Source organism: Microbacterium luteum (genome assembly GCF_015277875.1).
Classification (GTDB): Bacteria; Actinomycetota; Actinomycetes; order Actinomycetales; family Microbacteriaceae; genus Microbacterium; species Microbacterium luteum.
The window spans coordinates 1,882,491-2,110,265 of the sequence record NZ_CP063814.1 but is presented as its reverse complement, the minus strand read 5'-3'; the positions used below and the strand labels follow the sequence as shown (position 1 = coordinate 2,110,265).

General features: G+C 68.7%; 225 protein-coding genes, 2 tRNA genes and 2 pseudogenes (1 of these 229 cut by a window edge). 137 read left to right on the top strand and 92 right to left on the bottom strand.

Annotated elements, in window-relative coordinates:
- Positions 1-130: 130 nt before the first annotated feature.
- Together IM777_RS10570 and IM777_RS10565 are read left to right on the top strand one after the other, a co-directional pair.
- The gene (locus IM777_RS10570; RefSeq protein ID WP_194383309.1) at positions 131-364 is read left to right on the top strand and encodes a response regulator; all 234 of its coding nucleotides are present in this window, start codon (positions 131-133) and stop codon (positions 362-364) included.
- Between the two features lie 36 nt (positions 365-400).
- Positions 401-982, top strand: coding sequence for a CYTH domain-containing protein (locus tag IM777_RS10565; RefSeq protein ID WP_237673304.1), 582 nt, complete (start codon positions 401-403; stop codon positions 980-982).
- A gap of 64 nt (positions 983-1,046) precedes the next feature.
- Here the strand turns inward: IM777_RS10565 and lpdA are convergent, their stop codons facing one another.
- Positions 1,047-2,444: a dihydrolipoyl dehydrogenase gene (lpdA, locus tag IM777_RS10560; RefSeq protein WP_194383307.1), complete on the bottom strand. Its 1,398-nt coding sequence runs from the start codon at positions 2,442-2,444 to the stop codon at positions 1,047-1,049.
- A gap of 10 nt (positions 2,445-2,454) precedes the next feature.
- On the bottom strand, positions 2,455-3,114 hold the full coding sequence (locus IM777_RS10555; RefSeq protein ID WP_228480758.1) for a copper resistance CopC family protein: 660 nt from the start codon (positions 3,112-3,114) through the stop codon (positions 2,455-2,457).
- Between the two features lie 141 nt (positions 3,115-3,255).
- Between IM777_RS10555 and IM777_RS10550 the strand changes: the two genes are divergently transcribed.
- The 3 genes from IM777_RS10550 (at position 3,256) to IM777_RS10540 (ending at position 5,086) form a co-directional block, all read left to right on the top strand.
- Positions 3,256-3,759, top strand: coding sequence for an FHA domain-containing protein (locus tag IM777_RS10550; RefSeq protein ID WP_194383306.1), 504 nt, complete (start codon positions 3,256-3,258; stop codon positions 3,757-3,759).
- Positions 3,759-4,451 (top strand): transcriptional regulator FtsR, encoded by a 693-nt coding sequence (ftsR, locus tag IM777_RS10545; RefSeq protein WP_071043694.1) that lies wholly within the window; start codon positions 3,759-3,761, stop codon positions 4,449-4,451. The genes IM777_RS10550 and ftsR overlap by 1 nt, the downstream gene beginning before the upstream one ends.
- A gap of 89 nt (positions 4,452-4,540) precedes the next feature.
- Positions 4,541-5,086, top strand: coding sequence for a MerR family transcriptional regulator (locus IM777_RS10540; RefSeq protein WP_071043693.1), 546 nt, complete (start codon positions 4,541-4,543; stop codon positions 5,084-5,086).
- A gap of 4 nt (positions 5,087-5,090) precedes the next feature.
- Here IM777_RS10540 and IM777_RS10535 read toward each other — a convergent pair whose 3' ends face one another.
- From IM777_RS10535 to IM777_RS10525, 3 genes and pseudogenes are all read right to left on the bottom strand, one after another.
- Positions 5,091-5,687, bottom strand: coding sequence for a glycosyltransferase (locus tag IM777_RS10535; RefSeq protein WP_228480757.1), 597 nt, complete (start codon positions 5,685-5,687; stop codon positions 5,091-5,093).
- A gap of 248 nt (positions 5,688-5,935) precedes the next feature.
- A pseudogene (locus tag IM777_RS17595) lies at positions 5,936-6,295 on the bottom strand (glycosyltransferase); the annotation flags it as partial.
- Positions 6,296-6,319: 24 nt separating this feature from the next.
- On the bottom strand, positions 6,320-7,129 hold the full coding sequence (locus tag IM777_RS10525; protein ID WP_071043691.1) for a ParA family protein: 810 nt from the start codon (positions 7,127-7,129) through the stop codon (positions 6,320-6,322).
- A gap of 70 nt (positions 7,130-7,199) precedes the next feature.
- Here IM777_RS10525 and IM777_RS10520 point away from each other — a divergent pair, with 70 nt between their 5' ends.
- The 3 genes from IM777_RS10520 to def are packed head-to-tail and all read left to right on the top strand — an operon-like array spanning position 7,200 to position 12,716.
- The gene (locus IM777_RS10520; protein ID WP_194383304.1) at positions 7,200-10,607 is read left to right on the top strand and encodes a pyruvate carboxylase; all 3,408 of its coding nucleotides are present in this window, start codon (positions 7,200-7,202) and stop codon (positions 10,605-10,607) included.
- Positions 10,608-10,651: 44 nt separating this feature from the next.
- The gene (locus IM777_RS10515) at positions 10,652-12,223 is read left to right on the top strand and encodes a MinD/ParA family ATP-binding protein (RefSeq protein WP_194383303.1); all 1,572 of its coding nucleotides are present in this window, start codon (positions 10,652-10,654) and stop codon (positions 12,221-12,223) included.
- Position 12,224: 1 nt separating this feature from the next.
- The gene (gene def, locus IM777_RS10510) at positions 12,225-12,716 is read left to right on the top strand and encodes a peptide deformylase (RefSeq protein ID WP_194383302.1); all 492 of its coding nucleotides are present in this window, start codon (positions 12,225-12,227) and stop codon (positions 12,714-12,716) included.
- 46 nt (positions 12,717-12,762) lie between these two features.
- Here the strand turns inward: def and IM777_RS10505 are convergent, their stop codons facing one another.
- A complete protein-coding gene (locus IM777_RS10505; RefSeq protein ID WP_194383301.1) occupies positions 12,763-14,589 on the bottom strand; it encodes an AMP-dependent synthetase/ligase in 1,827 nt (608 codons plus the stop codon).
- A 190-nt stretch (positions 14,590-14,779) separates the two neighbouring features.
- On the opposite strand from IM777_RS10505, the gene IM777_RS10500 reads away from it, so the two are divergent.
- The 3 genes from IM777_RS10500 to IM777_RS10490 are packed head-to-tail and all read left to right on the top strand — an operon-like array spanning position 14,780 to position 17,751.
- Positions 14,780-15,715 (top strand): ROK family protein, encoded by a 936-nt coding sequence (locus IM777_RS10500; RefSeq protein ID WP_194383300.1) that lies wholly within the window; start codon positions 14,780-14,782, stop codon positions 15,713-15,715.
- 2 nt (positions 15,716-15,717) lie between these two features.
- Positions 15,718-16,404, top strand: a complete 687-nt coding sequence (locus tag IM777_RS10495) for a lysophospholipid acyltransferase family protein (RefSeq protein ID WP_071043686.1) — start codon at positions 15,718-15,720, stop codon at positions 16,402-16,404.
- A gap of 9 nt (positions 16,405-16,413) precedes the next feature.
- Complete coding sequence (locus IM777_RS10490) at positions 16,414-17,751, top strand: class II 3-deoxy-7-phosphoheptulonate synthase (RefSeq protein ID WP_194383299.1); 1,338 nt, start codon at positions 16,414-16,416, stop codon at positions 17,749-17,751.
- Positions 17,752-17,764: 13 nt separating this feature from the next.
- Here IM777_RS10490 and pknB read toward each other — a convergent pair whose 3' ends face one another.
- Positions 17,765-19,702: a Stk1 family PASTA domain-containing Ser/Thr kinase gene (gene pknB, locus IM777_RS10485; protein ID WP_194383298.1), complete on the bottom strand. Its 1,938-nt coding sequence runs from the start codon at positions 19,700-19,702 to the stop codon at positions 17,765-17,767.
- 77 nt (positions 19,703-19,779) lie between these two features.
- Positions 19,780-20,778, bottom strand: a complete 999-nt coding sequence (locus tag IM777_RS10480) for a LysM peptidoglycan-binding domain-containing protein (protein ID WP_419538874.1) — start codon at positions 20,776-20,778, stop codon at positions 19,780-19,782.
- A gap of 205 nt (positions 20,779-20,983) precedes the next feature.
- Here IM777_RS10480 and IM777_RS10475 point away from each other — a divergent pair, with 205 nt between their 5' ends.
- A complete protein-coding gene (locus IM777_RS10475) occupies positions 20,984-21,310 on the top strand; it encodes an Rv2175c family DNA-binding protein (protein ID WP_071043682.1) in 327 nt (108 codons plus the stop codon).
- Between the two features lie 8 nt (positions 21,311-21,318).
- Here IM777_RS10475 and IM777_RS10470 read toward each other — a convergent pair whose 3' ends face one another.
- Complete coding sequence (locus IM777_RS10470; protein WP_194383297.1) at positions 21,319-22,413, bottom strand: polyprenyl synthetase family protein; 1,095 nt, start codon at positions 22,411-22,413, stop codon at positions 21,319-21,321.
- Positions 22,414-22,482: 69 nt separating this feature from the next.
- Between IM777_RS10470 and IM777_RS10465 the strand changes: the two genes are divergently transcribed.
- From IM777_RS10465 to IM777_RS10420, 10 genes are all read left to right on the top strand, one after another.
- Entirely contained in the window at positions 22,483-22,860 is a 378-nt protein-coding gene (locus tag IM777_RS10465; RefSeq protein WP_071043680.1) for a DUF3040 domain-containing protein, read from the top strand.
- Positions 22,861-23,066: 206 nt separating this feature from the next.
- Complete coding sequence (mraZ, locus tag IM777_RS10460; protein ID WP_194383296.1) at positions 23,067-23,498, top strand: division/cell wall cluster transcriptional repressor MraZ; 432 nt, start codon at positions 23,067-23,069, stop codon at positions 23,496-23,498.
- 66 nt (positions 23,499-23,564) lie between these two features.
- Entirely contained in the window at positions 23,565-24,554 is a 990-nt protein-coding gene (rsmH, locus tag IM777_RS10455) for a 16S rRNA (cytosine(1402)-N(4))-methyltransferase RsmH (RefSeq protein WP_390178711.1), read from the top strand.
- Complete coding sequence (gene ftsL / locus IM777_RS10450) at positions 24,551-25,123, top strand: cell division protein FtsL (protein WP_071043677.1); 573 nt, start codon at positions 24,551-24,553, stop codon at positions 25,121-25,123. The genes rsmH and ftsL overlap by 4 nt, the downstream gene beginning before the upstream one ends.
- Positions 25,124-25,127: 4 nt before the next feature.
- A complete protein-coding gene (locus IM777_RS10445) occupies positions 25,128-26,912 on the top strand; it encodes a peptidoglycan D,D-transpeptidase FtsI family protein (protein ID WP_194383295.1) in 1,785 nt (594 codons plus the stop codon).
- 20 nt (positions 26,913-26,932) lie between these two features.
- Complete coding sequence (locus IM777_RS10440) at positions 26,933-28,345, top strand: UDP-N-acetylmuramoyl-tripeptide--D-alanyl-D-alanine ligase (protein ID WP_194383294.1); 1,413 nt, start codon at positions 26,933-26,935, stop codon at positions 28,343-28,345.
- Positions 28,342-29,454, top strand: a complete 1,113-nt coding sequence (gene mraY, locus IM777_RS10435) for a phospho-N-acetylmuramoyl-pentapeptide-transferase (protein ID WP_194383293.1) — start codon at positions 28,342-28,344, stop codon at positions 29,452-29,454. The genes IM777_RS10440 and mraY overlap by 4 nt, the downstream gene beginning before the upstream one ends.
- On the top strand, positions 29,436-30,995 hold the full coding sequence (gene murD / locus IM777_RS10430; RefSeq protein ID WP_390178710.1) for a UDP-N-acetylmuramoyl-L-alanine--D-glutamate ligase: 1,560 nt from the start codon (positions 29,436-29,438) through the stop codon (positions 30,993-30,995). Before mraY ends, murD begins: the two co-directional genes overlap by 19 nt.
- A complete protein-coding gene (ftsW, locus tag IM777_RS10425) occupies positions 30,958-32,196 on the top strand; it encodes a putative lipid II flippase FtsW (RefSeq protein ID WP_194383292.1) in 1,239 nt (412 codons plus the stop codon). The genes murD and ftsW overlap by 38 nt, the downstream gene beginning before the upstream one ends.
- Positions 32,197-33,279, top strand: coding sequence for a UDP-N-acetylglucosamine--N-acetylmuramyl-(pentapeptide) pyrophosphoryl-undecaprenol N-acetylglucosamine transferase (locus IM777_RS10420; protein WP_194383291.1), 1,083 nt, complete (start codon positions 32,197-32,199; stop codon positions 33,277-33,279).
- Between the two features lie 106 nt (positions 33,280-33,385).
- Here IM777_RS10420 and IM777_RS10415 read toward each other — a convergent pair whose 3' ends face one another.
- Positions 33,386-33,742, bottom strand: coding sequence for a GntR family transcriptional regulator (locus tag IM777_RS10415; RefSeq protein ID WP_194383290.1), 357 nt, complete (start codon positions 33,740-33,742; stop codon positions 33,386-33,388).
- 105 nt (positions 33,743-33,847) lie between these two features.
- On the opposite strand from IM777_RS10415, the gene murC reads away from it, so the two are divergent.
- The 9 genes from murC to IM777_RS10370 all read left to right on the top strand — a co-directional run bounded on the left by murC (position 33,848) and on the right by IM777_RS10370 (position 41,354).
- Positions 33,848-35,263, top strand: a complete 1,416-nt coding sequence (murC, locus tag IM777_RS10410) for a UDP-N-acetylmuramate--L-alanine ligase (RefSeq protein WP_194383289.1) — start codon at positions 33,848-33,850, stop codon at positions 35,261-35,263.
- 6 nt (positions 35,264-35,269) lie between these two features.
- Complete coding sequence (locus tag IM777_RS10405; RefSeq protein ID WP_228480755.1) at positions 35,270-36,313, top strand: cell division protein FtsQ/DivIB; 1,044 nt, start codon at positions 35,270-35,272, stop codon at positions 36,311-36,313.
- A gap of 160 nt (positions 36,314-36,473) precedes the next feature.
- Positions 36,474-37,637, top strand: coding sequence for a cell division protein FtsZ (ftsZ, locus tag IM777_RS10400; RefSeq protein ID WP_194383288.1), 1,164 nt, complete (start codon positions 36,474-36,476; stop codon positions 37,635-37,637).
- 3 nt (positions 37,638-37,640) lie between these two features.
- Positions 37,641-38,330, top strand: coding sequence for a YggS family pyridoxal phosphate-dependent enzyme (locus tag IM777_RS10395; RefSeq protein WP_194383287.1), 690 nt, complete (start codon positions 37,641-37,643; stop codon positions 38,328-38,330).
- Between the two features lie 51 nt (positions 38,331-38,381).
- Positions 38,382-38,843, top strand: a complete 462-nt coding sequence (locus IM777_RS10390; RefSeq protein ID WP_071043665.1) for a cell division protein SepF — start codon at positions 38,382-38,384, stop codon at positions 38,841-38,843.
- Positions 38,844-38,846: 3 nt separating this feature from the next.
- Positions 38,847-39,149 (top strand): YggT family protein, encoded by a 303-nt coding sequence (locus tag IM777_RS10385; protein WP_071043664.1) that lies wholly within the window; start codon positions 38,847-38,849, stop codon positions 39,147-39,149.
- Positions 39,150-39,263: 114 nt separating this feature from the next.
- On the top strand, positions 39,264-39,869 hold the full coding sequence (locus IM777_RS10380) for a DivIVA domain-containing protein (RefSeq protein WP_194383286.1): 606 nt from the start codon (positions 39,264-39,266) through the stop codon (positions 39,867-39,869).
- Complete coding sequence (lspA, locus tag IM777_RS10375; protein WP_194383285.1) at positions 39,866-40,432, top strand: signal peptidase II; 567 nt, start codon at positions 39,866-39,868, stop codon at positions 40,430-40,432. The genes IM777_RS10380 and lspA overlap by 4 nt, the downstream gene beginning before the upstream one ends.
- A 1-nt stretch (position 40,433) precedes the next feature.
- Entirely contained in the window at positions 40,434-41,354 is a 921-nt protein-coding gene (locus IM777_RS10370) for an RluA family pseudouridine synthase (protein WP_194383284.1), read from the top strand.
- 24 nt (positions 41,355-41,378) lie between these two features.
- Here IM777_RS10370 and IM777_RS10365 read toward each other — a convergent pair whose 3' ends face one another.
- Positions 41,379-41,855, bottom strand: coding sequence for an NUDIX domain-containing protein (locus IM777_RS10365; RefSeq protein WP_194383283.1), 477 nt, complete (start codon positions 41,853-41,855; stop codon positions 41,379-41,381).
- A gap of 116 nt (positions 41,856-41,971) precedes the next feature.
- Here IM777_RS10365 and dnaE point away from each other — a divergent pair, with 116 nt between their 5' ends.
- From dnaE to IM777_RS10340, 5 genes are all read left to right on the top strand, one after another.
- Positions 41,972-45,442 carry a DNA polymerase III subunit alpha gene (dnaE, locus tag IM777_RS10360; RefSeq protein ID WP_237673331.1) on the top strand — a complete coding sequence of 1,157 codons (3,471 nt, stop codon included), beginning with the start codon at positions 41,972-41,974 and terminating at the stop codon, positions 45,440-45,442.
- Positions 45,443-45,536: 94 nt separating this feature from the next.
- Positions 45,537-46,508 (top strand): hypothetical protein, encoded by a 972-nt coding sequence (locus IM777_RS10355; RefSeq protein WP_194383281.1) that lies wholly within the window; start codon positions 45,537-45,539, stop codon positions 46,506-46,508.
- Between the two features lie 23 nt (positions 46,509-46,531).
- Positions 46,532-47,833, top strand: coding sequence for a histidinol dehydrogenase (gene hisD, locus IM777_RS10350; protein WP_194383280.1), 1,302 nt, complete (start codon positions 46,532-46,534; stop codon positions 47,831-47,833).
- A gap of 7 nt (positions 47,834-47,840) precedes the next feature.
- Positions 47,841-48,338, top strand: a complete 498-nt coding sequence (gene nrdR, locus IM777_RS10345) for a transcriptional regulator NrdR (RefSeq protein ID WP_071043657.1) — start codon at positions 47,841-47,843, stop codon at positions 48,336-48,338.
- A gap of 42 nt (positions 48,339-48,380) precedes the next feature.
- Positions 48,381-49,427 carry a quinone-dependent dihydroorotate dehydrogenase gene (locus tag IM777_RS10340; RefSeq protein WP_194383279.1) on the top strand — a complete coding sequence of 349 codons (1,047 nt, stop codon included), beginning with the start codon at positions 48,381-48,383 and terminating at the stop codon, positions 49,425-49,427.
- Here the strand turns inward: IM777_RS10340 and IM777_RS10335 are convergent.
- Complete coding sequence (locus IM777_RS10335; protein ID WP_228480754.1) at positions 49,402-49,977, bottom strand: DUF3043 domain-containing protein; 576 nt, start codon at positions 49,975-49,977, stop codon at positions 49,402-49,404. The genes IM777_RS10340 and IM777_RS10335 overlap by 26 nt on opposite strands.
- A 46-nt stretch (positions 49,978-50,023) precedes the next feature.
- On the opposite strand from IM777_RS10335, the gene IM777_RS10330 reads away from it, so the two are divergent.
- From IM777_RS10330 to IM777_RS10305, 6 genes are all read left to right on the top strand, one after another.
- Entirely contained in the window at positions 50,024-51,418 is a 1,395-nt protein-coding gene (locus IM777_RS10330; protein ID WP_194383277.1) for a dipeptidase, read from the top strand.
- An 81-nt stretch (positions 51,419-51,499) separates the two neighbouring features.
- Positions 51,500-51,865 carry an iron-sulfur cluster insertion protein ErpA gene (gene erpA / locus IM777_RS10325; protein ID WP_194383276.1) on the top strand — a complete coding sequence of 122 codons (366 nt, stop codon included), beginning with the start codon at positions 51,500-51,502 and terminating at the stop codon, positions 51,863-51,865.
- A 160-nt stretch (positions 51,866-52,025) separates the two neighbouring features.
- The gene (gene ctaC / locus IM777_RS10320) at positions 52,026-52,919 is read left to right on the top strand and encodes an aa3-type cytochrome oxidase subunit II (protein ID WP_194383275.1); all 894 of its coding nucleotides are present in this window, start codon (positions 52,026-52,028) and stop codon (positions 52,917-52,919) included.
- A 2-nt stretch (positions 52,920-52,921) separates the two neighbouring features.
- Complete coding sequence (gene ctaD, locus IM777_RS10315; protein ID WP_194383274.1) at positions 52,922-54,676, top strand: aa3-type cytochrome oxidase subunit I; 1,755 nt, start codon at positions 52,922-52,924, stop codon at positions 54,674-54,676.
- Positions 54,677-55,111, top strand: a complete 435-nt coding sequence (locus IM777_RS10310; protein ID WP_194383273.1) for a cytochrome c oxidase subunit 4 — start codon at positions 54,677-54,679, stop codon at positions 55,109-55,111.
- A gap of 2 nt (positions 55,112-55,113) precedes the next feature.
- On the top strand, positions 55,114-55,938 hold the full coding sequence (locus IM777_RS10305; protein WP_194383272.1) for a PP2C family protein-serine/threonine phosphatase: 825 nt from the start codon (positions 55,114-55,116) through the stop codon (positions 55,936-55,938).
- 8 nt (positions 55,939-55,946) lie between these two features.
- Here the strand turns inward: IM777_RS10305 and IM777_RS10300 are convergent, their stop codons facing one another.
- From IM777_RS10300 to ctaE, 5 genes are all read right to left on the bottom strand, one after another.
- Positions 55,947-56,357 (bottom strand): rhodanese-like domain-containing protein, encoded by a 411-nt coding sequence (locus tag IM777_RS10300; RefSeq protein ID WP_194383271.1) that lies wholly within the window; start codon positions 56,355-56,357, stop codon positions 55,947-55,949.
- 72 nt (positions 56,358-56,429) lie between these two features.
- Positions 56,430-58,199, bottom strand: a complete 1,770-nt coding sequence (gene qcrB / locus IM777_RS10295) for a cytochrome bc1 complex cytochrome b subunit (RefSeq protein ID WP_194383270.1) — start codon at positions 58,197-58,199, stop codon at positions 56,430-56,432.
- Between the two features lie 47 nt (positions 58,200-58,246).
- Positions 58,247-59,326, bottom strand: a complete 1,080-nt coding sequence (gene qcrA, locus IM777_RS10290) for a cytochrome bc1 complex Rieske iron-sulfur subunit (protein WP_194383269.1) — start codon at positions 59,324-59,326, stop codon at positions 58,247-58,249.
- Positions 59,327-59,363: 37 nt separating this feature from the next.
- A complete protein-coding gene (gene qcrC, locus IM777_RS10285) occupies positions 59,364-60,164 on the bottom strand; it encodes a cytochrome bc1 complex diheme cytochrome c subunit (RefSeq protein WP_071043646.1) in 801 nt (266 codons plus the stop codon).
- Between the two features lie 19 nt (positions 60,165-60,183).
- Entirely contained in the window at positions 60,184-60,825 is a 642-nt protein-coding gene (ctaE, locus tag IM777_RS10280) for an aa3-type cytochrome oxidase subunit III (RefSeq protein WP_071043645.1), read from the bottom strand.
- A gap of 178 nt (positions 60,826-61,003) precedes the next feature.
- Between ctaE and trpD the strand changes: the two genes are divergently transcribed.
- The 3 genes from trpD to IM777_RS10265 are packed head-to-tail and all read left to right on the top strand — an operon-like array spanning position 61,004 to position 64,385.
- Entirely contained in the window at positions 61,004-62,065 is a 1,062-nt protein-coding gene (gene trpD / locus IM777_RS10275) for an anthranilate phosphoribosyltransferase (protein WP_194383268.1), read from the top strand.
- Between the two features lie 8 nt (positions 62,066-62,073).
- Positions 62,074-63,063, top strand: a complete 990-nt coding sequence (locus IM777_RS10270; protein WP_194383267.1) for a PHP domain-containing protein — start codon at positions 62,074-62,076, stop codon at positions 63,061-63,063.
- Between the two features lie 50 nt (positions 63,064-63,113).
- On the top strand, positions 63,114-64,385 hold the full coding sequence (locus tag IM777_RS10265; RefSeq protein WP_194383266.1) for an MFS transporter: 1,272 nt from the start codon (positions 63,114-63,116) through the stop codon (positions 64,383-64,385).
- An 8-nt stretch (positions 64,386-64,393) separates the two neighbouring features.
- Here IM777_RS10265 and IM777_RS10260 read toward each other — a convergent pair whose 3' ends face one another.
- Positions 64,394-65,320, bottom strand: coding sequence for a 5'-3' exonuclease (locus tag IM777_RS10260; protein ID WP_194383265.1), 927 nt, complete (start codon positions 65,318-65,320; stop codon positions 64,394-64,396).
- A 66-nt stretch (positions 65,321-65,386) separates the two neighbouring features.
- Between IM777_RS10260 and IM777_RS10255 the strand changes: the two genes are divergently transcribed.
- Entirely contained in the window at positions 65,387-65,752 is a 366-nt protein-coding gene (locus IM777_RS10255; protein WP_194383264.1) for a hypothetical protein, read from the top strand.
- Positions 65,753-65,785: 33 nt separating this feature from the next.
- On the opposite strand, the gene IM777_RS10250 is transcribed toward IM777_RS10255, so the two are convergent.
- From IM777_RS10250 to IM777_RS10235, 4 genes are all read right to left on the bottom strand, one after another.
- The gene (locus tag IM777_RS10250) at positions 65,786-65,953 is read right to left on the bottom strand and encodes a methionine/alanine import family NSS transporter small subunit (RefSeq protein ID WP_075807083.1); all 168 of its coding nucleotides are present in this window, start codon (positions 65,951-65,953) and stop codon (positions 65,786-65,788) included.
- Positions 65,950-67,536, bottom strand: coding sequence for a sodium-dependent transporter (locus IM777_RS10245; RefSeq protein ID WP_194383263.1), 1,587 nt, complete (start codon positions 67,534-67,536; stop codon positions 65,950-65,952). Before IM777_RS10245 ends, IM777_RS10250 begins: the two co-directional genes overlap by 4 nt.
- 111 nt (positions 67,537-67,647) lie before the next feature.
- A complete protein-coding gene (locus IM777_RS10240; protein WP_194383262.1) occupies positions 67,648-68,175 on the bottom strand; it encodes a hypothetical protein in 528 nt (175 codons plus the stop codon).
- Between the two features lie 227 nt (positions 68,176-68,402).
- Positions 68,403-68,930 carry a hypothetical protein gene (locus IM777_RS10235; protein WP_194383261.1) on the bottom strand — a complete coding sequence of 176 codons (528 nt, stop codon included), beginning with the start codon at positions 68,928-68,930 and terminating at the stop codon, positions 68,403-68,405.
- Positions 68,931-69,113: 183 nt separating this feature from the next.
- Here IM777_RS10235 and IM777_RS10230 point away from each other — a divergent pair, with 183 nt between their 5' ends.
- Genes IM777_RS10230 through IM777_RS10215 form a run of 4 tightly spaced genes read left to right on the top strand, consistent with a single transcriptional unit; the run spans position 69,114 to position 73,409 of the window.
- Positions 69,114-70,034: a hypothetical protein gene (locus tag IM777_RS10230; protein ID WP_228480753.1), complete on the top strand. Its 921-nt coding sequence runs from the start codon at positions 69,114-69,116 to the stop codon at positions 70,032-70,034.
- A gap of 20 nt (positions 70,035-70,054) precedes the next feature.
- Positions 70,055-71,299 (top strand): acylneuraminate cytidylyltransferase, encoded by a 1,245-nt coding sequence (locus IM777_RS10225; protein ID WP_194385512.1) that lies wholly within the window; start codon positions 70,055-70,057, stop codon positions 71,297-71,299.
- The gene (locus IM777_RS10220; protein ID WP_194383260.1) at positions 71,296-72,168 is read left to right on the top strand and encodes an N-acetylneuraminate synthase family protein; all 873 of its coding nucleotides are present in this window, start codon (positions 71,296-71,298) and stop codon (positions 72,166-72,168) included. The genes IM777_RS10225 and IM777_RS10220 overlap by 4 nt, the downstream gene beginning before the upstream one ends.
- A complete protein-coding gene (locus IM777_RS10215) occupies positions 72,165-73,409 on the top strand; it encodes a DUF6716 putative glycosyltransferase (RefSeq protein WP_194383259.1) in 1,245 nt (414 codons plus the stop codon). Before IM777_RS10220 ends, IM777_RS10215 begins: the two co-directional genes overlap by 4 nt.
- On the opposite strand, the gene IM777_RS10210 is transcribed toward IM777_RS10215, so the two are convergent.
- A complete protein-coding gene (locus IM777_RS10210) occupies positions 73,406-74,104 on the bottom strand; it encodes an LON peptidase substrate-binding domain-containing protein (protein WP_228480752.1) in 699 nt (232 codons plus the stop codon). The genes IM777_RS10215 and IM777_RS10210 overlap by 4 nt on opposite strands.
- 65 nt (positions 74,105-74,169) lie before the next feature.
- Between IM777_RS10210 and IM777_RS10205 the strand changes: the two genes are divergently transcribed.
- Positions 74,170-75,720: an MFS transporter gene (locus tag IM777_RS10205; RefSeq protein WP_194385510.1), complete on the top strand. Its 1,551-nt coding sequence runs from the start codon at positions 74,170-74,172 to the stop codon at positions 75,718-75,720.
- A gap of 24 nt (positions 75,721-75,744) precedes the next feature.
- Here the strand turns inward: IM777_RS10205 and IM777_RS10200 are convergent, their stop codons facing one another.
- Positions 75,745-76,059, bottom strand: coding sequence for a hypothetical protein (locus tag IM777_RS10200; RefSeq protein WP_194383258.1), 315 nt, complete (start codon positions 76,057-76,059; stop codon positions 75,745-75,747).
- A gap of 228 nt (positions 76,060-76,287) precedes the next feature.
- On the opposite strand from IM777_RS10200, the gene IM777_RS10195 reads away from it, so the two are divergent.
- On the top strand, positions 76,288-77,523 hold the full coding sequence (locus tag IM777_RS10195) for an NAD(P)/FAD-dependent oxidoreductase (protein WP_194383257.1): 1,236 nt from the start codon (positions 76,288-76,290) through the stop codon (positions 77,521-77,523).
- A 9-nt stretch (positions 77,524-77,532) separates the two neighbouring features.
- Here IM777_RS10195 and IM777_RS10190 read toward each other — a convergent pair whose 3' ends face one another.
- The 3 genes from IM777_RS10190 to IM777_RS10180 all read right to left on the bottom strand — a co-directional run bounded on the left by IM777_RS10190 (position 77,533) and on the right by IM777_RS10180 (position 79,747).
- Positions 77,533-78,063, bottom strand: a complete 531-nt coding sequence (locus IM777_RS10190; RefSeq protein WP_228480751.1) for a DUF2238 domain-containing protein — start codon at positions 78,061-78,063, stop codon at positions 77,533-77,535.
- Positions 78,064-78,125: 62 nt separating this feature from the next.
- The gene (locus IM777_RS10185) at positions 78,126-78,941 is read right to left on the bottom strand and encodes an endonuclease/exonuclease/phosphatase family protein (RefSeq protein WP_194383256.1); all 816 of its coding nucleotides are present in this window, start codon (positions 78,939-78,941) and stop codon (positions 78,126-78,128) included.
- A complete protein-coding gene (locus IM777_RS10180) occupies positions 78,941-79,747 on the bottom strand; it encodes a glycosyltransferase family A protein (RefSeq protein ID WP_194383255.1) in 807 nt (268 codons plus the stop codon). The genes IM777_RS10185 and IM777_RS10180 overlap by 1 nt, the downstream gene beginning before the upstream one ends.
- Positions 79,748-79,989: 242 nt before the next feature.
- Between IM777_RS10180 and IM777_RS10175 the strand changes: the two genes are divergently transcribed.
- On the top strand, positions 79,990-80,292 hold the full coding sequence (locus IM777_RS10175) for a hypothetical protein (protein ID WP_194383254.1): 303 nt from the start codon (positions 79,990-79,992) through the stop codon (positions 80,290-80,292).
- Here IM777_RS10175 and IM777_RS10170 read toward each other — a convergent pair.
- The gene (locus tag IM777_RS10170) at positions 80,276-81,622 is read right to left on the bottom strand and encodes an IS256 family transposase (protein ID WP_228481089.1); all 1,347 of its coding nucleotides are present in this window, start codon (positions 81,620-81,622) and stop codon (positions 80,276-80,278) included. The two genes, IM777_RS10175 and IM777_RS10170, sit on opposite strands and share 17 nt — an antisense overlap.
- A 7-nt stretch (positions 81,623-81,629) precedes the next feature.
- Here IM777_RS10170 and IM777_RS17590 point away from each other — a divergent pair, with 7 nt between their 5' ends.
- The gene (locus tag IM777_RS17590) at positions 81,630-81,932 is read left to right on the top strand and encodes a hypothetical protein (protein WP_419538862.1); all 303 of its coding nucleotides are present in this window, start codon (positions 81,630-81,632) and stop codon (positions 81,930-81,932) included.
- 328 nt (positions 81,933-82,260) lie between these two features.
- Here IM777_RS17590 and IM777_RS10160 read toward each other — a convergent pair whose 3' ends face one another.
- Complete coding sequence (locus IM777_RS10160; protein ID WP_194383252.1) at positions 82,261-82,683, bottom strand: organic hydroperoxide resistance protein; 423 nt, start codon at positions 82,681-82,683, stop codon at positions 82,261-82,263.
- Positions 82,684-82,703: 20 nt separating this feature from the next.
- Entirely contained in the window at positions 82,704-83,144 is a 441-nt protein-coding gene (locus tag IM777_RS10155) for a MarR family winged helix-turn-helix transcriptional regulator (protein WP_228480750.1), read from the bottom strand.
- An 89-nt stretch (positions 83,145-83,233) separates the two neighbouring features.
- On the opposite strand from IM777_RS10155, the gene IM777_RS10150 reads away from it, so the two are divergent.
- Positions 83,234-83,965 (top strand): sulfurtransferase, encoded by a 732-nt coding sequence (locus tag IM777_RS10150; protein ID WP_194383251.1) that lies wholly within the window; start codon positions 83,234-83,236, stop codon positions 83,963-83,965.
- Here IM777_RS10150 and IM777_RS10145 read toward each other — a convergent pair.
- The gene (locus IM777_RS10145; RefSeq protein WP_194383250.1) at positions 83,962-85,203 is read right to left on the bottom strand and encodes an NAD(P)/FAD-dependent oxidoreductase; all 1,242 of its coding nucleotides are present in this window, start codon (positions 85,201-85,203) and stop codon (positions 83,962-83,964) included. The two genes, IM777_RS10150 and IM777_RS10145, sit on opposite strands and share 4 nt — an antisense overlap.
- A gap of 67 nt (positions 85,204-85,270) precedes the next feature.
- Between IM777_RS10145 and IM777_RS10140 the strand changes: the two genes are divergently transcribed.
- The 4 genes from IM777_RS10140 to IM777_RS10125 are packed head-to-tail and all read left to right on the top strand — an operon-like array spanning position 85,271 to position 87,841.
- On the top strand, positions 85,271-85,768 hold the full coding sequence (locus IM777_RS10140; RefSeq protein ID WP_194383249.1) for a DUF427 domain-containing protein: 498 nt from the start codon (positions 85,271-85,273) through the stop codon (positions 85,766-85,768).
- 26 nt (positions 85,769-85,794) lie between these two features.
- Positions 85,795-86,145, top strand: a complete 351-nt coding sequence (locus tag IM777_RS10135) for a GyrI-like domain-containing protein (RefSeq protein WP_419538861.1) — start codon at positions 85,795-85,797, stop codon at positions 86,143-86,145.
- Complete coding sequence (locus tag IM777_RS10130; protein WP_194383248.1) at positions 86,142-87,584, top strand: cryptochrome/photolyase family protein; 1,443 nt, start codon at positions 86,142-86,144, stop codon at positions 87,582-87,584. The genes IM777_RS10135 and IM777_RS10130 overlap by 4 nt, the downstream gene beginning before the upstream one ends.
- A 29-nt stretch (positions 87,585-87,613) precedes the next feature.
- Positions 87,614-87,841 (top strand): RNA-binding S4 domain-containing protein, encoded by a 228-nt coding sequence (locus IM777_RS10125; protein ID WP_194383247.1) that lies wholly within the window; start codon positions 87,614-87,616, stop codon positions 87,839-87,841.
- Positions 87,842-87,862: 21 nt separating this feature from the next.
- Here IM777_RS10125 and IM777_RS10120 read toward each other — a convergent pair whose 3' ends face one another.
- Positions 87,863-89,053 (bottom strand): MalY/PatB family protein, encoded by a 1,191-nt coding sequence (locus IM777_RS10120; RefSeq protein WP_228480749.1) that lies wholly within the window; start codon positions 89,051-89,053, stop codon positions 87,863-87,865.
- 121 nt (positions 89,054-89,174) lie between these two features.
- Between IM777_RS10120 and IM777_RS10115 the strand changes: the two genes are divergently transcribed.
- Complete coding sequence (locus tag IM777_RS10115) at positions 89,175-89,339, top strand: hypothetical protein (RefSeq protein ID WP_194383246.1); 165 nt, start codon at positions 89,175-89,177, stop codon at positions 89,337-89,339.
- A 64-nt stretch (positions 89,340-89,403) separates the two neighbouring features.
- Here IM777_RS10115 and msrA read toward each other — a convergent pair whose 3' ends face one another.
- Together msrA and msrB are read right to left on the bottom strand one after the other, a co-directional pair.
- Positions 89,404-89,949 carry a peptide-methionine (S)-S-oxide reductase MsrA gene (gene msrA, locus IM777_RS10110; RefSeq protein WP_194383245.1) on the bottom strand — a complete coding sequence of 182 codons (546 nt, stop codon included), beginning with the start codon at positions 89,947-89,949 and terminating at the stop codon, positions 89,404-89,406.
- Positions 89,946-90,419: a peptide-methionine (R)-S-oxide reductase MsrB gene (gene msrB / locus IM777_RS10105; RefSeq protein ID WP_194383244.1), complete on the bottom strand. Its 474-nt coding sequence runs from the start codon at positions 90,417-90,419 to the stop codon at positions 89,946-89,948. The genes msrA and msrB overlap by 4 nt, the downstream gene beginning before the upstream one ends.
- A gap of 147 nt (positions 90,420-90,566) precedes the next feature.
- On the opposite strand from msrB, the gene IM777_RS10100 reads away from it, so the two are divergent.
- The 5 genes and pseudogenes from IM777_RS10100 (at position 90,567) to IM777_RS10080 (ending at position 95,312) form a co-directional block, all read left to right on the top strand.
- Positions 90,567-91,595, top strand: coding sequence for a siderophore ABC transporter substrate-binding protein (locus IM777_RS10100; RefSeq protein WP_194383243.1), 1,029 nt, complete (start codon positions 90,567-90,569; stop codon positions 91,593-91,595).
- On the top strand, positions 91,592-92,641 hold the full coding sequence (locus tag IM777_RS10095) for an ABC transporter permease (protein ID WP_228480748.1): 1,050 nt from the start codon (positions 91,592-91,594) through the stop codon (positions 92,639-92,641). Before IM777_RS10100 ends, IM777_RS10095 begins: the two co-directional genes overlap by 4 nt.
- A complete protein-coding gene (locus IM777_RS10090) occupies positions 92,638-93,624 on the top strand; it encodes an iron chelate uptake ABC transporter family permease subunit (RefSeq protein ID WP_194383242.1) in 987 nt (328 codons plus the stop codon). Before IM777_RS10095 ends, IM777_RS10090 begins: the two co-directional genes overlap by 4 nt.
- A gap of 1 nt (position 93,625) precedes the next feature.
- Entirely contained in the window at positions 93,626-94,378 is a 753-nt protein-coding gene (locus IM777_RS10085) for an iron ABC transporter ATP-binding protein (protein ID WP_194383241.1), read from the top strand.
- A gap of 48 nt (positions 94,379-94,426) precedes the next feature.
- Positions 94,427-95,312, top strand: a pseudogene (locus IM777_RS10080) (IS5 family transposase).
- 5 nt (positions 95,313-95,317) lie between these two features.
- On the opposite strand, the gene merA reads toward IM777_RS10080, so the two are convergent.
- Positions 95,318-96,694: a mercury(II) reductase gene (merA, locus tag IM777_RS10075; RefSeq protein WP_194383240.1), complete on the bottom strand. Its 1,377-nt coding sequence runs from the start codon at positions 96,692-96,694 to the stop codon at positions 95,318-95,320.
- Between the two features lie 97 nt (positions 96,695-96,791).
- On the opposite strand from merA, the gene IM777_RS10070 reads away from it, so the two are divergent.
- The 9 genes from IM777_RS10070 (at position 96,792) to IM777_RS10030 (ending at position 103,947) form a co-directional block, all read left to right on the top strand.
- On the top strand, positions 96,792-97,181 hold the full coding sequence (locus tag IM777_RS10070; RefSeq protein WP_194383239.1) for a heavy metal-responsive transcriptional regulator: 390 nt from the start codon (positions 96,792-96,794) through the stop codon (positions 97,179-97,181).
- A 196-nt stretch (positions 97,182-97,377) separates the two neighbouring features.
- On the top strand, positions 97,378-97,932 hold the full coding sequence (locus tag IM777_RS10065; protein WP_228480747.1) for a PadR family transcriptional regulator: 555 nt from the start codon (positions 97,378-97,380) through the stop codon (positions 97,930-97,932).
- A 48-nt stretch (positions 97,933-97,980) separates the two neighbouring features.
- Entirely contained in the window at positions 97,981-99,663 is a 1,683-nt protein-coding gene (locus tag IM777_RS10060; protein WP_194383238.1) for an ABC1 kinase family protein, read from the top strand.
- 59 nt (positions 99,664-99,722) lie between these two features.
- Positions 99,723-100,664, top strand: coding sequence for a DMT family transporter (locus IM777_RS10055; protein ID WP_194383237.1), 942 nt, complete (start codon positions 99,723-99,725; stop codon positions 100,662-100,664).
- Positions 100,665-100,711: 47 nt separating this feature from the next.
- A complete protein-coding gene (locus IM777_RS10050) occupies positions 100,712-101,995 on the top strand; it encodes a M18 family aminopeptidase (RefSeq protein WP_194383236.1) in 1,284 nt (427 codons plus the stop codon).
- Positions 101,996-101,997: 2 nt separating this feature from the next.
- A complete protein-coding gene (locus IM777_RS10045; protein WP_194383235.1) occupies positions 101,998-102,342 on the top strand; it encodes a DUF2200 domain-containing protein in 345 nt (114 codons plus the stop codon).
- A 97-nt stretch (positions 102,343-102,439) separates the two neighbouring features.
- A complete protein-coding gene (locus tag IM777_RS10040) occupies positions 102,440-102,580 on the top strand; it encodes a hypothetical protein (protein WP_194383234.1) in 141 nt (46 codons plus the stop codon).
- 67 nt (positions 102,581-102,647) lie between these two features.
- Complete coding sequence (locus IM777_RS10035) at positions 102,648-103,202, top strand: NYN domain-containing protein (protein ID WP_194385616.1); 555 nt, start codon at positions 102,648-102,650, stop codon at positions 103,200-103,202.
- Between the two features lie 28 nt (positions 103,203-103,230).
- Positions 103,231-103,947: an NUDIX hydrolase gene (locus IM777_RS10030; RefSeq protein WP_194383233.1), complete on the top strand. Its 717-nt coding sequence runs from the start codon at positions 103,231-103,233 to the stop codon at positions 103,945-103,947.
- A 63-nt stretch (positions 103,948-104,010) separates the two neighbouring features.
- On the opposite strand, the gene IM777_RS10025 is transcribed toward IM777_RS10030, so the two are convergent.
- The 5 genes from IM777_RS10025 to IM777_RS10005 form a co-directional block, all read right to left on the bottom strand.
- Entirely contained in the window at positions 104,011-105,033 is a 1,023-nt protein-coding gene (locus IM777_RS10025; RefSeq protein ID WP_194383232.1) for an aggregation-promoting factor C-terminal-like domain-containing protein, read from the bottom strand.
- 165 nt (positions 105,034-105,198) lie between these two features.
- Positions 105,199-105,915: a YidC/Oxa1 family membrane protein insertase gene (locus IM777_RS10020; RefSeq protein ID WP_194383231.1), complete on the bottom strand. Its 717-nt coding sequence runs from the start codon at positions 105,913-105,915 to the stop codon at positions 105,199-105,201.
- A gap of 80 nt (positions 105,916-105,995) precedes the next feature.
- A complete protein-coding gene (locus tag IM777_RS10015; RefSeq protein WP_194383230.1) occupies positions 105,996-106,304 on the bottom strand; it encodes a DUF6412 domain-containing protein in 309 nt (102 codons plus the stop codon).
- Between the two features lie 116 nt (positions 106,305-106,420).
- A complete protein-coding gene (locus tag IM777_RS10010) occupies positions 106,421-106,834 on the bottom strand; it encodes a VOC family protein (protein WP_194383229.1) in 414 nt (137 codons plus the stop codon).
- 9 nt (positions 106,835-106,843) lie between these two features.
- Positions 106,844-107,911, bottom strand: a complete 1,068-nt coding sequence (locus tag IM777_RS10005) for a zinc-binding dehydrogenase (protein ID WP_194383228.1) — start codon at positions 107,909-107,911, stop codon at positions 106,844-106,846.
- Between the two features lie 62 nt (positions 107,912-107,973).
- On the opposite strand from IM777_RS10005, the gene IM777_RS10000 reads away from it, so the two are divergent.
- On the top strand, positions 107,974-108,561 hold the full coding sequence (locus tag IM777_RS10000; RefSeq protein ID WP_194383227.1) for a TetR/AcrR family transcriptional regulator: 588 nt from the start codon (positions 107,974-107,976) through the stop codon (positions 108,559-108,561).
- Positions 108,562-108,599: 38 nt separating this feature from the next.
- Here IM777_RS10000 and IM777_RS09995 read toward each other — a convergent pair whose 3' ends face one another.
- Entirely contained in the window at positions 108,600-108,821 is a 222-nt protein-coding gene (locus IM777_RS09995) for a hypervirulence associated TUDOR domain-containing protein (RefSeq protein WP_194383226.1), read from the bottom strand.
- Positions 108,822-109,085: 264 nt separating this feature from the next.
- On the opposite strand from IM777_RS09995, the gene rpsA reads away from it, so the two are divergent.
- From rpsA to coaE, 4 genes are all read left to right on the top strand, one after another.
- Complete coding sequence (rpsA, locus tag IM777_RS09990; protein WP_071043609.1) at positions 109,086-110,540, top strand: 30S ribosomal protein S1; 1,455 nt, start codon at positions 109,086-109,088, stop codon at positions 110,538-110,540.
- Between the two features lie 121 nt (positions 110,541-110,661).
- Positions 110,662-112,260: an MFS transporter gene (locus IM777_RS09985; protein ID WP_194383225.1), complete on the top strand. Its 1,599-nt coding sequence runs from the start codon at positions 110,662-110,664 to the stop codon at positions 112,258-112,260.
- 7 nt (positions 112,261-112,267) lie between these two features.
- Positions 112,268-113,440, top strand: a complete 1,173-nt coding sequence (locus IM777_RS09980; RefSeq protein WP_194383224.1) for a hypothetical protein — start codon at positions 112,268-112,270, stop codon at positions 113,438-113,440.
- A 72-nt stretch (positions 113,441-113,512) separates the two neighbouring features.
- The gene (gene coaE, locus IM777_RS09975) at positions 113,513-114,130 is read left to right on the top strand and encodes a dephospho-CoA kinase (protein WP_194383223.1); all 618 of its coding nucleotides are present in this window, start codon (positions 113,513-113,515) and stop codon (positions 114,128-114,130) included.
- A gap of 13 nt (positions 114,131-114,143) precedes the next feature.
- On the opposite strand, the gene IM777_RS09970 is transcribed toward coaE, so the two are convergent.
- A complete protein-coding gene (locus IM777_RS09970; RefSeq protein WP_194383222.1) occupies positions 114,144-114,749 on the bottom strand; it encodes a DUF4126 domain-containing protein in 606 nt (201 codons plus the stop codon).
- Between the two features lie 122 nt (positions 114,750-114,871).
- Between IM777_RS09970 and IM777_RS09965 the strand changes: the two genes are divergently transcribed.
- The 18 genes from IM777_RS09965 to IM777_RS09880 all read left to right on the top strand — a co-directional run bounded on the left by IM777_RS09965 (position 114,872) and on the right by IM777_RS09880 (position 135,701).
- Positions 114,872-115,414: a hypothetical protein gene (locus IM777_RS09965; RefSeq protein WP_194383221.1), complete on the top strand. Its 543-nt coding sequence runs from the start codon at positions 114,872-114,874 to the stop codon at positions 115,412-115,414.
- Positions 115,415-115,456: 42 nt separating this feature from the next.
- Positions 115,457-117,538 (top strand): excinuclease ABC subunit UvrB, encoded by a 2,082-nt coding sequence (gene uvrB, locus IM777_RS09960; RefSeq protein ID WP_194383220.1) that lies wholly within the window; start codon positions 115,457-115,459, stop codon positions 117,536-117,538.
- A gap of 110 nt (positions 117,539-117,648) precedes the next feature.
- Positions 117,649-118,506, top strand: coding sequence for an ABC transporter ATP-binding protein (locus tag IM777_RS09955; protein ID WP_194383219.1), 858 nt, complete (start codon positions 117,649-117,651; stop codon positions 118,504-118,506).
- Complete coding sequence (locus IM777_RS09950) at positions 118,503-119,537, top strand: aliphatic sulfonate ABC transporter substrate-binding protein (RefSeq protein WP_194383218.1); 1,035 nt, start codon at positions 118,503-118,505, stop codon at positions 119,535-119,537. The genes IM777_RS09955 and IM777_RS09950 overlap by 4 nt, the downstream gene beginning before the upstream one ends.
- Entirely contained in the window at positions 119,534-120,358 is an 825-nt protein-coding gene (locus tag IM777_RS09945; RefSeq protein WP_194383217.1) for an ABC transporter permease, read from the top strand. Before IM777_RS09950 ends, IM777_RS09945 begins: the two co-directional genes overlap by 4 nt.
- Before the next feature lie 10 nt (positions 120,359-120,368).
- Positions 120,369-122,405, top strand: a complete 2,037-nt coding sequence (acs, locus tag IM777_RS09940) for an acetate--CoA ligase (RefSeq protein ID WP_194383216.1) — start codon at positions 120,369-120,371, stop codon at positions 122,403-122,405.
- The gene (locus IM777_RS09935; protein ID WP_194383215.1) at positions 122,402-123,736 is read left to right on the top strand and encodes an O-acetylhomoserine aminocarboxypropyltransferase/cysteine synthase family protein; all 1,335 of its coding nucleotides are present in this window, start codon (positions 122,402-122,404) and stop codon (positions 123,734-123,736) included. The genes acs and IM777_RS09935 overlap by 4 nt, the downstream gene beginning before the upstream one ends.
- Positions 123,733-124,269: a CoA-binding protein gene (locus IM777_RS09930; RefSeq protein WP_194383214.1), complete on the top strand. Its 537-nt coding sequence runs from the start codon at positions 123,733-123,735 to the stop codon at positions 124,267-124,269. Before IM777_RS09935 ends, IM777_RS09930 begins: the two co-directional genes overlap by 4 nt.
- A 95-nt stretch (positions 124,270-124,364) precedes the next feature.
- Complete coding sequence (gene uvrA, locus IM777_RS09925) at positions 124,365-127,283, top strand: excinuclease ABC subunit UvrA (protein ID WP_194383213.1); 2,919 nt, start codon at positions 124,365-124,367, stop codon at positions 127,281-127,283.
- Between the two features lie 4 nt (positions 127,284-127,287).
- Positions 127,288-129,177 carry an excinuclease ABC subunit UvrC gene (gene uvrC, locus IM777_RS09920; RefSeq protein ID WP_194383212.1) on the top strand — a complete coding sequence of 630 codons (1,890 nt, stop codon included), beginning with the start codon at positions 127,288-127,290 and terminating at the stop codon, positions 129,175-129,177.
- A 10-nt stretch (positions 129,178-129,187) separates the two neighbouring features.
- On the top strand, positions 129,188-130,087 hold the full coding sequence (gene rapZ / locus IM777_RS09915) for an RNase adapter RapZ (protein WP_414683071.1): 900 nt from the start codon (positions 129,188-129,190) through the stop codon (positions 130,085-130,087).
- Between the two features lie 40 nt (positions 130,088-130,127).
- Entirely contained in the window at positions 130,128-131,105 is a 978-nt protein-coding gene (whiA, locus tag IM777_RS09910) for a DNA-binding protein WhiA (RefSeq protein WP_194383211.1), read from the top strand.
- 133 nt (positions 131,106-131,238) lie between these two features.
- Complete coding sequence (locus IM777_RS09905; protein ID WP_071043593.1) at positions 131,239-131,868, top strand: superoxide dismutase; 630 nt, start codon at positions 131,239-131,241, stop codon at positions 131,866-131,868.
- Positions 131,869-131,967: 99 nt separating this feature from the next.
- The gene (gene gap / locus IM777_RS09900; protein WP_194383210.1) at positions 131,968-132,978 is read left to right on the top strand and encodes a type I glyceraldehyde-3-phosphate dehydrogenase; all 1,011 of its coding nucleotides are present in this window, start codon (positions 131,968-131,970) and stop codon (positions 132,976-132,978) included.
- Between the two features lie 8 nt (positions 132,979-132,986).
- Positions 132,987-134,204 carry a phosphoglycerate kinase gene (locus IM777_RS09895; RefSeq protein WP_194383209.1) on the top strand — a complete coding sequence of 406 codons (1,218 nt, stop codon included), beginning with the start codon at positions 132,987-132,989 and terminating at the stop codon, positions 134,202-134,204.
- Positions 134,192-134,995: a triose-phosphate isomerase gene (gene tpiA, locus IM777_RS09890; protein ID WP_071043590.1), complete on the top strand. Its 804-nt coding sequence runs from the start codon at positions 134,192-134,194 to the stop codon at positions 134,993-134,995. Before IM777_RS09895 ends, tpiA begins: the two co-directional genes overlap by 13 nt.
- 101 nt (positions 134,996-135,096) lie before the next feature.
- The gene (secG, locus tag IM777_RS09885; protein WP_071043589.1) at positions 135,097-135,345 is read left to right on the top strand and encodes a preprotein translocase subunit SecG; all 249 of its coding nucleotides are present in this window, start codon (positions 135,097-135,099) and stop codon (positions 135,343-135,345) included.
- The gene (locus tag IM777_RS09880; RefSeq protein WP_071043588.1) at positions 135,345-135,701 is read left to right on the top strand and encodes an RNA polymerase-binding protein RbpA; all 357 of its coding nucleotides are present in this window, start codon (positions 135,345-135,347) and stop codon (positions 135,699-135,701) included. Before secG ends, IM777_RS09880 begins: the two co-directional genes overlap by 1 nt.
- 59 nt (positions 135,702-135,760) lie before the next feature.
- Here the strand turns inward: IM777_RS09880 and pgl are convergent, their stop codons facing one another.
- The 6 genes from pgl to tkt are packed head-to-tail and all read right to left on the bottom strand — an operon-like array spanning position 135,761 to position 143,869.
- Positions 135,761-136,534, bottom strand: a complete 774-nt coding sequence (gene pgl, locus IM777_RS09875) for a 6-phosphogluconolactonase (protein ID WP_194383208.1) — start codon at positions 136,532-136,534, stop codon at positions 135,761-135,763.
- Complete coding sequence (locus tag IM777_RS09870) at positions 136,527-137,480, bottom strand: glucose-6-phosphate dehydrogenase assembly protein OpcA (RefSeq protein WP_194383207.1); 954 nt, start codon at positions 137,478-137,480, stop codon at positions 136,527-136,529. The genes pgl and IM777_RS09870 overlap by 8 nt, the downstream gene beginning before the upstream one ends.
- The gene (gene zwf / locus IM777_RS09865) at positions 137,477-139,027 is read right to left on the bottom strand and encodes a glucose-6-phosphate dehydrogenase (RefSeq protein WP_194383206.1); all 1,551 of its coding nucleotides are present in this window, start codon (positions 139,025-139,027) and stop codon (positions 137,477-137,479) included. Before zwf ends, IM777_RS09870 begins: the two co-directional genes overlap by 4 nt.
- 12 nt (positions 139,028-139,039) lie before the next feature.
- Positions 139,040-140,662 carry a glucose-6-phosphate isomerase gene (locus IM777_RS09860; RefSeq protein ID WP_194383205.1) on the bottom strand — a complete coding sequence of 541 codons (1,623 nt, stop codon included), beginning with the start codon at positions 140,660-140,662 and terminating at the stop codon, positions 139,040-139,042.
- Position 140,663: 1 nt separating this feature from the next.
- Positions 140,664-141,776, bottom strand: coding sequence for a transaldolase (gene tal, locus IM777_RS09855; protein WP_194383204.1), 1,113 nt, complete (start codon positions 141,774-141,776; stop codon positions 140,664-140,666).
- Positions 141,773-143,869, bottom strand: a complete 2,097-nt coding sequence (gene tkt, locus IM777_RS09850) for a transketolase (protein WP_194383203.1) — start codon at positions 143,867-143,869, stop codon at positions 141,773-141,775. Before tkt ends, tal begins: the two co-directional genes overlap by 4 nt.
- Before the next feature lie 241 nt (positions 143,870-144,110).
- Here tkt and IM777_RS09845 point away from each other — a divergent pair, with 241 nt between their 5' ends.
- Complete coding sequence (locus IM777_RS09845; protein ID WP_194383202.1) at positions 144,111-145,040, top strand: heme o synthase; 930 nt, start codon at positions 144,111-144,113, stop codon at positions 145,038-145,040.
- Between the two features lie 23 nt (positions 145,041-145,063).
- On the opposite strand, the gene IM777_RS09840 is transcribed toward IM777_RS09845, so the two are convergent.
- Positions 145,064-145,462 carry a dinucleotide-utilizing enzyme gene (locus IM777_RS09840; protein WP_194383201.1) on the bottom strand — a complete coding sequence of 133 codons (399 nt, stop codon included), beginning with the start codon at positions 145,460-145,462 and terminating at the stop codon, positions 145,064-145,066.
- 116 nt (positions 145,463-145,578) lie between these two features.
- Complete coding sequence (locus IM777_RS09835; protein WP_194383200.1) at positions 145,579-146,568, bottom strand: COX15/CtaA family protein; 990 nt, start codon at positions 146,566-146,568, stop codon at positions 145,579-145,581.
- Between the two features lie 239 nt (positions 146,569-146,807).
- On the opposite strand from IM777_RS09835, the gene sufB reads away from it, so the two are divergent.
- The 5 genes from sufB to IM777_RS09810 are packed head-to-tail and all read left to right on the top strand — an operon-like array spanning position 146,808 to position 150,891.
- Positions 146,808-148,226 carry a Fe-S cluster assembly protein SufB gene (gene sufB / locus IM777_RS09830; RefSeq protein WP_194383199.1) on the top strand — a complete coding sequence of 473 codons (1,419 nt, stop codon included), beginning with the start codon at positions 146,808-146,810 and terminating at the stop codon, positions 148,224-148,226.
- Entirely contained in the window at positions 148,227-149,429 is a 1,203-nt protein-coding gene (gene sufD / locus IM777_RS09825; RefSeq protein WP_194383198.1) for a Fe-S cluster assembly protein SufD, read from the top strand.
- Positions 149,426-149,755, top strand: a complete 330-nt coding sequence (locus tag IM777_RS09820) for a non-heme iron oxygenase ferredoxin subunit (protein WP_071043578.1) — start codon at positions 149,426-149,428, stop codon at positions 149,753-149,755. The genes sufD and IM777_RS09820 overlap by 4 nt, the downstream gene beginning before the upstream one ends.
- 14 nt (positions 149,756-149,769) lie before the next feature.
- On the top strand, positions 149,770-150,552 hold the full coding sequence (sufC, locus tag IM777_RS09815) for a Fe-S cluster assembly ATPase SufC (RefSeq protein ID WP_071043577.1): 783 nt from the start codon (positions 149,770-149,772) through the stop codon (positions 150,550-150,552).
- Positions 150,553-150,561: 9 nt separating this feature from the next.
- Positions 150,562-150,891, top strand: coding sequence for a metal-sulfur cluster assembly factor (locus IM777_RS09810; RefSeq protein ID WP_071043576.1), 330 nt, complete (start codon positions 150,562-150,564; stop codon positions 150,889-150,891).
- A gap of 58 nt (positions 150,892-150,949) precedes the next feature.
- Here IM777_RS09810 and IM777_RS09805 read toward each other — a convergent pair whose 3' ends face one another.
- The 6 genes from IM777_RS09805 to IM777_RS09780 form a co-directional block, all read right to left on the bottom strand.
- On the bottom strand, positions 150,950-151,852 hold the full coding sequence (locus IM777_RS09805; RefSeq protein WP_194383197.1) for a siderophore-interacting protein: 903 nt from the start codon (positions 151,850-151,852) through the stop codon (positions 150,950-150,952).
- Positions 151,849-152,673, bottom strand: coding sequence for an ABC transporter ATP-binding protein (locus tag IM777_RS09800; RefSeq protein WP_194383196.1), 825 nt, complete (start codon positions 152,671-152,673; stop codon positions 151,849-151,851). The genes IM777_RS09805 and IM777_RS09800 overlap by 4 nt, the downstream gene beginning before the upstream one ends.
- On the bottom strand, positions 152,670-153,722 hold the full coding sequence (locus IM777_RS09795; RefSeq protein WP_194383195.1) for a FecCD family ABC transporter permease: 1,053 nt from the start codon (positions 153,720-153,722) through the stop codon (positions 152,670-152,672). Before IM777_RS09795 ends, IM777_RS09800 begins: the two co-directional genes overlap by 4 nt.
- The gene (locus IM777_RS09790) at positions 153,719-154,774 is read right to left on the bottom strand and encodes a FecCD family ABC transporter permease (protein WP_194383194.1); all 1,056 of its coding nucleotides are present in this window, start codon (positions 154,772-154,774) and stop codon (positions 153,719-153,721) included. Before IM777_RS09790 ends, IM777_RS09795 begins: the two co-directional genes overlap by 4 nt.
- On the bottom strand, positions 154,771-155,811 hold the full coding sequence (locus IM777_RS09785; RefSeq protein WP_194383193.1) for an iron-siderophore ABC transporter substrate-binding protein: 1,041 nt from the start codon (positions 155,809-155,811) through the stop codon (positions 154,771-154,773). Before IM777_RS09785 ends, IM777_RS09790 begins: the two co-directional genes overlap by 4 nt.
- An 85-nt stretch (positions 155,812-155,896) precedes the next feature.
- Positions 155,897-156,532 carry a biotin transporter BioY gene (locus IM777_RS09780; RefSeq protein WP_194383191.1) on the bottom strand — a complete coding sequence of 212 codons (636 nt, stop codon included), beginning with the start codon at positions 156,530-156,532 and terminating at the stop codon, positions 155,897-155,899.
- Between the two features lie 112 nt (positions 156,533-156,644).
- Between IM777_RS09780 and IM777_RS09775 the strand changes: the two genes are divergently transcribed.
- Positions 156,645-158,243 carry an ABC-F family ATP-binding cassette domain-containing protein gene (locus IM777_RS09775; RefSeq protein WP_194383190.1) on the top strand — a complete coding sequence of 533 codons (1,599 nt, stop codon included), beginning with the start codon at positions 156,645-156,647 and terminating at the stop codon, positions 158,241-158,243.
- Here the strand turns inward: IM777_RS09775 and IM777_RS09770 are convergent, their stop codons facing one another.
- Genes IM777_RS09770 through IM777_RS09755 form a run of 4 tightly spaced genes read right to left on the bottom strand, consistent with a single transcriptional unit; the run spans position 158,244 to position 160,084 of the window.
- Positions 158,244-159,098, bottom strand: coding sequence for an SURF1 family cytochrome oxidase biogenesis protein (locus IM777_RS09770; protein WP_194383189.1), 855 nt, complete (start codon positions 159,096-159,098; stop codon positions 158,244-158,246).
- Positions 159,095-159,292 (bottom strand): hypothetical protein, encoded by a 198-nt coding sequence (locus IM777_RS09765; RefSeq protein ID WP_071043569.1) that lies wholly within the window; start codon positions 159,290-159,292, stop codon positions 159,095-159,097. Before IM777_RS09765 ends, IM777_RS09770 begins: the two co-directional genes overlap by 4 nt.
- Entirely contained in the window at positions 159,285-159,665 is a 381-nt protein-coding gene (locus tag IM777_RS09760) for a DUF3099 domain-containing protein (protein WP_194383188.1), read from the bottom strand. The genes IM777_RS09765 and IM777_RS09760 overlap by 8 nt, the downstream gene beginning before the upstream one ends.
- Before the next feature lie 44 nt (positions 159,666-159,709).
- On the bottom strand, positions 159,710-160,084 hold the full coding sequence (locus IM777_RS09755; protein WP_194383187.1) for a DUF4190 domain-containing protein: 375 nt from the start codon (positions 160,082-160,084) through the stop codon (positions 159,710-159,712).
- A 113-nt stretch (positions 160,085-160,197) separates the two neighbouring features.
- Here IM777_RS09755 and fabG point away from each other — a divergent pair, with 113 nt between their 5' ends.
- Positions 160,198-160,908, top strand: a complete 711-nt coding sequence (gene fabG, locus IM777_RS09750) for a 3-oxoacyl-ACP reductase FabG (protein WP_071043567.1) — start codon at positions 160,198-160,200, stop codon at positions 160,906-160,908.
- Here the strand turns inward: fabG and IM777_RS17250 are convergent.
- Genes IM777_RS17250 through IM777_RS09735 form a run of 4 tightly spaced genes read right to left on the bottom strand, consistent with a single transcriptional unit; the run spans position 160,902 to position 163,603 of the window.
- Positions 160,902-161,201: a hypothetical protein gene (locus IM777_RS17250; RefSeq protein ID WP_228480746.1), complete on the bottom strand. Its 300-nt coding sequence runs from the start codon at positions 161,199-161,201 to the stop codon at positions 160,902-160,904. The genes fabG and IM777_RS17250 overlap by 7 nt on opposite strands.
- Positions 161,177-161,656, bottom strand: coding sequence for an alpha/beta fold hydrolase (locus IM777_RS17245; RefSeq protein WP_228480745.1), 480 nt, complete (start codon positions 161,654-161,656; stop codon positions 161,177-161,179). The genes IM777_RS17250 and IM777_RS17245 overlap by 25 nt, the downstream gene beginning before the upstream one ends.
- A gap of 44 nt (positions 161,657-161,700) precedes the next feature.
- Positions 161,701-162,339: a phosphoserine phosphatase SerB gene (gene serB / locus IM777_RS09740; RefSeq protein ID WP_194383186.1), complete on the bottom strand. Its 639-nt coding sequence runs from the start codon at positions 162,337-162,339 to the stop codon at positions 161,701-161,703.
- A 19-nt stretch (positions 162,340-162,358) separates the two neighbouring features.
- Positions 162,359-163,603: a glucose-1-phosphate adenylyltransferase gene (locus IM777_RS09735; RefSeq protein WP_071043564.1), complete on the bottom strand. Its 1,245-nt coding sequence runs from the start codon at positions 163,601-163,603 to the stop codon at positions 162,359-162,361.
- Between the two features lie 98 nt (positions 163,604-163,701).
- Here IM777_RS09735 and glgA point away from each other — a divergent pair, with 98 nt between their 5' ends.
- The 4 genes from glgA (at position 163,702) to IM777_RS09715 (ending at position 167,014) form a co-directional block, all read left to right on the top strand.
- Positions 163,702-164,895 (top strand): glycogen synthase, encoded by a 1,194-nt coding sequence (gene glgA, locus IM777_RS09730; protein ID WP_194383185.1) that lies wholly within the window; start codon positions 163,702-163,704, stop codon positions 164,893-164,895.
- Between the two features lie 10 nt (positions 164,896-164,905).
- Positions 164,906-165,691: an ABC transporter ATP-binding protein gene (locus tag IM777_RS09725; RefSeq protein ID WP_071043562.1), complete on the top strand. Its 786-nt coding sequence runs from the start codon at positions 164,906-164,908 to the stop codon at positions 165,689-165,691.
- Between the two features lie 113 nt (positions 165,692-165,804).
- Positions 165,805-166,056 (top strand): type B 50S ribosomal protein L31, encoded by a 252-nt coding sequence (locus IM777_RS09720; RefSeq protein ID WP_071043561.1) that lies wholly within the window; start codon positions 165,805-165,807, stop codon positions 166,054-166,056.
- Between the two features lie 76 nt (positions 166,057-166,132).
- Entirely contained in the window at positions 166,133-167,014 is an 882-nt protein-coding gene (locus IM777_RS09715) for an alpha/beta fold hydrolase (RefSeq protein ID WP_194383184.1), read from the top strand.
- A 16-nt stretch (positions 167,015-167,030) separates the two neighbouring features.
- On the opposite strand, the gene IM777_RS09710 is transcribed toward IM777_RS09715, so the two are convergent.
- Positions 167,031-167,504 carry an Lrp/AsnC family transcriptional regulator gene (locus IM777_RS09710; RefSeq protein WP_194383183.1) on the bottom strand — a complete coding sequence of 158 codons (474 nt, stop codon included), beginning with the start codon at positions 167,502-167,504 and terminating at the stop codon, positions 167,031-167,033.
- Positions 167,505-167,670: 166 nt separating this feature from the next.
- Between IM777_RS09710 and pdhA the strand changes: the two genes are divergently transcribed.
- The 3 genes from pdhA to IM777_RS09695 are packed head-to-tail and all read left to right on the top strand — an operon-like array spanning position 167,671 to position 171,217.
- Positions 167,671-168,804 (top strand): pyruvate dehydrogenase (acetyl-transferring) E1 component subunit alpha, encoded by a 1,134-nt coding sequence (gene pdhA / locus IM777_RS09705; RefSeq protein ID WP_194383182.1) that lies wholly within the window; start codon positions 167,671-167,673, stop codon positions 168,802-168,804.
- On the top strand, positions 168,801-169,835 hold the full coding sequence (locus tag IM777_RS09700) for an alpha-ketoacid dehydrogenase subunit beta (protein ID WP_194383181.1): 1,035 nt from the start codon (positions 168,801-168,803) through the stop codon (positions 169,833-169,835). Before pdhA ends, IM777_RS09700 begins: the two co-directional genes overlap by 4 nt.
- Positions 169,832-171,217, top strand: a complete 1,386-nt coding sequence (locus tag IM777_RS09695) for a dihydrolipoamide acetyltransferase family protein (protein ID WP_194383180.1) — start codon at positions 169,832-169,834, stop codon at positions 171,215-171,217. Before IM777_RS09700 ends, IM777_RS09695 begins: the two co-directional genes overlap by 4 nt.
- A gap of 9 nt (positions 171,218-171,226) precedes the next feature.
- Here IM777_RS09695 and IM777_RS09690 read toward each other — a convergent pair whose 3' ends face one another.
- On the bottom strand, positions 171,227-171,835 hold the full coding sequence (locus tag IM777_RS09690) for a TetR/AcrR family transcriptional regulator (protein ID WP_071043555.1): 609 nt from the start codon (positions 171,833-171,835) through the stop codon (positions 171,227-171,229).
- Positions 171,836-171,958: 123 nt separating this feature from the next.
- Here IM777_RS09690 and IM777_RS09685 point away from each other — a divergent pair, with 123 nt between their 5' ends.
- From IM777_RS09685 to IM777_RS09665, 5 genes are read left to right on the top strand one after another with little or no spacing between them, the layout of a single operon-like run.
- Complete coding sequence (locus IM777_RS09685) at positions 171,959-173,545, top strand: carboxyl transferase domain-containing protein (protein WP_194383179.1); 1,587 nt, start codon at positions 171,959-171,961, stop codon at positions 173,543-173,545.
- A 1-nt stretch (position 173,546) separates the two neighbouring features.
- A complete protein-coding gene (locus IM777_RS09680) occupies positions 173,547-175,457 on the top strand; it encodes an acetyl/propionyl/methylcrotonyl-CoA carboxylase subunit alpha (RefSeq protein ID WP_194383178.1) in 1,911 nt (636 codons plus the stop codon).
- Between the two features lie 34 nt (positions 175,458-175,491).
- Positions 175,492-176,646: an acyl-CoA dehydrogenase family protein gene (locus IM777_RS09675; RefSeq protein ID WP_194383177.1), complete on the top strand. Its 1,155-nt coding sequence runs from the start codon at positions 175,492-175,494 to the stop codon at positions 176,644-176,646.
- A 10-nt stretch (positions 176,647-176,656) separates the two neighbouring features.
- Positions 176,657-177,178 (top strand): MaoC family dehydratase, encoded by a 522-nt coding sequence (locus tag IM777_RS09670; RefSeq protein ID WP_194383176.1) that lies wholly within the window; start codon positions 176,657-176,659, stop codon positions 177,176-177,178.
- The gene (locus IM777_RS09665) at positions 177,175-177,999 is read left to right on the top strand and encodes an HpcH/HpaI aldolase/citrate lyase family protein (protein WP_194383175.1); all 825 of its coding nucleotides are present in this window, start codon (positions 177,175-177,177) and stop codon (positions 177,997-177,999) included. The genes IM777_RS09670 and IM777_RS09665 overlap by 4 nt, the downstream gene beginning before the upstream one ends.
- A gap of 1 nt (position 178,000) precedes the next feature.
- Here IM777_RS09665 and IM777_RS09660 read toward each other — a convergent pair whose 3' ends face one another.
- On the bottom strand, positions 178,001-178,660 hold the full coding sequence (locus IM777_RS09660) for a histidine phosphatase family protein (protein ID WP_194383174.1): 660 nt from the start codon (positions 178,658-178,660) through the stop codon (positions 178,001-178,003).
- Positions 178,657-179,532, bottom strand: coding sequence for a Sir2 family NAD-dependent protein deacetylase (locus IM777_RS09655; protein ID WP_194383173.1), 876 nt, complete (start codon positions 179,530-179,532; stop codon positions 178,657-178,659). Before IM777_RS09655 ends, IM777_RS09660 begins: the two co-directional genes overlap by 4 nt.
- A gap of 76 nt (positions 179,533-179,608) precedes the next feature.
- Between IM777_RS09655 and IM777_RS09650 the strand changes: the two genes are divergently transcribed.
- Positions 179,609-180,421 carry a TrmH family RNA methyltransferase gene (locus IM777_RS09650; protein WP_194383172.1) on the top strand — a complete coding sequence of 271 codons (813 nt, stop codon included), beginning with the start codon at positions 179,609-179,611 and terminating at the stop codon, positions 180,419-180,421.
- Here IM777_RS09650 and IM777_RS09645 read toward each other — a convergent pair.
- Positions 180,402-181,247: an SGNH/GDSL hydrolase family protein gene (locus IM777_RS09645; RefSeq protein WP_194383171.1), complete on the bottom strand. Its 846-nt coding sequence runs from the start codon at positions 181,245-181,247 to the stop codon at positions 180,402-180,404. The two genes, IM777_RS09650 and IM777_RS09645, sit on opposite strands and share 20 nt — an antisense overlap.
- A 125-nt stretch (positions 181,248-181,372) precedes the next feature.
- On the opposite strand from IM777_RS09645, the gene IM777_RS09640 reads away from it, so the two are divergent.
- The 3 genes from IM777_RS09640 to IM777_RS09630 all read left to right on the top strand — a co-directional run bounded on the left by IM777_RS09640 (position 181,373) and on the right by IM777_RS09630 (position 185,841).
- Positions 181,373-183,232: a DEAD/DEAH box helicase gene (locus IM777_RS09640; RefSeq protein ID WP_194383170.1), complete on the top strand. Its 1,860-nt coding sequence runs from the start codon at positions 181,373-181,375 to the stop codon at positions 183,230-183,232.
- A 98-nt stretch (positions 183,233-183,330) separates the two neighbouring features.
- Positions 183,331-184,416, top strand: a complete 1,086-nt coding sequence (locus tag IM777_RS09635; protein WP_194383169.1) for a VIT1/CCC1 transporter family protein — start codon at positions 183,331-183,333, stop codon at positions 184,414-184,416.
- Positions 184,417-184,674: 258 nt separating this feature from the next.
- Positions 184,675-185,841, top strand: coding sequence for an integrase core domain-containing protein (locus tag IM777_RS09630; RefSeq protein WP_194383168.1), 1,167 nt, complete (start codon positions 184,675-184,677; stop codon positions 185,839-185,841).
- Between the two features lie 53 nt (positions 185,842-185,894).
- On the opposite strand, the gene IM777_RS09625 is transcribed toward IM777_RS09630, so the two are convergent.
- A tRNA-Leu gene (locus IM777_RS09625) sits at positions 185,895-185,980 on the bottom strand.
- A gap of 120 nt (positions 185,981-186,100) precedes the next feature.
- Between IM777_RS09625 and IM777_RS09620 the strand changes: the two genes are divergently transcribed.
- Positions 186,101-187,402 carry a M20/M25/M40 family metallo-hydrolase gene (locus IM777_RS09620; protein WP_194383167.1) on the top strand — a complete coding sequence of 434 codons (1,302 nt, stop codon included), beginning with the start codon at positions 186,101-186,103 and terminating at the stop codon, positions 187,400-187,402.
- A 20-nt stretch (positions 187,403-187,422) separates the two neighbouring features.
- Positions 187,423-188,250 carry an undecaprenyl-diphosphate phosphatase gene (locus IM777_RS09615; RefSeq protein WP_194383166.1) on the top strand — a complete coding sequence of 276 codons (828 nt, stop codon included), beginning with the start codon at positions 187,423-187,425 and terminating at the stop codon, positions 188,248-188,250.
- A gap of 23 nt (positions 188,251-188,273) precedes the next feature.
- Here IM777_RS09615 and IM777_RS09610 read toward each other — a convergent pair whose 3' ends face one another.
- Entirely contained in the window at positions 188,274-189,134 is an 861-nt protein-coding gene (locus tag IM777_RS09610; protein WP_071043544.1) for a PAC2 family protein, read from the bottom strand.
- A 119-nt stretch (positions 189,135-189,253) separates the two neighbouring features.
- On the opposite strand from IM777_RS09610, the gene IM777_RS09605 reads away from it, so the two are divergent.
- The 9 genes from IM777_RS09605 to lnt all read left to right on the top strand — a co-directional run bounded on the left by IM777_RS09605 (position 189,254) and on the right by lnt (position 199,146).
- Complete coding sequence (locus tag IM777_RS09605; protein ID WP_071043543.1) at positions 189,254-189,937, top strand: HAD family hydrolase; 684 nt, start codon at positions 189,254-189,256, stop codon at positions 189,935-189,937.
- Positions 189,934-190,944 (top strand): tRNA (adenine-N1)-methyltransferase, encoded by a 1,011-nt coding sequence (locus IM777_RS09600; protein ID WP_071043542.1) that lies wholly within the window; start codon positions 189,934-189,936, stop codon positions 190,942-190,944. Before IM777_RS09605 ends, IM777_RS09600 begins: the two co-directional genes overlap by 4 nt.
- A 9-nt stretch (positions 190,945-190,953) precedes the next feature.
- Positions 190,954-191,904 carry an FKBP-type peptidyl-prolyl cis-trans isomerase gene (locus tag IM777_RS09595; RefSeq protein WP_194383165.1) on the top strand — a complete coding sequence of 317 codons (951 nt, stop codon included), beginning with the start codon at positions 190,954-190,956 and terminating at the stop codon, positions 191,902-191,904.
- Between the two features lie 37 nt (positions 191,905-191,941).
- The gene (locus IM777_RS09590; protein ID WP_194383164.1) at positions 191,942-192,934 is read left to right on the top strand and encodes a helix-turn-helix transcriptional regulator; all 993 of its coding nucleotides are present in this window, start codon (positions 191,942-191,944) and stop codon (positions 192,932-192,934) included.
- Positions 192,931-193,902, top strand: coding sequence for a helix-turn-helix transcriptional regulator (locus IM777_RS09585; RefSeq protein ID WP_194383163.1), 972 nt, complete (start codon positions 192,931-192,933; stop codon positions 193,900-193,902). Before IM777_RS09590 ends, IM777_RS09585 begins: the two co-directional genes overlap by 4 nt.
- An 80-nt stretch (positions 193,903-193,982) precedes the next feature.
- Complete coding sequence (tatA, locus tag IM777_RS09580) at positions 193,983-194,231, top strand: twin-arginine translocase TatA/TatE family subunit (protein WP_194383162.1); 249 nt, start codon at positions 193,983-193,985, stop codon at positions 194,229-194,231.
- A gap of 60 nt (positions 194,232-194,291) precedes the next feature.
- On the top strand, positions 194,292-195,053 hold the full coding sequence (tatC, locus tag IM777_RS09575) for a twin-arginine translocase subunit TatC (RefSeq protein WP_194385501.1): 762 nt from the start codon (positions 194,292-194,294) through the stop codon (positions 195,051-195,053).
- Positions 195,050-197,500: a DEAD/DEAH box helicase gene (locus IM777_RS09570; RefSeq protein WP_194383161.1), complete on the top strand. Its 2,451-nt coding sequence runs from the start codon at positions 195,050-195,052 to the stop codon at positions 197,498-197,500. Before tatC ends, IM777_RS09570 begins: the two co-directional genes overlap by 4 nt.
- Before the next feature lie 62 nt (positions 197,501-197,562).
- Entirely contained in the window at positions 197,563-199,146 is a 1,584-nt protein-coding gene (gene lnt / locus IM777_RS09565) for an apolipoprotein N-acyltransferase (RefSeq protein ID WP_194383160.1), read from the top strand.
- Positions 199,147-199,153: 7 nt separating this feature from the next.
- Here lnt and IM777_RS09560 read toward each other — a convergent pair whose 3' ends face one another.
- From IM777_RS09560 to IM777_RS09545, 4 genes are all read right to left on the bottom strand, one after another.
- Positions 199,154-199,531, bottom strand: coding sequence for an RNA polymerase-binding protein RbpA (locus IM777_RS09560; RefSeq protein ID WP_071043536.1), 378 nt, complete (start codon positions 199,529-199,531; stop codon positions 199,154-199,156).
- Positions 199,532-199,635: 104 nt separating this feature from the next.
- Entirely contained in the window at positions 199,636-200,436 is an 801-nt protein-coding gene (locus IM777_RS09555; protein WP_194383159.1) for a glycerophosphodiester phosphodiesterase family protein, read from the bottom strand.
- 5 nt (positions 200,437-200,441) lie between these two features.
- Positions 200,442-201,518, bottom strand: coding sequence for an SPFH domain-containing protein (locus tag IM777_RS09550; RefSeq protein WP_071043534.1), 1,077 nt, complete (start codon positions 201,516-201,518; stop codon positions 200,442-200,444).
- Positions 201,511-202,005: an NfeD family protein gene (locus tag IM777_RS09545; RefSeq protein WP_071043533.1), complete on the bottom strand. Its 495-nt coding sequence runs from the start codon at positions 202,003-202,005 to the stop codon at positions 201,511-201,513. Before IM777_RS09545 ends, IM777_RS09550 begins: the two co-directional genes overlap by 8 nt.
- A 152-nt stretch (positions 202,006-202,157) precedes the next feature.
- On the opposite strand from IM777_RS09545, the gene IM777_RS09540 reads away from it, so the two are divergent.
- On the top strand, positions 202,158-202,922 hold the full coding sequence (locus IM777_RS09540) for an SDR family oxidoreductase (RefSeq protein ID WP_071043744.1): 765 nt from the start codon (positions 202,158-202,160) through the stop codon (positions 202,920-202,922).
- A 1-nt stretch (position 202,923) separates the two neighbouring features.
- Positions 202,924-204,891, top strand: coding sequence for a S9 family peptidase (locus tag IM777_RS09535; RefSeq protein WP_194383158.1), 1,968 nt, complete (start codon positions 202,924-202,926; stop codon positions 204,889-204,891).
- A 161-nt stretch (positions 204,892-205,052) separates the two neighbouring features.
- On the opposite strand, the gene IM777_RS09530 is transcribed toward IM777_RS09535, so the two are convergent.
- A complete protein-coding gene (locus IM777_RS09530; protein ID WP_194383157.1) occupies positions 205,053-205,610 on the bottom strand; it encodes an HdeD family acid-resistance protein in 558 nt (185 codons plus the stop codon).
- A 74-nt stretch (positions 205,611-205,684) separates the two neighbouring features.
- Positions 205,685-206,605 (bottom strand): AEC family transporter, encoded by a 921-nt coding sequence (locus IM777_RS09525; RefSeq protein ID WP_194383156.1) that lies wholly within the window; start codon positions 206,603-206,605, stop codon positions 205,685-205,687.
- A gap of 159 nt (positions 206,606-206,764) precedes the next feature.
- On the opposite strand from IM777_RS09525, the gene IM777_RS09520 reads away from it, so the two are divergent.
- Positions 206,765-207,334 carry a dihydrofolate reductase family protein gene (locus IM777_RS09520; RefSeq protein WP_194383155.1) on the top strand — a complete coding sequence of 190 codons (570 nt, stop codon included), beginning with the start codon at positions 206,765-206,767 and terminating at the stop codon, positions 207,332-207,334.
- 5 nt (positions 207,335-207,339) lie between these two features.
- On the opposite strand, the gene sfnG is transcribed toward IM777_RS09520, so the two are convergent.
- The 7 genes from sfnG to polA form a co-directional block, all read right to left on the bottom strand.
- Positions 207,340-208,473, bottom strand: coding sequence for a dimethylsulfone monooxygenase SfnG (gene sfnG / locus IM777_RS09515; protein WP_194383154.1), 1,134 nt, complete (start codon positions 208,471-208,473; stop codon positions 207,340-207,342).
- A gap of 91 nt (positions 208,474-208,564) precedes the next feature.
- Positions 208,565-208,825 carry a DUF6458 family protein gene (locus IM777_RS09510; RefSeq protein ID WP_071043527.1) on the bottom strand — a complete coding sequence of 87 codons (261 nt, stop codon included), beginning with the start codon at positions 208,823-208,825 and terminating at the stop codon, positions 208,565-208,567.
- A gap of 103 nt (positions 208,826-208,928) precedes the next feature.
- A complete protein-coding gene (locus IM777_RS09505; RefSeq protein WP_194383153.1) occupies positions 208,929-209,717 on the bottom strand; it encodes an SGNH/GDSL hydrolase family protein in 789 nt (262 codons plus the stop codon).
- Positions 209,707-211,065: an MFS transporter gene (locus IM777_RS09500; protein WP_071043526.1), complete on the bottom strand. Its 1,359-nt coding sequence runs from the start codon at positions 211,063-211,065 to the stop codon at positions 209,707-209,709. Before IM777_RS09500 ends, IM777_RS09505 begins: the two co-directional genes overlap by 11 nt.
- A 19-nt stretch (positions 211,066-211,084) precedes the next feature.
- Positions 211,085-212,140, bottom strand: a complete 1,056-nt coding sequence (locus tag IM777_RS09495; protein ID WP_194383152.1) for an LLM class flavin-dependent oxidoreductase — start codon at positions 212,138-212,140, stop codon at positions 211,085-211,087.
- Between the two features lie 36 nt (positions 212,141-212,176).
- Entirely contained in the window at positions 212,177-213,847 is a 1,671-nt protein-coding gene (locus tag IM777_RS09490; protein ID WP_194383151.1) for a DUF885 domain-containing protein, read from the bottom strand.
- A 40-nt stretch (positions 213,848-213,887) separates the two neighbouring features.
- Positions 213,888-216,524, bottom strand: a complete 2,637-nt coding sequence (gene polA, locus IM777_RS09485) for a DNA polymerase I (RefSeq protein WP_194383150.1) — start codon at positions 216,522-216,524, stop codon at positions 213,888-213,890.
- 59 nt (positions 216,525-216,583) lie between these two features.
- Here polA and IM777_RS09480 point away from each other — a divergent pair, with 59 nt between their 5' ends.
- The gene (locus IM777_RS09480) at positions 216,584-217,009 is read left to right on the top strand and encodes a hotdog fold thioesterase (protein ID WP_071043523.1); all 426 of its coding nucleotides are present in this window, start codon (positions 216,584-216,586) and stop codon (positions 217,007-217,009) included.
- A gap of 44 nt (positions 217,010-217,053) precedes the next feature.
- Here IM777_RS09480 and IM777_RS09475 read toward each other — a convergent pair whose 3' ends face one another.
- Positions 217,054-217,674 carry an ANTAR domain-containing response regulator gene (locus tag IM777_RS09475; RefSeq protein ID WP_390178680.1) on the bottom strand — a complete coding sequence of 207 codons (621 nt, stop codon included), beginning with the start codon at positions 217,672-217,674 and terminating at the stop codon, positions 217,054-217,056.
- A 31-nt stretch (positions 217,675-217,705) separates the two neighbouring features.
- Between IM777_RS09475 and IM777_RS09470 the strand changes: the two genes are divergently transcribed.
- A tRNA-Leu gene (locus IM777_RS09470) sits at positions 217,706-217,788 on the top strand.
- Positions 217,789-217,796: 8 nt separating this feature from the next.
- Here IM777_RS09470 and IM777_RS09465 read toward each other — a convergent pair.
- The 7 genes from IM777_RS09465 to trpA form a co-directional block, all read right to left on the bottom strand.
- Positions 217,797-218,339, bottom strand: a complete 543-nt coding sequence (locus IM777_RS09465; RefSeq protein WP_194383149.1) for a GNAT family N-acetyltransferase — start codon at positions 218,337-218,339, stop codon at positions 217,797-217,799.
- Positions 218,340-218,379: 40 nt separating this feature from the next.
- Positions 218,380-218,763 carry an SHOCT domain-containing protein gene (locus IM777_RS09460; RefSeq protein WP_194383148.1) on the bottom strand — a complete coding sequence of 128 codons (384 nt, stop codon included), beginning with the start codon at positions 218,761-218,763 and terminating at the stop codon, positions 218,380-218,382.
- Between the two features lie 69 nt (positions 218,764-218,832).
- The gene (gene pyk / locus IM777_RS09455; protein WP_071043520.1) at positions 218,833-220,281 is read right to left on the bottom strand and encodes a pyruvate kinase; all 1,449 of its coding nucleotides are present in this window, start codon (positions 220,279-220,281) and stop codon (positions 218,833-218,835) included.
- Positions 220,282-220,335: 54 nt separating this feature from the next.
- Complete coding sequence (locus tag IM777_RS09450; RefSeq protein ID WP_071043519.1) at positions 220,336-221,802, bottom strand: glutamate synthase subunit beta; 1,467 nt, start codon at positions 221,800-221,802, stop codon at positions 220,336-220,338.
- The gene (gene gltB, locus IM777_RS09445; protein ID WP_194383147.1) at positions 221,795-226,393 is read right to left on the bottom strand and encodes a glutamate synthase large subunit; all 4,599 of its coding nucleotides are present in this window, start codon (positions 226,391-226,393) and stop codon (positions 221,795-221,797) included. Before gltB ends, IM777_RS09450 begins: the two co-directional genes overlap by 8 nt.
- A 70-nt stretch (positions 226,394-226,463) precedes the next feature.
- Positions 226,464-227,432, bottom strand: a complete 969-nt coding sequence (gene lgt, locus IM777_RS09440) for a prolipoprotein diacylglyceryl transferase (RefSeq protein WP_071043517.1) — start codon at positions 227,430-227,432, stop codon at positions 226,464-226,466.
- A 60-nt stretch (positions 227,433-227,492) separates the two neighbouring features.
- Positions 227,493-227,775: the 3' portion of a tryptophan synthase subunit alpha gene (gene trpA, locus IM777_RS09435; protein ID WP_071043516.1), read on the bottom strand. The gene runs 518 nt beyond the window's last position; only the last 283 of its 801 coding nucleotides appear in the window; its start codon lies off the right edge, out of view — the gene reads right to left on this strand; the stop codon is at positions 227,493-227,495.

Here is a 227,775-nt window from a genome sequence, read left to right as displayed (position 1 = left end):
AATGCGAAGGCGGGAATTGATTCGATTCATGAGAAAGATCTCACTCCCCGTACGCGGCGGTGGCGTCATCACATCGCGTCGCGAAGCGCAACCTTCTCACGCGGGATGGGGTGAGGGCTAGGCTCGGTCCATGGCTATCGCACGACTTCATGGCGGCCCGCTCGACGGGCAGGTGATCCCTGTCGACGACGTGTACCAGGAGCAGCTCATCGTCCCCTACAGCGAGACTCAGGTGGTCTACGCGCGCCGGGGGGAGCTCGTCAACACCGGAGACGATGACGGTCCCACCGAGGGCGAGTTCTGGTTCGTCGAGTCGGAGGGCGACATCGACCCCTACAGCGACTCACCTCGCGATCGGCGCTGACGGGTGACGGAGCCACGGCGCACCCACGAGGTCGAGGTGAAATTCGACGTCGAAGTCGACATCGCCGTTCCGGACTGGACGCGCGTGCCCGGCATCGCGACGGTCGGTGCGGCCGAGCGCCGCGCCCTCGACGCGGTCTACCTCGATACCGCTGACGCGGAGCTCGGCCGTTCCGGCTATGCCCTGCGCCGGCGTACCGGGGGGCCCGACGCGGGATGGCATGTGAAAGGCCCACGCGTCGGAGCCGGGCGAGAAGAGCTGGGCTGGCCCCTCGGCGATGGCGGCATCGCCGAGGCGCCGGCGCCCGTGCGGGCGGCGATCGCCCACATAACGGACGAGCCGCTGTCGCCGCTCGCCCGCATCCGCAACGACCGCATCGCGTACGACCTGCTCGACACCGAAGGGGGAGTGGTCGCGGAATTCGTCGACGATCACGTGACCGCTCGTGACGAACGGGCCGGCGTCGATCGGGCGTGGCGGGAGTGGGAGATCGAACTCGGCCCAGCCGCGCCGGAGGACCACGAGCCGCTGTTCGCGGCCATCGGCGAGATCGCACGCGCCGCCGGAGCGAGCGACGCCTCATCCGACTCCAAGCTCGCTCGCGCGCTCGGGCTCTGATCCGTCCCGCGCACCACACGGGGAAGGTGCGGAGCCCGAGGCCTCCGCACCTTCTTCCGTGAGGTCAGATGTTGATCATGTGACCCGCGATGCCGTGGAAGGCCTCCTGGAGCGCCTCGGAGAGCGTCGGATGCGTGTGCACGTTGCGGGCTGCTTCGAGAGCGGTGAGATCCCACTTCTGCGCGAGCGTCAGCTCCGGCAGGAGCTCGGAGACGTCGGGGCCGATCATATGGGCCCCGAGGAGCTCGAGGTGTTCGCCGTCGGCGACGACCTTGACGAACCCGACGGCCTCGCCGAGCCCGTTCGCCTTGCCGTTGGCACTGAACGGGAACTTCGCGACCTTGACGTCGTATCCTTCGTCGCGTGCCTGCTGCTCGGTGAGCCCGAAGCTGGCGACCTGCGGCGAGCAGAACGTGGCGCGCGGCATCATGCGGTAGTCCCCGAGAGCCATCGTCTCCGCTCCGGCGATGGTCTCGGCCGCCACGACGCCCTGGGCTTCGGCGACGTGGGCGAGCTGCAGCTTCGCGGTGACGTCACCGATCGCGTAGATGTGGGGCACGCTGGTGTGCATGTAGTCGTCGATCTCGATGGCGCCGCGCTCTGTCAGCTTCACCCCGGTCTTGTCAAGACCGTATCCCTCGACGTTGGGGGCGAACCCGATCGACATGAGAACCTTGCCGGCGTCGATGGAGCCTGCGGCGCCGTCTTTGCCCGTGTAGGCCACGGTGACCTTGTCGCCGTGGTCGGTGATCGACTCGACCTTGGTGGAGGTGAGGATCTCGACCCCGAGCTTCTTGTACTGGCGAGCGATCTCCTTGGAGACCTCGGCGTCCTCGTTCGGCAGGGCGCGGTCGAGGAACTCGATGATGGTGACCTTGACGCCGTAGTTCGTCAGCACGTAGGCGAACTCCATGCCGATGGCGCCGGCGCCGACGATCGCGATCGACTCGGGCAGATCGCGGGCGAGGATCTGCTCTTCGTAGGTGACGACGTTCTCGCTGAGCTCGACACCCGGCAGCAGGCGCACCGTCGACCCGGTGGCGATGATCGCGTTGTCGAAGGTGACGCGCTCCGACGACCCGTCGCTGGTCGCGACCTCGATGGTGTTCGCGTCGACGAACGTGCCGCGACCGTCGTACTCGGTCACCGAGTTCTTCTTCATCAGGTAGTGGATGCCCTTGACGTGCGTCTCGGCCACCTTGCGGCTGCGATCCCACGCCGCGCCGAAGTCGAACGACACGTCGCCCGAGATGCCGAACAGGTCGGCCTTGTGGGTGAAGGTGTGGGCGAGGTCGGCGTTGCGAAGCAGCGCCTTCGAGGGGATGCAGCCGACGTTCAGGCAGACACCGCCCCAGTACTTCTCTTCGATGATCGCGACGGACTTGCCGAGCTGGGATGCGCGCACGGCCGCGACGTACCCGCCGGGACCCGCGCCGAGGATGACGACGTCGTAGTGAGGCATGACCCCAAGCCTATCGCTCGGCGGGTCCGGCGGATCGCGGCCCGGACTCGGGCGAACCCGGCTCGCTCGGCGGTGTGCGGCGGCGCGTTGCGACGAGGTACACGACCGCGGCGATGATGGCGATCGCGATGATCCCGCTGATGACCCACGGGACACTCGGCGAGACGTCCGATGCAGGCGCCGGGGTCTCCGTCGGCGAAGGTTCGACCGTCTGCGTCGGGGCCGGGGTGGACTCCGTGGTCGTCGCGGTCGGAGTCGGCGTGGGTGTCGGCTGAGGTTCGGCCACCTGGAAGGAGTACTCGCCCGAGATCGGGTGACCGTCCGACGAGACGACCTTCCACTGCACCGTGATCGTGCCGGTGGCTGCATCCATGAGCGGCTGCGTCACGGTGGTCTCGACCACCTCGGGCTCGCCATCGGTCAGGGATGCGCCGTCGGCGTCCATGACCGCCACCTCGGTCGCGCCGGGCTCGGTCGACAGCACGCCGCTGAAGGTCAGGGTGAGCTGGTCGGGGAGCACCTCGACCGTGCTGTCGGCGTCGGGATCTGTGGAGATGAGCTCGTCGTGAGCGTGCGCGGGGGTCGCCACGAACACCGCCGCGGCGGCGAGGAGCACGGCGGTCAGGGCGGTGAGGAGGATGCGGAGTCGGCGGGCGATCGAATACGTCACCCGCCCGAGACTACCCGCGGGTTCCGGACTCGACACGGCGGGGCGTTTCTGAGTAGTTTCGAGTACCCCCCTTCGCGCACCGAGCGCGGTTTTCGGGGGTGCCGATCGGCTACGCTGGGTCATCGGAGAGGGAGGACCACCGTGGAGGAATACCGCCGCCCGGAACCGGACGACATTCACCGGGCCGGACGACCGGGTGACGCCGCCGACCGGCCCGCATCGAACGACACCACCCAGACGTTCGGGCACGATTCCGATCTGTCCTATGTTCCCTTCGGCAGCGAATTGAGCGAGACCGAGCTCGAGGCGATCGAAGCGCTCCCGACGGGTTCCGCACTGCTGCTGGTGCGATCCGGACCCACCGCGGGGGCGCGTTATCTGCTCGATTCCGATGTCACCACCGTCGGTCGCCATCCCGAAGCAGACATCTTCTTCGACGATGTGACCGTCTCACGTCGTCACGCGGAGATCACCCGCTCGGGCAGTGTCTTCGAACTCGTCGATCAGCGCTCCTTGAACGGCACCTACGTCAACGGCGAACGAGCGGACCGAGCGCGGCTCGACAACGGCGCCGAGGTGCGGGTCGGCAAGTTCCGTTTGAACTTCTTCGTGTCTCCGGCAGACCTGCCGGCCACGGAAGCCTGATGGCTCCCGCATCAGCCCGCGAACGCACGCCGTCCGCGGGCCTTCTGAGCATCGGCCAGGTGCTCGCGCGACTCGCCCCGGACTTTCCGAACCTCACCTCCAGCAAGCTGCGATTCCTGGAGGTCCAGGGCATCGTCACACCGGTGCGCACGGAGTCCGGCTACCGCAAGTTCTCCCACGACGACGTCGAGCGTCTTCGCCTCGCCCTCACGCTCCAGCGCGACCATTACCTGCCGCTGAGCGTGATCCGCGACTATCTCGTGGAGCTCGACGCCGGGCGTGAGCCGGCCCCGCCGACCTCGGTCAATGCGGCACCGATCGTCGCCGGACCGCGCCGGTACCGCCGCGAGGAGCTGTTGTCCGTGACGGGGTGCCCCGCTCAGCTGCTCAACGACGCGATCGGCACCGGCGTCGTCCACGGGGCCGAGACCTACTCCGAGCAGACGGTGACGCTCCTGAAGTCGCTGGTGGCTCTGCACCGGCACGGCATCGAGCCGAGGCACGTGCGCGCGCTGCGGCAGGGTGCCGAGCGTGATGCTGCGCTGATCGAGTCGGCGCTGGCTCCGCTGCTGCGCCGCACCGATGCGGCATCCCGCGGGCGTGCGGGTGAGATCGCCCCCGAGCTCGCGCGTCGACTCGACGAGATGCGCGGGGTCTACCTGCGCGCCGCCCTCGATCGACTGCTGACCTGAGCGACACGCCGAGCGCGAGGAGCGGATGTCGTTGCCCGTCGCGCTCGGCTGATCTAGCGTTGGGGATAACCGATCGGGAGGAGATGCGGATGGGCGCATTCGAGGCGAGTGGCGAACCCGCTTTCGTGACCGATCTGCTCTTCACCGACGGTCTGCCTCAGATGGACGACGAGGTCGGGTACCGCGGAGCCGTCGCCGCCCGCGCGGCCGGGATCACCTATCGACAGCTCGACTACTGGGCACGCACCGAACTGGTCGAGCCCACCGTGCGCGGCGCATCCGGATCGGGTTCGCAGCGGCTCTACGGCTTCCGCGACATCCTCGTCCTCAAGCTCGTCAAACGACTGCTCGACACCGGCATCTCGCTCCAGCAGATCCGCACGGCTGTCGAGCAGCTGCGTGCCGCCGGCATCCGTGACCTGACCGGCACCACCCTCATGAGCGATGGGGCCTCGGTCTACCTCTGCACCTCGAGCGACGAGGTGATCGACCTCGTCAGTCGCGGTCAGGGCGTGTTCGGGATCGCGGTGGGCAAGGTGCTGCGGGAGGTCGAGTCGACTCTCGTCGAGTTCGACCCGCAGGTGCCCGATCAGATGGATGAGCTCGCGGCGCGTCGCGCGGCCCGCACCGCGTGATCGATCACCGTCCCGTCCCGACGATCCCCTCGAGAACATCGACGGCTTTACCCGTGCCGTCCTCGGCGAGCATGCGCTCGGCAGCGGCACCGACAGCGGTGCGATAGGTATCCAGGCCCGCCAGCGCGTGACGCGCGCGTCGGGTGGTCAGTCGTGACGCGCGGATCGGCGTGGGCCCGAGGTGGTCGGCCGCGAGGCGGGCACCCCAGAAGGGCTGGTCTGCGATGAAGGGCACGATGACCGAGGGCACGCCGGCGGCGACAGCGGTGTGCACCGTGCCGACTCCGCCGTGGTGGATCGCGGCTCGCACCCGCGGCAGGACGGTGCGGTGGTCGACGGCTTCGCGCACGAGCACATCGGGTCCGACCATATCGGCGTCGACGGCGAGACCGCCGAGTCCGGTGGCGACGAGCACGCGACCCCCGAGGTCCCGCGCGGCATCGACGACCGCGCGGCCACGCTGGGACGCACCCGCGGCCGCCATCGATCCGAAGCCGGCGTAGATCCTGCGTCGAGGAACTCGGTGAGCTCGGGATCGTCGGGGGTCGGCGTCGGTGACGCCGTCGTCCAGGGACCGGTCATCACCGTGGTCGCCGGCCAATCGCGCGGTCGTGACAGGATGCCCGCGCTGACGGGCACGAGGTGAGCCGCCGCGGCGGAGTGGTGACGAGGGCGTCGGGAGAGTCCGAGCTCCGCCGCCGCCGCATCCAGCTCAGCCGAGAACATCCGTTCGCCGGCGACCGTGGCGGCGTAGGTGAGACGGTTGAGCGGGCCGAAATCCACGGAGACGGTCCCGGCCGCCGGGAACTCGCGCGTCGGTGTCATGGCGGGCACCAACTCCGCGACGACGTGCGGGATGCCGAGGGTGTCGGCCGCCATCGCGGCCGAGAGCACTTTGGGGTGGGAGACGACGACATCGGGACCGACCTCGCGGACGGCGCGCGCCGCGCCGACGAGGACGGCCCGCATGAGCGGGCGGATCACCGTGCGCAGCGAGCGCATCGCCGCGATCGGAGAGACACCCTGCGTGCGGATCACCTCGGTGAAGTCGGCACCGAGTGACAGCGTCTCGAGGTCCGATGCGTCGGCGCCTGACGCGTCGGGTAGCGCGACGACAGCGTCGTGTCCCTGCCGACGGAGTCTGCGCGCGAGTGCGAGGAAGGGCTCGATGTCACCGCGCGATCCCGCGGTGACCAGCAGCGCTCTCATCGGCCGCGAATCAGATCCGGCGGCTCAGGAGGCGCCCTGCGCGGGGGCCGGGATGCGGCCGATCCGCATGACGCGATCCAGCAGCGCGTCGAAGTCGGCGGCGAGTTCCTGCGCGGAGTCGCCCGGCCAGATGTGCAGCGGCTTCGCGGCGCCCTGCGCCTGCTGGAGCGACGTGCGTTCGGGCAGCTGGGGAGAGAGGACCAGCGGTCCGAACATGTCGCGCAGTTCCTTGATGCGGAACTGGTGCTCGATCGACTGGGGGCGCACGCGGTTGACGACGATGCCGAGCGGCTGCAGCCGCGGGGAGAGGCCGCGGCGGATCTCCTCGATCGCACGAAGCGCCCGGTCGGCGGCTGCGACCGAGAACAGGCCGGGCTCGGTGACGACCACGACGCGGTCGCTGGCCGCCCACGCGGTACGCGTCAGGGCGTTGAGCGACGGTGCACAGTCGATCAGCACGAGGTCGTACTCGGCCTCGATCGTCGCGAGGGCCTCCTCGAGCTTCCACACGTCTCGGACGCTCGGGTGCGGGCCGTCGAAGTTGATCGCCGACGGGCTGCCGATCATCACGTCGATCGTGCCGGGGTGCACCTTCGCCCAGCCGCTGGCGGTGATCGCCTGTTTGACGACCTTGTCCTTCGGATTGGCGAGGACGTCGGCCACGTTGAGGCGGCCCGCCACCTGGATGTCCATGCCCGTAGACACGTCGGACTGCGGGTCGAGGTCGACGACGAGGGTGCGAACGCCGCGGGCGAACGCAGCCGAGGCGAGCCCGAGGGTCACCGTCGTCTTTCCGACCCCGCCCTTGAGGGAACTGACGGAGAGTACGTGCACGAGGCACTACGTTACCGTCCCCTAGGCTGAGAGCACACTCGACCGATCCGCCATGCTCAGCGAGGTGCGCATGTTCCGAAAGATCCTGGTAGCCAATCGCGGTGAGATCGCCATCCGCGCTTTCCGTGCGGCGTTCGAACTCGGAGCGAGGACCGTCGCCGTCTTCCCGTATGAGGATCGCAACTCCCTGCATCGCCTGAAGGCCGACGAGGCCTATCAGATCGGAGAGCCCGGCCATCCCGTCCGTGCCTACCTCGATGTCGACGAGATCATCCGGGTCGCGAAGGAGTCGGGAGCCGACGCCATCTACCCGGGCTACGGCTTCCTGTCGGAGAATCCGGAGCTGGCGGAGAAGGCCGCGGCGAACGGCATCGTCTTCATCGGACCGCCGGCCCGGGTGCTCGAGATGGCCGGAAACAAGGTCACCGCGAAGGAGCACGCCATCGCCGCCAACGTGCCGGTGCTCCGCTCGACGCCCGCATCCGACGACGTCGACGTCCTGCTGGCGCAGGCCGACGACATCGGATTCCCGATCTTCGTGAAGGCGGTGGCCGGCGGAGGCGGCCGCGGCATGCGTCGCGTCGCGTCCCGGGAGGAACTCGCTCCCGCGATCGCCGAGGCGATGCGCGAGGCCGGCAGCGCATTCGGCGACGCTCGGGTCTTCCTCGAGCAGGCCGTCCAGCGCCCGCGCCATGTCGAGGTGCAGGTTCTCGCCGACAAGTCCGGACACACGGTCCATCTGTTCGAGCGCGACTGTTCGGTGCAGCGTCGTCATCAGAAGGTGATCGAGATCGCGCCCGCGCCGAATCTCGACCCCGAGGTGGCGGCAGCGCTGCACGCCTATGCGATCGCGTTCGCCAAGTCCATCGACTACGAGAACGCCGGGACGGTGGAGTTCCTCCTGGAGACGGCCGGTCCGCGCGCGGGGGAGGTCGTGTTCATCGAGATGAACCCTCGCATCCAGGTCGAGCACACCGTCACGGAAGAGGTCACCGACGTCGACCTCGTGCAGTCTCAGATGCGCATCGCCTCGGGCCAGTCGCTCGACGACCTCGGTCTCGCGCAGGATCGGATCCACCTTCGGGGTGCTGCGCTCCAGTGCCGCATCACCACCGAGGATCCGACGCAGGGATTCCGTCCCGACACCGGGAAGATCACGACCTACCGTTCCCCGGGAGGGGCGGGCATCCGACTGGATGGCGGCACGACCGCGGCCGGTGCTCAGATCAGCCCGCACTTCGACTCGATGCTGTCCAAGCTCACGTGTCGGGGGCGCGATTTCGGGGCCGCGGTCCTGCGCGCGCGTCGCGCTCTCGCCGAGTTCCGCATCCGCGGCGTCTCCACGAACATCCCCTTCCTGCAGGCGGTGCTCGACGATTCCTCCTTCATCGCCGGTGACATCAGCACGTCGTTCATCGACGAGCGCCCGGAGCTGCTGAAGGGGCGGGAATCGAAGGATCGCGGAACGAAGATCCTCAACTGGCTGGTCGACACCACGGTCAACAAGCCGCATGGCTCGAATCCGGTCACCGTGGAGCCGCGTCAGAAACTGCCCGGGATCGACCTGGGGTCTGCCGCCCCTGCCGGGTCGCGACAGCGACTGCAGGAGCTCGGCCCCGAGGGGTTCGCGCGAGCACTGCGCGCGCAGACCGCTCTCGGCGTGACGGACACGACCTTCCGCGACGCGCATCAGTCCCTGCTCGCCACGCGCGTGCGCACCAAGGATCTTCTGGGCGTCGCACCCTACGTCGCCCGCATGACGCCGCAGCTGCTGTCGGTGGAGGCGTGGGGCGGGGCCACCTACGACGTCGCCCTGCGCTTCCTCAGCGAGGACCCCTGGGAGCGCCTGGAGAAGCTGAGGGTGTCGCTGCCCAACGTCGCCATCCAGATGCTGCTGCGAGGTCGCAACACGGTCGGCTACACGCCGTACCCCACAGAGGTGACGGACGCATTCGTCCAGGAGGCGGCGACCGCGGGCATCGACGTCTTCCGCATCTTCGACGCCCTCAACGACGTCGCACAGATGCGCCCCGCGATCGACGCGGTGCTCGCGACCGGCACGGGAATCGCCGAGGTCGCCGTCTGCTACACCGGTGACCTGCTCAATCCGGCAGAGGATCTCTACACTCTCGACTACTACCTCGGGCTCGCCGATCAGATCGTCGAGGCGGGTGCCCACGTTCTGGCGATCAAGGACATGGCGGGGCTGCTCCGCCCCGCCGCCGCGGCGAAGCTCGTGTCGGCACTGCGTGAGCGCTTCGATCTCCCGGTGCACGTCCACACGCACGACACGGCGGGTGGGCAGCTCGCGACCCTGCTCGCCGCCAGCGCCGCCGGAGCCGACGCCGTCGACGCCGCCGCCGCTCCCATGTCGGGCACGACGAGCCAGCCGTCTCTGTCGGCCCTGGTGGCCGCGCTCGCCCACACCGAGCGAGACACGGGCTTGGAGCTCGACGCGGTGAACGACCTCGAACCCTACTGGGAGGCGGTCCGCAACCTCTACGCGCCGTTCGAATCAGGGCTGCCGGGACCGACGGGGCGCGTGTACCACCACGAGATCCCGGGCGGGCAGCTGTCGAACCTGCGCCAGCAGGCGATCGCGCTGGGACTGGCGGAGGACTTCGAGCTCATCGAAGACATGTACGCGGCCGCGAACGCGATCCTCGGGCGCGTCCCCAAGGTCACCCCGTCGTCGAAGGTCGTCGGCGACCTGGCACTGCACCTGGCCGCTGTCAAAGCCGATCCGGCCGACTTCGAAGCGCACCCCGAGAAATACGACGTGCCGGATTCCGTCGTCGGATTCATGGCGGGCGAGCTCGGAGATCTTCCGGGCGGCTGGCCGGAGCCGTTCCGCTCGAAGGTGCTGCACGGGCGCGAGGTGAAGACGGGGGTCACCCCCCTCACCGACACCGAGACGAAGGCGCTGGCGGGGTCGTCCGACGAACGACGTCGCGCGCTCAATGCGCTGCTCTTCCCGGCGCCGACCCGGGCGTTTGAGCAGTCCCGCGAGGTGTTCGGCGATCTCAGCGTGCTCGACACGGCCGACTACCTCTACGGCCTCGAACCGGGCGCCGAGCACGTCGTCGAGATCGACCGCGGCGTGAAGCTGTTCGTGGGCCTGGAAGCCATCGGCGAGGCCGATGACAAGGGCATGCGCACGGTCATGACCACCCTCAACGGACAGCTGCGCCCCGTCTTCGCACGGGACCGCAGCATCACCGTCGAGACGCATCAGGCCGAGAAGGCCGACACGTCGCGACCGGGCCAGGTCGCCGCGCCGTTCTCGGGTGTCGTCACGCTCAAGGCCGCCGTCGGCGATACGGTCTCAGCAGGTCAGCCGGTCGCGTCGATCGAGGCGATGAAGATGGAAGCGGCGATCACCGCGCCCGTCGACGGCGTGGTCGAGCGGCTCGCGGTCGCGGCGACGGCGCAGGTCGACGCGGGCGACCTTTTGGTCGTCATCCGGCCCGCGGGATAGCCTGGACGGCGCGCGATCGCGCGTGAGAACCCCAGGAGTACCCCGTGAGCCCCGATCAGCATGACCACTCGCCGGACGACGAGGCGGCCGAAAACGCCGTCCTCGACGATGGCGGGAACCTCGACACGCATGCCATCGGGCTGCTCGGCACGTCGACACAGCAGGTGTCGGTCTCGCTGCCGGTCGATCGCGACGACGATGACGAAGACGTCATCGATGATGAGCTTCCCGTGTCCGGTGAGGTTGCCGCGCCCGCCGGTACGGCGGCGTCGGAAGCCCTCGAGGAGGACGACGAGATCGTCGAGGGCCACCTCGAGACCGGAGAACAGCCGTCGGTGACCGTGGATGCCGACGTGCATATCGCCGAGATCGTCACCGACGCGGCGGACGACGTCGAGGACGGGCCGGCGCTCGTCGAGCCCGCACGCGATGACCTCCCCAGCCGCGACGAGAGCGGGCCTGAGGCGGGCGCCGCACCGCCGACGACCTCGGCCGCGACCGACCCGGCGCCGACGGTCCCCAGAACGGGATCGGTGCCGACGACGCGGCGTGAGGCGCAGCATCCGGGGGAGACGCGCGCCCTCGATCGCGGCGAAGGCGGCGACCGCGTCACGACGCGAGCAGACATCACCCTGTCGTCCAAGCGCCTCGGCGAGTTCGAGCCGGATCGCGAGACCGCGGACCTGCTCACCGCCGACCGGCTGCTCGACCGCACGCAGCTGTCGCGTCCCGAGCCCGAGGGATACTGGCAGCAGCTGATCTACGCGCTCTCGGGCCGGCGGATCAACCTCGGCGACAGCCGGAAGGCTCAGGCCCGGAAGGGGCTCGACCGCCGGATCGGGGCGCCGCTGCCCGGTGCCGCCCGTTTCGTCCCCGTCGTCTCACGCAAGGGCGGAGTGGGCAAGACCACCGTCACCGCGTTGCTGGGGATGGCGCTGGCCGACGCGCGCGACGACCGCGTCATCGCCGTCGATGCCAACCCCGATCGCGGCACGCTCGCCGACCGCATCGGCCGGACAGGCGGACGGACCGTCCGAGACCTCGCCCGCGTGCGCGGCGAGGTGTCGGGATACAGCGACATCTCGGCCATCGTCGCCCGAGACGAGACGCGCCTCGACGTCCTCGCGTCCGATTCGGACCCGCAGGTCTCGGAGGCGTTCAGCGGACGCGATTATCACGACGTCGCGAGTCTCGCCGCCCACTACTACTCGATCGTGCTGACCGACACCGGCACCGGCATCGTGCATTCGGTCATGGGAGCCACGCTCGAACTCGCCGACCAGCTCGTGCTCGTCGCGGGGCTGAGCGTCGACGAAGCGCGCCTCGCGTCCGAGACGCTCACCTGGCTCGAGACGAACGGCTATGCCGACCGCGTGCGGAACGCCGTCGTGGTGCTCAACAGCGGTCGCCCGGGCGCCCCGCTCGTGCAGCTGGACCAGCTCGACGCGCACTTCCGCACGCGCGTGCGGGCGGTGGTGCGCATGCCGTACGACGCCCACATCGCGACCGGATCCTCGATCGTGTTCCGCGATCTGAACGCCGCCACCCGGCACGCCGCACGCGAGCTCGCCGCGGTCGTGGTGGAGGGCCTGCGGACCGCGACGGCGGCTGCCTGACATGGCCGTGCGCGCGATCCGCGTCTTCGGCGATCCCGTGCTGCGCGCTCCGAGCGCGACGATCGAGGTCATCGACGACGGCGTCCGCTCCCTCGTACGGGATCTGCTGGACACCGTGGAGCTGCCAGGGCGCGCCGGTGTGGCGGCGCCCCAGATCGGCGTCGGTCTTCGCGCCTTCAGCTACAACATCGACGGGGACATCGGCTATCTCCTCAATCCGGAGATCGTGGAGGTGTCGGGAGAGCCGGAGTACATCGGCGAAGGATGTCTGTCGGTTCCCGGACTCTGGCACGACGCGCTCCGCTACCCGCATGCGGCAGCCCGCGGTATCGACCTCGATGGACGCGAGGTCGTCGTCGAGGGCGAAGGCCTCATGGCCCAGGCGCTGCAGCACGAGACCGACCATCTGGACGGAAAGCTCTACCTCAGTCGGCTGACCCCCGAGTCCCGCAAGGTCGCGATGCGGCAGATCCGCGAATCGGAGTGGTTCTGACGATTCCGGTGCCGGCTGCCCCGAGGGCACCGGAATCGCCTTCGCGTCAGGTCAGCGAGACGTTGGTCGTGTTCACCGGCACGGCGTAGATCTCGTCGATCTCGGTGGCGAAGTCGCTCATGATCACGTTGCGCTTGATGCTCATCTTCGGAGTGAGATGACCTGACGCCTCGGTCCATTCGGTGGCGAGGATGGTGAACTTGCGAATCGACTCGGCGCGGGACACGAGGGTGTTGGCGTGGTCGATGGCCTTCTGCACCTCGGCACGCACCGCGTCGTTCTTCGCTGCGTCTTCGAGGGGCATGTCCGCGGGCAGGCCGTTGTTCGACAGCCAGGTCGGAAGCATCTCGGGATCGAGCGTGACCAGCGCGGAGATGAACGGCTTCTGATCGCCGACGACGACCACCTGGCCGATGATCGGATTGGCGCGGATCGGGTCCTCCAGAGCGGCCGGGGCGACGTTCTTGCCACCGGCGGTGACGATGATCTCCTTCTTGCGCCCCGTGATGGCCAGGCAGCCGTCGCTATCGAACGTGCCGATGTCGCCGGTGCGGAACCACTCGCCGTCGAATGCGGTGGCCGTGGCCTCCGGGTTGCGCCAGTACTCCTTGAACACGTTGACGCCCTTGACCTGGATCTCGCCATCGTCGGCCAGACGCACACCGACACCCGGGATGACCGGGCCGACGGTGCCGATTTTCATCTGCTGGGTCGTGTTGACCGTGGCCGGCGCCGTGGTCTCGGTGAGCCCGTAGCCCTCGAGGATCACGACCCCCAGGCTGTGGAAGAAGTGACCGAGCCGCGGACCCAGCGGGGCCGACCCCGACACCGCGTAGATGACCCTGCCGCCCATGGCGTCGCGGAGCTTGCTGTAGACGAGCTTGTCGAACAGACGGAACTTCAGGCGCAGGCCGAGCGGAATCTTGCGACCCTCCTGCTCGAGCTTCGAGTGCTCGATGGCTGTTTCCGCGGCGGCGTGGAAGATCTTGCCCTTTCCACCGGCTTCGGCCTTCTGCTCGGCCGAGTTGTAGACCTTCTCGAACACGCGAGGGACGGCCAGCAGATACGTCGGCTTGAAGGACCCGAGGGCGGGAAGCAGCTGCTTGGTGTCGGGCTGGTGCCCCGTCTTCACACCGGCGTGCACGTTGAGGATCGAGATGAAGCGCGCGAACACGTGAGCGGTCGTGATGAACAACAGGGTCGAGGCGCCGGGGGTGGTGAGCACATCGTTGAGCGCCACGAAGCAGTTGCGGGACAGCTCCACGAAGTTGCTGTGGGTGAGCACGCAGCCCTTGGGGCGGCCCGTCGACCCCGACGTGTAGATGAGGGTGGCGATGTCATCCCCGTTCGCGAGGTTCCGACGGCGCTCGATCTCGTCGTCTTCGACACCGGTGCCCTCGGAGACCATGCGGTCCAGGTCGCCGGCGTGCATCGCCCACACCGATCGGATGAGGGGGAGGTCGCCTCGGACCTCTTCGAGCCGCGCGGCGTGGTCCTCCGATTCCACGATGCACGCGACCGCTCCGGAGTCGGCGAGGTTCCAGGCGATCTGCGACGACGACGACGTCTCGTAGATCGGAACCATCACGGCGCCGGCGAAGAACAGCGCGAAGTCCACAAGCGTCCAGTCGTACGTGGTTCGCGCGATGAATCCGACCTTGTCGCCGGGTTCGATGCCGGCCGCGACGAGGCCCTTCGCGAGGGCGATGACCCGCTCATGGAACTGCGCGGCGGTGATGTCGCGCCAGCCGGAACCGTCCGGAACTGCGAAGAGAGCGCGGTTCGGCGTCTCTTTCACACGTTCGACGAGGAGGTCTGTGATGTTCGCGTCGGGATCGGCGGGAACGACGGCGGGGATAGTGAACTCGGTCACGGCAACTCCTTTGGTACCGGCTGCGGTTTCGGTGGTCGGGTGTGAATCGAGTCTAACTGAGCGGGGTCTTCCTCTCGCGGGATTCCGCGCGGATGAGCCCGCACAGGACGCGCACCTCGCCCGCGGGAGAGCGCCCGCCCTACTAGAGTGGTTGCGCCGTCGCGCCAGCGCTCGGCCGGAAGGGAAGACGTTGCTCAAGGTCGGCATCGACATCGGTGGCACGAAGATCGCAGGAGGCGTCGTCGACGCCGAAGGACGCATCGTCGAAAAGCTCCGCGTGGCCACACCCGTCGACACGGCCTCGCTCGCCGACGCCGTCGTCGACATGGCGCGACACTTCGGGCAGAGTCATGACGTCGCCGCCGTCGGCGTGGCCGCCGCGGGTTTCATCGACCGGAACCGCGAGCTCGTGCTGCACGCACCGAACATCGCCTGGCGCAATGAGCCGCTGAAGGCGACTCTCGCCTCGCGCATCGACGTGCCCGTGACGATCGAGAACGACGCCAACGCCGCAGGGTGGGGCGAGTTCCGCTTCGGTGCCGGTCGCGACGTCGAGAACATGACGATGCTGACGATGGGCACCGGCGTCGGGGGAGCGGTCGTCGTCGACGGTGCGCTCCTCATGGGCGGCCACGGCATCGCCGGTGAACTCGGACACATCCGCTTCATCCGGGATGGACGACCCTGCGGGTGCGGGCAGAAGGGCTGCCTCGAGCAGTATGCATCCGGTCGAGCGCTCCAGCGCGAAGCGGAGGAGATCGCCGACGACGACGCCGGCATAGGTGCGGGACTGGCGGCGCTGCGCCTCGAGACGGGTGCTCTGAAGGGACCGGCGATCTCGCGCCTCATCCTGGCGGGGGATCTTGGTGCGATCGAGGCGCTGCGGCGTGTCGCGACGGCACTCGGTGAGGCGTGCGGCGGGTTCCAGGCCGTTCTCGATCCGGAGCTGTTCGTGATCGGCGGAGGCGTCGCGCAGCTGGGCGAAGACCTGCTGGGACCGATGCGCGAGGCGTACCGCACGGCCGTCCCGGGTTACGGCGACCGTCCGGTGGCGGAGTTCGCCGTCGCGCAGCTGGGCAACGACGCGGGTCTCATCGGCGTCGCCGACCTGGCGGAGGTCGGCTGACGGTGTTCTACTGGCTGATGAAGTACGTGGTCATCGGGCCCGTCGTCAAGGCCGTCTTCCGGCCCTGGATCGTCGGCCGCCGCAACGTCCCCTCGCAGGGTGCGGCCATCCTCGCCAGCAACCACCTGTCCTTCGCCGACTCCATCTTCCTGCCGCTGATGATCGACCGCCCGGTGTCGTTCCTCGCCAAGAGCGACTACTTCACCGGCAGAGGGCTGCGCGGCTGGGCGACCCGGGTCTTCTTCAAGGCGACCGGTCAGCTTCCCATCGATCGTTCCGGCGGCAAGGCCTCCGAGGCATCGCTCAACACCGGACTGCAGGTGCTCGGTCGGGGCGACCTGCTCGGGATCTATCCGGAGGGGACGCGCAGCCCCGACGGGCGCCTCTACCGCGGCCGAACCGGCATCGCTCGGATGGCCCTGGAAGCGCACGTCCCCGTGGTGCCCGTCGTGATGGTCGACACCGACACCATGATGCCGATCGGTCGCCGGATCCCGCGGGTCGTCCGGGTGGGCGTCGTGATCGGCGAGCCGCTGGACTTCTCGCGTTTCGAAGGGATGGAGAGCGATCGCTACATCCTGCGCTCCATCACGGACGAGATCATGGTCGCCCTGCAGCGCCTGGGGGAGCAGCGTTACGACGATGTCTACGCTTCGACCGTGAAAGATCGCCTCGTCAAGCGCGGCTAGACTTGCCTGGTGCTCCAGCAGCTAGACTCCCTCGACCACTGGCGGACCCTACCGATCAAGCAGCAGCCGGCGTGGCCCGACGCCGCCGCCGTCGCTGCGGTCTCGGACGAGATCGCCGGACTTCCGCCGCTCGTCTTCGCCGGCGAGGTCGATCTGCTGCGCGAGCGACTCGCGGGGGCTGCCGCGGGCGAGGCGTTCCTGCTGCAGGGCGGCGACTGCGCGGAGACTTTCGCCGGGGCCACCGCCGAGCAGATCCGCAATCGCATCAAGACCGTGTTGCAGATGGCGGTCGTGCTCACCTACGGCGCCTCGATGCCCATCGTGAAGATGGGGCGCATGGCGGGGCAGTTCGCCAAACCGCGTTCGAAGGACACCGAGACGCGCGGTGACGTGACGCTGCCGGCGTACCGGGGCGACATCGTCAACGGGTACGACTTCACCGAGGCCTCTCGCACGGCCGATCCGGGGCGACTGCTGCGCGGTTACCACACCGCCGCATCGACGCTGAACCTCATCCGGGCGTTCACGCAGGGGGGATTCGCCGACCTTCGAGAGGTGCACAGCTGGAACAAGGGGTTCGCGCAGAACCCCGCCAACCAGCGCTACGAGCGCCTCGCGACCGAGATCGACCGCGCGATCAAGTTCATGGAGGCGGCGGGAGCCGACTTCGACGAGCTGCGCCGCGTGGAGTTCTACACCGGCCACGAGGGCCTCCTCATGGACTACGAGCGGCCGATGACCCGCATCGACTCTCGGACGGCGACGCCGTACAACACGTCGTCCCACTTCCTCTGGATCGGCGAACGCACCCGCGAGCTCGACGGCGCGCACGTCGACTACTTCTCGAAGATCCGCAACCCGATCGGCGTGAAGCTCGGCCCGTCGACCTCGCCAGACGTGGCGCTGGCGCTCATCGACAAGCTCGACCCCGAGCGCGAGCCGGGCCGCCTCACCTTCATCACGCGAATGGGCGCGGGAAAGATCCGCGACGCGCTTCCTCCGCTCCTCGAAGCGGTGAAGGATTCCGGTGCGCGGCCGCTGTGGGTCACCGACCCGATGCACGGCAACGGCATCACCACGCCGACCGGCTACAAGACGCGTCGTTTCGACGACGTCGTCGACGAGGTGCGGGGATTCTTCGAAGCGCACCGCGCCATCGGCACCCACCCGGGCGGCATCCACGTCGAGCTGACCGGCGATGACGTCACGGAATGCCTGGGTGGCTCGGAGATGATCGAGGAAGCCACCCTCGCCACGCGCTACGAGTCGCTGTGTGATCCGCGCCTGAACCACATGCAGTCGCTGGAGCTGGCCTTCCTCGTCGCCGAGGAGCTCGAGAAGCGCTGACCCGCCCCGGCGATCAGCCGGTGACGGTGATCTGCAGGGTGACGGTCGTTCCCTGCACCCGCATGCTCGACCCCTCGGGATCCTGCGCGGTGACCTCGGTGACCGCGTCGGGCCAGACATTCCAGAGGGCGGAGTAATTCACCTCGAAGCCCTCAGCGCGCAGCGCGTCCGCGGCGGCATCCCGTGTCATGCCGACCACGTCGGGCACCGGGAACAGGGGAGGGCCACTGGAGACCACGAGGTTGGTGCGGTCGCCGGGTCGCCACCATCCGCCGCCCTCACGGTCGGTCATGTAGAGCACGCGGCCCTCGGCGATCTCGGTGCTGGACTCCTGCGCCACGGAGGCGACGTCGATCCCCGCGGCCTCGAGAGTCGCGCGGGCGTCGGCCTCGGTCATGTCGCGCACTGACGGCAACGGTCCGAGCGAGACGCGAAGGCTCGCACTGTCGCCTTCGTTGACTGTGCACTCCTCGCCGCACTCGACGGGGTCGCCGCCGCCACGCGGCGTCACGACGACACCGACGACGACGCCCTCGTCCGCATCGGTGTAGAAGGTCTGATTCTCTCCGACGTCGATGCGAGACGCGTCGAGCTGCGCCCTGACATCGGTCTCCGGCTGCCCGTTGAGTCCCGTGAGGGCGACCTCGGCCGGGCCCAGCGAGACGAGCACCGTCACCTCGGTGTCTTTGTCCACACGCGCGCCGGCCTCCGGCTCGGTGTCCACGATCAGTCCGCTGTCGACCTCGAGGCTGAACACGCCCTCCTCGACCCCGGTGAGCGACTCCTCGGCGAGGGCACCCTGCGCCTGATCGAAGGTCAGACCGCTGAGGTCGGGTACCGCCACCTGTGAGCCGGGCCCCGACCCGAACCACCATCCGGCGGCTCCGGCGAGTGCTGTCAGGATGACGACGACGCCGAGCAGCCAGGCTCCCTTTCGCGACCGGCGCTTGGAGGCCTGTCGCAGCCGTGACGTGTTGTCGACGTCTTCGGCCAGATCCGTCGGACCGGTGACGGCTGCCGGAAGGACCTTCGTGAGCTCTCCGGATGCACCGCTCTCATCGCGGGTGACGCCGGTGTCGACGGTGCGGGCGACCTGCGGCGTCACGCCCAGCTCGCGCTCGATCTCGCGCAGGCGCTCCAGCATCTCCCGGGCGTCGAGCGGGCGATCATCGGGCAGCTTCTCGGTCGACCACAGCACGAGCTCGTCGAGCTGTTCGGGCACACCGGGGTTCTTGACGCTGGGGCGGGGCACGGAGTCGGTGGCGTGCTGATAGGCGATCTGCATCGGCTGCTCGCCTTTGTAGGGCTGCTCGCCGGCGAGCATCTCGTAGAGCACGATGCCGAGGGCGTAGATGTCGCTGCGGGCGTCCGCGGTGCCCCGGGTGACGAGCTCCGGCGCGAGGTAGGCGATCGTGCCGAGCAACTGCGCGCCGGTCGCGGTGTTGGCCGTCGTCGCTCGCGCCAGGCCGAAATCGCCGATCTTGATGCGGCCGTCTTCGGCCAGGAGGACGTTCTCGGGCTTGACGTCTCGATGGACGATCCCGGCACGGTGCGCCGCCGCCAGGCCGGACAGGATGGCGTCCATGATCGAGATCGCCTGCGGCACGGTCAGTCGTCGCTGCTCTTTGAGGAGCTCCCGCAGGGTGATGCCCGGCAGGTACTCCATGACCAGGTAGGCCATGTCGCCGTCCTGGCCCTGGTCGAAGACGTTGACCACGTGGGGGTCGGCCAGCCGCGCGGCGGCGCGAGCCTCCTGGATGAATCGGCTCTGGAAGACCGAGTCATCGCTCAGATGCCCGTGCATCACCTTCAGGGCGACGCGGCGCTCCAGTCGCAGGTCGGTGGCGACGTACACTGTGGCCATGCCGCCTCGCGCGATGCGAGCACGCACGCGGTATCTGCTGTCGACCAGACGGCCGATCAGCGGATCCGTCTGCTGACTCGTGCTCACGTTCAGAGTCTACGGATGAGCACCTGGGAGCTCCGGTGCGCCGCACCGGCCGATCGGAGTCCGATCCTCACGCGTCGTCAACCGTGAGCGGCGAGCCACGCTTCGGCCGGAGCCTCCCACCGGGCGTATCGATCGGGGTAGGCGGAGATCTGCACCGCCTGCGCGGCATCGGCGAACGACATCGACTCCCATCCGGGGATGTCGAGAAGACCGCGCGTCGCGTAGTCGTTGGGGTCGTCGGCGCCGCCGAAGAAGGCGAGCGTCGCATAGCGCCGGTCGAGGATCTGAGCGGCGGAGCCCCAGCCGGTGCTGGGTCGCTGCTGGAAGAGCCCGAGCGAGTCGCGGTCGCCCCAATCGAGGTTCCGCAGCCACGACTCCTGCATCGCCGTGCCCAGGGCGATGGTGATGCCGCGGTCGCTCACCCCGAGTTCGCGTCCGATCGAGATGATCAGCCGCGCGTTCTCGATCTGCTCGGCGTCGAGCGACGAGTCGACGGACTGCTCGGCCGGCGTAGCGGATGCGGTGGCGGCCGCGGCAGTCATCGTCGGTGCCAGCGCCAGCGTCTGACCGGGGTAGATGATGGAATCCCGCTGCAGCCCGTTCGCCGCCAGCAGCGCGTCGACCGTGGTGCCGTGCTTCTGGGCGATGGCGAAGACCGTGTCACCCGCGGTGACGGTGTGGGTGCCGCCGGAGTCGGACGCCGCCGGGGGAGTGGATGGTTCGCTCAGCGCAGTCAGCACGATCTCCTGTCCCGGGTGGATCACGCTGGACCATCCGAGCCCGTTCAGGCGGAGCACGTCGTCGGTGCGAAGGCCGTGAGCCGCCGCGATGGAGCTGACGGTGTCACCCGCGCGAACGACATAGCGCTGCGGGACGGAGGTTGCGGCGACAGCGGATGCGGTGGTCACGGACGCGGGTGCGGCGGGAAGCTTCGCTCCGCGTGCGAGGTGACCTCCTCCGGTGGACGTCGCCTCGGCGTGCGCCGGGGTCGCGGCGGCGATGATCGCCAGGGACCCGATGATCGCCATCGGGGTGGCCGCGCGCCGTGCCCGCGGCGTGGGCATGATGTCGCTGATGGTGCTCATGGGATCCCTCCGGTCGACGCAGCCACGCTGTCACGGTTGGAAACGGGAGTCAATCAAAGTGACACATGTGAAAGATGAGACTTCTGTTACCTTTGTCGACTCGTCGCGGTCGGGAGGGCCGTCTGCACTGGCCTGCGGTGCGGAAGAACCGGGTGCGGAATGAGATAGTGACATCGTGACTGTGGATGCTTCCCCGATGCCGACCGACTGGCTGACCCTCCCCGAGCTCGCCGAGGAGCTCGATGAGACGCTCGGGCGCGTCAAGCGCCTGCTCGATGAGTCGCACCTCGTGGCCTCGCGTCGTCATGGCGCGCCGCGCGTCCCGTCGCTGTTCGTGCTCGACGGCAGGCCGCTGTCCTCGCTGCGCGGAACGGTGATCGTGCTGCACGACGCGGGATTCGACGATGATGAGACCATCGATTGGCTGCTGGCGCCGGAGGACTCCATCGGAATGGCGCCGATCGAGGCTCTGCGCCTGGGCCGAAAGAGCGAGGTCCGTCGCGTCGCCCAGTCTCTGGCCTGAGCCTCGTCTCAGGTGGTGCGGATGCTCGCGGCCCGGGCGAGCTCCCGCAGCTGACTGACCGAGGCGTTGTCGAGCCGCGCCCCGGACAGGGCGCGGTCGGCGGCCCGGGCCCGCTCGGCGATGAGGGCCTCCACCCGGTCGAGTGCACCGGTGTCGGTGATCGTCTGCTGAAGGGCCGCGATCTGGTCCGCATCGAGCGTCGGGTCGCCGAGCATCTCATCGAGAAGACGTCGCGATCCCGAGGGAAGGGCCTCGCGTGCGTAGGCGATGAGAACGGTGCGCTTGCCCTCCCGGAGATCGTCCCCCGACGGTTTGCCCGTCGTCTCGGCATCGCCGAAGACCCCGAGGACGTCGTCGCGCAGCTGGAAGGCCATGCCCACGGGCAGGCCGAACGAGGCGAGTGCCGTCGTCTGCGCCTCGTCGGCTCCCGCGAGGGCCGCGCCGATGAGGAGGGGCTGGAGCATGCTGTAGCGGGCCGACTTCAGCTCCGCCACGCGCAGGGCACGGGTGGCGTGGGTGTCGTCCGGCTGGCTCGCCCACGCCGATTCCTCCGCGACGTCCAGGAACTGGCCGATCGTGACCTCGCGTCGCATCGTCGCGTACTCGCGACGTGTGCGGGTCGCGCGCCCGGGTTCGAGCTCGGAGAGCGCATCTTCGAGGAGGTCATCCGACCAGGCGACCAGGAGGTCGCCGAGGAGGAGGGCGCCGGATCGACCGAACGCGCGTGGGTCTCCCTGCCACCTCGCTCCGGCGTGGTGCGCTTCGAGCGCCCTGTGCGCCGCGGGGTGACCGCGCCGCATGTCGGAGTTGTCGATGATGTCGTCGTGCACCAAGGCTGCGGCGTGGAAGATCTCGAGCGCCGCGGCTGTCGCCAGCACGTGCTCGGGCATCTGGCGCCCGGGTGTCGTGGCGTCGACGACGGCGCGCCATCCGGCGACGCAGAACCGGGCGCGGAGGCGCTTCCCGCCGGCGACGGCGGCGGCCCCGGCATCGACGATGAGGGTCGCTTCGTCTCCCCACGCGTGAGCATCGCGGCGCTGAGCCGAGATGAACGTATCCAGTCGCTGGGAAATCACCTGAGTGAGGTCTGGAGCCGATGACACGGGCCTAGCCTAGTAATCGCCAGCCCGAGTAGAATGTCGGGAAGATAACAGCAGTCCAGAGGGGGATGCATGCCACTGTCCGAACAGGAGCAGCGTCTGCTCGATGAGATGGAACGCCATCTCATGCGCAACGAGGCTGACGTGGTCACCGCCCCCGAAGGCGGACGCTCCCTCAGCTATCGAAATATCGTCTACGGCACGATCCTCGTGCTGCTCGGTCTCGCCGGGCTGATCGTCGGGGTCGCCGTCCAGCTCATCGTCGTCGGCGTCATCGGCTTCGTCGTCATGCTCGGAGGCGTGGTGCTCGCCGTCACCCCGCTGCGTGGCGCCGCCGCGACGGGCGGATCCGTCAAGCCGAAAGCAGCGCCCTCGGCGCCGCGAGGGTCAGGTCCGTCCTTCATGGACCGCATGAACGACCGTTGGGATCGTCGACAGGGAGAGCGCTGACCTCTCCACCCTCCTCCACTTCTGAGAACACCGGCCTTCGGGCCGGTGTTTTTTTGTGCGCCCGCGGTCTCGGCGTGGTTCGGGACAACACCGGGATGTCCGCCATCGTGCGGAAATTGCGGCCGAAGTGATACAAAGTGGGGCAAAGTGGAGTAAAGTGGGGATCAACCTGGAGGGGCCGGACGAAGGTTGGGGGTGAGTGGCACATGCTGCTGGGCACGCACACTCCCAAGCTCGACGACAAGGGCCGCGTCATCCTTCCTTCCAAGTTCCGTGACGATCTCGGCGCCGGGGTCGTCGTCACCCGCGGGCAGGATCGCTGCCTCTACGTCTTCGCCACAGAGGAGTTCGAGCGTGTGCACGAGCGCATCCGCGAAGCGCCCCTCGCCAACAAGCAGGCCCGAGACTTCCTGCGCATGTTCCTGTCGGGAGCGAGCGCGGAAAAGCCCGACAGCCAGAACCGCATCACCATCCCGCCGCCGCTGCGCGCCTACGCGGGCCTCGAGAAGGAGCTGATCGTGACGGGTGTCGGTGCGCACGCCGAGATCTGGAACGCCGAGGCGTGGAACGCCTACGCCGAGAGCAACGAAGAGACCTACGCCGAAATGGAGCAGGAGGTGATCCCGGGCCTGTTCTGAGCCCTCTGCGCCGACTCCCAGCCGTTCAGCCCTGACACCACTTCCCCGGCGTCAGGTCAGGAACGGATGGGGATCAGCGAAGAGGGACCGGCCGTCGACATCATGGACGCGCGAGAGATCCACACCCCTGTCATGCTCGGCCGCTGCGTCGAGCTGCTCGCACCGGCGCTCCAGAAGCCGGGCGCGGTGCTGATCGACGGGACGCTCGGGATGGGAGGGCACTCCGAGGCCTTCCTTGAGCGGTTCCCGGATCTGCACCTCATCGGCCTCGACCGTGACCGGGACGCCCTCCGGATCGCTGGCGGGCGTCTGGAGCGGTTCTCGGACCGGACGACCCTCGTGCACACGGTCTACGACGATGTCGACACGGCGCTGAGCGAGGCCGGCGTCGACAGGGTCGACGGTATCCTCTACGACCTCGGCGTCTCGTCGCTCCAGCTCGACGTCGCCGATCGCGGATTCGCCTACGCGCAGGATGCGCCGCTGGACATGCGGATGGACCAGAGCATCGGGGTGACCGCTGCGGATGTCGTCGGGGAGTACGGCGAAGGCGACCTGCGCCGTATCTTCGAGCGATACGGCGAGGAGAAGCTGGCTGCGCGGTACGCGCGCGCAATCATCGCCGCGCGTGCCGACGCACCCATCGAACGCTCGGGACAGCTCGTGCAGATCCTGAGCGACGCGACGCCGGCCGCGGTCCAGCGTGCCGGGCATCCTGCCAAACGGGTCTTCCAGGCGCTGCGCATCGAAGTCAACGGCGAGCTCGCCGCGCTCGAGCGCGCGGTACCCGCCGCGATGGGCGCGCTGGCCGTCGGCGGTCGCATCGTGGTGCTGTCGTACCAGTCGCTCGAGGATCGGCTCATCAAGCGCGCATTCGCGGAGGCGACCGCTTCGACCGCCCCCGCCGGTCTTCCCGTGGAGCTGCCCGAGCACGCTCCCCGTTTCCGTCTGCTGGTCAAGGGTGCCGAACTCGCATCCGATGAAGAGCGTGCGCGCAACTCACGGGCGATCCCCGTGCGGTTGCGCGCCGCCGAACGAGTGAGGGAGGCACGATGAGCACCGCACCTGCCGTCAGCCCGCTGCGGCGCCCGATCGAGGCGCCCGAACGCCGACTCCACGTCGTCGCCGAGCCGGACCGCAAGCGTCGCCCGAAGCTGCTTTACGGAATGGTCGCCCTTCTCGGTGCGTTCGCGATCGCCGGAGCCCAGATGGCTCTGTCGGTGCTCACCACCCAGACCTCGTACGACATCGCCGAGCTCACGTCGCAGCAGCGGAACCTGACCTACGAGAAGCAGATCCTCACCGACGAGCTGGCCGGTCTCAGCTCCCCGCAGTACCTCGCCGCCAACGCGGCCGCGCTCGGCATGGTGATCGATGAGACGCCCGCCTACCTGCGCCTCAGCGATGGAGCGGTGATCGGTGCGAGCGAGGCCGCCGGCGCGGTGTCCACCGTCGACGCGATCGGCCGCGGCGCGGTCGAGAACGCGCTCATCTCCGAGACCCCGCTCGTCACGGCCCCTGACGCGACCATCGCCGGTGACCCCGTGACGGCGGAGGAGATGGGACTGCCCGCCGACACGCCGCTGCCCGTGACCGACGGTCTGCCCACACCTGCGACACGCTGATCCCATGACGACTCGCGCCACCCGCAGTCCGCGTCGCCGCACCGTCGTCGCCCTCGCCGTCGTGCTGGCGGTGCTCGCCGCCTTCATCGTGCGGCTCGTCGACATCCAGGTCGTGAACGCCGACGATCACATCGAGGACTCGCTGTCGTGGGCATTCGGGGGCTCGCAGGAGCTCTCGGGCACGCGGGGGGCGATCGTCGACGCCGACGGCGAACCGCTCGCCGGAAGCGTGCTCACGTACGACGCACAGCTCGATCCGTCGAACGCGGGCGACATCCGCCGGGCCGATGCCACCGGCGACAGCGAGGTGGTCGCCTGGCCGACCGTCGCCGCGGAGATCGGGGCCATCACGGGACAGAGCGGGGAGGACGTCATGCGCGTCGTCGACGATGCGCTGGCTGAGGATGCGGATTCTCAGTATGCGCAGCTGGCACAGGGCCTCACGACGCAGCAGTATCGGGATCTCGTCTCCCTGGGGGTGCCGTTCCTCTACTTCGAGCCCCGCCCCGACCGCACCTATGTCGACGGTGCGGTCGCCGGCAGCCTCATCGGATACGTGGGCAGCGACGGCGTGCCGCTGGCCGGTCTGGAACTGAGCCAGAACTCGTGCCTCGAGGCGTCCGACGGCACGCTCAGCTATCAGAAGGGCAAAGACGGTGTGATCATCCCCGGAACTTCCGTCGAGGAGCCGGCGGTCGACGGGGGCACCCTCCAGCTCACGATCGACCGCGATCTGCAGTGGTACATGCAGCAGCTCATCGCCGAGCAGGCCGACGACATGGGCGCGCAGTACGGCAGCATCCTCGTGGTCGAGGCCGAGACCGGCAAGATCCGCGCCGCGGCGGAGTATCCGGGCGTGGACCCGAACGATGTCGAGTCGGCCGATGTGGATGCCCGCTACAGCCAGCTGTTCACGGCTCAGCGCGAACCCGGATCGACCTTCAAGGCGCTCACCGCGGCGACCCTTCTCGACACCGGCGCGCAGACCCCGTATTCGACCGTCGACGCCGCCAGCTTCGAGACCTTTCCGAACGGGGCGCGGGTGCGGGATGCCTTCGTGCATCCGTCGTACACGTACACGCTGACCGGAGCCCTCATCGACTCGTCCAACGTCGCGGTGTCGAAGTTCAGCGAGCGAGTGTCCGCTCAGACGCGATACGACTACCTCACGGACTTCGGCATCGGCGGGGGTGTCGATGTCGGCTACCCCTCCACGGCGTCGGGATACATCCGACCGGTCGACGAGTGGGACAATCAGACCCTCTACAACACCTCGTTCGGTCAGGGACTCCTGACGACGGTGCCCGAACTCGCACAGGCGTACACCGCCATCACGAACGACGGTGTCCGGGTGCCGCTCTCACTCGTCGAGTCGTGCACGACGGCGGATGGGACCGTCATCGAGCCCGAGCTCCCCGATCCCGTGCGCGTCGTGAGCGAGGACACCGCAGACGAGGTGAGCACGATGCTGGAGAACGTGTTCCTGCAGAGCGAGTACGCCGAAGACGTGGCCATTCCGGGATATCGCGTCGCGGGCAAGACCGGAACCGCCGAGAAGACAGACGGAGAGGGCGGCTACAAGGTCGGCGTGTACTTCACGACGATGATCGGATTCGCCCCGGCCGACGACCCGAAGTACATCGTCGTCGTCAACCTCGACGAGCCGACGAAGGTAACATCGTCTTCGGCCAACGTACCGGCTTTCCAGAAGGCGATGACCCAGGTGCTGAAGAACTACCGGGTGATGCCGTCGACCTCGACGCCGGAGGAACTCCCCAAGTTCGGGTGAGTGCGACGGCCGGAGAACACATGATCGCCCTCACCCTCGCACAGCTCGCCCGGATCGTCTCGGGCCGCCCCGTCCTCGTCGGCTCCGACACCCTTGGGACCGTCGTCTCCGGCGCCGTCGACACCGACTCCCGCAACATCGGACCGGGCGACGTCTTCGTCGCCAAGCCCGGCGAGGCCACCGACGGACACCTGTTCGTCGGTGGAGCCGCCGACGCGGGTGCGGCTCTCGCTCTCGTGGAGCGGCACATCGATGCGCCGATCTCGCAGGTCGTGGTCGACGACGTCGTCGACGCCATCGCCGCGCTCGCCCGGCACGTCGTCGGGGTCGTCCGCGCACGCGGTGACCTCCGCATCGCCGGGATCACCGGCTCCAACGGCAAGACGACGACCAAGAACCTGCTCGCGCGCATACTTCAGGACGAGGGCGACACGGTGGCCCCTCGCGCATCCTTCAACAACGAGGTCGGTGCGCCGCTGACCATGCTGCGCGTCGACGACGACACCCGCTTCCTCGTGAGCGAGTTCGGCGCGAGCGCGCCGGGGGAGATCGCCCGCCTCGCCGGCCTGGTCGAGCCCGACCTCGGCGTGGTGCTCATGGTGGGCATGGCCCATGCGGGCGGCTTCGGCGGGATCGAGGCGACCTTCCACGCGAAATCCGAGCTGGTCCGTGCGCTCCGCCCGGGAGGGGTCGCGGTCTTGAACGCCGACGATCCGCGGGTGTCGGCGATGGCGCCCATCGCCGAGGAGATCGGTGCGTCGGTGCGCTGGTTCGGCCGCGGGGAACGGGCGGAGGTCCGTGCGGTCGACGTGGAGGTGACGGCGACGGGCACCGTCGCCGCGATCGTCGTCGACGGCGAGGCGCGCACCCTGCGGCTGCGCGTGCTCGGCGAGCACCACGTGATGAACGCGCTCGCGGCTCTCGCCGCCGCCACCTCCTTCGGCGTCGACCTCGATGCCGCGATCGCCCGGCTGGAAGCCGTCGAATTGGCCGAGCGCTGGCGCATGCAGCCGCTCGGCGGCGACCGCGTGCGGATCATCAACGACGCCTACAACGCGAGCCCCGACTCCATGGCCGCCGCGCTGCGCACCCTGGCGCAGATCACTGCGCGCGATGAGCGCATGGTCGCCGTCCTCGGCGCCATGAGCGAGCTCGGCGAGTACGCGGGGGAGGAGCACGACCGAGTGGGGCTGCTCGCCGTTCGCCTGGGCGTGCAGCGGATCGTCGTCGTCGGCGACGACGCCCGGCGTCTGTTCCTCTCGGCGGTCGGCGAGGGTTCCTGGGACGGCGAGGCGGTGTTCTTCTCGACCGCGGACGAGGCGTACGACTACCTCGTCACGGAGCTGCGGGACGGCGACCGCGTGCTCGTGAAGTCGTCGAACTCCGCGGGACTGCGCCACCTCGGCGACCGGCTCGGCGAGGCGTTCTCATGAGGTCGCTCCTGACGGCAGCGGCGATCTCGCTGGCCTTCACGCTCTTCCTCACGCCGGTCTTCCTGCGCCTGTTCCGGGCGTGGGGGTGGGGTCAGGTCATCCGGACCCCTGAGACCGGCAACAACCCCCGCCACGGCGCGAAGCGCGGCACGCCGACCATGGGCGGCACGATCTTCATCGTCGGCACCATCGTCGGATACTTCATCGGCGCCTACGTCGGCAACAATCCGCCGACCATCTCGGGACTCATGGTGCTGTGGCTCATGGTCGGGTTCGGCGTGGTCGGCTTCATCGACGACTACCTGAAGGTGCGCAGTCAGCGCAGCCTCGGGCTGTCGGGCTGGCGCAAGGTGATCGGACAGGTCATCGTCGTGGTGCCGTTCGCCGTCGTCGGGCTCAGCTTCCCGAATCTCGCGGGGACGACGCCCGCCTCGCCGTACGTCTCGGTCTTCCGCGACGTGCCCATCCTGTACTTCTTCGCGCTCGCGCCGATCATCGGATGGCTCATCTACCTCGCGTGGATCATGCTGATCGGCGTCGCGGCATCGAACTCCGTGAACGTGACGGACGGACTGGACGGACTCGCCGCCGGAGCGGGGATTTTCGTCGTGGGCGCCTACAGTCTCATCGCCTTCTGGCAGTTCAACCAGGCGTGTGCGGGGGGCAAGGTCCTCCAGCCCGACGTGCAGGCGGGGTGCTACGAGGTGCGCGACCCGTTCGACCTCGCCATCGTGTCGGCCGCCTTCGTCGGGGCACTCGTCGGCTTCCTCTGGTGGAACGCGCCCAAGGCGAACGTCTTCATGGGCGATGTCGGGTCGATGGCGATCGGGGGCGTCATCGCCGCGATGGCGATCCTCACCCGCACCGAGCTGCTGATGGTGCTCGTCGCCGGCGTCTACGTCATCGCATCCGGTTCCGTCATCCTGCAGCGCCTGTACTTCAAGCTCACCCGGGGCAGGCGCCTGTTCCTCATGAGTCCCCTGCACCACCACCTCGAGATGCGGGGATGGTCGGAGGTCACGATCGTGGTGCGCATGTGGATCATCGCGGGCCTCCTGGCCGTCTCGGGTGTCGGACTCTTCTACGTGGAATGGCTCACGCGCACATGACCGACGACGCCCGCCTGTCCTCCCTCACCAGCTGGTATGCCGACTGGAAGGGGGTGAAGGTCGCCGTGCTCGGCCTCTCGGTCACCGGATTCTCGGTCGCCGACACGCTCGCGGAACTGGGCGCGGACGTGCTCGTCGTCACCGAGAGCGCTTCGCAGGAATACGCTCGGCTGCTTCCCGTGATCGGCGTGCGCGCGTGGACGGGCTCGCTGGATACCGTCCCCGGCGACCTCGTCGACTTCGCACCGGAGGTCGTGATCGCCTCGCCCGGGTTCGCCCCGCACCACCCTGTCATCTCCTGGGCGCAGGAGACCGGCATCCCGTTGTGGGGCGACGTCGAGCTCGCGTGGCGCGTGCGCGACAAGGTGACGCGCGCGGACGGATCGCCCGCGGACTGGGTGCTGGTCACCGGCACCAACGGCAAGACGACGACGACGCGGATGGCGGCGACGATGCTCGTCGCCGCGGGCCTGCGCGCCGCTCCCGTCGGCAACATCGGCACGCCGGTGCTCGACGCGGTGCGCGACCCCGCGGGCTTCGACGTCCTCGTCGTCGAGCTCTCGAGTCACCAGCTGTGGTATCTCGGGCTCCAGAGGGGTCCCCAGCCCGTCTCGCCGGCCGCCAGCGTGTGCCTGAACCTCGCCGATGACCACCTCGAATGGCATGGGTCGTTCGAGGCCTACCGCGATGCCAAGGCCCATGTCTACGACCACACGCGCATCGCGTGCGTCTACAACAAGTCCGACGAGGCCACGCGACGCATGGTGGAGGACGCCGAGGTGGTCGAGGGGGCCCGAGCGATCGGATTCGACCTCGGCGTGCCGGGCCCGAGCGACATGGGCGTCGTCGACGGCATCGTCGTCGACCGTGCCTTCCTCGATGACCGTCGCACCAGCGCGCTGGAGCTCACGACGCTCGCCGATCTCGATGCCCGAGGGCTCGGCGCTCCCCACGTCGTATCGAACATCCTGGCGGCGGCCGCTCTGGCGCGCGCGGTCGGTGCGCCGCCGGCGGCGGTCCGCGACGCGCTCACCGCGTTCACGCTCGATCCGCACCGCATCGAGGTCGTCGCCGCAGAGGCCGGGATCACCTGGGTCGACGACTCCAAGGCGACGAACCCCCACGCGGCCGCGTCGTCTCTGGCGGCGTATCCGGGTGCGGTCTGGGTCGTCGGGGGTCAGCTCAAAGGTGTCGACATCACGGGCCTCGTCGCCGAGCGTGGGCCGGCGGTGAAGGCGGCGATCCTCATCGGAGCCGACCGCGCGGACCTGGTGGCGGCATTCGAACGACACGCCCCCGCGGTGCCGGTGTTCGAGGTCGCCTCCGATGACACTGAAGAGGTCATGGCACGGGTCGTCGAACTGGCGGCGGGCGTCGCCGCCGACGGAGACGTGGTCCTCCTCGCTCCGGCAGCGGCATCCTTCGATCAGTTCTCCTCCTACGCCGATCGCGGCCGGCGTTTCGCCGACGCGGTGAAGGATCGTCTTGCGAGGGGGAGTCAGGGTGACCACGACGCACAGCCCGTCCCCGGCGACATCTGACGACGGCGGCTCGAGAGGTGGCCTGACCGCGCGCGTCTCGCTCGGCCGCGTGTTCGCTCCGGTGCCGAGTGAATTCCTCCTCATCGCCTCGACGGCGCTGATCCTCACCGGCTTCGGGCTCGTCATGATCCTCTCCGCGACATCGGCGACCTCCACCGCATCGGGCGTCGCGCCGTGGGATGCGGCGATGAAGCAGGCGGTCTTCGCCGTCCTCGGCATCCCGCTCATGTTCATCGCGAGCCGTCTTCCCATCGCCTTCTGGAAGCGCATCGCGTGGCCCGCGCTGATCGGGGCCACCGTCTTCCAGCTGCTCGTGTTCACCCCCCTCGGCGTCGAGAACGACGGAAACCGGAACTGGATCGTCATCGGCGGCATTCAGGCGCAGCCGTCCGAGTTCCTGAAGCTCGCCCTCGCGCTCTGGCTCGGGTTCGTCCTCTTCCGCAAGCGCACGCTGCTGGGGCTGTGGCGTCACGTCTTCATCCCCGTGGTCCCGGTCGCCGGCGCGGTGATCGCGACGGTGCTCGCCGGACGTGACCTCGGCACGGCCATGATCCTCGTTCTGATCGTGCTGTCGGCACTGTTCTTCTCGGGCGTGAAGCTGCGCATCTTCATCCTGCCGCTGATCATCGCCGTCGGCTCGGTCGCGGCGCTGGCGGTCACCAGCCCGAACCGCATGGCGCGCATCATGAGCTTCCTCGATGCCAACTGCGATTACTTCGACGAGTGCTATCAGCCGATGCACGGCATCTTCGGGCTGGCGCAGGGAGGTGTCTTCGGTCTCGGGCTCGGGAACTCCAAGGAGAAGTACAACTGGCTTCCCGCCGCCGCCAACGACTACATCTTCGCCATCGTCGGAGAGGAGCTCGGCCTCATCGGCTGTGTCGTGGTGCTCGCGCTCTTCGCCCTCTACGCCGTCGGCGCCTTCCATGTGATCCGCAAGACCGACGATCCCTTCGTCCGCATCGTTGCCGGCTCCGTCACGGTGTGGATCGTCGGCCAGGCGCTCATCAACATCGGGGTGGTGCTGCGCGTCTTCCCGGTGCTCGGGGTGCCGCTGCCCTTCATGTCACAGGGAGGCACCTCTCTCCTGTCGCTCCTGGTGGCGACCGGTGTGCTGCTGGCGTGTGCGCGTTCCCTGCCGACGCGCACCCCATCGGTCGGCGCTCCGCCGAATCCCGGTCGACGTGCGAGGATCGGGTGAGTGACCACCTACCTCCTCGCCGGCGGCGGCACCGCCGGGCATGTCAATCCGCTCCTCGCGGTCGCCGACGGGCTCCGCGACCGCGATCCCGAGGCTGAGGTGCTCGTCCTCGGCACGAGGGAGGGCCTCGAAGCGCGGCTGGTGCCGGAACGGGGCTATGAGCTGCTCTTCGTCGACAAGGTGCCCTTCCCTCGTCGGCCGAACCGGAATGCCGCGGCCTTCCCGACGCGATTCCGGCGCGCCATCTCGCAGGTGAGGCGTCACCTGGAGGATCGCGGCGTCGACGTCGTCGTGGGGTTCGGCGGGTATGCCTCCGCGCCCGCCTACGTTGCCGCATCCCGTGCCCGCGTGCCGTTCGTCGTGCACGAGGCCAACGCCAAGCCGGGTCTGGCGAACATCCTCGGCGCCCGCCGCGCCGCCGGCGTGGGCGTGGCCTTCGACGGCACGCCGCTGAAGCGCTCGTCCGTCGTGGGCATGCCGCTTCGCCGCGAGATCGTCGACCTCGACCGAGACGCGCGGCGCGCGCAGGCCGCTGAGCTGTTCGACCTCGACGAGGATCGCCCGGTGCTGCTCGTCTTCGGCGGATCGCTCGGCGCCCAGCGGCTGAACGAGGCGTTCGGCGACGGGCACGGCGCCGCGTGGCGCGATGTGCTCGACGCCGGTTGGCAGCTGCTGCACGTGACGGGGGAGCGGTCGACCCTGTCGGATCCGGGGGTACCCGGCTACACCGTGCGTCGGTACGTCGACAGGATGGACCTCGCCTTCGCTCTCGCCGACGTCATCGTCTCGCGCGCCGGCGCGGCCACGGTGTCGGAGGTCAGCGCCCTGGGCATCCCGGCCGTCTACGTGCCGTACGCCGTCGGAAACGGCGAGCAGGCCCTCAACGCCTCGTCCGCGGTGCGCGCCGGAGCGGCGCGCCTCATCGCCGACGCGGAGTTCACGCCGGGCGCCGTGCGCGACGAGGTGCTGCCCCTGCTGGCCGACGCCGAGCGGCGGCAGGAGATGGTTCGCGCGTCGGCCCGCGTCGGAACCCGGTCGGGGACCGAGAACGTGATCGCGATGATCGATCGCGCCCTGGCGTGACGCGGCGCTGACTCCGCCACGCGTGCAGAGGAGATCCCGGTCAAGGAGGACGGATGCGGTGCCCGGCTTCCTCTCGGGGCGCGATGTCCTCTCGAAGCGCGCGCGATCAGCGCCGGAGGGCGTCCGCGACGAGGGCGAGGGCCTCGTCGGCGTCCATCCGGACCATGTGCACCTGCTCGGCGAAGTCGGCAGCCGCCGCCTCGATCCGTCGACGCGCGGGATCGGTCGACATCGCGACGAAGGTGCCGGCACGGCCACGCGTCTCGATGACCCCCGCCGCCTCGAGCTCCCGATACGCGCGCGCCACCGTGCCCGGTGCGACGCCGAGCTGCTGCGCGAGCGCGCGCACCGGCGACAGGCGCGAGCCGGGCGTGAGCGAGCCGTCTCGCACGGCATCGACGATCTGCGTGCGGAGCTGCTCGAACGGGGGGACGGCGAGGGAGGCGTCGACGGTGAGTCTCATCGGCGCTCATCATGGTCGTCGCGATCGCAACGTGTCAACACGAACAGCCCACTCCCAGCGCGCCGGGAGGGTGGGTCACCCTGCCCGGCCTAGGATTGTCGGGTCATGATCAGACCCGACCTCTCCCTGCCGATCCCCGAGCGGATCGAGGCTGCGCACTTCATCGGCATCGGCGGCTCGGGCATGTCGGGCCTTGCCCGCATGTTCCTGCAGCGCGGCATCCGCGTGTCCGGTTCGGACCGTGCCGACAGCGCCGCCCTGCGCGAGCTGGCGGAGCTCGGCGCGACCGTGCACGTGGGGCACGACGCCGCGAATCTCGCGGACGACGTCGACACGGTCGTCCACACCGGCGCGATCTGGGCGGAGAACCCCGAGTTCCTCCTCGCGAAAGAGCGCGGTCTGCACGTGATCCACCGCTCGCAGGCGCTGTACTGGCTCATCGGCGGCCGTCGGCTGGTGTCGGTTGCGGGGGCGCACGGCAAGACCACCTCGACCGGCATGATCGTCACCGCCCTGCGCGACCTGGGCGATGACCCGACGTTCGTCAACGGAGGGGTCATCGCGCAGCTCGGAGCCTCGAGTGGCATGGGTGCCGACGACCTGGTGGTCATCGAGGCCGACGAGTCCGACGGCACCTTCCTGCTCTACGAGACCTCGATCGCCCTCATCACCAACATCGACGCGGACCATCTCGACCACTACGGCACCGCGGACGCCTTCGACGACGCGTTCGCCCGGTTCGCCGACGCCGCGCGCGAAGCCGTCGTCATCTCGGCCGACGACCGCGGCGCGCGTCGCGTGCGGGAGCGGATGACGCATGAGAACGTCGTCACGTTCGGGGTGAGCGACGACGCCGACGTGCGTCTCGTGGACCTTCGAACCGACGGCCCCGTCTCCTTCGCCGTCGAACACGCCGGCGAACGCGTGGATGTTCGTCTGCCCATCCCGGGTGCCCACAACGCGCTCAACGCCACCGGAGCCATGGCGGTGCTGCTGTCGCTGGGGTGGCGGCTGGACAGCGCCGCACGTGCCGTCGGGGGATTCACCGGCACGGTGCGCAGATTCGAGCTCCACGGCGTCGAGAGGGGGGTCAGCGTGTTCGACGACTACGCGCACCACCCGACCGAGGTCGCGGCCGCCCTGGCCGCAGCCCGCACCGTGATCGGCGAGGGCCGGATCATCGCCCTGCATCAGCCGCACACGTACTCGCGCACGCAGGCGATGTTCCGGGAGTTCGCCGAGGTGCTCGAGTCGCACGCAGACCACACGGTCGTCCTCGACGTCTACGGAGCCCGCGAGGATCCCGTCCCGGGCGTGACCGGCGAGCTCGTCGCCGATGCCTTCGAGCAGTCGGACCGCGTGGCGTTCGTCCGGGATTGGCAGGATGCGGCGGACTACACCGCGTCGGTCGCGCGGGCCGGCGATTACATCATCACCCTCGGCTGCGGGAACGTGTACCTGATCATCCCGCAGGTTCTCGAGGCCCTGGCGGGCACGACGGACGCTCCGGCGGGGAAGTAGCAGGCGGTGCGCCGGCCCTCTCCGCTCCCGCCGCCGCAGCGCTCGAACGACGCCGTCGATGTGCGCGCAGCGCGCGCCGAGGCGGCACGCGGCGACCACTCGCCCGGTGACGAGGGCCTCGACGACCTCGACGACGCTGTGCGCGTCGCCGACGAAGCCGATGACGACGGACCCGCCGGAATCGCACCCGTCGTCGGCCTCGATCGCGCGCGGGGCGGGAGCGCGTCGCGGAATGCGCGTGCCGCGTCCGGGGTGACGGGAGACGCCGGAGCCGACGACACCGATGCGACGGGATGGCGTGCCGTCTGGCGAGCCGCTCGCGCGCGTCGGCGGGCGCTCCGGGCAGAGATGCGTCGCTTCACCGTTCGTCAACGACGACGGCGAGCGGCATGGCTCTGGTCGGCCGGGGCGGTGGTCGCCCTCGTGGTGGTGACCCTCGGTGCGGCGTATTCCCCGCTGTTCGCCGTGGAGCGCATCCGCGTCGTCGGTGCGGACACCCTCGACGCCGCGAGCGTCGAGGAAGCGCTGTCTGGTCAGCTCGGCACGCCGCTGCCCCTCGTCGACGAGAGCGCCGTCAAAGCCACGCTCGTGACGTTCCCGCTCGTGGAGACCTACACGCTCGAAGCGCGACCTCCCCACGACCTCGTCGTGCGCATCGTCGAGCGCACGCCGGTGGGCGTGATCGACGGCCCCGCGGGCTTCACGCTGGTCGATGCCGCGGGCGTCGCGCTGTCGACCACACCCGAGGCGCCGGAAGGCGAGCCGGTGCTGGAAGTGGTCGGCGGCACCGGGTCTGCGGCATTCGAGGCGGTCGGGCAGGTCGTCCGAAGCCTCCCGGAGGCGATCCGCGCGCAGGTGACCGCCGTATCGGCCTCCTCGGCCGATGACGTCACCCTCACGCTGGGCGGCACGGACACCGACATCGTGTGGGGCAATGCCGACGACTCGGCCCTCAAGGCCCTGGTGCTCGAGCGCCAGATGGCGGCGACGCCTCCCGAGGACGTCTCCTCGTACGACGTGTCATCGCCCGATGTCGTCGTCGTGGGATGACGCGCCCGACGACGCAGAACGACGTTTGCGCGACACGCCGACGCCCTCCGGATCTTGGGGTCGTGGACGCATACCTTCGATCTCAGGAATTGCATACCGGGCAATTCTTTAAGCCTCTAGTAGAGGTTGAAACTTGGGTTCGGACGAGACGGAGGCCCGCATGAGCCAGAACCAGAACTACCTTGCGGTGATCAAGGTCGTCGGCGTCGGCGGCGGCGGCGTCAACGCGGTCAACCGCATGATCGAACTCGGCCTTCGCGGCGTCGAGTTCATCGCCGTGAACACCGACGCCCAGGCGCTGCTGATGAGCGACGCCGACGTCAAGCTCGACGTCGGGCGTGAGCTCACCCGCGGGCTCGGCGCCGGAGCCGACCCCGAGGTGGGTCGACGCGCGGCCGAAGACCACGCCGAGGAGATCGAAGAGGCCCTGCGGGGCGCAGACATGGTCTTCGTCACGGCGGGAGAGGGCGGTGGCACCGGCACGGGGGGAGCGCCCGTCGTCGCCAAGATCGCGAAGTCCATCGGCGCACTCACCATCGGTGTCGTGACCAAGCCCTTCTCCTTCGAGGGGCGCCGGCGACAGAGCCAGGCCGAGTCGGGCGTGGCGAAGCTGAAGGAAGAGGTCGACACCCTCATCGTGGTGCCGAACGACCGGCTCCTGGAGATCAGCGATCGCGGCATCTCGATGATGGAGGCGTTCGCCACCGCCGATCAGGTGCTTCTGGCCGGTGTGCAGGGCATCACCGACCTCATCACCACGCCGGGCCTCATCAACCTCGACTTCGCCGACGTCAAGTCGGTCATGCAGGGTGCGGGCTCCGCCCTTATGGGAATCGGCTCCGCTCGGGGCGCCGACCGCGCCATCAAGGCGGCCGAGCTCGCGGTGGAGTCGCCTCTGCTCGAAGCCTCGATCGAGGGTGCGCACGGCGTGCTGCTGTCGATCCAGGGCGGATCGAACCTGGGCATCTTCGAGATCAACGATGCGGCTCAGCTCGTCAAGGAGGCCGCGCACCCCGAGGCCAACATCATCTTCGGAACGGTCATCGACGACACGCTCGGCGACGAGGTGCGGGTGACGGTGATCGCGGCGGGGTTCGACGGCGGGGAGCCTTCTCTCCGTCTCGACCCGGTGGGCACGGCGCGCGTGACCACGACCACCGCGCCGGTGCTTCCCGCGACGCCGGCTGATGAAGCGGCCAAGGAGCGCGACGAGGAGCCCGCGCCGGCGGAGAAGGTCTCGGTGGCGGCACCGGCTCTGCCGGAGTCGTCCTACGACTCCGCGTTCAACGACGACGACCTCGACATCCCCGACTTCCTGAAGTAGTCGGTGGCCGAAGAAGGTCTTGCGCAGCGACTTGCGCACCTCGACGCCCGTGTCGCGGAAGCGGCGCGGGCGGTCGGTCGTTCCCCCGCGGAACTCACGCGCATCGTGGTGACGAAGTTCCATCCCGCGAGCCTCGTGACAGAGCTCTACGGGCTTGGGGTGCGGGATGTGGGGGAGAACCGCCAGCAGGAGTTCAGCGCCAAAGCCGGGGAGATCGGCCCTTTGGACGGTCTTCGCTGGCACTTCATCGGACAGGCGCAGACCAAGAAGGCCCGGGCGATCCGGGCCGCTGCCTCCGTCGTGCACTCGGTCGACCGCGAGAAGCTCGCGGATGCCCTGGATCGTGCCGGCGAGGGGCTGCCGCCGCTCGATGTGCTGGTCCAGGTGAATCTCACCGACGATCCGGGTCGCGGCGGCGTCGCCCCGGGCGACCTGGAGCGTCTCGCCGAGCACGTCGCCGGATGCGAGACGCTCGCGCTGCGCGGCGTCATGGCCGTCGCGCCCCTCGACGTGGAGCCGGCATCGGCATTCGCGACGCTCGCCGGATATGCCGAACGCGTGCGCAGCGTCGTGCCCACGGCGACATGGATGTCGGCGGGGATGACCGCCGACTTCGCCGAGGCGATCGCCGCGGGTGCGACACACCTGCGGATCGGCTCGGCAATCACGGGTCCCAGGCCCGACCACGGTTAACCTCGGAAACAGGATGAGCGATCCTCGCCGACAGGCGAACAGGGAGGAACGATGTCGAACGTGCTGAAGAAGTCCATGGTGTATCTCGGACTCGCGGACGAAGAAGAGGTCTACGACGAGACCGAGTCGCAGCCCGCGCGCAAGGCGCAGGCGCCGGAGAAGACCACGGCGCCGGTGACGCCGATCCACCGCCCCGCCGTCGTGCGCCAGCCGGTCGCCACCCAGGTCAGTGAGATCCTGACGGTGCACCCTAAGCAGTACCGCGACGCGCAGGTCATCGCCGAGAGCTTCCGCGACGGCGTGCCCGTGATCATCAACCTGTCGCAGATGAGCGACGCCGACGCGCGACGTCTCATCGACTTCGCCAGCGGCCTCTCCCTCGGCCTGTACGGGCGCATCGAGCGGGTGACCAGCAAGGTCTTCCTGCTGTCGCCCGAGAACGTCTCGGTATCGGGCGAGGGCGCTGTCGCCCAGGCCGATCCCGATGCGGTGCCGTTCGCACAGACCTCCTAGGTCGTGGGCGTCATCCAGGTCATCGCAGGGGTCCTGAATTTCCTGCTGCTGATCTACGTGTTCGTTCTCCTCGGGCGTCTCGTGCTCGAGTGGATCCCGGTGTTCAATCGCGAGTGGCGACCGCGCGGTTTCGGCCTCGTGCTCGCCGAAGTGGTCTACACGGTCACCGATCCGCCCATCCGGCTGTTCCGTCGCTTCATCCCTCCGCTGCGCGTCGGCGCGGTGGCCATCGACTTCGGCTTCGCCCTCACGATGCTGCTGTGTTTCATCCTGCTCTCGGTGACCCGCACCATCGCCGCGGGGTGAGTCCCTTCGACACCCCCGGAACCCCGGACTATGCTTTTCTGAAAGCGACCCCGTCGGCATCCGCCTTCGGGCCCCACATCGGCAAGCGATACGCGCTCGAAAGAGGTACCACCCATGGCATTGACCCCCGATGACGTCGTCACCAAGCAGTTCCAGCACGTCCGGTTCAAAGAAGGATTCGACCCGGACGAGGTGGACGACTTCCTCGACGAGATCGTCGTGGAGTGGCGCAAGGCCCTCGCCGAGAACGAGGAGCTGAAGGCGAAGCTCGCCGCGTACGAGTCGGGCGAGCAGGCTCCGGCCGCCGCCGAGGCCCCGGCCGCCGAGGAGGCGGAGGCCCCCGCCGCCGCTCCCGTCGCCGAGGCTCCCGCGGCTGCTGCCGGTGGAGCCGCCGGTGCCCAGAGCGCCGGCATCATCGAACTCGCTCAGCGTCTCCACGACGAGCACGTCGCCGAGGGCCAGGCTCAGCGCGACCAGCTCATCGCAGACGCGCAGTCGCGTGCGGCGACGATCGTGGCCGAGGCCGAGGCGAAGGGCCGCGACGAGATGGCGCGCCTCGAGCGCGAGCGCACCACCTTGGAGGGTCGCATCACCGAGTTGCGCAACTTCGAGCGCGACTACCGCGCTCAGCTGCGCAGCTACATCGAAGGCAAGCTGCGCGATCTCGAGACCACGTCGACGTCGTCGGGCTCGACCCCGGTGTCGGCGATCGGCCTTTGAGAGGCAGAGCCCCTCTTCACACGGCGGCGGCCGGTATCCTCGTCGCGACCCTCGCGGCGTCGGTGCTGGCCGCTGACCAGTTGTCGAAGTACCTCGCGATCGAGAACCTGCCGCTTCGCGAAGCCGTTCCGGTCTGGGGCGAGTTCCTGCAGTGGTATCTCGTCTACAACCCGGGTGCGGCCTTCTCGCTCGGCGAGGAGTACACCTGGATCTTCACCATCGCGCTCGGTGCCGTCGCCGTCGCGATTCCGGTGATCGTCGTCCGGTCGGTGCGTTCGCGCGTCTGGGCCGTCACGCTCGGACTCCTGCTCGGCGGGGTGCTCGGGAACCTGTTCGACCGGCTGTTCCGGGAGCCGGGCTTCGGTGTGGGTCACGTCGTCGACTTCATCCTCACGCCGTGGATGTGGTTCTGGATGAACCCGGCGATCTACAACGTCGCCGACATGTTCATCGTCACGATGATGGTCGTCGTGGCCGTGCTCATCCTTCGCGGTGTGCGCCTCGACGGAACGCGCGAGCATCGCGAGACGCCCGCCGAACCCGATGAGCAGGTGAAGGACTGACGTGCCGTCGCGCATGATCCCCGTCCCGGACGGGCTCGAGGGCGCGCGCGTGGATGCCGCGCTGGCGAAGATGCTCGGCTTCTCCCGCACCTTCGCGGCGGAAGTGGCCGAATCGGGCGGTGTCGCGTCGGGTGGTCGGTCGCTCGGCAAGTCCGATCGCCTCGAATCCGGCATGTGGCTCGACGTCACGTGGCAGGACAAGCGGGAGCCGGAGGTCGTGCCGGTCGCCGTCCCCGACCTCGGTATCGTCTTCGAGGACGACGACATCGTGGTCGTCGACAAGCCATCGGGGGTCGCCGCGCATCCGTCCGTCGGGTGGGAGGGCCCGACGGTGCTCGGAGCGCTTGCAGCCGGAGGGTTCCGGATCGCGACGAGCGGAGCGCCCGAACGGCAGGGCGTTGTGCATCGGCTGGATGTGGGCACGAGCGGCCTCATGGTCGTGGCGAAGACGGAGACCGCGTACTCGGCCCTGAAGCGGGCCTTCAAGGAGCGTGAGGTCGAGAAGATCTATCACGCGGTCGTCCAGGGGCATCCCGATCCCCTCACCGGCACGATCGACGCCCCGATCGGGCGGCATCCGTCCCATTCGTGGAAGTTCGCCGTGACCCCCGCCGGCAAGGATTCGGTGACCCACTACGAGACGGTGGAGGCGTTCCGCGGCGCTTCGCTGCTCGAGATCCGACTCGAGACCGGCCGCACCCACCAGATCCGGGTGCACATGGCCGCTCATCGGCATCCGTGCGTCGGCGATCCCCTCTACGGCGCTGACCCCAGCATGTCGGAGCGGCTCGGTCTCATCCGCCAGTGGCTGCACGCCCGCCGGCTCGGCTTCGATCACCCGGTCTCGGGGAGCCGGGTGACCTTCACATCCGCCTACCCCGACGATCTCTCGCACGCCCTCGAGGTGCTTCGGGCGGACTGACCCGAGGCGAAGGATGCCGACGCGTCAGCGACCGCCTTCGAAGACGGTGGGGCCGTCTGCGAGCGCCGCGGCGATCCGCGCGCGCATGTCGTCGTCGATGTCCGATGCGTCGAGGTCCGCGAGCGGATACCAGTCGACCTCGGTCATCTCGCCGTCGGCCGGATAGGGCTCGCCGGAAATCCACGAGCAGCGGAAGGTCAGATCGAGGTAGTCGGTCTGGTCGCCGTTCGCGTAGGTGATGCGCGGGATCTGGTGCACCCACGACAGACGGTCCACCCGGATGCGCACGGCGGCCTCCTCGGCGGCCTCGCGGACAGCGGCATCGGCCGGCTCCTCCCCGGGATCGACGATGCCCGTGATGGGCGTGAGTGCGCCGTTGTCGGAGCGGCGGCCGAGCAGCACGTGGTCGTCGCGCACGATGACGGCGGTCACTCCGGACAGGAAGAGCGGACGGGTGCCGATGAAACGACGCAGGTCGAGGATGAAGTCGGGTGTGGGCACCGCTCCACGCTAGCCGACGCTCCGGAGGTGCTCTGCGCGGTGTCCGGAGCCCGACCTAGACTCGTCGGGTGGCATCCGACTCCTTCGTTCACCTGCACGTACACAGCGAATACTCGATGCTCGACGGCGCCGCCCGCATCGACGCGATGGTGCAGGAGGCGGCCCGCCTCGAGATGCCCGCGATCGCCGTGACCGACCACGGCAACACCTTCGCGGCGTTCGAGTTCTACAAGGCGGCCAAGAACGTCGGCATCAAGCCGATCGTCGGCATCGAGGCGTATGTCACCCCCGGAACGCACCGCTCCGACAAGGCGCGCGTGCGGTGGGGATCGCCCGAGCAGTCGAGCGACGATGTGTCGGGTGCCGGTGCCTATACGCACATGACGCTGCTGTCGGAGTCCACGGAGGGGATGCACAATCTCTTCCGGCTGTCCTCGCTCGCGAGCATGGAGGGCTACTACTTCAAGCCCCGCATGGACCGCGAGATCCTGCAGAAGTACGCCAAGGGCCTCATCGCGACGACGGGGTGCCCGTCGGGGGAGATCCAGACGCGGCTGCGGCTCGGACAGTACGACGCCGCCCGCGCTGCGGCCGCCGAGTTCCAGGACATCTTCGGCAAGGAGAACTACTTCGCCGAGATCATGGATCACGGCCTGTCGATCGAGCGCCGGGTCCTGGAGGATCTCACGAAGATCGCTCGAGACCTCGACATCCCGCTCCTGGCCACGAACGATTCCCACTACACGCATCAGCACGACGCCACGAGCCATGCGGCGCTGCTGTGCGTGCAGTCCGGTTCCACCCTCGACGACCCGAAGCGGTTCAAGTTCGACGGCGACGGCTACTACATCAAGTCGCCCGCCGAGATGCGGCAGATCTTCCGCGACAATCCATCGGCCTGCGACAACACGCTGCTGATCGCGGAGCGCTGCGACGTCGAGTTCAACACGAGTGCGAACTACATGCCGCGCTTCCCCGTTCCCGACGGGGAGACCGAGGATTCGTGGTTCGTCAAGGAGATCGAGAAGGGGCTGCACGAGCGCTATCCCGGCGGTGTTCCCGACGAGGTGCGCAAGCAGGCGGAGTACGAGACCGGGGTCATCACCCAGATGGGCTTCCCCGGCTACTTCCTGGTCGTCGCCGACTTCATCAACTGGGCGAAGGACAACGGCATCCGCGTCGGTCCCGGTCGCGGTTCGGGTGCCGGGTCGATGGTCGCGTACGCCATGAAGATCACCGATCTCGACCCCCTCAAGCACGGTCTGATCTTCGAGCGCTTCCTCAATCCCGATCGTGTCTCGATGCCCGACTTCGACGTCGATTTCGACGACCGTCGCCGGGGCGAGGTCATCCAGTACGTGACGGAGAAGTACGGCGACGAGCGCGTGGCGCAGATCGTCACGTACGGCACCATCAAGGCCAAGCAGGCGCTCAAGGACGCCGGCCGTGTGCTGGGGTTCCCGTTCAGCATGGGGGACCGGCTCACCAAGGCCATGCCGCCGGCGGTCATGGGCAAGGACATGCCCCTGAACGGCATGTTCGACAAGGAGCATCCGCGCTTCAAGGAGGCGGGGGAGTTCCGCACCCTCATCGAGACCGACCCCGAGGCGAAGACCGTCTTCGACACCGCGGTCGGGCTGGAGAACCTGAAGCGCCAGTGGGGTGTGCACGCCGCGGGCGTGATCATGTCGAGCGAGCCGCTGCTGGACATCATCCCGATCATGCGCCGGGAGCAGGACGGTCAGATCGTCACGCAGTTCGACTACCCCGCGTGCGAATCCCTCGGCCTCATCAAGATGGACTTCCTGGGGCTGCGCAACCTCACCATCATCAACGACGCGCTCGACAACATCGAGATGAACCGGGGCACGCCGCTCGTTCTCGAGGATCTCGATCTCGAAGACCAGGCGTCGTACGAACTGCTGACCCGCGGTGACACGCTCGGGGTCTTCCAGCTCGATGGCGGACCGATGCGCTCCTTGCTGCGTCTGATGAAGCCCGACAACTTCGAAGACATCTCGGCCGTGCTCGCGCTCTACCGCCCGGGTCCCATGGGCGTGAACTCGCATATCAATTACGCGCTGCGCAAGAACGGGCAGCAGGAGATCGAGCCGATCCATCCCGAGCTCGCCGAGCCGCTCGCCGACATCCTCGACACGACCTACGGCCTGATCGTCTACCAGGAGCAGGTGATGGCCGTCGCCCAACGGGTCGCCGGATACACGCTCGGGCAGGCCGACCTGCTGCGACGCGCGATGGGCAAGAAGAAGAAGTCGGAACTCGACAAGCAGAAGGAGATCTTCTTCGGCGGCATGACCGAGCGCGGGTTCTCCGACGAAGCGCAGGGAACGCTGTGGCGGGTTCTGGAATCCTTCGCGGACTACGCGTTCAATAAGGCTCACACCGCCGCATACGGGCTCGTGTCGTACTGGACCGCCTATCTCAAAGCCCACTACCCGGCTGAATACATGGCGGCGCTCCTCACGAGCGTCGGCGATTCGCGAGACAAGCTCGCGATGTACCTCAACGAGTGCCGCCGCATGGGCATCAAGGTGCTCCCACCAGACGTGGGCGAGTCGATCCGCTTCTTCGCCGCCGTCGGCGAAGACATCCGTTTCGGGCTCGAGGCGGTCAGGAACGTCGGTGCGAACGTCGTCGAGGCGATCGTGCAGACGCGCCAGAGCGGACCGTTCCTCTCCTTCCACGACTTCCTGAACCGCGTTCCGGCACAGGTGGCGAACAAGCGCACGGTGGAATCGCTCATCAAGGCCGGCGCCTTCGACGAGCTGGGACACACCCGCCGGGCGCTCGTGGAGATCCACGAGGATGCCGTGGAGCAGGCCGTGCTCGACAAGCGCCGCGAGGCACACGGCGAAGTGGGGTTCGATTTCGACAGCCTGTGGGGCGACGACGAGCCGCAGCAGGTCGCGAAGGTCCCCGAGCGTCCCGAGTGGACGAAGAAGGACAAGCTGGCCTTCGAACGCGACATGCTCGGCCTGTACGTGTCCGACCATCCTCTCGCCGGGCTCGAGATCCCTCTCGCCAAGCATGCGTCGATCTCCATCCACGACCTGCTCGCGTCGGAGGAGCTGCAGGACGGCGACCAGGTGACGGTGGCGGGGCTTCTCACGAGCGTGCAGCATCGCGTCGCGAAGTCCAGCGGCAATCCCTATGGAATGGTCACCGTCGAAGACTTCAACGGTGAGGTGACGGTCATGTTCATGGGCAAGACCTACACGGAGTTCCAGACGATGCTCCAGGCCGACTCGATCCTCGTCGTGCGCGGGCGCGTGTCTCGCCGCGACGACGGACTCAACCTTCACGCGCAGGCGGCCTTCGCACCCGATCTCGGCTCGTTCGACGCGTCCGGGCCGCTGGTGCTGGCCGTCCCAGAGCAGCGGGCGACCGAGCGCCTGGTGGCGGACCTGGCCGATGTGCTTCGTCGGCACTCGGGCGACACGGAGGTGACACTGCGCCTGCACAAGGGCGGCACCGCGAAGGTGTTCGAGGTTCCGATGCCGGTGTCGGTGTCTGCGGATCTCTACGGAGATCTGAAGGGGCTGCTCGGACCCAACTGCCTGGGCTGAATCGGCTCGGCGGCGGCGTCGATCTCATGTGCGTCTCATTCGACGCGGGTAGGATCGGACGGCGCGCGAGCACTCCGCGCAAGGAAGGACGATTGTGACCGACGAGCAGTACGACGACACGACCGAGGTCCCCGAGCGGACGACCCCCGCGGGGGAGAGCACCGTCGGCGAGGAGGCCGCGGGACCGTATGGCGTCGGTCCCTTCAGCATCCGCGAAGTCGCGCTCGGAGGCGTGTGGCTGGTCGCCTTCGTCGTCTCGTTCTTCTCGGTGACCGTCGCGCGATTCGACTCGGTCTGGACGTCGGGGCTGCTGTGGATCATCACGATCGGCCTCCCGACGGCCGCGGTGTTCCTCCTGGCGCTCCGCCGGCTCTCGCCGCAGGGCATCCGCCGCGTCGGTTCGCTCGGAATCGATCAGTTCGCGTCGGTCGTGTTCTCCTTCGCCGCTCTTCTGTGGCTGCAGATGGTGTGGGAGACCGTCGCCGTGGCGATCGACAGCGGTCTGTGGCTGCGCTCGTGGGTGGTCTGGGTCGAACTGGTGCTCATGCTCGCCGGTGTCGTCCTGACCGTCTTCGCCCCCCTCATCCCCGTCTTCGCCGCGGACTTCCACGACCGCCCCGAAGTTCCCGCTCACCGGAACGCCCGTCCTGTCCGCGCGGTGGTGCCGCGTCCCGCCCGTCCGTCCGCTCCCGCTCCGGCTGCGGCTCCTGCGGCGGACGACACCGCGCCGGGGGCGGGGTGGACCGGTGCGGCAGAGGATGACGCGCCGTCCGATCGCGACGATGACGACCTCGACGTCTTCACTCCTCGCCAGACGCGCGACACCTTCGAGGCGGTCGAGCCGGGAGAGACCGTCGAGAGCGAACGCTCGGTTCGCCAGCAGGCCTTCTGGGCGCTCGTCCCCGAGGAACGCGACGTTCTCGATGAGACGGGGGCACCGCTGTTCCGCATCGGCCCGACCGCCTGGGCACTCGTGATCGAGGATCGCGGGGAGGTCTTCGTGGTGCGCGACGAAGACGGGCGCGTTGGCTACCTCCACGAGGTCGACGGCGTCACACGCGGCTGACCGCGGGCGGTTAGCCTAGAGGGATGCTCCGCACCATCGATCTGCGCGGTCGTGCGCTCACGCCCGCCGAGCTGCTCGCCGCCGTGCCGCGCGCGGGCGTGGCCAGGGCGGATGCGCTGTCCGCCGCCGCTGCCATCGTCTCCGACGTGGCCGAGCGCGGCGAGACGGCGCTCCGCGAGCAGGCGGCGCGCTTCGATCGGGTCGAGGGGCATGCGCTCCGTGTGCCGGAGGAACACTTCGTCGAGGCGCTCGATCGTCTCGACCCCGGAGTGCGGCGTGCTCTCGAAGAGGCGATCGCTCGTGTGCGTCACGCGTCGCGAGCACAGGTCCCGCCCGCGGTGACGACGGAGATCGCCCGCGGGGCTGTCATCGAGCAGCGCTGGCGTCCCGTCGCCCGCGCCGGGGTCTACGTTCCCGGCGGCAAGGCGGTCTACCCCTCCTCGGTCGTCATGAACGTCGTGCCGGCACAGGTTGCCGGTGTGGCGCGCATCGCCCTCGCTTCGCCGCCGCAGGCGGAGCATGGCGGGCGCGTGCACCCCGACATCCTGGCGGCCGCACGCCTGCTCGGAATCGACGAGGTCTACGCGGTCGGCGGGGCGGGAGCGATCGGCGCCTTCGCCTACGGCGTGTCCGAGATCGGCCTCGAGCCCGTCGACGTCGTCACCGGGCCGGGCAACAACTTCGTGGCCTCCGCCAAGCGTGTCGTCGCGGGAGTCGTCGGCGTCGACTCCGAGGCCGGAGCGACGGAGATCCTCATCGTCGCCGACGCTTCGGCGGATCCGCGATTCGTGGCGGTCGACCTCATCAGCCAGGCCGAGCACGACGAGCAGGCCTCCGCGGTGCTCGTCACGCCGTCCGCGGAACTCGCCGAAGCCGTGACGCGCGAGGTCGAGGCCCGCGTCTCCGGCACCCGCAACGCCGCGCGAGCCATCGAGGCCCTGCGCGGCGTCCAGTCCGCCATCATCCTCGTGGATGACCTCGACACCGCCATCGCCTTCAGCAACGCCTATGCGCCCGAGCATCTCGAGGTGCTGCTCGAGGACGCCCAGGTGGAGCGCTTCGTGAACGCCGGCGCCGTCTTCGTCGGCGACTCGTCGCCGGTCAGCCTCGGCGATTACCTCGCCGGCAGCAATCACGTGCTTCCCACCGGCGGCCAGTCTCGGTACACGTCGGGATTGTCCGCGTCGACGTTCCTTCGCCCTCAGCAGGTCATCCGGTACGACCGAGACGCGCTGCACGCGGTTGCCGAGGGGATCCTCGCCCTCGCGAAAGCCGAGGCGCTTCCCGCGCACGGCGAGGCGGTCACCGCGCGGTTCGAGGGATAGGGGAGCGATGCACTGTCCGTTCTGCCGCAATCCCGACTCGCGCGTCATCGATTCGCGCACGAGTGACGACGGTCTGAGCATCCGTCGCCGCAGACAGTGCCCGCAGTGCGGAGGTCGGTTCTCGACGATCGAGACCGCGAGTCTCAACGTCATCAAGCGGTCCGGCGTGATCGAGCCCTTCAGCCGCGAGAAGGTCATGAGCGGCGTGCGGAAGGCGTGCCAGGGCAGGCCCGTCACCGAGAGCGACCTCGCGGTTCTGGCGCAGACGGTCGAGGAGGCCATCCGCCAGACCGGATCCTCGCAGATCGACACCAACGAGATCGGACTGGCGATTCTGCGCCCTCTCCGGGACCTCGACGAAGTGGCCTTCCTGCGATTCGCGAGCGTGTACCAGGCGTTCGATTCCCTCGAGGACTTCGAAGCGGCCATCGAGCAGCTTCGCGTCGACCACGCCGATCGTCACGGGCGGTCCTCGCTCGATGAGACCGCGGAGACGTCGGTCTGAACGCGTCATCGGTGCGCGGGCGCGACCGATAGCCTGAAGGGGATGTACCCCTTCCTCTTCCGGACCGTCCTCACGCGCACGGACCCCGAGACGGCCCATCACGCCGCGATGATCGTCATCCGCGCGCTCGGCCTGCCGGGCGTGCGCGAGCTCACGCGCCGCTTCGCCGCGCCGTCGCCGGTTCTGCGCACGCGGGCTCTCGGCCTCGACTTCGAGTCGCCCTTCGGCGTGGCGGCAGGCTTCGACAAGAACGTCACGGGTGCGGCGGGCCTTCACTCCCTCGGCTTCGGTCACGTCGAGGTGGGAACCGTCACCGCCATCCCGCAGCCGGGCAATCCCCGCCCTCGACTGTTCCGACTGGTTCCCGACCGCGCCGTCGTGAACCGCATGGGGTTCAACAACCAGGGTGCCGAGGTGGCGGCTCTGCGGCTGCTGCGACTGCGTCGTCGGCGTTCGCGCCCGGTGCTCGGCGCCAACATCGGCAAGAGCCGCGTCGTCGATGTCGCGGCGGCCGCGGACGACTATCTGCGAAGCGCGCGGCTCCTCGCGCCGATCGCCGACTACCTCGTGGTCAACGTGTCATCGCCGAACACGCCCGGACTTCGCGGCCTTCAGGCCGTCGAGACCCTGCGCCCGCTGCTGACGTCGGTCCGCGACGCGAGCGGCGAAACGCCGCTGCTGGTCAAGATCGCGCCAGACCTCCCCGACGAGGAGGTGACGGCCATCGCCCTGCTCGCGCGGGATCTCGGTCTGGCCGGCATCATCGCCACGAACACCACCATCTCCCGAGACGACCTCCGCACCGAACCGGCGGTCGTCGCCGCGGCGGGGGACGGCGGGCTGTCCGGCGCTCCGCTGCGCCGCCGCTCGCTCGAGGTGCTGCGACGGGTGCGCGCTGCCGTGCCCGACAGCGACTTCTGCGTGATCTCCGTCGGGGGAGTGGAGACGGGCGACGACGTGCAGGAGCGGCTGGATGCCGGCGCCACGCTCGTGCAGGGCTACACGGCGTTCCTGTACCGAGGGCCGCTGTGGGCGCGCCAGATCAATCGGCGCCTGGTCGAACTCAGGCGGGGTACTGCCCGCGGGTGACCTGCGGCTTGGGCAGGCGCAGGAAGCGCATCTGCACGATGCGCATGGCGCCGTACCAGCCGAGGCCCTTCTCGAGGCGGTCCTCGCCGAACTTGGCCCGGGCGGCGCCCTTCACGCGGATCGAGGTGTAGATCATGTCGCCGACGACGAAGATGATGAATCCCCACAGCGCCAGGAGAGCGTAGTACTGCACCTCGACGACCGGCATGAGCGTGGCGACGATCACGAGGATCATCGCCGGCATGACGAACTCAGCGAGGTGCCAGCCCGCGTCGACGAAGTCGCGGACGAACCTGCGCTGCGGACCCTTGTCGCGCTGCGGCAGGTACTTCTCCTCGCCGGCGGCCATTCCCTGCCGGGCCTTCTCGCGCTTGGCGGCCAGCTCGGCGCGCTGGCGCGCCTTGGCCTCTTTGGTGTCGGGCACGAGGGGGCGCTTCCGGGCGGCCTCCCGCTCTGCACGAGAGGGGGTGGGACGACCCTTGCCGGCGACCGACGTCTCTGTCTCGGTCGACTCGTCCTTGGGCGCCGGGGCGGCGGGGGTGTTGGGCACGATGAATCCTCGGATCGCGGTGACTGCTGCACTTAAGATTACCCGCATGGCTTCTGAGCAGACTCTCGACGATGCGGTCACCGCCGCGGCCGCGGCCGGCATCCCCTCCGCGCTGGCCGATCTGGGCGCCCTGGTGCGCATTCCGTCCATCGCCTTCCCCGGGTTCGACGAGGCACAAGTTGGGCGAACCGCCGCGGCGGTGGCCGAACTCGCCGAGAAGACCGGGGTGTTCGACGAGGTCTCGATCCGGAGGGCGGCGATACCCGGGACGGATGAGGTCGGCAAGCCCGCGGTGCTGGCGCGCCGGCACCCTCGCAACGGCCGACCCACGATCCTGCTGTACGCGCATCACGACGTGCAGCCGGTCGGCGACGAGTCGCTCTGGGACACGCCGCCTTTCGAGCCGACCGTGCGGGACGGGCGTCTCTACGGCCGCGGCGCTGCCGACGACAAGGCCGGCATCATGGCTCACATCGGCGCGATCCGCGCCCTCGTCGACGCTGTGGGTCCGGACTTCGATCTCGGGCTGTCGCTGTTCATCGAGGGCGAGGAGGAAGCGGGGTCGCGCTCGTTCGCGCAGTTCCTCTCCGACAACGCCGATGATCTGCGAGCCGACGTGATCGTCGTCGCCGACTCCACGAACTGGGACGCGACGACGCCCGCCCTGACCGTGACGCTGCGCGGCAACGCACGCTTCACGCTGACCGTGCGCACCCTCGAGCACGCGTCGCACTCGGGGATGTACGGCGGGGCGGTGCCCGACGCGATGATGGCCGCCGTGACGCTCCTGTCGTCCTTGTGGGATGCCGACGGCGCCGTCGCCGTCGATGGGCTCCTCACCCGTGACGGCGAGACTCCCGACTATCCGGAAGACACCCTGCGCGCGGAAGCCGGACTGCCCGACGGCGTGCAGCCGATCGGAACCGGATCGATCCTGAGCCGGTTGTGGAACAAGCCGTCCCTGACGGTCACCGGGATCGACGCCCCGTCGGTGCGCAACGCCTCCAACACCCTCAGCCCCGAGGTCGCCGTGGTCGTGAGCGCCCGGATCGCCCCCGGGCAGCCGGCGGCCGAGGCATACGCGGCGATCGAAAGCCACCTTCGCGCACATGCGCCCTGGGGTGCACACCTCGAATTCTCCGACGTCGACCTCGGGGACGGGTTTCTCGTCGACACCGACGGGTGGGCGGTCGCCGAGGCACGCGAGGCTCTCGCGGCCGGGTACGGTGTCGCGCCGGTGGATCTCGGCGTGGGCGGCTCCATCCCGTTCATCTCCGACCTCGTCCGAGCGTTCCCGGAGGCGCAGATCCTCGTCACGGGGGTGGAAGACCCCCATGCCCGTGCCCACAGCCCCAACGAGTCGCTCCACCTGGACACCTTCCGCCACGCGCTGACCGCGGAGGCGCTCCTGCTGGCGCGACTGGACCGACGCGGCGCGTGAGCCCGCCCTCGCTGCGGCGGACGGCGCGTAGAATCGACCCATCGTCCCCGCGCCGCGCGCGGCCCATCCCGAAGGAGCGTCATGACCGACACCGCCCTGACGACCGATCAGATCGCCCGTGAGCACGGCGTCTCGTTGACGGACGCCGCCGCACAGAAGGTGAAGAACCTCCTGGAGCAGGAGGGTCGCGACGACCTCCGCCTGCGTGTGGCTGTGCAGCCCGGCGGGTGCAGCGGCCTGATCTACCAGCTCTACTTCGACGAACGGTTCCTCGACGGCGACAAGGCCATCGACTTCGCCGGCGTCGAGGTCATCGTCGATGACATGAGCGTGCCCTACCTCGACGGCGCCACGATCGACTTCAAGGACACGATCTCGGAGCAGGGGTTCACGATCGACAACCCCAACGCCGCGGGCAGCTGCGCATGCGGTGACAGCTTCCACTGATCACTCCGGAAATCCGACAGGCCCGGCGGTTCGACAGAACCCCCCGGGCCCGATCCGCGTTCCCCACGCCGCGGGGGCTCACCTGTGTGGTTGGCCTGAAGAGCGTGGGAGCTTGCTCTAGACTGGCTGGAGCAACACCCGCGACCCGGAAAGGTGCACCGTGCACTCGAAACGCCGTCTCCGCTGGGCCGTTCTTCCCATCGGGATCGCAACGGCCGCAGTCCTCGCCGGATGCACACCGACGGAGCTGAACGGGTTCCTCCCCGGCTTCACGGAGGACGGCGTTCCGACGACGGACAAGACCGAGATGGTCTCGGGTCTGTGGGTCAACTCCTGGATCGTGCTGCTCGCGGTCGGCGTGGTCACCTGGGGCCTGATGCTGTGGGCGATGATCGCCTACCGTCGTCGCAAGGGCCAGACGGGTCTGCCTGTCCAGCTGCGCTACAACATGCCGATCGAGATCTTCTACACGGTCGTGCCGCTGATCCTCGTGGTCGGCTTCTTCGCCTTCACGGCGCGTGACCAGGCCATCCTCGAGACCCGTTACGAAGATCCCGACGTCTCGATCACCGCGATCGGCAAGCAGTGGGCGTGGGACTTCCAGTACAACGGCGAAGAGGAAGACGGCTCCGATGCCGTCTGGAGCATGGGCATCCAGGCCCAGCCCGACGAGCAGGGGAACATCGACGAGAGCCAGCTGCCGACGCTCTATCTCCCGGTCAACCAGACGGTCGAGATCAAGCTCAACTCGCGCGACGTCATCCACTCCTTCTGGATCATCGACTTCCTCTACAAGAAGGACATGTACATCGGCAAGGACAACTACTGGTCCTTCACGCCGACGCGCGAGGGCGAGTACGCCGGAAAGTGCGCCGAGCTCTGCGGTGAGTACCACTCGATGATGCTGTTCAACGTCAAGGTCGTCAGCGAAGCCGAGTACGACAGCTATCTCGCCTCTCTCGAGGCTGCTGGCAACACCGGCAACATCAACGAGGCGTACGACCGCCTCCAGAATTTGCCCGGCACGGGCGACAGCTCCGAGGGAGACGAGTGATCATGGCCACGACTCTGCCGCAGGAGACGACGCGACCGAAGACCGTGCCGCCGCGTCAGGCCGCCCTCATGAGCTCGACCCGCGTCGAGCAGAAGGGCAACATCGTCGTCAAGTGGATCACCTCCACCGACCACAAGACGATCGGCTACATGTACCTGATCGCCTCCGTGCTGTTCTTCATGCTCGGTGGCGTCATGGCGCTCATCATCCGCGCTGAGCTGTTCCAGCCCGGCATGCAGATCGTGCCCACGAAGGAGCAGTACAACCAGCTGTTCACCATGCACGGCACGATCATGCTCCTCATGTTCGCGACGCCGCTGTTCGCGGGCTTCGCGAACGCGATCCTGCCGTTGCAGCTGGGTGCCCCCGACGTCGCATTCCCGCGACTGAACGCCTTCGCGTTCTGGCTGTTCCTCTTCGGCTCGACCATCGCCGTCGCCGGCTTCCTCACGCCGCAGGGCGCGGCGGCATTCGGATGGTTCGCGTACCAGCCGCTCGCCAACGCCAGCTTCTCGCCCGGCGTCGGCGGGAACCTCTGGATGCTGGGCCTCGGCATGAGCGGTTTCGGCACGATCCTCGGCGCCGTGAACTTCATCACGACCATCCTGACGATGCGTGCTCCGGGTATGACCATGTGGCGCATGCCGATCTTCACGTGGAACACGCTCATCACCAGCATCCTCGTGCTGATGGCCTTCCCCGTGCTGGCCGCGGCGATCCTCGCCGCCGCCGCGGACCGTGTGCTCGGCGCCCACATCTACGATCCGCAGAACGGCGGTGTGCTGCTGTGGCAGCACCTGTTCTGGTTCTTCGGTCACCCCGAGGTGTACATCATCGCGCTGCCGTTCTTCGGCATCGTGTCGGAGATCTTCCCGGTGTTCAGCCGCAAGCCGATCTTCGGATACAAGACGCTGGTCTACGCGACGATCGCCATCGCGGCGCTCTCCGTGGCCGTCTGGGCACACCACATGTACGTCACCGGCAGCGTTCTCCTCCCGTTCTTCGCGTTGATGACCATGCTCATCGCCGTTCCCACGGGTGTGAAGATCTTCAACTGGATCGGCACGCTCTGGCGCGGCTCGGTGACGTTCGAGACACCGATGGTCTTCGCGCTCGGCTTCTTGATCTCGTTCGTCTTCGGCGGCCTGACCGGTGTCATCCTCGCCTCGCCGCCCCTGGACTTCCAGCTCTCCGACTCCTACTTCGTGGTGGCGCACTTCCACTACGTCGTCTTCGGCACCGTGGTGTTCGCGATGTTCGCGGGCTTCTACTTCTGGTGGCCGAAGTGGACCGGGCGCATGCTCAACGAGCGACTCGGCTACGTCCACTTCTGGCTGCTGTTCATCGGCTTCCACATGACCTTCCTCATCCAGCACTGGCTCGGTGTCGACGGCATGGTCCGCCGTTACGCGGACTACTCGGCGGCCGACGGCTGGACATGGCAGAACCAGGTGTCGACGGTCGGCTCCATCGTTCTCGGCGCGTCGATGATCCCGTTCCTGTTCAACGTGTGGCTCACCTCGCGTAAGGCCCCGAAGGTGACGGTGAACGACCCCTGGGGCTACGGTGGCTCGCTGGAGTGGGCGACGTCGTGCCCGCCGCCGCGCCACAACTTCACGTCGATCCCGCGCATTCGCAGCGAGCGTCCGGCGTTCGACCTGAACCACCCCGAGGCCGGTCTCCCGGTCGGTGTCGGCCCGGCGAAGGATGCCCCGCAGACGCCCGTCGTCGACGTCGCCCAGGGAGAGGTCAAGTAAGTGCGTACCAATGTCGGTCTCTGGTGGATCCTCACCGCCTTCTCCTTCCTGATCGGCGTCGTCTACACGGCGTGGAACATCATCGGCCACCCCGATGTGCCGTGGTACACGGCCATCGAATGGGTCGGCACGGTGGCGCTCTTCTTCGCCGGTCTCATGGGCGTGATGATCGCGTTCTACGTGGATCGCCTTCACAAGGCACAGGGTGGCGAACTGCCCGAAGATGTGCTGACCGCCGACATCGACGACGGTGATCCCGAGCTCGGCGAGTTCAGCCCGTGGTCCTGGTGGCCCATCGTTCTCGCCTTCTCGGCGTCGATCGCGTTCATCGGTCTCGCCGTCGGCTCGTGGATGGTGCCGATCGGTTTCGCGATCTTCCTCGTTGCGATCGTCGGCTGGGTCTACGAGTACTACCGCGGATACTTCGCACGCTGAGCGTGGCTCATCGCCTTCTCGCGGCTGCCGCATCCGACGTCGGCTCCTACCGGGACGTCAATCAGGATGCGGCTTTCGCGTCGAGCTGGGGTGCGGCCGTAGCCGACGGAGTTGGCGGCGGGCCGTCCGGCGATCTCGCCTCCGCCGCGCTGGTGCACCGGTTGGTCGCAGGTCGTGTCACGACCTGGACGGCCCAGGCGTTGCGTGAACGCATCCTCGAGGCGAACTGGGACCTTCGCGCCCACACCGAGCGCGATCCATCGCTGCGCGGCATGGCGACGACCTTCACGGGCGTCTTCCTCGCCGGTGCCGAGCACCTGCTGATCGCGCACTCCGGCGACTCGCGAGCGTATCGGGTGCGCGACGGGCGATTCGAACGCCAGACCCGCGACGACTCGTACGTGCAGGTGCTCGTCGACCGAGGCATCATCGCCCCCGAGGACGCCGCGACGCACCCCCGCCGCAACATCATCACGGCCTCCCTGGGCGGCGGTGAGGCCGACGTGGTCTCGGTGGCGGAGACGGAGCTGGGCGAAGGGGATCGATGGCTGCTGTGCAGCGACGGTCTGACGGACTACGTTCCCGAAGACGATGTGGCCCGCGTCATGGTGGACCGCGCAGCCACACCGCGGGAGGCCGCCGACGAGCTCGTGAGGCTCGCGCTCGAGGCGGGCACGCTGGACAACGTCACGGCGGTCGTCTGCGATGTGCTGATCTCCGACGAGAGTGAAGACCTGGAGCGCGTGCAGTTCGCCGGCGCAGCGGCAGGCAGATTCGCCGAGGGGCTCGAAGACGACGAGATGTGGGAGATCGAGCAGACCGGGTGAGGACGGGGTCAGGCGCGCACGACCATGACCTGGGGATCGAACACCCGCGGGAGCTCACCGTCGTCGTTCACGGTGGGTTGTCCTTCGCGCACCCAGTATTCGTATCCGCCGATCATCTCCTTGACGTCGTAGCCGAGCCGCGCGAACGCGGCAGCGCCCTTCGCGCCGCCATTGCAGCCCGGTGACCAGCAGTAGACGACGACGGGTGTCCCCGCGGCGATGAGGTCGGTCGCCGCCGTCGCGATGCGCTGGTGGGGGAGATGGATGGCGCCGCGGATGCGACCTTGTCGCCACGCCTCGTCGCTCCGCACGTCGACGAGCACGAACTCATCGCCGGCGTGCTGTGCGGCATAGACGTCGCTCGCATCCGTCTCATGTGCGAGCTTGTTCTCGAAATAGGTCAGGGCGTCGGAGGTCATGGATCAACGCTAACGACGCGATGGCCGCCTCCCCAGCGGGGAGACGGCCACCGAACGTCGATATCCTGCCGACTACTTCTTGTCGTCCTCGTCCGGGATGATCACGTTCGACGGACGGTTCGCCGTTTCGGGGTGATGGCCGTCGTCGATCGGCACGTGAGGTGCGTCGGGGACGCCCGCGCGCTCGTGAGCGCCCTGGATCTCGGCATCCTCCTCGGTGGCGATGTGCTCCAGAGCGTGGTGCTGGTGCGCGGTCGCCGCGTCGAGTTCGGTCTGGGTGAGGGGCGCGAGTCGGTCCTCGAAGAACCACCGCGACAGGGCGGCGCGCAGGTTCGCGTGCCAAGGGATGCTGCCCTTGTCGTTGGGCCGCACCACAAGGGGCTCGTAGGTCTCGGCATCGATCAGGCGCCACCGCTCGAACTCGTCGACGGGCTGGTGGACCTCGATGTACTCGCCACCCGGGAGGCGGACGATTCGACCGGACTCGTAGCCGTGCAGCACGATCTCGCGGTCCTTCTTCTGCAGCGCGATGCAGATGCGCTTGGTGACGAAGTAGGCGATGATCGGCCCGAAGATGAGCATGGCCTGGAGGCTGTGGATGACACCCTCCATCGTGACCTTGAAGTGCGTCGCGATGATGTCCGATGAAGCCGCGGCCCAGAGAGCGGCGTAGAACACGACGCCGGCGGCGCCGATCGCCGTGCGGGTCGCCGCGTTGCGCGGACGCTGCGCGATGTGGTGCTCGCGCTTGTCACCGGTGATCCACGCCTCGATGAAGGGGTAGATGAGCACGAGCACGATGAACAGTCCCAGCACCGCGAGCGGCACGAGGATGTTGAACGACCACGTGCGGTCGAGGAAGACGAACTCCCAGTGCGGCGGCACAAGACGCAGGGCGCCGTCGGCGAAGCCGATGTACCAGTCGGGCTGGGTGCCGGCCGAGACCGGTGAGGGATCGTAGGGACCGTAGTTCCAGATCGGGTTGATCGTGAACAGCGAGGCGATCAGAACGATCACGCCGAACACGATGAAGAAGAAGCCGCCCATCTTGGACATGTAGACCGGCACCATCGGGAATCCCACGACGTTGCTGTTCGTGCGGCCGGGGCCGGCGAACTGCGTGTGCTTGTTGATGATCATCAACATGAGGTGGAGGGCCAGCAGTGCGACCAGGATCGCCGGGAGCAACAGGATGTGCAGGGTGTAGAGGCGACCCACGATCTGGGTGCCCGGGAACTCGCCCCCGAAGAGCAGGAACGAGGTCCAGGTTCCGATCAGCGGAATGCCCTTGATCATGCCGTCGATGATGCGAAGGCCGTTGCCCGAGAGCAGGTCGTCGGGGAGGGAGTAGCCGGTGAAGCCTTCCGCCATGGCGAGGATGAAGAGGATGAAGCCGATCACCCAGTTCAGCTCGCGCGGCTTGCGGAACGCTCCCGTGAAGAACACGCGCAGCATGTGCACGCCGATGCCGGCGACGAAGACGAGGGCTGCCCAGTGGTGGATCTGACGAACGAGCAGGCCGCCGCGGATGTCGAAGGAGATCCGGAGCGCGGAGTCCATGGCGGCAGACATCTCGACGCCGCGCATCGGGATGTAGGCGCCGGTGTAGTGGGTCTCGACCATCGACGCCTGGAAGAAGAACGTCAGGAAGACACCCGAGAGCAGGACGACGACGAAGCTCCAGAGCGCGATCTCGCCGAGCATGAACGACCAGTGGTCGGGGAAGATCTTGCGACCGAGCTCCTTGGTGATCCCGGAGATGCTCGTGCGCTCGTCCAGATAGTTCGACGCGGCGCCGACGAATCGACCGCCGAGAGGCTTGTCACGGGTGGACGCCGACATCGGGAGCGCGGGCTCCTGAGTGACGTTCTCCGTGGGGTGCGAGGTACTCAATGGCGCTCCCAGAAGCTCGGGCCGACGGGTTCTTCGAAGTCACTCCGCGCGATGAGGTATCCCTCGTCGTCCACCGTGATCGGCAGCTGGGGGAGCGGGCGGGCGGCCGGACCGAAGATCACCTTGGCGCCGTCCGCGACGTCGAACTGAGACTGATGGCACGGGCAGAGCAGGTGATGCGTCTGCTGCTCGTACAAGGCGACCGGGCAGCCCACGTGGGTGCAGACCTTCGAGTAGGCGATGATGCCGTCGTAGGACCAGTCGGCACGCTCAGGGGTCTCGATGAGGTCTTCCGGAGGCATGCGCATGAGGAGGACGATCGCCTTCGCCTTCTCCTCGAGGTAGCCCTCCTCGTGGCTGAGTTCGGCCAGCTCGGCCGGGATCACGTGCACGGCCGAGCCGAGCGTGACGTCTGCGGCGCGGATCGGCGTTCCCTCGGGGTCGTGAGCCAGACGCGACCCTTCCTTCCACATGGTGTGGCTGAGGAGGTAGACCGGGTCACCCGCGTGAGGGTTCTCGGGAGAGCTCTCCGGGGCGAGACCTCGGAACAGGGTGATGCCAGGAACGACCGAAGCGGCCAGGGCGGCGATCAGCGAGTTGCGGATCATGGCGCGACGACCGAAACCGGACTCTTCGTTGGCGGCTTCGAAGACCGCCACCGCGCCCTCGCGGGTGGCGTCCCGGCCGCGCGTGGCGTGCCGCGGCTCGATGAATTCCTTGTCGGGCATCACGGCCTTGGACCAGTGGATCGCGCCGATTCCGATCGCGAGCAGCGCGAGCGCGATGCCGAGACCCACGAACAGGTTGTTGTTGCGGATGTCGACGATCGATCCGCTCTCGATCGGGAACAGCATGTAGGCCGCGACGGCCCAGATGCTGCCGGCCACCGAGAGGTAGAAGAGCGTGTAGACCGTGCGGACGGCGCGCTTCATCGCGGCCGGGTCCTTGTCGGTCATCCGCTCGCGGTGCGGCGGAAGATCGGGTGTGCGCACCGGGTCGCTCACCGCGACGGCGAGCCCGGGGGAGGGCTTCCACGAAGCCCTCTCGTGCTCGAGCGCGTCGTGCTCGTTTGCCATGGTGCTCCTCGTAGGTGCTTGCAGTGTCAGGGGTGGGTCAGTTGGATTTCGCCGTGATCCAGACGGTGATGGCGATCAATGACCCGATGCCGAAGATCCAGATGAACAGGCCTTCGGAGACCGGTCCGAGCGATCCGAGCTTGAAGCCGCCCGGGGACTCGTTCTCCTGGATGAACAGCAGCGACGAGATGATGTCGCGCTTGTCCTCGAGACTGAGGGTCATGTCGTTGAACACCGGCATGTTCTGCGGGCCGGTGACCATCGCCGCGTACATGTGGAGGGCGCTGGTCTCGGTGAGCTCGGGCGCGTACTTGCCCTCGGTGAGCGCGCCTCCGGCAGCCGCCACGTTGTGGCACATCGCGCAGTTGATCCGGAAGAGCTCGGCGCCGCGCGCGATGTCGCCTTCTCCGTCGAGGATCTCGGGAGAGGGGAACTCGGGGCCGGGCGACGTGCTCTGCACGTATGCCGCCATCGCCTGGATCTGCTCCTCGGTGAACTGCACCGGCTTCTGCGGCGCCTGCGGGCCCTGCATCTGCAGCGGCATGCGCCCGGTCGCGACCTGGAATTCCACGGAGAGCTCGCCGACGCCGTAGAGCGACGGGCCGCTCTCGGTGCCCTGCAGGTCGAGTCCGTGACAGGTTGCGCAGTTCGCCTGGAACAGCTTCTTGCCGTCTTCGACCGTCAGGGCCGAGGCCGACGTCTCGTCGGTCGTGGAAGCCATAGCGGCGGAGGCGCCGGCATAGGCACCGCCGGTGAGCAGCAGTCCGACGCCGATGAGGGCGGCGGCCGCCCACGGACTGCGGCGGCCCTGGGAGCGGCGCGGTTTCGTGCGTGCCATGTGGGGGATCAGCTCCGCTCTATTTCAGGAAGTAGATGACGGCGAACAGGGCGATCCAGACGACGTCGACGAAGTGCCAGTAGTACGAGACCACGATCGCCGAGGTCATCTCCTTGCGGCCGAAGTTCTTGACCGCGTAGGCGCGACCGATCACGAGGAGGAAGGCTACGAGTCCACCGGTGACGTGAAGCGCGTGGAATCCGGTCGTCAGATAGAAGGCCGAGGCGTATGCATTGGCCGTGATCGGCATGCCTTCATACACGAGCTGCGCATACTCCCACACCTGTCCCGAGACGAAGATCGCGCCGAGAGCGAAGGTCAGCCAGAACCACGGCACCATGCCCCACCGGCGGCGGCCGCCGCCCGTGGAGGTGTACGGCTGGAAGCGCTCGGCGGCGAACACGCCCATCTGGCAGGTGACCGAGGAGAGCACGAGGATGACGGTGTTGGCGAACGCGTAGGGCACGTTCAGCAGCTGGGTCTCCTCAGCCCACAGATCGGGGGAGGTGCTCCGCAGGGTGAAGTAGATCGCGAACAGTCCCGCGAAGAACATCACCTCGCTGCCGAGCCACACGATGGTTCCGACGGCGACCGGGTCCGGGCGCTTGACAGAACGCATCGCCTGGGCATAGGTCGCTGGCGTGGTCGTCACGTCCACCATTATTGCCGATTCCGGAGCGGGTTTTCCCCATCTGGACACCCTTGTCGCGCGCGATGAGAAGTAAGGGCGCCCTAAGAAGTGACGGTAAATCACCGATCAGGACGCTGTGGGCGGGCTGACAGCGGGCCGGGCGCGGGCCGTGAATCCGCACAAGTCGGCCGACGGTAGGCTCGGTGGCATGTCGGAGTCGTCTTCGTGGCCCGGAATCCTCACCTCACTCCTGGATGGGCGCGACCTCAGCGTGTCGGAATCGACGTGGGCGATGCGACGCATCATGGCGGGGGAGGCGACGCCGGGTCAGATCGGCGCTTTCCTCATCGCGCTCCGCGCGAAGGGGGAGACGATCGACGAGGTCGTCGGATTCCGTGACGCCATCCTCGAGGCTGCGGTGCCGCTGCCGGTGAGTGCCGAGGTGCTCGACATCGTCGGCACCGGCGGCGACCGCTTCGGAACCGTGAACGTGTCGACGATGGCATCCGTCGTGGCCGCCGCCACCGGCATCCCCGTCGTCAAGCACGGCAACCGCGCCGCGAGTTCGGCCTCCGGATCCTCGGATGTGCTGGGGGCGCTCGGCGTGGAGCTGACCCTGGATCCTGCCGCGGTCACCGAGACGCTGGAGCGGGCCGGCATCACGTTCGTCTTCGCGTCTGCCTTCCACCCCGGATTCCGTCACGCCGGTGCCGTGCGCAAGGAACTCGGCGTGCCGACGGTGTTCAATTTCCTCGGGCCGCTGTCCAACCCCGCGAGGGCCGAAGCCAACGCAGTGGGCGTCGCCAGCTTGGAGCGTGTGCCGCTGATCACCGGCGTCTTCCGAAATCGCGGCGCCACGGCCCTCGTCTTCCGTGGCGACGACGGACTCGACGAACTGACCACCACCGGCCATTCCCGCCTGTGGGAAGTGAGCCGCGGAGACGTCCACGAGCACGACGTCGATCCGCGGGACCTCGGCGTTCCGCTGGCCGAGATGGCGGATCTCATCGGCGGCGACCCGACGCACAACGCCGAGGTGGTGCGCCGGGTGCTGGCGGGCGAGGCGGGACCGGTCCGCGACATCGTTCTGCTCAATGCCGCCGCGGGAATCGTCGCCTATCGCCTTTACCGCGATGCCGCGCAGGTGCAGCGGCCGATCCTCGACCGCCTCGGCGAGGCGATCGACACCGCACGAGAGGCGATCGACAGCGGGGCAGCCTCGCGGACGCTCGACGCGTGGGTCGCCGCCACGCGGGATCTCGCGGGCTGAGGGTCGGGATGAACCCGCACGACGCGTTGACGGAGATCGCGACGCTGCTCGAGCGGGAGCGTTCGTCGCGCTACCGATCCAAGGCGTTTCGCACGGCGGCGGATGCGATCGCGGGGCTGAGTGATGCGGAGCTTGCGGATACGGCGGCGCTCCGTCGCCGCAAGGGGATCGGCGAATCCTCCCTCACCGTCATCGCTCAGGCGCTGGCGGGAGAGATCCCCGAGCGGCTCGCGGCGCTCCGCGCGAGTGCCGGGGTCGAGCAGTCGTCTGAGATGCGACGGCTGCTGCGGGGAGACCTGCACAGTCACAGCGACTGGTCGGACGGACTCACCCCGATCGACCTCATGGTCGACGCCGCACGCTCTCTGGGCCACGAGTACCTCGCCCTGACCGATCATTCGCCGCGGCTTCGCGTGGCGAACGGGCTGACGGCGGATCGCCTGCGGGAACAGATGGTGCTCGTACGGGGCTTCCATGGCGACGGATTCACCCTGCTGACGGGGATCGAGGTGGACATCCTCGAAGACGGGGCGCTGGATCAGGATTCCGAGCTCCTGGATGAGCTCGACGTCGTCGTCGCGTCGGCGCACTCGAAACTGCGCATGGATCGCGGGCCGATGACGCGCCGTCTGGTGGCGGCGGTGTCGGATGCTCGGGTGGATGTGCTCGGGCACGTGACGGGAAGGCTCGTCGAAGGGAGCCGCGGGACCCGTCCGCCGTCGCAGTTCGACCCCCGTGCAGTGTTCGAGGCCTGCGCGGAGCACGGAACGGCCGTCGAGATCAACAGCCGCCCGGAGCGTCAGGATCCTCCCGACGAACTCATCACGCTCGCGCTGGAGGTCGGCTGCCTCTTCGCCATCGATTCGGATGCGCACGCTCCCGGACAGCTCTCCCTCTTGGACCACGGCGCGGCACGCGCTGAGCGGCTGGGGGTGCCGCCCGAGCGCATCATCACCACCTGGTCCCTCGATCGCCTGCGTGACTGGACTGCGGCGTGAACGGCGCGCGCATGGTCGGAGGCCTCCGGGCGCATCCGTAGACTCGACAGGTGAGAAGCCGTTCGGAGCCCGTCGTTCGCGGCGCGTTCCCCTGGCTGGTCGTCGCGGGTATCCTCGTGGCCGCTCTCAGCTTTCGCGGACACATCGTCGCGCCGACGCCCGTGCTCCGCGACATCGAGGTGGACCTCGGCATCCCCTCCGCGCAGGCAGGGCTCCTGACGACGGCGCCGGTGCTGATGTTCGCGCTCCTCACGCCGCTGGCGGCCATCGTCATCCGTCGCGCGGGGGCGGAGCTCGCCCTTCTGCTCTCGCTCGTGGGAGTGCTGGTGGGGACGGTCATCCGCACGCTTCCGGGGTTCGGGTGGCTCTTGGCGGGAATGGTGGTCATCGGCGCGTCGGTGACGATCGGGAACGTCGTGACCCCTGTCGTCATCCGTCGCGACGTTCCGGGCGAGAGGGTCGGTGTGGTCACGGCGGCCTACACGGCAACGCTGAACGTCGGATCCCTCCTGACGACGCTGCTGACCGCGCCCGTCGCCGAAGCGATCGGATGGCCGCTGGCGCTGTTCGGCTGGTCGGTTCTCACGGTCGCGGGCATCGCTGTCTGGAGCGTGCATCTCGCCCGGGAACGCCGCGCCGGCGGCTTGGTTGCGCACCCTGCTCGGACACGCCCGGACGGGCCGTCGTCGCGCGGATGGGATCCCGCCGGCCTGACCGGACCCACGCCGGTCGTCACCTCGCGGCGCGGACGCTCCTACCTCGCGCGTCCGGTGGTGTGGCTTCTCGTCGCCGCATTCGCCTCGCAGGCCTTCTTGTACTACGGCTACAGCACGTGGCTGCCTGCCATGACCGCCGACCTGCTCGGGGTCGGCGCTTCGTCCGCCGGTGCGATGGCCTCGGTGTTCCAAGGTGTGGGTATCGCCGGTGCGCTGGTGATCCCGGTTCTGACGCGGTTCACGCCGCGCCTCGTGCCCGCCGCGGTGGTCTGCGCGTCGTGGATCATCCTCGCCGTCGGAGTGCTTCTCGCGCCGGAGCTGCTCTGGGTGTGGCTGAGCATCGGGGCGATGGGACACGCGGGAGGCTTCGTCGTCGTCTTCAGCACGCTCGTCGCGGTGGCACGCACCGACGCCGAGGCGACGGGGATCTCCGCTCTCGTGCAGGGTGGCGGGTATGCCCTCGGTGCGACGGCGGCGCCGATCCTCGGCGGCGTGCACGATGCGACGGGATCGTGGAGCGCCACCCTCTGGGTGACGCTGGCGCTGTCGGTCGCCTACGCGGTGCTGCTCATGAGCGCCGTGATCACCGCACAGCGCTCGCGCTGACTCGCGACTCAGGCTCGCGCGGTCAGCGCTTCGGCTGCACGCGCCATCGACGAACCGAGCGACCACCGCTCCGCGACGGCGGCGGTGCGGGAGAGGAGATCGTCGGGAAGCGGCAGCAGTGCGCCGTCGACATCGGGGAGATCGAGCGTGCGCACGACCTCGACGACGCGGGGTGCGACCGCCAGGTAGTCGGATGCGGCGAGAACCTTGGTGCGCTGGGCCGGGGTCATGCCCGTGCTCGCTTGGGCCGCCGCGGTGATGCCGGCGATGTCACCGTGCGCCGCGAGCAGTGTCGCGGCCGTCTTCTCTCCCACGCCGGCGACGCCGGGGAGGCCGTCGGACGAATCGCCCCGCAGCGTCGCGTAGTCGGCGTAGTGCGACGCACGTACGCCGTACTTGCCGACGATGAACGCGTCGTCGACGAGATCCAGATTGCTCATTCCTCGCGCGGTGTAGATCACCCGGATCCCGCGCTCGTCGTCGACGAGCTGGAACAGGTCGCGGTCGCCGGTGACGATGTCCACCGGCATCGTCGCACGCGTGGCGAGGGTGCCGATGACATCGTCGGCTTCGTGCGCGGGCGCGCCCACGATCGGGATGCCGAGGGCGTCCAGCGCCTCGCGGATCACCGGAATCTGCTGCTCGAGCGGATCGGGGACCTCTTCGACATCGGGGCCGTCCGCGACGATCTCGACGACGCGGTGCGCTTTGTACGAGGGGATGAGATCCACGCGCCACTGCGGACGCCAGTCGTCGTCCCAACAGGCGACGAGGTGGGAGGGCTCGTATGCCGACACCAGACGCGCGATCATGTCGAGGAACCCGTGTGCGGCGTTCACCGCGCGCCCGTCCGGCGCCTTCACCGTGTCCGGAACGCCGTAGAACGCGCGGAAGTAGAGCGACGCGGAATCCAGAAGCATGAGGCGTTCGGTCACGCACTCATCCTGTCACGGCGCCTGTCCGTGCACCGGGCGGTCTTCTGCCAGGGTGGGATCATGCGAATGAACACGTGGGTTCCCGCGCTCGCCATCGTCGCCGCCGCTGTCGCGATCAGCGGATGCTCGTCTTCGGACGGCGATGTGATCGCGCCCGTCACGATGGAGGTCGACGATCTGCAGAACGCCACCGTCGACCTCGTCGTCGGCCAGGTGCTGAACATCGACACCGGGGACGTGCCGGTCGACAGTTACGCCGGAGACATCGCCGACACCTCGATCGCTGAGTTCACGCCGGGCCGAGTGGAGGACGACGCGACCTTCAACCCAGGGGTCACCGGACTCTCCGCGGGGAGCACCGAGGTCCTGATGTCGAACGTCGACAACGGTGACGAGGCAATCACGTTCACGGTCGTCGTCGGCGACGGCTGATCGCTGCTCGACCCGCCGCCCGTCGGCGACGACTCACGTGTCGTGTTCGATGATCCCGAGATCCTCGCGATGATCGTCGATCCCGCCCTCGGGGTAGGTCGTCCGTTCCGGGCGGGCGCGCAGGAACAGCGAACTGCCGAGGAGTCCTCCCCACACGATCACGATCGCGAGGACGAGGAAGGTGATGGCGAGCGGAGTCATCGGCGTGCCTCCTTGCGATTGTCGACGGACGCCGGCGGATACGGCGGCCACGCGCGGTAGTCATCGGGGGAGTGCCGCCAGGGCACGAGTGTGCCGATCACGGCGCCGAGAACGAGCACGGCCACCGTGCCCCATCCGAAGATCCCCAGGTACCAGAACGGATACGTGTCGTACCCCTCGGTCAGGAGCGTGATGATGCGGGCGACGAGCATGTAGCCGAGCACGAGAGGGGCCAGCACCCCGACGAGGCCGATCCAGATGCGTCCGACCGGGAAGGTCGACACCGCGTTGAGGTGGTAGCGCAGTTCGGGTCCGCGGCGCAGCACCCAGATGACGAGGATGGTCATGAGCACGGCCGACGCGACGATACCGACGTTGTTGGCCCACATGTCGGTCACATCGAGGGCGAGCAGACCCGTCGTGGTGGAGAAGAACAGCACCGAGAGCACCGCCGAGACGACTCCGATGCCCACGGCCGCCGCGCGTCGTGAGATCGACAGCTTCTCTTGCACGGCGGCGATGACCACCTGCAGCACCGAGACGAGGGAGGTGAAGCCGGCCATCGCGAGCGAACCGAAGAACAGGGCACCGAAGATCGGGCCGCCGGGCATCTCCGAGACGATGGCCGGGAAGGTCACGAAGGACAGTCCGACGCCGGCGATGCCGTCGAGCTCCGACACATCGACGCCCTGTCGGAAGGCGAGGAAACCGAGCGTGGCGAACACGCCGATGCCGGCGAGGATCTCGAAGGACGAGTTGGCGAACGCGACGACGAGACCCGGACTGGTGAGATTCGACCGACGCTTGCGGTAGGAGGCGTAGGTGATCATGATGCCGAACGCGATCGACAGGGAGAAGAAGATCTGACTGTAGGCGGCGATCCAGACGTCGGGATCGGCGAGCGCCTGCCAGTTCGGCGTGAAGAGGGCATTCAGGCCATCGGCCGCGCCCTCGAGGAAGAGAGCGCGCACCACGAGCACGAGGAACGCGACCACCAGAAGCGGTAGGAAGACGACGTTCACCCGCTGGAGGCCCTTCGCGACGCCGGCTGCGAGCACCACGATCGCGGTGATCCAGACGAGGGCGAGCGGGATGAGAACGCCGGGAACGAAGTCGAAGCTGATGCCGGGGTCGCCGACCCGCAGGTACTCGCCGAACAGGAACCCGGCCGGGTCGTCTCCCCATCGCAGGTCGAAGGAGAAGACGAAGAAGCTGAGCGCCCAGGCGATGACGGCGGTGTAGTACAAGCCGATCACGAAGGCGATCGTGACTTGAAACCACCCGAGAGACTCGATCCAGCGCCCTGCGCGCCCGCCGAGTCGGCGGAACGCCGTCGGCGCGGCGCCTCGGAAGCGATGGCCGATCGCGTAGTCGAGGAACAGGATGGGGATGCCCGCGGTGATGAGGGCGACGAGATACGGGATGAGGAACGCGCCTCCGCCGTTCTCGTAGGCCACACCGGGGAAGCGCCAGATGTTGCCGAGACCGACGGCGGAGCCGATGGCCGAAAGGATGAAACCGACCTGGCCGGTCCACTGCTCTCGTGGTCTCGCGGGCCCGGCGGCGGGGGTGGTGGCGCTCACAGACGAGCTCCCTTCGTGATCCTCATGGCGGCGATCTGAGGACGCCGACGCTATCAGCGCCCGCCTCGCCGCAGAAGGCCGGTGACAGAATGCGTCGTCACGGTGTAGGAATCAGCAGCCGGGTCCACCCGGCGATTCGGCGCAGGAGCGCTCCACGAGCGCGGTGCGGGCTTCGAGAACCTCGATGGGATGCGAGCCGCTGTCAGCGCGGACGTTGCCGGTGACCGGGCGCCAGCCGTATCCCCAGTCGACGGATGCCTCGTAGACGACGGTCGCCGTGACGGTGTGCCATCCGGGTTGGCGGTAGGTGTGGCCCGTCTCCGTGGGGGCGAATTGCGTCGCACCCTGCGCGCTCCACGTCTCGCCGCCCGTCGCCGACGTCGCCGTCGATCCGTCGCCGTAGTCGAACTCGAAGCCGACCGGAACGAAGCGCACGGCCACGTCGAACCCGAGCAGCTCGCCGTTCAGCGTCTGCGCCGAAGCGGCGGCGTACACGTTCGTGGGAAGCCCGACGACGGCGAAACCCGACGGCTCGTTGTCGAGTGAGGGACCTGCGGGGCGGAAGGACACGAGATCTTCGGCAGACACCGTCGGATACACGAACACGTCATAGTTCTCCCGACCGCAGAAGCCGGGCATGCACTCCGGGATCTCCTCGGTGGACTCTTCGGGAGCCGGAGCAACGTACCCGCCGCCCCCGCCACCGCCATCGGACGCCCCTCCACCCGACGACCCACCCAGCGACGCACCGACATCAACCTGTTCGCCATTGGGATTGCAATAGACCCAGGTGTTCGAGCCGTCACAACCAGTCGACGTGTGGGATACGCCAGCGAGGGCACTTGCGAGTAATGCGACAAGTAGACCTAGTCGCATATCTCACTCGCTTCAGTCTCACTCGACGCGATCAGCAAGTTCTCTGAGGACGTGCCTTCCAGAATCACGCTGAGGGAGTACTCATCAGGGCGGTTCGTGGGTACCACGGAATTGCCGGATGAGTCACGCACGTCGACTGCAGACACGTTCGAGCAGACCTGAATTTCAATGATGTCTGCGCTCCAGCTGCTCCCACGGATCTCACTTATCGTCGTCGCTCCACTTACTTCCCAGCCGTCTGCATGCATGCGAGTGAGTGTGGTCTTCTCGTTGGCAAGCGAGTCGCCTGTTGTGAGGGCGAAGACGGGCTCAAAGGTCTCCGGATCGCTCAGGTCGACCTCGTTGAGGGCGTCGACGTAGGCGCGATAGGTCGCCTCGGCGGCCTCGAAGGCCTCCGCTTCGGAGGCGAATCCCGTCGGTGTGGGCGTCGGCTCGGAAGACGGAGCGCAGCCGACGAGGGCACCGACGACGGCGAACGCGGCGAGCGTCGATGCGAGGGTCCGGGCGAGATGGCTCATCACTGCACAAACGTAACGGCGGTCCCGAGGCGTCGCGCGCGGTTGTCCACAGCCCGCGTCGCCGATCGTTCACCGGCGCGCCATGTGGAGGACACGGCGCTCATGCGCGTCGTTCAACCTCGGGGCTCACCGTGTTGAGACAGGCGCGGGGCACTCCGCGTCCCCTTGATGCGCGGAGGTCGGGTGGCTCGCGAGCTGGCACCGTTGGCGTGGGTGGAATCCCCGCTGCAACTGATCGGCGCGGCGGAATGGGCTCACGCCGAGGGGGAGTCGATCGCTCTCGCGGGCCGCCTGACGGCCCAGATGCCCGAGACGGCCGACGAGCTGCTCGCGCGCGGGGCGCGTTTCGTCGATCCCCAGCCCTACCTCGGCATCCCGTGGGGACTGCTCGCACGTCACCGGCACTGGCTCGTCGGCGACGGATACTCAGGCCAGTTCCGGCTTGCGGCGACGGTGCTGCGGCCGCGCCGTGTGACGTTCCTCGACGACGGAGCCAACACCGTCGCCTATGCCGATACGCTCACCGGGCGTCGTCCTTATCGCCGCCCGGGTCATGACGAGCGAGGACTGACCACGCGTATCGGCCCGCTCGCGCATGTGCACGTCGTCTCGCGGGCGCTCGCCGGAGAGGTCGACTTCTTCACGGCGTTCGATCTCGGCTACGAGCGTCGCGACGCCCTCGCCGAGATCGGCGTGCCGGTGCACCGGCACGACTTCGCGTTCACCCGCGAGACCGCCCGGCCACACCTTTTCCGCACGTCGAGGGTGGTGCTCGGCAGTGCGCGACCCGACGACGGTCTGCTCGATCGCGACGTCTACCTCGACTGGGTTGCGCACGAGTCGTCGATCGCGCCGGTGACCTACCTGCCGCATCGCCGCGAGTCAGCCGAGCAGCTCGCCGACGTCGCCGGACTTCCCGACCTCTTCGTCGAACGCCTCGACCTTCCGATCGAGCTCGTGCTCGCGGGTGCGGTCGAACGACTGGACGTGCTCACGCTCGCCTCGTCGACCACAACGACCCTTCCGCTCGTGCTGCGGGGGTCAGCGGCGGTGCTGCGTCCGCGCGAGCCCGGAGCGCGTCATCGTCGCCGGGCCGTGCGGTGAGCCGCATCGCCGCGTCGCGGATGGGGGAGGTGCGTCCGCTCGTCGTCGCCGTCATCCCTGCACGCGGAGGTTCGAAGGGAGTGCCGGGCAAGAACCTGCGCCGCGTCGGGGGAGTGCCGCTCGTGGCGCGTGCGGTCGCCGCCGCGAAGGCGGCACCCGCCATCGACCTGGTCGTCGTCTCGACCGATGACCCCGCCATCGCTGCGGTCGCGCGCGAGTGGGGCGCGGCGGTCATCGACCGGCCCGCCGAGCTCTCCGGCGACACCGCCACGAGTGAGAGCGCGCTGCTCCACGCCCTCGACGTGCTCGCGGCGGAGGGAACGCCCGTCGGAACCCTCGCGTTCCTGCAGGCGACCTCTCCTTTCATCGACTCCGCCGCTCTCGACTCCGCTGTGTCCGACGTCGTCGCCGGGCTCGCCGACAGCGTGTTCTCGGCTGTCGAGACCTACGGGTTCCTCTGGCGGCGGGATGCGTCGGGTGCCGCTTCCGGTATCAACCACGATGCCGCCGTCCGTCCGCGTCGCCAGGACCGCGAGCCCCACTACCTCGAGACCGGCGCGTTCTACGTGCTCGATGTCGACGGTTTCCGTGCCGCCGAGCACCGCTTCTTCGGTGTCACGCGCGCCGCCGAGGTGCCGGAGAGCACCGCGATCGAGATCGACACGGCACAGGAGCTCCAGGTCGCGAGGGCGATGGCGGCATCTGGTCTGCCCTCGACCGTTCCCACGACGCTCGACGGTCCGATCGACGTGGATGCGGTCGTGACCGATTTCGACGGCGTCCACACCGACGACAGCGCATACGTCGACGCGCAGGGCACCGAACTGGTTCGCGTCAGCCGCTCCGACGGGATGGGAGTGTCGTTGCTGCGCAGAGCCGGCGTGCCTGTCGTCATCCTGTCGACCGAACGCAACCCCGTCGTCACGGCTCGTGCGCGCAAGCTCGGCGTCGACGTCGAACAGGGTCTCGACGACAAGGCGAGCGCTCTCGTGGCGTGGGCTGCCGAGCGCGGCATCCCGCTTCACCGCGTCGCCTACGTCGGAAACGACGTCAACGATCTCGTCTGCCTCGAACTCGTCGGGTGGCCGATCGCCGTACCGGATTCGCACCCCCTCGTCCTCGCGGCCGCGCGCATCGTGCTGCAGTCCTCCGGCGGCGCGGGCGCCGTGCGCGAAGTCGCCGAACGGGTGCTCGCGGCGCGCGGCGCCTCGTCGGAGTCCATCCTCGCCTCGTCCGAGGCAGAACCACCAAGGAGCAAGCCATGACCGTCACGATCGGGAAGAACGTCATCGGGGGCGGTCGGCCCACCTACGTGATCGCGGAGATCGGCCTCAATCACAACGGCGACGTCGAGATCGCCAAACAGCTGATCGACGTGGCCGCCGACGCCGGCGCGAATGCGGTCAAGTTCCAGAAGCGCACCCCGGAGATCTCGACGCCCGAGCACATGCGGGATGTGCGCCGGGAGACGCCGTGGGGCACCATGACGTACTTCGAGTACCGCAAGCGGATCGAGTTCGGGCGTGACGAGTACGTGGCGGTCGCCGACCACGCACTGCTCCGGGGCGTCGATTGGTTCGCATCCCCGTGGGATGTGCCGAGCGTGGAGTTCCTCGAAGACCTGCACGTTCCGGCGCACAAGGTGGCGTCGGCATCGCTGACCGACACCGAGCTTCTCGTCGCGCTGCGTGAGACGGGCAAGCCGATCATCCTGTCGACGGGCATGTCGACGTCGGAGCAGATCGACCAGGCGGTCGAGGTGCTCGGGACGGGCAATCTCGTGCTCCTGCACGCGACCTCCACCTACCCGATGGAGCCCGAGGAGGCCAACCTCCGGGTGATCCCCGCCCTGCGCGAGCGTTATCCCGGGGTTCCCGTGGGCTACTCGGGTCACGAGCGCGGGCTGCAGATCTCCCTCGCGGCCGTCGCACTCGGCGCGACGGCGGTCGAGCGCCACATCACGCTCGACCGCACCATGTGGGGTTCCGACCACGCGGCATCGCTCGAGCCGACCGGCCTGAACCATCTCGTCCGCGACATCCGCATCATCGAGACCGCCCTCGGCGACGGCGTGAAGCGGGTGTTCGACGGCGAGCGCGCGCCGATGGCGAAGCTGCGTCGCGTTCCGGCGTGAGAGCCGATCCGCTTCGCGTCGTCGCCGTCGCCGACACCGACTCGTACGTGAAGTGGGCGGCCGCGCTCCTGGGATCGCGACCGGACGCCGTCGACGGTCGGCTGCTCGTTCTCGACACGCCGCTCGTGGTCAGTGAGGCGCAGCAGCGCTCGGCCCTCGCCGGGAGCGGACTGACCGACGTGTGGCGTGTCTCGTTCGACGACCTTCCGGCACGGCTGGCCGAACTGGACCCCGACGTGGTCCTGCTCGCCGCGCGCGGGCCGCTCGTGCGGGTCTTGGCGCGTGTCGTGCGAACATGTGTGCCGTCGTCCGTCATCGCGACCGGTCTGCCGGGGATCTCGGTGCCCGCCACGCGGAAGGCTCTCGTCTACCGCGCATCCTGTGACGTGTTCGTGCTGCACTCCCATCGTGAGGTGCGTGAATTCACCGCTCTGGCGACCGAGAAAGGGTTTGTCCAGCGCTTCGCTCTCGCCCGCCTGCCCTTCGCGCGCGCAGCCGAGCCGGGAACGGCCACGGCGGGCGGGCAGGACCTCGTCTTCGCGGCGCAGGCGATCGTGCCCCGCGAGCGGGATGCGCGTCGCCGCGTCGCCGCTCTGCTGATCCGAGCAGCCCAAGCCGACCCGAGTCGGCGCGTCGTGCTCAAACTCCGGGGGACGAAGGGGGAGAGCCAGACCCACCGCGAGTTCGATGAGTATCCCGACCTCATCCGGTCGATGGGAGGCGCGCCGCCGAACCTCGTCGTCTCGACGGAGCCCATGAGCACGGCGCTGGCTACCGCCGCCGGGCTCGTCACGATCAGCTCGACCGCCGCCATCGAGGCCGTCGCCCACGGCACCCCGGTGATCGCGCTCGATGTCTTCGGCGTCGCTCCCGAACTCATCAATACGGTGTTCGAGGGAAGCGGACTCTTGGCAGGCGAGACGGCGGTCATCGCGCGCGCGTTCCGGATGCCGGTCGACGGCTGGCTCGAAGACAACTACTTCCACCCGGCGGCAGAGGACACCTGGGTGGGGCAGCTCGCGGAACTCGCGGGGGCGCGCCGTTCGGGTGCCTTTGCGCACCGCCCCCAGCCGCGCCCGCGGGGCGGTGCCATCCGAGATGCGTGGGAGCGGAAGAGCGTGCTCGGGGCGTTGGATCGGTCGGTGTCGGGCACGGTCGCGTGCATCATCGGTGTTCCGGCTCGTGCTGTCGTGCGCATCGTCCAGCGCGTTCGACGGATGCGGCGCCTGCCGGAGTCCTAGCGGTCGCCGTCCGCGGGTCCGGGGGACTCCTCGTCTCCCTCAACGTCATCGAGAAGCCGGTCGAGTTCGGCTCCGAAGGCCCCATCCGGCGTTCCCGCCGTCAAGACGGGTTCCGCCTCGTCGCAGCGGGCGATGAGGTCGGCGAGCAACTGGTCGAGCGACGAGGCCTGAAGCAGGGCGAGGTGGTCGAGGGTGCTGAGCGGGGCGATGCCCGCGAGCTGCCAGCACGCGTGCTCGGGATCGTCGGCGAGCTCGATGTCGGCATCCCAGGGCAGCTCTGCGAACTGCGCCGACATCGACAGGAGCCGGCGCACCGTCTGCTCCGCGCGCTCGCGCAGCGGAAGGAGGTCGTCACGCCACGGCGGCATCGGCAGCTCCCGGACGATCGCGCGCGGGTACGGGTCGTCGTCGAGCCACCGCTCGACTTCGAACCGGCCGCCCCCGACGGCGACGAGCTGCAGGTCATCCTCCCGGGCCGCCACGCGCGAGACGCGCGCGAGCGTGCCGACCGAGAACCGCTGCTCGCCGCCCCCGGCCTCCGGTCCGCGCTCGATGAGGACAACCCCGAACCGCGGATCGTCGTCGTCGAGCAGGCGCCCGAGCATCACGAGGTATCTCGACTCGAAGATGCGCAACGGCAGCGGCATATACGGCATCAGCACGCTGCTGAGAGGGAACATCGCCGTCTCGCGCATGGCCCCAGTCAATCAGCATCGGACGGGTCCGTGGCGCGGTGCGTAGCGATAACCTGGCGATGATGATGAGTGATGAGACGGCGAACGGGAACGAAACGTCGAAGACAGCGTCGCCGGCCACCTCCGACATCCCCCTCCCCTCACCACGAGCGCAGTGGCGGGCCTTCGCGGTATGCGTATCGGTCGCCGCTCTGACGATCCTCGACCTCACGAAGGTCAACGTCGCCCTGCCTTCGATCGAGGATGCGTTCGGGTCGGCGCCGACGGAGCTCGGGCTGATCGTGTCGGGGTACGTGCTGACCTTCGGGCTCGTGCTCGTTCCGGCGGGACGCCTGGGTGATCAGCGATCGCGGCGCGCGCTGTTCATCATCGGCCTGAGCCTGTTCACGGTCATGAGTCTCGTCTGTGCGCTTGCGCCCTCGATGACCGTGCTGCTGATCGCCCGCCTGATTCAGGGCGTCGCCGCAGGCATTCAGATGCCCCAGGTTCTCGGCATCATCCAGGAGCTGTTCCGCGGCTCCGCGCGCGGCAAGGCCTTCGGTGCCTTCGGAGCGATCATCGGCATCTCCACGGCCCTCGGCCCGACGATCGGCGGGCTGGCGATCGCTCTCGGCGGCGCGCAGGACGGGTGGCGCTGGATCTTCTGGATGAACGTGCCGCTGGGTCTCATCGCCATCGCCCTCGCGATCTGGCTTCTGCCGCCCCTCCACCGGCGAACCCGCCGGCCGCTCGAGCTCGATCCGTTCGGCACGGTGCTGTTCGGTCTCGCCGTGCTCTCGCTCATGTTCCCGTTCCTGTTCACGACGGGATCTCCCGACGACGACCCCCTGCGATGGTGGCTGCTCGTCGCCTTCGTGCTCTTCGTCGGCGGGTTCGTGCTGTGGGAGCGGCACTACGAGTCCGTCGGCAAGGCTCCGCTCGTTCCGCTGCGTCTCTTCCGGGTGCGGTCGTATCGCAATGGCACGCTGCTGGCGACGTCGTACTTCGCGGCTCTGCCGTCGGTGTTCCTGCTCACCAACCTCTTCCTGCAGGACGGTCTCGGTCTCGAGCCGGTCTACGCGGGCATGGTCTCCATCGGGTTCGCCGCCACGAGCGCTGCCGGTTCCTGGGTGGGCGGCAACCTCGTCAACCGGTTCGGCAGACCCCTCGTCGTGTGGGGCCTGGGCGCCGTGCTCCTGGCGACCGCCCTCCTGGTGGTCGTCGCGATCTTCGTCCCGCTGCCGTACACGCCCTGGGCCATGGCCGCGGCGATGGTGGTCGGCGGACTGGGCGGGGGCCTCGTCATCTCTCCCAACCAGACACTCGCCCTCGCTGACATCCCGGTGACGCAGGGCGGTCTCGCCGGCTCGGTCGGGCAGCTCGGCCAGCGCATCGGCACGGCCATCGGCACCGCGGTCGCGCTGTCGTTCTTCTACGCGACGATCTTCCGCGAGGAGGGCACGGCCAGCGAGATCGTCGTGTTCCACGATGCCTACGCCTACGGGATGCTCGCCGCGGCGGTGTTCCTCTCCCTCGCCTTGCTGGTCGGGCTCGTCGACCTCACCTGGCGTCGGCGCCGGCGCGAGAACGGTGCGAATGACGACGATGAGGTCGAGTACGGGGTCGGGCACGCGTGACGAGCACGGCCCCGTCGCCACCGCTCAGGCGCGCGTGATCCGCCGCGCGGAAGAGCGGATGCGCCGGGGCGCGTAGTGGGCGATCGGGATGGGCGGAGCGGCGCCGCCCGCCCGCTCCAGGGCGGTCCAGGCTTCGATCTCCGCGAGCGCGGACGCCGCGTCGGGGAAGCTGGTGCGGAGCGGCAGGGATCGCAGCCAGGTGACCGCTACGCGGTCATCCGGCGCCGGCTCCACGAATGCGACGAGGCGACGCGAGTCGTTCTCGGCGTAACGGGTGTCGTGGATGAGTCGAATCTCGTCTTCGAGTTCGACCAGGACGTACTGGTGTGACGATGGCATCATCGCGATGGTCATTCGGGGTGTGGCTTTCTGCTCCTTGCGAGGGCGATATCCATCTTGCGCGCGTCGACCCGGGTCGCGGAGGGGGTTGACAGACGATTCTCAGGAGAATCTTGCGCGTTCACTGCGCGCTCACTGGGGAAGGACGTCCGTGCGGCGTCGGCTAGCCGCTCGCCGCCCGGTCCGCAAGCGGTGCCGGTCGGGCGGGACGTTCCCTAGCGTGGCCGTATGGATTCGCCGGAGGCATCGCACGAGACTCGGGCCGAGGCTGCCCATCACCGCGTCATCATCGTCGGCGGCGGAAACGGGGGAGTGTCCGCCGCCGCACGACTGCGACGTGCCGGCGTCTCCGACATCGCCGTGATCGAACCGCAGGCCGTGCATCGGTATCAGCCCTTGTTCTCGCACGTCGCCGGTGGCACGGCGCGCGCGTCGCAGACGTCGCGCCCACAAGCCGACGTGATGCCGAAAGGGGTGCGCTGGGTGCGCGATGCGGTCGAGGCCGTCGATCCCGCAGCACGCACCGTCACCACATCCGGCGGTGATGTGCTCGGATACGACCATCTCGTCCTCAGCCCGGGGATGGTGAAGGACTGGACCGCCGTGGCGGGACTCGCGGAAGCTCTCGACACGCCCGAGGTCACCTCGCACTACGAGCTCGACGGGGCGGTGAAGCTCTCGGCCCTGCTTCGCGACATGCGATCGGGGACGGTCGTGTTCACGCAGCCGCCCGGACCGGCTTCCTGCTCCGGAGCCGCGCAGAAGCCGATGTACCAGGCGTGTGCCCACTGGCGTGCCCTCGGGTGCCTCGATGACATCCGGGTCGTGCTGGTGGTGCCCGAGGAGACGGTCTTCGGTCTTGCCCACATCGACGCGGAGCTCGAACGTGTCATCGCGGAGTTCGGCATCGAGGTGCGCACCGCGAGCGAGATCCGGGCCGTCAGCGGGGCGGAGCGGAAGGTGGCTATCGGACGCATCGGCGAGACCGACGCCGAGGAGGTGCGGTACGACGTTCTGAACGTCGTGCCGCCGCAGTCGGCGCCGACGTGGATCTCGGCGGCCGGTCTGGCGGCCGAGCGCGATCCCGGAGGTTTCGTCGAGGTGGATCCCGAAACGCTGCGGCATCGCCGGTTCGACGACGTCTGGGCGATCGGGGATGCGGCCGGCACGACGAACTCCAAGTCCGGCGGCGCGCTGCGCAAGCAGACGTTCGTCGTGGCGGAGAACCTCGCGGCGGCGCTGCGCGGCCAGGAGCCCACGCGCCGATACGACGGTTACGGTGTCTGCCCGCTGACGGTGTCGCGATCGAGTGTCGTCTGGGCGGAGTTCGATCCCGATGGTCGTCCCGACCCCACGATCTCGTTCCTGCCGCAGATGTACCGGGAGAACCGCCTCGCCTGGATCGCGGACCGCTATGTCCTGCCGTGGGTGTACTGGAACCTCATCCTGCGCGGCCGTGTCTGACGGCTCCGCTCACGTGGCCGGGGGCGGATCATCCTCGAGTCTCAGGAAGGCCAGCGCCACTCCCGCCACGGCTGCACCGACAGCGCCGATCGCCATGTCGCCGATCGTGTCGGCATAGGTCACGAAGATCGTGTCCGTGATGAACTCCCGGCCCGCCCACTCGACCATCTCCCACAAGGCACTGATCGCGAGCCCGAGGACAGGGGTGAGCACGAGTGGCGCGCGCCGCGGCCGACCGGGTCCGACAGGTCGCGGGAGCACCCCGGCATGGCCGAGCAAGAGGTAGACGGCGACGGACAGAACACCGGTGGCCAGGAAGTGGACCACCAGATCCCACGCCGCGAGCGTGGTGTAGAGGTCGTACACGTTGCTCCACGCGGCGGTGAGGAGCACGAGCCCGAAGACGAGGTCGGCTGTCGGGCGGAGTGCGAGGAAGCGCGGGATCATGAGGCCGGGCAGCGCGAAAGCCAGAATGCCGGCATCCGTCGGTTCGTACAGCACCCCCGCGGCGACGACACTGACGAGTCCGAGCGCCCGCACTCCATCGGCCGCGACGCCCAGGGTCCCGCGGGGTGGCCGTAGAAAGTTCCGTGCCAGCGTGCTCATGAGCACACGCGCACCCGCGCCTGCACCGGCAGGTGATCGGAGGGCCACCCGACATCCGTGCGGAAGGCGTTGATGCCGATCGCATCCACCTGCACCCCGGGGGTCACACCGATCCAATCGATGCGCGCGCCGCGTCGTGGTGCGCGGTAGTCGGCGAACGTCGCCCATTCGGGGGTGAGCCGCACGTCCGCAGCGGGCCACGCATCCCGCAGACCGCCGACCCAGAGCTCACGCGCGGTGGCGGAATCCGGACGGGCGTTCATATCGCCGAGGATGATCCCGGCAGTGGTTCCGGTCGTGAGCACCCCCCGCAACCAGCGGGCGGCGTGCAGGCGGGAGCGGCGCGAGAACACGTCGAGGTGCGTGTTCACGACCGTGAGCTCCCGCGAGGTGAGCCGATCCCGCAGCCGCGCGACCACGACGACGCGCGGTACCGGGTTGCCCCACCCCCGGGACCCCGCCACCGCCGGAGTGGGTGACAGTGCGAGCTGTGTGCCGGAGAGGAGTTCGAGCCGCTCGGCATCCCAGAACAGCGGGCACCCCTCGCCGCGACCGCGGCTGTCGCGACCATGGCCGAGCCGGCGATACCGAGCACCGAGCGCATCGGCGACGGCGTCGGCCTGACCGGGCATCGCCTCCTGCACGCCGAGCACGGTCGGCTGTTCGAGGGTGAGGAGCGCGTCCACGGCCCGGCGGCGACCGGTCCACCGGTCCGCCCGTCGGATCGACAGCGGCAGCCGGCGCCGCACATTGAACGTCATCACGTGCAGCGCGGGGGCTGTGGCGACCCCGATGAGAGCGGCGGCGCGCATCAGGCAGCGAGGTGATGGTCGGGTCGAGCGCGGCGCGCGACGCTGCGGCGACGCAGGCGCCGCAGCAGGCGACGGTCCCACCGAATCGGGGGGAAGTCCTGCGGCCAGTGCATCACGACGGTGCGGAACCCCTTGCGGACCCGCGCGGCGAACAGCCGAGCATCGGCGAACGGACGCATCGAGATGGTCATGTGCTCCGCGCCGACGGCCACGATGCGATGCCGCTCGCCGATGTGGAAGGCGAGGTCGATGTCGTCATGCGTGTCCGCTCGGGTTCGGTGCACCGATGCGCTCACCGCCCGCCACGCTTCGGAGCGCATGGCGAGGTTCGAGCCGAAGAGGGGCCAGTGGCCGAGCGCGGCGCCCACCACCAGCACGTATGCGCTCAGATAGGCGCCCGCGAGCGGGCGGCGAAGCCACCGAGGCCCGTCGTGGAAGCTCGCACCGCCGAAGACGGCACCGACGTTCTGCTCTTCGTGCAGCGCCTCGGTCATCGTCCGCGCCCATCCGGGGCCTGGCGCGCAGTCCGCGTCGAGGCGGAGGATCACGTCGCCGAGAGCTGCGTCGTAGCCCGCGGACGCGGCCGCGGCCACCCCGGGGTGCGCGCAGGACACGACCCGAGCGCCGTGACGTCGCGCGACGTCGGCGGAGTCATCCACCGAGCCGTTGTCGACGACGACGACCTCGTCGACGGCGAGGCTCTGCCGAGCGATGCTTCGCAGGCACCGGTCCAGGTGAGCGGCATCGTCCTTCACCGGGATGACGACCGAGACGGTGATGCGGTGGTGCGGGCGACGCTGGAACACGGTGACTCCTTGGCGAGGTGTGCCGCCACGCTATCCAGCGGGCGGAGGCACGCGATCGCGGTTGACACGGTTGCCCGTCACCGATAGCGGGGCGGCTCGTCGAAGCAACGAGCCGCCGCGCAGAGATCAGACCCTATGAGGGCGGGGTGCTGATGCTCTTGTAGGCCCAGGGCCTCGCGGTGCAGATTCGTGGATCATCCCGAGGAGTGGCCTTGGGATGCCGACATGCAGCGGAGGCCCTGGTGTTCAACGAGCGTACGGCTATTGGTTTGGATGTGCACGCGCGGAGCGTGCGAGCGGCGGCGATCGACACGTTGACCGGTGAGGTGATCGAGGCGCGGCTGCCCGCCGGGGCTGCGGATGTCCTCGCGTGGGTGATGCAGGTCTCGGCCCGGCTGGGTCCGGTGCACGCCGGATACGAGGCTGGGCCGACCGGTTTCGGGCTGGCTCGGAAGCTCGAGGCGGCAGGGATTGCGGTGACGGTCGGGGCTTGTCAAGTCTTCTGTGTAAGCGGGTTGGTGTTGGTGGTTAGAGGTAGGGGGTGATGCGGTCGGGGTAGGCGAGTGCGAGTTGTTCGAGGGCTTGTTTCCAGTTCGTGGTCACGTTGCCCTCGATGAGTCGGCCGGAAGCTTTTCGCTGGCTGGAGGGGCGCCCGCGTTCCTTCTCGCGTTCTCGGGCGCGCTTGTCTTCGATGTCGCAGATCGCCAGCCAGAGCAGCTTGACCGCGGCGGCGTCGTTGGGAAAGTGACCCCGCGATTTCGTCACTTTCCGCAGCTGGTAGTTCAGCGACTCGATCGCGTTGGTGGTGTAGATCACGCGGCGCAGCTCGGGCGGGAACGCCAGGAACGGGGTGAACCGGTCCCAGGCGTCCTGGAACGTCTTCACCGCCGAGGGGTAGCGGCGGCCGAGCTCGGAGTCGCTGAACGCCTCGAGCGCTTCGAGCGCGGCGTCCTCGTTCACCGCGGTGTAAATCGGTTTCAGCGCGGCGGCGACGGCTTTGCGGTCTTTGTAGTTCACGAACCGCATCGCCGCGCGGATCAGGTGGACCACGCAGGTCTGCACGGTCGCTTGCGGCCACGTCGCCGCGACCGCCTCGGGAAATCCGGTGAGCCCGTCGGTGCAGACGATCAGCACGTCGCGGATGCCACGGTTGGCAAGCTCGGCGCAGACCGATGCCCAGAACTTCGCGCCTTCGGTGGCCTGCACCCAGATACCCAGGACGTGCTTGATCCCGTCCATGTCGACCCCGACGGCGATATGCGCGGCCTTGTTGCGCACGTGACCGCCGTCACGGATCTTCACGATGATCGCGTCGAGATAGATCACCGGATACAACGCTTCCAATGGGCGGGTCTGCCACGCGAGGACCTCGTCGGCGACCTGGTCGGTGATCTTCGAGATCGTCTCATGGCTGAGCTCGGTGCCGATCGTGTTCGCGAGATGATGCTGGATATCGCGGATGGTCATCCCGCCGGCATAGAGCGAGATGATCATCCCGTCCAGCCCATCCAGCCGGCGCTGCCCCTTCGGGACGAGCATCGGGGTGAACGACCCGTTCCGATCCCGCGGGACCGATAGGTCGATCTCACCGATCTCGGTCGACACCGTCTTCGGCGTCGTGCCGTTGCGGGAGTTCGGATACAGCGACGCTTCCGCATCACCACGCTCGTACCCGACGTGCTCGGTCAGCTCCGCGTCCAGGCCCCGCTCCAGCGCGGCCTTCAGCATGCCACCGAGCAGCCCCTGATCGCCCGTCAGCGGGGTGCCGGCATCGATCTTCGCGAAGATCTCATCCATCGCACCCGACGACTTCAACTGATCAGCGAGCTCCTTCTGCCGACGCCTGCGCTCCTCGCGCTCCGGACTGATAGCCATGGTCTCCATGATGTTCTCCTTCGAGGTGAACCCCACTCACACAGACCATCTGACACCCCCGACGGTCGCGGCGCCGTCGAAGATCATCCGACCGGCCGGCGACCGGATCAAGACCGACGCCCGGGACGCAGTGTTGCTGGCCCGGCTGCTGAAGATGGACGAGGGTCTCGATGGCGCCGGGCCCGGCACCCTTGCGGCGTTCGACGCCGGCTATGACGCCGTGAACAGTATCCTCGCCCGCCGGGACCGGCTGGACCGGGACATCGCACAAGAAGAAGCACACCGTCGCGACCACCGCGATCGCCCGTGAGCTCGCGGGCTGGTGCTGGTCCCTGGCCGTCATGACCTGACAGCCCCAGACTCGTTCTCGACCACCGGCGCGGGGAACGCATGCAGCGTGAAGAGCGCACCAGCGGAACGACTGTGAGCAGCCGCACCGAGCGGCCACGCTCGACCTCAGACACGCTGGCTGCTCTCGCCGAAACAGGGTCCTGCGGTAACCAACCCGCGAATATCAGACTGACCACGCGTCACAGAACACGCCGCACACCCCGCCCCCACGCGCGAACGACGAAGCGCCGCCCGGCAGCCAGCCAGGCGGCGCTTCACCCTGCCCACTTGACAGAACGAACCACATATCAGTCGTCGGAGACGGTGACCGTGACGTCGATGTTCCCGCGGGTGGCGTTCGAATACGGGCAGATCTGGTGCGCGGCGTCGGCGAGCGCCTGCGCCTGGTCGGCGGGGAGGTTGGGGATCACGACCTCGAGTTCGACGGCGAGGCCGAAGCCGCCCTCGCCGTTGCTGCCGATATGCACGCGTGATCCGACGCTCGTGTCCTCGAGAGTCACCTTCTGTGCGCGGGCGGCCGCCTGGAGCGCGCTGTGGAAGCATGCGGCGTATCCGGCGGCGAAGAGCGCTTCGGGATTGGCCCCGCCGCCGGGGCCACCCATCTCACGGGGGATGCGCAGGTCCATGTCGACGTGACCGTCGCGCGTCTTGACGGCTCCCGCGCGTCCTTCTCCCGTGGCGAGGGCCTCGGCGGTGTAGATGGCGTCCATGGTGGTCCTTCCGTGTGATGTCACGAGACGGTCGCCTCGTTGCTCGCCTGCACGTGCGCGGTCAGCTCGTGCAGGGAGTCCAGAAGTGCGCGGGCGGCCTCCATGCCGATGCCCATGCACTGCGCGATCTGCCGGGGCACATCCGCCATGTCGTGTCGCAGGCTCGAGCCCGCGTCCGTCAGCGCGACATCCACGACGCGCTCGTCGTCGCTTCGGCGCGTGCGGGTCAGCAGCCCGCGGCTCTCGAGGCGCTTCAGCAGCGGAGAGAGGGTGCCGGAGTCGAGCGCGAGGCGGTCGCCGAGCTCGCGCACGGAGAGCGGACCCTCGGTCCAGAGGGCGACGAGCACGAGGTACTGCGGGTAGGTCATGTGCCAGGGCTCGAGGACGCGTCGGTAGGCCTGCGTGGTCGACCGACTCGCGGCGTAGAGCGAGAAGCACACCATGTCGTCGATCCCGGGCATGTCCATAAGTATTGTGCACAATTGAATTGAGCACAACCAAATGTGGGATACGGCGCTGCGCGAGCTTGCCGACCGCGTAGCCTTGGGGCGTGTCATCCGTGCTGAACGTCAGCGCCTACCTCTTCACCGCGCTGGACGGTCTCGAGGAGCGGCGCGAGCGCCTTCGGGCGCGTGCGGTCGCCGCCGGGGTTCGGGGCACGATCATCCTCGCCCCAGAGGGCATCAACCTCTTCCTCGCGGGCGACGCCGCGGCGGTGCGCGGCATCCTCGACGATCTGCGGGCGGAGGAGCGGTTCGCGAACCTGACGGCGAAGGAGAGCTGGTCGCGCGAGCAGCCCTTCCGGAAGATGGTCGTCAAGATCAAGCGCGAGATCATCCGCATGGATCGACCGGCCATCCGGCCGGAGGGCGGGCGAGCTCCCGCTGTGTCGCCGCAGACCCTCAAGCGGTGGCTGGATGACGGGGTGGACGATCACGGCCGAGAAGTCGTGATGCTCGACACGCGCAACGGCTTCGAAGTCGACTACGGCCGCTTCGCGGGGGCGATCGACTGGCGCATCGAGCGCTTCACGCAGTTCCCCGACGCGGCGGGCGCGACTCGGGGGAGTCTCGTCGGCAAGACCGTCGTCAGTTACTGCACCGGCGGAATCCGATGCGAGAAGGCGGCGATCCACCTTCGCGAGCAGGGTGTCGAGGCGTTTCAGCTCGATGGCGGCGTCCTGGGCTACTTCGAGCACGTCGGGGGAGCCCACTGGGACGGAGACTGCTTCGTCTTCGACGAGCGCGAGGCGGTCGGCCCCGATCTCGCGCCGCGTCGCTAAGGCGACAGGACTGCTCGCGCCGCTCGCTTTCCCGACACGAGGGCGCCCTGAATCGATGCGGTGTCCCGGTGATCGCCCGCGACGAACACGCCCTCTGCGATCCGTGTCGGCGAGGCGACGCGAAGCGGCGCTGCCTGTGCCGGAAGAGCGTGGGGGATGTCATCCCGGCGCAGGACCGACCAGTCGCCCGCCCGGGAACCCCAGATCTCCTCGAGGTGTCGGCGGACCTGTGGCTCGTCGGGGGCGCGGGTCTCCGAGAGCAGGCACGTCGCCTGGACGAGATGCTTGCCGGGAGGGGCGCATGTCGCGACGGTGTGCGACATCGCCACGGTGTTGACGACGGGGCCGGATCGTCGCCCGTCGACGTGGACGGCGGCCGACGACGGCGGCGCAGCGGACGCGTCGAACCACCAGGTCTGAAGTCCACGCGTGCGAGGGCGGCTCACATCGATCAGGTTGGAGACCGCGTCTGGACCCACCGCGACGACGACCGTCTCCGCGATGACCGGGCCCGCGCCGTCGATCTCGACGCGCATGCGACCCGACGCGCGATCGATACGCGAAGCGCGATGGGACAGCCGGATGCGTCCGCCGGCGTCGGTGACGCGCCGGGCGAGCTGGTGCGGGAGAGCCTGAATGCCGTCCGCGGGAAGTCCCGGGCGCCCGAGCACGAACATGCGCACGAGGAGCCGCACGAAGGCGTCGGAAGTGGTGCCGGTGTCATCCGCGATCACTCCGGCGAGGAAGGGCTCCAGCACGGCGGAACGCAGCGGCCCGCGCACGCGCGCGGCGTCCCACGCCGGGAAGAGCGCCGCGTCGCTCCCGGCGACCGTGCGACGCGGCGCGAGAATCGTGGGCGCGGCCCACCGCGTGAGCGCAGCGAGTTCGCGAGGCGTGACCAATCCGCTCGCGAGCGTCGCGGAAAGTCGGGCGGGGTGGCGCACCGGATGCGCGAGCTCCACCGTCCTGTCATCGAGTCGAACGCGCACCGCGACCGGGAAGGAGGAGAACTTCAGGGCCGCCACATCGACGTCGCGGCGAACGGCGGGGTACGCCGGGTTGAGCACCTGGAACCCGCGGTCCAGGACGAACCCGTCGACCCGATCCGTGCGCTGACGGCCGCCCACTCGTGAACCGGCCTCGACGACGACCACGTCGCGTCCTGCCTCGGCGAGCGCGAGAGCACAGCGCAGGCCGGCGATGCCTGCGCCGATGACGATGACCTCCGTCGTGTCCACGGCCCGAGCCTATGAGCACGGAGGCGACGGCAGCGCCGGGTGGCGCACGGAGTCCTACCCTGGGATCATGCGTCACCCTCAGCCCGATCCGGTCGGTCCGGGACAGGAGTCCGTTTGGGACTACCCCCGGCCACCCCGCCTCGAACGCGTCGACAGCCGCGCGGTGATCACGCTCGGCGGCGACGTGATCGTCGACACCGACGACGTGGTGCGCGTGCTCGAGACGAGTCATCCGCCGACGTACTACCTGCCTCTCGCTGCTTTCGCTCCCGGCGCCCTCACGCGGGGCGAAGGCGCCTCGGCCTGCGAGTTCAAAGGGCGCGCACGCTATTTCGACGTCCACGGCGGAGGGCAGAGCCGCCCTCGTGCGGCGTGGAACTACCCGTCTCCGCTGACGGGGTTCGAGACGCTCGCCGACCGTGTCGCGGTGTACGCCGAGAGCATGGATCGGTGCGAGATCGGCGGAGTTCTCGTGCGACCGCAGCAAGGCAACTTCTACGGCGGATGGATCACGCCCGACGTGGTGGGTCCGTTCAAGGGTGTGCCGGGTTCCCTCGGGTGGTGACCGGCGAAGAGGAGAGGTGAGGCGAGGTGAAGATCGACCTCAAGAAGGAGCTCGGCGTCGACGACGTCGTCGGACCCCCGAGGCGCTGTGGTGGGCGGACGATCTCGCTTTCTTCACGGCAGCCCGAGACCCCGGCGATCGAGCGCCTGCGCATCGCGTCGGTGGATGAGGGGCGATGCGTTCAGACGCTGCACGTCGGTCCGTACGACGACGAGGGCCCGGTGCTCGCGCGGATGCACGACGAGGCGATTGCGGGCAGGGGACTGCGCATGCGCGGACATCACCACGAGATCTATCTCGGCGATCCGCGTCGCACGGCGCCGGAGAGACTGCGCACCATCCTGCGTCAGCCGGTGACCGGGGCGGAAACATCGTGAAGGCTGCACCGATCCTCGGCACCCAGCTGTTCGCGGATCATCCGGCGTATGCCGACGACGACATCGACGTGTTCTTCTTCATCGAGGCGCGGTCGTCCTTCGTCAAACGGCGCTATCACGCGCACAAGCGGGTGCTGATCCTGGCGGGCATGCGGCAGACGTCGTCTCGTCTCGAGGCGGACGGTCGCACGGTCGGGCGGGTCCCCCTCGCTGAGGGCAGTGGATTCGCGGACGCGCTGCGCCGCCTCATCCGCGAGTTCGGTGTCGACGGGCTCGCATGGATGAGTGCGACCGACCGTGGGGTCGACGGCCGCATCCGTGGGATCTGCGACGACGAGGGCATCGCCACGCGCGTCTACGACGATGCTCTCTTCCTCACTCGGGCGGAGGAGGTCGACCGATGGTTCGCCGAGCACGAGGGCGCGCGCATGGAGGACTTCTACCGGTGGCAGCGTCGACGAACCGGCATCCTCATGGACGGTGGGAAGCCGGCCGGCAGGCGGTGGAACTTCGACGCGGAGAATCGCGAACCGCTCCCGAAGGGCGGCGTCGAGATTCCGCCCCTTCCGATCGGGCCGGCCGACGAGGTCACCGCGGGCGCGATCGCAGACGTCGGGCGACACTTTCCGGATGCGCCGGGCGATCCGACCGAGTTCTGGCTGCCGGTCACGCCCGAGACATCGCGCTCGTGGCTGGACGCCTTCGTCACCGAGCGGCTCGCGTCTTTCGGCCGATACGAGGACGCGATGGATGCCGACGAGGCGTTCCTCTTCCACGGCGTGCTCAGCCCTCTGCTGAACGTCGGTCTCCTGACCGTCGATGAGGTGGTCCGTGCTGCCGTCGGGCGTCGCGGTGAGGTGCCGCTGGCCTCCCTCGAAGGCTTCGTGAGACAGGTGATCGGCTGGCGCGAGTACATGCGCGGCGCGTACCGCGCCTGGCCGGAGCTGATGCACGCGAATCGCTTCGCGCTGCGGCGCTCTCTCGAGGACTGGTGGTACACCGGCGAGGGGGTGCCGGAGGACCTGCCGGTGCCGGTCCGCACCGTGCTGGCGCGTGTCATCCGTCACGGGTACGCGCACCACATCGAGCGACTCATGGTGCTCGGGAACTGGTTCCTGCTCCAGGGCTACGATCCGCGAGAGGTGTACGAGTGGTTCTCGAGCCTGTTCGTCGACGCGTACGAATGGGTCATGGTGCCGAACGTGCAGGGAATGAGTCAATACGCCGACGGGGGCCGGGTCGCCACGAAGCTGTACATCTCGGGAGGGGCGTATCTGCAGCGGATGGGTTCGTGGTGGTCCAGCGACAAGGCCGCACGCGATTCCGCCTTCACCGACGCCTACTGGACATTCCTCGACGAGCACGAGGATCAGCTGACCGGCAATCCGCGGCTGAACATGCCGCTCGCCCAGATGCGCAGGCGCCGCGCATCCGGGTAGTCCGGGGGAGCGATCGCTAGAATGCGCACATGGACACCCCCGCACGGATCGAAGACGTCGCGATCGGCGGCGACGGCATCCGGCTCGGTCAGTTCGTCAAGTTCGCCGGACTCCTGGACTCGGGCGGCGATGTGAAAGAGGCCATCATCGACGGTTTCGTCACCGTCAACGGCGACGTCGATCGCCGTCGGGGTCGCCAGCTGCAGGTCGGAGACATCGTGTCGTTCGAAGACCGCACCCTGCGCGTCTGTCCCTGAGCGGGACCTCGGGGCGCGCGGTCACGCGGCGGGGGAGCGCTCCGCCCGGCCCTCCTCGTGGCGTGCCAAGGCGGCACCGATCCGGCGAATCGCGTCTTCGAGGATCGGCCGCGGCAGAGCGAAGATGATGCGGGCATGCCCGATCGCCGCCTCTCCGCAGGCGGCGCCGTCGGTGAGGGCGACGTCGGCGTGCACGCGGAACCACTCTCCGAGATCGCCTTCGAGGTCGTACGCACGGAAGTCGATGAGGGCGATGTAGGTTCCTTCCGGCACCGTGACCCGCGCCCGAGGCGCGTGTTCGGCGAGCAGATCGACGAGTGCGTGCCGGTTGCCGTCGAGGTAGTCGACGGTCTCCGCCAGCCAGGCCGCGCCGTCGGTGTACGCCGCGACGTTCGCCACGACGCCGAGCGTGGAGGTGCCGTGCCCCGACCACATCGCGTGCTCCGCCCAGAGAGCTGCATCGGCGTCGTTGGAGACGATCAGCTGCGCGCACTTGAGCCCGGCGAGATTGAAGGCCTTCGACGCCGACGCGGCGGTGATCGTGTGCGAAGCCGCCGCCTCCGAGACCGACGCGTAGGGGATGTGCCGCGCGCCGTCGAACACGAGGGGCGCGTGGATCTCGTCGGCGAAGACCCGTCCGCCCTTCGCGTCGACGACGGCCGCCACCGCGTCGAGCTCATCGCGCGTGAACACGGTCCCCAGCGGGTTGTGCGGGTTGCACAGGACCAGCAGCCCGGCGCCGTCGTCGAAGGCCCGACCGATCGCGTCCAGGTCCATCGTCATGCGCCCATCGCGTTCGACGCTCGGCACCTGGATGACCCCGCGGCCGTGCATCTGCGGCACGAACAGGAACGGCATATACGCCGGCGTGGGCACGATCACCGCGGACCCCGCGGGCGTGAAGTGCTCGATGGTCGACTCGAAAGCGGCGATCACGTCCGGCACGGGGTGGATCCGCCCCACCGGGATCTCCCATCCGAAGCGACGCGCGTACCAGTCGGCGGTCGCCCGTGCGAGGTCGGCGGTGAGCCACGGCGGCAGGTACCCGGTGAGTCCGCGAGCGGCGGCGGAGCTGAGCGCCTCCTGGATCGCCGGCGCGACGCCGAAGTCCATCTCGGCGACCCACGCTCCCGTCTTTCCCGGGTACGCGGTCCACTTCATGCTGCCCGCGGCGCGCAGGTCCGCTTCGGTGATCTCGTCGTATCTGCTCACCGTTGCTGATCCCTTCGATGGATTTTCGGCCGTGGAGCATGCGTCCGTGTCGCGGACACTCCACCGTCGCACAGATTGTCAAGCGGGTGCGTCGCGGCGGTGCGATTCGTAGCGTGAGGACATGAGCGAACGAGAACACCTCACGGCGGAGGACAAGACGCGTCTTGCCGCGGGTGAGAGCGACACCCTTCCGCCCGCGCCGCCCGCAGCCGGCGGTGACACGCAACCGCCCCTGCCCTCCCCTGACACGCCCGCGCCCGACGACGACGAGCGCGAGGAGGACTGAACGATGTGCGGGCCGGGTGGCGCCTCGGCGGCGCCATCCAGCCCGCATGTCGGGTCGATATCGATCAGGGTGTGGCCTCCGAGCGCTTCGGCAGCACCCAGTCGCGTCGCGGAAAGTGGCAGGTGTAGCCGTTCGGGATGCGCAGGAGGTACTCCTGGTGTTCTGGTTCTGCCTCCCAGAACGGGCCTGACTCCTCGATCGTCGTGACGGCCCTGTCCGGCCACAGGCCGGATGCGTCGACGTCGGCGATCGTGTCTCGTGCGACGCGCTCCTGCTCCGGGTTCACGGGGAAGATCGCCGAACGGTAGCTCGTGCCGATGTCGTTGCCCTGACGATTCAGCGTCGACGGGTCGTGAATCTGGAAGAAGAACGCCAGGATGTCTCGGAACGAGGTCTTGGCGGGGTCGAAGACGATCTCCACCGCCTCGGCGTGCCCCGGGTGGTTGCGATAGGTGGCGTGCGCGTTGTCACCCCCGGTGTATCCGACGCGTGTCTGCACCACCCCCGGCTGTCGGCGGATGAGATCCTGCATGCCCCAGAAGCAGCCGCCGGCGAGCACGGCGGTCTCCAGGTCGGGGACGGTGGTGATGGATCCGTTGTCGGTGGTCATGCGACGTTCTCCTCGGTGTGGTCGGTGGTGGCGTCGAACAGCGAGCGGTAGGCGCCATATCCCTGCTCGTCGAGCTCTCCGAGCGGCACGAAGCGCAGCGCGGCCGAGTTCATGCAGTATCTCAGCCCGCCCTCGCTCCGTGGGCCGTCTCGGAAGACGTGACCGAGGTGGCTGTCCGCCGATGACGAGCGCACTTCGGTGCGCGGCATCAAGAGCTTCCAATCGGTGCGTGTTCGGACGGCGTCGTCTTCGATCGGTCGCGTGAAGCTCGGCCATCCGGTGCCGCTGTCGTACTTGTCCGTCGAGGCGAACAGCGGCTGCCCCGATACGACATCGACGTAGATGCCCGCCTCGTGGTTGTCCCAGTAAGCGTTGGCGAAGGCGGGCTCCGTTCCCTCGCGCTGGGTGACGCGGTACTGCGTCTCGGTGAGGCGCTCGAGCGCCTCGGGCGTCTTGCGGTAGTCGGTCATGACGGTTCCTCTCGCATCTCGACGCGGCTGGCTGCGGCGTCATCAGTGGTAACCGTCGAAGGCACTGATTTGGTCCCTCGTGCCTGGATGCGCGCTGAGAGTCCGCCCGATGTGCGTTCAGCTATTTGTTAGGCTAGCCTTACCGGCATGTCACATGCACGTCTTTCCCTCACCTTCGCCGCGCTGACCGGCATCGCGCTGGTCGCGAGCGCCTGCGCATCGCCCGAGCCCGCCGCTGAGACGCAGGAGACCGCCGTCGAGACCGTTACGGTGGAAAACGCCAAGCCCACACTGACCCTGGTCGAGGAGGACGGCGAGTCCTCCTACCAGGAGGACCTCGAGGTCGAGCGCGAATCGGTCGAGGTGCCGTACCAGCCCGAGGCCGTCGTCACCTTCGACATCGCCACGCTCGACACCCTCGACGCGATCGGTGCGGGCGACGCCGTGGTCGGCATCCCCGAGATCCCGCTCCCGGACTATCTCTCCGAGTACGCCGATCTGCCCACTGTCGGCACGCTGTTCGAGCCCGACTTCGAGGCCGTCGCAGAGCTCGATCCGGATCTGATTGTCGTCGCCGCGCGCAGCACCGGGCAGTACGACGAGCTCTCCGAGATCGCCACCACGATCGATCTCACTGGCGCCTATGCCGGAAAGTTCGACCCGGCCGCCGGTATCGAGCGTGCGGAGCAGCTCGGCGAGATCTTCGGCGCCGAAGAAGCCGTGGCCGAGCAGGTCGCCGTGATCGAGGAGCTCGAGGCCTCCATCGAGGAGTCGGTGGACGGCACGGCGCTCGTGCTGTCGGTGTCGGGCGGCGAGTACGGTGCCTTCGGCGAAGGCTCGCGATTCGGCTACTTCTACGACGAGCTGGGCTTCACCCCGGCCGTCGCCGCCGCGGAGCTGCCCGGCATGGAGGGCTCGCCCCACGGCGACACCGTCACGAACGAATTCATCCTCTCGGCGGACCCCGAGTGGATCATCGTCTTCGACCGCGGCGCCGCTACGGGTGATGTCAGCAGTGCCCAGGAGACACTCGACAATGAGCTCGTCGCTCAGACCGCCGCGGGCGTCGAGGGGAACATCGTCGAGATCCCCGCGAGCGAGCTCTATATCGTCATCAACGGCCTGACGGCGATCGAGAACGTGCTGATGACCGTCAGCGACGAACTGGCCGCGTGACAGATGCTCTGACCACGCACGGTTCCGATCGGAGAGGCCCGCTCGCGCGGGTCTCTCCGTCGGTGCTGATCGTCGCGGGGGTGGCGCTGACCGCCGTCCTCGCGACGATATCGCTGTTCATCGGCGTCGCCGAGCTCGACGCCTTCGTGCTGTTCGCCAGTCGTGTGCCGCGGACGGTGGCACTGATCCTCGCCGGCGCGGCGTTCGCCGTCACCGGGCTCATCATGCAGTTGCTGGTGCGCAACCGCTTCGTGGAGCCTTCGACCACCGGCGCGACCGACGCGGGAAGTCTCGCCCTGCTCGGCGTGCTGATGACCACGCCCGGCATGCCGATCTGGGGGAAGGCGATCGCCGCATCGCTCGGCGCGCTGGTGGGTGTGCTGGGATTTCTGGCGCTCTCGCGACGGATCCCGGCCCGATCCAGTGTGCTGGTGCCCATCGTGGGCCTGCTCTACGGCGGACTGATCGGAGCGATCACGACCTTCATCGCCTATCGCTCCGACATGCTCCAGGAGCTGCTGGCGTGGGGCGTGGGCGACTTCTCCGGCATTCTCCGCGGTCGCTACGAGATGCTCTACCTTGCGGCCGCCGCGGCGCTCATCGCCTGGGTGGCGGCCGATCGGTTCACGGTCGCGGGCCTCGGCCAGGACACCGCGCGCGGCCTCGGCCTCGACACGCGGGTGATCTTCGCCCTCGGCGTCATCATCATCGCGATCGTCACCGGCACCATGATGGTCGTCACCGGCGCCATTCCCTTCCTCGGTCTCATCGTGCCCAACGTCGTCAGTCGCCTCATCGGTGACAACATGCGCCGCGCGGTACCGCTGGTCGCGCTGCTGGGCGCTGCGCTCGTGCTGCTCTGCGACATCGTCGGCCGCGTTGTGCGGTTCCCTTTCGAGATACCGATCTCCATCGTCATGGGCGTGATCGGTGGCGCCGTCTTCCTCTGGCTTCTGCTGAGCACGGCCCGGCCGGTCGACGGGGTCGCTCCGCGCCGGCGTGGGCGGCCACAGGCACGGTCGCTGCGGAAGGAGGGGACGGGATGAGCGACTCCGGCACCTCGCACCGGGCGCGAAGTGCGCTCGCTTCGCACGAGCTCCGGCTGGCGATCGTCGTCGCGCTGGCTGCGATCGCGATCGCGATCTACCTGTTCACCGATCTGCCGGGGCGGTGGGAGTACGCGCTCGGACTCAGGTGGCGCACGATCGCCGGGATGGTGATCGCGGCGAGCGCGGTGGGTGCGGCCACCGTTCTGTTCCAGACCATCACCGCCAACCGCATCCTGACGCCCGGGATCATGGGCTTCGACGCCGTCTTCATGGCCATCCAGGTGGTGACCGCCTTCGCGATCGGTCCTGCCGTGCTCGTCGCGGCCCCCGCGATCGCAAGCTGGACGGTCGAGCTGGTCCTCATGGCGGGAACGGTCACCCTGCTCTACTGGTGGCTGTTCGTGCGCCGCAGATACGACCTGCACGTCATCGTGCTCGCCGGCCTCGTCCTCGGAGTGATGTTCCGCTCCGTGACCTCGTTCCTGCAGCGTCTCCTCGATCCGGACACCTTCGCCGTCGTACAGAACCTGCTGTTCGCCAGCTTCACGTCGATCGACCGCGAGCTCCTGCTCCCCAGCGCCGTCCTGGTCGGGGTGGCCGCGATGTCGCTCTGGCCCATCCGCCGTTCCCTCGACGTGCTCTCCCTCGGGGAGTCCACCGCGGTGTCCCTGGGCGTCGCCCATCGTCGCGTCACGATGCACGTGATTTTGGTCATCGCCGTGCTCGTCGCGGTGTCCACCGCTCTCGTCGGCCCGGTGACCTTCTTCGGTCTTCTGGTGGCCAACGTCGCCTACGGCCTCGTGGGTCACCGTCACGCCCTGAGCGTGCCGACCGCCATCGCGACCGGGGTGATCGCCCTCGTTGGCGGACAGCTCATCCTCGACCGACTGCTCGGCTTCTCCACCGAATTGCCGGTCGTCATCGAGTTCGCGGGTGGACTCTTCTTCATCGTCCTCGTCATCTTTGGAAGGGCCCGCTGACATGATCCAGACCGAGTCCGTCGCAAAACGTCACGGCAGCGTCGTCGCGCTCGAGCACGTGACGCTGGAGATCCGACAAGGGTTCACCGCGATCATCGGACCGAACGGAGCGGGGAAATCCACGCTCCTGGCCACCATCGGCCGCCTCGTCGGAGCCGACGCCGGCACCATCACCGTCGGGGGACTGGACGTCGTCACGACCCGCTCGCGCGAGCTGGCCCGCCGGCTCGCGATCCTGCGCCAGGACAATCACCTCGCCATCCGTCTGAGCGTCGAGGACCTCGTCGGATACGGCCGCTTCCCTCACGGCGGATCGGGTCGCACGGCCGATGACCGCGCGCACGTCGAGCGCGCACTGGACCTGCTCGACCTTCAGCCGGTGCGCCGGCGATTCCTGGACGAGCTCTCCGGGGGTCAGCGGCAGCGGGCGTTCGTCGCGATGGCGCTCGCGCAGAACACGGACCACCTGCTGCTCGACGAGCCGCTGAACAACCTGGACCCCCGTCATGCCGTCAGTCTCATGAAGCTCCTGCGGCGGCTGGTCGCGGAGCGCGAGATGACCGTCGTCGTCGTGATGCACGACATCAACGTCGCGGGACAGTTCGCCGACGACGTCGTGGCGATGCGCGACGGGCGTGTGCTGCATCACGGACCCGTCACCGACGTCGTCACCGCGGAGAACCTGGAATCCCTTTACGAGACGCCGGCCGAGGTCGTCGAGGTGGGGGACCGGCGCGTCGTGCTCTGGCGCTAGGGCGTGTTGATCAAGTGGTTTCGGGGTGCGGTCGGCGAGTCTTGAGCGGTGACGCGTTGCGAGGTCTCTGACGAGGTGTGGGCTGTGCTCGAGCCGTTGATGCCGATGGTGACGGGCCGGTCGCGGCCTTGGACCGATCATCGACTCGCGGTTGAGGGAATGGCGTGGAAGTACCGCACTGGGGCGCCGTGGCGGGATGTTCCGGAGCGATTCGGGAAGTGGAACTCGATCTACAAGCGGTTCACCCGGTGGGCGCAGGATGGCACTTGGGACCGGCTGCTTGCTGAGGTGCAGCGGCAGTCTGACGCCGCCGGGAAGCTTGACTGGGTGGTCTCGATCGACTCCACGATTGCGCGCGTGCATCAGGACGGCGCGACCTTGCGACGGGACACAGGGGGATCTCTCGAATCACAAGAATCCGTGGTCCGAGCCCCCTGATCACGCGATCGGCCGCTCACGTGGCGGCTTGACGTGCAAGGTCCATCTGGTCGCGGACGGCCGCGGGCGGCCGTTGGGATGGGTGCTCACCGGCGGGAACGTCAACGACACCACGATGATGACCACCGTCCTCGAGCACATCCGCGTCCCGCGGCCGACGACCGGCAGGCCACGGATCCGGCCGGATCGGGTGATCGCGGACAAGGGGTACCCATCGAAGGCGAACCGTGCGTGGCTGAGAGCCCGCGGCATCGCTGCGACGATTCCGGAGCGTGATGACCAGATCGCTCACCGCCGGAAGCAGCCGGGTCGGCTGATCGACTTCGGTGATGAGCAGCGCACACGGTACCGCGGCCGGAACGTCGTGGAGCGTTGCTTCAACCAGCTCAAGCGGTGGCGTGGCATCGCGATGCGCTCAGACAAGACCGCCCGCAACTACCGCGCCGCGATCAGCCTCGCCGCCGCGCTCATCTGGATCAAGTCCGACCTCGGGTGAACGGTTCAGGCGCAGCAGGAGGTAGGGAGTTCGTTGCGGAAGAGGTTCGCGGTCAGGCGGATGCCTTCGGCCATGGTGAGGTACGGGGCCCAGGTGTCGGAGAGTTGTGTGACGGTGAATCCGGCGGTGATGGCGTAGGTCGCGGCGAGCATCATCTCTCCGGCGGTCTCGGCGAGGGCGTGGATGCCGAGGACTTTGCCGGTGTCGGCGTCGGCGACGATCTTGATGCCACCGCGAGTGTTGTGGTTCGTGATGGCGCGTGGCACGTCGGATAGTCGCAGGTAGCGGCAGGCGCACCGATACCCGGCGGCCAGGGCTTCGGCTTCGGTGATCCCGGCGGAGGCGAGCTGGGGTGAGGTGAAGAGGACGGAGGGAAGCCCGGTGTAGTCGACGTGCTCGCGCTGACCGAGGGCGTTGCGGGCTGCGATCTTCCCGGCCATCGCGGCGACGTACACGTACTGCGGTGCGTCGGTGACGTCGCCGGCGGCGAACACGGCCGGGTTCGTGGTCCGTTGCTGCGTGTCGACGATGATGAAGCCGCGCTCGTCGGTCGCGATGCCCGCCGCGGTCAGGTCGAGGCCCCTGGTGCGGGCGGTTCGCCCGGTGGCGACGAGGATGCGCTCGCCGGTGGCTTCCTTTCCGGTCTGCGTGCTCACCCGGACCCGGTCGCCGTCGGGGGTGATGGTTGCGGCTCGGTCGTTGATGACGGTGATTCCCTCGGCAAGGAACGCTTTGCGGAGTTCGGAGGAAAGTTCGGGTTCGGCGTGTGGGGCGAGGCGGCCGACGATGGTGACGTCCACGCCCAGGCGGGCGAAGAGTTGGGCTTGTTCGAGGCCGACGAATCCGCCGCCGATCACCACTAGCGAATGGGGCAACACGGTCAGTTCCATGGCGGTGGTCGAGGTGAGGTAGTCGATGTTCTCAAGTTCGGGGATGGTCGGGATGTGCGGTTCGGCACCGGTGGCCACGAGATACGACTTGGCGCGAACGGGTTGGCCGTCGACGAGCAGGGTTGTCGGATCGGCGAACGTCGCGGTGCCGGGCGTGATGCCGAATCCGTACGCGGTGGCGATGTCGGCGTACTTGGTCTGTCGAAGCATGCCGATCAGGTCGTCCTTCTGCTGCATGAGCTCGCCCAGGTCAACCCCGCCGGCGGTCGTCGGGGCGCCGGGGAAGGGGTTGGCGAGCGCGTCATGGCGGGTGTGCGCGGCCGCGAGGAGGGTCTTGGAGGGCACGCAGCCGATGTTCACACAGGTGCCGCCGAGCGTTCCGGACTCGATGGCGACCACGCTCGCTCCTTCGAGCCGAGCGTGGATCGCCGCGGACATCGCCGCGCCGCCCGTACCGATCACCGCAAGATCGAACTCATCGTTCCGGGTCATGATCGCTCCTTCAGGCCGGGCCGTTCATGTGGCCACGCCCGTAGCATGGACCTTCAAGCTCGGTTGAAGGTCAAGTCGATAACGGAGGTTCGTCAGGATGCGGATCGGAGAACTCGCGAACAAGACGAAGACGAGACCGTCGACGCTGCGGTACTACGAGGAGCGAGGGCTGCTTCAGCCGCCCGACCGCACCCCTGGCGGATACCGCAGCTACGGGGAGGAGTCCGTGGCACGACTCGAGTTCATCAGCCGGGCTCGCGCAGTGGGACTCACACTCGCTCAAACCGCCAAGATTCTCGATGTTCGTGACGCGGGCGGTTCGCCATGCGGCCATGTGCGGGATCTCCTTGACCGCCGCCTGGTCGAGATAGACGAGCAGGTCGCGCAGCTACGGCTCCTGCGCGCGAGCATCGCCGAACTTCGGGAGCATGCGCAGCAGACGCCGCCGGAGACCTGCACTCCCGAATCGATCTGCCAATACCTCTGAGCTGGGTCACATAAACACGCCAGCTGTTTGAGGAGCGGCCGGTCCCATGACGGCGAGAGAATCTTGATCAACACGGCCTAGGCGTCCGGCGCTGGCAACTCCCTGAGAAGGACCCATCGGGGCTTCGCGCGAGCGTACAGTGGCGATATATCGTCCACTATCGCCCGCCGATCGGCCGGCGAAGAAGGGATCTCTCGTGAACACGTCATTCTCATCTGGGCAGTTCGGCCCCGGGCGCGGCTTCACCGGCGGTGGCATCTTCGACGCCGTCGACCAGCTGCGCGAGGCCTTCGAGCAGCGGTTCCCGACGCGCATGGCCCGCGGCGACGTGCGCTCCGCGGTGCTCGCCCTGCTGCTCGAGAAGCCGATGCACGGGTATCAGATCATCGCCGAGATCGGCGAGCGCAGCGGGGGGATGTGGAAGCCGAGCCCCGGTTCGGTGTATCCGACGCTGCAGATGCTCACCGACGAGGGCCTGGTCGTCGCGGAGGAGTCCGGGGGCAAGAAAACCTACTCCCTGACCGAGGCGGGACGGGCCGAGGCCGAGTCGAGTGGAGAGCGCTCGGCGCCGTGGGAGATGCCGGGGATGAAGGATGCGGCGCGCGCCGCGACGCTTCCCAAGGCGGGTGTGAAGCTCGCGCAGGCCGCCGCGCAGGTGGCGCAGCACGGCACCGCGGAGCAGGTCGCCGAAGCGGAGCGAGTCCTCGACGAGGCACGACGTAAGCTCTATTCGATCCTCGCCCAGGACTGACCGGATGCCGACCCACGTCGGCTTCGGGCATCGCGTACAGGAGGCTCGATGACCGACGTGCGGCATACCCGCGCGCGCTACCGACGCATTCTGCGCTTCGCCGCGCGATACATGCTGCAGGCCTGGTGGTTCGAGCTCTTCCTGCCCCGGATCGGTCTGGCCTCCCCCGCCGCCCGCGGACGCGCGCGCCGACTGCAGCGTCTCGCGCGGAACTTCCACACCCTCGCCGTGGCGCTGGGCGGCCTCATGATCAAGGTCGGGCAGTTCATGTCCTCGCGCCTGGACGTGCTGCCGCCCGAGATCACCGCCGAGCTCGAGGGCCTGCAGGATGAGGTGCCTCCGGTCGACTTCGACGCGATCCGGACGCTCACCGAGGCCGAACTCGGGGCGCCCCTGCCGGTCGTATACGAGTGGGTCGATCCCACGCCGGTGGCGGCTGCGTCGCTCGGCCAGGCACATCGCGCCCGGCTGACTCCGGCGGAGGCGGCCCTCACCGGCTTCGCCGATGTCGTCGTCAAGGTGCAGCGTCCCGGAATCGACCAGATCGTCGACGTCGACCTGGCAGCGCTGCGTCGTGTGGCGGCCTGGCTCGATCGCGTGCGGGTCGTGCGCGAGCACGTCGACCTGCCGGCGCTCCTGGAGGAATTCGCGGTCACCAGCCTCGAGGAGATCGACTACATCCACGAGGCCGCCAACGCCGAGCGGTTCCGCGACGACTTCGCCGATGATGCGCGGGTCGTCGCACCCGAGGTCGCGTGGGAACGCTCGACGCGACGCGTGCTCACCCTCGCCGATGTGACGGCCATCAAGATCACCGATCGCGACGCCCTGCGCGACGCGGGGATCGATCCGACCGAGGTCGCCCACGCGTTCGCGGCGGTGATGTTCGAGCAGCTGTTCAGCCACGGCTACTTCCACGCCGATCCGCATCCCGGCAACGTCTTCGTCACTCCGACGCCCGATAGCGATCGGCCGTGGACGCTGACGTTCATCGACTTCGGCATGATGGGCGAGGTCCCCGACCGGCTCCGGCAGGGGCTGCAGCGCCTCATCGTCGCGGTGGCGGCACGCAACGGCCGGCAGCTCGTGGACAGCATCCGAGACGTCGGTGTGCTGCTGCCGTCGGCCGACACGGTCGAACTCGAACGTGCGATGACAGCACTGTTCGCCCGCTTCGGTGGAATGGGGTTCGCGGAGCTGCAGGAGGTCGACCCGCGGGAGTTCCGCGACTTCGCGGTGGAGTTCCGCGACCTGGTGCGGCGGATGCCGTTCCAGCTCCCGGAGAATTTCCTGCTCGTGATCCGTGCGGTCTCCCTCACGTCGGGCGTGTGCAGCGCCCTCGACCCCGCCTTCAACATCTGGGATGCGGTGGAACCGTACGCGCAGCGACTCATCCGCGACGAGCAGGGCAACGTCGTGCAGGCCTTCGCAAAGGAGGCGGTGTCGGTCGCGGGACTGGTCGCGCGCATGCCGCGCCGCATGGACGACGTGCTCAGCCGGCTCGAAGAGGGACGCCTGAGCGTGGATGCACCGAGGCTGGACACGCGACTGCGTGGGCTCGAGGTCCTCGCCCGCCGCGTGGTGTCCGCCGTCCTGTTCGCGGGGCTCGTGATCGCCGGTGCGGTCCTGCGCCCCGATGACCCCGTGGCCGGGACGGCGCTCATGATCGCGTCGGTCCCGGCGCTCCTGCACGCCCTGCTCGCGGGATTCGTCTCACGCCGCATCCCGTGATGCCTCGCCACGGCTGCTGCCGCTAGCGTGGACGCCGTGCGATCGAGAGAAGCGACCCGGTGACCATCACCTCGTTCCCGATCATCGGCATCGCACTGGCGGTGCTGTCGGCTCTCCTGCTGACACTCGGCAACTTCCTGCAATCCCGCGGCGTCGCGCGCACCTCTGCGCAGGGGAATGGACTCGGCCCCGCGGACTTCTCGCGACTCGTGCGCGACCCCGTCTGGCTCGGCGGCAGCGCGCTGTTCGGTCTCGCCATCCTCGTGCAGCTGTCAGCGCTGGCCTTCGCGCCCCTGATGGTCGTGCAGCCCGTCGGAGTCGTCGCGCTCGTCTTCGCGTCACTGCTCACCGCGTGGGTGACACAGACCCCGCCGCGCGTGCGCGAGATCGTTGCGATCGCGGTCTGCGTGGGGGGACTCGGGATCTTCGTCTCCGTCGCCGCTGCGGTCAGCGTGCAGACCACCATCACGAATCGCCAGCTGATCGCGGTGCTCATCGTCCTGCTGCTCGTGCTCGCCGTGACGGTCGGAGCCGCGATCGTCCTGAGACGACGACGCATGCCGCCGGTCGTCTACGTGCTGCTCGGCGGCCTGTACTCCGGGTTCGTCGCCACACTCGGCAAGACCGTCATCCTGCGTGTGCAGACGGCCGTGGTTCGGGGCGACGTCGTGCTCGACGAGACGAATCTCCTCACGATCGCGTGCACAGCGGGGATCGCCGTGGCCGGAGCCCTGTCCATCTGGTGCGTGCAGACCGCGCATACGGTCAACAGCCCACAGGTCGTGGTGGCGGGACTGACCGTGGTCGACCCGTTCGTGGCCGTCGTGCTCGGGATCACCGTGCTGCAGGAGGCGGCTTCGGCGCCGTGGTGGAGCTTCCTGGTCTTCGCAGCGACGGGCACGGCCGCGATGGCGGGGGTCTGGATGCTCGCGCGCGACCAGGCCGATCCGGCTCGTCCGTCACCGGCGATGTCGGCGCGTCGCCGCGATCCGGATCGGTGACTACGCTCGAGGACACCGCCGCTTCCGCACCGCCAGGAGAACTCCCGTTGCCCACCGCCTCGAACGCCCGCGCCCACGCCGACGACCTCGCCGACTTCGTCGCCGCCTCGCCGTCGAGTTTCCACGCTGCCGCAGAGGTGGCGCGACGGCTGGACGATGCCGGCTTCACGCGTCTCGAGGAGGGTCAGGCGTGGCCCTCGGATGCGCGAGGAGGTCACTACGTCGTGCGCGACGGCGCGGCCATCGCCTGGGTCGTCCCGAGGAGCGCCACCGCCGCCACCGGTGTCCGCATCTTCGGGGCGCACACCGATTCCCCCGGCTTCAAGCTGAAGCCGAAACCGACCACCGGGCGGTTCGGCTGGCTGCAGGCCGGCGTGGAGGTCTACGGGGGCCCGATGCTCAACTCGTGGCTGGACCGGGAACTGCGTCTGGCCGGCCGACTCGTGCTGGACGACGGGCGCAGCGTCCTGGCTGCCACGGGGCCGCTCCTGCGTCTGCCTCAACTCGCGATCCACCTCGACCGCGAGGTGAACGACCGTCTCTCCCTGGACAAGCAGACTCAGACCCAGCCGGTCTGGGGCCTCGGCAGCGCCGACTCCGCGGATCTCCTGGGCGAGCTCGCGGCCACCGCAGGTGTCGACCCCGGCCGGATCCGCGGCTACGACGTCGTCACCGCCGATGCGGCGCGGGGTGCCGTGTTCGGTCGGGAAGACGTCTTCTTCGCCGCGGGTCGGCTGGACGACCTCGCATCCGTGCACGCCGGTGCGGTGGCTCTCGCCGCCGCTGTCGACGCCGAACCGGACCATATCCCGATGCTCGCCGTGTTCGACCACGAGGAGGTGGGCTCCGGCACGCGCTCCGGCGCTGCTGGGCCGTTCCTCTCCGATGTGCTGGAGCGCCTGTGGCTTGGCCTCGGCGCCGACCGGGAGCAGCAGCTGCGTGCGCTGTCGGACTCCTGGTGCGTCTCCAGCGACGTCGGCCACTCGATTCACCCCAACTACGCCGAGAAGCACGATCCGGTCGTCCAGCCCGTGCTCGGGTCGGGGCCCATCCTCAAGATCAACGCGAACCAGCGCTACGCGACGGATGCCGCGGGGGCGGCGGCGTGGAACGGCTGGTGCCTGGCCGCGGGCGCGAATGTCCAGGAGTTCGTCTCGCACAACGGCGTGCCGTGCGGGTCGACCATCGGACCGATCACCGCGACACGTCTCGGAATCCGCACGATCGATGTCGGCATCCCGATCCTGTCGATGCACTCGGCACGCGAACTCGCCGGCGTCAGCGACCTGTGGGATCTGCGCCGCGTCGCGCAGGCGTACCTCGGAGGTTGACCATGCATCGGATCTTCACCATGCCGTTCGCGGACCTGTATCCGCTCTACGTCGCCAAGGCCGAGCGCAAGGGACGCACGCGTGCGGAGGTCGACGAGGTCATCGCATGGCTCACCGCATACGACGGCGCCGCCCTCGCGCGTCAGATCGACGAGCGACGCACCGTCGAGCAGTTCTTCGCCGATGCGACGGTGAACCCCCACGTCGATCGGATCACGGGAGTGGTGTGCGGGGTGCGGGTCGAGGAGATCGAGGATCCGCTCATGCAGAAGATCCGATACCTCGACAAACTCGTGGACGAGTTGGCCCGAGGAAAGGCGATGGACGCGGTCCTCCGGCGACGCTGACCCGAGAGCGCACTGTGCCACGCCCGGCCGGTGCTTGTCCAGGGGGCTCCCTCGCGGGCGAACCGGTCCGACAGTGAAGAGGTCGCAAGGAGGACACATGACTGACAAGCGTCCACACGAGACCCATTCCGAAGATGCGGTGCACGACGATGCGCCGCCGACGCCCGCCGTCTCCGACGAGGTGGAGGAGGAGGCCGCGCGCGCCGAACAGACGCACGACGACGGGTCGCCGGACTGAGCCGAGGTCGTCGCTGATAGCGTCGAGCCATCATCAACGGGCGGCGCACGCCGCGGAGAGAGGCGACGTGAGCGAACGCAACACCTGGGTGCTCGTCGACGGCGAGAACATCGATGCGACCCTCGGGTCATCGATCCTGGGCCGTCGACCCCAGCCGGAGGAGCGCCCCCGGTGGGACCGCCTGCTGGGGTTCGTGTCGGAGCGCTGGGGACAGCCTGCGAAGGGCCTGTTCTTCCTCAACGCTTCGGCGCACCTGCCCATGTCGTTCGTGCAGGCGCTGCTCGCGCTGGGCTACCAGCCGGTCTCACTCTCCGGGGCGTCCGACGAGAAGGTGGTCGACATCGCCATCCAGCGCACCCTGCGGGCGCTCGCGGCACACGACGGCGATGTCGTGCTGGTCAGCCATGACCGAGACTTCGTCGATGACCTGGCGGGATTGGCCGGCAGTCGTCGTCTCGGCGTGCTCGCGTTCCACGAGTTCCGAAGCAGCGAGTACGCCTCGATCCCCGGCCTGGAGCTGTTCGACCTCGAGTACGACGCGGACGCCTTCGACGCCCCGCTGCCGCGGGTGCGGGTGATCCCGATCGACGAGTTCGATCCCGAGATGTTCCTGCAGGCGTAGCGCCCCGAGGGCGGCGTAGCCTGAATAGATGCGTGTGCCCCTTCCCGAACGCGGCGCTCGTGCGGAGCTGGCAGATGTCGCCTCCGGGCGCGGAGGCGGTGTGGACCTTTCGGCCCTCCACGCGCTGCCGCGAGCAGCCGAGTCCCGGCCGGCGGCCGTGCTGATGCTCTTCGGCGTCCTCGATGCTCTGCCGAGCGATCGGGATGCTCGGGACGCGGCGGTCTCGGCGGATCTCGACGTGCTGCTACTGGCGCGCGCGGCGACCCTCAGCTCGCACGCGGGCCAGATCGCTTTCCCCGGCGGGCGGGTCGACCCGGCGGACGACGGACCGGTCGCAGCAGCCTTGCGCGAGGCGCGCGAGGAGACGGGGCTGGACCCCGACGGCGTCGACGTGCTCGGCGTGCTCGACGAAGTGCCCCTCGCGTATTCGCGTCATGTCGTGAGTCCGGTGCTCGGGTGGTGGCGACAGCCGACCCCGGTGGGAGTGGTGGATGAGCGCGAGTCGTCGGATGTGTTCCGCGCTCCCGTCGCCGACCTTCTCGACCCGGACCGTCGTGGCACGGTCGTCGTGCGGCGTGACGGCCAGACGTGGCGCGGACCCGCCTTCACCGTCCCTCATGCCGGTGGTCAACACCTCGTGTGGGGGTTCACCGCGATCCTGCTGGATCGCCTGTTCGACCGGCTCGGATGGGCCGAACCGTGGGACCGCGCGCGGGAGCTGCCGCTGGAGATCCCGGACCGATGAGCGAAGAGCCCCGTTCACACGAGGTGAACGAGGCTCTTCGCGGCGCTGAGCGGGGTCGCCGGATCAGTACCAGCCGACAGACTGCGAGTGGTCCCACGCACCGCAGGGCGAACCGTAGCGGCCGGAGATGTAGCCCAGGCCCCAGGAGATCTGGGTCGCGGCATTGGTCTGCCAGTCGGCGCCGGCAGAGGCCATCTTGCTGCCCGGCAGAGCCTGCGGGATGCCGTAGGCGCCGCTCGAGGCGTTGTACGCCTGATAGTTCCAGCCCGACTCCTTGTTCCACAGGGCGACCAGGCAGCTGAACTGGTCGTCGCCCCAGCCGTAGCCGCCGAGCATCCCGCGCGCGATGGACTGCGCTTCACCGGCGCTGGTGCCGCCCGCGGCGTAGCCCGGGTCCGGAACACTCGAGACGGATCCGGTGGACGCGGCCTGCTCGGCGGCGGCGGCCTCCTCCTGCGCGGCGGCTTCGGCGGCTGCCGCCTCAGCGGCCGCCGCTGCCTCGGCTTCCTTGCGCGCCTTCTCGGCGGCCTCTTCCTCCGCCTTCTTCTGCTCGGCGGCTTCGAGGCTGCCGCGCATGCCGGCGACGTCTTCGGAGACGGCTGCGACCAGGGTCGTGACGTCCTCGGTCATGTCTGCGACGGCGGGGGAGGGCAGCAGGTGAGCGCCGTCGAGATCCTCGATGGCCTCCTCGAGCGCATCCGTGTCGACGTCGGTCGAGGCGTCACCGAGGTCGAGGCCCGAGTCGGCGACGTCGCTTTCGACGTCGTCCGCCGATGCGAGGGCATCTGCGGCGGCGATGAGAGCCTCTTCGGCCTCGTCGCTGATGTCGTCGAGGTCGAAGCTCGTCGCCGAGCCGGTCGGCGCCGGCGTGGCGGTGGTGTGCGACGCGAGCGCGTAGGCGGCCAGAGCGGGGGTGGAGGACGCGGAGGCCTGCGACACCGCGGTGGTGCCGGTCACGGCACCGACGGCGAGTACACCGAGGGCGAGGCTCGCGGCCGCGATGGCGGGGCGTCGACGATTGCGGCGTGCGATCTCGCGTCGGACGCGTCGACTGGGGGCAGGGGAGGACGTCGTGTTCGTGTGCATCAAAACCAGGTTCCGTATCGGGTATCCGCGCCGTCATGACGGCGTTCCGCGTCGGCAGAAGCAGACACAAGTCCCAGAGTCTGCCAGACCGGACCTGAATGTGACCCGAACGTTACCTCCGGGAGCTGGTGATCTTCGATGTGGTGTGCAGGGGACATCCGCGTCTCACGCGACCGGATAGCACCGTCGGAGGACGGCGCGCTGCGCGAGCGTCCACGCCAGAGAGACGCACAGGTAGACACCGCCGGCTAGGGGCAGAACGGCGATTGCCGCGAGCGGGGCGAAGTGCAGTGCGCCGGCCAGCCTCGTCGGTCCGGACGGCATCCCCGGAGGAACGGAGACGGCTGCGGTGCGACGCGAGGACTCGGCGATCACGGCGACGACGATCGCCAGCACCGCGAAGACGAGCAGGGTCGCCGGGTCGCCGAGCGCGCCGACGACCGTCGTCCCCAGTGCAGCGCCGAAGAGCCTTCCGCTGAGAAGAAGGTTCGCTTCGCCGGCGATGTCAGCATGCACGAACACGGCGTAGAGGATTCCCAGGACGGGAGCTTGCGCGAGTGCCGGCAGGCATCCGGCGATCGGCGAGACGCCGTGGCGTCGGTACAGCTCGACGATCTCGCGCTGCAAGCGCTCCGGTTGCCCCTTCCACCGTTCTCGGAGACGGGCGATGTCCGGTGCGAGTCGGGCGCGCGACTGCTCCGCGCGAGCTCCGGCGATTCCGGCGGGGATCAGGGCGGCGCGCACGAAGAGGGTCGCGGCGACGACGGCGAGGGCCGGGGCCCCGGCCCCCGCGACGGGTGCAAGCAGGTCGGCGAGCGCGGTGAGGGCGTGATAGACCGCCGAGAGGGCGGAGGAGAAGGGGGGAACGGCGAAGAGGTCCATGGGCATCCGAATCTGTCGTGGCGTCGAGAAGGGAGACGACCACGAAGGGATGCCCGCACCCCGGCGGGGCGCGGCTCGGTCTACGTGGCCGGTGCCACGAGACCCGGTGCCCGCGACCGCGGATGCCCCGGAGCGTCGGGGTCGCTCTGCGCGAGGGGTGCCGAGGGGGAGATGGCCGCGGACGCCGTCCGTCGGGGGCACGCCCCGTTCTCGTCGACCGGAGGAACGCGCAGGGCGATGAGAAGAACGCCGATGACGAGCGCCGCCGTGACGGCGAGAGCGCCGACGGAGGCGACGGAGGGCGGTGCGGCGAGGCCCACGACGGCGAACGCGGCGAGGGCGACCTCACGCACCATGCCGATCATCGTGGTCTCCTCTGCACCCGTCACCCACACGGTAGCGCGTCGGTCATTCGCCGGCCAGGTGCACCGTCCATCCCAGGGCGTCGGGCTTGGTGATGGGCAGGTTCACCACCAGCGTGACCGTCGCGCGGGACGCGGGGTGCTCAGTCATCCGTCATGCCCGAGAAGCCGATGAGCCAGGTCACGCCGAACGCGTCGCGGACCTGACCGTCCCAGTCGCCCCACGCGCGCTTCTGAAGCGGATCGATGACGCGGCCGCCGGCGGACAGTTCGGCGAACCAGCGACGCAGGTCGTCGACGGGTGCGGCGTCGAGCAGCGACAGGAACAGTCCCACGCTGTGGAAGCCGTCCTCGTCGGCGCCGGCGTCGCATGCGAAGACCGTGACCGGGCCTGTCAGCATGCCGTGGGCGATGTCGTCCTCCGGCCCGTCGGTCCGGCCGAAGGCGGCGTACGTGTGCAGGTCGAGGTCGCCCCCGAAGATGCGGGCGTACCGCTCGAGGGCCTGCCGGGCGTTGCCGGGGAAGCAGAAGTACGGGACCGCGGCCGTGGTGGTCATGCCGAAAGGCTAGCTCTGCGGGGAGGCAGCGGGGAGCAGCACGAGCTTTCCGACGTGTCGCCGCGATGCGAGCTCTTCCTGCGCGCGATGAACCTGCTCGAGCGGGAAGGTCTGCGCGATCAGAGGACGAACGGTGCCACTCCGCGCGAGGACCATCAAGGCGCGGAAGTGCGCACGGGTGTGCATCGTGGAGCCGATGAGCGAGAGGTTGTGCAGATAGAGGCGACGTACGTCGATGTCGATCTCGTGACCGCCGAGGGCTCCGGCGACGACCCAGCGGCCACCGGGACGAAGCGCCGGAATGCCGGCGCGGACATGGGGCCCGGCGACGACATCGAGCACCGCGGTGACGCCGTCGGGGGCGATCCGTCGCACGTCCGACCACACGTCTCCCGCACGGTCGACGATGTGAGTGGCGCCTGCCTCGCGCACGCCGTCGGCCTTGCTCGCGCTGCACACGGCGATCACGTCCGCCCCGCGGGCGACGGCGAGCTGCACCAGCGCGACACCGACACCTCCGGACGCGCCGGTGACCACGATCACGTCATTCGTCGAGACCCCGGCGCGCTCGATCATGCCCATCGCTGTCCCAAACGCGATCGGAAGCGCGGCCAGCTGAGCATCGCTCAGCGGTGAATCGTCCACCCGATGCACGTCGGCCTCGTCGACGACGACGTACTGGGCGTAGCCGCCGTCATACTCGCTGCCGAGGATGCGCACGGGCAGAGCGTCGTCGTGCTCGCTGTCGTAGTGCGCCGGATCCACGACGACCCGGCTGCCGAGAAGGGTGTCATCGACTCCGCTGCCGACGGCGTCGACGTAGCCGGCGGCATCTCCGCCCTGTACGCGGGGGAAGCCGATCGGACCGATCCACCCCGTGGCGGCGTCCGGGTCGTCGGGCGTCCCGTACGCCCCCTCGCGTGTCCAGAGGTCGGTGTTGTTCAGCGCAGCTGCAGTGACCCGGATGCGAACCTGACCGGGAGCAGGGGTGGGAACCGGGATGCGGTCGACGGTCAAGACCTCCGGTCCTCCGTGAGCGTGGATGCGGGCGGCGGTCATGCGGATGCTGTCGCTCATGAGGTCCTCCTCGTACACTGATCGGTGAAGTACGCCGTCCCTCACGATAGGTTCACCGATCTGTGAATGCAACCGCCCTCGATCCGGACACCCTCACTCCCGGTGCGCGACGCATCCTCGACGCCGCTGCCGAACTCTTCTACGAGCGGGGGATCACGGCGGTCGGGGTCGATGCCGTCTCGGATGCCTCCGGGGTGACCAAGCGCACGCTCTACGACCGCTTCGGCTCCAAGGATGTGCTGGTCGCGACGTATCTGCTCGAACGCGACCGTCGATGGCGGGCTCAGCTGACAGCGCGTCTCGATGAGGTGGACGATGCGGTGGGCCGACTCCTCGTGCCGTTCGCCGTGCTCGAGGAGTGGACGCGCGGCAACCCGCGCGGTTGCGCGTTCATCAATGCACTGGCCGAGATGCCGGATCATCGGCACCCCGGCTACGCCGTCGCGGTGGGGGAGAAGGAATGGCTGCGCGACCTCTTCGAGTCGCTCGCGGCAGATGCGGGTTTCGAGGACCCTGCCGGGCTGGCGCTGCAGCTGCTGTGTCTGCACGAAGGAGCGCTCGCTTCTGTCCGTATCACCGGGACGCGGGTGATCGCGAGCGCAGAATCGGCGGCACGGTCGATCATCGCGGCGGGGCGAGGAACCTCCTGACGGTACGTCGCTCCATGGCAGCCCCCGGCGGGTGGCCCTCAGTCCGGGATCTTGCGGAGCGCGTCACGCTTGTGCGCCGCCTGGGACCCGGTCTTCTCCGATGAGACGATGTAGGCGGGCTCGTCCTTCGACGCCGTGAAGTGCTGTCCCGCGAAGGTGAAGTCGTCGGTGCGAATCTCGTCGACCGTTCCCCGCGTCCTTCCCTGAGACGTGTCCCAGCTCACCCTGTCGCCGGCGTGGAGAGATGCTCGTTCGCTCATGGCCCCGACTCTTGCATCGCAAGGGCTGCTCCCGTGAGGGCTTGACAGCGCGGCGGAGTGCGGTGGATTCACGTCGTCCTGCTCTGTTAGCATTGAGCGTCACTCGTGTGGCCGCTTCGTCACGCCATGGTGTGTGCGTTCCGGTTCCGTCCGGCAGCGGCACGAGCGGCATCGCATGACCACAATCCATTTCGCATCGCCGACGGCATCTCGTGTGTCCGAAGGCGGAGCCCGAGCACACAACCCTTTAGGACAACCCACTACATGACTACCGCAACGACCGCCCCGGCCACCAAGCAGGTCGCCATCAACGACATCGGATCTGCTGAGGACTTCATGGCCGCGGTCGAGAAGACCCTGAAGTTCTTCAACGACGGAGACCTCATCGAAGGCACCGTCGTGAAGATCGACCGCGACGAGGTGCTCCTCGACGTCGGTTACAAGACCGAGGGCGTCATCCCCTCGCGTGAACTCTCCATCAAGCACGACGTCGACCCCAACGAGGTCGTCAACGTCGGCGACGAGGTCGAAGCCCTCGTCCTCCAGAAGGAGGACAAGGAAGGCCGCCTCATCCTGTCGAAGAAGCGCGCTCAGTACGAGCGCGCCTGGGGCGACGTGGAGAAGATCAAGGAGAACGACGGTGTCGTCACCGGCCAGGTGATCGAGGTCGTCAAGGGTGGTCTGATCGTCGACATCGGACTCCGCGGCTTCCTGCCCGCCTCGCTCATCGAGCTGCGCCGTGTGCGCGACCTCACGCCGTACCTCGGCCAGGAGCTCGAGGCGAAGATCCTGGAACTCGACAAGAACCGCAACAACGTCGTGCTGTCGCGTCGCGCACTGCTCGAGCAGACGCAGTCGGAGTCGCGGTCGAACTTCCTCAACAACCTGCACAAGGGCCAGGTCCGCAAGGGCACGGTGTCGTCGATCGTCAACTTCGGTGCATTCGTCGACCTCGGTGGCGTCGACGGTCTCGTCCACGTCTCGGAGCTGTCGTGGAAGCACATCGAACACGCGTCCGAGGTCGTCGAGGTCGGCCAGGAGGTCACCGTCGAGATCCTCGAGGTGGACCTCGACCGCGAGCGCGTGTCGCTTTCGCTGAAGGCCACGCAGGAAGACCCGTGGCAGGTGTTCGCCCGCACCCACGCGATCGGTCAGGTCGCTCCGGGCAAGGTCACCAAGCTCGTTCCGTTCGGTGCGTTCGTCCGCGTCGCCGACGGCATCGAAGGTCTCGTGCACATCTCCGAGCTCTCGGGCAAGCACGTCGAGCTCGCCGAGCAGGTCGTGTCGGTCGGCGAAGAGGTCTTCGTCAAGATCATCGACATCGACCTCGAGCGTCGCCGTATCTCGCTGTCGCTCAAGCAGGCCAACGAGTCGGTCGACCCGTTCGGCACCGAGTTCGACCCGGCCCTCTACGGCATGGTCACCGAGTACGACGAGAACGGGGAGTACAAGTACCCCGAGGGCTTCGACCCGGAGACCAACCAGTGGAAGGAAGGCTTCGACGAGCAGCGCGAGAAGTGGGAGCAGGAGTACGCCGCCGCCCACGCTCGCTGGGAGGCGCACAAGGCCGCCGTCGTCAAGGCGATGGAAGCCGAGGCTGCGTCGGCGGCTGCCGGCGAGACGCCCTCGTCGTCGTTCACCTCTGACAGCAGCGGCGCGGGAACCCTCGCCGACGACGAGGCGCTGGCTGCGCTTCGCGAGAAGCTGTCGGGTCGCTGAGCCGACACGCACTGACGGTCGACGGGCCGGAATCCTTCGGGGTTCCGGCCCGTCGCCGTTTCACCCGGCGCGCGTGACCTGAGTGGCGTCGGCGACCCCTCCGTCTCGCTAGGGTAGGGCCGTGACCTCGCCAGCCTCGCCGACGGCATCCACCGGCTCACCGCCGCGCGCACCACTCGTGCTGACGGCGCTCATCCTCGGGGCGCTGGTGTGCAATATCAATCTCGCCGCCGCCAACATCGCGCTGCCCGACATCGGCGACGCCTTCGGCGCGAACCAGACCTCGCTGAACCTCGTCGCGGTCGGATGCTCGCTCGGCCTCGCGATGTCGGTCATGTATCTCGGGGCGGTCGCCGACCGTCACGGACGCAAGCAGCTGCTCGTGCTCGGCCTCGGCCTGACGGTCATCGCCAGCATCCTCGCCGCCTTCTCGGCCTCCGTCGAGATGCTCGTCGCAGCGCGCATCTTCACGGGGATCGCCGCAGGCATGGCGTATCCCACAACGCTGTCGCTGATCACCGCGCTGTGGGCGCCGGGACGCCAGCGCACGCTCGCGATCGCCCTGTGGTCGGCGGTGAGCGCGACCGCCACGGTCATCGGCTCCGTGCTCGCCGGTGTCCTCCTGCTGTGGTTCTGGTGGGGGTCGGCATTCCTCCTGGCCGTTCCCTTCGCCCTCGCCGCCTTCGTGCTCGTGCTCATCTTCGTTCCCTCGCACGTCGCCGAGTCGACTGAACCCGTCGACCACGCCGGCGGCGTGCTCTCGGTGTTCATGATCGCCGCGCTCGTGCTCGGTCTGGCGACCGTCTTCGCCCCGGACACCGCGACGCTCGGCGGCATCCTGCTCGCGGCTTCGGTCCTGCTGATCGGAGTATTCGGCTGGCGCCAGGCGACCGCGCGGTCTCCGCTCTACGACCTCTCCGTCGCGCGTCGACGGATGTTCTGGGCACCGGCCACGGGTGGCCTCATCGTCTTCGGGTCCCTCATGGGCGCGATGTTCGTCGGCCAGCAGTTCCAGCAGAACATCCTCGGCTACTCCACCCTCGACGCGTCGCTGTCGATCATCCCTGCGGGCGTCGGACTGCTTCTGGTCGCACCGCGGTCGGCGAAGCTGGTGCTCACGAGGGGGTCGCGATTCACGATGCTCGTCGGCTACGTCTTCGTTCTCGTCGGCTTCATCACCATGCTCTTCTGGAACGAGAACACGCCCTTCTGGTTCGTCAGCGTCGCGTACCTGTCGATCGGTGTGGGTGCCGGCTTCGCGATGACACCGGCCTCGCGTGCCATCACCGAGTCGACGCCCGTCCGCCGGGTGGGCATGGCCTCGGCGACGGCCGATCTGCAGCGCGACCTCGGTGGATCGATTATGCAGGGAGTGCTCGGCGCGATCCTCGCGGCCGGCTTCGCGCGTGCTTTCGGCAACCTCATCGCCGAGTCGGGCGATGCGTCGAGCATCAGCTCGCAGGTGACCGCCGCCCTCCAGGCGTCCTACGCGTCGGCGCTGCAGGTCGCCGAGCAGTACCCGCAGTACAAGGATCAGATCCTTCAGGCGGCCCAGCAGAGTCTCGAGACCGGGTCGATCGCGGCCTATGCGGTCGGCGCGATCGCGATCGCGATCGGTGCCGCCGTGGTGTGGATCTTCCTGCCCGGTCGCAAGAAGGAGCTCGAGCTGGTCGCGTCCTACGGCACCGCGCCCGAAGCGCAGCCGGCCGCGCACGATTGAGCTCGGCGTGGAATTCCCGTCTGGGTGGAATGAGGAGTACTTCCGTGCGTGGGGCCTTCCGGAGGAGCTTCTCGAGCATGTGAACGTACCGCTCGAGAGGCTGGCGCAGGTGGCTCCGGACATCTGTCTGGAGGACTGGACGCCAGCGGGCTCGCCGTCGTTCGACACGGTGTTGGGGGTGCTCCGTCGCGGCGCGGGGGTGCAGATCGGGTCTACCGGAGAACCGTTCGATCTGGCGTGGCTCGAACCTGTTCTGCCATGGATCACGAGCCTGCACTTCTACATCCAGAGTCCGGGCGCGGTGAGATCTCTTCACCTGATCTCTCGAATGCGCAGCCTGCGTTCGATCCGACTCATGAAGACCGAAGAGGAGGTGGATCTGTCGGATCTTCCGGAGTTGCGCTACGCCTCCCTCACGTCGGAGGGCCAGCTTTCGGCTGTGACGAACCCGATGGTGCAGTGGCTGGATCTGGATCTCAAGCGCCTGCCGACAGGCTTCCGCCTTCCCCCGATGGTGTGGGGGATGTCTCTGACGACGTCGAAGGTCGACCTGGGTGCGCTCGGTGATCTGAGCAACCTCGCCAGCCTCGGTCTCGTCGGCGTGAATGCCCTTGATCTCTCCCCGCTTCGGGGGGCGCCGGCCCTTGAGGTGCTGTCGGTTCGACGGGCGCGGACTCTTCGGGGACTGGATGTGCTTCGCGATCTGAAACACCTGTCGATGGTGCAGCTGCTGTTCGTCGGGGAGGCGGATGACCCTGGGGCATTGCTCAAGATCGACCGCGACCTCGAATGGTTCGAGGCCAGCGGACGAGCCTGGAGTTCCGAGTTCGCTGTCGAGGCGAACAAGCGGGATTTCTGGTACGTCCCCACCCCGAAACCCTCGCCCGTCTCGACGCAGCCCCAGTTCACCACCGTCCCGACCGATGACGACCTGATCGAGATTCATTTTTCGGGCCACGAACTCGTCGCCGCCAACCTCGGATTCGATGCATACGAAGAGGTCACCAGCGCCGACATCGAAGAACTATTCACCGACCACTTGCAGCGGACTCGTGCGACGTTGATGCGGGACGGCGTCATTACCTTTGATTCCGAAGCAGACACGGTCATTCTCACCGTCTCGAACAGCGAGCTTGCCCAAGCGGTAACTGACGAGCTGAGCGGATTTGTCACAAACTAGCGTGTACTCCGGGCCGCCGCACGCCGAATCGGACTTCTGATCTGACGGGGCACATCGTGGCATGCTCGAGGCATGCCACTCGTCGCCCTCACCGGGGGGATCGCCTCGGGAAAGTCCACCATCGCGGCCCGCTTGGCCGAGCACGGCGCGGTCGTGGTCGACGCCGATCAGATCGTGCGTGATGTTCAGCAACCGGGCACGCCGGTGCTCAGCGCGATCGCCGACCGATTCGGCGATCAGATGCTTCGCGACGACGGCGCGCTCGATCGAGCCGCCCTCGGGGCCGCGGTCTTCGGCGACGGTGAAGCGGTGAGCGCGCTCAACGCGATCGTGCATCCCGCGGTCCGTGCAGAGTCCGAACGTCGATTCGCCCGCGCGTTCGAGGCCGATCCCGACGCCGTGGTCGTGTACGACGTGCCGCTCCTGGCCGAGACCCGTGCGCGGGATCCGTGGGAGCTCGTGATCGTCGCCCACGCGCCGGCGCAGGTGCGACGGCAGCGGCTCGTCGAGATCCGCGGGCTCAGCGTCACAGACGCCGATGCCAGGCTCGCCTCTCAGGTCTCGGACGAGGACCGACTGCGTCTCGCCGACGTCGTCATCGACACGGCGGGCGACCTCGCGCACACGCACGCGCAAGTCGACGATCTGTGGGAGAGCCTGCCCGCGATGATCGCAACGGTCCGATCCTGACGGCGGCGTCGCGTCAACCGGAGGCCGCGACGGTGTCCGCGCGTCTGCGCCGTCGGTATCTTCGGATCGCCACCCCGAGCGCCACGATACCGCCGATCAGGGCCAGGGCGGCGAGCACCGGCACGAGGATCGCCAGCACCGAGAGCACGAGGGAGGATACGTCTTCCACGGTGCTCATGACCGGCGCGGCGACGCCGCCGGTAGCCGCGTTCGCAACCGGTCGGAACGCCGCCTTCACGCCGTGCACCGCCAGCGCGATGAGCACCCCCACGAGGATCGGCACCCACGACGAATCCGAGAAGAACGCGGCGGGATCGGCGACGGAGACGGTCTCGGCGCTCGCGCCGGCGCCGAACACGACGCCGCCGGAGGCGGGGCGGACCACCGTCTGCAAGACGTCGTTCAGGGAATCGACCGCCGGCACCTTGTCGGCGATGATCTCGACGACCAGCATGGCCCCGATGATCCACAGCGCGATGTCGCTGGAGAGCCATGCCCACGAGGCGGGCAGCTCCACGGCGGGAAGGAACCGATCGGCGAGCCCGAGCACGAGCAGAGGCATCCATGCGTTCAGGCCCGCCGCGGCGGCGAGGCCCGTGCCGACCAGGAACTCGAGCATCCCCCCACTGTAGAACGCGACGGGCGTACCCTGGAGGCGACGAGGGAGGTGGGGACGTGGGAGTTCTCTCCAGGTGGCGAAGACGCCGATCGCCGTACCGGGCCGTCAGCGACGAAGAGCAGATGTCGCGCTACGTCTATCTGCTCGGTTCGCTCCCGACGAGTGTGATCGAGAAGGCGCACGCCCAGGCCTTCAAAGACCTGCCTCGCGCGAAGCGTCGTGAACTGTTCGAGGAGCTCCGCCCGTTCCTCGCGGACGGTGAGCAGGCGGAGAGCGACGACAACGATCTGCTGGCCAGACTCGTTCGGCGGGCCGAGGAGCGCCGCGCACGTCGAGCCATCGACACCGGAGGCACGGCCCCGAGCGGCGGAGAGAGCGCGGCGCTCGATCCGCGAGACGGCGTCGACCCGCGCGCGCTGATGATGAGCGCGGGTGTGATGACGGTCGTCGCGCATCACTTCCTGCTCTCGACGGCGCTGACGACGTACTTCACCGTGGGTGCGGGAGCTCTGCTGGCCGACCAGCCCGCCTGGGTGGGGGACATCACGGGCGTCGAAGCCAGCGCAGCCGGCGGCGGCTACGACGGCGCGGGCTTCGACGGGGGAGTCGGGGGATTCGACGCCGGCGGTTTCGGCGGATTCGACGCCGGCGGCGGCTTCGGCTGAGACTCCCGCGCCGATGTCGGAGGGCGCACCTACCCTGGAAGGGTGCAGACCACACGTTCCGTGCGCCCGTTCGAAGTCGTCAGCGAGTACGCCCCCAGCGGCGACCAACCGCAGGCGATCGCCGATCTCGCCGCGCGTATCAATGCCGGGGAGACCGACGTGGTGCTTCTCGGTGCCACGGGAACGGGGAAGTCGGCCACGACAGCCTGGCTCATCGAGGCGGTCCAGCGGCCGACGCTCGTACTCGCGCACAACAAGACGCTCGCGGCGCAGCTGGCGAACGAGTTCCGCGACCTGATGCCGCACAACGCGGTCGAGTACTTCGTGTCCTACTACGACTACTACCAGCCCGAGGCGTACGTGCCGCAGACGGACACCTTCATCGAGAAGGACTCCTCCGTCAACGCGGAGGTCGAGCGGCTCCGCCACTCCACCACCAACGCGCTGCTCTCGCGCCGCGACGTCGTCGTGGTGTCGACGGTGTCCTGCATTTACGGCCTCGGTGCGCCCGAGGAGTACCTGCGAGCCATGGTGGCCCTGCAGGTGGGCGAGCGCTATGACCGCGATGCGCTCATCCGCAAGTTCATCTCCATGCAGTACAACCGCAACGACGTCGACTTCTCGCGCGGCAACTTCCGCGTGCGCGGTGACACGATCGAGATCATCCCGGTGTACGAGGAGTACGCGATCCGGATCGAGATGTTCGGCGATGAGATCGAGGCGCTCTACATGCTCCACCCGCTCACCGGTGATGTGGTGCAGAAGATGGAGTCCGTGCCGATCTTCCCCGCGTCGCACTACGTCGCCGCCACCGAGACCGTGCAGCGGGCGATCGGCACGATCGAAGACGAGCTCGCGGAACGGCTGACGGAGCTGGAATCCCAGAACAAGCTCCTGGAGGCCCAGCGCCTGCGCATGCGCACGACCTTCGATCTGGAGATGCTTCAGCAGCTGGGCTTCTGCTCCGGAATCGAGAACTACTCACGGCACCTCGACGGGCGTTCGGTGGGGGAGCCGCCGCACACCCTGCTGGACTTCTTCCCCGACGACTTCCTCCTGGTCATCGACGAGTCGCACGTGACGGTGCCGCAGATCGGGGCGATGTACGAGGGTGACGCGTCACGCAAGCGAACTCTCGTCGATCACGGCTTCCGGCTCCCGAGTGCCATGGACAACCGTCCGCTGCGCTGGGACGAGTTCAAGGAGCGGATCGGGCAGAGCGTGTATCTGTCCGCGACGCCGGGACGATACGAGATGGGCATCGCCGACGGCATCGTCGAGCAGATCATCCGCCCCACCGGCCTCGTCGACCCGGAGATCATCGTCAAGCCCTCGAAGGGGCAGATCGACGATCTGCTCGAGGAGATCAGGGTGCGTGTGCAGCGCGACGAGCGCGTTCTGGTCACCACGTTGACGAAGAAGATGGCGGAAGAGCTCACGGACTTCCTGGGCGAGCACGGCGTGCGCGTGAGATACCTGCACTCCGACGTCGACACCCTGCGCCGCGTCGAGCTCCTCACCGAGCTGCGTGCCGGCGTCTACGACGTGCTCGTCGGCATCAACCTCCTCCGCGAGGGTCTCGATCTGCCGGAGGTCTCGCTGGTGTCGATCCTCGATGCCGACAAAGAAGGATTCCTGCGGTCGGGCACCTCGCTCATCCAGACGATCGGGCGCGCCGCGCGAAACGTCTCCGGACAGGTGCACATGTACGCGGACACCGTCACCGACTCCATGCGGAACGCGATCGACGAGACCGAGCGGCGCCGCGAGAAGCAGATCGCATACAACACCGAGCACGGCATCGATCCGCAGCCGCTGCGAAAGCGCATCGCCGACATCACCGAGGTGCTGGCGCGGGAGGCTTCCGACACCAACGACATGCTCTCGCGCAAAGACGCCGCCAAGACGAAGAGCGGCAAGGGCACGTCTCCGACACCGCAGCTGCGCCGAGAGGGGATCGCTGCTGAGGGAGCCCAGCAACTCGAGACGACCATCCAGGATCTTTCCGATCAGATGCTCGCGGCGGCCACCGAGCTGAAGTTCGAGCTGGCGGCACGCCTCCGAGACGAGGTGCAGGACCTCAAGAAGGAGCTTCGCGCCATGGAGCGCGCCGGTCACGCCTGAGGACCGACGGGCTCGCTTGCGCATCGCCGGAGGTGGAAACCGCCACGGCGAATGTTTCATGATGTTGCGCCTGGTTCGTCACACCGACGCGGCTCTGTCACTCTTACTGCGTGACCACGACACTCGACGCCCCTGCCTCGGCCACCACGCCGTCGCGCGGAGGTGCCGTGCGCCTCGACAGCGTCGGGCGCACGTTCGGCACGCCGAACGGCGCCGTCGACGTACTGCGCGGCGTCGACCTGGAGCTGCCGGCTGGGGAGATCGTCGCGGTGATCGGGGCGTCAGGATGCGGCAAGTCCACGCTGCTTCGTCTCGTCGCCGGTCTCGACCAGCCCACTGACGGCGCGATCACCGTCGACGGCGATCGGCTGGCCGACACCGACGAACGCGCGGCGATCGCCTTCCAAGAGCCTCGTCTGCTGCCGTGGCGCACGCTGTCGCAGAACGTGGAGCTCGGGCTCCCGCGCGTGCGCGGCTCACGCCGGTCGGCCCGCGCCGCCGGTCGCGAGCGGGTGCGCGAACTCCTCGAACTGGTCGGCCTCGACCACGCGTCGAATCTTCGCCCACGCGAGGTCTCCGGTGGCATGGCCCAGCGTGCGTCCCTTGCGCGCGCTCTCGCGCGCAACCCCGACGTCCTGCTCCTGGATGAGCCGTTCGCCGCGCTGGACGCGCTGACGCGTCTGCGCATGCAAGACCTGCTGCTCGAGATCCACGCCGCGCAGCCGACCACGATTCTGCTGGTCACCCACGATGTCGAGGAAGCGCTCTACCTCGCGGACCGCGTCGTGCTGCTGTCATCGCTGCGCTCGGCGGGGCCCGATGCGCGCTCCATCGCCCAGATCCTCCCGGTCGCCGGGACCCGACCCCGCGATCGCGCAGACAGCGCGTTCACGGACCTGCGCGCCACCCTCCTCGAGGGACTCGGCGTGCACACCCACCACTACAAGACTCCTGAGGAGACCCCATGAGCACCGCCATTCGCCGAACCGTACCCGCGATCGCCCTCGCCGGTGCGATGGCGATGCTCGCCACCGGCTGCATCGCCGGCGAGAACGCCGGCAACACGACCGACAGTGCCGAGGCTACCGGTGAATGGTCCACCGATCAGCTGACGCTGGACTGGGCGACCTACAACCCGCTCAGCCTCGTGCTGCGCGACCAGGGTCTGATCGAGGATGCCCTCGGCGACGACGTCACCGTCGAGTGGGTGCAGTCGACCGGTTCGAACACGGCGAACGAGCTGCTCCGCTCCGGCTCGGCCGACATCGCGTCGACCGCCGGCTCGGCCGCACTCCTCGCCCGCGCCAACGGCTCGCCGATCAAGGTGATCGACATCTACTCGCAGCCGGAATGGTCGGCCATCGTCGTCGACGCCGACAGCGACATCGCGTCGGTCGACGACCTCGCCGGCACCTCGATCGCCGCCACGAAGGGCACCGACCCGTACTTCTTCCTCCTCCAGACCCTCGACGAGGCGGGACTCTCGCTCGACGACGTCGAGGTGCAGAACCTGCAGCACGCCGACGGATGGTCCGCCCTCGCCGGCGGTTCGGTGGACGCGTGGGCAGGTCTCGACCCGATCATGGCGGGTGCCGAGGTGGACTCCGGCGCCCAGCTCATCTACCGCAACGTCGACTTCAACACGTACGGATTCCTCAACGCCACGGAGGACTTCATCGACAACCACGCCGATGTCGCGCAGGTCGTCGTCGATGCCTACGAGCAGGCCCGCATCTGGGCCCTGGAGAACCCGGAGGAGACCGCGGCTCTGCTCGCAGAGGCGTCGGGTCTGGACACCGAGGTCGCCGAGACGGTGATCCTCGAGCGTTCGAACCTCGACGTCTCGGGCGTCCCGGGCGCGGACCAGATCGCCGTCCTCGAGCGCATCTCGCCGGTCCTCGTCGACTCGGGCGATGTCGCGGGCGGACAGGAAGCGCTCGACGACGCGCTCGAGACCATCGTCTACGACGAGTTCGCCCTCGCCGCCACGAGCGAATGACCGTCACAGCAACGACAACCGGCACGCGTCGGAAGGGCGGCGCCGCTTCGGCGGCGACGCCCTTCTGGGCGCGTCGCGGCGTGCGCATCGCGGGCGGACTGGTACTGCCGCTGCTGCTCCTCGCGCTGTGGCAGTTCGTCACGACGACGGGGATCATCCCGACCTACCGCCTTCCCACACCCGTCTCGGTCGTGGAGGCGGCCGTTCAGCTTGCTGCGGACGGCACGCTGTGGGTGCATGTCGCGATCTCGATCCAGCGCGTCCTCCTCGGGTTCGCCATCGGCGCCGTGGTCGGTCTCGCCATCGCGGCGATCGTCGGCCTGTCGCGTGCCGGCGAGGTTCTGCTCGGCCCGACGATCGTCGCGCTCCGTGCGGTTCCGTCCCTGGCATGGGTCCCGCTGCTGATCCTCTGGATGCAGATCGGCGAAGACTCCAAGGTGACCCTGATCGCGATCGGCGCGTTCTTCCCGGTCTTCACGACGGTCGCCGCCGGACTGCATCGCGTCGACCCGCACCTGGTCGAGGCCGGACGGTCCTTCGGGCTCCGGGGGTGGCCGTTGCTGCGCACCATCCAGCTGCCGGCCGTGGTGCCCTCGATGGTCGCCGGCCTTCGTCTCGGTCTCGCGCAGGCCTGGCTGTTCCTCGTCGCGGCCGAGCTCGTGGGGGCCTCGATGGGGCTGGGCTTCCTCCTCACGGAGTCGCAGAGCACCGGGCGTGTCGACCGGATCATCCTCGCCATCGTGCTCCTCGCGCTCTTGGGCACCCTGACGAACGCGCTGCTGTCGCTGTTCGAGCGAGCCGTCCTCAAGCGCTGGCTGTGAGGGAGTGAAGATGTCCGGTTCCCTCCCGTCGGCCGCCGACGAGGCGCGTCTGATCGAACAGCGGACGTTTCCGCCGAATCCGACCTTCGCCGCGCAGGCGAACGTCGGCCCGGAAGCCTATGCGATCGCCGCCGCCGATCCGGTCGGCTTCTGGGACCGCGCCGCCCACAGACTCCAGTGGGAGCGCCCGTGGACGTCGACGCTCGAGTGGCGGCCTCCGGTGCGCGACGAGCACGGCGAGCTGTCCGTGCCGGCCGCCCGCTGGTACGAGGGCGGGCGACTGAACGTGGCGGTCAACTGCGTCGACCGTCATGTGGTCGCCGGGCGCGGCGAGAAGGTGGCGCTCCACTTCGAGGGGGAGCGAGGCGACCGCGTGACGGTCACCTATCGAGACCTCCAGCGACGGGTCGCCCAGGCGGCCCACGCCCTCGAGCACCTCGGGATCGAGCCCGGTGATCGGGTGGTCGTCTACCTCCCCGTGCTCATCGAGACGGTCGTCATCGCTCTGGCCTGCGCCCGCATCGGCGCGGTGCATTCGCTGGTCTTCGGCGGTTTCTCGGCGGAAGCCGTGCGATTCCGCCTCGAAGACACCGGTGCGAAGCTCCTGGTGACCTCCGACGGGCAGTGGCGACGGGGGCAGGCGGTCGAGGTCAAGTCCGCCGCCGATGCCGCCGCCGACGGACTCCCGCATCTCGAGCACGTGCTCGTGGTGCGTCGCACCGGCCAGGACGTCGACTGGACACCGGGGCGCGACCACTGGTGGCACGACGTGGTGGAGACCGCTCCGGAGGTGCACGAGCCCGCCGCGTTCGACGCGGAGCATCCGCTGTTCATCATCTACACCTCGGGAACGACGGGGAAGCCGAAGGGTCTCGTCCACACCTCCGGCGGTTATCTGACCCATGCGAGCTGGGCGCACTGGGGCCACTTCGACGCGAAGCCCGACGACGTGCACTGGTGCACGGCCGACCTCGCGTGGGTGACAGCGCACACGTATGAGCTGTACGGACCGCTCTCCAACGGACTGACGCAGGTGATCTACGAGGGCACACCGGACACTCCGCATCGCGAACGGCATCTGGAGATCATCGAGCGCTACGGCGTCACGGTCTACTACACCGCGCCGACACTCATCCGCACCTTCATGACGTGGTGGGGCGACACGCTGCCGGCCGGGCATGACCTGACGTCGTTGCGACTGCTCGGCACAGTCGGCGAGGCGATCAATCCGGAGGCATGGATGTGGTTCCGGCGAAACCACGGCCGTGACAGCCTCGCGATCGTCGACACCTGGTGGCAGTCCGAGACGGGGGCCGCGATGATCGCGCCGCTCCCGGGCGCGACCACCCTCACCCCGGGGTCGGCCACGGTTCCGCTGCCGGGCATCGACGCCGCGGTTGTCGACGACGACGGCGAACCGGTCGCGCCGGGCCGCTCCGGCACCCTCGTCGTCCGTCGTCCCTGGCCGGGGATGGCACGCACGATCTGGCGATCCCCGGAGCGCTACCGCGACTCCTACTGGTCGCGATTCGCCGGACACGGCGAGTGGGGCGGATACTACGTGGCCGGGGACTCCGCGACGGTGGACCAGGACGGCGCGATCCGCGTGCTCGGCCGGCTCGACGATGTCGTCAACGTCTCCGGTCACCGGCTGTCGACGATCGAGATCGAGTCGGCACTCGTCGCTCATCCCGCCGTCGGAGAGGCGGGGGTCGCCGGCGTGGCGCATCCGATCACCGGTCATGCCGTCGCCGCCTTCGTCGTCCTGCGCGAACCGGTCGACATCGAGACGCTCCGCGCTCAGGTCGCGGTCGAGATCGGCCCCGTGGCCAAGCCCGCTCACGTCATCGTCGTGCCCGATCTGCCGAAGACCCGCTCGGGCAAGATCATGCGCCGACTGCTGGTGCAGATGTGGCAGGGTGACGTGTTGGGCGACATCACATCCCTGCAGAACCCCGATGCCGTCGACGGCGTCCGCGACGCGATCGCACGCCTGAAGGGCGCCGGCCAGTCGGCGACACCCGCCGAGGACAAGGAGAACGAGTGACCGAGCATCGATTCGGCTTCCGCACGCGCGCGCTGCACGCCGGGGGCACCCCGGATGCGGCCACCGGTGCTCGCGCGGTGCCGATCTACCACACGAGCTCGTTCGTCTTCGACGACGCCGCCGACGCGGGGAATCTCTTCGCGCTTCAGAAGTACGGCAACATCTACTCCCGCATCGGCAATCCGACCGTCGCCGCGCTCGAGGAGCGCATGGCATCCCTCGAAGGCGGGATCGGCGCGGTCGCAACCGCGAGCGGCATGAGCGCGGAGTTCATCACGTTCGCCGCGCTCGTCGGCGCAGGAGACCACGTCGTCGCGTCGGCGCAGCTCTACGGCGGAACGATCACGCAGCTCGACGTCACGCTGCGGCGGTTCGGCGTCGAGACGACATTCGTCGCCTCATCGGATCCCGCCGACTACGCCGCCGCGATCCGGCCGGAGACGAAGGTCGTCTACACCGAGGCGATCGGGAATCCCGGTGGGGAGATCGCCGACATCGCCGGACTCGCGAAGGTCGCGCATGATGCGGGTGTGCCGCTCGTCGTCGACGCGACGCTGGCGACGCCGTACCTCCTGCGCCCCATCGAGCACGGCGCCGACATCGTCATCCACTCGGTCACGAAGTTCCTCGGCGGTCACGGCACCGCTCTCGGCGGTGTCGTGGTCGAGGCCGGCACGTTCGACTGGGGCAACGGCACCTTCCCCGCGATGACCGAGCCGGTGGCCTCCTATGGGGGCATCAAGTGGTGGGACAACTTCGGCGAGTACGGCTTCCTCACCAAGCTCCGCAGCGAACAGCTGCGTGACATCGGCCCGTCGCTCAACCCGCAGGCCGCCTTCACGCTGCTGCAGGGAATCGAGACGCTGCCGCAGCGCATGGATGCGCACCTCGCCAACGCGAGGATCGTCGCGGAGTGGCTCCGGGCCGACCCGCGGGTGTCCTTCGTGACCTGGGCGGGACTGGACGATCATCCGCACGCCGAGCGTGCGCGCCGGTATCTGCCTCTCGGCCCCGGGGCGGTGTTCGCCTTCGGCGTGGCCCCGGCAGGACGATTCGACGACGACGCGGCCCGAGAGGCGGCCGCGCGCAAGGCGGGGGAGACCTTCATCGACTCGGTGACCCTCGCCTCGCACCTGGCGAACGTGGGCGACGCGCGCACCCTGGTGATCCACCCCGCCTCGACCACCCACCGCCAGCTCACACCCGAGCAGCTGATCACAGCGGGGACCCCGGCTGACCTCATCCGGATCTCCGTCGGGCTCGAGGACCCCGAGGACATCGTTTGGGATCTCGACCAGGCCCTCACCGAAGCGACGGGAGCGACCCGATGACCGATTCCGCCTTCTGCGCCCTGCCCACCGCGCCGCCGGCTTCGGCCGATCGCACGTGGCAGGCTCCCGGCGCCCAGGCGCGCCACGACCTGCTGCGGCGCACGCGGTCGGTGGCGATCGTCGGCGCCTCCGACAATCCCGCCCGCGCGAGCTATTTCGTCGCGACGTACCTCACGAGCAGCTCGCCCTACGACGTCTACTTCGTGAACCCCCGGGCCACGTCGATCCTGGGCCGGCCGGCGTACGCATCCCTGTCTGACCTGCCGGTCGTCCCCGATCTCGTCGACGTCTTCCGTCGCCACGACGACCTTCCGGGCGTCGCTCGGGAAGCCGTCGAGGTCGGCGCCGCCGCGCTGTGGCTCCAGCTGGGGTCGTGGAACGAGGAGGCGGCGGCGATCGCGGAGGACGCCGGGCTCGCCGTGGTCATGGACCGGTGCATCAAGATCGAGCACGCGCGATTCCACGGCGGCCTGCATCTCGCCGGGTTCGACACCGGCGTGCTGAGCTCGAAGCGGCAACTGCTCTCCCGCTGATCGGCTGACGGACGCTCGCCCGGCGAGCTGCCGCGTGCGCCGCGGGCGAACGTGGGCCCGGAGCCGATGTCGGAGGTCCCGCCTACACTTGACGGGTGCCCATCGTCCCCGTTCCCCTCACCGGAAAATCCGCCGCCGTCTCGAGCGACAAGCTGAGCGTGCGCGGCGCTCGCGTGCACAATCTGAAGGACGTCGACCTCGACATCCCGCGCGATTCGCTCGTCGTCTTCACGGGTCTGTCGGGGTCGGGCAAGTCGAGTCTCGCCTTCGACACGATCTTCGCGGAAGGACAGCGTCGCTATGTCGAGTCGCTGAGTGCCTACGCACGTCAGTTCCTCGGGCAGGTGGACAGACCCGACGTCGACTTCATCGAGGGTCTGAGCCCGGCGGTGTCGATCGACCAGAAGTCGACGAACCGCAACCCGCGCTCGACGGTGGGCACGATCACCGAGATCCACGACTACATGCGCCTGCTGTGGGCCCGCATCGGAGTGCCCCACTGCCCGGAGTGCGGCGAGATCATCCAGCGTCAGACGGTCCAGCAGATCGCCGACCAGCTGATGGAGCTGCCCGACCGCACGCGCTACCAGATCGTGGCGCCCGTGGTCACCCAGAAGAAGGGTGAGTTCGTCGACCTCTTCAAAGAGCTCTCCGCGAAGGGATACGCGCGCGCCGTGGTCGATGGCGACCTGGTCCAGCTCGCGGAGCCGCCGACGCTGAAGAAGAGCTACAAGCACGACATCGCCGTCGTGGTCGACCGGCTGGTCGCCGGCCCCGACATCCTGGGCCGCGTCACCGACTCGGTGGAGACCGCACTCGGTCTCGCCGGCGGTGTCATGCAGGTGAACTTCGTCGACGAGGAAGGTGACGATGCGTGGCAGTCGTTCTCCGAGAAGCTGGCGTGTCCGAACGGGCATCCGCTGCAGCTCACGGAGATCGAACCGCGCACCTTCTCGTTCAACGCCCCGTTCGGCGCCTGTCCGGCGTGTTCCGGGCTCGGCACCCGCATGTCGGTCGACTCGGAGCTGATGCTCGGTGACGAGGAGCTGTCGATCCGCGAGGGCGTCATCATCCCGTGGACAACGCAGGGAAAGGGGCTCTTCCAGTACTACGAGCGACTGCTCGAAGGACTGTCGAACGACCTCGGCTTCTCGCTCGACACGCCCTGGAAGCGTCTGCCGCAGGCCGTGCGCGAAGCCGTGCTGCACGGCGAGAACTACAAGGTCACCGTCAAGTGGAAGAACCGCTACGGCCGCGAGATGCGCTACTCGTCGGGTTTCGAAGGCGTCGTGCCGTACATCGAACGTCAGTACGTGCAGGCCGAGTCCGACACCCAGCGGCAGCGGTGGTCGGAGTATCTGCGCGAGGTGCCCTGCCCGGTCTGCGACGGTGCGCGCCTGAAGCCCGAGGTGCTCGCCGTCCGCGTGCACGGCCACTCGATCGCCGATGCCTCGCGGCTGAGCCTCGCGGATGCGCAGCGATTCTTCGCGGAGATGACGCTCACCGACCGTGAGGCGAAGATCGCCGCACAGGTGCTTCGCGAGATCCGCGCTCGCCTGGACTTCCTCATCCAGGTGGGTCTGACCTATCTGAACCTCAGCAGGTCCGCCGGCTCCCTCTCGGGCGGTGAGGCGCAGCGCATCCGCCTCGCGACGCAGATCGGCTCCGGACTCACCGGTGTTCTGTACGTGCTCGATGAGCCTTCGATCGGCCTGCACCAGCGCGACAACCGTCGTCTGATCGAGACGCTCGTGACCCTGCGCGATCTCGGCAACACGCTCATCGTCGTCGAACACGACGAGGAGACGATCCACGCTGCTGACTGGATCGTCGACATCGGGCCGCGGGCCGGTGTGGACGGGGGAGAGGTCGTACATTCGGGACCCCTGTCGGAGCTGCTCGCCGACCGGCACTCGATCACCGGCGACTACCTGGCCGGCCGTCGGGAGATCGCGACGCCGTCGAAGCGGCGCAAGCGCGATCGCAAGCGACAGATCTCCGTCGTCGGTGCCCGCGAGAACAATCTCCGCAACGTGACGGTCGACTTCCCCCTCGGCGTGCTGACCGCCGTGACCGGAGTGAGCGGTTCGGGAAAGTCGTCGCTCGTGAACGACATCCTGTACCGGGTGCTCGCCCAGCGCCTGAACGGCGCGCGGAACATCCCGGGCAAGCACACGCGAGTGACCGGGCTCGACAACCTCGACAAGGTCGTGCACGTCGATCAGGCGCCGATCGGGCGCACGCCGCGGTCGAACCCCGCGACGTACACGGGAGTGTTCGACCGCATCCGCGGCCTGTTCAGCGAGACGCCGGAGGCCAAAGCCCGCGGGTACCAGCCGGGGCGATTCAGCTTCAACGTCAAGGGCGGGCGCTGCGAGGCGTGCTCCGGAGACGGCACCATCAAGATCGAGATGAACTTCCTCCCCGACGTCTACGTCGACTGCGAGGTGTGCCACGGAAAGCGGTACAACCGCGACACCCTGTCGGTGCACTACAAGGGCAAGAACATCGCCGAGGTGCTCGAGATGCCGATCTCCGAGGCTGCGGAGTTCTTCGAGCCGATCCAGGCCATCCACCGCTACCTGAAGACCCTGGTCGACGTCGGCTTGGGATATGTGCGCCTCGGCCAGTCGGCGACGACGCTGTCGGGTGGCGAGGCCCAGCGCGTGAAGCTCGCCACCGAGTTGCAGCGGCGCTCGAACGGGCGCAGCATCTACGTGCTCGACGAGCCGACGACCGGACTGCACTTCGAAGACGTCAGGCGGCTGCTCGAGGTCTTGAACGGCTTGGTCGACAAGGGGAACTCGGTGATCGTCATCGAGCACAACCTCGACGTGATCAAGTCGGCCGACTGGATCATCGACCTCGGACCCGAGGGGGGTTCCGGCGGCGGCACGCTCGTCGCGACCGGCACCCCGGAGGATCTCGCCCGCGTGGCGGAGAGTCACACGGGCGCCTTCCTCGCCGAGGTGCTGTTCCCGGCCGAGCGCGCCCAGGCGCGCAAGGCCGGCTGACCCGATGTCGCCGCTTCCCTACAAGCCCAAGCCGGGGGAGATACCGACCGACCCCGGTGTGTACCGATTCCGGGACGCGGACGGTCGCGTGCTCTACGTCGGCAAGGCGAAGAATCTGCGTGCCCGGCTGTCGAACTACTTCGCTCCGCTGCACACGCTCCACGAGCGCACGCGGCGGATGGTGACGACGGCGTCGTCGGTCGAGTGGACGGTCGTCGCCACGGACGTGGACTCCCTGCAGCTGGAGTACATGTGGATCAAGGAGTTCGATCCGCCGTTCAACGTCAAGTATCGCGACGACAAGTCCTATCCGTTCATGGCGATCACCCTCGCCGACGAAGCTCCTCGCGTGATCGTCACCCGCAATCGACGGATCAAGGGTGCGAAGTACTTCGGCCCGTACCCGAAGGTCTGGGCGGTGCACGACACCATCGATCAGCTGATCAAGGTTTTCCCCATCCGCACCTGCAGCGACTCCAGCTACAAGAAGGCGATGGCGACCGGCCGGCCGTGCTTCCCGGGCCAGATCGGTCGCTGCGGGGGGCCGTGCTCCATGCGGGTCACCGTCGACGAGCATCGCGCGATCGTGCAGGACTTCGTCGCCTTCATGTCGGGCGGCGACCAGCGGTTCGCCCGAGAACTGACCGCTCGGATGCGCGAGGCGTCCGCCGCCATGGATTACGAAGCCGCAGCGGTCTATCGCGATCAGCTCGGGGCCATCGAGGCCGTGCTGGGCAAGAGCGCGCTCGTGCTGACCGAAGACACCGACGCCGACCTGTTCGGGATCGCCGAGGACGAGCTGGCCGCGACGGTGCAGCACTTCGTCGTGCGTGGCGGGCGTGTGCGCGGCGTTCACGCCACGACGATCGAAAAGGAACTCGACATCTCGGGTGCGGACCTCGTCGAGCAGGTGCTGCAGCGCACCTACGGCGAGGCGGCCGACACCGACATCCCGAAGCAGGTGCTCGTCCCCTCGCTGCCCGAGGACGCCGCGGAGCTCGAACAATGGCTTCGCGACCGGCGGGGTCGCCCGGTGTCGCTCCAGGTCGCCCGGCGCGGCCGTAAAGCCGAGCTGCTGGCGACGGCGACGCTGAACGCGCAGCAGGCGCTCAACCTGCACAAGACCCGTCGCACGAGCGACTACGTCGCGCGGTCGCAGGCGCTGACCGACCTGCAGGAGGCGCTGGACCTGCACGAGGCTCCTCTCCGTATCGAGTGCTACGACGTCTCGCACCTCGCCGGTACGAACGTGGTGGCGTCGATGGTGGTTTTCGAAGACGGTCTGCCCCGGAAGGATCAGTACCGTTCGTTCGGCATTCCCGAGACCACCGACGACACCGACTCGATCCGGCAGGTGCTGCGTCGGCGTCTGGCCTACCTCGATCAGCCCGAAGCAGATCCCGTGGCCGACCCGGTGGCGTCGGGCGAGGTCGTCACCGAGCGCAGGAAGCCGCGGTTCGCCTACCGTCCGCAGCTGCTCGTGGTCGACGGCGGGAAGCCGCAGGTCGAGGCGGCGGCTCGCGCACTCGATGAGGCCGGACACCCCGAGATCGCGCTGTGCGGCATCGCCAAGCGGCTGGAGGAGGTCTGGCTGCCCGGGGAGGACTACCCGGTGATCCTGCCGCGCACCTCCGAAGCGCTGTATCTTCTGCAGCGTCTGCGCGACGAGGCACACCGGTTCGCCATCACGCATCAGCGCAAGCGGCGGCGACGCGACATCCAGACCGTCCTGGCCGAGGTGCCGGGGCTGGGTGATGCGCGCATCAAGGCTCTTCTGCGTCACTTCGGGTCTGTCGCGGCCCTCCGCGAAGCGACGACCGAGCAGATCCAGGAGCTTCCGGGCGTCGGTCCGAAGCTCGCGGCCTCGATTCATACCCACCTCACCGCTCGCTAGGCTGGACGTGATGACGGAGGGCGCGATGACGGAGGACGATCAGACCCCGCAGGTCGGCGAGATGCTGATCGTCACCGGGATGTCCGGTGCCGGAAGGTCCACCGCGGCGAACGCCCTGGAAGACCTGGGCTGGTACGTCGTGGACAACCTGCCTCCGCAGATGCTCAAGCCGCTGCTGGATCTGACGGAGATCGCCGGGGGAGCGCTGCCCCGGGTGGCCGTCGTCGTCGACGTGCGGGGCCGCGGCCTCTTCTCCGAGCTTCCGGAGGCGATGCGGGCACTGCGCTCGCGGCGCCCGATCCGGGTGCTGTTCCTCGACGCGTCGGACACCGTGCTCGTGCGCCGCTTCGAGGCCGTGCGTCGCCCGCATCCTCTTCAGGGCGATGGCACGATCGTCGACGGCATTCGCGCCGAACGCACGAGGCTCGCCCCCGTCCGCGAGGACGCCGATGTCATCGTCGACACGTCGGCGCTGAACATCCACCAGCTCGCGACACGGGTCGCCGAGCTCTTCGCCGACGAGGGCGCCGCGCGGCACACCCTGACCATCATGAGCTTCGGCTTCAAGTACGGTCTCCCGCCGGACGCCGACCACGTGGCCGACATGCGGTTCCTGCCGAACCCGTACTGGCACGAGGAGCTGCGCGCGCTGACCGGGGAGGACGACGCCGTGCGCGACGTCGTGCTGGCCGCGCCCGGCGCGGCGGCGTTCATCGATGCGTACGCCGCCGCGCTCGCGCCGGTCCTGGAGGGGTATCAGCGGGAGAACAAGCGACACTCCGTGATCGCCGTGGGATGCACCGGCGGCAAGCACCGGTCGGTGGCCACGGCCCGGGAACTGGCCTCACGCCTGTCGGGCACGCCCGGAGTGGCCGTTCGCCTGACCCATCGCGACCTCGGTCGCGAGTAGGCTGGAGGATCGTTCCACCCCAGAAAGACCGAGGAGACACGTGTCGCTGACTGCCGACGTGAAGGCCGAACTCGTCGCCGTACGAGACCCGCGACCGACGGCCCGCGTGGCCGAGCTGACGTCACTGCTCCGTTTCTCGGGAGGGCTCCACTCGATCGCCAACCGCGTCGCGGTCGAGGCCGAGCTCGATTCCGATGTCCTCGCCCGACGGGTCGCGCGGGAGTTGGTGGAGCTCTACGGCGTGCGACCCGAGCTCGCGCACGTGCAGAGTTCGGCGGGCCGTGCCGGCGGCCACGTCGCGGTGCGCGTCATCGACGGCGGTGAGACGCTCGCGCGGCAGACCGGCCTCCTGGACCAGCGGCGGCGCCCGGTGCGTGGCTTGCCCAACAAGCTCACCACCGGCTCACGGGAAGACCTCGCCGCGGTCTGGCGCGGTGCGTTCCTCGCATCGGGGTCGCTCAGCGAGCCGGGTCGATCCGCCTCGCTCGAAGTCGCCTGCCCGTCCTCCGAGGCCGCGATGGCCCTCGTCGGGGCCGCCCATCGGCTGAGCATCCCCGCGAAGGCGCGGGAAGTCCGCGGCATCCCGCGCGTCGTCGTGCGGGAGGGGGAGGCGATCCGGCTCACCCTCGCGCAGATGGGAGCCGCGAAGGCCGCCGCCGACTGGGATCAGATGAGGCAGCGCCGCGAAGTCCGCGCCGGAGTGAACCGCCTCGTCAACTTCGACGACGCCAACCTGCGTCGATCCGCTCAGGCGGCGGTCGCCGCGTGCGCACGCGTCGAGCGTGCGCTGGAGATCCTCGGTGACGAGGTTCCCGACCATCTCAAGCAGGCCGGAGAGCTCCGGCTCGCCCACCGTGACGCCAGCCTCGACGAGCTGGGTCACCACGCCGACCCGCCGATGACCAAGGACGCCGTCGCTGGACGCATACGTCGGCTCCTGGCGATGGCCGACAAGAAGGCCGAGGTCGACGGAGTTCCGGGCACTGAGTCGGCGGTCCCCATCGGCGTCGAGGAATGAGGCATCGGGCGTGTAGAACACGCCCGGCGGGGGAGGCAACCCCCTCACCACCCTGCCCACCGTCGATAGGATGACAAGGTCACCCTCGCCGCGCCGGGGCTCTCGGCGCGACGCCGACTAGGAAGCAGAGAATATGGCGACGTACACCTTGCCCGACCTCCCCTACGACTACGCGGCACTCGAGCCGCACATCAGCGGCAAGATCATGCAGCTGCACCACGACAAGCATCACCAGACCTACGTGACGGGTGCCAACACGGCGCTCGAGCAGCTCGCGGAGGCCCGCGAGACGGGCAGTCTCGCGAACGTCAACAAGCTCGAGAAGGACCTCGCGTTCAACCTCGGCGGCCACGTGAACCACTCCATCTTCTGGACGAACCTCTCGCCCGAGGGCGGCGGACGTCCGGAGGGGAACGAGCTCGCCGCCGCGATCGACGAGTTCTTCGGCGGATTCGAGAAGTTCCAGGCGCACTTCACCGCGGCGGCCACCGGCATCCAGGGTTCCGGATGGGCGGTCCTCAGCTGGGACCCGATCGGCGAGCAGCTCATCATCCAGCAGCTGTTCGACCAGCAGGCGAACACGGCGATGGGCACCGTGCCGATCTTCCAGCTGGACATGTGGGAGCACGCGTTCTACCTCGACTACCTCAACGTGAAGGCCGACTACGTCAAGGCGGTCTGGAACATCGCGAACTGGCAGAACGTCGCGCAGCGCTTCGACGCCGCCCGTGAGAAGACCTCGGGCCTGCTGGTACTGTCATAGCGAGCGCGGGCGTCCCGGCGGGAACGCTCGCCGGGACGCCGCTGTCCGACTGAATCGCAACAATCGCGCACCCGCGCACGACACCTCAGGAGCAACTCCGTGACTGTCAAGATCGGTATCAACGGCTTCGGCCGCATTGGACGCAACTTTCTCCGCGCCGCCCTCGAGCAGGGTGCGGACCTCGAGATCGTCGCGGTGAACGACCTCACCGACAACAAGACCCTCGCCCACCTCCTCAAGTACGACTCCGTCGGCGGCCGCCTCGCCGAGGACGTGTCCTTCGACGGCGACTCCATCACCGTCGGCGGCAAGAGCATCAAGGTGTTCGAAGAGCGCGACCCCGCCAACCTGCCCTGGGGCGAGCTGGGCGTGGACATCGTCATCGAGTCGACCGGACGCTTCACGAAGGCGGCCGACGCCTCGAAGCACATCCAGGGGGGCGCCAAGAAGGTGCTCATCTCCGCACCCGGCACCGACGTCGACGGCACCTTCGTCATGGGCGTCAACGACGCCGAGTACGACCCGGCGACCATGCACGTCATCTCCAACGCGTCGTGCACCACGAACTGCCTGGCGCCGCTGGCCAAGGTCTTCAACGACAACTTCGGCATCGAGCGCGGCTTCATGATGACCGCGCACGCCTACACGGCAGACCAGAACCTGCAGGACGGCCCGCACGGCGACCTGCACCGCGCTCGGGCGGCGGCCCTGAACATCGTTCCCGCGTCGACCGGCGCGGCGAAGGCCATCGGCCTGGTGCTGCCCGAGCTCAACGGCAAGCTGAGCGGGTCCTCCTACCGGGTGCCGATCCCCACCGGCTCGATCGTCGACCTCACGCTGATCACGCCGACCGAGGGTCTCACCAAGGAGACCATCAACGCCGCATACGAGAAGGCGGCGGCCGAGGGCGAGCTCGCCGGCTACCTGGCCTACAACGCCGACCCGATCGTCTCGACCGACATCGTCCACGACCCGCACTCGTCGATCTTCGATGCCGGCCTGACCAACGTCAGCGGAAACCTCGTCAAGGTGTCGTCGTGGTACGACAACGAGTGGGGCTACTCGAACCGTCTGGTCGACCTCACCGAGCTCGTCGCCTCGAAGCTCTGATCCACGCCATGGCACTGCGCACCCTCGACAACCTGGGTTCGCTCGCAGGCAAGCGCGTCATCGTCCGTTGTGATCTGAACGTCCCGCTGCGGGACGGGGTCATCACGGACGATGGTCGTGTGCGGGCATCCCTGCCGACGCTCAACGCTCTCATCAACCAGGGAGCACGCCTCGTGGTGTGCTCGCACCTGGGCCGCCCCGGCGGCGAGCCCAACGCCGCCTACAGCCTCGCGCCGGTCGCGCAGCGCCTGTCCGAGCTGCTCGGCAAGCCCGTCGCCTTCGCACGCGACACCGTCGGCGAGTCGGCTCATGATGCGGTCTCCTCCCTCGAAGACGGTGACATCGCCGTGATCGAGAACCTGCGCTTCAATGCGGGTGAGACCGCGAAGGACGATTCGGAACGCCGCGCATTCGCCGGCCAGCTCGCAGAGCTCGGGGATGCGCTCGTGTCCGACGGCTTCGGCGTCGTGCACCGCAAGCAGGCGAGTGTCTACGACCTCGCGGAACTGCTGCCCTCCGCTGCCGGTCTGCTCATCGCCAAAGAGCTCGAGGTGCTCGATCGACTCACCGAGACGCCCGAACGGCCCTACACCGTGGTGCTCGGCGGGTCCAAGGTCAGCGACAAGCTCGGTGTGATCGAACACCTCCTGCCCCGCGTCGATCGTCTCCTGATCGGCGGTGGCATGATGTTCACGTTCCTGGCGGCCAAGGGGCACAAGGTCGGCTCGAGTCTCCTCGAGGAGGACCAGCTCGAGACCGTCAAGGGATACATCGCCTCCGCCGAGGAGCGCGGCGTCGAGATCGTCCTGCCCGTCGACGCGGTCGTCGCGTCGGCCTTCGCGGCGGATGCCGATCACGAGGTCGCTCCGGCGGACGCGCTCGAAGCGACCGCCTTCGGTGCGTCCGGATTGGGACTGGACATCGGGCCCCGCACGGCCGACGAGTTCGCGGCGCGCATCCGTGACAGCCGCACCGTCTTCTGGAACGGGCCCATGGGCGTGTTCGAGATGCCGGCGTTCGAGTCGGGCACGCGGGCCGTCGCTCGCGCGTTGTCGGAGGTCGACGGTCTCGGCGTCGTCGGCGGTGGCGATTCCGCGGCCGCGGTGCGACAGCTCGGCTTCGCTGACACCGACTTCGGCCACATCTCGACCGGTGGTGGCGCGAGCCTCGAGTTCCTCGAAGGAAAGAAGCTCCCCGGACTGGAGGTCCTCGGATGGCAGCAGTGAACACCTCCGATGCGCGCACCCCGCTCATCGCCGGCAACTGGAAGATGAACCTCGACCACCTGCAGGCGGTGGCGTTCGTGCAGAAGCTGCACTGGACCCTCAAAGACGCCAAGCACGAGGACGGCAGCGTCGAGGTCGCCCTCTTCCCGCCGTTCACCGACCTTCGGACCGTGCAGACGCTGCTCGACGCGGACAAGATCCCCTTCGCGCTCGGCGCGCAGGACCTCTCGGTCAAGGACTCCGGTGCCTACACGGGCGAGATCTCGGGCGCGTTCTTGAGCAAGCTCGACTGCGGATACGTGATCATCGGACACTCCGAGCGTCGCGAATACCACGCAGAGTCGGATGAGGTCGTAGCGGCCAAGGTGCAGGCGGCGCTGAAGCACGAGCTCGTGCCGGTGATCTGTGTCGGTGAAACGGCGGAGGACCTCGAGAAGCACGGCGCCAGCGCCGTTCCGGTTGCTCAGCTGAAGGCGGCGCTGCACGATGTACCGGCGACCGCCGACATCGTCGTCGCCTACGAGCCGGTGTGGGCGATCGGATCGGGTCAAGCCGCCACGGCCGAGCAGGCACAGGATGTCTGCGCGAAGCTGCGGGAGGTCATCGCGTCCGAGCTCGGCGCAGACGCTGCCGCTCGCACGCGCGTGCTCTACGGCGGCTCCGTCAAGGCGGCGAACATCGCCGGATTCATGCGGCAGGCCGATATCGACGGCGCGCTCGTCGGCGGTGCGAGTCTTCTGGTCGACGAGTTCTCCTCGATCATCCGCTACCAGAAGCACGTCGGCGTGTGAGCGACACACCCTGGCCGCCTCTCATCGGCGGTCGGGGTGTCGCTTGCGTATACTGAACCCTTGTGCGATCCGACGCGGTCGACGAAAGGTGTATGGAACCAGTGCAGATCCTCGAGTTCGTGCTGCAGGTGCTGCTGGGTGTGACCAGTCTCCTGCTCACCCTCCTCATTCTTCTCCACAAAGGGCGTGGCGGCGGCCTGTCCGACATGTTCGGCGGCGGCATGACCTCCGCCCTGGGCTCGTCGGGTCTCGCGGAGCGCAACCTCAACCGGTTCACCGTGATCCTCGCGCTGGCGTGGTTCGTGTCGATCGTCGCCCTCGGCCTCATCACGAAATTCCAGGCGTTCTGATGGCCACGGGAGGAAACGCCATCCGCGGCACGCGTGTCGGTGCCGGCCCCATGGGCGAACAGGATCACGGCTACCACGCCGACCGCGTCGCGATCTCGTACTGGGATGCGCTGGGGAACGAGACCGTGCGCTACTTCGTCGCGGATATCGATCCGGCCGAGATCCCCGACGTGATCGACTCGCCGCACTCGGGCCTTCCGGCGGGGCGAGACAAGGAGAACCCGCCCGCCGTGGCGAAGACCGAGCCCTACAAGACCCATCTTGCCTACGTCAAGGAACGTCGCTCCGACGATGAGGCGGCGCAGCTTCTCGACGAGGCGCTGACCCAGCTGCGGGAGCGTCGCGGCCAGGCCTGACGACGCGCCGACAGAAGAGGCGCCGGACCCGTCGCGGGTCCGGCGCCTCTTCTGTCGGATCAGTACTCCCGGTCGATCAGCTCCGGGGGGACCTGCGCGGCTGCCGCCTGATCCACGAAGAACACGGTTCGTCCGCGACCCTTCGCACCGGCGGCGGGGACGCTCGTGTAGCTCGCACCGGCGAGGGCCAGACCGAGAGCAGGGGCTTTGTCGGGCCCCGCCATCACCATCCACACGCGCTGAGATGAGTTGATGACCGGGCGTGTCATGGTCAGACGGACGGCAGGCGGCTTGGGGGAGTCCGTCACCCCGACGACCGCCCGGTCCACGATGAGAATCTCGGGCCTGTCCGGGAAGAGCGATGCGATGTGACCGTCGGGTCCGACACCCAGGAAAGCGATGTCGAAGCGTGGCCAGAGCTGGCCATCGGCGGCGAACGTCGCGAGATCGTCCGCGTATGCCGCGGCCGCGCCTTCGAGATCGTGCAGACCATCGCTGGAAGCCATCGCGTGCACGTTCTCGAGCGGAACGTCGATGTGGTCCAGAAGGGCCTCACGCGCCTGCGTCTCGTTGCGCTCCGGGTCGCCGCGAGGCAGGAAGCGCTCGTCGCTCCACCAGACATGGACCCGCGACCAGTCGATCCCCTGCGCCTGCTCCCGGGCCGCGGCGAGGACCCGCCCGCCCATCGAACCCCCGGTGAGCGAGATGTGCGCCGTGGCGCCCTCGTCGATGCGCTTGCGCAGCCGGTGAAGGAATCGATCGGCTACGGCGTGCGCGAGAGCGTCGGGATCTGCGGCGATCACGACGCTCTTCTCGACGAGATGCTCAGTCATGCAGACCCTTCGATGGTCGGTCCAAGCGCGTCCACCCTTCGGTGATGACCCGACCGTACAGCACGTCGGCGTCCAGACGCCTCAGCTCCTCGGCCAGGCACTCTCGAAGCGTGCGGCGCGGGAACGCGAGCTCGTGGGTGGGCTGCCCCGGCTGAGTCAGGACAGCCACGCCGGATTCGGGACGCTCGAGCGTGACCTCGCCGCTCTCTCGGACGAGAGTCACGTTCTTGATCCCGTGAGGCCAGTCGGCGGGGTCGAGGTAGCCCCAATCCACCGGTACGTCGAGGGCGAGCCGGAGCCAGGCGGCGAGCAGCGCGGTGGACGGCGAGTCGGCGGCGCCCCGCACCCGGACGGACGTCACCGGCTCGTAGGGCGGCTGGTCCAGGATCGCGGCCAGCTGCTCGCGCCAGCGCGTGAGGCGTGTCCACGCGAGGTCGGTGTCACCGGGGGCATAGTGCTCGCCCAGCGACGCGACCCATGCCGCGGGGTCGGACTTGGTCGCCGCGTCGGTGATCCGTCGCTGCGCGATGCGGCCGATCGAGGTCTCCGAGACGTGTTCGGGCGTCTGATTCGGCCACCAGACGACGACGGGCGCATCCGACAGCAACAAGCCGGTCACGAGGCTCTCGAGGTTGGAATCGCCCGCTTCGCCGTGTGCATGCAGCGTCACGACCTCACTCGCGCCGGCGTCGCCGCCGACGCGGATCTGTGCGTCGAGGCGCGGTTCCTCGTCGTCATCGGCGTTGATCATCAGCACGATCACGCGCATCGGGTGTTCGCGGGACGCGTCATTGGCGGCGTCGATGGCCTCTTCCATCGCGGCCTCGCGCGTGACGATCACGAGCGTCAGAACGCGACCGAGCGCGACGGCGCCGCCTTCCTCGCGGACGCTGACCAGCGCGCGGCTGATCTTGCTGACGGTGGTGTCGGGCAGATCGATGATCACGGGCGCCTCCAAGTGCGGCCATCGCGGGCGAGGAGCTCATCGGCCGATGCCGGGCCCCACGATCCGGGAGCGTATTGTTCGACGGGACCGCCCTGCGACTCCCAGAACGCCTCGATGGGGTCCAGGATCTTCCAGGACAGCTCCACCTCTTCGTGGCGGGGGAACAGGGGCGGGTCGCCGAGAAGAACGTCGAGGATCAGCCTCTCGTAGGCTTCGGGACTCGCTTCCGTGAACGCGTGACCGTAGCCGAAGTCCATCGTCACGTCGCGCACCTGCGCGCCGGCGCCGGGCACCTTCGATCCGAAGCGGATCGTCACGCCCTCGTCGGGCTGGACTCGGATGACCAGAGCGTTCTGACCCTGTCCCGAGGTCTGCGAACGAGTGAAGAGCAGTTCCGGAGCGCGCTTGAACACGACGGCGATCTCGGTGACGCGGCGGCCGAGACGCTTGCCCGTGCGGAGGTAGAACGGAACCCCGGCCCAGCGGCGTGTGTTGATGCCGAGGGTGATGGCGGCATAGGTCTCGGTGGTCGACTGCGGATTCATGCCGTCTTCCTCGAGGAAGCCGAGAACCTTCTCGCCGCCCTGCCAGCCTCCGGCGTACTGGCCGCGTGCCGTGGAGGTCTCGAGGTCGTCCGGGAGGGTGACCGCTGCGAGCACCTTCTCCTTCTCGGCGCGCAGGTCAGCGGCGTTGAAGGTGATGGGCTCCTCCATCGCGGTGAGCGCGAGGAGTTGCAGCAAGTGGTTCTGGATGACGTCGCGCGCCGCGCCGATCCCGTCGTAGTAGCCGGCCCGGCCGCCGACGCCGATGTCCTCGGCCATCGTGATTTGCACGTGGTCGACGTAGTTGCGATTCCAGATCGGCTCGTAGAGCTCGTTGGCGAAGCGCAGCGCCAGGATGTTCTGGACCGTCTCCTTGCCGAGGTAGTGGTCGATGCGGAAGATCGAGTCCGCGGGGAACGCGGAGCGCAGGGCATCGTTGAGTTCCTGGGCGGAATCCTGGTCGTGGCCGAACGGCTTCTCGATCACGACGCGTCGCCAGCGATCGGGTCGGTCGGCGGTGTCGTCGACGAGTCCCGACTTCTTGAGCTGTTCGGCGACGACCGGGAACGCCTTGGGCGGGATGGACAGGTAATACGCGTGGTTGCCCATCGTGCCGCGCTCGATGTCGAGCTTCTCGACCGTCTCGCGCAGACGCACGAAGGCGTCGTCGTCATCGAACTCGCCGGGCACGAAACGGATGCCCTGCAGCAGCTGCTGCCAGGTCTCCTCACGGAACTCGGTGCGCGCATGAGCGCGAACGGCCTCGTGCACGACCTCCGCGAAGTCCTGGTCCTCCCAGTCGCGTCGGGCGAACCCGACGAGGGCGAAACCCGGAGGGAGCAGTCCCCGATTGGCGAGGTCGTAGACCGCGGGCATGAGCTTCTTACGGGAGAGGTCTCCCGTCACGCCGAAGATCACGAGCGCGCTCGGACCGGCGATGCGGTTCAAGCGGTGATCTTCAGGGTCGCGCAGGGGATTCTGCGCGCGTGAGATCTGGGCCGTCATTCGATTGTTCTCCTATTGCGCCGCTTCGAAGAGCGACATCACGTCGACCTGGGGATCGGTGAGCGTCAGGGTGACGACCGGACGGCCGTGCCCTTCGGCGAGGACGGTGGCGTCGCCGACTGCCTGTGCGTGGATGAGCTCCCCGAAGGTGAAGGGGCGCCCGGGGATCTCGAGGTCGACGTCGGTGCTCTCGAGGATCTGCAGGAAGACCCCGCGGGCGGGACCGCCCTTGTGGAACTGGCCGGTCGAGTGCAGGAACCGCGGACCCCATCCGAACGTCGTCGGTCGGCCGGAGTCGGCCGCGACAAGTTCGCGCAGCCCCTCGATCGGTGCGTACTCCAGACGATCGACGTAGGCGTGTATCGCGACATAGCCGTCGCCCGGCACACGCGACCAGAGGGCGTCGAGAACGCCGGCAATCGTTCCGGGAGCGGCCAGTACGGGATCGGACACGCGAACCTCGACGCCGTCGGCGACGAACGCCGGGGCGATCGACGGGGGTCGCTCGTCGAGCAGCCCGCGGGCCGCGGCTTTGGCCGATTCGACGTCGGGCTGATCGAACGGGTTGATTCCGAGCAGGCGTCCGGCGATCGCGGTGGCATATTCCCATACGACGAACTGGGCGCCGAGGGAACCGCTCACGAGCACCTCGCCGTGATGGTGCTCGAAGAGGTGGAACTCCGCCGCGTCATCGACGAGTCTCACGACCTGCAGATCCTCTGGCCGGGTTTCGAGCTCGGGGGAGACGGGCAGGAGCGGGACCGGGAGGATGCCCGTCCCCTGCTTTCCGGTGGACTCGGCGATCAGCTGCTCGATCCACTCGGGCAGCCCGACGATGTGGGTCCCGTCCGTGACGAGCCCGAGCTTGTCCCGGCGCGGCTCGCCGCCGGCGATCGCGGCCGCGAGAACGAGCGCGGGGTTCCCGGGGTCGTCAATCGCGACTTCGAGCAGCGTGGCCTCGGCTTCATCGAGCAACTCGACGATGTCGACCCCGGCCAGTCCGGCGGGAACCAGCCCGAAGGCGGTCAACGCCGAGTATCGACCGCCGACCGTGGGGTCGGCCGTGAACGTGCGATAGCCCGCGGAGCCGGATGCCGCCTCGAGGGGCGAGCCGGGGTCGGTGACGACCACGATGCGCTCCGCCGGATCGATGCCGACGTCTCGGAAGGCCGCGTCGAAGGCCCGGAGTGCCGAGTCGGTCTCGATGGTCGACCCCGACTTGCTCGAGACGACCAGCACCGTTCGGTCGAGGCCGCCCGCCTCGGCATCACCGTCGATGGCGGCGAGCACCTGCCCCGGCGCCGTGGAGTCGAGGATCGTCAGCGGAACGCCGGCCGTCTGCGCGATGACCTCCGGTGCGAGGGAGGAGCCGCCCATGCCGGCGAGCACGATGCGGGTCGTCCCGTGCGCCACGAGTTCCTCGCGCAGGGCGAGGATCTCGGGGACGAGCGGACGCGATGTGCTGACGGCCTGGACCCACCCCAGCCGGCGGGACGCCTCAGCTTGCGCCGTGGCACCCCACAGACTGTCGTCACCGGCCGTCAGGGCCGAGGCGACGAGGCTCGAGACGAGACCCGGAAGGGTCCTCTCGACCGCCTCCTCGACATGTCCGGAGAGGTGGAGGTGAAAGCTCACCTCAGGCCTCTGCGGCCTCGGAGAGAGCAGCCTTCACGGTCTCCTGCAGCTCACGCCACGACGCGACGAACTTCTCGACGCCCTCGTCCTCCAGGACCTGCGTGACGTCGGCGAAGTCCACGCCTGCGGCCTCGAGCTGCGAGAAGTAGTCGTGCGACTCCGCGTAGGCGCCGGTCACGGTGTCGCCGGTGATCTCCGCGTGGTCGAAGGTGGCCTCGAGGGTCTTCTCGGGCATCGTGTTGACGGTTCCCTTGGCCACGAGCTCCGTGACATAGAGGGTGTCCGGCAGGGCCGGGTCCTTCACACCCGTCGATGCCCACAGGGGGCGCTGCACGGTGGCGCCGGCCTCCAGCAGGGCCTTGGCGCGGTCCGAGGCGAACTTCTTCTGGAACAGCTCGTAAGCCAGACGCGCGTTCGCGAGACCGGCCTTCGACGACAGCGAGGAGGCCGCGTCGGTGCCGATGGCCGCGAGGCGCTTGTCGACCTCGGTGTCCACGCGGGAGACGAAGAACGACGCCACCGACTGGAGGGTGGAGATGTCGTGCCCGGCCGCCTGCGCCTTCTCCACTCCGGCGAGGTAGGCGTCGATGACCTCGTCGTAACGCTCGAGGCTGAAGATGAGGGTCACGTTGACGCTGATGCCTGCTCCGATCACCTCGGTGATCGCCGGGAGGCCGGCCTTCGTCGCGGGGATCTTGATGAGCACGTTGGGGCGGTCCACCTTCGCCGCGAGCTTCTTGGCTTCCGCGACGGTGGCATCGGTATCGTGCGCGAGCTCGGGGGAGACCTCGATCGATACGCGTCCGTCGACGCCGCCGGTCGCGTCGAAGACCGGACGGAAGACATCCGAGGCGGCCTGCACGTCGTCGGTGGTGATCTCGAAGATCGCCCGTTCGACGTCGGCCCCGTCCTTGGCGAGCACGGAGACCTGGCCGTCGTAGGACTCGCCCTTGGCGAGCGCCCCCGCGAAGATCGTCGGGTTGGTCGTGACGCCGGTCACGTTGCGCGTGATGATCAGGTCGGCGAGGTTGCCGCTGGTGATGCGCTGACGAGACAGGTCGTCGAGCCAGATGCTGACGCCCTCTTCGACAAGGCGTGCGGTGGGGGTGCTCATGCGTTCTCCTCGAGGGTTTCGCGGGCGGCGGTGATGACGGCTTCGGTGGTGATGCCGAACTTGTCGAACAGGGTCTGGTAGTCGGCGGAGGCGCCGAAGTGCTCGATCGAGACGGACCGGCCGCGGTCGCCGACGATGCCGCGCCAGCCCAGGGCGAGCCCGGCTTCGACGGAGACGCGGGCGGTGATCGCGGCGGGAAGGACGCTCTCGCGGTAGTCGGCGTCCTGCTCGGCGAACCACTCCAACGACGGGGCGGAGACGACGCGCACACCCACGCCGTCGGCGGCGAGGGCTTCGCGGGCGGCGACGGCGAGCTGCACCTCGGACCCGGTCGCGATGATGATCACGTCGGGCGTGCCGTTCGGTGCTTCGGCGAGGACGTATGCGCCCTTCGCGGCGAGGTCGGCGGAGGCCAGGACGTCGCCGCTGGCTGCACCGTCACCGCGCTCGAAGGTGGGGATGTTCTGCCTGGTCAGGGCGATGCCGGAGGGGCCGGCGTGGCGGCGGAGCATCTCGTGCCAGATCACGGCGGTCTCGTTCGCATCGGCGGGGCGGAGCACGGCGAGGTTCGGGATGGCGCGCAGCGCGGTGAGCTGCTCGATCGGCTGGTGGGTGGGGCCGTCTTCTCCGAGGGCGACGGAGTCGTGGGTCCAGACGAAGATCGAGGGGATGTTCATCAGCGCGGCCAGACGCACCGCGGGGCGCATGTAGTCGCTGAAGATCAGGAACGTCCCGCCGAACGCGCGGGTGGGGCCGTGCAGCACGATGCCGTTGATGATGGCCGCCATCGCGTGCTCGCGGATGCCGAAGTGCAGCACCCGCCCGTACGGGTTGCCGTCCCACTCGTCGGTCGACCACTCGGACGGGATGAACGAGGCGGCGTTCTTGATGGTGGTGAGGTTCGATTCGGCGAGGTCGGCCGAGCCGCCCCACAGCTCGGGGAGCTTGTCGGCCAGGGCGTTGATGACCTGCCCCGACGCGGCACGGGTGGACACGTCCTTGCCCGCCTCGAACACCGGGAGCGCATCGGCGAGATCGGCGGGGAGCTCGCGGGCGTTGATGCGGTCCCACAGCGCCTTGCGCTCGGGGTGCGCGCCGGCCCACGCGTCGAACTTCTCCTGCCACGCCGCGCGCGCTTCTGCGCCACGATCGGCGAGTGAACGAGTGTGTTCGAGGACGTCGTCGGGCACCACGAAGGTCTGCTCCGGGTCCCACCCGAGCACCTCCTTCGTCGCCTTCAACTCGTCGTCGCCGAGCTTGGAGCCGTGGATCTTGCCGGTGTTCTGCTTGCCCGGCGAGGGCCACCCGATGATCGTCTTCAGCACGATGATCGACGGCTTCGACGTCTCGGCCTTCGCCGCCTCGAGGGCTGCGTGAAGCTCGGCGACGTCTTCGACGTACTCGCCCGTCTTCTTCCAATCCACCGTCTGCACATGCCAGCCGTACGCGGCGTAGCGGGCGGCGACGTCCTCGGTGAACGCGACGTCGGTGTCGTCCTCGATCGAGATCTGATTCGCGTCGTAGATGACCACGAGATTGCCGAGCTCCTGATGCCCGGCCAACGAAGACGCCTCGCTGGTGATGCCCTCCTGGATGTCCCCATCCGACGCGATCACATAGATGGTGTGATCGAACGGCGACTCACCCGGCGCAGCCTCCGGGTCGAACAGACCCCGCTCATACCGGGCCGCGTACGCGAACCCGACCGACGACGCCAGACCCTGACCCAGCGGCCCGGTCGTGATCTCCACACCATCGGTGTGACCGAACTCCGGGTGACCCGGGGTCTTCGACCCCCACGTCCGCAGCTCCTTCAGATCCTGCAGCTCCAACCCGAACCCACCCAGATACAGCTGGATGTACTGCGTCAACGACGAATGCCCCGCAGAGAGGATGAAACGATCACGACCCGGCCAGTGCACATCCGCGGGGTCGTGGTTCATCACCCGCTGATACAGCAGATACGCCGCCGGAGCGAGACTCATCGCCGTTCCGGGGTGACCATTGCCGACCTTCTCGACAGCATCCGCCGCCAGCACGCGCACGGTGTCCACCGCGCGCCGATCGATCTCTTCCCAACGCAGTTCCGACACAGAGGGCCTTTCTCGAGGGTGCGCTGACGCGCACGGATCCCCGAATCAGCCGGTGGCGAGGGATGGGATCGGCGCGTGCGGCGCGCGTGTCCTCTCAGCATAGCGATTCGCCCTCAGGCCGTCACACGGCCGTGATCCGTGCCGGCGCCCGCGTCGGAGGTCGCACGTCGTCGGGCGGGAGTGTGGTCGCGCGAGCATGCCATAGACTGAAGCGATTGTTCAGGCGGCGATGGCGGGGGAGATGCACACCACGACGGCTCAGACCGGCACCCGGCGAACCGAGGGAACCCGATCGATCCGCCGGACGATCCTGGCTTACGTCGCGCTGACGAAGCCCCGCGTCCTCGAGTTGCTGCTGGTCACGACGGTGCCGGTGATGATCCTCGCCGAGGGCGGTCTGCCCGACCTGTGGCTCGTGCTCGCGACGGTCATCGGCGGCTCGATGAGCGCCGGCTCGGCGGCGGCGTTCAACATGTACCTCGATCGCGACATCGATGCGCACATGCAGCGCACCGTCAACCGACCGCTGGTGACCGGCGAGGTCTCTCCGCGCGGGGCCCTCGTGTTCGCATGGGCGCTGGCCGTGGGCTCGACCGCGTGGCTGTTCGTCACGACGAACGCTCTGGCGGCGGCGCTGTCCGCGGGCGCGATCTTCTTCTACGTCGTGATCTACACGATGCTCCTGAAGCGCCGCACCGAGCAGAACATCGTGTGGGGCGGGATCGCGGGCTGCTTCCCGGTGCTCATCGGCTGGACCGCTGTGACCGGTTCGCTCGCGTGGCCTCCGGTCATCCTCTTCGTGCTCGTCTTCCTGTGGACGCCGCCGCACTACTGGCCGCTGTCGATGAAGTACAAGGACCAGTACGACGACGTCGACGTGCCGATGCTCGGAGCGACCCGGAACGGATCGCAGGTGGGGCTGCAGGTGATCCTCTACGCGTGGGCCACGGTGGTGTGCTCCCTGCTGCTCATCCCGGTCGCGTCGATGGGCATCGTCTACACCGCATCAGCCCTCGTGTTCGGCGGCTGGTTCGTCTACGAGTCGCACGTTCTCTACAACCGAGCCGTCCGCGGCACGGAGCCGAAGCCGATGCGGGTGTTCCACGCGTCGATCACGTACCTGACCCTGCTGTTCGTCGCGATCGCCGTCGACCCGCTGCTGCCCTTCTGAGTCGCAGCGGGCCGCGCGTGCGGTCAGCCGACGCGGTCGGTCTCCGCGTCCGCTTCCGGGCGCGTGATCTCGGGTTCGCTCTGCGGCGCATCCGGCGTCAGGTCGTTCTCCTCCGAGTCGGCCGCCGGGTCGACAGCCTCGACGATCTCCGGTGCAGGATACGGGCGCAGGGTCGCAACGGCCGCGACGGCGAGGGTCAGCAGCACGCCGATGACACCTGCGCCGATGAGCACGGCACCGATGACCGCCGTCGATTGGCCGACGTAGACGTCGACGCCGGTCGCCGTTCCGTCCAGGAGGGTCGTGGTCATCGAGTCCAGCGTTCCGGTCACCATGCTCGCGCCGTATCCGGCCGTGCCGAGGGAGCCTGCGAGAAGGATCCAGAACGGGATGCTGCGCACGAGGCTGGGACGGGTGGTCATTGTCATCTGCTCCTCACGTGCGGCCGGTCGGCCGCGACCGAGGACACGATTCCGGGAGCGTCCGTGCGCGCGGTATGCGGTTCCTCGGTTGCGGGTGGGTGAATCCGATGAGTCCGCTATGAGCGCGGGGCCGGGTCTGATCGCGGATGGGTCGCCGGCAGCGACTGGTGCAGGACGACCGCGGTCATGGCTGCGACGAGGACCACCGCGAGCACCATGTGGATGTTCACCAGCACGATCGGGAGGCCGGCGCGTGCCTGCCACAGGCCCACGGCGATCTGCGCGGCCTCGGTGAGGAGGAGCAGCCCTGTCCACAGCGGCAGCCGAAGGGGGGCCGGCATCCGGAAGGCGAGGGCGAAGATCGCCAGCGAGAGCGCCAGCGTCACATAAGCCGGCCAGGAGTGGACATGCTGCATGAGTTCCGGGTCGAGACCGTTCCGTGCCGCACCGCCGTCGCCGGCATGCGGCCCCGAACCCGTGACGAGGATGCCGACGGCGACCGTCACCAGCACGCCGACGGCCGTGACGGCGACGAGCGCGCGGTAGGTCCGGGGTACGGCGACGCGTCGCGGACCCGGCACGGCGTACACCCGCACCACGAGGCCGGCCGACAGGGCCACGAGCACCACGGACGCGAAGTAGTGCAGGCCGACGACGTAGGGGTTGAGGTTCGTCAGGACGGTGATGCCGCCGATGATCGCCTGCAGCGGCACGTAGAGGCCGATCGCGAGGGCGAGCCAGAAGAGGTCGCGACGGCGTCGACGCATCCGCACGACGAAGAGGAACGTCACGATCGCCACCGCCACCAGCACGAACGTCAGCAGGCGGTTCCCGAATTCGATGACGCCGTGGATGCCCATCTCCTGCGTCGCCACGAACGATTCGTCGGTGCAGCGCGGCCATGTGGGGCATCCGAGACCGGAGCCCGTCAGTCTCACGAGACCGCCGGTGGCCACGATGCCGATCTGCACGACGAGAGTCGCCCAGGCCGCGGCCACGACACGCCGGTCGACACGGTCGGGGAGGAACGCGACGATCCGCCCACGGATGCCACCGGAGGACTCGACGGAAGAGGCGTTCTCGACGGGGGAGACGGAGGAGGGCATGCGCGGCCTTCCGGGTGCACGGCATCGGGCCGCTCTCGGTGCGGCCGCCGGTGAACCCTGTAGAATCGAGTGGTTCGGGATGCGACGCTGTCGCGTTTCGCATCACTGACAGTCTAGGCGCGGTAACGAGGCGCCTGTGATCGGGCCCACCTGAGCGGCATCCACCTTCCAAACTCCCGAAGGGCGGGGAATGCCGGGGCGGATGACAACGTTGCGGCCCAAGAGAGAGGAGTTGAGCCATGTCGGATGTGCTGATCGATCGTCCCGAGCTCGATGGCCTGGGGGTGTACGAGTTCGGATGGCATGACCCGGACGTCGCCGGCGCGAGCGCGAAGCGCGGCCTCTCGGAGGCCGTCGTGCGCGATATCTCCCGCCTGAAGAACGAACCGGAGTGGATGCTGAAGGCCCGCCTCAAGGGTCACCAGCTGTTCGAACGCAAGCCGATGCCGACGTGGGGCGCGGACCTCTCCGACATCGACTTCGAGAACATCAAGTACTTCGTGCGCTCCACGGAGAAGCAGGCGCAGTCGTGGGAAGACCTTCCCGAGGACATCAAGAACACGTACGAGAAGCTCGGTATCCCGGAGGCGGAGCGTGCGCGCCTCGTCGCGGGCGTCGCGGCCCAGTACGAGTCCGAGGTCGTCTACCACCAGATCCAGGAGGACCTCGAGCGTCAGGGTGTCATATTCATGGACACCGACACCGCGCTGCGCGAGCACCCGGAGTTCTTCGAGGAGTATTTCGGCACGGTGATTCCGGCGGGTGACAACAAGTTCGCCGCGCTGAACACGTCGGTGTGGTCCGGCGGGTCGTTCGTCTACGTTCCGAAGGGCGTGCACGTCGACATCCCGCTGCAGGCCTACTTCCGTATCAACACGGAGAACATGGGGCAGTTCGAGCGCACGCTGATCATCGCCGACGAGGACTCCTACGTTCACTACATCGAGGGCTGCACCGCCCCGATCTACAAGAGCGACTCGCTGCACTCGGCCGTCGTCGAGATCGTCGTCAAGAAGAACGCCCGCGTGCGGTACACGACGATCCAGAACTGGTCCAACAACGTCTACAACCTGGTGACCAAGCGCGCCGTCGCCCACGAGGGCGCGACGATGGAGTGGGTCGACGGCAACATCGGCTCCAAGGTCACGATGAAGTATCCGTCGATCTTCCTCATGGGCGAGCACGCCAAGGGCGAGACGCTCTCGGTCGCCTTCGCCGGTCCGGGTCAGCACCAGGACGCCGGGGCGAAGATGATCCACATGGCGCCGTACACGCAGTCCTCGATCGTGTCGAAGTCGATCGCGCGCGGTGGCGGGCGAGCCGGCTATCGGGGCGAGGTCCGTGTGGCGGAGAACGCGCATCATTCCGCCAACACGGTGCGATGCGACGCCCTGCTGGTCGATACCATCTCGCGCTCGGACACCTATCCGGCGATCGACATCCGGGTCGACGATGTTCAGCTCGGCCACGAGGCCACGGTCTCGAAGGTCAGCGAGGAGCAGCTGTTCTATCTGCAGTCGCGAGGCCTCGAGGAGGACGAAGCCATGGCGATGATCGTGCGCGGCTTCATCGAGCCCATCGCCCGCGAACTGCCCATGGAGTACGCCATGGAACTCAACAAGCTCATCGAGATGGGCATGGAAGGATCCGTCGGCTAGATGACGACCACCACTCAGGCACCCGCGACGGTGCCCGGATCAGTGCCGCATTCGGACGGGGCAGGATCGTTCGTCCCGGTTCAGACTCGCTCAGAGCGACCGACATCGTTCGACCCCGCGGACTTCGAGCGTCCCACCGGCCGCGAGGTCAACTGGCGCCACGCGCCGCTCGACCGCCTCGGGACCCTCTTCGTCGACGAGGAGACCGACGGGCAGGGAGCGCCGGCCGTCTCCGATGACCGAGAGACGATCGCCGACCTCATCGTGGCCCCGGCCGATGACGACGCCGGACCGAGGGGCGAGGTCTTCCGGCCCGAGGATCTCATCAGCGCGATCGCGTGGAAGCGGGGCGCGAACGCGCTGCACCTGCGCGTGCCCGACGGCGGCGAGTTCGACGAACCGTTCGTCCTCTCGCTCCGTGGCGCGGGCGCCGAGCGTCACGGCAACGCGCATCTGGTCATCGAGGCGGCTCCGAACTCCCGCGCGACGGTCGTCCTGGACCACAGCGGATCGGCGGCGTACGCGCAGAACGTCGAGGTGATCGTCCGCGACGGCGCCACGCTGAAGCTCGTGACCGTCCAGCGGTGGGACGACGACGCCGTGCACGCCGCGTCGCACCAGGCGAGAGTCGACAAGGACGCGACGCTCACGCACGTCGTCGTCACCTTCGGCGGCTCCGTCGTGCGGGTGAACCCGTCGGTCGAACTCGCCGGTCCGGGCTCCGAGGCGCGCCTGTACGGACTGTCCTTCGCGGACTCGGGTCAGCATCTCGAGAGCCAGGTGTACCTGCACCACAAGGGCCCCCACACCGTCGGCGACGTTCTCTACAAGGGCGCCCTGCAGGGGGCTTCCGCCCGGAGCGTCTGGATCGGCGATGTGCTGATCGGTCCCGATGCGGTGGGAACGGATTCGTACGAGGCGAACCGGAACCTCGTGCTCACCGACGGTGCACGAGCCGACTCGATCCCGAACCTCGAGATCGAGACGGGCGATATCCAGGGCGCCGGGCACGCCAGTGCGACGGGCCGCTTCGACGACGAGCAGCTGTTCTACCTCCAGGCTCGCGGCATCGCCGAGGATGAGGCGCGTCGGCTCGTCGTCATCGGCTTCCTGTCCGAGATCGTGCAGCGGATCGGCATCCCGGCGCTGCAGGACGAACTGACGGCCGCGATCGAGCGTGAGCTCGAGGACGGCGCCGCGTGAGCGCACAGCGAGCCTGTTCGCTGAGCGAGCTCGAGCAGGACACCGCGCACCGCGTGGAGCTCGACGGCGTGCCGATCTCGGTCGTCCTGGACGCAGAGGGCGTCGTGCACGCGATCGGCGACACCTGCACCCACGGCGACATCTCGCTGTCCGAAGGATTCGTCGAGGGGGACACCCTCGAATGCTGGGCGCACGGCTCGGCGTTCTCGCTCATCACCGGCAGACCTCAGAACCTTCCGGCCTTCGAACCGGTCCCCGTCTACGTCGTCGAGATCGACGGCGACGACGTGATGATCGATCCGGCCGTGACCAAAGACCTGACTTGACGAAGGAACACATCATGACTGTCCTCGAGATCCGCGACCTGCACGTGACGGTCGAGACCGAGAAGGGGGCCACCCCCATCCTGAACGGCGTCACACTGACCATCCGAACGGGCGAGACGCACGCCATCATGGGCCCGAACGGGTCGGGAAAGTCGACGCTCGCGTACACGATCGCCGGACACCCCAAGTACACCGTGACGGGCGGATCCATCACGCTCGACGGCGAGGACGTGCTCGAGATGTCCGTCGACGAGCGCGCCCGCGCCGGGCTCTTCCTGGCGATGCAGTACCCTGTGGAGATCCCCGGGGTGACCGTGACGAACTTCCTCCGCACCGCCAAGACCGCCATCGACGGCGAAGCACCCGCGATCCGCTCGTGGACCAAGGACGTCCGCGAGTCGATGACGAATCTCCGGATGGACCCGACGTTCGCGCAGCGCAACGTCAACGAGGGATTCTCCGGCGGCGAGAAGAAGCGCCACGAGATCCTGCAGCTCGAGCTGCTCCGCCCGAAGCTCGCCGTGCTGGACGAGACCGACTCCGGGCTGGACGTCGACGCCCTCAAGATCGTGTCCGAGGGTGTCAACCGGGCGAAGGAGCAGACCGACCTCGGTGTGCTCCTGATCACCCACTACACCCGCATCCTGCGTTACATCCGGCCTGATCACGTGCACGTGATGGTCAAGGGCCGCATCGTCGAGGAGGGCGGCCCGGAACTTGCCGACCGGCTGGAGGACGAGGGCTACGATCGCTTCGTTCCGCAGGTCGCTGAGCCGACCGTCGACGCCGGCGCGTAGAATCGTTACATGACCGTCACGCTCACGACCGAGAAGTACGACGAGGTCTCCGAAGCGCTCAAAGACGTCATGGATCCGGAGCTCGGGATCAATGTCGTCGATCTGGGGCTCATCTACGACCTCGCGTGGGACGACGACAACGACGCCCTCGTGATCCACATGACACTCACGTCCGCCGGCTGCCCGCTGACGGACGTGCTCGAGGAGCAGACCGCGCAGGCGCTCGACGCCGTGGTGGATCGATTCCGGATCAACTGGGTCTGGATGCCGCCGTGGGGTCCGGAGCGGATCACCGACGATGGGCGCGACATGATGCGTGCCCTCGGTTTCGCGATCTGACGCGCACTCCTCGTGACCGAGGTGAAGGGCGCGACCGCTTGCGCGGTCGCGCCCTTTCTCACATCTCGGCGCGGCCGAGGCGCCAGTAGCCCATGAAGGCGACCGCTCGGCGATCCACGCCCCGCTCACTGACGAGATGACGACGGAGCGCCTTGATGCCGCCGGCTTCCCCGGCCAGCCACGCGTAGAGCGGTGCGCTCATCAAGGCGGCGCCGCCCTTGGCCGTGCGCGGCACCTCCCAGAGGAGCTGGGTGTCGATGTCGATCTCTTCGACGTCGGCTCCCGTCCCGCCGGGCGCGAGACGTTCGGCGACGTGCGGCACGGTCGTGGTGAGGAAGTCGTGCCGCGTGTCGGCGGTGCGGTGCCCGATGGACATCCCGAACCCGGGATGGGTCGGCATGTAGGCCGCATCGGCCGGCTCGGGCAGCTCGAGAACGACGTGTCCGCGAGCCTCCGGCGGGAGCTGCTCGAGGATGACCGCGATCGCGGGGGCCGCGGTCTCATCTCCCACGAGCAGGACGGCGTCGGTGCGCTCAGGCGGGACGAAGTCGATGCCGAAGCTCACGCCGGTCGCGGCCGTGGACGGAGCGAGGATCAGCAGCTCGTCGCCGATCCTCGCGTCGTCGATCCACCGGGAGGCGGGGCCGGCGACGTCGTGCACGACCATGTCGACATCCACCTCTCGCAGCTCGTGACGCACGCGTCGCGTGGTGTAGGTGCGGATGTGGGGGCGGGTGTCCGAGGGGAGCTCCCGCCACTGCGCGTACCAGTCGTCTCCGGTCGGCATCGCCTCCAGTGGTGCTGTCGCGGTGGGGAAGATGAGCTTGATCCGCTGATCGAAGCCCGGGTCGCCGTAATCGTCGAGGTCGTCGCCGGTGAAGGTGAAGCGTCGGAAGCTGGGGGTCAGGTCGCTGATGGCCGTCACACGCACCCGGAAGAACCGGTAGGGCTTGTCTGTCATGGTGTCACTCCGTCCAGGGGGTCGAGGATGTGGTGGCGTCCACGGGGGAGGACCATCGGAGACCCCGAGACCGGGTCGTCGATGACGAGGGAGTCCAGGTCGAAGACGTCGCGAATGAGTTCGCGGGTGATGACATCCGACGGCGGACCGCTCGCGACGAGTCGACCGCGTCTGAGGGCGAACAGATGGTCGGCGTACCGCGCCGCGAGATTGATGTCGTGCAGGACCATGACGATCGTCGTGCCCCGCCGGCGGTTCAGATCGGTGAGCAGGTCGAGAACCTCGACCTGGTGACTGACGTCGAGGAAGGTCGTCGGCTCGTCCAGCAGCAGCACGCCCGTCTCCTGAGCCAGTGCCATGGCGATCCACACGCGCTGCCGCTGTCCGCCGGACAGTTCGTCGATCGGGCGGTCGGCGAGGTCGTTCACACCGGTCGCGTCGAGGGCGTGCGCGACGGCGACGTCGTCCTCGGTCGTCCAGGACCGGAAGAGCTTCTGGTGCGGGTGCCTCCCGCGTCCGACGAGTTCCGACACCACGATGCCCTCGGGGGCGATCGGCTGCTGCGGGAGCAGTCCGAGCGATCGGGCGAGTTCCTTGGTGGGGATCTGGTCGATGCGACGGCCGTCGAGGACGACCGTTCCGCTCTCCGGCGCGAGCAGCCTCGACATCGTCTTGAGCAGCGTCGACTTGCCGCACGCGTTCGCGCCGACGATCACACTGATCCTGCCGGCGGGCACGTCGAGGTCGACGTCGTCGACGATGACGGCGCCCGCGTAGCCGGCGACGAGGCCCTCCGTGCGGAGCTGGTGTGCGTGGGTCATGAAGAGCCTCCGCGGCGGCTGGTACGGATGAGCAGGTACAGGAGGTAGGGAGCTCCGAGGATGCCGGTGATGACGCCCACGGGGAATTTCGTGTCGAAGGCGAACTGCCCCAGGAGGTCGGCCGCGAGCACGAGGCACGACCCCGTGAGCGCCGCCGGGACGACCACGGATGCGCCCGCGCCGACGATCCGGGTGGCGATCGGTCCGGCGAGGAAGGCCACGAAGGCGATCGGTCCGGTCGTGGCGGTGGCGAAGCAGGCCAGGGCGACCGCCGAGACGACGAGAAGGAGCCGCGTGCGGTCGACACGCACCCCGAGGGCGGTGGCCGACGCGTCGCCGAGTTCCAGGGCGCGCAGATCCCTGCTGAGCAGCAGCACGATCGGCACCAGGACGAACACCGCGACGGCAAGCGGCGGCACGTCCTCCATCCGCGCACCGTTGAGGCTGCCCGCGAGCCATCGTGCGGCGACGGCGACGTCGTAGACCTGGGCGCGGACGAGGAGGTAGGCCACGACGGCGTCGAGCATGGCGCCGATGCCGATGCCGATGAGGATCAGACGGCCGCCGGTCGACGTGCCACCACGAGCAGCGATGTAGATGACGACGGCCGTTCCCACGCCGGCGAGCAGGGCCAGCGTCATGGTGGCCCCGCTGCCCCAGCCCAGCACGATCAGCGAGAGGATCGCCGCCGCACTGGCACCGGAGGTGATCCCGATGACGTCCGGACTGGCGAGAGGATTGCGCAGCATGGTCTGGAAGGTCACGCCGGCGACGCCGAACGCGACACCCGCGAGGACACCGGTGAGGGTACGGGGTATTCGGAGTGTGCCCACGGTGAAGGATGCCCCGGGAACGTCGTTGCCGAGCATGACCGCGATCAGATCGCCGAGCGGGTAGACGGTGTTGCCCAGCGTGAGCATCGCGATGCTGAGGCCGATCAGAAGGATCACCAGCGCGGCGACCGCGATCGTGCGGCGACGCGTCCGTGCGCGGCGGCCTGCGCGGACCGCGGCGGCGGTTCCGTCGATGATCTCTGCTGTCGCGGTCACAGCGCCCTCATCCGGGTGCGGCGAGCGATGACGATGAGAACGGGGGCCCCGACGAATGCGGTGATGATGCCCGCCTCGACCTCGCCGGGGGAGCCGATGACACGTCCGATCGTGTCTGCCGCGACGAGGAGGATGGCGCCGCCGATCGCGGAGAGAGGGAGGAGCCACCGCTGGTCCGGCCCGGAGACGAGGCGCACCACGTGCGGGACCATGAGCCCGACGAAGCCGATCGGGCCGGCGACCGCGGTGACGGCGGCGCACAGGGCGACCCCCGCGATGGCGGCGACGATGCGGATGCGTCCGACGTGCACGCCGAGGCCCGTCGCCACGTCATCGCCCATCGCGAGCGCGTTCAGAGCCGAGGCGGAGAAGATGGCGACGATGGCGCCGAAGACGAGAACGGGCGCGACCACCGCCATGGTCTCCCATTCCGCTCGTCCGACATTGCCCACCTGCCAGTAGCGGAACTCGTCGAGCACGTTCTGACGCGGCAGCAGGATCGCTGACACGAGCGACGTGAGGGCGGCGGTCGTCGCAGCTCCCGCCAGCGCGAGCTTGATGGGCGTCGTGCCGCCGGCGCCGACCGATCCGACGAAGTATACGAAGACGGCGGTGAGGCCGGCGCCGATGAGGGCCAAGCTGAGGTAACCCCACGTGTCTGCCAGGCCGAAGAAGGCGATGCCGATGACGACGGCCAGCGCGGCGCCGGTGTTGACGCCGAGGATGCCGGGGTCCGCGAGCGGATTGCGGGTGATGGCCTGCATGAGGGCGCCGGAGATGGCCAGCGCCGCACCAGCGAGCATGGCGAGCGCGGTGCGGGGGATGCGGCTCTGCACCGCGAGTGCACCGATCTCGGTGGGTGTCTGCCCGCGCAGCCACGTGGTGACGCCGTCGACGACCTCGGTGACGCTGACCGGCCTGGAACCGAATGCCAGCGAGAGGATCACGGTGACGACGAGGAGAGCGAGTCCGATGACGAGGGCCACGACACGCGGCCGCGCGCTCGCACGAGAGGCGGGCGCGCGGCGCGTGTTCGCGGCGAGGAGCGTCACTGAGCCTGCGAGGCGGCGTCCTCGAGCATCGCGACGTACTCGTCGAGGACCCACGGGATCGACAGTGCGGTCGGGCTGACGGCGGCGCTCAGGGCGTCTCCGTTTCCGACCTCCACGACGGCGCCGTTCTGCACGGCGGGCAGGGTGCTCCACAGCGGGTCGGCCTGCATCGCCTCGAGCAGGCTGCCGTCGCCGTAGCTGACGATGATGTCGACGTCGGCGAGCTGGTCGGCGTTCTCCGCGCTGAAGTCCTGGTAGAAGGAACCCTCCGCCGCGGCGTCGATCGCGACCTGCGGCAGATCGAAGCCGAGGTCGTCGAGGAAGGCGGTCCGCGAGTCACCGCCGGTGTAGAGCGAGACGGTGGAGAGGTCGGCCGGGCTCGCGTAGAAGAACGCCGCCGTCTTCCCGGCGAAGTCGGCCTCCGCCGTCGCGTCGGCGATCTGCTGCTCGAGATCGGCGACGAGCTGTTCGCCTTCCTCGGCCATGCCCAGCGCTTCGGCGTTCAGGATGATGGTGTCTCGCCACGGCGTGAACCAGGCGATCTCGGGATACGCGACCACAGGGGCGATCTCGCTGAGCGTGGAATAGTCCTCCTCGCTCAGGCCCGACTGGGCGGCCAGGATCACATCGGGGGCGGTGTCGGCGATGGCTTCGAAGTCCACACCGTCGGATGAGGAGAAGATGACGGGCTCCTCACCGCCGAGCTCGTCGATCGCATCCTGCGTCCACTCGTAGACGCCGAGCTCGGCTTCGCCGGTCCACGCCCACACCTGGGAGTCCATCCCCACGGGAACGACTCCGAGGGCCAGGGGGACGTCCTGGTTGCTCCACGCGATCGCGGCGACCCGTTCCGGCTGCGACTCGATGACCGTCTCGCCGAGAGCGTGCTCGATCGTCACGGGGAAGGTGTCGCCGGTCGTCGACGACGATGCGTCCTCGGACTCTTGGACACCTGTTGCGCAGCCTGCGAGGGCGACACCGAGTGCGGTGGCGGTCACGGCGGCGAGCGCTATGCGTGTGCGGGGGGAGCGGAACAAGATTCCTCCTAGGTGTTAGGGCAGGCTTACTTTACCCGACATTCGGAGTGCTCTCGAACCCCTCGGCTCGCAGCGGGGAGGCGAATCAGTCGCGGGATGTGTCGACGCGGCGCACGAGGGCCCAGGCTCCCGGGATGACCGCCGCGGCGATCGCCGCTTTCACCACGCCGCCGATGACGAAGGGGAACAGTCCCGCCTGGAGGAGCTGCCACACCGACAGTTCCAGTCCCATCACGCCGTTCAGGATGAGTGCCATGTAGGGGATGCCCACGACGAAGGGGACGGCGCTGGCGGCGACGAAGCCGACGAAAGCGAGCCAGGGCTTGCGGTCCCACGCGCGCTCGGCGAACCAGCCCGCGACGAATGCCGCCCCGATGAAGCCCAGGATGAATCCGAAGCTGGGCTTGGCGACCGCCGCGACCGTTCCGGTGAAGTCCGCGAAGACGGGGAGCCCGGCGAGCCCGATCACCAGGTAGGCGAGAAGGGCGAGCGCGCCCCGCCGTGCGCCGAGGGCGGCGCCGACGACCACGACAGCGAGGGTCTGACCCGTGATCGGGACCGGCCACAGCGGCACGGACACCTGCGCGAGCACGGCCACGACGGCGACGCCGGCGAGGATGAGCGCGGCGTCGGTCGCGAGCGCGCGGGCGCGTCCTTCGGGCCGTGCGATGACATCGGCCAGCACGCGTCGACGGGCGGGGGAGGGGGCAGCGAGGGTCATGGCGCTCCTTCGGAGGTCGTGCCCGGCGGTCTCCGGGCCGTTCCCGACTTATACTAGGAGGCTGGCCGTCGGCCTCCCTTGTCCCCTGTCACCAACGAAACGGACGATCGCTGTGCTTGCCGTGCACGACCTCGAGATCCGCGTGGGCGCCCGCGTGCTCATGTCGGAGGTCTCCTTCCGCGTCTCCGACGGCGACAAGATCGGGCTCGTCGGGCGCAACGGCGCCGGAAAGACCACGCTCACCAAGGTGCTGGCCGGCGACGTGCTGCCTTCTGCCGGGCGCGTCGACCGCTCCGGCGAGCTGGGCTACCTGCCGCAGGACCCGCGGTCCGGCGATCCGGAGATGCTGGCTCGCACCCGGATCCTCGACGCCCGCGGCCTGGGCACGATCGCGATCGGCATGCGGGAGACCTCCGAAGCCATGGGTTCGGACGACTCCGCCGTCGCGGAGCGGGCGATGCGGAAGTACGCCAACCTGACCGAGCGGTTCGAGGCCCTGGGGGGCTATGCCGCGGAGGCCGAGGCGGCCTCGATCGCCCACAATCTCTCCCTGCCGGACCGCATCCTGGACCAGCCGCTGAAGACGCTGTCGGGCGGGCAGCGCCGGCGCATCGAGCTGGCGCGCATCCTCTTCTCAGACGCCCAGACGATGATCCTCGACGAACCCACCAACCACCTCGACGCGGACAGCGTGGTGTGGCTGCGCGAGTTCCTGAAGTCCTACAAGGGCGGGTTGATCGTGATCAGCCACGACGTGGAGCTCGTGGGCGAGACGGTCAATCGCGTGTTCTACCTCGATGCCAATCGTCAGGTCATCGATGTGTACAACATGAACTGGAAGAACTACCTGCGACAGCGGGTCGCCGACGAGGAACGGCGCAAGAAGGAGCGGGCCAACATCGAGAAGAAGGCGACCGCGCTGCAGCTGCAGGCGGCACGCTTCGGTGCGAAGGCGAGCAAGGCGGCCGCCGCGCACCAGATGGTCGCACGCGCCGAGAAGATGCTCTCCGGTCTCGACGAGGTGCGCCAGGAAGACCGCGTCGCGAAGCTGCGCTTCCCCAAGCCCGCCCCGTGCGGCAAGACACCGCTGATGGCCAAGGCGCTGTCGAAGTCGTACGGGTCGCTGGAGATCTTCGCCGACGTCGACCTCGCGATCGACCGCGGCTCGAAGGTCGTCGTGCTCGGCCTGAACGGTGCCGGCAAGACGACCCTCCTTCGTATCCTCGCCGGCGTCGACCGGGCCGACACGGGTGTCATCGAGCCGGGCCATGGTCTCAAGGTCGGCTACTACGCGCAGGAGCACGAGAACCTCGACGTGAACCGTTCGGTGCTCGAGAACATGATGTCCGCAGCGCCCGACATCACCGCGACCGAGGCGCGCAAGGTGCTGGGGTCGTTCCTGTTCACCGGTGACGACGTGCTCAAGCCTGCGGGAGTGCTCTCGGGCGGTGAGAAGACCCGGTTGTCGCTGGCGACCCTCGTGGTGTCGTCGGCGAACATGCTGCTCCTCGACGAGCCCACCAACAACCTCGACCCCGCTTCGCGCGAGGAGATCCTGGGAGCCCTCGCCCACTACGAGGGCGCGGTCGTGCTCGTTTCCCACGACGAGGGCGCCGTGGAGGCGCTGAACCCGGAGCGGGTCCTCATCCTCCCCGACGGTGTCGAGGACATCTGGGGGCGCGACTACATCGAGCTGATCACGCTGGCGTGATCACCGGCCGAGGGCGTCCACGAGCGCGTCCTCGGCATCCGCATCGTGGTCGCGGCGTCGCCGGGCGATGGGTCCGGTCGTGTCCGCCGGCTTCTCGTCGTCTTCGTCATCGTCGCGTCGCGCGCGGATCTCGGTGCGGATCATGTATCCGATGAACACGAAGCCCATGATCGCGAAGAGGATCCACTGAATGGCGTACGACAGGTGCGGCCCGGGGTCGGCCGACGGGTCGTCGAGTGCGCCGAGCGTCGTCGCCGGCGCGGGCTGCTCCGACACCAGGGCGCCGTAGGCGCTCTGCTCGACTCGCTCGCCGTCGGCGACGACCGCCGCGATGAGCGGGAGGTTGATGGTGGGGATCTGCCCGCCGTCCACGGACTCTCCGGACGACGTGAGAGCCTCTCCCGGTCGCAGACGCACCGTCACCTCGACGGTGCCTTCCGGAGGGGCTGCGACGGCGTCGGGCTCGCGGCTGCTCTCGCCGGGAGGCACCCACCCACGATCGACGATCAGGATGCGCCCGTCCTCGAGGCGGAAGGGAACGAGCACCTCGAACGCCGCGGTGCCGCCGTGGGGACGGTTTCGCACCAGCAGCTGATCCGCCGGGAGGTACTCGCCGGTCATCACGACCGGGTGCCACTCGTCTTCGGGGTCGAGCGTCGATCCCTCCGGGACGAGGTCCGCCAGACCGACGGGCACGGCGTCGTAGTTGCGGTCGACGAGCTCCAGTTCGGCGGCACGCGACTCGTTCCGCTCGAACTGCCAATGGGACAGGAACGCGCAGGCGATCGCGAACAGCACCGCGACGGCGACGTATCCCGACCACCGCACGGCCGTCGGCGCCGTGCGCCGGCTCATGACGTCGCCTCGAGTTCGGAGACATCGAGCGGGAAATCACGCGCGGCGAGGAAATCCCGCAGGAAGGCGCGGTGCGCATCGCAGGCGACCCACGTCTTGCGACGGTCGGCCCCGTGGATGCGCGGGTTCCGCCAGTCGATGCGCCAGCGCGCGGTCTCGCGGCATCCCGCTCGAGAGCAACGCGCGTCACCCACCCCTGTTCTCGCCTTCGCGACGTGTCTCCTCGATGCGGATGACACGGGGCCGCGCCTGCTGCACGGCTTCGTCGTCACGCTCTGGCGCGGAGCGGACCGCCGCCGCCGGCAGCGCCCGTTCGGGGCTCTCGACGCCGGTCTCGCGAACATCGGACCCGACGTTCGCGAACACCACGGCAACGTAGGGGAGGAAGATCGCAGCAGCCGCGAAGGCCCACGTCCACCATCCGTACGGGGTGACGAAGACCATCAGCGCGAAGCACAGCACGCGGATCCCCATGGTGACGAGGTACGTGCGCGCGCGGGAGTCCGCGCCCTCGCGCGGTGCGCGGGGGAGGGACGTCGCCGACGGCGTGTGGTGCGAGTGCTTCACGGTCCCTCCAGGGTACGCCCGCTGCGCACCCGGGAGCCCGCGGGTCAGCTGTAGGTCGACTGCGACACAGCGGTGAGGAAGACGCCGAAGAAGAGGATGACCGCGATGACCCCGATGACCGCCAGGGCCAGGCCGACGTAGCCGACGATCAGGCCGGCGAGGGCCAGGCCGCGACCTTGTTCGCCGGTGCGGGAGATCTGAGACAGCGACATGTGCCCGGTGATGACCCCCGCGAGCGAGCCGAGGAACGGCAGGATCACGAAAGCACTGATCGAGGCGATCAGCGAGACGATCGCGAGGGTGTTCGTCCGCGCACCCGCAGGACCTCCCGCGCCGTAGGGCGGTGGTGTCGCACCGTGAGCCGGCGGCGGACACGCGCCGGGCGACGTGGGTCCGCCGTGGGGGTCGGGCTGTGTCATCTGAGGCCTTTCTCGAGGGCGCTTCCAGCGTGGCAGTGCCGACGGACGGGTGTCAATCGCGTGCCCGCTAGGCTGAGGCGGGTCCCCGCCCGCAGCATGAAGGAGCATCAGCTATGTCCTCTGAGCACGTCGTCCTCGTCACCGGGGGAAACCGTGGCATCGGCCGCGCCATCGCCGAGCGGTTCGTCGCAGAGGGCTACCGCGTCGCGGTGACCGCGCGCAGCGGGGAGGGCCCGGAGGGCACGCTCACGGTGCGGGCCGACGTGACGGACGCGGCTGCCGTCGACGCCGCCTTCACCGAGGTCGAGGGCGCGCTCGGACCCGTCGACGTGCTGGTGGCCAACGCGGGCATCACACGCGACACCCTCCTCCTCCGGATGAGCGAGGACGACTTCGACGACGTGGTGTCCACGAACCTCGGCGGATCGTTCCGCGTCGTCAAGCGCGCCTCGAAGGGCATGCTCAAGAAGCGCTGGGGTCGAGTGATCCTGATCTCCAGCGTGGTCGGGCTGCTGGGCTCTGCCGGTCAGATCAACTACAGCGCGTCCAAGAGCGGGCTGGTCGGCTTCGCTCGGTCGCTCACCCGCGAGCTCGGCGCGCGCGGGATCACCGCGAATGTCGTGGCCCCGGGCTTCATCGAGACCGACATGACCGCTGGACTGCCGGAGCAGACCCAGGCCGACTACAAGAAGAGCATTCCCGCCGGTCGCTTCGGATCATCCGATGAGGTCGCCGGTGTGGTCGCGTGGCTCGCCTCCGACGCGGCCGCCTACGTCTCCGGCGCCGTGATCCCGGTCGACGGCGGCCTCGGCATGGGTCACTGACCCGCCGGGTGCCCGGACTCCTCGCCGGGGGCGCCGGGGGTCTCCCGCACCGCTTCGAGGAGCGCTCGAGCCGTTCGCTCCGGAGCTGAGAACTGCGGCCAGTGCCCTCCTGGCGCACCGTCGTCGTGGAGCTGGATGATGCGGAGATCCTCGACGGCTGCCAGCTCCGCCGCCCACGGGGCGGGGTCCGCCGCGATCTCTCGGATCACGTTCGCCGGCACGGTCCCGGTCACGATGGTGACGGGCACACCGCGACGCCGCTCGTCCGTCAGCCGGAGGGCGTCCGTGGGCACGTGCCGCGGAACCGAGCTCGTGCGGGCCCCCGCGCGGGCACGCGCTTCCGGCGAGAGATCGGCGACGTCGTCCTCGTCGAAGAACTCCCACCCGGGGAACGGCACGACACCGTCGACGACGGGAAGTCCGAGATGCCAGCTCCCGGAACGGGCGGAAAGGTGTCGAGCAGGGTCACGTGCGCCACGGCGTGCGGGCGCCGGTCGGCAGCCGCGTAGACGACGTTTCCGCCTCCGCTGTGTCCGATCAGCACCACGGGATGCGTCGCAGCGTCGATCTCGCGGACGACCGCTCCGACCCAGTCGTCGATTCCGATCTCGTCGCTCTCGGATGCCGAGGCGCCGGTGCCCGGCATCGTCAGCGGATGCACACGGTGACCGTTCGCGACGAGTGGCGCGGTGACATCGGACCACGAGGAGGCATCGAGCCAGAGGCCGGGAACGAGAAGGATGTCCATGAGCCTCACGGTAGCGTCAGGGTCCGACACAGGCGGGAGCGAGGTCAGGGCAGGAGCGAGATCGCTTCCCGCAGATCGATCGGGCCCACGACCAGATCCGCGTGAGCGCGCACGGTCGGCTTGGCGTTGAAGGCGACGCCGAGTCCTGCCACGCGCATCATCTCGAGGTCGTTCGCCCCGTCACCGATCGCGATCGTCTGCCGAAGCGGGATGTGCTCCTGATGGGCCCACTCGCGCACGGCGTCGGCCTTCGCCCGAGCATCGATGATCGGCCCGGAGACGCGGCCGGTGAGTGCTCCGTCGCGCTGGTCCAAGCGGTTGGCACGCCACCGATCGACGCCCAGCGATGGGGCCACCGTGTCGAGGATCTCGTGGAACCCGCCGGACACCACCGCGGCGACGCCCCCGCGGCGATGGATCTCCGTGAGGAACTCCCGCACCCCCGGGGTCGGCTCGATGCGGGCGATGACCCGCTCGAAGGCCGACACCGAAACCCCCGCGAGGGCCTCGACGCGGGAGCGGAGGGAAGCGGCGAAATCCACCTCGCCGCGCATCGCTGCCTCGGTCGCAGCGGCGACTTCGGCACCGCGCCCGGCTTCGTCGGCGAGCAACTCGATCACCTCGTTCCGGATGAGGGTCGAATCGGCGTCGAGCACGACGAGGAACGCGGGGGAGTCAGGCACCCTCACACGCTACTTGCGCTCAGGCCTCGACGTGCACGCCCTTGCCGACGATCGTGATGCCGGAATCGGTCACGGTGAAGCCGCGGGCCAGGTCGCGATCGCGATCGACGCCGATGGTCGCCCCGTCGGCGAGCACGACGTTCTTGTCGAGGATCGCCCGGTGGATCCTCGCCCCCTGTCCCACGCGCACGTGATCGAACAGCACCGCGTCCGTGATCGTGGACCCTCCGCCCGCAAGCGTCCATGGCCCAACGACACTCCGCTCGATGTGCGTTCCCGACAGAACGGAGCCGAGCGAGACGATCGAGTCGATCGCGTTGCCGATGCGTCCGACGGAGTCGCGCACGAACTTCGCCGGCGGCGAGTTGACCGTCTGCGAGTGGATCGGCCACTCGGTGTTGTAGAGGTTGAAGATCGGCAGCGTCGAGATCAGGTCGCGGTGCGCGTCGAAGAAGGAGTCGATGGTTCCGACGTCGCGCCAGTAGTAGCGGTCGCGATCCGTCGAACCGGGCACGTCGTTGCGCTTCATGTCGTAGACGCCCGCTTCGCCGCGACCGACGAAGTAGGGGACGATGTCGCCGCCCATGTCGTGATTCGAGGTGGGGATCTCACCGTCGGCCTCGACCGCCTCGATGAGGGCGTCGGTGTCGAAGATGTAGTTCCCCATGGACGCCAGCACCTCGTGGGGCGAATCGGCGAGGCCGATCGGATCGTGGGGCTTCTCCAGGAACTCCCGGATCCGTGACGGATCGTCGGGTTCGACGTCGATGACGCCGAACTGGTTCGCGAGCTCGATCGGCTGACGGATGCCCGCCACGGTCGCGCGCGCCCCCGACTCGATGTGCGCAGCCAGCATCTGCTGGAAGTCCATGCGGTAGACGTGGTCGGCGCCGATGACGACGACGATGTCGGGCTTCTCGTCGTTGATGAGATTCAGGCTCTGGAGGATGGCATCGGCCGACCCCGAGAACCACCGCTTGCCGAGTCGCTGCTGCGCCGGAACGCTCGTGACGTAGGAGCCGAGGAGCGCCGACATGCGCCACGTCTGCGAGATGTGACGGTCCAGGCTGTGCGACTTGTACTGCGTGAGCACCACGATCTGGCGCAGGCCGGAATTGAGCAGGTTGGAGATCGCGAAGTCGATGAGTCGGTACTGACCGCCGAACGGGACCGCGGGCTTGGCCCGGTCCGCCGTCAGCGGCATGAGTCGCTTGCCCTCGCCGCCGGCGAGGATGATTCCGAAGACCTTCGGCGTCCGTGGCATGGCTCCACCCTAGGGTGCGCGCGAGCGTGCGGACCAGGGGTGGCGTGTGATTCGGACAGGGGTGTAACGGCTCATCCGCATGCACTAGCGTTCGACCCATGCGCGTGGACATCGTCAGCAAGGAGTACCCGCCCGAGATCTACGGCGGGGCGGGGGTGCACGTCACCGAGCTCGTCGCGGCGCTGCGCGGATCGATCGAGGTGCAGGTGCGTGCCTTCGGCGCGGACCGTGACGAGGAGGACACGACCTCCTATCGTGTGCCGGCCGAACTCGCCGGTGCGAACGGCGCCCTGCAGACGCTCGGCATCGACCTCGAGATCGTCGGCGACATCGGGGGAGCGGATGTGGTCCACAGCCACACCTGGTACGCGAATTTCGCCGGTCATCTCGCATCGCTGCTGCACGGCATCCCGCACATCGTCACCGCGCACAGCCTGGAGCCGCTGCGCCCTTGGAAGGCGGAGCAGCTGGGCGGCGGCTACGCCGTGTCGAGCTTCATCGAGAAGATTGCCTACGAGGCGGCGGCCGCGATCGTCGCCGTGAGCGACGGCATGCGCCGGGACATCCTTCGCAGCTACCCGGCGCTCGATCCCGACAAGGTGCGGGTCATCTACAACGGAATCGACGTCGCCCAGTGGCGACCCGTGCACGACGACGCGTTCCTGCGTACGGCAGGTATCGATCCGGACCGCCCGTCGGTGGTGTTCGTCGGTCGCATCACACGGCAGAAGGGCCTGCCCTATCTCCTCCGGGCCGTCGAGTCGCTGCCCGGGGACGTGCAGGTGGTCCTCTGCGCCGGCGCTCCCGACACGCCCCAGATCCTCGAGGAGGTCGAGGGCCTCGTGCGCGGCCTGCAGGAGACCCGGGAGGGGGTTGTCTGGATCGATCGGCTCCTGCCGCGCGACGAGCTCTGCACGATTCTCGCCGCTGCCACGACCTTCGTGTGCCCGTCGGTCTACGAGCCGCTCGGCATCGTCAACCTCGAGGCCATGGCATGCGGAGCGGCCGTCGTCGGCACGGCGACCGGCGGCATCCCCGAGGTCGTCGTCGACGGCGTCACGGGCCGGCTGGTGCCGATCGAGCAGGTGCAGGACGGCACGGGAACGCCGGTCGACCCCGACGCATTCGTCGCGGATCTCGCTCGCGTGCTCACCGAGGTGGTGTCCGATCCCGCACGCGCCCGCGCTTACGGAGATGCGGGACGCCGCCGAGCCGCCGAGCATTTCAGCTGGGGTGCCATCGCCGAACAGACCGCCGCCCTGTACCGCGAAGTGGCCGCCGCCGGCCGATAGGCTGGGATGCATGCCGCAGGTGCTCGAATACTCCGACGTCGTCGTCCGCCGCAACGCCAGGGACATCATCGATCACCTCGATTGGTCGGTGAACGACGACGAGCGCTGGGTGATCCTCGGCCCCAACGGCGCCGGCAAGACCACGCTGCTGCAGATGGCGGACACCATGATGCACCCGACGTCGGGCACCGTCACGATCCTCGGTGAGCGGCTGGGGCGCAGCGACGTGTTCGAACTGCGGCCGCGCATCGGATTCGCCTCCTCCGCGCTGGCTCGTCGCGTGCCGCCGGAGGAGACGGTGCTGAACGTGGTGCTCACCGCGGCCTTCAGCGTGCTCGGGCGCTGGCGCGAGGACTACGAGGACATCGACGAGCGCCGTGCGCTGCGGGTGCTCGCCGAGTGGAAGCTCGACGAACTCGCCGACCGCACCTTCGGCACGCTCTCCGACGGCGAGCGCAAGCGCGTGTCGATCGCCCGGGCCGTGATGACCGACCCGGAGCTGCTGCTCCTGGACGAGCCGACCGCGAGCCTGGACCTCGGCGCACGGGAAGAGCTGCTCTCCCTTCTCGGCGGCTACGCACAGGCGCCGACGACGCCGGCCATGATCATGGTGACGCATCACGTGGAGGAGATCCCCGTGGGCTTCACACACGTGCTGCTGTTGCGCGACGGCCGTGTCGTCGGTGCCGGGCCCCTCGCCGACACCCTCACCTCCGCGGCTCTCACCGAGGCGTTCGGGGTCCCGATCGACCTCACCGAACACGACGGCCGCTACGCCGCCCGCGCGGCGCACTGACCTCGATTCCCGGCGCCGAGGCGATCCCTGGTAGACTCGTGCGCTGGTGCCGTTGCGCCTCGACTTTCACCGGTCCCTCAGAACCGAAGGGGCCCGACCCCTCAAGGAACGCCATGAAGACTGACATCCACCCCGACTACCAGGCGGTCGTTTTCCGCGACCTCGGCTCGGGCGAGACCTTCCTCACCCGTTCGACGGTGACCAGCGACAAGACCATGGAGCTCGACGGCGTCGAGTACCCGGTGATCGACGTCGAGATCTCGTCGTCCTCGCACCCGTTCTACACGGGCAAGCAGCGCATCATGGACTCGGCCGGCCGCGTCGAGAAGTTCAACCAGCGCTTCAAGAACTTCGGCTCCAAGTAAGCAGCCCGTTCACGACAGCCCCGCTTCGGCGGGGCTGTCGTCGTTGTGCGCACGGCGTCCCGCGTAGACTCGGCGGGTGTCCGCTCCGCACCCCTACGCCGCGCGTCTCGCGGCGATCCCGGTGCAGCGACACGAGACCGAGGTGCTGGGGTCGCCCACCGTCTGGTGGGAGTACGGCGACAGCGATGCCACGACGACCATCCTCGCCGTCCACGGATTCCGGGGCGAGCACCACGGTCTCGAACCGGTCGTGGCGTTCCTGCCGGGAGTGCGCTTCGTCATGCCGGATCTGCCGGGCTTCGGAGAGACACCTTCGATCCCGGGCCTCACGCATGACATCGACACCTACACGCGGTGGTTGATCGCCTTCGCAGCGGCGGTCGCACCCGGCGCGGTCGTCCTGGGGCACTCCTTCGGCTCGATCATCGCCGCCTCCGCGGTGGCAGACGGGCTGGCGACCCCGCGGCTCGTCCTGGTGAACCCGATCGGCGCGCCCGCGCTCGAGGGGCCCCGCGGCATCCTCACCCGCCTTGCCGTGCTGTACTACCGGGCCGGTGCGGCCCTTCCTCGACCGCTCGGGGAGGCGCTGCTCCGCAACGGCGTCATCGTGCGGGTGATGAGCGTGTCGATGGCCAAGACGAAGGATGCGGAGGTGCGTCGGTTCGTGCACGACCAGCACGACACCTACTTCTCCCGATTCGCCGACCGCGACGTGCTCCATGACGCATTCGTCGCCTCCGTCTCGCACGACGTGCGGGAATTCGCCCCGCGCATCACGGTGCCGACGCTCCTGATCGCCGCTGACAGGGATGACATCACCCCGATCGAGGCCGAGCGCCTGCTCGCGGCCACGTTCGCGGAGTCGACGCTCGTGGAGATTCCCGACGTCGGGCATCTCATCCACTACGAGACGCCCCAGGCGGCGGCGGCGGCCATCGAGGCTTTCCTCGCCGCGTGAGCGTCTTCCGCGCGGCTCAGGCTTCGCGGGTGGCGAGATCGATCAAGGGCGCCACGCGGTACCCGATGACCTCTCCCATGATGAGAGAGGTCTCGGTGCGCTCCACACCGTCGATGGCCAGGATGCGGCCATCCGTGTCGAAGAGGTGCTGGGTGTCGCGACATGCGACGCGTACGAGCAGATCGACCTGACCGCTCAATCCGTCCGCCTGAACGACCTCGGGAACGCGGGCCAGTTCCGCGCGGATGCGGGGCAGGTCCGCCTGCCGCACCATGACACTGATGAACGCCTCGATCGGGAAGCCGAGGGCCGATGCCGAGATCGCGCGCTCGTAGGACAGGAACACACCGGAACGGTCGAGTCTGGCCATGCGTGCCTGGACCGTGTTGCGCGAGAGGCCGAGTCGTTCGGCGAGGGCGACGACCGTCGCGCGGGGGTCGGCGGACAGGGCCGAGAGCAGTTCCAGATCGGTGCGGTCCAGAGTGGTCATAGTGCGAGACATTAGCACGCATGACGGGGGTGGATGTACGCAACATGCTCATGGTGCGGGCGCATGCTTGAGCTAGGTGTTATACCGCCGTATCGTCGGCAGCACCGGCGAGGATGCCGGCCGACGCGGCGGATTCGGCCTCACGAGGGCAGGACCGCCGGAAGGGATGACGACGATGCACACCCTGAATCCGACCGCTGATCCCGCGACCGACATCGACGAGGTCGCCCGTCTGATCCGCGCTGACGGCACTCGCGTCTGCGACGGTGAACTCGATCCCTGGGTCGACGACGTCGATCATGCGTTCCTGCGGGACCTGTACCGGGACATGTCGCTCGTCCGGAGCGTCGACACCGAGGGGGTCGCGCTGCAACGTCAGGGTCAGCTGGGCCTCTGGGCACCCTGCCGAGGGCAGGAGGCGGCGCAGGTCGGCACCGCTCGCGCCCTGCGGCCTGACGACTTCGTGTTCCCCAGCTACCGCGAGCTCGGAGTCGGGCTCGTGCGCGGCGCGGAGCCCGCGGATGTCGTGCTCTCCTGGCGTGGTGAGGTCCACGCGACCTACGACCCGCAGCGCATGCGCACCGCGCCCCCGCAGATCATCATCGGGGCGCAGTCGCTGCACGCGGTGGGGTACGCGATGGGCATCCAGCGCGACCGCGGCGGGGAGATCGCCGTGGCCTACTTCGGCGACGGCGCCACGAGCCAGGGCGACGTCAACGAGGCGATGGTCTTCGCGTCGTCCTTCGCCGCTCCGGTCGTCTTCGTGTGCTCCAACAATCAGTGGGCGATCTCGGAGCCGGTCACGGTGCAGGCGAGGTTCCCGATCGCCGGGCGCGCGCCCGGCTTCGGCATCCCGAGCATGCGGATCGACGGGAACGACGTCCTCGCGTGTCTGGCCGCCATGCGGTGGGCAGCCGATCATGCGCGCTCCGGAGCGGGCCCCGCCTTCCTCGAGGCCGTGACGTATCGCATGGGGCCTCATACGACCTCCGACGATCCGACGCGGTATCGCGCTCCGGAAGACCTCGAGGCGTGGGCACAGCGCGACCCGATCATGCGGCTGGAGGCGCTCCTGAAGGCCGAGGACGCGTGGGACGACGCCTTCGAAGCCGGCGTGGCGGACCGGGCGGATGAGCTCGCGGCAGCGGTTCGGGACGCGGCACTCCACGCGCGCTCGCGGGAGCCGCTCGCGGTGTTCGACGACGTCTACGCCGAGCCGCACACCGCGCTCGCGGCACAACGTCGCCGGTTCGGGGCGTACCTCGACGGATTCGCCGACGACGAGGAGGACGCGCGATGAGCCGGTTGACGATGGCTGCAGCGCTCGGCCACGGTCTGCGCAGAGCGATGCGCGACGACGAGCGCGTCGTGCTGATGGGGGAGGACATCGGGCGTCTGGGCGGCGTCTTCCGCGTCACGGACGGGCTCCTCGACGAGTTCGGGCCGGCGCGCGTCGTCGACACCCCTCTCGCGGAGGCGGGCATCGTGGGCACCGCGGTGGGGCTGGCCTACCGCGGATTCCGACCCGTGGTCGAGATCCAGTTCGACGGGTTCGTCTACCCGGCCTTCGACCAGATCGTGTGTCAGGTGGCGAAGCTCCACTATCGCACGCAAGGACGCGTGCGCATGCCGCTCACCATCCGCATCCCCTGGGCGGGAGGGGTGGGGGCCGCGGAGCACCACTCCGAGTCGCCGGAGGCCTACTTCGTGCACACGTCCGGCCTTCGGGTGATCGCGGTGTCGCAGCCGCAGGATGCGTACGTCATGCTCCGGCAGGCGATCGCGTGCGACGATCCGGTCGTCTTCTTCGAGCCGAAGCGGCTCTACCACCGCAAGGGCGACGTCGATCTCGCCGACGCCTCGCCGATGGGCCTTGCGCGTGTCGCCCGCCCCGGACATGATGTGACGCTGGTCACGTACGGGGCCCAGGTGACGACGGCGCTCGATGCCGCGGCCGCCGCCGAGGAGGACGGCGTGTCGATCGAGGTCATCGATCTGCGCTCCCTGTCACCCGTGGACTACCGCACGCTCGCGGCATCGGTGCGACGTACCGGCCGGGTCGTCGTCACCCACGAGGCCGGCGGTGAGGCCGGGATGGCGGCCGAGGTCATCACCAGCCTCGTCGAGCGATGCTTCCACTACCTCGAGGCGCCGCCGGAACGGGTGACCGGGCACGACATCCCCTACCCGCCGGCGAAGCTCGAAGCACTGCACCTGCCCGATCTGGATCGGATCCTCGATGCGGTGGACCGGGTGCTGGGACGACCCGCGAGCCCGACGGGGTTCGAGGACGAGGTGGTCATCCCGGAGGCGGAGGAGGCGGTTCGATGAGCGAGGACTTCCGACTCCCGGACCTGGGCGAGGGGCTGCCCGAGGCCGAGATCGTGCAGTGGCACGTCGCCGAGGGCGACACGGTGTCCCTGAATCAGACGCTCGCCGAGGTCGAGACGGCCAAGGCCGTCGTGGAGATCCCCTCGCCCTTCGCCGGGGTGGTCAGGACACTGCACGCGGCGCCGGGCGACGTCGTCGACGTGGGTGCCGTCCTGGTGAGCGTCGACACCTCTGCTGCGTCGGGCGACGCCGGAGGAGACGGGACCGGCGGAACGGGCGAGGGCCAGGGGGATGCCGTCGAGGTCGCTGCGACCGGGGAGGCGGAGGATGAGCCCGCGCCGGCAAACCTCGTCGGCTACGGAGCGGCCGTCGGCACACCCGCACGGCGACGTCGTCGCCGTGCCGCGGCCGGGGAATCGAGCGCCGGCGCCGACACGGCGATCCTCGAGGCCGCACCTCATGACGCGATCCGCCTGACCGACACGGCCGCCGACACCCTCGCCGAGCGACCGCGGTCCACTCCACCGGTGCGGAAGCTGGCCAAGGAGCTCGGCGTGGATATCGCCCTGATCACGCCCGCGGGTCCCGACGGGCTCATCACGCGTCGAGACGTCGAAGACGTCGCCGGACGGGGACGCACGCCGGCAGCCTCGCGCGAGCGCGCCCCCTCGCAGGAACCGGCTGGCGAGCGGGAAACGCGCGTACCGGTCCGCGGCGTGCGTCGGCACACCGCGGAGGCGATGGTCGCCAGCGCCTTCACGGCGCCGCACGCCACCACGTTCCTGACGGTGGACGCGACCGAGACGATGGAATTCATCGCGCGCGTCCGGGGGGATGCGGTGCCTGCCCGGATCGGTGTGCTGGCCGTGGCCGCCAAGGCCGTCTGTCTGTCGCTCCGGCGCCACTCGTCGCTCAACGCGCGGTGGGACGAGCGCGCCGGCGAGATCGTGGAGTTCGGCTATGTGAACCTCGGGATCGCCGCCGCGACCCCGCGCGGTCTTCTCGTGCCGCGCATCGCGGATGCCGACGCGATGACGCTCGCAGAACTCGCGACCGAGCTCTCTGCCCTCACCGAGCGTGCCCGGTCGGGGCGGTCGACGCCCGCCGAACTCACCGGCAGCACGTTCTCGATCACCAACGTCGGCGTGTTCGGCGTCGATGCCGGAACGCCCATCCTCAATCCGGGGGAGGCCGGCATCCTCGCCCTGGGTGCGGTCCGCCGCATGCCGTGGGAGCACGAAGGCGCGATCGCACTGCGGAGTGTCATCACCTTGAGTCTGTCCTTCGACCATCGCGTCGTCGACGGCGAACAGGCTGCGTCGTTCCTGCGGGACGTGGGCGCGCTGCTGGCTGACCCTGCACGCGCGATGCTCCTGGCGTGAGCGCCCCGATCAGGCGTCGGCATCCGCGGTGAGGGCCGCCAGCGCCATCGCCTCCAGGACCGGCGCGGCTGGGCCGTCCGGGACACTCCAGCGAACGCCGCGCACGCTGTGCGGTGTGGAGTTGATGAGACCGAAGCAGGCGTAGACGCGCACGCGCAGCTCGGCCGGCTCCGCGTGCGGCAGCAGCGCGCCGAGGGTGTCCGTCCAGATGGCGACGTAGTCCCGCTGGAGACGCCGCACCGTCCGGGCGTCGCCATCGGAGAGATTGGCGAGATCGCGGTCCTGCACGCGGATGACGTCGGCTTCGGACAGGGCGAAGGCGACATGAAAGCGCGCGAGAGCGACCAGGCGGTCGGCGGCCGTGTCGTGCGCGGCGGCGACCTCCGTCCCACCCGCGTGCAGTCGCTCGCTGACGCCGACGAGGATGGCCGCCAGGAGAGCCTGCTTGCCCGAGAAGTGCCGGTAGACGGCCGGTCCCGACACGCCGACGGCGGCGCCGAGGTCCTCCAGACTCACGCCGCTGAACCCGCGATCGGCGAACAGTCGTGCGGCCTCGCGGAGCAGCGCGTCATGGCGATCCGCTTTGGCGCGCTCACGATCCGTGGCGCTCCTTGTCATCTCAGTTAATCCTCGCTAACGTGGTGCTCAGTTAGTCAGCGCTAACTGTGATGTGAACACTAGCCAACGCTCGTCATCGGCGACAACGTGCGTGACGAGATCGTGACGTCGAAGGAGACGGGCATGGAGGCATCCTCGGTCCAGGCGCCCCGCGCCCAGGCGTCGTCGGGTCAGGCGGAGCTCGCGGACCGGCTGCGCCGGCGGCTGTCCGAGGTGGCGCGCGGCGGCCCGGACGCGGCGCGCGAGCGACACGTCTCACGCGGGAAGCTGCTGCCGCGCGAGCGCATCCGGCGCCTGCTGGACCTCGGCAGCCCGTTCCTGGAAGTGGCGCCGCTGGCGGCGGACGGACTGTACGACGGCGTCGCGCCGGCCGCGGGCGTGGTCGCCGGGATCGGGCTCGTCCACGGTCGCCACGTCATGGTCGTCTGCAACGACCCGACCGTGAAGGGCGGCGCCTACTTCCCGATGACGGTGAAGAAGCATCTGCGCGCACAGGAGATAGCGGGGGAGAACAGACTGCCGTGCATCTACCTCGTCGACTCCGGCGGCGCATACCTGCCGATGCAGGATGAGGTCTTTCCCGATCGCGACCACTTCGGGCGCATCTTCTACACCCAGGCTCGACTGTCGGCCGCCGGCATCCCGCAGATCTCCGCCGTTCTCGGCTCGTGTACCGCCGGCGGAGCCTATGTGCCCGCGATGAGCGACGAGACGGTGATCGTGCGAGACCAGGGCACGATCTTCCTCGGCGGTCCACCGCTGGTCAAGGCGGCGATCGGCGAGGTGGTGACCGCCGAGGACCTCGGCGGGGGCCGACTCCACGCCGAGCGCTCCGGGGTGGTGGACCACCTCGCCGACGACGATGATCACGCCCTCCAGATCGTGCGCGACATCGTCTCGACCCTTCCCGCCCCGCCGCGCACGGAGGCGGTCGTCGTGCGTGACCCCGGTCGCCCGGCGACCGACCTCTACGACCTGGTCCCTCTCGACGTCAATCGGCCCTACGACGTCCGCGATGTCCTCGCGTGTCTGATCGACGGCGAGGACTTCCACGAGTTCAAGAGTCGCTACGGCACCACACTCGTCACGGGCTTCGCGCGTATCCACGGTCATCTCGTGGGATTTGTCGCCAACAACGGCGTCCTCTTCAGCGAGTCCTCCCTCAAGGGCGCGCACTTCATCGAGCTGTGCGATCAGCGCGGCGTTCCGCTGGTGTTCCTGCAGAACATCTCCGGGTTCATGGTCGGCAGCGACGCCGAGGCCGGGGGGATCGCGAAGGACGGCGCGAAGATGGTCACCGCCGTCGCCACCACGCGCGTTCCGAAGCTGACCGTCGTGATCGGCGGATCGTTCGGTGCCGGCAACTACTCCATGTGCGGACGCGCCTCCTCACCGCGCTTCCTCTGGTCCTGGCCCGGCAGTCGGATCTCGGTGATGGGCGGGCGCCAGGCCGCGTCGGTGCTCGCCACCGTGCGCGAGGATGCGATGGCGGTGCGCGGGCAGGAGTGGACGACAGACGAACGGGAGTCCTTCGAGGCCCCGATCCGATCCCGCTACGAGGAGCAGGGTGATCCGTACTACGCCACGGCCCGACTCTGGGACGACGGCATCATCGACCCCGCGGACACGCGCGATGTGCTGGGGCTGGCGCTCGACGTCGTCACTCGCGTCCCCCTGGCCGAGCCACGACTCGGACTGTTCCGGATGTGACATGAACGAGAGTCCCTTCACCACCGTGCTCGTCGCCAATCGCGGCGAGATCGCCCGACGTGTCATCCGCACGCTGCACAGACGCGGAATCCGCAGCGTCGCGGTCTACAGCGACGCCGACGCCGACGCCTCCCACGTGAGGGAAGCCGACGAGGCGGTCGGGATCGGCGCGGCGCCGGCGAGCGCCAGCTATCTCGACGGAGACGCGATCATCCGCGCCGCGCGTCGGACCGGTGCGGAGGCCATCCACCCCGGCTATGGATTCCTGTCGGAGAATGCGGGGTTCGCGCGTGCGTGTCACGCGGCGGGGATCGTCTTCATCGGTCCGGGCGATCGCGCTCTGGAGGTGATGGGCGACAAGATCCGCGCGAAAGCTCACGTGGCCGCGCACGGGGTGCCGGTACTGCCCGGCTTCGAGGTCGGCGCCGGCACGGCGGGGGAGATCTTCCGACGGGCCCGGGAGATCGGATACCCGCTGCTCGTCAAACCCTCCGCCGGCGGTGGGGGCAAGGGCATGCAGGTGGTCCACGAGCAGGACGGGCTGCTCGAGGCCATCGCCTCCGCGCGGCGTATCGCCCGCGCGTCGTTCGCCGACGACGCCCTTCTTATCGAACGGCTCATCGAGGCGCCGCGGCACATCGAAGTGCAGATCATGGCCGACGCGCACGGCGGGGTGATCCACCTCGGCGAACGCGAGTGCACGCTGCAGCGGCGGCATCAGAAGGTCATCGAGGAGGCGCCCTCGCCCGCCATCGACGATGAGACGCGCGCCCGGATCGGCGAGAGCGCGTGCGCGGCCGCGAGATCGGTGGACTACCGGGGTGCGGGCACGGTCGAATTCCTCGTGGCGGCGGATCGCCCGGACGAGTACTTCTTCATCGAGATGAACACGCGTCTTCAGGTCGAGCACCCCGTCACCGAGATGATCACCGGGCGCGACCTCGTCGCCATGCAGCTGGACGTCGCCGCGGGCGGGCGGTTGCCGATCGCTCAGGCCGAGGTGCGCCTGGACGGTCACGCCGTCGAAGCGCGGGTCTACGCGGAGAGCCCGACGCGGGGATTCCTCCCCGAGACCGGTGAGATCGCGATGTGGCGGGCGGCGCCGGGGGTGCGCACAGATGCCGCGGTGGAGACGGGTGCCACCGTGACGGAGCACTACGACCCGCTGATCGCGAAGGTGATCAGTCACGCGTCGACACGAGAACGTGCGTGGGACGCTCTGGACCGAGCCCTGGCGGAAACGATCGTGCTCGGGCTCGACACGAACATCTCCTTCCTGCGCGCTCTCGCGCGTGACGCGGATGTGCGCGCCGGTCGCCTCGACACCGGACTCATCGGACGACGTCAGATCCCCCGACCGACCCGACCTGACGCGGACGTCCTCGCCCGGTGGGCGGCCGCGGAGCTGGGCCGGCATCCTGCGCCCGCGACCGGCTCGCCGTGGGGCCGCCGGGACGGATGGCGCCTGTCCGGCGCCGAAGGCGCCCGCATCCCGTTCCTCGTCGAGGACGACGTCGAGGAGGCCGCAGCCGATGACGCCGCGGCTGCCGACGCGATCGTGGCACGCGCCGGTGACGGCACCTGGTGGGCGCATCGACGCGGCGAGACGGTGTCGGCGAGGCCGCTCAGCCGCACCGAGGTCGCACGGCGCCGGCGCGCGGCGTCCGGCGGGAGCACCGGCGCCGACGCCCTCGATGCCGTCGCGCCGATGCCGGGCTCGGTCGTGGCGGTCCACGTCGCTGACGACGAAGAGGTCGCCGCCGGTGCGGTGCTGGTGACGATCGAAGCCATGAAGATGGAGCACCCGGTGCTCGCGCCGCGTGCCGGGCGCGTGCGGCTGCGCGTCGCCGTCGGCGAGCACGTGCGCCGCGGCGACGTGGTCGCCGACGTGGCCGGATCGACCGACGCATGACGCGGTCGCGTGCTTGACGGAGGGACAGGAAGACATGGAACATCACGGGTTGAGCGACGAGGAGCGCGAGCTCGCACGGTTGGTGCGGGAGTTCGCCGAGGACGTCGTTGCACCCCAGTCCTACGAGGCGGACCGCACCCGGACGCTGTCCATGGACGTGGTCGCGCAGATGGGCGAGCTCGGCCTGTTCGGACTGCCGTTCCCCGAGGACGTCGGCGGCCAGGGCGGCGACCTCTTCGCGCTGTGCCTGGCGGTGGAGGCCCTCGCGCGCGTCGACCAGTCCATCGCCATCACCCTCGAGGCGGCGGTGAGCCTGGGTGCGATGCCCGTGCACCGCTTCGGCTCGGAGGAGCAGCGACAGGAACTGCTGCCCGACCTCGTCGCGGGGCGAGCTCTGGCCGGGTTCGGCCTGACCGAACCCGAGGCGGGATCCGACGCGGGCGCCACGCGCACCACGGCTCGCCTCGAGGGTGACGAGTGGGTCATCGACGGCGCAAAGCAGTTCATCACGAACTCCGGCACGCCGATCACGCGTTTCGTCACGGTGACCGCCGTCACGGGTGAGCGCGACGGGCGCAAGGAGATCTCGACGCTCATCGTGCCCAGCGGAACGCCGGGATTCACCGTCGGACCGGCTTACGACAAAGTGGGTTGGCATGCTTCCGACACGCACCCGCTCGCCTTCGAGGGGGTGCGTGTGCCGGAGCAGAACCTGCTGGGAGAGCGCGGACGCGGGTTCGCCGCCTTCCTGAACATCCTCGACGAGGGGCGGATCGCGATCGCGGCGCTGGCCACCGGGGCCGCCGAAGGGTGCCTGGAGGAGGCGATCGCGTACGCGCGCCAGCGCGTGGTGTTCGGAGAGCGTCTGGCCTCGCGTCAGAGCATCCAGTTCACCATCGCGCGCATGCAGGCGCGCGTGCACACCGCGCGCCTGGCATGGCACCACGCGGCCCGGCTGTGCGGCGCGGGTCGGCCGTTCACGGCCGAGGCGGCGATCGCGAAGCTCACCGCCGGGGAGGCGGCGATGGACAACGCCCGCGACGCGACGCAGATCTTCGGGGGCAACGGCTTCATGAACGAGTTCCCCGTCGCGCGGCACTACCGCGACGCGAAGATCCTCGAGATCGGCGAGGGCACCACCGAGGTGCAGTTGCTGGTGATCTCGCGGGCGCTCGGACTCGCGGGGTAGCGTGGCCGCGATGGATGCCGCCGACGCTCGTTCCTCCCACCCGCCGTCCGACCACGTGGTCGAGCAGCGCGGTCTCTACGCCGACGAGCTCGTGGTCGGCGCCCGATATCGTCACCGACCGGGTCGGACCGCGACCGAGACCGACAACACCCTCTTCTCCGCTCTGACGATGAACGCTCAGGCGCTGCACCTGGATGCCGCCTACGCTGCGACGCAGCCGTTCGGCGAGCGGCTGGTCAATTCGATGTGGACCCTCGCCACGATGGTGGGGGCCTCGGTGACCCAGATCACGCAGGGCACGCTCGTCGCGCAGCTCGGACTCACCGACGTCACGTTTCCGGCCCCGCTGCACCACGGTGACACGCTCTACACCGAGACGGAGATCCTCGCGGTCAGACCATCCGCGTCGCGGCCGGGACAGGGCGTGGTGACGATGCGTCACACCGGACGCAACCAGCGCGACGACGTGGTCGCCACGGCGACGCGCACGGCACTGATGTGGTTCGCACCCTATTCGGAAGGGGAGTCATGACCGACGCACCGTGGGGACCGGCGCTGCTCTTCTGCCCGGCCGACAGGCCGGAGCGCTTCGCCACCGCGGCGGCTCGCGCGGATGCGGTGATCATCGACCTGGAGGACGCGGTCGCCTCGGGGGCGAAGACGGGTGCACGCGGCGCCCTCATCGAGGCCGAGCTCGACCCCGATCGCGTCATCGTGAGGGTCAATGCCACGGGCACGGCGGACTTCGTGGCGGACATGGCGACCCTCTCGCAGACCGATTTCCGGACGATCATGGTCGCCAAGGCGGAAGATCCGCGCCAGCTCGCGAGAATCGACGTGCGATTCCGGGTGATCGCGCTGTGCGAGACGGCCACCGGAGTCGCCGCCGCCGAGGCGTTGGCGTCGCTGCCGAACGTCTCGGGCCTGATGTGGGGCGCCGAAGACCTCGTCGCCAGCCTCGGGGGCACCTCCAGCCGGAAGAAGAACGGACGCTACCGAGACGTCGCACGCGCGGCGCGCGCCCGGGTGCTCCTCGCGGCGGGGGCGCACGGCGGGATCGCGGTGGACGCGGTGCACCTCGACATCGCCGACACGAAGGGTCTCGCGCGCGAAGCGTCCGACGCGGCCGCCTCCGGCTTCTCGGCGACGGCCTGCATCCATCCGTCGCAGGTCGAGGTCATCCGCCGTTCCTACGCGCCCGATGCCGACGAGACGACGTGGGCGCGGACCGTCCTCGCCGCGGCCGAAGGGGAGCGGGGCGTCTTCACCTTCCGCGGGCGGATGGTCGACGAGCCGGTGCTGCGGCATGCGCGATCGATCGTTCGACGCGCGGAGGTCGCCCCCGGCGCGTGAGTCAGGCGGTGCGGCCGGCCCGCGCGACGGCCTCGGTGGTCGCGGTCATGCGCAGCGCATCCTCGGCGGCTTCGTACGAGAGCAGGCTCAGGTGGTCGTGCTCGAAGCGGAGGCGGTGGATCGAGCCGTTCGGCAGGCGCTCACCGTCGAGGGGGAATTCGCCCGCGCTCGCGTGGCGGATCACCTCGCGGATGAGCGCACCGTGGCTCACCACGACGACGGTGCTCCTCCCCGGCGCCGTGCGGCTGCGGGCGTCGCCGACCGCGGAGCGCAGTCCGCGCAGGGCGCGCCGCCGGACATCCGGCCACGCCTCGGCTCCGGGCACCTCCGCGCGGTCCCACGTCCCCCATCGTTCGGAGAACTCCTCCGGTCGAAGGCCCTCCGCCTCACCGTAGGCGCGCTCGCGCAGATCGGGGTACACGCCCACGCCGCCCACGCCGAGGGCGTCGGCGATAATCTGCGCGGTCTCGCGAGCGCGACCCAGATCGCTCGCGGCCATGGCGACGGGCGCGTCGATGTCGAGGATGTCGCACAGGTGGCGCGCGGCATCAGCGGCCTGCGCCCGACCGGCATCGTTGAGGGGGACGTCGGTGGAACCCTGGATGCGCCGCTGGCGGTTCCAATCGGTCTCACCGTGGCGGACGAGGAGGAGGGAGGTCACCCCTCGAGACTAGACGCGCCGCCGACCCGGGCGGGCAACGCGGCGGCGAACGCCTGGAGCACTTCCGTCGTGCCGGCGTCGACCTTCACCGTCGCCCGGCGGTCGCCCCGGGTCTGCCCGCGATTGACGATGACGATCGGGAGTCGGCGACGACGGGCCCGCTCGAGCAGCCGGATGCCGGAGTTGACGACGAGGGAGGATCCGGCCACGACGAGGGCATCGCTGGCTCGCACGAGCTGCTCCGCCTCGCGGAACTTCTCGGCGGGGATGAACTCGCCGAAGAAGACGACGTCGGGCTTCAGCATCCCGCCGCAGACGGTGCACACCGGCACGACGAAACCGTCCGTGGTTCCGGGAAGCACGTCTCCGTCGGGCCCGAGTTCCACGCTGTCGGGAACGGTGATCCAGGGATTCTCCGCTTCGACTCTCTCGGCCAGGTCGCGACGATCGAAGACCTGTCCGCAGTGGGTGCAGAAGACACGTCGCATCGTGCCGTGCAGCTCCACGACGCGGCGGCTCCCCGCGCGCACATGCAGTCCGTCGACGTTCTGCGTGATGACTCCCGTCGTGACGCCGTGCTCCTCGAGGGTCGCGAGTGCGGCGTGCCCGGCATTCGGAGCGGCGGCGGCGAAGGCCCGCCATCCGAGGTGACTGCCGATCCAGTATCGGCGCCGGGCCTCGTCGCTGGAGAGGAACTGCTCGACGGTCATGGGGGTGCGCACGGGCGCCCCCTCGCCGCGGTAATCGGGGATCCCGGAGTCGGTCGACACCCCCGCGCCCGTCAGCACGGCGACCCGCCGTCCCGCGAGGGCGTCGATGGCGTCCGCCACGGTGGGGGAGAGCGCCGCGCCGCCCGCCGTCGTGAGTGTCACCCGGTCACCTCCGATGCGAGTGTATTCGCCTGCAGTTGCGAGGATGTTACGTCAGGGCCGAGGAAGGGAGCCGAACGTGCGGGTCGAACGCGTGGACGATGCGGGGGATCCCCGGCTGCGGGACTACCGTGATCTGACCGACATCGCGCTCCGACGCGTGAGCGAGCCGCAAGGCGGTCTGTACATCGCGGAGTCGGCGAAGGTCATCGCTCGCGCTCTCGGAGCCGGTCACGCCCCGCGCTCGCTTCTGGTGCAGCAGAAGTGGCTCGACGACGCGGACTCGCTGCTCGCGGCGCATCCGGATACCCCCGTGTACGTCGTCCCGGCCGAGATCGCCGAGCAGGTCACGGGCTACGTGGTTCACCGGGGCGCTCTCGCCTCGATGGCGCGTCCGGCCCTTCCGAGCGTGGATGAGACCGTCGCCGGAGCGCGTCTGGTCGTGGTGCTGGAGGACATCGTCGACCACACCAACGTCGGAGCGGTGTTCCGCAGTGCCGCGGCTCTGGGAGCCGACGCCGTGCTCATCACCGAGCGGTGTGCCGACCCGCTGTACCGGCGCAGTGTGCGCGTCAGCATGGGGACGGTCTTCCAGGTGCCGTGGACCCGCCTTCCGGCCTGGCCGCAAGCGCGCACGATGCTCCACGCATCCGGATTCCATCTCGCCGCTCTCGCGCTGTCCGACGATGCCATCGGGCTCGACGCGTTCGCGGCCGCCGATCACGATCGGGTGGCGCTCCTGCTCGGTGCCGAGGGTGACGGGCTCAGTCGCCGCGCCGTCGAGGCCGCCGACAGCGTCGTGACGATTCCGATGGCCGGCGGCGTCGATTCCCTCAACGTCGCCGCAGCCGGTGCGGTGGCCGTCTGGGCGCTCAATCCCCGTCGTCGATGACGCGTCCGGCCGCACCACCGAGCGGCAGGGCATCGGGACGCTTCGCGGTGACGTGGTCGCCGGAGGACTGATGCCGCACGCGGCGCAGCACCCACGGCACAAGATACTCCCGCGCCCACACCAGGTCGCCGGACCGGGCCTTGCGCCACGTCTGCCGGGGGAGCGGGTCGGGCTGCATGGCGAGCAGATCGTTCGGCACGTTCAGTGCCCGAAGCACCATGCGCGCGACCTCGTGGTGACCGAGCGCATTCATGTGCAGGCGGTCGTCGTCGAAGAACCGCATGTCCTGCACCTCCTTCAGCGCCCACTGGTCGGCGACGATCGCGTCGTAGCGGTCGGCGATCGCGCGGATGTTCTCGTTGTAGATCGCCACTTTGCCGCGGATGCCGCGGAACACCGGCGTGAAGTCGGTGTCGATCCCGGTGAAGACCACGAGGGTCGCGCCGTCGCGCGACAGGCGTGCGACGGCGTCCTCGAACAGCTCGGCGACGGCATCGGGATCGCTGCCCGGGCGGATGACGTCGTTGCCCCCCGCCGAGAACGTCACGAGGTCCGGCTTGAGAGCGAGCGCGGGTTCGACCTGTTCGGCCACGATCTGCCCGATGAGGCGCCCCCGCACGGCGAGATTGGCGTACGCGAAGTCCTCCACCTGGTCGGCGAGCACCTCGGCGACCCGATCCGCCCATCCTCGATGCCCACCCGGCGAAGCCGGCTCCGGATCGCCGATGCCCTCGGTGAACGAATCGCCGATCGCGACGTAACGACGCCACGGATGCGGTCCGGTGTTCTCGACGAACGGGGTGCGGTTCGCGCTCGCGCCTGCCATGGATCTCCTTCGGTTCGTGACCGATACGAGGCTATCCCCGCGCGGCCGCCGCCGGGAGCCGACGTCGCGGGGCTCGTCTAAGGTAGTCAGTCGCATCAGCGGATCACACGACAGGGAGGGATGCCGTGCTCGACGAGTCTCCTCCCGCCGACGGCGCGCATCCTTCCGACGCTCACCTCGGGAGCTTCGCGGCCGAGCACCTCTCGCCCACGTACCCGCAACGCGCTCCGTGGGGCACCGCACAGCGTCTGCGTGCCTGGCAGGCGGAAGCGCTCGACCTGTACTTCTCGATGGACGGCCCCGACGGTCCGGGTTCCGGTCCGCGCGACTTCCTCGCTGCCGCGACCCCCGGCGCCGGCAAGACCACGTTCGCGCTGCGCCTCGCGACGGAACTGCTGCGGCGTGACGTCGTCGACCGCATCGTCGTGGTCGCCCCGACCGAGCACCTGAAGACGCAGTGGGCGGATGCCGCCGCCCGGGTGTCGATTCGCCTGGACCCCGCCTTCAGCAATCGTCACGTCGCTCCCGCTCGGCACTACCACGGTGTGGCCGTCACCTACGCCCAGGTGGCCGTCAAGGCCTCGGTGCACGAGCAGCTCGTGCTCGACCGTCGCACGCTCGTGATCCTCGACGAGGTGCACCACGGGGGCGACGCACTCAGCTGGGGGGATGCGCTGCGGGAGGCGTACCGACGCGCGACGCGTCGTCTGCTCCTGTCGGGCACACCGTTCCGCAGCGACACCGCGCCGATCCCGTTCGTCGAGTACCACCCCGACGCGAAGGGCATCCGTCTCTCGCGGACCGACTACAGCTACGGCTATCGCCGCGCGCTCGAGGACGGCGTCGTGCGGCCGGTGATCTTCCTGGTCTACGCGGGGCAGATGCGCTGGCGCACCAAGACGGGCGAGGAGATGGAGGCCCACCTCGGCCAGGACAACACGAAGGACATCACGTCCCAGGCGTGGCGTACGGCCCTGAACCCGGATGGGCAGTGGATCCCCGCCGTGCTGCGCTCGGCGGACCGACGGCTGAGCGAGGTGCGCGAGCATGTGCCCGACGCCGGAGGACTCGTGATCGCGACGGATCAGACCGCGGCGCGCGCGTACGCCGCGATCCTCGAGCAGATCAGTGGCGAGGCGCCCACGGTGGTGCTCTCCGACGAGGCCGAGGCGTCAGCGCGCATCGAGGAGTTCGCGCGCGGTGAGAAGCGCTGGATGGTCGCGGTGCGCATGGTGTCCGAGGGTGTGGATGTGCCGCGCCTGGCCGTCGGCGTGTACGCCACCTCCGCATCCACACCCCTGTTCTTCGCGCAGGCCATCGGGCGGTTCGTGCGCGCGCGCCGTCGCGGCGAGACCGCGAGCGTCTTCCTGCCGAACGTCCCCCAGCTGCTCGCTCTCGCCAACGAGCTGGAGCGCCAGCGCGATCATGCCCTCGATCGCGATTCCGACGGCGACGAAGACTGGAACGCCGAGGAAGACCTCATGGACGCGGCCGAGCGCGACGAGAAGGCTTCCGACGCGCTCACCGAGGAGTTCTCCTATGAGGCGCTCGGATCGTTCGCTCATTTCGACCGCGTGCTCTACGACGGGCGCGAATTCGGTCAGCTGGCCGTGCCGGGAACCCCGGAGGAGGAGGAGTTCCTCGGTCTGCCCGGACTCCTCGAACCCGAGCACGTGCACGAGCTTCTGATGCAGCGTCAGGCCCGACAGGGCCGGCATCGCAAGGAACGCGAGTCGAGGGAGTCGGCCACCGATCAGCCGCCTTCGCCGGAACAGACGCTCCCGCCGGCGCTGCACCGGACGCTCCGCGAACAGCGGCAGCTGCTCAACAGCCTCGTGGGACTCTATGCCCGGCAATCGGGTGAGCCGCACGGCGCCGTCCACGCCGAGCTGCGGCGGGTGTGCGGCGGACCGGCGGTCGCACAGGCGACGGTGGCGCAGCTGCAGTCCCGCATCGATGTGCTGCGCTCCCGCGTGCGCTCCTGACGTCGACGGCACCGCTTCCGGCGGCTTCGGAGCTCCGAAATGCTGGCAATACCGGCCGACACGAGTGGCGTAGGTGCCCGCGATGGCTAGCGTGAAGTGTGCCCGAGACCACACCGATCGCCACCCCGAGGGAACGACGCCGCTGGGCGCGATACCTCGTCGACGAACGCGCCGAGGCCGACGTCTATCGTCGTCTCGCGTCTCGCCGTACGGGCGAAGAGCGCGCCATCCTCATCGCCCTCGCCGAGGCCGAGGGCCGTCATGAGGCGCATTGGCTCGCACTTCTCGGCGGAGAGCCCGAACGGCTGCCGCATCGCAGCGCATCCAGCGTCATCCTCGGGTTCATGGCGACGCGCTTCGGATCGGTCTTCGCCCTCGCTCTCGCGCAGAACGCCGAGGCCCGCTCACCGTACGACGACGATCCGGCGGCGACGCCGGCGATGGCTGCCGACGAGCGCGTGCATCACGAGGTGGTCCGAGGCCTCGCGGCGCGCGGACGACGTCGCCTGTCGGGGGTGTTCCGCGCGGCCGTGTTCGGTGCCAACGACGGACTGGTGTCGATCCTCGCGCTCGTGCTCGGCATCGGCGCGACGGGAGTAGCGCCGCAGTTCGTGCTCTTCAGCGGCATTGCCGGGCTGCTCGCGGGCGCGCTGTCGATGGGGGCGGGCGAGTACGTGTCGGTGCGTTCTCAGCGCGAACTGCTCGAGGCAGCGCGCCCGAGCGACTACGCCGACGACGCGCTCGCTCACCTCGATCTCGATGCGAACGAGCTCGCCCTGGTGTACCGCACGCGGGGGATGCCGGCCGAGGAGGCCGATGCGCGCGCCCGCCAGCTGGTCGGCTCGGCGCGCGAAGGCGGCTCGACGTCCCTCGTCGTGGCCGCCGACCTCGACGGCGACGACGTGATCGGCGGCGCTTGGCGAGCCGCGGGCTCGAGTTTTCTGTTCTTCGCCTCGGGCGCGATCATCCCCGTGCTGCCGTGGCTGTTCGGGCTCACCGGATTCGCAGCGGTCCTCCTCGCCCTCGCACTCGTCGGCGTCGCACTGCTGGCCACGGGCGCACTCGTCGGGATCCTGTCGGGGGCACCGCCGATGGGGCGCGCGCTGCGCCAGCTCGCGATCGGGTGGGGTGCGGCTGCCGTCACCTACGTCCTGGGGCTGCTGTTCGGCGTCGGCGTGGCCTGACGTTCGCCGCCTCCCGTCGAAAACGCCGGTTGCCGCGAGAAACCACGCAATGCGTGGTTTCTCGCGGCGTTTGTGGTTTCTCGCGCCGAGCGGCGACGGAGCGGCGACGGAGCGTAACGACGAAAGGGCCCCGATATCGGGACCCTTTCGGACTGTGCGCGAGGGGGTGTGCGGTTTCAGGACATCGTGAACGGGTGTCTCGGGACATCGTGAACGCGGGGCTGGCGGGGGCGGGGATGTCTCAGGACATCGTGAACGGTGGCCAAGTACGAGGTGCTGATCAAAGCCGTCACTGTCCAGGGGCTCTCCTACGGAGAGGTCGCCCGCCGCTACGGGGTCTCGAAGACCCTCGTCCACAAGCTCCACCACCGATGGCTGACCGAGGGCGACGCGGCGTTCGAACCCCGGTCGACGCGGCCACGGACCAGCCCGAACCGTACCCCGGATGCCGTCCGGGACCGTGTGCTGCGGCTGCGACACGATCTGACCGCGGCCGGGCACGACGCCGGCGCGGACACGATCTGCGAACACCTGCACCGGGAACACATCGAGATCTCCCGCGTCACGGTCTGGCGGATCCTGACCACCGCCGGACAGGTCACACCGCAACCGCAGAAGCGTCCCCGATCGTCCTGGCACCGGTTTGCCGCGGACCGCCCCAACGAGCTCTGGCAATCCGACTTCACCCACGCCACCCTGACCGACGGCACAGACGTCGAGGTCATCGGCTGGCTCGACGACCACTCCCGCTACCTGCTCCACCTCACCGCACACCGCCGCGTCACCGGCCGCACCGTCACCGACACCTTCACCATCGCCGCGACCGAGCACGGCTACCCGGCTGGAACACTGACCGATAACGGCATGGTCTACACCACCCGCCTCGCCCGCGGCGGCCGAGGCCGCGGCGACGGCGCCGGCAACGCGTTCGAGACCCTCCTGGCAGACCTCGGGATCGCCCAGAAGAACGGCAAGCCCTTCAAACCCACCACCCAGGGCAAGATCGAGCGGCTCTGGCAGACCCTGAAGAAGCACCTCGCCACCCGACCAGCCCGAACGATCACCGAGCTGCAGACCGTGCTGGACGAGTTCCGCGACTACTACAACCGCGTCCGCCCGCACCGAGCCCTCAGCCGCCGCACCCCCGCGTTCGCCTACCAGCTCATCCCCAAAACCACCCCGACACCACCCGACGACCCGAACATCTGGCGCGTCCGCTACGACACCATCGACCGCGACGGAAAGACCACCATCCGCCACTCCGGCAGACTCCTCCACCTCGGCATCGGCAGAGCCCACTCCCGCACCGAGATCATCGCCCTGATCCACAACGACCACGCCATCATCAGCGCCCGCGGCAGCGGCGAAATCCTCGCCGACTTCACCCTCGACCCCACCCGCGGATACCAACGCAAAAACGGATGAACCCCCTAAACCGGGGGTTCATCCGTTCACGATGTCCTGAGACATCACAACTGTGCGCGAGGGGGGACTTGAACCCCCACGCCCTAATACGGGCACTAGCACCTCAAGCTAGCGCGTCTACCTATTCCGCCACCCGCGCAGGTGGTCGGCAGCTTTCGCAACCGAGGGTCGAGCCTAGCACGTTCCGCACCGAACGCCCTACGCGCGGTGGTCCCGCGCGTGTCCGAGCGACGCGTCCCGGCCCGGTAGCCTGGTGCGCATGCCGGCGACCCCCTCCGACCTCCCCGAGGTCGCACGCGTGGCGCGTGACCTCATCCGCTTCGACACGACCAACCACGGCGGCGGTAATGCGGCGGGGGAGCGGGAGGCGGCCGAGTACGTCGGCGCTTACCTGGAAGATCTCGGCCTGGCCGTCGACTACTACGAGCCCGTCCCGCGGCGCACCAACGTGCACGCGCGGATCCGGGGCCGCAATCCAGACCGACCGGCACTCGTGCTCCACGGGCACCTCGATGTCGTTCCCGCCATTGCCGAGGACTGGTCGGTCGACCCGTTCGCCGGCGAGATCCGCGATGGGATGCTGTGGGGGCGCGGCGCGGTGGACATGAAGGACATGGACGCCATGATCCTCACGGCCGTCGCCGACATGGCCCGTGCGGGGGAGCAGCCCGACCGCGACATCGTGCTGGCGTTCTTCGCCGACGAGGAGAACGGCGGCATCGAGGGCTCCTCCCTCGTCGTGCGGGACCGCCCGGAATGGTTCGCCGGCGCGACCGAGGCGATCAGCGAAGTCGGCGGCTACTCGATCCACGTCGGTGAGCGGCGTGCCTATCTGCTGCAGGTGGGGGAGAAGGCCCTGGTCTGGATCCGGCTGGTCGCGACCGGACGCGCCGCACACGGCTCGAGCGTGCACGACGACAACGCCGTCACGCGGCTGGGCGAGGCGGTCGCCGCCCTCGGACGCACCGAGTGGCCGGTGCACCTCACGGACACGACACGGGAGTTCACCCGCATGCTGGGCGAGCTGACCGGCGCCGCCGGGGACGACGCCGACAGTCTCGCGCGGCGCACCGGGCCGGCGGCGGGATTCCTGCGCTCGACGCTGCGCACGACGACCAACCCGACGGGGCTCACCGCCGGCTACAAGCACAACGTCATCCCCGACCGTGCCGAAGCGCTCATCGATGTGCGGGTGCTGCCCGGGACGGAGGATGCGGCACTGGCCGACATCCAGCGGATCGTCGGCGACGACGTGGCCGTCGACGTGGTCCACTCCGACATCGGGCTCGAGGTGCCCTTCGCCGGCGACCTGATCGATGCGATGGTCGCCGCGCTGGCTCGCCACGACCCTGGCGTGCCGGTGATCCCGTACCTCATGGGCGGCGGCACCGACAACAAAGCACTGGCGTCCCTCGGGATCGCCGGATACGGGTTCGCGCCGCTGCGACTTCCCGCTGATCTCGACTTCACCGGAATGTTCCACGGTGTCGACGAGCGGGTGCCGGTCGAATCGCTCGTGTTCGGCCAGCGCGTGCTCGGCGACTTGCTGCGCACCTGCTGACCTCACCGAAAGGCCACCCCATGCAACTGCTCGAGGCGATCGTGCTCGGCCTCGTGCAGGGACTCACCGAGTTCCTGCCCGTGTCCTCGAGCGCCCATCTGCGCATCCTCGGCGAGTTCCTGCCCACCGCCGAGGACCCCGGTGCCGCCTTCACCGCGATCACGCAGATCGGCACCGAAGCGGCCGTCGTGGTCTTCTTCTGGCGTGACATCGTGCGCATCATCCGAAACTGGTTCCTCGCCCTGTTCGGCCGGATTCCCCGGAACGATCCCGACGCGCGGATGGGGTGGCTGATCATCGTCGGCAGCATCCCGATCGTCGTGCTGGGCCTGCTCTTCCAGGATCAGATCGAGACCACGTTCCGCTCGCTGTGGATCATCGCCGCGATGCTGATCTTCTTCGGCGTTCTGCTCGGCATCGCCGATCACGTCGGGGCGAAGCGTCGTTCTCTGAACGATCTCACCGTCGGCCACGGCGTCGTCTACGGATTCGCGCAGAGCCTGGCGCTCATCCCGGGCGTCTCCCGATCCGGCGGCACCATCACGGCGGGACTGTTCATGGGCTACGAACGCGCCGCCGCGGCGCGATACGCGTTCCTGCTCGCGATCCCGGCCGTGTTCGGCAGCGGCTTCTACCAGCTGTTCAAGAGCTGGGACGAGCCCGGGGTGTTCTCCCTCGGCGAGACGGCCCTGGCGACGGTGGTCGCCTTCGTCGTGGCTCTCGCCGTGATCGCCTTCTTCATGCGGTGGATCTCACGGCACAGCTTCCTGCCGTTCGTGCTCTACCGCGTCGCGCTCGGCACCGTCCTCGTCGTGCTGCTGAGCCTCGGCGTCATCGACGCGTACTGACCCGGGGCCGCCGCGAGAGGGGATCAGCGCCGGTCGTCGCGGCCGGGCTTGGACGGACCGTCGCCGCGCCGCCGCAGATACTGCTCGAACTCCTGGGCGATCGCGTCACCCGAGGCCTCGGGGGAATCGACGGTGTCGCGGTTCTCCTCGAGCTGTCGGATGTACTCCGTCATCTCCTCGTCGTCGGCGGCGGCCGCGTCGATGGTCGCCTCCCACGCGATCGCCTCGGTCGCGAGGCTGCCGCGACCGACGGGGATGCCGGTGAGCGACTCGAGTCGGTCCAGCAGAGCCAGTGATGCCTTCGGGGACGGCGTGTGGCCCGCAACGTAGTGCGGCACGCTCGCCCACAGGCTCGCGGTGGGGATGCCCGCCGCGTCGGCGGCATGTCCCAGCACGGACAGGATGCCCACCGGTCCTTCATAGCTGCCGCGTTCGAGTCCGAGCGTCTCGCGCACCTGATCGTTCTCGCTGCCGGCGAAGACCGAGATCGGGCGCGTGTGCGGGACATCCGACATCATCGACCCCAGTGACACGAAGCCGGTGATGTCTTCGCGCAGGGCCACGTCGATGAACTCGGCACTGAACGCCTGCCACGCGCGAGCGGGCTCGACCCCGGTCAGCAGCCACAGCTCGGTGTCGCCCTGCGGCTCGGTCGGGCGGAGAACCGTCGCCTCCGGCCAGGTGAGGCGGCGGTGGCCCTCGGCGTCGGCAACCAGATGCGGCCTGGTGTACTGGTAGTCGAAGTACAGTTCCGGGTCGACGGAGAACACCGGTTCGTAGTCGCCGGAGCCCTTCACGTGCGCAAGCGCAGCGGATGCGGCCTCGCCGGCGTCGTTCCACCCGTCGAACGCGGCGACCAGCACGCGGCGTCCCAGTGCGTCCACACAACCTCCCCGATCGGTCCCTCCAGGATAGGCACGCTCCGCGCGCACGGGCGCAGCGGCAGGCGCGGGCGACCCCGATCCGGGCGGTGGGCGGGACGCCGGGTGCGTAGCATGGGCGGGTGAATTCTCCGCGCATCGCCGCCGTCCTGTGGGACATGGACGGAACCCTCGTCGACACCGAGCCGTACTGGATGGCCGCCGAGACACCGCTCATCGAGAGCTTCGGGGGCACCTGGTCCCACGAGCAGGCGCTGCAGCTGGTGGGACTCGCGCTGGAGGACTCTGCGGGCATCCTGCAGTCGGCCGGCGTGCGCATGAGCAAGGGCGACATCGTCGACCACCTGACCTCCGAGGTCATGTCGCAGCTTTCGCAGAAGGGCGTGCCGTTCCGGCCCGGCGCGAAGGAGCTGCTGCGGAGTCTGCGTGCGGCCGGCATCAAGACGGCGCTCGTGACGATGTCCATGCGTCGCATGGCCGACCACGTGGTGTCGCTCATCGATTTCGACGCGTTCGACGTCATCGTCGGCGGCGACGACGTCGCGCGGCCCAAGCCGTATCCCGATCCCTATCTCCAGGCCTGCGAGGCCCTCGGTGTGTCACCGCTGGACGCCGTGGCGGTCGAGGACTCGCCGACCGGCGTGCGCGCCGCCGCTGCCTCCGGGGCGGTGACGCTCGGCGTACCCCTCATGGTGTCGCTCGAGGGCGTCGGCGCCCACGAGCTCTGGCCGACGCTCGCCGATCGCACCGCCGACGACCTCGCCGCCCTGCACGCGGCGCACCGCACCGCGGAGGAGAACCGATGACCGCCGCACGCCCGAGCGGCCCCTTCCGGGTCGGCGACCGTGTTCAGCTGACCGGTCCGAAGGGCCGCCTCCACACCATCACCCTGCGTCAGGACGGCGAGCTGCACACCCACCATGGCGTCCTGCGGCACACGTCGCTGATCGGTCAGCCCGACGGGTCCGTCGTCACCGGCAGCGGCGGTCACGAGTATCTTGCGCTTCGTCCGCTGCTGCGCGATTTCGTGATGTCGATGCCGCGCGGCGCGGCGATCGTCTACCCGAAGGACGCCGCGCAGATCCTCGCGGAGGCGGATGTGTTCCCGGGGGCGCGCGTCGTCGAGGCCGGCGTCGGCTCGGGTGCGCTCTCGCTGTGGCTGCTGCGCGCGATCGGGGAGACCGGGTCGCTGGTGTCGTTCGAGCGGCGCGAGGAGTTCGCCGCCGTCGCCCGGGCGAACGTGGAGACCTTCCTCGGGGAGGTGCCCGCCACGTGGCGCATCGAGCTGGGCGACCTCGCTGAGGCCCTCCCCGCCGTGGTCGAGCCGGGCACGATCGACCGGGTGGTCCTCGACATGCTCGCCCCCTGGGAGTGCCTCGACGCCGTCGCCGACGCGCTGACGCCGGGCGGCGTCGTGGTCTGCTACGTCGCCACGGCGACGCAGCTGAGCCGCGTGGCCGAGTTCATCCGCGGAACGGGGCTGTTCACCGAGCCGGACGCGAACGAGACGATGGTGCGCGGGTGGCACGTCGAAGGGCTCGCGGTGCGGCCCGATCACCGCATGGTCGCCCACACCGGCTTCCTGGTGTGGGCACGACGACTCGCGCCCGGCGCGGTGGCCCCGGAGCAGAAGCGCCGCGCGTCGAAGTCGAGCTACGGCGATGAGGATGTGGAGCTGTGGACACCCGGCGCGGTGGGGGATCGGGAGATCACCGACAAGAATCTCCGCAAGCGTGTGCGCGAGGCCGAGCGTGCCGCCGCCGGTGCTCGTCTCGCGTCCGCCGCGGAGGACGAAGGCACCGCGACCGCCTAGGATGAACCGGTGCGCAAGATCCCCGCTGCTCTCGCCCTCATCGGAATGACCTCTGTCGGCCTCGTCGGCTGCACCGTCGAAGCCGCCGCGCCCACCTGCGTGGAGAGCGACACCGACCTGGCCTCGCTCGCGACCGTCTCCGGTGACATCGACGCCGAGCCGCGGGTGGAGGTCTACTCCCCGTTCCACGTCGACGAGGTGGCGGTCGAGCGCCTGTCGGAGGGCGAAGGACCCGAGCTGTCCACGGACTCGCAGCTGCTGGTCATGGACTACTCGTTCTACGCCGGCGACAGCGGGGAGCCGTTCGCCGCGACCGCCTACGACGGTGATCTGACGAACGTGTTCTCGATGGAGAACATCGCCGCCGCGCTTCCCGGCCTCTCCGAGGCGCTGCAGTGCGCTCAGGCGGGGTCTCGCATCGTCATCGGCCTCCCGGCCGACGAGATCAACCCCGACTACGCCGCCCAGGCCGGCCTCGCCGAAGACGAGTCGCTTCTCGCCGTCGTCGACGTCCGCAAGGTCTATCTGCCGCAGGCCGAGGGCGACCTTCGCTACAACTCGAGCCTCGGGATGCCCACGGTCGTGCGCGCCCCCGACGGCCGGCCGGGCGTCATCATCCCCGATGCCGCGGCTCCCGACGAGCTCGTCGTGCAGACCCTCATCGAGGGCGACGGCGAGGTCGTCGAGGCCGGCGACACCGTGCGGGTGCACTACACCGGACTGACGTGGGCGGACCGCGAGGTGTTCGACACGACGTGGGAGACGACACCCGCGGCGCTCTCGCTCGACGAGGTCGTGCCCGGGTTCTCCGCGGCGCTCGAGGGCCAGACCGTCGGCTCCCAGGTGCTCGCCGTCATCCCGCCGGATCAGGGTTACGGCGACCAGGCGAGCGGAGCGATCCCCGCCGGCTCCACGCTCGTCTTCGTCATCGACATCCTCGGCGTCGACGAGGCGTCCTGAGCCTCGTCTTCCCTCGGGCCTGCCTAGACTTGGCGTCGTGGCCACCGCATCCGTGAAGACCCCGCCCGAAGAGCGGCTGGTCAACCTCGTGGTGGCTCTCACCGCGACGGATCAGGGGCTGACGAAGGACACGATCCTGGCCAACGTCACGGGGTACCGCGAGCAGCGCGAAGCGGGAGCTTCCAAGGACGCTCTCGAGAAGATGTTCGAGCGCGACAAGGAGAATCTCCGAGCCCTCGGCGTCCCGATCGAGACGATCGGCGACTGGGCCGACCCCGATGATCTGCGCGAAGCTCGCTACCGCGTGCCCGCGGCGGAGTACACCCTCCCGGACGACCTGGAGTTCTCGCCGGCCGAGCTCGCGCTCCTCACCCTCGCCGGGAGCGTCTGGAGCGAGAGCTCGATGTCCGTGGAGGCTCGGGCCGGGCTCCGCAAGATCCGCGCGCTCGGCATCCCCATGGATGCGCCGATCCAGGGCTTCGCCCCTCGGCTGAGCACCAACGACCCGGCGTTCGTGCCGTTGCAGCAGGCGATCGAGCACGCCCGCGTCGTGACGTTCCCGTATCTGAAGCCCGGCGACGCCGCCCCGCGCACGCGGCGGGTGCGCCCCCTCGCCCTGGTCGAGTACGAGGGACGCTGGCACGTGCTCGCGCACGACCTGGGTGTCGACGAGGAGCGCACCTTCCTGCTGTCCCGCATCGTCGGTGCCGTCACCGCCACGCGCGAGCACTTCGACGCAGCGCTCCGTCGGGGAGCGGGGGAGCGGGCGCTGTCCGGCCTGCAGGAGGTCGCAGCGCGCAACGTGGCGCTGCTCGAGGTGGAACCGGGGACAGAAGCCGCTCTGCGACTCGCACGGCGCGCCCAGCCGGCCGAGCAGGGGGTGCGCGTGCCCTTCGTCGACGTGCACATCTTCGCCGACGAGCTCGCCTCCTACGGCCCGGAAGTTCGGGTGGTCGAACCCGCCGCGCTGCGGGACGCCGTCCTCACGCGCCTGCGCTCGACGCTCGCCCGTCACGGCGGTGCCGCGTGAACCCCGTGCGCAAGCCGCTCGTCGCCACCGACCGCGCGGCGCTCATGCTGCAGCTGGTGCCGTATCTGATCGGGAAGGGCGAGGTGTCGGTCGCAGAGGCGGCCGAGGAGTTCGACGTCACCCCCGACCAGATGCGGGAGATGGTGGAGAAGCTCACCGTCATCGGCCTGCCGGGTGACGGCGGCTTCTGGCAGATGGCCAACGATCTGTTCGACATCGACTGGGATCTGCTCGATCGGGACGACCGCATCGTCATCACGCACTCGGTCGCGCTCGAGCGCACGCCGCGCCTCACCACGCGTGAGGCGGCTGCGCTCCTCGCCGGTCTTCAGCTCACCCGCGGGATTCCCGGGGTCGGGGACAGCGAGCTGTTCTCGGGACTCCTCGCCAAGCTCGCCCGCGGCGCCTCCGGCACCCCGGCCGACCTCATCGTCGCGCCCGCTCCCGTCGACGCGGTGCGTGATCGCGTCGCCGAGGCGCTGCGCGTCGGGCGCGCCGTCGCCTTCACCTACAAGGCTCCCGATGCTCCGGCGACCACCCGCACGGTCGACCCCGTGAAGGTGAGCATCGCCGACGGCCAGTGGTACCTGCAGGGATGGTGCCATCTGCGCGAGGCGATGCGCACCTTCCACCTGGACCGCGTCAGTGATATCCGGCTGACGGATCTGACGGTCTCGCACGCCGCCGATCCCGTGCCCGACTGGTTCGCGGACGGTTCGGATGAGCTCGTGGTGCGCATCCGGTTCCCCGCAGCGTCGGCGGCGCTCCTGGGTGACTACCTGCGACGGGCGGACACCGAGACGGAGAGGGGCATGACGGTGGCCACGATGCGCGTCGCCGACGAGAACAGCCTGCGCCGTCTGACCGCCAAGCTGGGTGGCGATGTCGAGATCCTGGAGCCCGAGGGCGCCCGCCGCGCGGCAGCGGATTGGGCCGAGAGCGCTCTGCGACTGTACGGCCCGAGCTGAGACCCGCCGCACCCATCACCGTTCCCGCCCGCGATAGCGCGGTTAGACTGAGAACAGGTCAACGATCTGGAGTCTTCCTCATGGCTAACGCATTCAGCCCATGGCACCTGCTGCTGATCCTCGCGGTCATCCTGCTGCTGTTCGGTGCCGCCAAGCTGCCCGCCCTCGCCAAGAGCGTCGGCCAGTCCGCCCGGGTGTTCCGGGGCGAGATGAAGGCGATGAAGGACGAGGACGCGCCTCGAGGCGGTGACCGCGCCGACACCCCGTCGGCGACCTCGGATGCGCCGTCCACGCCGACCTCGGGCGGGGCATCCGACCCGAAACCCTGATCGGTGGCGACCGACACACCCGCGTCGAAGGCGGCGAAGCCCCGACGCGGTGAGAGGCGGATGTCGCTCGGCCAGCATCTCGTCGAGCTGCGCAAGCGCCTGATGATCGCGGCGATCGCGTTGGTCGTCGGCATGGTGGTGGCCTTCTTCATCACGGATTTCGTCATCTGGCTCATCACGGAGCCCATCCGGTACATCGCCGTCGAGCGGGGGGACGAGATCGACGTCGCCGTCATGTTCAGCACGGTGACGTCGGCGTTCGATCTGCGCATCCGGATGGCCTTCGCCATCGGCCTGGTGCTGTCGGCACCGGTCTGGCTCTGGCAGATCTGGGCGTTCGTGATGCCGGGTCTGACCCGCACGGAGATCCGGTACACGATCTGGTTCGTCGCGGCGGCGATCCCGCTGTTCTTCGCGGGATGCTGGACCGGTCTGCTGGTGATGCCCCACATCGTGGAGATCATGGCGACCTTCGTGCCGGAGGGCGGCTCGTCGTTCTACGACGCGAAGTACTACTACGACTTCGTCATGAAGCTGATCATCGTCGTCGGGGTCTCCTTCGTCCTCCCGGTGTTCCTGGTCGCCCTCAACATCGCCGGCGTGATCAGCGGGCGCGACATCCTCAAGGGCTGGCGGGTGGCCGTGCTCGTCGCGACGATCTTCGCGGCGGTCGCGACGCCAGGCGCCGACGTGGTGTCGATGATCCTGCTCGCCGGCATCCTGGTCGTACTGTTCTTCGCCGCCGCCGCGGTGTCGCTGGTGTTCGATCGGCGTCGACGGAAGCGCGAAGAGGCGTTCCTCGCGGACGGGTCGTCGTCGTGACCTCTCTCTCGCCCGCCGAGCGGTTCGCCCGCGCGAACGAGCACCGCGAGCATCCCCGTACGAGCGAGTTCGCCGAACGGCAGCGCTTCGACCTCGACCCCTTCCAGCTCGCGGGATGCCACGCTCTCGAGTCGGGCCGCAGCGTGCTCGTGGCCGCGCCCACGGGGGCCGGGAAGACCATCGTGGGGGAGTTCGGCATCCACCTGGCGATGTCCGCCCCGGGCGACAAGGCGTTCTACACGACGCCGATGAAGGCGCTGTCGAATCAGAAGTTCCGCGAACTCGTCGACGTGTACGGGCCGGACGAGGTGGGACTGCTCACCGGCGACACGAACATCAATGCGAGCGCCCGTATCGTGGTGATGACCACCGAGGTCCTGCGCAACATGCTCTACGCGGACTCGCCCGCGCTCCAGGGGCTGCGCTTCGTCGTGATGGACGAGGTCCACTACCTCGCCGATCGTTTCCGCGGCGCCGTGTGGGAGGAGGTCATCATCCATCTCCCGCCGGCCGTGCGACTGATCGCCCTGTCGGCGACGGTGTCGAACGCGGAGGAGTTCGGCGACTGGCTGGATGCGGTGCGCGGGGACACGGAGATCATCGTGTCCGAGACCCGACCGGTCCCTCTCGAGCAGCATGTCCTCGTACGCGGAGACCTTCTGCCGCTGTTCGACGACCGCGCCGGCGTCGCAACGGCCCAGGTGAACCAGGAGCTGCTGCGCATCCGTTCGGCTCGCGGCAGCGGCTACGAGAGCGGGCGGCACGGGGGTGGCGGCCGCCGACCGCACCGGGGCGGCAGGCGGCCCCAGCGAGCCGGGCATCCGCAGCGGATCGAGCGACTGGATCGGCCGGATGTCGTTGAGCTTCTCCGACGCTCGAATCTGCTCCCCGCGATCTTCTTCATCTTCAGCCGGGCCGGGTGCGATCAGGCCGTCATCCAGGTGCGGCGCTCCGGCGTGCGTCTGACCTCGCCCGAGGAGCGCAGCCTCATCCGGGAGATCGTCGAGGACCGCACCCGCAACCTCGTCGAAGAAGACCTCGGCGTGCTCGGCTACTGGGAGTGGAAGGACAACCTGGAGCGCGGCGTCGCGGCGCACCACGCGGGCCTCCTCCCGGCCTTCAAGGAGATCGTCGAGGAGCTGTTCCAGCGCAAACTCGTCAAGGCGGTCTTCGCCACCGAGACGCTCGCGCTCGGCATCAACATGCCCGCCCGGACGGTCGTGCTCGAGAAACTCGAGAAGTTCAACGGCGAGGCGCGGGTGGCCATCACCTCCGGCGAGTACACGCAGCTGACCGGGCGTGCGGGACGCCGGGGCATCGACGTCGAAGGACACGCGGTGGTGCAGTGGACCGAGGGCGTGGACCCGCAGGCGGTGGCCGCGCTCGCGTCGCGCCGCACCTACCCGCTGAACTCCAGCTTCCGGCCCACGTACAACATGGCGGTGAACCTGATCGACCGGTTCGGTCGCGGGCAGGCGCGCGAGATCCTCGAGTCCTCGTTCGCGCAATTCCAGGCCGACCGGGCCGTGGTCGGCATCGCGCGCCAGGTCAAGGATGCCGAGGAGTCGCTCGCGGGATACGCCGATGCCATGGCATGCGACCGCGGCGACTTCGTCGAGTACGCCGCGATCCGCCGCGAGCTGAGCGACATCGAGAAGATCAATCGCAAGGACGTCACCGCGGGAAAGTCGACCCGCGATGCCCGGCAGCGCGAGATCCAGTCGCTGCGCAATCGCATGAGGCGTCATCCGAGTCATGAGTGCCCCGATCGCGAGCATCACGCGCGCTGGGCCGAGCGGTACCACAAGCTCGATCGCACCGTGCGGAAGCTTCGCGGGCAGATCGACTCCCGCACCGGCACGGTGGCGCGGATCTTCGATCGCGTCGTCGAGGTGCTCGATGAGGTCGGCTACGTCGAGATCGCCGCCGACGGGGCGACGACGCTCACCGACGACGGCCGCACGATGAAGCGCATCTACGGCGAACGCGACCTTCTCGTCGCGGAGAGCCTTCGGCTGCGGCTCTGGAGCGCGCTCGACGCTCCCTCGCTCGCGGCGATCGCGTGTGCGCTGGTCTACGAGCCGCGTCGCGACGACGGCGGCTACGGGGATCGGCGCCTGCCGCGCGGGGCATTCCGCATCGCCCTCGAGAAGACGACCGATCTGTGGCAGCGGCTCGACGACCTCGAGACCGAGCATCGCCTGCCCGGTTCCGAACCGCCCTCGCCGAACCTGTCCGCCGCGATGCACGGGTGGGCGCGCGGACTGCCTCTGGACACCGTGCTCGCCGAGGCCGACATGGCAGCCGGCGACTTCGTCCGCTGGACGAAGCAGACGATCGACCTGCTCGACCAGCTCTCGCTCGTCGCGCCACCGGAACTCGCCGGCACCGCACGGCGTGCTCTCGAGTCGGTGCGGCGGGGGATCGTCGCGTACAGCTCGGTGTGATCTCCCGGAGTGCCGATCCTTCTCGAAGCAGTCGTGCAGGGGCGCCGGATTAGGGTGGACGCGTGAGTCTCGCCCCGGCCATCCGGCCCGTCTTGCCGCTGTGGGCGGCCGTCGTGACCTCGCTGGTCGGGGGAGCGGTCCTTGATGCCGCCTACCCGGACATCGGTTGGTGGCCCCTGGCATTCGTGGGAGTGGCATTCGCGCTCGTCTCCCTCATCGGCCGCAGCGTGGGGGGAGCGCTCCTGGTCGGTCTCGCCTTCGGTGCGTCGTTCTACCTCATCCACATCGTCTGGATCACCCGCTATCTCGGGGTGATTCCCTGGTTCGCGCTGGCGGGTGTCGAGACGCTGTTCATCGCGCTCGGATCGGTTCTGCTGACGCTCTCGTACCGCTGGTTCCCGCGCATCTGGCCCTCACGGTGGGCCAACCTCGTCGGGCTGCCGGTGCTGGTGGGAGGAATCTGGACCCTGCGCGAGCAGATCATGGGTTCCTGGCCTTACACCGGCTTCCCCTGGGGGCGGCTCGGGATGAGCCAGTCGGAGAGTCCGCTCGCCCACATCGTCTCCTGGGTGGGCGTCAGCGGGCTGACCTTCCTCATGGTCGTGTTCACCGCCGCCGTCATCGAGTGGCTCCGAGCGGGTCGGCTCCGGGATGTGCGCTCGGCCGTGCCGGCGGCCGTCGCCGCGGTGCTTCTGGTCGCGGTGCCGGCGTTCCCGACGACGGATGTCGGCACGTGGCGGGTCGGTGCCGTGCAGGGCAACGGACCGTCTGCGTACTTCGATGAGCGGGAGCCGTATGAGGTGCTGAACGCCCAGATCGAGGCGTCCCAGCCGATCCTCGAGGACGACCTCGACGTGCTGGTGTGGCCAGAGGGCGGTATCGGATACGACCCGCTGCAGGATGCCGCGACGGCCGCCGCGCTCGACGGCTTGAGCGAGCGCGCCGACGCGCCGCTCATCGTGAACGCTGCGACGGAGCGGGGCGACGACGTGTTCAACACGTCGATCCTCTGGACGGCCGAGAACGGTGCGGAGCAGGTCCACGACAAGGCCAACCCGGTCCCGATGGGGGAGTATGTGCCCGATCGCTGGTTCTACGAGGCGATCGTGCCCGACCTCATCGGTCTGATCCAGCGGGAGTACACGCCCGGATCCAATCCGCCGTACTTCGATGTCGACGGGATCGGTGTCGGCCTCGCGATCTGCTTCGACGTGATCTACGACGACGTCATCTGGGAGGGCGCCCGCGACGGCGCGGAGATCTACGTGCTGCAGACGAACAACGCCGACTTCCGTGACACCGATGAGAACCTGCAGCAGCTCGCCTTCGCACGCATGCGCGCGGTCGAGACCGGACGTGCGGTGGTCAATCTGTCGACAGTGGGCACCAGCCAGATCATCGATCCCTCGGGCGTCACCCTGGAGTCGTTGCCGACGGATACCGCCGGCGCGATGGTGCTCGACGTGCCGCTGCGCACCGGTCTCACCGGCGCGGTCGTGGTCGGCCCGGCCGTTCAGGCCATCCTGGGGTGGGGGAGCCTCGCGGCGATCACCGCTCTCGGGGTGGTCGTGACGGTGCTCTCCCGTCGTTCGCCCGTGCGAACGACGACGGCACCGACTCCCGAGGGAGCCGGCGCCGGTCGATGAGTGGGATTCAGGCGCTGAGCTTGTCGGTGGAGGCGGCCGCACCGCGACGTTCGCGGATGTAGGTCAAGCGCTCCTCCAGGAGCTCTTCCAGCTCCGGGATCGTGCGACGCTCGAGCAGCATGTCCCAGTGGGTGCGGGCGGCCTTGTCGCCGCTGTGGTCCACCGTGGCTGTGCCCTCACCGATTCGCAGGAGAGCCTCGGCGCCGCAGGTGCGGCACTCCCAAGCCTCCGGGACCTCCGCGTCGGCGGCAAAGGTCATCACCGTGTCTCGCCCACAGGACGAACACGAGTAGGTGTGCTGCGCGCGGTCGTGGAAAACGACGCCCTCTTCGCTTTGTAGGCTCTGGGCGCCGAGTCGGATGCCGCGCAGACTGCGGTCTGCCATAGGGGGTGGTCCTCTCGTCGGTCACCAGGTATAACGCGACGACCTGTGGGAATCATCCGAACGGACGCCGCGACCACGCCATTCACAGTCGATGCACAGCGCCGTCAGCCGCCCGCGCGTGGCGGGGTCGACGACCGCGTCGCAATCATGTCGAGGGCGACGTCGGCGACGTCGGTGACGATGCCGTCGACACCCCAGTCCAAGAGCGTCGACATGCGCGCGGCATCGTTGACCGTCCACACATGGACCTCGACGCCGAGTGCGTGCGCGAGCTCGACGCTGCGCGGTGAGACGATGCGCATCGGACCGTGCCTCTCCGGCACCTGAAGCGCATCGACGCCCACCAGTGCTCTGCGCGCCATGGTGATCGAACGTAGGGAAGCGGCGGCGAGGAAGCGCGCCACCGTCCTCGACCCCGCCGATGTCGCGGGGCGGGCCGATCCGACGGTCGCGGCGCGCAGCGCCGTATGACGCCTGTCGTCGTCGAAGCTCGTCAGCAGCACGCGCTCCGCGTGCGCGGCGATGATGCGTCCCGCCGGAACGGCGGCAGCCGCTGCCTTCACATCGATGTTGAAGCGGAGACCCGGAAACGTCTCCAGTGCTTGGCGCAGGGTGACGAGGCCGCCCCGGGAGGACATCAGGTCGTCGAGCTCCTGCAGGGTGACGTGTGCGATCGGGCGGGGGTCGCCGGTGACGCGGCGCAGATCGACGTCGTGGAAGAGCACGACCTCGCCGTCGGAGGTGAGATGGCAGTCCGACTCGACGTAGGCAGCTCCGGCGGCGTGCGCGGACGTGACGGCGGCGAACGAGTTCTCAACGATCCCGTCCGCGGCGTCTGTCGCGGTGACCAGGCCACGATGGGCCAGAACGCGAGGGGGTGCGGAAGCGGTGAACCAGGGGTGCACGAGGTCTAGCGTGCCTCACCCGCTCCGCCGCCGGCGGCACCGGGTGTGGTCTTGCGCGCTTCCGTGGCGATGTCATCAGCGGCGGACGCCGCCTCGCGGGCGGCGGCGAGCGCCGCGTCGGCGGCGGCGCGGGTCGGCCCTGTCGGCTTCGGCTTCGAACCCGGCTCACGGCGAGGGGTGTCGTCGGAGCGACCGCCGAAGGCGGCGCCGATGCCCTTCAATGCCTCGGTCATCTCGCTCGGGATGACCCACAGCTTGCTCGATGCACTGTCGGCGATCTTGGGGAGGGTCTGCAAGTACTGGTAGGCGAGGAGCTTGTCGTCGGGTTCACCGGCGTGGATGGCGTCGAAGACCATCTCGATGGCCTCGGCCTCGCCCTGGGCTCGCAGCACGGCCGCCTGCTTGTCGCCCTCGGCGCGGAGGATCTCGGACTGCCGACGGCCCTCCGCCTCGAGGATCTGAGACTGCTTCGAGCCCTCGGCGGTCAGGATCGCCGCGCGACGGTCCCGCTCCGCGCGCATCTGCTTCTCCATCGAGTCCTGGATCGACACCGGCGGGTCGATGGCCTTCAGCTCGACTCGGGAGACGCGCAGCCCCCACTTGCCGGTCGCCTCGTCGAGGACGACCCGCAGCTGGCCGTTGATGTTGTCGCGGCTCGTCAGGGCCTCCTCGAGGTTCAGGCCTCCGACCACGTTGCGGAGCGTCGTCGTGGTGAGCTGCTCGACAGCGCTGAGGTAGTTCGCGATCTCGTACGTCGCGGCGCGCGCATCCGTGACCTGGAAGTAGACGACCGTGTCGATCGAGACGACGAGGTTGTCCTCGGTGATGACCGGTTGCGGCGGGAAGGAGACGACCTGCTCGCGCATGTCGACCAAGGGTCGGAGGCGGTCGATGAACGGCACCAGCAGATTCAGGCCGGGGCTCAGAGTGCGCTGGTAGCGGCCGAGCCGCTCGACGATGCCGGCGTACGCCTGCGGGATGATGCGGATGGAGCGGAAGATCACCACGACCACGAAGATCGCGACGACCAGCAGCAGGACGATGACGAAGATCTGTCCGATGAACGAGCCGATGTCAACCATGGTCAGCTTCTTTCTCGCGATGAACGTGGGTGGGCCGGACCTCGACCGTCGCGCCCCGCACCGCGTAGACGGTCACCCGGGTGCCGAGCTCGAGATCGGCGTCGAGGATGCCGGAGGCCGCTCGTGCGGTCCAGGTCTCCCCGTTGTCGAGTTTCACGCTTCCGTCACCCTCGACGAAGGCCGCGACCACACGGCCGTCGATGCCGTAGAGCGCATCGACGTTCGTCTTGACGTCGCCCGAGGAGCGTCGCAGCGCGCGCAGCAGCAAGGGTCTGATCGTGAACAGCAGGAGCGCGGAAATCGCCGCGGCCGCTCCCACCTGCAGCCACCAGGGTCCGCCGAGGAGATTGACGCCCAGCCCCCCGATCAGGGCGCCGGCAGCGAGCATGAGGAAGGTGAACTCCAGCGTCAGCAGCTCGACGATCACGAACAGCAGTGCGAGCACGAGCCAGACGATCCAGAGATACTGCGTCAGATCGGGCATCATCGACCCGCCTCCTTCCCCTTGCTCGAACTCTAGCAACGCACACCGGGGGCCGGGCCGTCGTCGCGCGCCCGGAATCGGATGAGACCCGTTGATAGGGTCATGAGCGGGTCGCGCGCACGCGCGCGCCCGTCACGACCTCAGGAGCGAAGTCCATGTCCCAGCCCCTCCCCGCCGGTTCCCTGACCGGAAAGACCGCCCTCGTCACCGGTTCCTCGCGGGGCATCGGCGCCGACACGGCGCGATACCTCGCGCAGGCCGGAGCGGATGTCGTGATCAACTTCCGCAACAAGGCCCCGCGGGCCGAGAAGCTCGCCACGGAACTGCGAGAGCTGGGCGTGCGGGTCCTCGTCGTCGGGGCGGACCTGACCGACCCCGACTCGGTCGCGGCGATGTTCGATGAGGTCGCACGCGCTTTCGGGTCCCTGGACATCCTCGTCCTGAACGCATCCGGGGGCATGGAGTCCGGCGTGGCGGAAGACTACGCCCTGACGCTCAACCGCGACGCCCAGGTGCGCACGCTGGAGACCGCGCTGCCACTCCTGCCGCAGGGCGCTCGCGTGGTGTTCGTGACGAGCCACCAGGCGCACTTCATCCGCACGACGGCGACGATGCCGGAATACGAGCCGGTCGCTCTCTCCAAGCGTGCCGGTGAGGATGCGCTGCGTGAGCGCATCCCGGCTCTCGCCGAGCGCGGCGTGGAGTTCGTCGTGGTCTCGGGCGACATGATCGAAGGGACCATCACCGCGACGCTCCTGGAACGCGCGAACCCCGGCGCGATCGCCACACGTCGCGAGTCGGCCGGGCGCCTGTACAACGTGTCGGAGTTCGCCGCGGAGGTCGCCCTCGCGGCGATCGAGCCGGTACCCGCCGACAACACCCGGCTGGTCGGGGACACCGGTTCGTTCGCGGGGGAGTGACGTGCGCGCCGCCGACATCGAATCCCTCATCGCGGTCGGCCGGCCCGACATCTCACGCGACGGCTCGTTCGCGGTCTACGCGACGTCGCGACCCGACATCAGGGCGAACCGCTACGTCGGACAGGTGTGGCGCGTCGACCTCCCCGACGGGCGTCCCCGCCGGCTGACACGCGGCATCGCCGACGCGGCACCGCTCATCAGTCCCGACGGCTCACGGGTCCTGTTCCGGCGCCCCGACGCGGGCGGCCGGGCGCAGCTGTTCGTCATGCGCGCCACAGGGGGAGAGGCGTTGCAGATCACGGATGAGCCTCTCGGGGTCGGTGAGCACGCGTGGACGCCCGATGGTGAGCGCGCGGTCTTCCTCGCCCGCGTGCCCGAGCCGGGCCGGTACGGCACCGTGGCCGGGCTCGAGCCTGCCGCCGAGGCGCCGCGTCGGGTCACCGGCATCCGCTGGCATGCCAACGGGGTCGGATACATCGCCGACCGACCGTCGCACGTCTTCGTGGTGCCGGTGGCCGACCCGGACGACGAGCCCGCCTATCCCGCGGCGCCCCGCGTGGGGGAGTCGGAGGAGACCCCCGCCGTTCCGGTCCCCTCGCGACGGGTGACGTTCGGTGACGAATCGCACAGCGCATTGGTGGTGCACGAGGGCCGCGTGTTCACCGTCGTCGACGCGATCGAGTCGGCGCGCCGGGATCTCCGTTCCCGCGTCGTCGCCGTCGGACTCGACGACGGCGACGTGTCTGAGGTCGTGGGGGTCGATGCGCGGTTGACGATTTCGGATCTCGCCGTGTGCGGCGACGGCACGCTCGCCCTCCTGGCGGCCGGGGTGGGAGAGCGGGGGGTCGACTTCGTCGCTCCGGCGACAGGGCTCTTCCTCGTCGGAGCAGACGGCATCCGGCGCGTGCACGACGCCGACCGGTTCGATCTGGGTGAAGCGGGCAGCCACCTGACCGTCGTCGGTGACGACCTTCTCGTGCAGAACCGCACCCGCGGGCGCGTGCACCTGCTCCGCGTCGCGCGGGACGGCACCACTTCCGCCGTGCTCGACGGCGATGTCGAGGTGGGCGGTCACGCCGCGTCGGGCACGAGGGTCGTCGCGGCAGCGGCGACCCCGGAAAGCCTCGGCGAACTCTTCCTGATCGACGGCGGCGAGGTCCGCTGCTTGACGCACCACGGCGATGCGGGCGCCATCGCCCCGGTGTCGATCGCCGAGCACGAGATCACCGGCCGCGACGGATATCCGGTCCACGGCTGGAGCGCGATCCCGGACGGGGAGGGTCCGCACCCGGTCATCCTTCAGATCCACGGCGGACCGTATGCCTCTTATGGAATACACCTCTTTGACGAGACACAGGTGCTCGTCGATGCCGGTTACGCGGTGGTCTATTGCAATCCCCGCGGCTCAGCGGGCTACGGGAGTGCGCACGGGCGAAGCATCCGGCAGGCGATGGGCACGGTCGACATGGCCGACGTTCTCGATTTCCTCGACGGGCTCCTGGCGGCGGACCCGCGATTGGACGGCGACCGCGTGGGCATCATGGGCGGGTCGTATGGCGGCTACCTGACGGCGTGGATCATCGCGCACGAGGAGCGTTTCGCCGCGGCGATCGTCGAACGCGGCTTCCTGGACCCCGTGTCGTTCCAAGGAACGAGCGACATCGGCACGTTCTTCGGGGATGAGTACGTCGGCACCGATCCCGAGGCGATCGCGGCGCAGAGTCCGATGGCGGTGGTCGATCGCGTCACGACGCCGACACTCGTCATCCACTCCGAGGCGGACTACCGGTGCCCCCTCGAACAGGCAACGCGCTACTATTCCGCGCTGAAGCGTCAGGGTGTCGAGACGGAGATGCTGATCTTCCCGGGGGAGGACCACGAACTCACGCGGGCGGGCCAGCCGCGTCATCGGGTCGAGCGATTCGACGCGGTACTCGACTGGTGGGCGCGCCATCTGCCGATCGACTGACCCGACGCGAGAAGGGGGCGCCACGCGACCATCGCGCGGTGCTCCCTTCTCGTCTCAGCCCGCGCGTTCGCCGAGAAACCACTTCCAGCGCGAAACACCACGCATTGCGACGTTTCTCGCGCCAAAGCGTGTTTCTCGCGTGGCGGCGACGGCTTCGCGGATCAGGCGTCGAGGGGGCTGAACGTGAACGCGCGGATGATCTGGACGATGCCGAGGATGACGAGCGAGATGCCCAGCACCCACCACAGCACGAGCGCGCCCCACAGCGGGCTGAAGAGCAGGACGATGCCGGCGACGATGCTGAGGATGGCGAAGAAGATCGTCCAGCCCTTCGAGCGGGAGTCGCTCAGCGTGGACAGGGAGACAACCCCTTCGATGATCCACATGACACCGACGAGGATGCCGAGGAAGATCGCGAGGAACTCCGTCGTCTGAGCGAGGTTGAAGAAGGCCACAACGCCGGCGATGACGAAGAGCATGCCGAGCACGATATGGCCGACGCGCGACCAGCCGCCCTTCGCCTTCGAGAAGATGCCGAGCCCGGCGTAGACCAGGCCCGCGGCGATCGCGTAGATGGCGATGATCGCGGTGACCACGGCCGCCGTGCGCCCCGGCCAGACAAGGATCAGGATGCCGACAATCACGGCGAGAACGCCGCCGATGCCGAGCGCGGTGCGGATGCCGTTGACGGCGGACTTCTCCGCTGATTCGAGAGACATGAGAGGCCTTTCTGAAAGTTCCCTGGGAATGGCTCGCCTCCACTGTACGCGGATCGTGCGCGCCGGGGGAGAGGTCAGCCCAACAGAAGCGAGGCCGCGAACAGGACGGGAACGCAGCCGATCGTGGTGAGGAAGACCGTGTCCCGGGAGATCGTCTCGCCGATGCCGAACCGCTGGGAATAGTTGAAGACGTTCTGAGCGGTGGGGAGCGCTGCCAGAACGACGACGATCAACACGTCGTGAGGCGACATGCCGAACAGCAGCTGTCCGCACAGCCAGGCCGTCAGCGGCATCACGAAGAGCTTCAGTGTTGTCGCCAGGACGACGTCGCGACGTCGCCCCGAGGCGCCGAGCACCCGTTGGCCGAACAGGGACATGCCATAGCTGATGAGGAGAACGGGCACGCAGGCGTCGGCGATCAGTCGCGCCGGCTCCATCGCCATCGCCGGCAGCTCGAGGCCGCTGACGGCGACCAGCGTGCCGAGGACGGATCCGATGACGAGGGGATTCGTGACGGTGCGCACCAGGATGCGACCGACCGAGCGCTGGTGCGCCGTGACGGATTCCATCATCGCCATCGCTATCGGTGTGAGCACGAGCAGCTGCATGAGGATCACCGGCGCGGGGTATGCGGCGCTGCCGAGAAGATACAGCGAGAGCGGGATGCCGATGTTGTTGGAGTTGACCTGCCCGGCGCTCAGCGCGCCGATCGTCGTCTCTCCGACGTTCCGTCGCCACAGCAGGCGTGCCACGATCGCATGGATGGCGATGGCGACCGCGGCGGCTATCGCGGAGACGGGAAGGAGGGCGGAGAAGAGCGTGCGCACGTCGGCCTCGGCCAGCACGACGAACAGCAGGAACGGCGAAAGCACGAAGAAGGTGAGTCGTGCGAGCACCGGACGGGCATGTTCGCCCAGCAGGTCCACCCGAGCGATGACGTACCCGACGGCGATGGCCAGACCCACGACGAGGAAGCCGGTGAGTGAGTCGAGCACCGGTCCAGACTATTGCGTGCCCCTGCCCCCATATCCCGAAGTACTCGCCGATAATGTACATTATGTCAACTCACGGATGACCAGCCGCCCCTCCTCCTGGCGGGCAGGCGCCGTCGGCGCCGGCGAGGCGATGTCCGGACCTCACCGTAGGGTGCCGGCATGACACGCTTCGTCTACACCACCGCCACCACCCTCGACGGGTACCTGGCCGACGATCAGCACTCCCTGGACTGGCTCTTCGCCGTGCCTTCGGAGGGGGCGATGCAAGGGTTCACCCGTTTCCTTCGCACGATCGGCGCCCAGGTGATGGGCTCCTCGACGTACGAGTGGGTGTGCGAGAACGAGAAGCTGCGCGAGCACCCCGAGCGATGGCGCGACGCCTACGGTGACCGCGCGACGTGGGTGTTCACGGCTCGCGACCGCGTCGGTGTCGACGGTGCAGATCTCCACTTCGTCGGCGGCTCCGTGGCCGACCACGTCCCCGCCATCAGAGCATCTGCCGATGGCGGGGACGTCTGGATCATCGGTGGCGGCGACGTCGCGGGACAGTTCGCCGACGCAGGACTGCTGGACGAGATCCGACTCTCCGTCGCACCGATCACCCTGGGTCGAGGCGCTCCCCTGCTCCCCCGGCGCCTCGAGTCCGACCGACTGACGCTCGTGGATGTCGACCGGGCCGGGCAGTTCGTCGAACTCGTCTACTCTGTCACCGGCGCACCTGCCACCTGACGACGCTAGCGAGAGACCGCGAGCGGATCGCCGGAGCGCAGCGCTTCTGCCTCGAGCTCCCGAACGATCGGGATGACCTTCTCGCCGAATTCCTCCAGCTCTTCCTGGAAGTGCAGGAATCCGAGGAGGAAGAGGTTCACGCCGCGCTTCTTGTACGCGATGATGCGCTCGGCGACCTGCTCGGGCGGCCCGAACAGCTGTGTTCGGAAGCCGTCGTTGTACTGCACCAGATCCTCGAGGCTCGAGTCCGCCCACATCCCTTTCCGGTCCGCCGTCGCCGCGCCCGCCTGCTGCACGGAGCGACGGAATCCCTCGACGGAGGCACCGTCCGCCTGAGCGATGATCTCCCGCAGCTGTTCGCGCGCCTCGGCTTCGGTGTCGCGGATGATCGTGAACGCGTTCAGACCGAACCTCACGGTGCGGCCGTGTTCGGCGGCGATCCTCGTGACGTCGTCGTACTGCTCGGTGAAGCCGTCGAAGTCCTTGCCGTTGGAGAAGTACCAGTCGGCGTGAGCCCCGCCGTTGAACCGTGCCGCCGTCGAGTTCCCGCCCTGGAAGATCTCCGGATGCCTGCGTCCCTCGACCGGATACGGGCCGGGACGCAGCGTGAAGTCGTTCACGCGGTAGAAGTCACCGTGGAAGTCGACGTTCTCCTCCGTCCAGAGTGCGCGCAGCACCTCGATGAACTCGGCGGAGCGGCGATAGCGCTCGTCGTGTTCCAGCCACGGGAGTCCGAGCTTCGTGTACTCGTCCTTGAACCAGCCGCTGACGACATTCACAGCTGCGCGGCCGTGGGAGAACTGGTCAGCGGTCAGGATGTACTTCGCGAGCACCGCCGGCTCCCACAGGCCCGGGTGCACGGCCGCGATGACCTTGAGACGCTCGGTCGCGAGCAGCAGCGCAAGACTGATCGAGGTCGACTCGTGCTGCTGAGCCGCGCCGTAGCTCGACAGGTAACGCACCTGGCTGAGGGCGTACTCGAACCCGACGCGCTCCGCCGTCTGGGCGAGTCGCACGTTGTACTCGTAGTCCCACGACGTGCGCTGCTCGATGTTCGAGACGACCAGTCCCCCGCTGACGTTGGGGACCCAGTACGCGAACCGAAGCGGCTCATGGAGGAGAGAAGGAGAATCGGTCATGACGACACGATCCGCCGACCCGGGGTGCGGGTCAATCGATGTGTCGGTGTGTGTCTTCGCGTGACGTCATGCGAGGACACACACCGAAACGTCAGATTCCGTCGACGTCATCCCGGGTGGTCGAGCGACGCGTGACGCGCTCTCCGCTCGCGGGGTCCGTCTCGGTGCGCGTGACCGTGTCACTGCGACGACGGCGCGCGACGAGCACGAGACCGATGAGGAACACGAGGAAGCCCGCCCCCATCAGGATGTAGCCGATGAGGTCGAGGTTCACCCACTCCACGTCCACGTTCACCGCGAACGCGAGGATGGCGCCGATCACGAAGAGGGCGATTCCGCCTCCGATACTCATAGCGAGGTCCTTTCCGCCGATGTGCGAGGGTCATCGACTTCTCAGCCACTGATCCTTCCGAACCGGCTGCATCTCGCGCGCGGGCTTGACAACGGGCGTCGGTCTACGGTTCTGCGGTCGCGGCCGGCACGATCGTGATGAATGACGGATGTTTCGCCGCCCGGCCGTCACCGGACGAGGTCCCCGTCAGACGCCGGCGAACCCACGGCCCCAGGTGGTCGCGGGTGTATCTGCCGGCTCCCAGCCTTGGCAGCTCGAGGGCCGGCAGCGACCACCACTCCCCCGGCGCCTCGACTCCCAGCGCATGCAGCACTCGCGCTGCGACCCGGTGATGCCCGCGGGCATTCATGTGAAGTCGATCCTGAGCCCAATAGCCCGGTGTCGAGAGCTCGCGATCCGGCCAGTTGAGCGCGCGCACCACGTCGTTCCGGCCTTCGACCCGCGCCACCACCTGGCGCGAGAGGGCATCGCCACGCGACTGAATGAGGCGCGACAGCGGAAGCTGCGCGGAAGGATTCGCGCCGGATAGGAGGATGAGCGTCACGCCCTCTTCGTCACACCGCTGAAGGACGCGGCTGAAAGCATCGACGACACGCGACAGCGGGATGCGCGGGCGCAGCATGTCGTTGCCGCCGCCGTTGAAGGACACGTGGGTCGGTCTCAGTGCGAGCGCGCGCTCCAGCTGCTCATCGACGATCGGCCAGATGAGCTTGCCGCGGATGGCGAGATTGGCGTACTCGATGGTCCGGCCCGTCCCGTCCGCCCATCCTCTCGCGACGAGATCGGCCCATCCGCGGACCGAACCGTCCGGAAGCTCGTCGCCCACACCCTCGGTGAACGAGTCGCCGATCGCGACGTACCTCACCGAGTCGCCCCGGGTGTCATCCCTCATCCAACGACACCCCGCGGCGATCCACGAGACCCCAGGTGCCCACCGCGGCGACGGCGAAGACGGCACCGAAGACCGTGAACAGCACCGGAGCGCCTCCGGTGCCGAGCAGAAGGGGTACCGACAGCGGGGCGACGATCGATGCGATCCGCCCGGCCCCCGCCGCCCAGCCGGCGCCCGTGGCCCGCAGCGACGTCGGATACATCTCGGGTGTCACCGCATAGAGCGCGCCCCACGCGCCGAGGTTGAAGAACGACAGCGCCATCCCGGTGAGGAGGATCATCGCCTCGGTCGACGCGGTGCCGAACAGCAGCGCGGCGACGGCGCTTCCGATGAGGAAGACCGACAGTGTCGCGCGCCGCCCCCAGACCTCGATGAGCCACGCCGCCACGGCGTATCCCGGAAGCTGGGCGAGGGTGATCCACAGCGTGTACTCGAAGGAGCGCACCAGGTCGAAACCCTGGGCGACCAGGAGCGTCGGGATCCAGATGAACGCGCCGTAGTAGGCGAAGTTCACGCAGAACCACACCAGCCACAGCGCGCTGGTGCGCACCCGAAGATCGGGCTGCCACAGGGCGCGCACAGAAGCCTTCGGCGGGGTGGTCGCCTGCGGTGCCGGTGAGACCGATGGCGCCGGCCGCCGGTGCGCCGGTGGGCGCGTCGAGGCCGCTTCGAACGTCGCGACGATCTCGTCGGCCTCCTGGTGACGACCGCGGCGCTCCAGCCAGCGCGCTGATTCCGGCAGTCCCCAACGCACGATGAGGGCGTAGGCGGCGGGGATCGCACCGAGAGCGAAGGCCCAGCGCCACCCGTCGTCGGAGAGCGGGATGACGAGGTACCCGATGAGGGCCGCAGCGGTCCAGCCGAGGGCCCAGAAGGCCTCGAGGATCACGATGACGCGGCCGCGGATGCGCGCGGGAGCGAACTCGCTCACATACGTCGAGGCCACGGGCAGCTCGGCGCCGAGCCCGAGCCCGACGAGGAAACGCAGGACGAGGAGGGCCGCGATTCCGCTGACGAGGGCGCTGGCCCCGGTCGCCAGCCCGTACACCAGCAGGGTCAGCGCGAAAACCTGGCGGCGGCCGATACGATCGGCCAGGAGCCCGCCGATGCTCGCACCGATCGCCATGCCGATGAATCCGATCGACGCGATCCACGCCGTCTCCCCCGGCGCGAGGTCCCACTGCTGGGCGAGCGCCGCGATGATGAACGAGATCAATCCGACGTCCATCGCGTCCAGAGCCCACCCGATGCCGGAGCCGGTGAGCACCTTCAGATGCGGGCGGCCGAACGGCAGACGATCGAGGCGGCGTCCGGCGTCGGAGGTCCGGGCCCGTGCGGCGTCGGTCATGCGCCCCATCGTACGACCGTCACGACGCGAGCAGTTCCCGCACGCGCGGTGCGACGCGGGTGCCATAGAGCTCGATGCTCTTCAAGAGCTTGTCGTGCGAGAGCGTTCCGGTGGAGAACTTCATGTCGAACCGATCCACCCCGAGCGTGCGCACGGTCTCGGCGATCTTGCGGGCGACCGTCTCGGGAGAGCCCGAGTAGGTCGATCCCTCCGGGCCGACGTCGCGCTGGAAGGCGAGTCTGCTGTAGGGCGGCCATCCGCGCTCTCGGCCGATGGTGTCGTGCATCGCCTGGAAGCCGGCGTAGGCCTCTTCCCACGCCTGCTCGTCGGTCTCGGCCACGTGGCCGGGCGAGTGCACGCCGATGGGGAGCTGCGGACGGCCCAGCTGATCGAGTGAGCGGCGGTAGAGATCGGCGAAGGGGCGGAACCTGCCGGCAGGACCGCCGATGATCGCGAGCATCAGTCCGTAACCGTGGCGCGCGGCGCGCACCACGGATTCGGGCGAGCCGCCGACGCCGACCCACGCGGTCAGACGTCCCGATTCGGTCTTCGGATGCACATCCGCCTCGACGAGCGGTGCGCGCGTGCTCCCCTGCCACGTGACGGGACGTTCGTCGCGCAGACGTGAGAAGAGCTCCAGCTTCTCCTCGAACAGCACCTCGTAGTCGCTCAGCTCATAGCCGAACAGCGGGAAGGACTCGATGAACGAGCCGCGCCCGAGGATCACCTCCGCTCGACCGCCCGACACGGCATCCAGGGTGGCGAACCGCTCGTAGACCCGCACCGGATCATCGGACGACAGCACGGTCACCGCGGTGCCGAGATGGATGTCGCGGGTGCGAGCCGCAGCGGCGGCGAGCACGATCTCCGGACTCGAGACGGCGAAATCGGGGCGATGGTGCTCCCCGACACCGAAGAACGACAGGCCCACCTCGTCGGCGAGGACGGCCTGGTCGACCACGTTGCGGATCGTCTGTGCAGCGGTCAAGGGACGATCGTCGGAATCGACGGTGATGTCTCCGAAGGTGTCGAGGCCGAGGTGGACGCCGGACAGATCGCTTGTATTCACATGCATGAGAACGCCGCAGGCGCCGGGCTATTCCCGCTCCGGTCAGACGAGGGCCGAACGGAGCGTGTCCAGGCCCACTCCCCCGACGTCGAGAGCACGCTTGTGGAAGTCCGTGATGGAGAACGCGCCCCCCTGCGCCGTCGCAAAGTCGTCGCGCAGGTTCTCCCAGATGCGCTGCCCGACCTTGTAGGACGGTGCCTGACCCGGCCATCCCAGATAGCGGTTCACCTCGAAACGCACGAACTCGGGCGGCATGTTGACGTTGCGCATCATGAAGTCGAGGGCGTAATCGGCGTCCCAGGTGCCGTTGCCGTCGGGTCGCGGCTTCTCCAGGTGCACGCCGATGTCGAGGACCACGCGGGCGGCCCGCATGCGCTGCCCGTCGAGCATTCCCAACCGGTCGGCAGGGTCATCGAGGTAGCCCAGCTGCTCCATGAGACGCTCCGCGTACAGCGCCCACCCTTCCGCGTGCCCCGAAGTGCCGGCGAGCAGCCGCCGCCACGAGTTGAGCGTCGCGCGGTTGAACACCGCCTGCGCGATCTGCAGATGATGACCCGGAACGCCCTCGTGGTACACCGTCGTGAGCTCGCGCCACGTGTCGAACGACTCGACGCCTTCCGGAACCGACCACCACATGCGGCCGGGCCGCGAGAAGTCGTCGGTCGGCCCGGTGTAGTAGATGCCGCCCTCTCTCGTCGGCGCGATCATGCACTGCAGGCGTCGGATGGGCTCAGGGATGTCGAAGTGCGTGCGGCCGAGCTCCTCGACGGCGCGATCGCTCGTCTCCTGCATCCAGCGCTGCAGGGCGTCGGTGCCGTGCAACTTCCGCGACTCGTCCTGTTCGAGGAAGGCGACGGCATCCTCGACGGAGCCACCGGGCAGGATCTCCTTCGCGATGGCCTCCTGCTCGGCGACCATGCGCGCGAGCTCTTCCAGACCCCACTCGTACGTCTCGTCGAGGTCGATCGTCGCGCCGAGGAAGCGTCGCGAGTGGAGCCCGTAGAGCTCGCGACCCACCGCGTCCTTCTCGCCGGCGACCGGCGCCAGCTCGTTCGAGAGGAAGGCGGCCAAGCGGTCGTAGGCGACGCGGGCCGCGTTGGCGTTGTCGGTCAGATCGCGTGCGAGGGATGCGGGAAGATGGCCGTCTCCGGGCGCGGCCTCCGCGACGAACGAGGCGAAGAACCCGTTGTCGGCGGTATACCGCGCGATCTGGCCGAGGACCTCGGCGACCTGGCGCCGGGCCGGTACCACGCCTTGCGACAGGCCCTCGCGGAGGGTCTGCGTATATCCCGCGACGGCTTCCGGCAGCGCCGACATCCGCGTGGAGACGGTCGACCAGTCCTCGATCGTCTCGGTAGGCATGAGGTCGAACACGGAACGGATGTCCTGTGCGGGCGAGGCGATCACGTTGAGGTCGCGGAGGGGCCACTGCGCATCGTGGAGCTCGAGTTCCAGCTCGAGCGTTCGCGAGAGATCCTCCTTGGTCACGGCGTCGACCGCGTCCGTCACCTCGGCAGCGGACAGATCGGCCAGGGCGCGACGAGCGGCGTCGGCGCCGGCTGCGACGCCCTCGGGCGAATAGTCCGCGAAGCGATGGTTGTGCTCGAAGCGGCCGATGTACGTCGCGACGATCGGATCGAGGTCCGCGACCGTGTCGACCCACGCCTCCGCGATCGTGTCGATCGGCGTGGGGGTGCGTTCAGGCGTTGTCATGCTCCGAGCCTAGAAGATCGCGGGCCCGCTCAGGCGGGCGTCAGTGTCCGGCCACACTCCAGTCCGCGCCGCGACCGATCTGCACGTCCAGCGGAACGGTGAGGCTCGCGGCATCGCCCATGCGAGCCGTGACGATCCGCTCGACGGCGTCCCATTCGCCCGGGGCGACCTCGACCACGAGTTCGTCGTGGATCTGCAGCAGCACGCGCGACGACAGATCGGCATCACCGAGTTCCGCGTGGATGTTCAGCAGCGCGATCTTCATGATGTCTGCCGCACTTCCCTGGATGGGGGCGTTGAGCGCTGCGCGCTCGGCGTTCTCGCGCAGCACGCGATTCGGGCTGGCGAGATCGGGGAAGGGACGACGACGACCGAAGATCGTCTCGGTGTATCCGTCGATGCGAGCCTGCTCGACCGATGACCGCAGGTAGTCACGCACGGCACCGAAACGGGCGAAGTACTCTCGCATGAGTTCCTTCGCCTCGGACTGCTCGATCCGCAGCTGCTTCGACAGACCGAACGCCGAGAGGCCGTAGACCAGTCCGTACGACATCGCTTTGACCTTCGTGCGCATGGCGGGGCTGACCTCGGCAGGTTCGACGCCGAACACCCGCGCACCGACGAAGCGGTGCAGGTCCTCGCCGGTGTTGAACGCCTCGATCAGACCCTCATCGCCCGAGAGGTGCGCCATGATGCGCATCTCGATCTGCGAGTAGTCAGCGGTCAGGAGAGTCTCGTACCCGTTCCCGACCTCGAAGGCCGCGCGGATGAGCCGGCTCTCCTCGGTGCGGATGGGGATGTTCTGCAGGTTCGGGTCCGTGCTCGAGAGTCGACCGGTCTGGCTGCCGGTCTGCACGTACGTCGTGTGGATGCGGCCGTCGTCTCCGATGGCAGCATCGAGCGACTCGACGATCTGCCGCAGCTTCGTCGCCTCCCGGTGCTGCAGCAGAAGACGCAGGAACGGATGCGGGCTCGACTCCTGCAGATCCGCCAGAACCGCCGCGTCGGTGGAATAGCCGGTCTTGGTCTTGCGCGTCTTCGGCAGCTCCAGCTCCTCGAAGAGCACCTGCTGGAGCTGCTTCGGCGAGCCCAGGTTGACCTCGCGACCGATCGTCGCGTACGCCTCCTGTGCGATGGCGTCGGCCCGCCTACCGAGATCACCGGAGAACGCCGCCAGCTTCTCGTGCGAGACGGCGACACCCGCCAGCTCCATGTCCGCGAGGGTCAGCAGCGTGGGCAGCTCGATGTCGACGAGAACGTCGGCGACGCGCGCGGGAAGCTTGTCACGGAGAGCATCGGCGACTCTCAGGGCGTACCACGAGAGCTGGCCCGGGGTGGCCCCCTCCTCCTCCGGCACGAGCTGCGTCGGGTCCGAGGTGGGGAGCTTCTCGTCGAGGTAACTCTCGACGAGGTCGGCAAGCGACTTGTCGGGAAGGCTGGGGCGCAGCAGCCAGCCGGCGATGAGCACGTCGAAGACGACGGTGTCGACGACCGCCCCGGCTCGGCGAAGGGCCTTGATCTGCGCCTTCGCGTCGCAGAGGACCTTGGGTGCATCCGAGGAGAGCCACGGGAGCAGGATGTCGGCGGTCGCGTCGTCCCAGGTCACTTCGACGGCCTCGTCGGATGTGGCGAGGCCGATGCGGCGGGGCAGCCCGCCGAGGGTCGACACGGTCAGCCCCACCTCGCCCGACGTGGCCCGCAACCATTCCGAGAGCGCGGCGGCATCGGGCTCCGACGGCGTCGGGGCCTCCGCGACAGGTGCCGAAGCGGCGGCCATCGCACCGTCGACGCCGGCCGCTTCGAAGACGCGTGGCAGGAGGGTTCGGAACTCCAGACGCGCGAAGATGTCGCGCACCGCCTGCGCATCGATCGGCCGCACGGCCAGGTCGCCGGGCACGACAGGAAGCTCGACGTCACGCAGCAGGCGGTTGAGCGAGCGATTTCGGCGCACATCGTCGATGTGCTCACGGAGGTTGTTGCCAACGACGCCCTTGATGGTGTCGGCCTGCGCGAGAATGTCATCGAGCGTGCCGAACTGCGTGAGCCACTTGACGGCGGTCTTCTCCCCCACCTTCGGAACCCCGGGCAGATTGTCGCTCGTCTCACCGACCAGCGCCGCGACATCGGGGTACTGCTCCGGTGGCACCTTGTAGCGCTCCAGCACCGCCTCGCGGTCGTAGCGCTTGAGCTGCGACACACCCTGCACGTTCGGGTAGAGCAGGGTGACGTCGTCGTCGACGAGCTGGATGGTATCGCGGTCGCCGGAGCACACCAGCACGTCGAAGCCGGCGGCGGAGCCCTGCGTGGCGAGGGTGGCCAGAATGTCGTCCGCCTCGATGTCCTCCTGTTCGAGCACCGTGATGCTCATGGCGGCGAGGCAGTCCTTTAACAGCGGGATCTGGCCCTTGAACTCCGGCGGCGTCTCCGATCGGTTGGCCTTGTACTCGGTGTACTCGCGAGTGCGGAAGGACTGCCGCGAGGTGTCGAAGGCGACGGCCATATGGGTCGGCTTCTCGGCCTTGATCAGGTTGATCAGCATCGCGAGGAACCCGTACACGCCGTTGGTGTGCTGCCCGTCGCGGGTGGAGAAGTTGTCGACCGGGAGGGCGTAGAACGCGCGGTACGCGAGCGAATGTCCGTCGACGACCAGAAGGGTAGGCTTTGCGGAGTCCGTCACCCTGCAAGCCTAGACGCGGGTGCCGACACCCCCGAACCGCTCCGAGGGAGGCTCCCGCCATGACCGATGCGACGACCGTCGACGGACTCGACTGGGCCACGGAGCGCGGGATGGGCGCCCTGGCCGAGAAGATGGGCATCCGCTTCACGGAGTTCACCGTGGAGCGCGCCGTCGCCACGATGCCGGTCGACGGGAACACCCAGCCGGTGGGGCTGCTTCACGGCGGAGCCTACGTGGTCCTGGGTGAATCCCTCGGCTCGATGGCGGCCAATCTGCACGCCGGACCGGGCCGGCTCGCGGTCGGCGTCGACATCAACGCCACGCACACGCGATCGGCGCGATCCGGCCTCGTGACCGGCGTGTGCACCCCCGTCCACCTCGGGCGCAGCATGACGGTGCACGAGATCGTGGTCACCGACGAGGACGGCCGACGCTGCTCGACGGTGCGCATCACCAACCACATAAAAGATCTCCCCGCCTCCTGACGACGGTGCCGGAGAAGACGGGGAGATCCGAGGGTCTCGGGGCGTCAGTCCTTCTTGGGCGCCAGCTGCTCGATGATGGCCTTGGCGACATCCTGCATCGTGAGGCGGCGGTCCATCGACGCCTTCTGGATCCAGCGGAACGCCTCGGGCTCGGACAGGCCCATCTTCTCGTTGAGCAGGCCCTTGGCGCGGTCCACGAGCTTGCGGGTCTCGAAGCGCTCCACCATGTCGGCGACCTCGGCTTCAAGGGTGATGATCTGCTCGTGGCGCGCAAGGGCGATCTCGATGGCGGGCAGCAGGTCGTTGGGGGTGAACGGCTTGACGACGTAGGCGAGCGCACCGGCCTCGCTGGCTCGCTCGACGAGCTCCTTCTGACTGAAGGCGGTCAGGAGCACCACGGGCGCGATGTTGTTCTTGCTCAGCTTCTCGGCGGCGGAGATGCCGTCCAGCTGGGGCATCTTCACGTCCATCACAACGAGGTCGGGCCGAAGCTCGGTCGCCAGCTGCACGGCGGTCTCGCCGTCACCTGCTTCTCCGACGACGTCGAATCCGTTGTCGCGCAGGATCTCCACGATGTCGAGGCGGATGAGGGACTCATCTTCGGCGACGACGACTCGACGGGGGGCGCTGGCCGCAGACGCGGACTGATCTTGCTCTGTCACCATTGAATCCTACGGTATCGTCATCTCCGCACCGGCCGGTGTGGCGGAATGGCAGACGCGACCGACTCAAACTCGGTTGCCCGAAAGGGCGTGTGGGTTCGACTCCCACCACCGGCACACCCTCGTCACGGCGCTCTGACGAACCAGGTGTCCAGCGGCGCCGCTGCGGCGTCCACGAGAACGTCGGTGTGGGCACCGAGGTCGAGCCGCTCCCCCGGCTGCAGCACATCGAACCCGTTGCGCTGGAAGAAGACGGCGTGCTCACTCGCCGCGGCGCCGAAGATCACGTCGGGCGACAGGTCAGCGCCGAGCACCTGAGGGATCACGGCCAGCGCGAGGGACGCGATTCCTCGTCCACGATGCTCCGGTGCCGTGACGAGGGCGCGCACGTGCACGACCACGTTCTGCTGCGGCGACAGGGAAGCACGCACGACGGCGACCCCGGCGATCTCCCCACCCTCGGCGGTCACGATCACCGCGCCATCGGAACGCGCGTACTCGAAAGAACGCGCCCCGCCCAGATGCCCACGCACGAGGTCGGTCACCCCGGCGGCGTCATCCGGTTTCGAACCCCGCACGACATAGCCGACGGCGTCGAGGTCATGAGCGATCTCGACCGTTCGGGCACGCACTCTCCCGGCGGACCATCCCTTGCGAAGAAGCTGCATCCCACCACCCTGTCACGCCATGGCGGGGCGACAGCGTCGCTCAGCCGAAGTACTGGTTGCCGAGCGCCTTGCTCTTCAGAGCGTCGAACTCGCCCCGCGTGATCACCCCGGCATCGAGGAGCTCCTTGGCCTTGGCGATGTCGCCGGAAGGATCGGACGAGGCGGCAGGGCGGTAGTCATCGGCCTCGGGAGCACCCGGGCGCTCCCGCCGCGCAGACCGCTCGGCCATGCCGCGTCCCCGAGCTATCACGTAGACCAGGGCGGTCAGCATCGGAACGAAGACCAGGAAGACGACCCAGAGCGCCTTCCACCCGCCGGCGAGCTGTCGGTCGCGGAACAGATCCACGATCACGAGGGCCACCACGAAGATGTACGCGATGACGTAGAACGCCATCAGCATGAACCAGAAGATGTCCCAGATCATGATGATCTCCTCACGGACGACGGAACGGTCGCGCTCAGGATAGCGCGACCGTTCCGGTCCGAGCGATGACTATTCGCGCGACTGATAGATCGGCGCGGCGCCGTGCACCGCGTCGCCCACCTTGTGGATGCGGATGTCGTTGGTCGAACCGGTGATCCCGGGAGGCGAACCGGAGATCACGACGACCTTGTCGCCGACCTTGGCCAGGTCGTTGGACAGCAGGTAGTCGTCGACCTGGATGAACATCCGGTCGGTGTGGGGAACGTGCTCGACGAGGCTGGACTGGATGCCCCACGTGACCGCCATGCGCCGGCGGATCGCCGGTTCCGGTGTGAACGCGAGCATGGGGATCCCCGGGCGAAGGCGCGACAGGCGGCGAGCCGTGTCGCCGGACTCGGTGAAGATGCAGAGGTACTTCGCCTCGACGAACTCAGCGACCTCGATCGCGGCGAGCGTGATCGCGCCGCCCTGCGTGCGCGGCTTGGCCGTCATCTTCGCGATGCGGTCGAGTCCGTGCACCTCCGTCGAGTCGACGATGCGGGCCATCGTCTCCACCACGACGACCGGATAGTCACCCACGCTGGTCTCGCCCGAGAGCATGACCGCGTCGGCGCCGTCGAGCACCGCGTTGGCGACGTCGCTCGTCTCAGCGCGGGTCGGAACCGGGCTGTTGATCATCGACTCGAGCATCTGCGTCGCCACAATGACGGGCTTCGCCATGCGGCGGCACAGCTCCACGGCGCGCTTCTGCACGATCGGAACCGCCTCCAGCGGCAGTTCGACGCCCAGGTCGCCACGGGCGACCATGATGCCGTCGAATGCGTCGATGATCTCCTCGAGGTTGTCCACCGCCTGGGGCTTCTCGATCTTCGCGATGATCGGGATGTGGCGCCCCTCCTCCGACATGATCACGTGCACGCGGCGCACGTCCTTCGCGGAGCGGACGAAGGAGAGGGCGATCAGGTCCGCTCCGGTGCGCAGCGCCCAACGGAGGTCGTCCTCGTCCTTCTCGGACAGGGCGGGAACGTTCACGGCGACGCCGGGAAGGTTGATGCCCTTGTTGTTCGAGACCGGGCCGCCGACGATCACTTCGGTGGTCACGGTCGTGCCGTCGGTCTCGAGGACCTTGACGCGAACCTTGCCGTCGTCGATCAGGAGGAAGTCGCCCGCCTTGACGTCCTGCGGCAGACCCTTGAAGGTCGTCGAGACGATCTCCTTGGTGCCGGGGATGTCGTCGACGGTGATCTTGAAGATGTCGCCCTCGGCGAGCTCGTGGGGTCCGTCGGCGAAGCGGCCGAGGCGGATCTTGGGTCCCTGGAGGTCGACGAGCACGGCGACCGCGCGCCCTGCGTCGTCGGCCGCCTTGCGGACGTTGGCGAAGTTGTTGTCGTGGACCGAGTAGTCGCCGTGGCTCAGGTTCAGGCGGGCCACGTCCACACCGGCGTCGATGATCGCGCGGACCATCTCATACGACGATGTGGCGGGACCCAGCGTGGCGACGATCTTGGCACGTCTCATCCGATGTCTTCTCCGGGTGCTGGGGGTGAGGTCGGCCTGATGGCCGTGACCAGACTACGCAGGCTGCAGTCCGATCGCGACATCGGTCGGGGTGACCGGTGCCGGGAGCGAGGTGACGCCCATGAGGTGCTCGTCGATCGCCGATGCGGCGGCGCGACCCTCGGCGATCGCCCACACGATGAGGGACTGGCCGCGACCGGCGTCTCCGGCGACGAAGACCCCCGCAACCTCGGTCTGATAGTCGTTCGCGCGCTCCACGTTGCCCCGCGACGTGAAGGCCGTACCGATCTGGCTGTCCAAGGCCTCCTGCTCGGGACCGGTGAAGCCCATGGCGATGAGCACCAGGTCCGCGGGGATCTCCCGCTCGGTGCCCTTCTTCGGCACGCGACGGCCGTCGACGAACTCGGTCTCGGCGACCACGAGGGCGCGCACCTCGCCGACATCGTTCGAGAGGAACTCCACCGTCGAGGCGAGGTAGGAGCGCTCTCCACCCTCCTCGTGCGCGCTGGCGACCTCGAAGATCGTCGGCGTCATCGGCCACGGCTGATGCTCTGGCCGCTCCTCAGGAGGCTGCTTGCCGATCGCGAGGTTGGTGACGCTGAGCGCGCCCTGCCGGTGTGCGGTGCCGATGCAGTCGGCTCCGGTGTCGCCGCCGCCGATGACCACGACGTGCTTGCCTTCGGCGGTGATCTGGTTGGCGACCGCGTCGCCGGCGACGGCCTTGTTCGATTCGACGAGATACTCCATGGCGTAATGAACGCCGGCGAGGTCCCGACCCGGGATCGGCAGATCGCGGGGAACGGTCGCGCCTGTGGCGATCAGCACGGCGTCGTACCGCGCGCGCAGGTCCGCCCACGTGATGTCGACGCCGATCTCGACGCCGGCGCGGAACCGCGTGCCCTCATCCTGCATCTGACGCAGACGCATCTCGATGTGGCGCTTCTCCATCTTGAAGTCGGGGATGCCGTAGCGCAGCAGCCCGCCGATGCGGTCGTCGCGCTCGTAGACCGCGACCGTGTGACCTGCACGGGTCAGCTGCTGAGCGGCGGCCAGCCCGGCGGGACCGGATCCGACGACCGCGACGGTCTTGCCCGTAAGCCGCTCGGGCGGCTCCGGCTCGACCCAGCCGTTCGCGACGGCGTCGTCGATCGTGGCGACCTCGATCTGCTTGATCGTGACGGCGGGCTGGTTGATCCCGAGCACGCAGGAGCTCTCGCATGGAGCGGGGCACAGCCGCCCGGTGAACTCCGGGAAGTTGTTCGTCGCGTGGAGCCGCTCGATCGCGGCGCGGCCCTCGCCGCGCCACATCAGATCGTTCCACTCCGGGATGAGGTTGCCGAGCGGGCAGCCCTTGTGACAGAACGGCACACCGCAGTCCATGCAGCGTCCGGCCTGACGCCGGAGCACTGCCGAGTCACCGGGTTCGTACACTTCCTTCCAGTCGAGGATGCGCACGGGGACCGGGCGGCGGGCGGGAAGCTCGCGCTCGGTCGTCTTGAGGAATCCCTTGGGGTCAGCCACCTGTCACCTCCAGAATGCGGCTCCACACGATGTCACCGTCGGGGTCGAGCCCCTGGTCGACGGCGTCCTGTCGGGTCTGCAGCACCGCGGCGTAGTCGCGCGGCAGCACCCGGACGAAGTGGGAGATTTCGTTGTCGAAGTCGTCGAGCATCGCCTTCGCGAGCGCGGATCCGGTCTCGGCGACGTGCTGCTCGAGCAGGTCGCGCAGGATCTCGGCATCACCTGAGCCGAGTTCGCCCAGTTGCAGCTCACCGGTCGCCAGCGCGTCGCGGTTCACCTGCGACTCATCCAGCCGGTAGACGTAGGCGGTGCCGCCTGACATTCCGGCGCCGAGGTTGCGTCCCGTGGTGCCGAGGATCACCGCCAGCCCGCCGGTCATGTACTCGAGGGCGTGGTCGCCCACGCCTTCCACGACCGCGGACGCACCGGAGTTTCGCACGAGGAACCTCTCCCCGACGACACCCCCGAGGAACAGCGATCCGCGGGTGGCGCCGTAGCCGATGACGTTGCCGGCGATGACGTTCTGCGACGGGTCGAAGGTCGCGGCGCGAGGCGGACGCACGACCACCTTGCCGCCCGACAGGCCCTTGCCGACGTAGTCGTTCGAGTCGCCCTCCAGGCGCAGCGTGATCCCGGCGGGCAGGAACGCACCGAAGGACTGACCGGCGGAGCCGGTGAGATTGACCTGGATCGACCCGCTCGTCAGGCCGTTTTCGCCGTGGGCGACGGTCACGTGATGACCGAGCAGCGTCCCCACCGCGCGCGCCGTGTTGCGCACCGGGAGGTCGATCGAGATTTCTCCCCCGCCCTCGATGACCTCGCGAGCGCGCTCGATGAGCTGCACGTCGAAGTGGTCGTCGAGCTCATGATCCTGGCTGCGCGTCTGACGCCGTGCGAGGTCGTCGGCGAACGCCGGGCCCTCGAGGACGGGAGCGAGATCCATGCCGCTCGCCTTCCAGTGCTGGATCGCGCGGTCGATGTCGAGCAGCTCGTTGTGGCCAATCGCCTCATCCAGCGTGCGGAAGCCGAGGGCCGCGAGGTATTCACGCACCTCCTGCGCGATGAACTCCATGAAGTTGACGACGAACTCGGGCTTGCCGGTGAACCGCGAGCGGAGCACCGGGTTCTGCGTCGCCACTCCCACCGGGCACGTGTCCAGGTGGCACACGCGCATCATGATGCAGCCCGAGACCACCAGCGGTGCTGTGGCGAAGCCGAACTCCTCGGCGCCCAGCAGCGCGCCGATGATGACGTCGCGACCGGTCTTGATCTGCCCGTCGACCTGCACCACGACGCGGTCGCGCATGTTGTTGAGCATGAGCGTCTGCTGCGTCTCGGCGAGCCCCAGCTCCCACGGCGTGCCGGCGTGCTTGAGCGAGTTCATCGGGCTCGCTCCGGTCCCGCCGTCATGACCCGATACGAGGATCACGTCCGCGAGTGCCTTCGCCGTACCCGCCGCCACCGCGCCGATTCCCGACTGGCTCACGAGCTTGACGTGGATGCGCGCCTTCGGGTTGGCGCGCTTGAGGTCGAAGATGAGCTGCTTGAGGTCCTCGATGGAGTAGATGTCGTGGTGCGGCGGAGGCGAGATCAGCCCCACCCCGGCGGTCGCGTGACGCGTGCGAGCCACCCACGGATACACCTTCGTGGGCGGCAGCTGGCCGCCCTCACCGGGCTTCGCACCCTGCGCGAGCTTGATCTGGATGTCGTCGGACTCCGTGAGGTAGAGGCTCGTGACCCCGAAGCGACCCGATGCCACCTGCTTGATCGAACTGCGCCGTTCCGGGTCCATGAGACGGTCGACGTCTTCGCCGCCCTCGCCGGTGTTGGACTTGCCGCCGATGCGGTTCATCGCGATCGCCAGCGTCTCGTGCGCTTCCTTCGAAATCGAGCCGTAGCTCATCGCGCCGGTCTGGAAGCGCTTGACGATCGACGAGACCGGCTCGACCTCATCGATCGGAACGGGCGTGCGCTCGTCCGTGCGCAGCCGGAAGAGGCCTCGCAGCGTCTTCAGCTCGGCGGCCTGGTCGTCGACGAGCTTCGTGTACTCGCGGAAGATGTCGTATCGACCGGTCCGGGTCGCGTGCTGCAGCCGGAACACGGTGTCGGGGTTGAACAGGTGAGGGGAGCCGTCTCGGCGCCACTGGTACTCACCGCCCGTCCACAGCCGCTCGTGGGCGCGCACCGCTCCGTCCTCGGGATAGGCGTACTCGTGTCGCGACGAGTTCTCGGTCGCGATGACCTCGAGTCCGACGCCCCCGAGCTTGGTCTCGGTGCCGGTGAAGTACTTGTCGACGAACTCCTGCGAGAGGCCGACGGCCTCGAACACCTGTGCGCCGGCGTAGGAGGACACCGTCGAGATGCCCATCTTGGACATGATCTTCAGCACGCCCTTGCCGAGGGCCTTGATGAGGTTCGCGACCGCCTTGGCGGGGGTGATGCCGGTGATGTAGCCGGCGCGCACGAGGTACTCGACGGTCTCCATCGCCAGATAGGGATTGACCGCCGAGGCGCCGTATCCGATGAGGGTCGCGACGTGATGCACCTCGCGCACGTCTCCCGCCTCGACGACGAGGCCCGCCTTCATGCGCGTCTCCTTGCGGATGAGGTGGTGGTGCACGGCGGCCAGCATCAGCAGGGACGGGATGGGCGCGAGGTCCTTGTTGGAGTCACGGTCGCTCAGCACGATGTACTCCGCGCCGTCCTCGATCGCGCGATCGGCTTCGGCGCACATCTGCTCGAGGCGCCTGCGCATGCCCTTCTCCCCCGCCTCGACCCGGTAGAGGCCGCGGATGGTGACGGAGCTGCGTCCGGGCATGGCGGTGTCGATGTGCTGGATCTTGGCCAGCTCGTCGTTGTCGATCACCGGGAAGTCGAGGGTGACGGTGTGGGTGTGGTCGGGTCCCCACGACAGCAGGTTCCGCTCCGGTCCCAGCCCGAGCGACAACGACGTGACGACCTCTTCGCGGATCGAGTCGAGCGGCGGGTTCGTCACCTGGGCGAACTGCTGGGTGAAGTAGTCGAACAGCAGACGCGGGCGGTCGCTGAGCACGGCGACCGGCGTGTCCGAGCCCATGGCGCCGAGCGGCTCGGCACCGTTCTGCCCCATCGGGGTCAGCAGGATGCGCACTTCCTCCTCGGTGTAGCCGAACGTGCGCTGACGACGTGTGATCGAGGCGATCGGGTGCACGATGTGCTCGCGCTCGGGAAGCTCGGACAGCCGCACGCGTCCGGCGTCGAGCCACTCCTGCCAGGGGTGGAGACCGGCGAGCTCCGCCTTGATCTCCTCGTCCTCGATGATGCGGCCCTGCGCCGTGTCCACGAGGAACATATGACCGGGCTGGAGGCGGCCGCGACGCTTGATGCGCTCGGGCTCGAAGTCGAGCACGCCCGTCTCGCTGCCGATCACGACGAGTCCGTCGGTCGTCTCCGTCCAACGGCCGGGGCGCAGACCGTTGCGGTCGAGCGTGGAGCCGACGACCGTGCCGTCGGTGAAGATCAGGGCCGCAGGCCCGTCCCACGGCTCCATCTGGATGGAGTGGTAGTCGTAGAACGCGCGGAGTTGCGGGTCCATGTCGGACTGCTTCTCATACGCCTCTGGCACCATCATGAGGATCGCGTGCGGGAGCGAGCGACCGGTGAGCGTGAGAAGCTCCAGGACCTCGTCGAACGAGGCCGAATCGCTCGCGCCGTCGGTGCAGATGGGCAGCAGCGGACGCACGTCGCCGATGAGGTCGGACTCGAGCTGCGACTGCCGGGCGCGCATCCAGTTGCGGTTGCCGTTGACCGTGTTGATCTCACCGTTGTGCGCGAGCATCCGGAGCGGCTGCGCGAGAGGCCATGAGGGGAACGTGTTGGTCGAGTACCGCGAGTGCACGACCGCCAGCTCGGTGGCGAAGCGCTCGTCCTGCAGATCGGGGTAGAACGGTTCGAGCTGGAGGGTCGTGACCATGCCCTTGTAGCCGATGGTGCGCGAGGACAGCGACACGAAGTACGCACCGGCCTCGCTGCGGGAGCGCTTGCGCAGGCGGTAGGTCAGGCGGTCCAGCGCGATGCCCGCCACGGGCGCGCCGTCGGTGGCGCGTGCGGCGACGAAGAGCTGCTCGAACACCGGGCGCGCCTCGAAGGCGAGTCGGCCGAGATTGTCCGCCGCCGTGGGGACCTCGCGCCAGCCGAGCACGACCAGACCCTCCTCGTCGGCGATCTTCTCGATCGTCGCCTTCTGACCCGAGCGCGTCTCGGCGTCCGGGGGAAGGAAGGCCAGGCCGGCGGCGTACTCGCCCATCGGCGGGAGCGCGAAGGGGACGACGTCGCGGAAGAAGACGTCGGGCATCTGCGTGAGGATCCCGGCACCGTCGCCGGTGCCGGCGTCCGACCCGATCGCACCGCGGTGCTCGAGGTTCCGGAGCGCGGTCAGCGCGAGGTCCACGATGTCGTGTCCGGGCTCGCCCCGCAGGGTCGCGACCATGGCCAGGCCGCAGGCGTCCTTCTCGAACGCGGGGTTGTACATGCCCTGACGTGCGGGGAAGCCGCCGGGCAGGGCTGAAGACACGCCTGCCGTAGCGGCGCTGTGACGGGGGCTCGATGCCATATCTACCGTCCTCACGTTGATACTCAAGGTTGGGACGACGTCGGCCCGGGATGCACGCGTTGCGGCGTGCTTATTTCGTGGGGAGTGCGCTTGTGGCGTCTTTGTGGTCATCGACTCCGGCTGACGGGGGTGCGCTGGTGTCGACGAAGTCTTCGGCCGATTGTACAGCGCCGGGGGGCGACCACTCGCGTCCCGGCACGTAGGGAGAACGTTCCCGGCCGGGGTGGCGGCGCTTCTGCACGAAGAAGATGACGAGGCCGAGGAGCACACCGGCGATGGCGGCCCACACGTTGGTGCGCAGGCCGAGATAGATCTCGCTCGGATCGATGCGGATCGACTCCCACACGATGCGGCCGGCGCTGTACCAGATCAGGTAGAGCGCGAACAGGCGACCCCACTGCAGCCCGAAACGGCGTCCGACCCACAGCAGGAACAGCACGCCGAGCCCGTTCCAGAGCACTTCGTAGAGGAACGTGGGGTGGAAGAGGGTGTCGGCTGCCAGACCCGGGGGGAAGGCCGAATTCTCCGGGTCGATCTCCAGCCCCCACGGCAGATCGGTGGGCAGACCGAACAGCTCCTGGTTGAACCAGTTGCCGAAGCGTCCGATGGCTTGCGCGAGCAGCAGACCCGGAGCGAGTGCGTCGGCGAAGCTCCAGAATCGGATGCCGGTCCAGCGGCATCCCAGCCACGCCCCGACCGCACCGCCGATGAGCGCGCCGTAGATCGCGATACCGCCCTCCCAGATGCGGAAGACGGCCCAGAAGTCCGCCCCCTCCCCGAAGTAGAATCCGGGGTGCGTGGCGACGTGGTAGATGCGCGCGGCGATGATGGCGAGCGGCACCGCGATGAGGGCGATGTCGATGACGACCCAGGGCTCGGCACCGCGCCTGGTCAGCCGATGATTGGTCATCAGCACGGCGATGACGATGCCGGCGATGATGCACAGCGCGTAGAAGTGGATGCGCAGCGGTCCGAGGTCGATGTAGCTGACGGTCGGGCTGGGGATGCTGGCGACCACGCTGAGGGCGGCGTTCATCATAGGGGCGGATCGTCCTTCTCGAGAGGTGTGGCGTCGTGAGACGGCCCGAGGTGTCTGAGTCTAGTTCGACCCGGTGCTCGGGCGCGTGCCGGCGACGAGGGCACGCGTGGTGCGCGCGAGGCCCTCGAGGCCGCCGTCGCGCAGCGCACGCACGAGTGCGGTGCCGACGATGGCCCCGTCCGCGTACCCGAGAACGCCGGCGACCTGGTCGGCGCTGGAGATGCCGATGCCGACGCACGCGTGCCGGGCACCCTGAGCCCGGAGCCTGCCGACGAGGATGCGCGCTGCGGCGTCGAGCTCGGCACGCTCGCCCGTGATCCCCATGGTCGAGACCGTGTAGACG

Coding starts and splice junctions, on each gene's coding strand:
- IM777_RS10185 (WP_194383256.1), bottom strand. CDS start 78,941: ATGCGCGCCGCCGCTCTCATCGGGGTCGCCACAGCCCCCGCGCTGCAC.
- IM777_RS10200 (WP_194383258.1), bottom strand. CDS start 76,059: ATGCCATCGTCACACCAGTACGTCCTGGTCGAACTCGAAGACGAGATT.
- IM777_RS09600 (WP_071043542.1), top strand. CDS start 189,934: ATGACCGCCGCACGCCCGAGCGGCCCCTTCCGGGTCGGCGACCGTGTT.
- IM777_RS09520 (WP_194383155.1), top strand. CDS start 206,765: ATGACACGCTTCGTCTACACCACCGCCACCACCCTCGACGGGTACCTG.
- IM777_RS09670 (WP_194383176.1), top strand. CDS start 176,657: ATGGATGCCGCCGACGCTCGTTCCTCCCACCCGCCGTCCGACCACGTG.
- IM777_RS09490 (WP_194383151.1), bottom strand. CDS start 213,847: ATGACAACGCCTGAACGCACCCCCACGCCGATCGACACGATCGCGGAG.
- IM777_RS10270 (WP_194383267.1), top strand. CDS start 62,074: ATGAACCCGCACGACGCGTTGACGGAGATCGCGACGCTGCTCGAGCGG.
- IM777_RS10100 (WP_194383243.1), top strand. CDS start 90,567: ATGTCACATGCACGTCTTTCCCTCACCTTCGCCGCGCTGACCGGCATC.
- sufB (WP_194383199.1), top strand. CDS start 146,808: ATGTCGGATGTGCTGATCGATCGTCCCGAGCTCGATGGCCTGGGGGTG.
- tatA (WP_194383162.1), top strand. CDS start 193,983: ATGGCTAACGCATTCAGCCCATGGCACCTGCTGCTGATCCTCGCGGTC.
- IM777_RS10220 (WP_194383260.1), top strand. CDS start 71,296: ATGACCGTCACGATCGGGAAGAACGTCATCGGGGGCGGTCGGCCCACC.
- IM777_RS09690 (WP_071043555.1), bottom strand. CDS start 171,835: ATGACAAGGAGCGCCACGGATCGTGAGCGCGCCAAAGCGGATCGCCAT.
- tatC (WP_194385501.1), top strand. CDS start 194,292: ATGTCGCTCGGCCAGCATCTCGTCGAGCTGCGCAAGCGCCTGATGATC.
- IM777_RS09545 (WP_071043533.1), bottom strand. CDS start 202,005: ATGATGCCCGATCTGACGCAGTATCTCTGGATCGTCTGGCTCGTGCTC.
- IM777_RS09995 (WP_194383226.1), bottom strand. CDS start 108,821: ATGAGCGAACGAGCATCTCTCCACGCCGGCGACAGGGTGAGCTGGGAC.
- IM777_RS10300 (WP_194383271.1), bottom strand. CDS start 56,357: ATGACCTCCGACGCCCTGACCTATTTCGAGAACAAGCTCGCACATGAG.
- IM777_RS10090 (WP_194383242.1), top strand. CDS start 92,638: ATGAGCGACTCCGGCACCTCGCACCGGGCGCGAAGTGCGCTCGCTTCG.
- ctaD (WP_194383274.1), top strand. CDS start 52,922: ATGGCCACGACTCTGCCGCAGGAGACGACGCGACCGAAGACCGTGCCG.
- IM777_RS09500 (WP_071043526.1), bottom strand. CDS start 211,065: ATGACCGACGCCGCACGGGCCCGGACCTCCGACGCCGGACGCCGCCTC.
- IM777_RS09475 (WP_390178680.1), bottom strand. CDS start 217,674: ATGGTGACAGAGCAAGATCAGTCCGCGTCTGCGGCCAGCGCCCCCCGT.
- IM777_RS09945 (WP_194383217.1), top strand. CDS start 119,534: ATGACCGTCACAGCAACGACAACCGGCACGCGTCGGAAGGGCGGCGCC.
- IM777_RS10140 (WP_194383249.1), top strand. CDS start 85,271: ATGCGTCACCCTCAGCCCGATCCGGTCGGTCCGGGACAGGAGTCCGTT.
- lgt (WP_071043517.1), bottom strand. CDS start 227,432: ATGATGAACGCCGCCCTCAGCGTGGTCGCCAGCATCCCCAGCCCGACC.
- qcrC (WP_071043646.1), bottom strand. CDS start 60,164: ATGGCACGCACGAAACCGCGCCGCTCCCAGGGCCGCCGCAGTCCGTGG.
- IM777_RS09460 (WP_194383148.1), bottom strand. CDS start 218,763: ATGATCTGGGACATCTTCTGGTTCATGCTGATGGCGTTCTACGTCATC.
- qcrB (WP_194383270.1), bottom strand. CDS start 58,199: ATGTCGGCGTCCACCCGTGACAAGCCTCTCGGCGGTCGATTCGTCGGC.
- IM777_RS09735 (WP_071043564.1), bottom strand. CDS start 163,603: ATGCCACGGACGCCGAAGGTCTTCGGAATCATCCTCGCCGGCGGCGAG.
- IM777_RS10390 (WP_071043665.1), top strand. CDS start 38,382: ATGTCGAACGTGCTGAAGAAGTCCATGGTGTATCTCGGACTCGCGGAC.
- tal (WP_194383204.1), bottom strand. CDS start 141,776: ATGAGCACCCCCACCGCACGCCTTGTCGAAGAGGGCGTCAGCATCTGG.
- ftsL (WP_071043677.1), top strand. CDS start 24,551: ATGAGCACCGCACCTGCCGTCAGCCCGCTGCGGCGCCCGATCGAGGCG.
- merA (WP_194383240.1), bottom strand. CDS start 96,694: ATGACCCGGAACGATGAGTTCGATCTTGCGGTGATCGGTACGGGCGGC.
- IM777_RS09645 (WP_194383171.1), bottom strand. CDS start 181,247: ATGGCAGGCGCGAGCGCGAACCGCACCCCGTTCGTCGAGAACACCGGA.
- IM777_RS10240 (WP_194383262.1), bottom strand. CDS start 68,175: ATGCCCGGCTTCTGCGGTCGGGAGAACTATGACGTGTTCGTGTATCCG.
- IM777_RS10085 (WP_194383241.1), top strand. CDS start 93,626: ATGATCCAGACCGAGTCCGTCGCAAAACGTCACGGCAGCGTCGTCGCG.
- IM777_RS09835 (WP_194383200.1), bottom strand. CDS start 146,568: ATGCCCTCCTCCGTCTCCCCCGTCGAGAACGCCTCTTCCGTCGAGTCC.
- IM777_RS09710 (WP_194383183.1), bottom strand. CDS start 167,504: ATGACCACTCTGGACCGCACCGATCTGGAACTGCTCTCGGCCCTGTCC.
- IM777_RS10195 (WP_194383257.1), top strand. CDS start 76,288: ATGGATTCGCCGGAGGCATCGCACGAGACTCGGGCCGAGGCTGCCCAT.
- IM777_RS10070 (WP_194383239.1), top strand. CDS start 96,792: ATGCGGATCGGAGAACTCGCGAACAAGACGAAGACGAGACCGTCGACG.
- sufC (WP_071043577.1), top strand. CDS start 149,770: ATGACTGTCCTCGAGATCCGCGACCTGCACGTGACGGTCGAGACCGAG.
- IM777_RS09680 (WP_194383178.1), top strand. CDS start 173,547: ATGAACGAGAGTCCCTTCACCACCGTGCTCGTCGCCAATCGCGGCGAG.
- acs (WP_194383216.1), top strand. CDS start 120,369: ATGTCCGGTTCCCTCCCGTCGGCCGCCGACGAGGCGCGTCTGATCGAA.
- sufD (WP_194383198.1), top strand. CDS start 148,227: ATGACGACCACCACTCAGGCACCCGCGACGGTGCCCGGATCAGTGCCG.
- uvrC (WP_194383212.1), top strand. CDS start 127,288: ATGTCGCCGCTTCCCTACAAGCCCAAGCCGGGGGAGATACCGACCGAC.
- IM777_RS10155 (WP_228480750.1), bottom strand. CDS start 83,144: ATGCCCGGGATCGACGACATGGTGTGCTTCTCGCTCTACGCCGCGAGT.
- IM777_RS09800 (WP_194383196.1), bottom strand. CDS start 152,673: ATGACCCACGCACACCAGCTCCGCACGGAGGGCCTCGTCGCCGGCTAC.
- IM777_RS10465 (WP_071043680.1), top strand. CDS start 22,483: ATGCCACTGTCCGAACAGGAGCAGCGTCTGCTCGATGAGATGGAACGC.
- glgA (WP_194383185.1), top strand. CDS start 163,702: ATGCGCGTGGACATCGTCAGCAAGGAGTACCCGCCCGAGATCTACGGC.
- IM777_RS10235 (WP_194383261.1), bottom strand. CDS start 68,930: ATGAGCCATCTCGCCCGGACCCTCGCATCGACGCTCGCCGCGTTCGCC.
- IM777_RS09560 (WP_071043536.1), bottom strand. CDS start 199,531: ATGGCAGACCGCAGTCTGCGCGGCATCCGACTCGGCGCCCAGAGCCTA.
- murC (WP_194383289.1), top strand. CDS start 33,848: ATGATCAGACCCGACCTCTCCCTGCCGATCCCCGAGCGGATCGAGGCT.
- lpdA (WP_194383307.1), bottom strand. CDS start 2,444: ATGCCTCACTACGACGTCGTCATCCTCGGCGCGGGTCCCGGCGGGTAC.
- IM777_RS09685 (WP_194383179.1), top strand. CDS start 171,959: ATGGAGGCATCCTCGGTCCAGGCGCCCCGCGCCCAGGCGTCGTCGGGT.
- nrdR (WP_071043657.1), top strand. CDS start 47,841: ATGCACTGTCCGTTCTGCCGCAATCCCGACTCGCGCGTCATCGATTCG.
- IM777_RS09665 (WP_194383175.1), top strand. CDS start 177,175: ATGACCGACGCACCGTGGGGACCGGCGCTGCTCTTCTGCCCGGCCGAC.
- IM777_RS10250 (WP_075807083.1), bottom strand. CDS start 65,953: ATGACTCCGCTCGCCATCACCTTCCTCGTCCTCGCGATCGTGATCGTG.
- murD (WP_390178710.1), top strand. CDS start 29,436: ATGGCTCACGCGCACATGACCGACGACGCCCGCCTGTCCTCCCTCACC.
- IM777_RS10540 (WP_071043693.1), top strand. CDS start 4,541: ATGGGCGCATTCGAGGCGAGTGGCGAACCCGCTTTCGTGACCGATCTG.
- pgl (WP_194383208.1), bottom strand. CDS start 136,534: ATGACTGAGCATCTCGTCGAGAAGAGCGTCGTGATCGCCGCAGATCCC.
- IM777_RS09695 (WP_194383180.1), top strand. CDS start 169,832: ATGAGCGAGGACTTCCGACTCCCGGACCTGGGCGAGGGGCTGCCCGAG.
- IM777_RS09895 (WP_194383209.1), top strand. CDS start 132,987: ATGGCACTGCGCACCCTCGACAACCTGGGTTCGCTCGCAGGCAAGCGC.
- IM777_RS09755 (WP_194383187.1), bottom strand. CDS start 160,084: ATGACACAGCCCGACCCCCACGGCGGACCCACGTCGCCCGGCGCGTGT.
- IM777_RS10225 (WP_194385512.1), top strand. CDS start 70,055: ATGGGGGAGGTGCGTCCGCTCGTCGTCGCCGTCATCCCTGCACGCGGA.
- IM777_RS09810 (WP_071043576.1), top strand. CDS start 150,562: ATGACCGTCACGCTCACGACCGAGAAGTACGACGAGGTCTCCGAAGCG.
- IM777_RS09840 (WP_194383201.1), bottom strand. CDS start 145,462: ATGACCACCCGTCCCAGCCTCGTGCGCAGCATCCCGTTCTGGATCCTT.
- trpD (WP_194383268.1), top strand. CDS start 61,004: ATGTCGGAGTCGTCTTCGTGGCCCGGAATCCTCACCTCACTCCTGGAT.
- IM777_RS09905 (WP_071043593.1), top strand. CDS start 131,239: ATGGCGACGTACACCTTGCCCGACCTCCCCTACGACTACGCGGCACTC.
- erpA (WP_194383276.1), top strand. CDS start 51,500: ATGACCGACACCGCCCTGACGACCGATCAGATCGCCCGTGAGCACGGC.
- IM777_RS10045 (WP_194383235.1), top strand. CDS start 101,998: ATGCATCGGATCTTCACCATGCCGTTCGCGGACCTGTATCCGCTCTAC.
- IM777_RS10060 (WP_194383238.1), top strand. CDS start 97,981: ATGACCGACGTGCGGCATACCCGCGCGCGCTACCGACGCATTCTGCGC.
- IM777_RS09700 (WP_194383181.1), top strand. CDS start 168,801: ATGAGCCGGTTGACGATGGCTGCAGCGCTCGGCCACGGTCTGCGCAGA.
- IM777_RS09465 (WP_194383149.1), bottom strand. CDS start 218,339: ATGCAGCTTCTTCGCAAGGGATGGTCCGCCGGGAGAGTGCGTGCCCGA.
- coaE (WP_194383223.1), top strand. CDS start 113,513: ATGCCACTCGTCGCCCTCACCGGGGGGATCGCCTCGGGAAAGTCCACC.
- IM777_RS09930 (WP_194383214.1), top strand. CDS start 123,733: ATGACCGATTCCGCCTTCTGCGCCCTGCCCACCGCGCCGCCGGCTTCG.
- rpsA (WP_071043609.1), top strand. CDS start 109,086: ATGACTACCGCAACGACCGCCCCGGCCACCAAGCAGGTCGCCATCAAC.
- IM777_RS10160 (WP_194383252.1), bottom strand. CDS start 82,683: ATGGACGCCATCTACACCGCCGAGGCCCTCGCCACGGGAGAAGGACGC.
- IM777_RS10415 (WP_194383290.1), bottom strand. CDS start 33,742: ATGAGACTCACCGTCGACGCCTCCCTCGCCGTCCCCCCGTTCGAGCAG.
- IM777_RS09805 (WP_194383197.1), bottom strand. CDS start 151,852: ATGACAGACAAGCCCTACCGGTTCTTCCGGGTGCGTGTGACGGCCATC.
- IM777_RS10005 (WP_194383228.1), bottom strand. CDS start 107,911: ATGAGCGACAGCATCCGCATGACCGCCGCCCGCATCCACGCTCACGGA.
- IM777_RS17245 (WP_228480745.1), bottom strand. CDS start 161,656: ATGGACATCCTTCTCGTTCCCGGCCTCTGGCTCGATGCCTCCTCGTGG.
- IM777_RS10570 (WP_194383309.1), top strand. CDS start 131: ATGGCTATCGCACGACTTCATGGCGGCCCGCTCGACGGGCAGGTGATC.
- IM777_RS10445 (WP_194383295.1), top strand. CDS start 25,128: ATGACGACTCGCGCCACCCGCAGTCCGCGTCGCCGCACCGTCGTCGCC.
- IM777_RS10115 (WP_194383246.1), top strand. CDS start 89,175: ATGAGCGAACGAGAACACCTCACGGCGGAGGACAAGACGCGTCTTGCC.
- IM777_RS09615 (WP_194383166.1), top strand. CDS start 187,423: ATGCAACTGCTCGAGGCGATCGTGCTCGGCCTCGTGCAGGGACTCACC.
- IM777_RS09720 (WP_071043561.1), top strand. CDS start 165,805: ATGAAGACTGACATCCACCCCGACTACCAGGCGGTCGTTTTCCGCGAC.
- IM777_RS09970 (WP_194383222.1), bottom strand. CDS start 114,749: ATGCTCGAGTTCCTGGTCGGCACGGGCCTCGCCGCCGCGGCGGGCCTG.
- ftsZ (WP_194383288.1), top strand. CDS start 36,474: ATGAGCCAGAACCAGAACTACCTTGCGGTGATCAAGGTCGTCGGCGTC.
- IM777_RS09780 (WP_194383191.1), bottom strand. CDS start 156,532: ATGACCCTCGCTGCCCCCTCCCCCGCCCGTCGACGCGTGCTGGCCGAT.
- mraZ (WP_194383296.1), top strand. CDS start 23,067: ATGCTGCTGGGCACGCACACTCCCAAGCTCGACGACAAGGGCCGCGTC.
- IM777_RS09510 (WP_071043527.1), bottom strand. CDS start 208,825: ATGAGTATCGGAGGCGGAATCGCCCTCTTCGTGATCGGCGCCATCCTC.
- IM777_RS09675 (WP_194383177.1), top strand. CDS start 175,492: ATGGAACATCACGGGTTGAGCGACGAGGAGCGCGAGCTCGCACGGTTG.
- rsmH (WP_390178711.1), top strand. CDS start 23,565: ATGGGGATCAGCGAAGAGGGACCGGCCGTCGACATCATGGACGCGCGA.
- IM777_RS10025 (WP_194383232.1), bottom strand. CDS start 105,033: ATGCACACGAACACGACGTCCTCCCCTGCCCCCAGTCGACGCGTCCGA.
- qcrA (WP_194383269.1), bottom strand. CDS start 59,326: ATGGCAAACGAGCACGACGCGCTCGAGCACGAGAGGGCTTCGTGGAAG.
- IM777_RS09540 (WP_071043744.1), top strand. CDS start 202,158: ATGTCCCAGCCCCTCCCCGCCGGTTCCCTGACCGGAAAGACCGCCCTC.
- IM777_RS10330 (WP_194383277.1), top strand. CDS start 50,024: ATGGCTTCTGAGCAGACTCTCGACGATGCGGTCACCGCCGCGGCCGCG.
- IM777_RS09950 (WP_194383218.1), top strand. CDS start 118,503: ATGAGCACCGCCATTCGCCGAACCGTACCCGCGATCGCCCTCGCCGGT.
- IM777_RS10040 (WP_194383234.1), top strand. CDS start 102,440: ATGACTGACAAGCGTCCACACGAGACCCATTCCGAAGATGCGGTGCAC.
- IM777_RS09480 (WP_071043523.1), top strand. CDS start 216,584: ATGACCGATGCGACGACCGTCGACGGACTCGACTGGGCCACGGAGCGC.
- hisD (WP_194383280.1), top strand. CDS start 46,532: ATGCTCCGCACCATCGATCTGCGCGGTCGTGCGCTCACGCCCGCCGAG.
- IM777_RS10210 (WP_228480752.1), bottom strand. CDS start 74,104: ATGCGCGAGACGGCGATGTTCCCTCTCAGCAGCGTGCTGATGCCGTAT.
- IM777_RS09845 (WP_194383202.1), top strand. CDS start 144,111: ATGCACACCACGACGGCTCAGACCGGCACCCGGCGAACCGAGGGAACC.
- gltB (WP_194383147.1), bottom strand. CDS start 226,393: ATGGCATCGAGCCCCCGTCACAGCGCCGCTACGGCAGGCGTGTCTTCA.
- def (WP_194383302.1), top strand. CDS start 12,225: ATGGCCGTGCGCGCGATCCGCGTCTTCGGCGATCCCGTGCTGCGCGCT.
- IM777_RS09550 (WP_071043534.1), bottom strand. CDS start 201,518: ATGGTTGACATCGGCTCGTTCATCGGACAGATCTTCGTCATCGTCCTG.
- IM777_RS09725 (WP_071043562.1), top strand. CDS start 164,906: ATGCCGCAGGTGCTCGAATACTCCGACGTCGTCGTCCGCCGCAACGCC.
- fabG (WP_071043567.1), top strand. CDS start 160,198: ATGTCCTCTGAGCACGTCGTCCTCGTCACCGGGGGAAACCGTGGCATC.
- IM777_RS10030 (WP_194383233.1), top strand. CDS start 103,231: ATGCGTGTGCCCCTTCCCGAACGCGGCGCTCGTGCGGAGCTGGCAGAT.
- pyk (WP_071043520.1), bottom strand. CDS start 220,281: ATGAGACGTGCCAAGATCGTCGCCACGCTGGGTCCCGCCACATCGTCG.
- zwf (WP_194383206.1), bottom strand. CDS start 139,027: ATGACGGCCCAGATCTCACGCGCGCAGAATCCCCTGCGCGACCCTGAA.
- msrB (WP_194383244.1), bottom strand. CDS start 90,419: ATGACCGACTACCGCAAGACGCCCGAGGCGCTCGAGCGCCTCACCGAG.
- mraY (WP_194383293.1), top strand. CDS start 28,342: ATGAGGTCGCTCCTGACGGCAGCGGCGATCTCGCTGGCCTTCACGCTC.
- IM777_RS09495 (WP_194383152.1), bottom strand. CDS start 212,140: ATGCATGTGAATACAAGCGATCTGTCCGGCGTCCACCTCGGCCTCGAC.
- IM777_RS10520 (WP_194383304.1), top strand. CDS start 7,200: ATGTTCCGAAAGATCCTGGTAGCCAATCGCGGTGAGATCGCCATCCGC.
- IM777_RS10010 (WP_194383229.1), bottom strand. CDS start 106,834: ATGACCACCACGGCCGCGGTCCCGTACTTCTGCTTCCCCGGCAACGCC.
- ftsR (WP_071043694.1), top strand. CDS start 3,759: ATGGCTCCCGCATCAGCCCGCGAACGCACGCCGTCCGCGGGCCTTCTG.
- pdhA (WP_194383182.1), top strand. CDS start 167,671: ATGACGACGATGCACACCCTGAATCCGACCGCTGATCCCGCGACCGAC.
- IM777_RS10440 (WP_194383294.1), top strand. CDS start 26,933: ATGATCGCCCTCACCCTCGCACAGCTCGCCCGGATCGTCTCGGGCCGC.
- IM777_RS09880 (WP_071043588.1), top strand. CDS start 135,345: ATGGCCACGGGAGGAAACGCCATCCGCGGCACGCGTGTCGGTGCCGGC.
- IM777_RS10380 (WP_194383286.1), top strand. CDS start 39,264: ATGGCATTGACCCCCGATGACGTCGTCACCAAGCAGTTCCAGCACGTC.
- IM777_RS17590 (WP_419538862.1), top strand. CDS start 81,630: ATGATGTTCTCCTTCGAGGTGAACCCCACTCACACAGACCATCTGACA.
- msrA (WP_194383245.1), bottom strand. CDS start 89,949: ATGACCACCGACAACGGATCCATCACCACCGTCCCCGACCTGGAGACC.
- IM777_RS10340 (WP_194383279.1), top strand. CDS start 48,381: ATGTACCCCTTCCTCTTCCGGACCGTCCTCACGCGCACGGACCCCGAG.
- IM777_RS10255 (WP_194383264.1), top strand. CDS start 65,387: ATGAACACGTGGGTTCCCGCGCTCGCCATCGTCGCCGCCGCTGTCGCG.
- IM777_RS09620 (WP_194383167.1), top strand. CDS start 186,101: ATGCCGGCGACCCCCTCCGACCTCCCCGAGGTCGCACGCGTGGCGCGT.
- IM777_RS10020 (WP_194383231.1), bottom strand. CDS start 105,915: ATGGACCTCTTCGCCGTTCCCCCCTTCTCCTCCGCCCTCTCGGCGGTC.
- IM777_RS09965 (WP_194383221.1), top strand. CDS start 114,872: ATGTCGCGCTACGTCTATCTGCTCGGTTCGCTCCCGACGAGTGTGATC.
- sfnG (WP_194383154.1), bottom strand. CDS start 208,473: ATGACCGATTCTCCTTCTCTCCTCCATGAGCCGCTTCGGTTCGCGTAC.
- IM777_RS10125 (WP_194383247.1), top strand. CDS start 87,614: ATGGACACCCCCGCACGGATCGAAGACGTCGCGATCGGCGGCGACGGC.
- tpiA (WP_071043590.1), top strand. CDS start 134,192: ATGGCAGCAGTGAACACCTCCGATGCGCGCACCCCGCTCATCGCCGGC.
- IM777_RS09505 (WP_194383153.1), bottom strand. CDS start 209,717: ATGAGGGATGACACCCGGGGCGACTCGGTGAGGTACGTCGCGATCGGC.
- IM777_RS10170 (WP_228481089.1), bottom strand. CDS start 81,622: ATGGCTATCAGTCCGGAGCGCGAGGAGCGCAGGCGTCGGCAGAAGGAG.
- IM777_RS09530 (WP_194383157.1), bottom strand. CDS start 205,610: ATGTCTCTCGAATCAGCGGAGAAGTCCGCCGTCAACGGCATCCGCACC.
- ctaE (WP_071043645.1), bottom strand. CDS start 60,825: ATGGTGGACGTGACGACCACGCCAGCGACCTATGCCCAGGCGATGCGT.
- IM777_RS09770 (WP_194383189.1), bottom strand. CDS start 159,098: ATGAGCCGGCGCACGGCGCCGACGGCCGTGCGGTGGTCGGGATACGTC.
- rapZ (WP_414683071.1), top strand. CDS start 129,188: ATGACGGAGGGCGCGATGACGGAGGACGATCAGACCCCGCAGGTCGGC.
- IM777_RS10205 (WP_194385510.1), top strand. CDS start 74,170: ATGAGTGATGAGACGGCGAACGGGAACGAAACGTCGAAGACAGCGTCG.
- dnaE (WP_237673331.1), top strand. CDS start 41,972: ATGCTCGACGGCGCCGCCCGCATCGACGCGATGGTGCAGGAGGCGGCC.
- IM777_RS10475 (WP_071043682.1), top strand. CDS start 20,984: ATGCCGACCGACTGGCTGACCCTCCCCGAGCTCGCCGAGGAGCTCGAT.